199 protein-coding genes, 3 tRNA genes and 2 other RNA genes (1 of these 204 cut by a window edge) are annotated in these 230,686 nt (G+C 38.6%); 116 read left to right on the forward strand and 88 right to left on the reverse strand.

Translation table 11 applies throughout. The annotated features are described in order from the left end of the window. The coding region (locus CFY84_RS00005) for an EF-Tu C-terminal domain-related protein (RefSeq protein WP_456049141.1) at window positions 1–150 on the forward strand (150 nt) is incomplete at its 5' end. 83 nt (window positions 151–233) lie between these two features. Next, complete coding sequence (rimI, locus tag CFY84_RS00010) at window positions 234–701, forward strand: ribosomal protein S18-alanine N-acetyltransferase (RefSeq protein ID WP_088823336.1); 468 nt, start codon at window positions 234–236, stop codon at window positions 699–701. Between the two features lie 6 nt (window positions 702–707). Here the strand turns inward: rimI and CFY84_RS00015 are convergent, their stop codons facing one another. The 3 genes from CFY84_RS00015 to trxB form a co-directional block, all read right to left on the reverse strand. Continuing rightward, the gene (locus CFY84_RS00015) at window positions 708–1,526 is read right to left on the reverse strand and encodes an arginyltransferase (protein WP_088822112.1); all 819 of its coding nucleotides are present in this window, start codon (window positions 1,524–1,526) and stop codon (window positions 708–710) included. A 23-nt stretch (window positions 1,527–1,549) separates the two neighbouring features. Then, a complete protein-coding gene (gene aat / locus CFY84_RS00020; protein WP_088823337.1) occupies window positions 1,550–2,284 on the reverse strand; it encodes a leucyl/phenylalanyl-tRNA--protein transferase in 735 nt (244 codons plus the stop codon). A gap of 74 nt (window positions 2,285–2,358) precedes the next feature. After that, window positions 2,359–3,309: a thioredoxin-disulfide reductase gene (trxB, locus tag CFY84_RS00025; protein WP_088822113.1), complete on the reverse strand. Its 951-nt coding sequence runs from the start codon at window positions 3,307–3,309 to the stop codon at window positions 2,359–2,361. A 233-nt stretch (window positions 3,310–3,542) separates the two neighbouring features. Between trxB and CFY84_RS00030 the strand changes: the two genes are divergently transcribed. Both CFY84_RS00030 and CFY84_RS00035 read left to right on the forward strand, forming a co-directional pair. After that, window positions 3,543–6,578 carry a DNA translocase FtsK gene (locus tag CFY84_RS00030; RefSeq protein ID WP_088822114.1) on the forward strand — a complete coding sequence of 1,012 codons (3,036 nt, stop codon included), beginning with the start codon at window positions 3,543–3,545 and terminating at the stop codon, window positions 6,576–6,578. 82 nt (window positions 6,579–6,660) lie between these two features. Continuing rightward, window positions 6,661–7,293: a LysE family transporter gene (locus CFY84_RS00035; protein ID WP_088822115.1), complete on the forward strand. Its 633-nt coding sequence runs from the start codon at window positions 6,661–6,663 to the stop codon at window positions 7,291–7,293. Window positions 7,294–7,843: 550 nt separating this feature from the next. Here the strand turns inward: CFY84_RS00035 and CFY84_RS00040 are convergent. Beyond that, window positions 7,844–8,461 carry a hypothetical protein gene (locus tag CFY84_RS00040; protein ID WP_088822116.1) on the reverse strand — a complete coding sequence of 206 codons (618 nt, stop codon included), beginning with the start codon at window positions 8,459–8,461 and terminating at the stop codon, window positions 7,844–7,846. Between the two features lie 423 nt (window positions 8,462–8,884). Next, the gene (locus CFY84_RS00045) at window positions 8,885–10,315 is read right to left on the reverse strand and encodes an aminotransferase-like domain-containing protein (RefSeq protein ID WP_088822117.1); all 1,431 of its coding nucleotides are present in this window, start codon (window positions 10,313–10,315) and stop codon (window positions 8,885–8,887) included. Between the two features lie 94 nt (window positions 10,316–10,409). On the opposite strand from CFY84_RS00045, the gene CFY84_RS00050 reads away from it, so the two are divergent. After that, window positions 10,410–10,769, forward strand: a complete 360-nt coding sequence (locus CFY84_RS00050) for a hypothetical protein (RefSeq protein WP_088822118.1) — start codon at window positions 10,410–10,412, stop codon at window positions 10,767–10,769. Here CFY84_RS00050 and CFY84_RS00055 read toward each other — a convergent pair. The 6 genes from CFY84_RS00055 to CFY84_RS00080 all read right to left on the reverse strand — a co-directional run bounded on the left by CFY84_RS00055 (window position 10,766) and on the right by CFY84_RS00080 (window position 15,078). Beyond that, the gene (locus CFY84_RS00055; protein ID WP_088822119.1) at window positions 10,766–11,050 is read right to left on the reverse strand and encodes a PA4642 family protein; all 285 of its coding nucleotides are present in this window, start codon (window positions 11,048–11,050) and stop codon (window positions 10,766–10,768) included. The two genes, CFY84_RS00050 and CFY84_RS00055, sit on opposite strands and share 4 nt — an antisense overlap. 82 nt (window positions 11,051–11,132) lie before the next feature. Next, entirely contained in the window at window positions 11,133–11,405 is a 273-nt protein-coding gene (gene minE, locus CFY84_RS00060) for a cell division topological specificity factor MinE (protein WP_088822120.1), read from the reverse strand. A gap of 2 nt (window positions 11,406–11,407) precedes the next feature. Next, on the reverse strand, window positions 11,408–12,220 hold the full coding sequence (gene minD, locus CFY84_RS00065) for a septum site-determining protein MinD (protein ID WP_088822121.1): 813 nt from the start codon (window positions 12,218–12,220) through the stop codon (window positions 11,408–11,410). Window positions 12,221–12,298: 78 nt separating this feature from the next. Further along, the gene (gene minC / locus CFY84_RS00070; protein WP_088822122.1) at window positions 12,299–13,003 is read right to left on the reverse strand and encodes a septum site-determining protein MinC; all 705 of its coding nucleotides are present in this window, start codon (window positions 13,001–13,003) and stop codon (window positions 12,299–12,301) included. A 90-nt stretch (window positions 13,004–13,093) separates the two neighbouring features. Next, window positions 13,094–14,137 (reverse strand): hypothetical protein, encoded by a 1,044-nt coding sequence (locus tag CFY84_RS00075; RefSeq protein WP_088822123.1) that lies wholly within the window; start codon window positions 14,135–14,137, stop codon window positions 13,094–13,096. Between the two features lie 23 nt (window positions 14,138–14,160). Then, on the reverse strand, window positions 14,161–15,078 hold the full coding sequence (locus tag CFY84_RS00080; RefSeq protein WP_088822124.1) for an acyltransferase: 918 nt from the start codon (window positions 15,076–15,078) through the stop codon (window positions 14,161–14,163). A gap of 234 nt (window positions 15,079–15,312) precedes the next feature. On the opposite strand from CFY84_RS00080, the gene CFY84_RS00085 reads away from it, so the two are divergent. The 9 genes from CFY84_RS00085 (at window position 15,313) to CFY84_RS00125 (ending at window position 24,750) form a co-directional block, all read left to right on the forward strand. After that, window positions 15,313–15,966: an OmpA family protein gene (locus CFY84_RS00085; RefSeq protein ID WP_088822125.1), complete on the forward strand. Its 654-nt coding sequence runs from the start codon at window positions 15,313–15,315 to the stop codon at window positions 15,964–15,966. 178 nt (window positions 15,967–16,144) lie between these two features. Further along, window positions 16,145–18,190 (forward strand): UvrD-helicase domain-containing protein, encoded by a 2,046-nt coding sequence (locus CFY84_RS00090; protein WP_088822126.1) that lies wholly within the window; start codon window positions 16,145–16,147, stop codon window positions 18,188–18,190. 19 nt (window positions 18,191–18,209) lie between these two features. Then, the gene (gene dut, locus CFY84_RS00095; RefSeq protein ID WP_088822127.1) at window positions 18,210–18,662 is read left to right on the forward strand and encodes a dUTP diphosphatase; all 453 of its coding nucleotides are present in this window, start codon (window positions 18,210–18,212) and stop codon (window positions 18,660–18,662) included. Window positions 18,663–18,825: 163 nt separating this feature from the next. Next, window positions 18,826–20,259, forward strand: coding sequence for a phosphomannomutase/phosphoglucomutase (locus CFY84_RS00100; protein WP_088822128.1), 1,434 nt, complete (start codon window positions 18,826–18,828; stop codon window positions 20,257–20,259). Window positions 20,260–20,292: 33 nt separating this feature from the next. After that, a complete protein-coding gene (gene argB / locus CFY84_RS00105; RefSeq protein WP_088822129.1) occupies window positions 20,293–21,195 on the forward strand; it encodes an acetylglutamate kinase in 903 nt (300 codons plus the stop codon). 166 nt (window positions 21,196–21,361) lie between these two features. After that, window positions 21,362–22,210, forward strand: coding sequence for a class II glutamine amidotransferase (locus tag CFY84_RS00110; protein ID WP_088822130.1), 849 nt, complete (start codon window positions 21,362–21,364; stop codon window positions 22,208–22,210). Between the two features lie 200 nt (window positions 22,211–22,410). Then, window positions 22,411–22,866, forward strand: a complete 456-nt coding sequence (locus CFY84_RS00115; protein ID WP_088822131.1) for a bacteriohemerythrin — start codon at window positions 22,411–22,413, stop codon at window positions 22,864–22,866. A 497-nt stretch (window positions 22,867–23,363) separates the two neighbouring features. Further along, on the forward strand, window positions 23,364–24,446 hold the full coding sequence (locus tag CFY84_RS00120; protein ID WP_088823338.1) for a hypothetical protein: 1,083 nt from the start codon (window positions 23,364–23,366) through the stop codon (window positions 24,444–24,446). A gap of 1 nt (window position 24,447) precedes the next feature. Beyond that, window positions 24,448–24,750: an RnfH family protein gene (locus CFY84_RS00125; protein WP_088822132.1), complete on the forward strand. Its 303-nt coding sequence runs from the start codon at window positions 24,448–24,450 to the stop codon at window positions 24,748–24,750. A 64-nt stretch (window positions 24,751–24,814) separates the two neighbouring features. Here CFY84_RS00125 and CFY84_RS00130 read toward each other — a convergent pair whose 3' ends face one another. Then, window positions 24,815–25,201 (reverse strand): outer membrane protein assembly factor BamE, encoded by a 387-nt coding sequence (locus CFY84_RS00130; protein ID WP_088822133.1) that lies wholly within the window; start codon window positions 25,199–25,201, stop codon window positions 24,815–24,817. 110 nt (window positions 25,202–25,311) lie between these two features. Here CFY84_RS00130 and fur point away from each other — a divergent pair, with 110 nt between their 5' ends. Further along, complete coding sequence (gene fur / locus CFY84_RS00135) at window positions 25,312–25,749, forward strand: ferric iron uptake transcriptional regulator (protein ID WP_088822134.1); 438 nt, start codon at window positions 25,312–25,314, stop codon at window positions 25,747–25,749. A 43-nt stretch (window positions 25,750–25,792) separates the two neighbouring features. Here fur and CFY84_RS00140 read toward each other — a convergent pair whose 3' ends face one another. Then, a complete protein-coding gene (locus CFY84_RS00140; protein ID WP_088822135.1) occupies window positions 25,793–26,911 on the reverse strand; it encodes a PilT/PilU family type 4a pilus ATPase in 1,119 nt (372 codons plus the stop codon). 23 nt (window positions 26,912–26,934) lie between these two features. Then, window positions 26,935–27,972, reverse strand: coding sequence for a type IV pilus twitching motility protein PilT (locus CFY84_RS00145; RefSeq protein WP_088822136.1), 1,038 nt, complete (start codon window positions 27,970–27,972; stop codon window positions 26,935–26,937). A 115-nt stretch (window positions 27,973–28,087) separates the two neighbouring features. Between CFY84_RS00145 and CFY84_RS00150 the strand changes: the two genes are divergently transcribed. Both CFY84_RS00150 and CFY84_RS00155 read left to right on the forward strand, forming a co-directional pair. Then, a complete protein-coding gene (locus CFY84_RS00150) occupies window positions 28,088–28,777 on the forward strand; it encodes a YggS family pyridoxal phosphate-dependent enzyme (RefSeq protein WP_088822137.1) in 690 nt (229 codons plus the stop codon). Between the two features lie 30 nt (window positions 28,778–28,807). Next, complete coding sequence (locus CFY84_RS00155; protein WP_088822138.1) at window positions 28,808–30,211, forward strand: MFS transporter; 1,404 nt, start codon at window positions 28,808–28,810, stop codon at window positions 30,209–30,211. On the opposite strand, the gene CFY84_RS00160 is transcribed toward CFY84_RS00155, so the two are convergent. Both CFY84_RS00160 and CFY84_RS00165 read right to left on the reverse strand, forming a co-directional pair. After that, complete coding sequence (locus CFY84_RS00160; RefSeq protein WP_088822139.1) at window positions 30,208–33,807, reverse strand: AAA family ATPase; 3,600 nt, start codon at window positions 33,805–33,807, stop codon at window positions 30,208–30,210. The genes CFY84_RS00155 and CFY84_RS00160 overlap by 4 nt on opposite strands. Then, a complete protein-coding gene (locus CFY84_RS00165; protein ID WP_088822140.1) occupies window positions 33,804–35,069 on the reverse strand; it encodes an exonuclease SbcCD subunit D in 1,266 nt (421 codons plus the stop codon). The genes CFY84_RS00160 and CFY84_RS00165 overlap by 4 nt, the downstream gene beginning before the upstream one ends. Window positions 35,070–35,169: 100 nt before the next feature. On the opposite strand from CFY84_RS00165, the gene CFY84_RS00170 reads away from it, so the two are divergent. Then, the gene (locus CFY84_RS00170; RefSeq protein WP_088822141.1) at window positions 35,170–35,640 is read left to right on the forward strand and encodes an OsmC family protein; all 471 of its coding nucleotides are present in this window, start codon (window positions 35,170–35,172) and stop codon (window positions 35,638–35,640) included. 44 nt (window positions 35,641–35,684) lie between these two features. Here CFY84_RS00170 and CFY84_RS00175 read toward each other — a convergent pair whose 3' ends face one another. Further along, window positions 35,685–35,909 carry a hypothetical protein gene (locus CFY84_RS00175; protein WP_088822142.1) on the reverse strand — a complete coding sequence of 75 codons (225 nt, stop codon included), beginning with the start codon at window positions 35,907–35,909 and terminating at the stop codon, window positions 35,685–35,687. A gap of 388 nt (window positions 35,910–36,297) precedes the next feature. On the opposite strand from CFY84_RS00175, the gene CFY84_RS00180 reads away from it, so the two are divergent. Next, entirely contained in the window at window positions 36,298–36,750 is a 453-nt protein-coding gene (locus CFY84_RS00180) for an ABZJ_00895 family protein (RefSeq protein WP_088822143.1), read from the forward strand. Here CFY84_RS00180 and thiO read toward each other — a convergent pair. Then, window positions 36,747–37,847: a glycine oxidase ThiO gene (gene thiO, locus CFY84_RS00185; RefSeq protein WP_088822144.1), complete on the reverse strand. Its 1,101-nt coding sequence runs from the start codon at window positions 37,845–37,847 to the stop codon at window positions 36,747–36,749. The two genes, CFY84_RS00180 and thiO, sit on opposite strands and share 4 nt — an antisense overlap. Continuing rightward, window positions 37,847–38,869: a porphobilinogen synthase gene (hemB, locus tag CFY84_RS00190; protein ID WP_088822145.1), complete on the reverse strand. Its 1,023-nt coding sequence runs from the start codon at window positions 38,867–38,869 to the stop codon at window positions 37,847–37,849. Before hemB ends, thiO begins: the two co-directional genes overlap by 1 nt. A gap of 343 nt (window positions 38,870–39,212) precedes the next feature. On the opposite strand from hemB, the gene CFY84_RS00195 reads away from it, so the two are divergent. Next, the gene (locus tag CFY84_RS00195; protein WP_088822146.1) at window positions 39,213–40,355 is read left to right on the forward strand and encodes an HlyD family secretion protein; all 1,143 of its coding nucleotides are present in this window, start codon (window positions 39,213–39,215) and stop codon (window positions 40,353–40,355) included. A 1-nt stretch (window position 40,356) separates the two neighbouring features. Next, on the forward strand, window positions 40,357–41,880 hold the full coding sequence (locus tag CFY84_RS00200; RefSeq protein ID WP_088822147.1) for a DHA2 family efflux MFS transporter permease subunit: 1,524 nt from the start codon (window positions 40,357–40,359) through the stop codon (window positions 41,878–41,880). A 57-nt stretch (window positions 41,881–41,937) separates the two neighbouring features. Here the strand turns inward: CFY84_RS00200 and CFY84_RS00205 are convergent, their stop codons facing one another. After that, window positions 41,938–42,345, reverse strand: coding sequence for a cupin domain-containing protein (locus tag CFY84_RS00205; RefSeq protein WP_088822148.1), 408 nt, complete (start codon window positions 42,343–42,345; stop codon window positions 41,938–41,940). Between the two features lie 373 nt (window positions 42,346–42,718). Here CFY84_RS00205 and ssrA point away from each other — a divergent pair. From ssrA to CFY84_RS00255, 10 genes are all read left to right on the forward strand, one after another. Beyond that, window positions 42,719–43,078: a transfer-messenger RNA gene (ssrA, locus tag CFY84_RS00210) on the forward strand. Window positions 43,079–43,266: 188 nt separating this feature from the next. Then, window positions 43,267–44,493: a tyrosine-type recombinase/integrase gene (locus tag CFY84_RS00215; protein WP_088822149.1), complete on the forward strand. Its 1,227-nt coding sequence runs from the start codon at window positions 43,267–43,269 to the stop codon at window positions 44,491–44,493. 160 nt (window positions 44,494–44,653) lie between these two features. Beyond that, window positions 44,654–45,439 carry a hypothetical protein gene (locus CFY84_RS00220; protein ID WP_143218742.1) on the forward strand — a complete coding sequence of 262 codons (786 nt, stop codon included), beginning with the start codon at window positions 44,654–44,656 and terminating at the stop codon, window positions 45,437–45,439. Between the two features lie 235 nt (window positions 45,440–45,674). Then, the gene (locus tag CFY84_RS00225; RefSeq protein WP_088822151.1) at window positions 45,675–45,884 is read left to right on the forward strand and encodes a helix-turn-helix transcriptional regulator; all 210 of its coding nucleotides are present in this window, start codon (window positions 45,675–45,677) and stop codon (window positions 45,882–45,884) included. 4 nt (window positions 45,885–45,888) lie between these two features. Beyond that, a complete protein-coding gene (locus CFY84_RS00230; protein WP_088822152.1) occupies window positions 45,889–46,104 on the forward strand; it encodes a helix-turn-helix domain-containing protein in 216 nt (71 codons plus the stop codon). Further along, window positions 46,101–46,766, forward strand: a complete 666-nt coding sequence (locus CFY84_RS11315) for a KilA-N domain-containing protein (RefSeq protein WP_228149565.1) — start codon at window positions 46,101–46,103, stop codon at window positions 46,764–46,766. Before CFY84_RS00230 ends, CFY84_RS11315 begins: the two co-directional genes overlap by 4 nt. 443 nt (window positions 46,767–47,209) lie before the next feature. After that, complete coding sequence (locus CFY84_RS00240) at window positions 47,210–47,497, forward strand: hypothetical protein (protein WP_088823339.1); 288 nt, start codon at window positions 47,210–47,212, stop codon at window positions 47,495–47,497. After that, complete coding sequence (locus tag CFY84_RS00245; RefSeq protein ID WP_088822153.1) at window positions 47,490–47,780, forward strand: hypothetical protein; 291 nt, start codon at window positions 47,490–47,492, stop codon at window positions 47,778–47,780. Before CFY84_RS00240 ends, CFY84_RS00245 begins: the two co-directional genes overlap by 8 nt. Before the next feature lies 1 nt (window position 47,781). Next, on the forward strand, window positions 47,782–48,078 hold the full coding sequence (locus CFY84_RS00250; protein WP_088822154.1) for a hypothetical protein: 297 nt from the start codon (window positions 47,782–47,784) through the stop codon (window positions 48,076–48,078). Continuing rightward, window positions 48,075–50,234: a DUF3987 domain-containing protein gene (locus CFY84_RS00255; RefSeq protein ID WP_088822155.1), complete on the forward strand. Its 2,160-nt coding sequence runs from the start codon at window positions 48,075–48,077 to the stop codon at window positions 50,232–50,234. The genes CFY84_RS00250 and CFY84_RS00255 overlap by 4 nt, the downstream gene beginning before the upstream one ends. A 386-nt stretch (window positions 50,235–50,620) precedes the next feature. Here CFY84_RS00255 and CFY84_RS00260 read toward each other — a convergent pair whose 3' ends face one another. Continuing rightward, window positions 50,621–51,205, reverse strand: a complete 585-nt coding sequence (locus tag CFY84_RS00260; RefSeq protein WP_088822156.1) for a glutathione S-transferase family protein — start codon at window positions 51,203–51,205, stop codon at window positions 50,621–50,623. A gap of 809 nt (window positions 51,206–52,014) precedes the next feature. On the opposite strand from CFY84_RS00260, the gene CFY84_RS00265 reads away from it, so the two are divergent. The 9 genes from CFY84_RS00265 (at window position 52,015) to CFY84_RS00305 (ending at window position 73,695) form a co-directional block, all read left to right on the forward strand. Further along, on the forward strand, window positions 52,015–52,236 hold the full coding sequence (locus CFY84_RS00265) for a TA system antitoxin ParD family protein (protein WP_088822157.1): 222 nt from the start codon (window positions 52,015–52,017) through the stop codon (window positions 52,234–52,236). 3 nt (window positions 52,237–52,239) lie between these two features. Continuing rightward, window positions 52,240–52,524: a type II toxin-antitoxin system RelE/ParE family toxin gene (locus CFY84_RS00270; RefSeq protein WP_088822158.1), complete on the forward strand. Its 285-nt coding sequence runs from the start codon at window positions 52,240–52,242 to the stop codon at window positions 52,522–52,524. A 1,059-nt stretch (window positions 52,525–53,583) separates the two neighbouring features. Further along, the gene (locus CFY84_RS00275) at window positions 53,584–56,244 is read left to right on the forward strand and encodes an autotransporter outer membrane beta-barrel domain-containing protein (protein WP_088823340.1); all 2,661 of its coding nucleotides are present in this window, start codon (window positions 53,584–53,586) and stop codon (window positions 56,242–56,244) included. Window positions 56,245–56,313: 69 nt separating this feature from the next. Further along, window positions 56,314–58,947 (forward strand): hypothetical protein, encoded by a 2,634-nt coding sequence (locus tag CFY84_RS00280; protein WP_407640178.1) that lies wholly within the window; start codon window positions 56,314–56,316, stop codon window positions 58,945–58,947. Window positions 58,948–59,002: 55 nt separating this feature from the next. Continuing rightward, window positions 59,003–62,941 (forward strand): prealbumin-like fold domain-containing protein, encoded by a 3,939-nt coding sequence (locus CFY84_RS00285; RefSeq protein ID WP_228149566.1) that lies wholly within the window; start codon window positions 59,003–59,005, stop codon window positions 62,939–62,941. Window positions 62,942–63,460: 519 nt separating this feature from the next. Beyond that, window positions 63,461–63,958 (forward strand): hypothetical protein, encoded by a 498-nt coding sequence (locus CFY84_RS00290; RefSeq protein ID WP_088822161.1) that lies wholly within the window; start codon window positions 63,461–63,463, stop codon window positions 63,956–63,958. Window positions 63,959–64,158: 200 nt separating this feature from the next. Further along, a complete protein-coding gene (locus CFY84_RS00295; RefSeq protein WP_088822162.1) occupies window positions 64,159–66,864 on the forward strand; it encodes a beta strand repeat-containing protein in 2,706 nt (901 codons plus the stop codon). A gap of 164 nt (window positions 66,865–67,028) precedes the next feature. Next, window positions 67,029–73,007 (forward strand): SdrD B-like domain-containing protein, encoded by a 5,979-nt coding sequence (locus tag CFY84_RS00300; RefSeq protein ID WP_171289005.1) that lies wholly within the window; start codon window positions 67,029–67,031, stop codon window positions 73,005–73,007. 214 nt (window positions 73,008–73,221) lie between these two features. Then, window positions 73,222–73,695 (forward strand): hypothetical protein, encoded by a 474-nt coding sequence (locus CFY84_RS00305; protein ID WP_088822164.1) that lies wholly within the window; start codon window positions 73,222–73,224, stop codon window positions 73,693–73,695. Between the two features lie 39 nt (window positions 73,696–73,734). Here the strand turns inward: CFY84_RS00305 and CFY84_RS00310 are convergent, their stop codons facing one another. Beyond that, window positions 73,735–74,895 (reverse strand): glutathionylspermidine synthase family protein, encoded by a 1,161-nt coding sequence (locus CFY84_RS00310; protein ID WP_088822165.1) that lies wholly within the window; start codon window positions 74,893–74,895, stop codon window positions 73,735–73,737. 3 nt (window positions 74,896–74,898) lie between these two features. Continuing rightward, entirely contained in the window at window positions 74,899–75,279 is a 381-nt protein-coding gene (locus CFY84_RS00315; RefSeq protein WP_088822166.1) for a hypothetical protein, read from the reverse strand. Window positions 75,280–75,399: 120 nt separating this feature from the next. Here CFY84_RS00315 and CFY84_RS00320 point away from each other — a divergent pair, with 120 nt between their 5' ends. The 3 genes from CFY84_RS00320 (at window position 75,400) to CFY84_RS00330 (ending at window position 76,635) form a co-directional block, all read left to right on the forward strand. Then, entirely contained in the window at window positions 75,400–75,750 is a 351-nt protein-coding gene (locus CFY84_RS00320; RefSeq protein ID WP_088822167.1) for a DMT family transporter, read from the forward strand. A gap of 299 nt (window positions 75,751–76,049) precedes the next feature. Further along, on the forward strand, window positions 76,050–76,280 hold the full coding sequence (locus tag CFY84_RS00325) for a transposase (protein WP_088822168.1): 231 nt from the start codon (window positions 76,050–76,052) through the stop codon (window positions 76,278–76,280). 145 nt (window positions 76,281–76,425) lie between these two features. After that, window positions 76,426–76,635, forward strand: coding sequence for a cold-shock protein (locus tag CFY84_RS00330; protein WP_088822169.1), 210 nt, complete (start codon window positions 76,426–76,428; stop codon window positions 76,633–76,635). A gap of 225 nt (window positions 76,636–76,860) precedes the next feature. Here CFY84_RS00330 and CFY84_RS00335 read toward each other — a convergent pair whose 3' ends face one another. From CFY84_RS00335 to metG, 5 genes are all read right to left on the reverse strand, one after another. Further along, window positions 76,861–78,180, reverse strand: coding sequence for an aspartate aminotransferase family protein (locus CFY84_RS00335; RefSeq protein ID WP_088822170.1), 1,320 nt, complete (start codon window positions 78,178–78,180; stop codon window positions 76,861–76,863). 250 nt (window positions 78,181–78,430) lie between these two features. Then, window positions 78,431–79,789, reverse strand: a complete 1,359-nt coding sequence (locus tag CFY84_RS00340) for an MFS transporter (protein ID WP_088822171.1) — start codon at window positions 79,787–79,789, stop codon at window positions 78,431–78,433. A gap of 767 nt (window positions 79,790–80,556) precedes the next feature. Further along, a complete protein-coding gene (locus tag CFY84_RS00345) occupies window positions 80,557–81,837 on the reverse strand; it encodes a ribonucleotide-diphosphate reductase subunit beta (protein ID WP_088822172.1) in 1,281 nt (426 codons plus the stop codon). A gap of 219 nt (window positions 81,838–82,056) precedes the next feature. Then, window positions 82,057–84,873, reverse strand: a complete 2,817-nt coding sequence (locus CFY84_RS00350) for a ribonucleoside-diphosphate reductase subunit alpha (protein WP_088822173.1) — start codon at window positions 84,871–84,873, stop codon at window positions 82,057–82,059. A gap of 488 nt (window positions 84,874–85,361) precedes the next feature. Next, on the reverse strand, window positions 85,362–87,413 hold the full coding sequence (metG, locus tag CFY84_RS00355; protein ID WP_088823341.1) for a methionine--tRNA ligase: 2,052 nt from the start codon (window positions 87,411–87,413) through the stop codon (window positions 85,362–85,364). Window positions 87,414–87,713: 300 nt separating this feature from the next. Here metG and CFY84_RS00360 point away from each other — a divergent pair, with 300 nt between their 5' ends. Then, on the forward strand, window positions 87,714–88,046 hold the full coding sequence (locus CFY84_RS00360; RefSeq protein WP_088822174.1) for a hypothetical protein: 333 nt from the start codon (window positions 87,714–87,716) through the stop codon (window positions 88,044–88,046). A 124-nt stretch (window positions 88,047–88,170) separates the two neighbouring features. Then, a complete protein-coding gene (gene apbC, locus CFY84_RS00365; RefSeq protein ID WP_088822175.1) occupies window positions 88,171–89,328 on the forward strand; it encodes an iron-sulfur cluster carrier protein ApbC in 1,158 nt (385 codons plus the stop codon). A gap of 1 nt (window position 89,329) precedes the next feature. Here apbC and CFY84_RS00370 read toward each other — a convergent pair whose 3' ends face one another. Both CFY84_RS00370 and rsmI read right to left on the reverse strand, forming a co-directional pair. After that, complete coding sequence (locus tag CFY84_RS00370) at window positions 89,330–89,896, reverse strand: GspH/FimT family pseudopilin (RefSeq protein ID WP_143218743.1); 567 nt, start codon at window positions 89,894–89,896, stop codon at window positions 89,330–89,332. 65 nt (window positions 89,897–89,961) lie between these two features. Then, complete coding sequence (gene rsmI, locus CFY84_RS00375; RefSeq protein ID WP_088822177.1) at window positions 89,962–90,807, reverse strand: 16S rRNA (cytidine(1402)-2'-O)-methyltransferase; 846 nt, start codon at window positions 90,805–90,807, stop codon at window positions 89,962–89,964. Window positions 90,808–90,916: 109 nt separating this feature from the next. Here rsmI and CFY84_RS00380 point away from each other — a divergent pair, with 109 nt between their 5' ends. The 3 genes from CFY84_RS00380 to CFY84_RS00390 are packed head-to-tail and all read left to right on the forward strand — an operon-like array spanning window position 90,917 to window position 92,952. Next, window positions 90,917–91,303 carry a YraN family protein gene (locus CFY84_RS00380; RefSeq protein WP_088822178.1) on the forward strand — a complete coding sequence of 129 codons (387 nt, stop codon included), beginning with the start codon at window positions 90,917–90,919 and terminating at the stop codon, window positions 91,301–91,303. 46 nt (window positions 91,304–91,349) lie between these two features. Beyond that, entirely contained in the window at window positions 91,350–92,027 is a 678-nt protein-coding gene (locus tag CFY84_RS00385; RefSeq protein ID WP_088822179.1) for a BON domain-containing protein, read from the forward strand. Window positions 92,028–92,043: 16 nt separating this feature from the next. Next, window positions 92,044–92,952 (forward strand): alpha/beta hydrolase, encoded by a 909-nt coding sequence (locus CFY84_RS00390; protein WP_088822180.1) that lies wholly within the window; start codon window positions 92,044–92,046, stop codon window positions 92,950–92,952. Here CFY84_RS00390 and nudC read toward each other — a convergent pair. The 3 genes from nudC to dnaQ form a co-directional block, all read right to left on the reverse strand. Continuing rightward, the gene (nudC, locus tag CFY84_RS00395) at window positions 92,942–93,676 is read right to left on the reverse strand and encodes an NAD(+) diphosphatase (protein ID WP_088822181.1); all 735 of its coding nucleotides are present in this window, start codon (window positions 93,674–93,676) and stop codon (window positions 92,942–92,944) included. The two genes, CFY84_RS00390 and nudC, sit on opposite strands and share 11 nt — an antisense overlap. Before the next feature lie 2 nt (window positions 93,677–93,678). Further along, a complete protein-coding gene (locus tag CFY84_RS00400) occupies window positions 93,679–95,340 on the reverse strand; it encodes a hypothetical protein (protein ID WP_088822182.1) in 1,662 nt (553 codons plus the stop codon). A gap of 89 nt (window positions 95,341–95,429) precedes the next feature. Beyond that, window positions 95,430–96,746: a DNA polymerase III subunit epsilon gene (gene dnaQ / locus CFY84_RS00405; protein ID WP_088822183.1), complete on the reverse strand. Its 1,317-nt coding sequence runs from the start codon at window positions 96,744–96,746 to the stop codon at window positions 95,430–95,432. A 213-nt stretch (window positions 96,747–96,959) separates the two neighbouring features. Here dnaQ and CFY84_RS00410 point away from each other — a divergent pair, with 213 nt between their 5' ends. Together CFY84_RS00410 and CFY84_RS00415 are read left to right on the forward strand one after the other, a co-directional pair. Then, window positions 96,960–99,878 (forward strand): LysM peptidoglycan-binding domain-containing protein, encoded by a 2,919-nt coding sequence (locus CFY84_RS00410; RefSeq protein WP_088822184.1) that lies wholly within the window; start codon window positions 96,960–96,962, stop codon window positions 99,876–99,878. A gap of 151 nt (window positions 99,879–100,029) precedes the next feature. After that, the gene (locus CFY84_RS00415; RefSeq protein ID WP_171289006.1) at window positions 100,030–100,476 is read left to right on the forward strand and encodes a DUF2726 domain-containing protein; all 447 of its coding nucleotides are present in this window, start codon (window positions 100,030–100,032) and stop codon (window positions 100,474–100,476) included. A gap of 58 nt (window positions 100,477–100,534) precedes the next feature. Here the strand turns inward: CFY84_RS00415 and CFY84_RS00420 are convergent. The 4 genes from CFY84_RS00420 to CFY84_RS00435 form a co-directional block, all read right to left on the reverse strand. Further along, a tRNA-Glu gene (locus tag CFY84_RS00420) sits at window positions 100,535–100,610 on the reverse strand. A gap of 23 nt (window positions 100,611–100,633) precedes the next feature. After that, window positions 100,634–100,709 (reverse strand) — tRNA-Glu (locus CFY84_RS00425). A 121-nt stretch (window positions 100,710–100,830) separates the two neighbouring features. Further along, window positions 100,831–101,748 (reverse strand): lipase family protein, encoded by a 918-nt coding sequence (locus CFY84_RS00430; RefSeq protein ID WP_088822186.1) that lies wholly within the window; start codon window positions 101,746–101,748, stop codon window positions 100,831–100,833. A 91-nt stretch (window positions 101,749–101,839) separates the two neighbouring features. Next, window positions 101,840–103,261 (reverse strand): amino acid permease, encoded by a 1,422-nt coding sequence (locus tag CFY84_RS00435; RefSeq protein WP_088823342.1) that lies wholly within the window; start codon window positions 103,259–103,261, stop codon window positions 101,840–101,842. A 172-nt stretch (window positions 103,262–103,433) separates the two neighbouring features. On the opposite strand from CFY84_RS00435, the gene CFY84_RS00440 reads away from it, so the two are divergent. Beyond that, a complete protein-coding gene (locus CFY84_RS00440) occupies window positions 103,434–104,339 on the forward strand; it encodes a lysine exporter LysO family protein (protein WP_088822187.1) in 906 nt (301 codons plus the stop codon). A gap of 11 nt (window positions 104,340–104,350) precedes the next feature. On the opposite strand, the gene CFY84_RS00445 is transcribed toward CFY84_RS00440, so the two are convergent. From CFY84_RS00445 to argG, 4 genes are all read right to left on the reverse strand, one after another. Then, window positions 104,351–104,426, reverse strand: a tRNA-Glu gene (locus CFY84_RS00445). A 20-nt stretch (window positions 104,427–104,446) separates the two neighbouring features. Further along, entirely contained in the window at window positions 104,447–105,106 is a 660-nt protein-coding gene (rnt, locus tag CFY84_RS00450) for a ribonuclease T (RefSeq protein ID WP_088822188.1), read from the reverse strand. Then, complete coding sequence (gene pyrC / locus CFY84_RS00455; RefSeq protein ID WP_088822189.1) at window positions 105,091–106,125, reverse strand: dihydroorotase; 1,035 nt, start codon at window positions 106,123–106,125, stop codon at window positions 105,091–105,093. The genes rnt and pyrC overlap by 16 nt, the downstream gene beginning before the upstream one ends. Window positions 106,126–106,263: 138 nt before the next feature. Then, complete coding sequence (argG, locus tag CFY84_RS00460) at window positions 106,264–107,625, reverse strand: argininosuccinate synthase (protein ID WP_171289043.1); 1,362 nt, start codon at window positions 107,623–107,625, stop codon at window positions 106,264–106,266. A gap of 436 nt (window positions 107,626–108,061) precedes the next feature. Here argG and sbmA point away from each other — a divergent pair, with 436 nt between their 5' ends. Further along, complete coding sequence (sbmA, locus tag CFY84_RS00465) at window positions 108,062–109,264, forward strand: peptide antibiotic transporter SbmA (protein ID WP_088822191.1); 1,203 nt, start codon at window positions 108,062–108,064, stop codon at window positions 109,262–109,264. A gap of 64 nt (window positions 109,265–109,328) precedes the next feature. Here the strand turns inward: sbmA and gatB are convergent, their stop codons facing one another. From gatB to gatC, 3 genes are read right to left on the reverse strand one after another with little or no spacing between them, the layout of a single operon-like run. Next, on the reverse strand, window positions 109,329–110,783 hold the full coding sequence (gene gatB / locus CFY84_RS00470; RefSeq protein WP_088822192.1) for an Asp-tRNA(Asn)/Glu-tRNA(Gln) amidotransferase subunit GatB: 1,455 nt from the start codon (window positions 110,781–110,783) through the stop codon (window positions 109,329–109,331). Next, a complete protein-coding gene (gatA, locus tag CFY84_RS00475) occupies window positions 110,783–112,261 on the reverse strand; it encodes an Asp-tRNA(Asn)/Glu-tRNA(Gln) amidotransferase subunit GatA (protein ID WP_088822193.1) in 1,479 nt (492 codons plus the stop codon). Before gatA ends, gatB begins: the two co-directional genes overlap by 1 nt. A 35-nt stretch (window positions 112,262–112,296) precedes the next feature. Next, the gene (gatC, locus tag CFY84_RS00480; RefSeq protein WP_088822194.1) at window positions 112,297–112,608 is read right to left on the reverse strand and encodes an Asp-tRNA(Asn)/Glu-tRNA(Gln) amidotransferase subunit GatC; all 312 of its coding nucleotides are present in this window, start codon (window positions 112,606–112,608) and stop codon (window positions 112,297–112,299) included. Window positions 112,609–112,737: 129 nt separating this feature from the next. Between gatC and CFY84_RS00485 the strand changes: the two genes are divergently transcribed. The 6 genes from CFY84_RS00485 (at window position 112,738) to CFY84_RS00510 (ending at window position 117,484) form a co-directional block, all read left to right on the forward strand. Next, complete coding sequence (locus CFY84_RS00485; protein ID WP_088822195.1) at window positions 112,738–113,778, forward strand: rod shape-determining protein; 1,041 nt, start codon at window positions 112,738–112,740, stop codon at window positions 113,776–113,778. A gap of 15 nt (window positions 113,779–113,793) precedes the next feature. Further along, complete coding sequence (gene mreC, locus CFY84_RS00490) at window positions 113,794–114,651, forward strand: rod shape-determining protein MreC (protein WP_088822196.1); 858 nt, start codon at window positions 113,794–113,796, stop codon at window positions 114,649–114,651. Beyond that, window positions 114,638–115,129 carry a rod shape-determining protein MreD gene (gene mreD / locus CFY84_RS00495; RefSeq protein WP_088822197.1) on the forward strand — a complete coding sequence of 164 codons (492 nt, stop codon included), beginning with the start codon at window positions 114,638–114,640 and terminating at the stop codon, window positions 115,127–115,129. The genes mreC and mreD overlap by 14 nt, the downstream gene beginning before the upstream one ends. Further along, a complete protein-coding gene (locus tag CFY84_RS00500; protein WP_088822198.1) occupies window positions 115,117–115,686 on the forward strand; it encodes a Maf family nucleotide pyrophosphatase in 570 nt (189 codons plus the stop codon). The genes mreD and CFY84_RS00500 overlap by 13 nt, the downstream gene beginning before the upstream one ends. Before the next feature lie 38 nt (window positions 115,687–115,724). After that, entirely contained in the window at window positions 115,725–117,179 is a 1,455-nt protein-coding gene (rng, locus tag CFY84_RS00505; protein WP_088822199.1) for a ribonuclease G, read from the forward strand. A 125-nt stretch (window positions 117,180–117,304) separates the two neighbouring features. Further along, window positions 117,305–117,484 carry a PA1571 family protein gene (locus CFY84_RS00510; protein ID WP_088822200.1) on the forward strand — a complete coding sequence of 60 codons (180 nt, stop codon included), beginning with the start codon at window positions 117,305–117,307 and terminating at the stop codon, window positions 117,482–117,484. Between the two features lie 72 nt (window positions 117,485–117,556). Here the strand turns inward: CFY84_RS00510 and CFY84_RS00515 are convergent, their stop codons facing one another. Continuing rightward, on the reverse strand, window positions 117,557–118,933 hold the full coding sequence (locus CFY84_RS00515) for a WS/DGAT/MGAT family O-acyltransferase (protein WP_088822201.1): 1,377 nt from the start codon (window positions 118,931–118,933) through the stop codon (window positions 117,557–117,559). A gap of 133 nt (window positions 118,934–119,066) precedes the next feature. Next, entirely contained in the window at window positions 119,067–119,807 is a 741-nt protein-coding gene (locus CFY84_RS00520; RefSeq protein ID WP_088822202.1) for a phosphoadenylyl-sulfate reductase, read from the reverse strand. A gap of 374 nt (window positions 119,808–120,181) precedes the next feature. Here CFY84_RS00520 and CFY84_RS00525 point away from each other — a divergent pair, with 374 nt between their 5' ends. Continuing rightward, window positions 120,182–121,387: a sugar transporter gene (locus CFY84_RS00525; protein WP_088822203.1), complete on the forward strand. Its 1,206-nt coding sequence runs from the start codon at window positions 120,182–120,184 to the stop codon at window positions 121,385–121,387. Between the two features lie 50 nt (window positions 121,388–121,437). On the opposite strand, the gene CFY84_RS00530 is transcribed toward CFY84_RS00525, so the two are convergent. Beyond that, complete coding sequence (locus tag CFY84_RS00530) at window positions 121,438–122,790, reverse strand: amino acid permease (RefSeq protein WP_088822204.1); 1,353 nt, start codon at window positions 122,788–122,790, stop codon at window positions 121,438–121,440. Between the two features lie 430 nt (window positions 122,791–123,220). On the opposite strand from CFY84_RS00530, the gene CFY84_RS00535 reads away from it, so the two are divergent. After that, window positions 123,221–123,565, forward strand: a complete 345-nt coding sequence (locus CFY84_RS00535) for a zinc ribbon domain-containing protein YjdM (protein ID WP_088822205.1) — start codon at window positions 123,221–123,223, stop codon at window positions 123,563–123,565. 21 nt (window positions 123,566–123,586) lie between these two features. Beyond that, complete coding sequence (locus CFY84_RS00540; protein ID WP_407640190.1) at window positions 123,587–124,504, forward strand: polyprenyl synthetase family protein; 918 nt, start codon at window positions 123,587–123,589, stop codon at window positions 124,502–124,504. A gap of 2 nt (window positions 124,505–124,506) precedes the next feature. On the opposite strand, the gene CFY84_RS00545 is transcribed toward CFY84_RS00540, so the two are convergent. The 3 genes from CFY84_RS00545 to CFY84_RS00555 form a co-directional block, all read right to left on the reverse strand. Next, window positions 124,507–125,358: an SPFH domain-containing protein gene (locus tag CFY84_RS00545; RefSeq protein WP_088822207.1), complete on the reverse strand. Its 852-nt coding sequence runs from the start codon at window positions 125,356–125,358 to the stop codon at window positions 124,507–124,509. 31 nt (window positions 125,359–125,389) lie between these two features. Further along, window positions 125,390–125,845 carry an NfeD family protein gene (locus tag CFY84_RS00550; protein ID WP_088822208.1) on the reverse strand — a complete coding sequence of 152 codons (456 nt, stop codon included), beginning with the start codon at window positions 125,843–125,845 and terminating at the stop codon, window positions 125,390–125,392. A 227-nt stretch (window positions 125,846–126,072) separates the two neighbouring features. Then, window positions 126,073–126,990, reverse strand: a complete 918-nt coding sequence (locus tag CFY84_RS00555) for a patatin-like phospholipase family protein (protein ID WP_088822209.1) — start codon at window positions 126,988–126,990, stop codon at window positions 126,073–126,075. 621 nt (window positions 126,991–127,611) lie between these two features. Between CFY84_RS00555 and CFY84_RS00560 the strand changes: the two genes are divergently transcribed. The 3 genes from CFY84_RS00560 to CFY84_RS00570 all read left to right on the forward strand — a co-directional run bounded on the left by CFY84_RS00560 (window position 127,612) and on the right by CFY84_RS00570 (window position 131,425). Continuing rightward, window positions 127,612–129,033, forward strand: a complete 1,422-nt coding sequence (locus CFY84_RS00560) for a DcaP family trimeric outer membrane transporter (RefSeq protein ID WP_088822210.1) — start codon at window positions 127,612–127,614, stop codon at window positions 129,031–129,033. A 359-nt stretch (window positions 129,034–129,392) separates the two neighbouring features. Continuing rightward, window positions 129,393–130,079, forward strand: a complete 687-nt coding sequence (locus CFY84_RS00565) for a response regulator transcription factor (RefSeq protein ID WP_088822211.1) — start codon at window positions 129,393–129,395, stop codon at window positions 130,077–130,079. Continuing rightward, a complete protein-coding gene (locus tag CFY84_RS00570; RefSeq protein WP_171289008.1) occupies window positions 130,076–131,425 on the forward strand; it encodes an ATP-binding protein in 1,350 nt (449 codons plus the stop codon). Before CFY84_RS00565 ends, CFY84_RS00570 begins: the two co-directional genes overlap by 4 nt. Window positions 131,426–131,469: 44 nt before the next feature. On the opposite strand, the gene CFY84_RS00575 is transcribed toward CFY84_RS00570, so the two are convergent. Beyond that, complete coding sequence (locus CFY84_RS00575; protein ID WP_088822212.1) at window positions 131,470–134,373, reverse strand: valine--tRNA ligase; 2,904 nt, start codon at window positions 134,371–134,373, stop codon at window positions 131,470–131,472. Between the two features lie 146 nt (window positions 134,374–134,519). Here CFY84_RS00575 and CFY84_RS00580 point away from each other — a divergent pair, with 146 nt between their 5' ends. After that, the gene (locus tag CFY84_RS00580; protein ID WP_088822213.1) at window positions 134,520–135,218 is read left to right on the forward strand and encodes a hypothetical protein; all 699 of its coding nucleotides are present in this window, start codon (window positions 134,520–134,522) and stop codon (window positions 135,216–135,218) included. A gap of 23 nt (window positions 135,219–135,241) precedes the next feature. Here CFY84_RS00580 and adeC read toward each other — a convergent pair whose 3' ends face one another. The 6 genes from adeC to sdsA form a co-directional block, all read right to left on the reverse strand. Then, window positions 135,242–136,702 carry an AdeC/AdeK/OprM family multidrug efflux complex outer membrane factor gene (adeC, locus tag CFY84_RS00585; RefSeq protein WP_088822214.1) on the reverse strand — a complete coding sequence of 487 codons (1,461 nt, stop codon included), beginning with the start codon at window positions 136,700–136,702 and terminating at the stop codon, window positions 135,242–135,244. After that, window positions 136,702–139,875, reverse strand: coding sequence for an efflux RND transporter permease subunit (locus CFY84_RS00590; protein WP_088822215.1), 3,174 nt, complete (start codon window positions 139,873–139,875; stop codon window positions 136,702–136,704). The genes adeC and CFY84_RS00590 overlap by 1 nt, the downstream gene beginning before the upstream one ends. A 13-nt stretch (window positions 139,876–139,888) precedes the next feature. Beyond that, a complete protein-coding gene (locus CFY84_RS00595) occupies window positions 139,889–141,145 on the reverse strand; it encodes an efflux RND transporter periplasmic adaptor subunit (protein ID WP_088822216.1) in 1,257 nt (418 codons plus the stop codon). A 34-nt stretch (window positions 141,146–141,179) separates the two neighbouring features. Continuing rightward, on the reverse strand, window positions 141,180–141,797 hold the full coding sequence (locus tag CFY84_RS00600; RefSeq protein ID WP_088822217.1) for a phosphatase PAP2 family protein: 618 nt from the start codon (window positions 141,795–141,797) through the stop codon (window positions 141,180–141,182). Window positions 141,798–141,934: 137 nt separating this feature from the next. After that, complete coding sequence (locus CFY84_RS00605) at window positions 141,935–143,998, reverse strand: site-specific recombinase (RefSeq protein ID WP_088822218.1); 2,064 nt, start codon at window positions 143,996–143,998, stop codon at window positions 141,935–141,937. Window positions 143,999–144,006: 8 nt separating this feature from the next. Further along, window positions 144,007–144,984, reverse strand: a complete 978-nt coding sequence (gene sdsA, locus CFY84_RS00610) for an All-trans-nonaprenyl-diphosphate synthase (RefSeq protein ID WP_088822219.1) — start codon at window positions 144,982–144,984, stop codon at window positions 144,007–144,009. Between the two features lie 351 nt (window positions 144,985–145,335). Between sdsA and rplU the strand changes: the two genes are divergently transcribed. The 7 genes from rplU (at window position 145,336) to CFY84_RS00645 (ending at window position 151,021) form a co-directional block, all read left to right on the forward strand. Next, window positions 145,336–145,647, forward strand: coding sequence for a 50S ribosomal protein L21 (gene rplU / locus CFY84_RS00615; RefSeq protein ID WP_088822220.1), 312 nt, complete (start codon window positions 145,336–145,338; stop codon window positions 145,645–145,647). Between the two features lie 18 nt (window positions 145,648–145,665). Further along, window positions 145,666–145,923: a 50S ribosomal protein L27 gene (gene rpmA / locus CFY84_RS00620; RefSeq protein ID WP_088822221.1), complete on the forward strand. Its 258-nt coding sequence runs from the start codon at window positions 145,666–145,668 to the stop codon at window positions 145,921–145,923. 216 nt (window positions 145,924–146,139) lie between these two features. Then, entirely contained in the window at window positions 146,140–146,838 is a 699-nt protein-coding gene (gene lolA / locus CFY84_RS00625) for an outer membrane lipoprotein chaperone LolA (protein ID WP_088822222.1), read from the forward strand. Between the two features lie 102 nt (window positions 146,839–146,940). Beyond that, complete coding sequence (locus tag CFY84_RS00630; RefSeq protein WP_088822223.1) at window positions 146,941–147,735, forward strand: RsiV family protein; 795 nt, start codon at window positions 146,941–146,943, stop codon at window positions 147,733–147,735. 94 nt (window positions 147,736–147,829) lie between these two features. After that, complete coding sequence (gene serS, locus CFY84_RS00635) at window positions 147,830–149,101, forward strand: serine--tRNA ligase (protein ID WP_088822224.1); 1,272 nt, start codon at window positions 147,830–147,832, stop codon at window positions 149,099–149,101. Window positions 149,102–149,152: 51 nt separating this feature from the next. Further along, the gene (cysG, locus tag CFY84_RS00640; protein WP_088823344.1) at window positions 149,153–150,526 is read left to right on the forward strand and encodes a siroheme synthase CysG; all 1,374 of its coding nucleotides are present in this window, start codon (window positions 149,153–149,155) and stop codon (window positions 150,524–150,526) included. 21 nt (window positions 150,527–150,547) lie between these two features. Beyond that, window positions 150,548–151,021, forward strand: a complete 474-nt coding sequence (locus CFY84_RS00645) for a tRNA (cytidine(34)-2'-O)-methyltransferase (protein ID WP_088822225.1) — start codon at window positions 150,548–150,550, stop codon at window positions 151,019–151,021. A gap of 47 nt (window positions 151,022–151,068) precedes the next feature. Here CFY84_RS00645 and CFY84_RS00650 read toward each other — a convergent pair whose 3' ends face one another. The 6 genes from CFY84_RS00650 to rpoD all read right to left on the reverse strand — a co-directional run bounded on the left by CFY84_RS00650 (window position 151,069) and on the right by rpoD (window position 157,477). Next, entirely contained in the window at window positions 151,069–152,460 is a 1,392-nt protein-coding gene (locus tag CFY84_RS00650; RefSeq protein ID WP_407640179.1) for an APC family permease, read from the reverse strand. A gap of 279 nt (window positions 152,461–152,739) precedes the next feature. Beyond that, the gene (locus CFY84_RS00655; RefSeq protein ID WP_088822227.1) at window positions 152,740–153,924 is read right to left on the reverse strand and encodes an iron-containing alcohol dehydrogenase; all 1,185 of its coding nucleotides are present in this window, start codon (window positions 153,922–153,924) and stop codon (window positions 152,740–152,742) included. A 1-nt stretch (window position 153,925) separates the two neighbouring features. Then, window positions 153,926–154,462, reverse strand: coding sequence for a hypothetical protein (locus CFY84_RS00660; protein ID WP_088822228.1), 537 nt, complete (start codon window positions 154,460–154,462; stop codon window positions 153,926–153,928). Beyond that, complete coding sequence (lipB, locus tag CFY84_RS00665; protein ID WP_088822229.1) at window positions 154,437–155,147, reverse strand: lipoyl(octanoyl) transferase LipB; 711 nt, start codon at window positions 155,145–155,147, stop codon at window positions 154,437–154,439. The genes CFY84_RS00660 and lipB overlap by 26 nt, the downstream gene beginning before the upstream one ends. A 54-nt stretch (window positions 155,148–155,201) precedes the next feature. Then, complete coding sequence (locus CFY84_RS00670; protein WP_088822230.1) at window positions 155,202–155,489, reverse strand: YbeD family protein; 288 nt, start codon at window positions 155,487–155,489, stop codon at window positions 155,202–155,204. A 74-nt stretch (window positions 155,490–155,563) separates the two neighbouring features. Then, window positions 155,564–157,477 carry an RNA polymerase sigma factor RpoD gene (rpoD, locus tag CFY84_RS00675; protein ID WP_265734647.1) on the reverse strand — a complete coding sequence of 638 codons (1,914 nt, stop codon included), beginning with the start codon at window positions 157,475–157,477 and terminating at the stop codon, window positions 155,564–155,566. A gap of 547 nt (window positions 157,478–158,024) precedes the next feature. Between rpoD and CFY84_RS00680 the strand changes: the two genes are divergently transcribed. The 3 genes from CFY84_RS00680 (at window position 158,025) to CFY84_RS00690 (ending at window position 159,736) form a co-directional block, all read left to right on the forward strand. Continuing rightward, window positions 158,025–158,231 (forward strand): PA3496 family putative envelope integrity protein, encoded by a 207-nt coding sequence (locus tag CFY84_RS00680; RefSeq protein WP_088822232.1) that lies wholly within the window; start codon window positions 158,025–158,027, stop codon window positions 158,229–158,231. Between the two features lie 83 nt (window positions 158,232–158,314). Continuing rightward, window positions 158,315–158,842, forward strand: a complete 528-nt coding sequence (locus CFY84_RS00685) for a YecA/YgfB family protein (protein WP_088822233.1) — start codon at window positions 158,315–158,317, stop codon at window positions 158,840–158,842. A 399-nt stretch (window positions 158,843–159,241) separates the two neighbouring features. Further along, window positions 159,242–159,736 (forward strand): BLUF domain-containing protein, encoded by a 495-nt coding sequence (locus CFY84_RS00690; protein WP_088822234.1) that lies wholly within the window; start codon window positions 159,242–159,244, stop codon window positions 159,734–159,736. Window positions 159,737–160,326: 590 nt separating this feature from the next. Here CFY84_RS00690 and greA read toward each other — a convergent pair. The 5 genes from greA to yhbY all read right to left on the reverse strand — a co-directional run bounded on the left by greA (window position 160,327) and on the right by yhbY (window position 166,365). Beyond that, complete coding sequence (gene greA / locus CFY84_RS00700; protein WP_088822236.1) at window positions 160,327–160,803, reverse strand: transcription elongation factor GreA; 477 nt, start codon at window positions 160,801–160,803, stop codon at window positions 160,327–160,329. Window positions 160,804–160,894: 91 nt separating this feature from the next. Further along, the gene (gene carB / locus CFY84_RS00705; protein ID WP_088822237.1) at window positions 160,895–164,128 is read right to left on the reverse strand and encodes a carbamoyl-phosphate synthase large subunit; all 3,234 of its coding nucleotides are present in this window, start codon (window positions 164,126–164,128) and stop codon (window positions 160,895–160,897) included. Window positions 164,129–164,144: 16 nt separating this feature from the next. Further along, complete coding sequence (gene carA / locus CFY84_RS00710; protein WP_088822238.1) at window positions 164,145–165,284, reverse strand: glutamine-hydrolyzing carbamoyl-phosphate synthase small subunit; 1,140 nt, start codon at window positions 165,282–165,284, stop codon at window positions 164,145–164,147. 215 nt (window positions 165,285–165,499) lie between these two features. Continuing rightward, window positions 165,500–166,033, reverse strand: a complete 534-nt coding sequence (locus tag CFY84_RS00715; RefSeq protein ID WP_088822239.1) for a DOMON domain-containing protein — start codon at window positions 166,031–166,033, stop codon at window positions 165,500–165,502. 8 nt (window positions 166,034–166,041) lie between these two features. Continuing rightward, entirely contained in the window at window positions 166,042–166,365 is a 324-nt protein-coding gene (gene yhbY / locus CFY84_RS00720; RefSeq protein ID WP_088822240.1) for a ribosome assembly RNA-binding protein YhbY, read from the reverse strand. Window positions 166,366–166,704: 339 nt separating this feature from the next. Here yhbY and rlmE point away from each other — a divergent pair, with 339 nt between their 5' ends. From rlmE to folP, 3 genes are all read left to right on the forward strand, one after another. Further along, window positions 166,705–167,343, forward strand: a complete 639-nt coding sequence (rlmE, locus tag CFY84_RS00725) for a 23S rRNA (uridine(2552)-2'-O)-methyltransferase RlmE (RefSeq protein ID WP_088822241.1) — start codon at window positions 166,705–166,707, stop codon at window positions 167,341–167,343. A 147-nt stretch (window positions 167,344–167,490) separates the two neighbouring features. Beyond that, complete coding sequence (ftsH, locus tag CFY84_RS00730) at window positions 167,491–169,383, forward strand: ATP-dependent zinc metalloprotease FtsH (protein ID WP_088822242.1); 1,893 nt, start codon at window positions 167,491–167,493, stop codon at window positions 169,381–169,383. A 60-nt stretch (window positions 169,384–169,443) separates the two neighbouring features. Next, the gene (folP, locus tag CFY84_RS00735; RefSeq protein WP_088823345.1) at window positions 169,444–170,295 is read left to right on the forward strand and encodes a dihydropteroate synthase; all 852 of its coding nucleotides are present in this window, start codon (window positions 169,444–169,446) and stop codon (window positions 170,293–170,295) included. Here folP and ssrS read toward each other — a convergent pair. From ssrS to CFY84_RS00750, 3 genes are all read right to left on the reverse strand, one after another. After that, window positions 170,293–170,477: non-coding RNA, 6S RNA (gene ssrS, locus CFY84_RS00740), on the reverse strand. The two genes, folP and ssrS, sit on opposite strands and share 3 nt — an antisense overlap. Before the next feature lie 113 nt (window positions 170,478–170,590). Beyond that, window positions 170,591–170,887: a cell division protein ZapA gene (locus CFY84_RS00745; RefSeq protein ID WP_088822243.1), complete on the reverse strand. Its 297-nt coding sequence runs from the start codon at window positions 170,885–170,887 to the stop codon at window positions 170,591–170,593. Next, window positions 170,884–171,441, reverse strand: coding sequence for a hypothetical protein (locus CFY84_RS00750; protein WP_088822244.1), 558 nt, complete (start codon window positions 171,439–171,441; stop codon window positions 170,884–170,886). Before CFY84_RS00750 ends, CFY84_RS00745 begins: the two co-directional genes overlap by 4 nt. Before the next feature lie 64 nt (window positions 171,442–171,505). Between CFY84_RS00750 and CFY84_RS00755 the strand changes: the two genes are divergently transcribed. The 6 genes from CFY84_RS00755 to lysM all read left to right on the forward strand — a co-directional run bounded on the left by CFY84_RS00755 (window position 171,506) and on the right by lysM (window position 177,329). After that, on the forward strand, window positions 171,506–172,135 hold the full coding sequence (locus tag CFY84_RS00755; RefSeq protein WP_088822245.1) for a UPF0149 family protein: 630 nt from the start codon (window positions 171,506–171,508) through the stop codon (window positions 172,133–172,135). Between the two features lie 276 nt (window positions 172,136–172,411). Further along, the gene (locus CFY84_RS00760) at window positions 172,412–173,617 is read left to right on the forward strand and encodes an FAD-dependent monooxygenase (RefSeq protein WP_088822246.1); all 1,206 of its coding nucleotides are present in this window, start codon (window positions 172,412–172,414) and stop codon (window positions 173,615–173,617) included. Further along, a complete protein-coding gene (locus CFY84_RS00765; RefSeq protein WP_088822247.1) occupies window positions 173,614–174,840 on the forward strand; it encodes an FAD-dependent monooxygenase in 1,227 nt (408 codons plus the stop codon). Before CFY84_RS00760 ends, CFY84_RS00765 begins: the two co-directional genes overlap by 4 nt. Window positions 174,841–174,982: 142 nt before the next feature. Further along, window positions 174,983–175,225, forward strand: a complete 243-nt coding sequence (locus CFY84_RS00770) for a hypothetical protein (protein WP_088823346.1) — start codon at window positions 174,983–174,985, stop codon at window positions 175,223–175,225. A 338-nt stretch (window positions 175,226–175,563) separates the two neighbouring features. Then, window positions 175,564–176,649: an outer membrane protein Omp38 gene (gene omp38, locus CFY84_RS00775; RefSeq protein WP_088822248.1), complete on the forward strand. Its 1,086-nt coding sequence runs from the start codon at window positions 175,564–175,566 to the stop codon at window positions 176,647–176,649. A 173-nt stretch (window positions 176,650–176,822) separates the two neighbouring features. After that, the gene (gene lysM, locus CFY84_RS00780) at window positions 176,823–177,329 is read left to right on the forward strand and encodes a peptidoglycan-binding protein LysM (protein WP_088822249.1); all 507 of its coding nucleotides are present in this window, start codon (window positions 176,823–176,825) and stop codon (window positions 177,327–177,329) included. Between the two features lie 94 nt (window positions 177,330–177,423). On the opposite strand, the gene CFY84_RS11240 is transcribed toward lysM, so the two are convergent. The 4 genes from CFY84_RS11240 to CFY84_RS00795 all read right to left on the reverse strand — a co-directional run bounded on the left by CFY84_RS11240 (window position 177,424) and on the right by CFY84_RS00795 (window position 181,586). Further along, window positions 177,424–177,579 carry a hypothetical protein gene (locus tag CFY84_RS11240; protein WP_171289009.1) on the reverse strand — a complete coding sequence of 52 codons (156 nt, stop codon included), beginning with the start codon at window positions 177,577–177,579 and terminating at the stop codon, window positions 177,424–177,426. 96 nt (window positions 177,580–177,675) lie between these two features. Beyond that, on the reverse strand, window positions 177,676–179,148 hold the full coding sequence (locus CFY84_RS00785; protein WP_088822250.1) for an amino acid permease: 1,473 nt from the start codon (window positions 179,146–179,148) through the stop codon (window positions 177,676–177,678). A gap of 24 nt (window positions 179,149–179,172) precedes the next feature. Continuing rightward, window positions 179,173–180,183 carry a class I SAM-dependent methyltransferase gene (locus CFY84_RS00790; protein ID WP_088822251.1) on the reverse strand — a complete coding sequence of 337 codons (1,011 nt, stop codon included), beginning with the start codon at window positions 180,181–180,183 and terminating at the stop codon, window positions 179,173–179,175. Between the two features lie 32 nt (window positions 180,184–180,215). Continuing rightward, entirely contained in the window at window positions 180,216–181,586 is a 1,371-nt protein-coding gene (locus CFY84_RS00795) for a nucleobase:cation symporter-2 family protein (protein WP_088822252.1), read from the reverse strand. A 169-nt stretch (window positions 181,587–181,755) separates the two neighbouring features. On the opposite strand from CFY84_RS00795, the gene typA reads away from it, so the two are divergent. The 4 genes from typA to CFY84_RS11350 all read left to right on the forward strand — a co-directional run bounded on the left by typA (window position 181,756) and on the right by CFY84_RS11350 (window position 185,569). Next, window positions 181,756–183,594, forward strand: a complete 1,839-nt coding sequence (typA, locus tag CFY84_RS00800) for a translational GTPase TypA (protein WP_088822253.1) — start codon at window positions 181,756–181,758, stop codon at window positions 183,592–183,594. 212 nt (window positions 183,595–183,806) lie between these two features. Then, on the forward strand, window positions 183,807–184,247 hold the full coding sequence (gene mscL / locus CFY84_RS00805; protein ID WP_088822254.1) for a large conductance mechanosensitive channel protein MscL: 441 nt from the start codon (window positions 183,807–183,809) through the stop codon (window positions 184,245–184,247). Between the two features lie 327 nt (window positions 184,248–184,574). Beyond that, window positions 184,575–185,345 (forward strand): SDR family oxidoreductase, encoded by a 771-nt coding sequence (locus CFY84_RS00810; protein ID WP_088822255.1) that lies wholly within the window; start codon window positions 184,575–184,577, stop codon window positions 185,343–185,345. Window positions 185,346–185,440: 95 nt separating this feature from the next. Beyond that, window positions 185,441–185,569 (forward strand): hypothetical protein, encoded by a 129-nt coding sequence (locus CFY84_RS11350; RefSeq protein ID WP_265734641.1) that lies wholly within the window; start codon window positions 185,441–185,443, stop codon window positions 185,567–185,569. Window positions 185,570–185,614: 45 nt separating this feature from the next. On the opposite strand, the gene tnpA is transcribed toward CFY84_RS11350, so the two are convergent. Next, window positions 185,615–186,028, reverse strand: a complete 414-nt coding sequence (gene tnpA, locus CFY84_RS00815) for an IS200/IS605 family transposase (protein ID WP_088822256.1) — start codon at window positions 186,026–186,028, stop codon at window positions 185,615–185,617. Window positions 186,029–186,048: 20 nt separating this feature from the next. On the opposite strand from tnpA, the gene CFY84_RS00820 reads away from it, so the two are divergent. Then, window positions 186,049–187,107, forward strand: coding sequence for an RNA-guided endonuclease InsQ/TnpB family protein (locus tag CFY84_RS00820; RefSeq protein ID WP_088822257.1), 1,059 nt, complete (start codon window positions 186,049–186,051; stop codon window positions 187,105–187,107). Between the two features lie 10 nt (window positions 187,108–187,117). Next, window positions 187,118–187,303 carry a hypothetical protein gene (locus tag CFY84_RS00825; RefSeq protein ID WP_088822258.1) on the forward strand — a complete coding sequence of 62 codons (186 nt, stop codon included), beginning with the start codon at window positions 187,118–187,120 and terminating at the stop codon, window positions 187,301–187,303. On the opposite strand, the gene CFY84_RS00830 is transcribed toward CFY84_RS00825, so the two are convergent. Next, window positions 187,289–187,579: a peptidylprolyl isomerase gene (locus CFY84_RS00830; protein ID WP_088822259.1), complete on the reverse strand. Its 291-nt coding sequence runs from the start codon at window positions 187,577–187,579 to the stop codon at window positions 187,289–187,291. The genes CFY84_RS00825 and CFY84_RS00830 overlap by 15 nt on opposite strands. A 1-nt stretch (window position 187,580) precedes the next feature. Continuing rightward, window positions 187,581–188,405, reverse strand: coding sequence for a bifunctional DNA-formamidopyrimidine glycosylase/DNA-(apurinic or apyrimidinic site) lyase (gene mutM / locus CFY84_RS00835; protein ID WP_088822260.1), 825 nt, complete (start codon window positions 188,403–188,405; stop codon window positions 187,581–187,583). 168 nt (window positions 188,406–188,573) lie between these two features. On the opposite strand from mutM, the gene CFY84_RS00840 reads away from it, so the two are divergent. From CFY84_RS00840 to CFY84_RS00850, 3 genes are read left to right on the forward strand one after another with little or no spacing between them, the layout of a single operon-like run. After that, window positions 188,574–190,727, forward strand: a complete 2,154-nt coding sequence (locus tag CFY84_RS00840; protein ID WP_088822261.1) for a TonB-dependent receptor family protein — start codon at window positions 188,574–188,576, stop codon at window positions 190,725–190,727. A 19-nt stretch (window positions 190,728–190,746) separates the two neighbouring features. Next, complete coding sequence (locus CFY84_RS00845; protein ID WP_088822262.1) at window positions 190,747–191,862, forward strand: NADH:flavin oxidoreductase/NADH oxidase; 1,116 nt, start codon at window positions 190,747–190,749, stop codon at window positions 191,860–191,862. A 37-nt stretch (window positions 191,863–191,899) separates the two neighbouring features. After that, entirely contained in the window at window positions 191,900–192,814 is a 915-nt protein-coding gene (locus CFY84_RS00850; protein ID WP_143218744.1) for an AEC family transporter, read from the forward strand. Here the strand turns inward: CFY84_RS00850 and mdtD are convergent, their stop codons facing one another. Both mdtD and ygfZ read right to left on the reverse strand, forming a co-directional pair. After that, window positions 192,815–194,236 (reverse strand): multidrug transporter subunit MdtD, encoded by a 1,422-nt coding sequence (gene mdtD / locus CFY84_RS00855; RefSeq protein ID WP_088822264.1) that lies wholly within the window; start codon window positions 194,234–194,236, stop codon window positions 192,815–192,817. A gap of 73 nt (window positions 194,237–194,309) precedes the next feature. Further along, the gene (gene ygfZ, locus CFY84_RS00860; RefSeq protein WP_088822265.1) at window positions 194,310–195,035 is read right to left on the reverse strand and encodes a CAF17-like 4Fe-4S cluster assembly/insertion protein YgfZ; all 726 of its coding nucleotides are present in this window, start codon (window positions 195,033–195,035) and stop codon (window positions 194,310–194,312) included. A 627-nt stretch (window positions 195,036–195,662) separates the two neighbouring features. Here ygfZ and CFY84_RS00865 point away from each other — a divergent pair. The 5 genes from CFY84_RS00865 (at window position 195,663) to CFY84_RS00885 (ending at window position 199,084) form a co-directional block, all read left to right on the forward strand. Next, on the forward strand, window positions 195,663–196,229 hold the full coding sequence (locus CFY84_RS00865; RefSeq protein WP_088822266.1) for a hypothetical protein: 567 nt from the start codon (window positions 195,663–195,665) through the stop codon (window positions 196,227–196,229). A gap of 14 nt (window positions 196,230–196,243) precedes the next feature. Continuing rightward, on the forward strand, window positions 196,244–196,834 hold the full coding sequence (locus CFY84_RS00870; RefSeq protein WP_143218745.1) for a hypothetical protein: 591 nt from the start codon (window positions 196,244–196,246) through the stop codon (window positions 196,832–196,834). A 468-nt stretch (window positions 196,835–197,302) separates the two neighbouring features. Beyond that, window positions 197,303–197,836 carry a hypothetical protein gene (locus CFY84_RS00875; protein WP_088822268.1) on the forward strand — a complete coding sequence of 178 codons (534 nt, stop codon included), beginning with the start codon at window positions 197,303–197,305 and terminating at the stop codon, window positions 197,834–197,836. 27 nt (window positions 197,837–197,863) lie between these two features. Then, on the forward strand, window positions 197,864–198,460 hold the full coding sequence (locus CFY84_RS00880; protein ID WP_088822269.1) for a hypothetical protein: 597 nt from the start codon (window positions 197,864–197,866) through the stop codon (window positions 198,458–198,460). Between the two features lie 288 nt (window positions 198,461–198,748). Continuing rightward, window positions 198,749–199,084, forward strand: a complete 336-nt coding sequence (locus CFY84_RS00885) for a YegP family protein (protein ID WP_088822270.1) — start codon at window positions 198,749–198,751, stop codon at window positions 199,082–199,084. Here CFY84_RS00885 and CFY84_RS00890 read toward each other — a convergent pair. Together CFY84_RS00890 and CFY84_RS00895 are read right to left on the reverse strand one after the other, a co-directional pair. Continuing rightward, entirely contained in the window at window positions 199,074–200,021 is a 948-nt protein-coding gene (locus tag CFY84_RS00890; protein ID WP_088823347.1) for a tRNA dihydrouridine synthase, read from the reverse strand. The two genes, CFY84_RS00885 and CFY84_RS00890, sit on opposite strands and share 11 nt — an antisense overlap. A 71-nt stretch (window positions 200,022–200,092) precedes the next feature. After that, a complete protein-coding gene (locus CFY84_RS00895; protein WP_088822271.1) occupies window positions 200,093–200,899 on the reverse strand; it encodes a cytochrome C assembly family protein in 807 nt (268 codons plus the stop codon). 144 nt (window positions 200,900–201,043) lie between these two features. Here CFY84_RS00895 and ffh point away from each other — a divergent pair, with 144 nt between their 5' ends. Both ffh and CFY84_RS00905 read left to right on the forward strand, forming a co-directional pair. Further along, the gene (gene ffh / locus CFY84_RS00900) at window positions 201,044–202,450 is read left to right on the forward strand and encodes a signal recognition particle protein (RefSeq protein ID WP_088822272.1); all 1,407 of its coding nucleotides are present in this window, start codon (window positions 201,044–201,046) and stop codon (window positions 202,448–202,450) included. A gap of 176 nt (window positions 202,451–202,626) precedes the next feature. Beyond that, window positions 202,627–203,718 (forward strand): GGDEF domain-containing protein, encoded by a 1,092-nt coding sequence (locus CFY84_RS00905; protein WP_171289010.1) that lies wholly within the window; start codon window positions 202,627–202,629, stop codon window positions 203,716–203,718. On the opposite strand, the gene CFY84_RS00910 is transcribed toward CFY84_RS00905, so the two are convergent. Beyond that, complete coding sequence (locus tag CFY84_RS00910) at window positions 203,715–204,449, reverse strand: type III pantothenate kinase (RefSeq protein WP_088822274.1); 735 nt, start codon at window positions 204,447–204,449, stop codon at window positions 203,715–203,717. The genes CFY84_RS00905 and CFY84_RS00910 overlap by 4 nt on opposite strands. Before the next feature lie 8 nt (window positions 204,450–204,457). Beyond that, window positions 204,458–205,216: a biotin--[acetyl-CoA-carboxylase] ligase gene (locus CFY84_RS00915; RefSeq protein WP_088822275.1), complete on the reverse strand. Its 759-nt coding sequence runs from the start codon at window positions 205,214–205,216 to the stop codon at window positions 204,458–204,460. Between the two features lie 180 nt (window positions 205,217–205,396). Between CFY84_RS00915 and CFY84_RS00920 the strand changes: the two genes are divergently transcribed. Together CFY84_RS00920 and CFY84_RS00925 are read left to right on the forward strand one after the other, a co-directional pair. Further along, the gene (locus tag CFY84_RS00920; RefSeq protein WP_088822276.1) at window positions 205,397–205,828 is read left to right on the forward strand and encodes a GNAT family N-acetyltransferase; all 432 of its coding nucleotides are present in this window, start codon (window positions 205,397–205,399) and stop codon (window positions 205,826–205,828) included. Window positions 205,829–205,950: 122 nt separating this feature from the next. Then, on the forward strand, window positions 205,951–206,751 hold the full coding sequence (locus tag CFY84_RS00925) for a sulfite exporter TauE/SafE family protein (protein ID WP_088823348.1): 801 nt from the start codon (window positions 205,951–205,953) through the stop codon (window positions 206,749–206,751). On the opposite strand, the gene CFY84_RS00930 is transcribed toward CFY84_RS00925, so the two are convergent. Continuing rightward, window positions 206,729–207,361 carry an alpha/beta fold hydrolase gene (locus CFY84_RS00930; RefSeq protein ID WP_228149567.1) on the reverse strand — a complete coding sequence of 211 codons (633 nt, stop codon included), beginning with the start codon at window positions 207,359–207,361 and terminating at the stop codon, window positions 206,729–206,731. The two genes, CFY84_RS00925 and CFY84_RS00930, sit on opposite strands and share 23 nt — an antisense overlap. Before the next feature lie 435 nt (window positions 207,362–207,796). On the opposite strand from CFY84_RS00930, the gene CFY84_RS00935 reads away from it, so the two are divergent. The 4 genes from CFY84_RS00935 to ftn all read left to right on the forward strand — a co-directional run bounded on the left by CFY84_RS00935 (window position 207,797) and on the right by ftn (window position 211,937). Continuing rightward, window positions 207,797–208,150, forward strand: coding sequence for a hypothetical protein (locus CFY84_RS00935; RefSeq protein WP_143218747.1), 354 nt, complete (start codon window positions 207,797–207,799; stop codon window positions 208,148–208,150). Between the two features lies 1 nt (window position 208,151). Further along, window positions 208,152–209,120 carry a cell division protein ZipA C-terminal FtsZ-binding domain-containing protein gene (locus CFY84_RS00940; RefSeq protein WP_088822278.1) on the forward strand — a complete coding sequence of 323 codons (969 nt, stop codon included), beginning with the start codon at window positions 208,152–208,154 and terminating at the stop codon, window positions 209,118–209,120. 56 nt (window positions 209,121–209,176) lie between these two features. Continuing rightward, complete coding sequence (ligA, locus tag CFY84_RS00945) at window positions 209,177–211,225, forward strand: NAD-dependent DNA ligase LigA (RefSeq protein WP_088822279.1); 2,049 nt, start codon at window positions 209,177–209,179, stop codon at window positions 211,223–211,225. Between the two features lie 247 nt (window positions 211,226–211,472). Beyond that, a complete protein-coding gene (gene ftn, locus CFY84_RS00950; protein WP_088822280.1) occupies window positions 211,473–211,937 on the forward strand; it encodes a heteropolymeric bacterioferritin subunit Ftn in 465 nt (154 codons plus the stop codon). A 54-nt stretch (window positions 211,938–211,991) separates the two neighbouring features. Here the strand turns inward: ftn and gltA are convergent, their stop codons facing one another. Then, window positions 211,992–213,266, reverse strand: a complete 1,275-nt coding sequence (gene gltA / locus CFY84_RS00955; RefSeq protein ID WP_088822281.1) for a citrate synthase — start codon at window positions 213,264–213,266, stop codon at window positions 211,992–211,994. 825 nt (window positions 213,267–214,091) lie between these two features. Between gltA and sdhC the strand changes: the two genes are divergently transcribed. From sdhC to lpdA, 7 genes are all read left to right on the forward strand, one after another. Next, complete coding sequence (sdhC, locus tag CFY84_RS00960; RefSeq protein WP_171289012.1) at window positions 214,092–214,493, forward strand: succinate dehydrogenase, cytochrome b556 subunit; 402 nt, start codon at window positions 214,092–214,094, stop codon at window positions 214,491–214,493. Beyond that, complete coding sequence (gene sdhD / locus CFY84_RS00965) at window positions 214,493–214,858, forward strand: succinate dehydrogenase, hydrophobic membrane anchor protein (protein WP_088822282.1); 366 nt, start codon at window positions 214,493–214,495, stop codon at window positions 214,856–214,858. The genes sdhC and sdhD overlap by 1 nt, the downstream gene beginning before the upstream one ends. A 12-nt stretch (window positions 214,859–214,870) precedes the next feature. Further along, on the forward strand, window positions 214,871–216,772 hold the full coding sequence (locus CFY84_RS00970; protein WP_088822283.1) for an FAD-dependent oxidoreductase: 1,902 nt from the start codon (window positions 214,871–214,873) through the stop codon (window positions 216,770–216,772). 13 nt (window positions 216,773–216,785) lie between these two features. Then, entirely contained in the window at window positions 216,786–217,496 is a 711-nt protein-coding gene (locus CFY84_RS00975; protein ID WP_088822284.1) for a succinate dehydrogenase iron-sulfur subunit, read from the forward strand. Window positions 217,497–218,040: 544 nt separating this feature from the next. Continuing rightward, a complete protein-coding gene (locus CFY84_RS00980) occupies window positions 218,041–220,860 on the forward strand; it encodes a 2-oxoglutarate dehydrogenase E1 component (protein WP_213062814.1) in 2,820 nt (939 codons plus the stop codon). 16 nt (window positions 220,861–220,876) lie between these two features. Continuing rightward, entirely contained in the window at window positions 220,877–222,136 is a 1,260-nt protein-coding gene (odhB, locus tag CFY84_RS00985; protein WP_088822286.1) for a 2-oxoglutarate dehydrogenase complex dihydrolipoyllysine-residue succinyltransferase, read from the forward strand. Between the two features lie 64 nt (window positions 222,137–222,200). Continuing rightward, window positions 222,201–223,634 (forward strand): dihydrolipoyl dehydrogenase, encoded by a 1,434-nt coding sequence (gene lpdA, locus CFY84_RS00990; RefSeq protein ID WP_088822287.1) that lies wholly within the window; start codon window positions 222,201–222,203, stop codon window positions 223,632–223,634. Between the two features lie 49 nt (window positions 223,635–223,683). Here the strand turns inward: lpdA and trpS are convergent, their stop codons facing one another. Beyond that, on the reverse strand, window positions 223,684–224,697 hold the full coding sequence (gene trpS / locus CFY84_RS00995; protein WP_088822288.1) for a tryptophan--tRNA ligase: 1,014 nt from the start codon (window positions 224,695–224,697) through the stop codon (window positions 223,684–223,686). Window positions 224,698–224,885: 188 nt separating this feature from the next. Between trpS and CFY84_RS01000 the strand changes: the two genes are divergently transcribed. From CFY84_RS01000 to CFY84_RS01010, 3 genes are all read left to right on the forward strand, one after another. Beyond that, window positions 224,886–225,788 carry a DUF808 domain-containing protein gene (locus tag CFY84_RS01000; protein WP_088823351.1) on the forward strand — a complete coding sequence of 301 codons (903 nt, stop codon included), beginning with the start codon at window positions 224,886–224,888 and terminating at the stop codon, window positions 225,786–225,788. A gap of 126 nt (window positions 225,789–225,914) precedes the next feature. Next, a complete protein-coding gene (gene ypfJ / locus CFY84_RS01005; protein ID WP_088822289.1) occupies window positions 225,915–226,817 on the forward strand; it encodes a KPN_02809 family neutral zinc metallopeptidase in 903 nt (300 codons plus the stop codon). Between the two features lie 123 nt (window positions 226,818–226,940). Further along, window positions 226,941–228,440, forward strand: a complete 1,500-nt coding sequence (locus CFY84_RS01010; protein WP_088822290.1) for a cation:proton antiporter — start codon at window positions 226,941–226,943, stop codon at window positions 228,438–228,440. 80 nt (window positions 228,441–228,520) lie between these two features. On the opposite strand, the gene CFY84_RS01015 is transcribed toward CFY84_RS01010, so the two are convergent. After that, window positions 228,521–230,686 carry the 3' portion of a membrane-bound PQQ-dependent dehydrogenase, glucose/quinate/shikimate family gene (locus CFY84_RS01015; RefSeq protein WP_088822291.1) on the reverse strand. It continues 240 nt past the right edge of the window, so the window shows 2,166 of its 2,406 coding nt (coding positions 241–2,406); the start codon falls outside the window, past its right edge; it ends in the stop codon at window positions 228,521–228,523.

Below are 230,686 nucleotides of genomic sequence, written 5' to 3' on the forward strand. Positions count from 1 at the left end.
GAAGGCGTTGAAATGGTTATGCCAGGTGACAACGTTGAAATGTCAGTAGAATTGATCCACCCGATTGCGATGGATGCTGGTCTACGTTTTGCGATCCGTGAAGGCGGTCGTACTGTAGGCGCTGGTGTTGTTGCTAAAGTTATTGCATAATTTGTAATGTACTTTGAAAAACGCTCCTTTTAGGAGCGTTTTTTTATCGCTTAATTTAAATGAAATTGATAGAAGTAAACATCATGACAGTTGTAGTAAGGCAAATGCAGGCGGTAGATGTTAATGCAGTCTATGCCATAGAAAAAGAAGTACAATTCCATCCTTGGTCGCTAACGCAATTTCAAGATGCACAACAAAATTATCACTCGATGGTGATTGACGTCGATGGGGAAGTGAGAGGGTTTTGTATTTTGCAACCTGTATTAGATGAAGCAAATTTATTATTAATGGCGATATCACCGAAATACCAAGGGCAAGGACTAGGCTATCAACTCTTAGAACAGTCGATCAATACATTAAAAAATGCACCAATACAAATTTTTTTAGAAGTACGTGAACGAAATCTAGCTGCAATTGCGCTATATGAAAAAATGGCCTTTCATCAGATTGATATGCGTAAAAACTATTATCCGAATCAAGATGGCACGCGAGAGCATGCAGTCATTATGGTCAAAGCGTGTAGCGATGATTTTCAATCACTCTTTCGTTAATACACCTTATTTAATAATTGCTTTCCAACCAATAGGAAAGGTAGTCATTAATGAGGTACCTAAGCTTTCAATCTCTTCTGCATTTAAATGTCGATTCAGCTGATGCCATTCTCCATCGATAAGTAACTCAAATGGAAGATACTGATTTTTATAATTCATCTTTGGTGAGTGTGGCACCCAATAGCCTAAATAAACAAAGTCTAAATTTAACGATTGGATATATTCAATTTGCTTTAAAATTGCAAATACCCCTAAAGAACGTCGGTGCTCATTGGGATCAAAAAAAGTATAGACTGCAGATAAGCCATCATCTAAAGCATCACATGTAGAGACACTCATTAAGCGATCATCCAACCACAGTTCAAGAAAAAAGCTTTCGGTACAGGTATTAAGTAAAAACTTTTCGAACTGCTCGCGGCTAGGTGGGTACATGTCACCATCTTGATGGCGAACGTTAATGTACTTTTCATATAACGTATAATAAGCATCAATAGAGTCAATTTGATCAATTGAGGTGACTTTAACGCTTAAATCTTGGTTACGATTCCATGCTTTTTTCTGTTGGCTATTCATTTTGAACGTATCGACAGGAACACGGCATGACAAGCATTGCCTGCATGAATGACATTCTGGTCGATACACATAATCACCACTACGTCTAAATCCTGTTCTTGAAAGATCAGATAAGGTGTGTACATCAATCTTTTGTTCAGGATTTAAAAAAACCATACGCGATGGTTTATAAATCAAATAGCTACAATCATGCGGCGGAGTAATAAAATATTGTAGCTCGTGTAGTGGGGACTTAGGATTGTATGAGTTCATCTTGTTTGTCCCTCCAGCGTTAATTATTTGGTGATAAGTTGCTTAGATAATGCAATTGACTTACTTGAAAATACACTGTCTTGATATTTTTTCCAATCAATACGCGATTGTTTTATGACATTTTGTAACGAATTTAAATATTCTTCCCGTGAAATACAGGTTGCACCAAGGCTCATGAGATGGTCATTTTCAAGTTGACAGTCAATCCAAGGTAAATCTTGTTCTTGCCCAATCAGCATCAGTACATAAAATGCAATTTTTGAGACATCTGTTCTTTGGCTAAACATCGACTCACCAAAACAGCCTTTGCCCAAATGAATGCCATATAGCCCACCAACCAGTGTCTCATGTTCCCATACTTCTATACTATAGCCTAAACCTTGCTGAAACATGTCAATATAGCTTTGAATGATATCTTCACTAATCCATGTTTCATTGGCATAGTGTCTTGGCAAAGAACAAGAGCGAATGACTTTCGAAAATGCTTGATTGATGGTGATACGATAGTCATGTTTTTTCATTGAACGAAGCAAGGTTTTGCTTGGCGTATAATCTTTCGGGTATATGACACAACGTGGATCAGGACTCCACCAACAAATCGGATCGCCTTCATTGAACCAAGGAAATAGCCCATGAGAGTAAGCCTCTATGAGTGTAGGGACAGCTAAATCTGCACCTAAACAAATTAAGCCTTCTCCTTCAGGATCTGTTTCCATTGGGTTTGGAAAAATATATTGCGATTGCGGTCTTGTTTGCATCATAAATTAAAGGTGTATGGTGAGTTTGAATAATCAGAAAGAAAAAAGCCGTATGAAACATACGGCTTTTAGCATTAATGTAAATTGTCTAGGTATTTTTCGGCATCAAGTGCTGCCATACAGCCAGAGCCTGCTGATGTAATGGCTTGGCGGTAAATACTGTCTGCCACATCACCTGCGGCAAATACGCCTGGAACAGATGCAGCCGTTGCATTGCCTGCGGTACCGCTATGTACTTGAATATATCCATCACGTAAATCAAGCTGACCTTCAAACATTGACGTATTTGGCTTATGTCCAATGGCTACGAATAGACCATGTACATCAACATCTTGTAATGATTCATCTTGAGTCGATTTTAAGCGAACACCTGTGACACCTGTATTGTCCCCCAATACTTCTTCAACTTGATGATTCCAAATAATTGAAATTTTGCCTTCTTTTTCTTTTTCAAAAAGATGGTCTTGAAGAATTTTTTCAGATTTTAACGTGTCACGGCGGTGAACTAAAGTCACATGAGCTGCAATATTTGATAGGTACAATGCTTCTTCAACAGCAGTGTTACCACCACCGACGACCATCACTTTTTGGTTTTTATAGAAGAAGCCATCACATGTTGCACACGCGCTTACGCCTTGCCCCATAAATGCTTGCTCTGATTCTAAACCTAAATATTGTGCTGTTGCACCTGTGGCAATAATTAAAGCATCACATGTATATTCTTCAAGGTCACCTTTTAATACAAACGGGCGAACGCTCGTGTCAACTTCATTGATATGGTCATACACGATCTCTGTGCCAAAACGTTCAGCATGTGCTTGCATTCTTTCCATCAGGGCAGGGCCTGTTAGACCTTCAGGATCGCCTGGCCAATTGTCGACTTCAGTGGTCGTGGTCAACTGACCACCAAGTTGTAAGCCTGCAATTAAGGTTGGCTTTAAGTTTGCTCGTGCTGCATAAACAGCTGCGCTATAACCTGCTGGTCCCGAACCTAAGATAATTAATCTTGAATGGCGAGCGGTCATGGAGATTTCCCCTTATAATAATGAGCTATAAAAAATTATACGTGAAACGAGGATCTTTGTGTTATCAATAATTATTGATATGATTAATTGCTTAAACCGATCTTTTTCATCTCATACGATAAAAGCACACAAAGAAAGGCATGTAATTTTATATAACACATGCATAATACAAATTCAGTGAAAATTGTAAGTCACTTGTTTCGAATTTATCATTTTAATGTACAGGAATATCTATGACTGCGGTGTCAAGTGTCTATGCACAGCGCTTAATTACGACATTATTTTTAATGTCTCTAGGGATCTATTTGTTTATAGCGACCGTGACATATACACCTTTTGATCCAGGTTGGATGCATATTTCCAGTGATACACAGCAAGTATCTAATGCAAGCGGTATCGCTGGTGCATGGATTGCAGATTTAATCTTTGGCTTTTTAGGATGGGCAAGCTTACTCATTCCATTTTTCTTATTTATAGAAGCCATTCAGGTTTGGTGGCCTCGAAGTTTTTTAAGCCGTCCATTTCGTTATGCTGCACAATTTTTTATTTTGCTTGCAACTGCAAGTTTATTGTATTTGTTTTTACCAATATCATCTGATGCATTAGACAATGCATCAGGCGGTATAATTGGCTATGAATTGGGTAAAAATTTATCACAATTGCTCACCATGTACGGTGCAAGCGGTTTTTTGGTTGTTCTATGGGGTATTTTATTTACCTTAGCATTTGGTATTGAATGGAATAAAACATGGGCAACATTAAAAGAAACGCCTCATTATTTACAAGAACTGTTTTATCGTAATGTTCCTGAGAGCGAAGCTGCATTTGATTTAACCACTCAGCAGCGTAAACGTATTGAACCAACAATAGCATCACCTGCAGCAGCCACAGCTACGCCTGAAATGAAGCAACAGGCGATGGATGAAGAACCTATAATTCATAAAGAAAAAACAGCTGATCTTGTTCAACATGCGGTTGATACACATCAAGACCAAGATCCTATTGAAACACCGAAACCTGCGCAGACCGCAGTCACTTCGACTGTAATTTCTGACACTGATTTTCAGCATACCCTTGATAAAGCACATGCGCTTAAACAAGATCAAGCACAGCGTGTGGTAAGTACTGGTGAAGTGTGGCGTGCATTAGATGATAAAACGGTTGATCAACACCGTGAAGATATTGATGCACTGCTTAAACTTGCAGAAGAACAAGATATTCATATTGAGCAAGGTCAAACACAGTCACAAGCTACTCAATCATCATTTTCAGCAACTGAGCCAAAAACAACCCATATTGATTGGGATGATGAAAAAATATTCGATGAATTGCTTGAAAGTGTACCCAAGGATCATTTAAGTCATGCCGCGCTCACCACGGCACCAGCGTTGACTTATCCAAAGAGTCAGCCCGAAGTGCCAGTAAAAGCCATAGAGCCTGTGGTTGATCATCATGTAAATGATATTGAGCAACTTTTGGCATTAGAGAAAGAAGCATCTCCCCAGCCAAATACGCCTGTAGCACCACCGGTATCAGCAGCGACAGAACATGTTGTTGATACACCTGTACCAAAAGTGCAGTCAAGTTATGCGCAATCTTCTGCCTTTACCCAACCAGCAATCAAAACTGAGTTAAATACATTATCAAAAGATGAGTTTATTGAAGCTTGGCAAGAAACAGCAGGGCAACCTACTGAGCCTGACTTTGATTTAGATGCGCCACTGACAGACAGTCATGGTCGTCCAATGTCACGTGCGATGCAAACAGCAACCAAGCGTGCAGGTTTATCCCCAATTCCTGAACAATCCCTGTTAGATGAAGTTGATCCAAATAAAAAAGTTAACTTCACTGCAGAACAGTTGGCACGGTTATCTGAATTATTGGAAATTAAATTACAAGAATTTAATGTCAAAGCCAAAGTAGTAGAAGCACAACCTGGTCCTGTTGTAACACGTTTTGAACTTGACTTAGCGCCTGGCGTAAAAGCCTCTAAGGTGACCAATATCTCACGTGATTTAGCCCGCTCAATGTCGATGGCTTCTGTTCGTGTGGTAGAGGTGATTCCAGGTAAACCGTATATTGGTATTGAAGTACCAAATAGTAGTCGAGAAATGGTGCGTTTGACTGAGTTGCTCAAAACCGATGCGTATACTGATCCGAATGGTTTAATCAGTATGGCAATGGGTAAAGATATTTCAGGCAATCCTGTGTTAACTGATCTTGCGAAAGCACCGCATATGCTGGTTGCAGGAACAACAGGTTCTGGTAAGTCGGTTGCAGTCAATGCCATGCTGCTGTCGATGTTGTTAAAATATACACCCCAAGATTTACGCTTAATTTTAATTGATCCAAAACAGTTAGAGCTTGCCAATTACAGCGATATTCCGCATTTATTAACGCCTGTAGTGACAGATATGAAAGATGCTGTGAGTGCCTTAAATTGGTGTGTGAATGAAATGGAACGCCGTTATAAGCTCATGTCATTTTTAAAAGTGCGTAAAATCGTTGACTATAATCGTAAAGTTAAAGAAGCACTGGCGACAGGGGAGGACTTAATTGACCCAACTTGGAAGCCAAGCGATTCGGCCACACAAGAGCGTGCACCACGTTTAGAAACACTACCGATGATTGTGATTGTGGCTGATGAATTTGCAGACATGATTATGCAAGTGGGGAAAAAAGCAGAAGAAATGATTACGCGGTTAGCACAAAAATCACGTGCTGCTGGGATTCATCTTTTGCTTGCAACCCAGCGCCCATCTGTTGATGTGATTACAGGTTTAATTAAAGCCAATATCCCAACCCGTGTGGCATTACGTGTTAACAGTAAAATTGACTCGCGAACAATTCTAGATGCTGGTGGAGCAGAAGATCTTTTGGGTCACGGTGACATGCTGTTTTTGGCACCAGGTAAGATAGAACCTGAGCGTGTTCATGGGGCATTTATTAGCGATGATGAAGTCAACCGTATTTGTGATGCATGGCGTGAACGTGGTGATCCTAACTATATTGATGAAATATTAACTCCATACGATGAAGAAAGCACGTCACGAAGCAGTAGCGAGGATGGCGATGCAAGTCCAGACCGCGATGTGCTTTATGATCAAGCTGTGGCTTTTGTACTTGAGAGTCGAAAAGCCTCGACTTCATCATTACAACGAAAATTTAGTTTAGGATATAACCGTGCAGCACGTTTGGTGGATACCATGGAAGAAAATGGCATTGTTAGTGCAATGGGGTCCAACGGCAAGCGTGAAATTTTGGTATAATACCGCAATGAAAAACATCCCCATAACGGGGATGTTTTTTTATGATTATTTTTACAAGATTGGATAGTAAGGACAGTACAGTATGTTTACCGCATTATTGACATTAGCATTTATTAATTTATGTGCATTACTGACCCCAGGTCCAGATTTCTTTATGGTTAGCCAAACGGCAATGAGCTGTTCACGTAAAGCTGCATTATCCGTTGTGGCAGGCATGACACTTGGCGTTACGTTTTGGGTATTATTGGCATTATTTGGTCTAAATATTATTTTTGAACAAGTTGTTTGGTTGCGTAAAGCATTATTTATTGGCGGTGGTTTATATTTAAGTTGGCTCGGTATTCAATTGTTACGTAGTGCTTGCCGTAAACAGATTGCTACACAGCAAACTCTTACAGCATCTGCTTCTCTCACTCAAAAGCCACTTCGTCATTATTTTTTGAAGGGACTGATTGCAAATTTATCTAATCCTAAAGTCATTATTTACTTTGGCAGTATTTTTGCAGTATTTTTATCTAATCCTGTATTAGATCAGGCACATACTTGGTTATTCTTTATTGTAGTTTCAGAAACAGCACTGTGGTTTGTATTGGTGACATTTATTTTTTCTTTACCAGCTTGCAAAGTTTTTTATCAAAAATCTGTCCGTTGGATTGATGGCGTGTCTGGTGGCTTGTTTACATTATTTGGCTTATTTTTAATGAATAGCAAATAATTATTGGCGAGCTTGAATCCACGCAGCAAGATACTTGAGTGCTTGATGAATTTGATCTGTCATGGGGTCGCCTGCATCTAAGCCTAAACTATATAAAAGCAACACGCCCAAGAATCTGTATTTTCAGTACCAATTAGAGCTTATACAAGCAGTTAGTGCACCAATTGAAGAGTTACTCAGCCAATAATAGCTGATACAACATGCAAGTAAGTGGTTGCTATTCATAATATAATTTTAATAAAAAAGACATATTCAAGTTTGAATATATCTTTTAAGAGGGAGGGAGTGATTATCCAAACAGATGATGTACCGAGAACCCAAATGATTTAAACTCTGTAAGGCACAATGGTAAAATGTTTTAATGCTCAATTTTAAGCGTTTATCGTAAAAAACGTTAAGCACTGATCTTTTAGCGTTAAACTTTAACACTTAGTGTTGCGCATAGTGGTAGATTTAACGATACTACCCTCGTCATTAGTTTTTCACCAATTTGAATTCACTCACCAAAACGGTGCAACGAACGAACAATATAATGATTGACGAAGTCAGTCTATAAGAACGTCGTTGAATTCTTTGTGCTTAAAATATAATCAAATTCCTGTTCAAAATAGTCAATTTCAGCTTTAAGTGTTTCAATATATTTATCTAATTCAGTATATGAGGGCTTAAAGTTTTTTTCGAAGAATGCCAACATGTCAGGGTTTTGGAGATGTTTACTATCTTCATTATTTAAATTAGATGCAATTAATTTTTTTTCATAAGATTTATATTCCATTTCATAATCTTGTTTAATTTTAAATGAATCTGAAATTAAACGATCTCGTAAAAGAATTAGGCGGGGTAGTTGATATTGACGATATAATAATGCTTCTGCAATAGTTAATTTTTTTCCGCCAATTTCGATTACTGTTTCTGCATTTTTTTTGGCAATCTCATTCCGCGTATTATAGTCTTGTTCAATTATATCTCGGATTGACTTTAATTTGCGATGCACCTGATCATGATGGTCTTTGACGTGTTTTCCATCTGATGTCATGCCTTGCTTAACGATTGTGACAAAACGATCAGTCATTTTATCTGTAATTTTGGCATCGACCATTTTTAAACGACTTAATGCTTTAGTCACAGATTGGTTGTTGTCTTGTGGTGCTTCTTTAATATTAAACATATTGAATTAATTAAGGTTTCCGTGCGTATTTATGAAATAAATTTTTGGTGTATATTTGGTAGACAAAGGTATTTAAAAAAAGCTGTTAGAAGTGGATTTGAGCATTTTCAACTATTAATTTTACTCTTTTTTGCTGAATTTAAGCAGCAATATAATATCTATCCAAAACTCAACAATATGACAATTTTAGGTAATTTTACGCATATATTGATATATAGTTGACATGTTTAACAGTTTTAGTATAAATCTATCTTATAGTTTGTCAGTTAACCTGTCAATAAAGGGTTATTCAAATTTTTTTAAAAAAGTTAACCTTAATTGACCATATTATATCCACATAAATATTTTAAAGCTAAGATTTAATCAGCAATCTAAACAGATAAATCACTAATTTATAAGTATTCGATTTAAGTTAAATATAAATTAGTACGAAATGCGGTTTTTAATCCACTCAGCAAGATACTTGAGTGCTTGATGAATTTGATCTGTCATGGGGTCGCCTGCATTTAAGCGAATAAATGACTGATATTTATAATCTTCACCAAATAAAATACCAGGTGAAATACTAATACCGTGCTTTAATGCATCTTGATATAAGCTCAGTGAGCTTAACTGATTGGGAAGCTTAATCCAAATGGCATAGCCCCCTTGTGGCATACTCAGTTCAATATCACACCCTGTAAACAAAACATGGATGGTATGGACAAAATCACGGACTTGTTCGTATAACTTAAGTTGCAGTGCACGAATATGTTTTTTATATGCACCTGTAAAGATAAAATCAGCTAAACCCAGCTGTAAAGGCGTATTGACTACGACATTATTTGCCAAAATATTTGGTTTTAAATGTTGTATTTGCTTACTCAAACATAGCCAGCCAACACGATAAGCGCTTGATAGGGATTTAGATACTGAACCTACCCATATAACATATCCTGCATCATCCCAATATTTAATCGGTAAGGGACGTTCTGTGTGGTAGCTGCATTCAGCATAAACATCATCTTCAATAATATAGCATTGGTATTTGGCCGCTAAGTCGGCAATGGTTTTTTTATCCGCATGTGATAAGCAGTATCCAAGCGGATTTTGAAAATTTGCGGTTAGTAAACATACTTGTGATTGTTTGGTTGCCATGACCGCTTCTAATCGTTCTAAATCTAAACCCGCAGTGGTTGCAGGAATTTCAATAATTTTTCGGTTCAGATGTGCAAGTAAGTGCAGTTGACCATTAAATGTAGGCGTAGGAATAATGATACTGTCGCCCACCTTAGACAGGGATTGAATAGCAAGAGAGAGGGCAGCTGTACAACCATGAGTAATGAAGATGTCTTGAACTGCAATATGAATGTTATCTGTTGCCCAATGTTGCTGTAAAGCTGTTTGTAAGTGTATATGACCTTGTTGATTACAATATAAAAAATCTTCATTTTTACAGTGCTTTAATGCTCGTTGTAGCGATACTTTAAGCTGTTGCATTGGGATAAGCTGTGGTCCCAATTGAATGGAACCTAATTGTATGACATTAGGCTGAAATGAAGCTTGTAAAATTTGGTTATATAAGTCGAGATTGGATACAGAACGAATGACAGAGGGGAATGTGGTTTCTGTATAACGTGAGTTGTTGGGATGCATATCACGTTGATGCGGAGCAACAAAATATCCTGATTTATGTTTACTATAAATGAGTCCTTGTGCTTCAAGATGCTCATAGCATGCTTGTGCAGTCGACAAGCTCACTTGGTGCTGTTTGGCAAATTGCCGTAAAGAAATAAGCTTGGTATGTGGTGCTAAATGGTGATGCAGGATATGTAGTTTCAGCGTATGCGCAAGGGTCTGATATCGAAAGGCCATTCATCTGTACTGCATTTAAAATAAAATGTGTATCTGTATCCTAAGGTGTGACTTTTTTAAGATGCATTATCGCTCATGCATTTAAGGAGGTCACATGAAACAGGGTATATTATTGAGTCTTCTGATTTTAGTTTTATTCATGCTAGGGTTTAAAACACATCAATCTACGCCGGCGACAGAACAGATGGTCTGTGAAAATTTAATTGCAGGTTATTTAAAATCAGAGGGCATTAGTGATTATTATATGGCAAATTGGCACCATATTACTTTAGCAGATGAAGAGCGTTATATATATTATTACCGAGTGATGGAAACCTATAAACTTCGGCAATCAGATGTAAAACAGTTTCAATGTTCAAGATTTCATCAACAGGCCGTTTATCAGCTCAGTGATACCAACGATCCGAATCATTTAAAACTGTTATTACAGGTATTTTCTGCAAAGCAATCTTAGAATTGTTTTAATACGTCTAAAAATTCAGTACGGTGCTTTGGAAATTGTGCAATGACATCATGAATGGTTTGCCCATCTAAGTTGGTTGCATGAATATCACGCCCATCTTTTGTGAACTGAACCAACAGTCTTTTAAAGTCATTCGCACGCATATGTTTATATGCATTATATAATACGTGGTAATCTGCATTTACCCCTTCAGGCGGTAAATGGTTTAAATAAGCAAAAACCCGTTCATCGGACCATTCTTCATTAAACGTTGCTGGCTGTGATACGGCCACGGCTTGCTCCTTGGCATAATTAAGGCAAAATAATGTGATTAGTTTGCCTTGCAATAACTGATTTTACTAATCAATATTCAGATTAACGATCTTCAGGTAAATTGATATTCATTTCAAGCATTTCAAGGTTCGCTTCTGAGCGGACTTGCATTTGGATATGCTGTTCATCAACACCGCGTACATAGCGGTTAACCACTTGCATGATTTCAATTTTCATCTGATCAATTTTGTCTTGACTTAAACGTCGTCCAAGCCCTTGCTCAGACGCAACAATGACTTTTAAACGGTCTTTTGCTGTTTGGGCACTGGTTTGACGCTCCTCATTACCAAAAATTTTACTCCAGAATCCTGCCATGATTATGCTCCAAATAAACGTGCTAACCAGCCTTTCGGTTTCACGGTGATGTTACGGTATGGGCGTTCTTCTCCAAGGAAACGAGCAACCAAGTCATCATAACTTTGACCTGCTGGTGTTTCGGTATAGAGAATGACCGGTTTACCTTCATTCGATGCTTGAAGAACACTTGCACATTCAGGAATGACACCTAACGTTGGTACACGTAAAATGTCTTTTGAAATATCATCAATGGTGAGCATTTCTTGGCGATCAGCTCGCTCAGGGTTAAACCGTGTAATACATAAATGTTTACGGATGCGACCTTCTTTTTGTTCCACTTTTTTGGTTTTGCTATCTAACATACCAATAATTCGATCTGAATCTCGAACAGATGAAATTTCAGGATTTGTAACAATAATTGCTTCATCTGCATAGTACATGGCTAAAATTGCACCACGTTCAATCCCCGCAGGTGAATCACAAATAATGTAATCAAATTCTTGTGCTAATTCATCCATAATGCGCGCAACGCCTTCATCAGTCAGCGCATCTTTATCACGTGTTTGTGATGCAGGTAAAATATAAAGATTTTCAATGTCTTTATCGCGAATTAAAGCTTGCTGTAAACGCGCTTCATTGTTAATGACATTGACAAAGTCATAGACAACACGGCGTTCACAACCCATGATTAAGTCAAGGTTACGAAGGCCTACGTCAAAATCGACAACAACGGTTTTGTGACCACGTAACGCTAATCCTGTTGCAAATGATGCGCTTGTTGTAGTTTTACCTACACCACCTTTGCCTGATGTTACAACTACAATCTTGGCCACCGAATTCACTCCTGTGCTGTCTTTTTGTGTTAGATTTTACGTTTTAAAGAATTTAATCGCGTTAAGTTATATTTTACTCTATATTTCTAAAGCTTCAAAGACAAGTTCTTGTTGCTCATTGAGATAAATATGTGCAGGTTTTTTATAAATATGTGAAGGAATATCCTCTGAAACACAATATGTTCCTGCAATAGAAATTAATTCGGCATTCAAAGCATGACAAAAAACCCGTGCGGTGGTGTCACCGCTTGCACCAGCAATCACTCGACCTTGCGCTGCGCCATAAATATAAATATTACCGCTTGAAATGACCTCAGAGCCGCTGTTCATACTCGCATTTAAAATCACGTCACCATTGTCTTGGATTAAACACTGTCCTGTACGAAGCATATCATTGTGGTATGAGGTAATGTGGTTAATACGACTTTTTTTAGCTGGTGTAAGCTGATCATCTTCAATCGGTTCTTCAACAATTTGTTCTGTGGTGGGCTTAATACGCTGTAAAGGGCGATCCGCAGGTAAAATCGGAAATTGAATGCTACGTGCTTGGTCTGACAAAATCCCATCAATCACGCCCATCGGCTGTAAATCTAGGCTAATAATGAGTTGAATCAAAGCGATTAGCTCTTGTTTAACCGTACTGTCAAGAATTACAGGAGCACCATGTGATGCGGTATCAGCTAACATTTGGACAAGTTGTTTGCGGATTACATCATGGTCATTGGTATCAAATGTTAACCGAGAAAAATTAACCATTCTGCCAGTAATACGGATGTCAGCCATAATAATTCCTTGAAGGCGTGTTGACTAAAAAAGGGTAAATCAACATAAATCATGTTTGATGATAAAAGCGCTTAAATTTAAATAAGCCAGCTATAAAGAATTATTTTTATCATTCATTTTTAAAATTTGTTGCCATTGCTTCACTTTCACTTGTTTGCGGATTGATTTTAAACTTTCATGCACGGCAGATTCAACTAACTTTTCTAAAGATTGGTTATTAATATCAATTTCACTGATTTTATGTGAAATTAAACGATATGTGGCATTAGGCTGTTGCACAGAACCTGATGCAAGCGGGGTAATAATGCCTTGGGTAATATTTTCCCCTAAACGTTTACCAATACTTTGTAATTGGCTTTCGATACGATTTCCAACAATAGGGAAGTGTTTTAAGAGTTGATGAATTTCAGGGGTATTGGCCACGGACTCTTCAACAATAACCCCAATACTTTTGGCAATCTCATGGCGTTGCACTTGCAGTTCTTTCGCCAAAGTATCTTGTAATATTTCAGAAAAAGTTTGGGCAAATAACGCTTTGTGTTGCTCTACGACATGATGAATGCTCGATTTATAGGTGGAGCTGGTATTTAATTCATCACGAATACCATCAATCACTGTAATGACCACACGATCAGACAACTCCTCCATGAGTACATCATAATAAAAACGTCCTGTTTTATGCCATGATGTTGGAATCACTTTATAGCCAAGTTCATGCAAACGGTAAGCAATTAATCCCACTCGTAATAAACGCAAAAAACGCAATTGTGGGAAAATGGCCAACACTTCATACCAATGAATAAATGGAAAAAAGAACCAGCGCTGATAATGGTTTCGAGTTGCTGCAATAATCCAGCGAATTGCAAGTTCAATAATTAAAAAGCAAATAAACCATGTTTCTGTCAATACCACCCAAGGGTTTAACTCAGTCTGATAAAAATGAAGTTGCGGTGACAGATGTAAAATAGATGAAAGCCACATTGCAAAGTGGCTCATGAGTACAGCATTGGCTGTAATACAGACAATATTCACGATGATGATGATCATCATAAAAATGTCATAGACCAAATAAAATTTCCACATCAATGAATTGTGGTCCACTCGATGGAATTTGTTTTTGGCCGTATTAGACATATTTATTGCATCTCAAGTGTTGGTTAGCTTTGGTATTGTGCTTTGATGTCAGCAATTAACGCATCTTTTTCTTGCCAACGCTGGCTTAACCATTGACAGAACTTCGCTCGAAATTCACGATCTTCTTCATAATTACCTTCAAAAATCCATGCTGGAATTTCAATTTTACGTAAATGCACCACTACACGTGGCACTTCACCTAACCAAAACTCACCATAACCTGGAATGCCATCTGGATAGACAATGGTCATATCAACCAAAGCGTCAACCTGATGTCCTAAGATACTGAGTGCCAATGCCAAACCACCTGCTTTGGGTCTGAGCAAATGTTGGTATGGCGATTTTTGCTGTTTGTGTTTTTCTGGAGTAAAGCGTGTGCCTTCAATAAAGTTGAGCAGGGTAAATGGTTGGCTTAATAGTTGCTCACATGATTTACGTGCTTCAACAATATCTTGGTGTTTAAGCTCAGGATTTTTTGCAATTTGAGATTTTGTATGGCGTTTCATCATGGGGAAACCCAAAATCTTAAATGCTTGCCCTGCCACTGGAATAAAAATCAGTTCCCACTTGGTAAAAAAGCGAGTCAGTGGCATACGGCTACGACCCACATATTGGTTTACTGTGGTATCGACCCAACTTTGGTGGTTACATGACATGATGTAACGACCATCTTGTTTGAGTTCAAGCTCAGGATCAATTTGGATATCCCAACGAGTATCAGCCAAAACACGGTCAATCACCCAATTATTGACAGAAATCCAATTATTCGCCAAGTTGACATTGGTTTCATCGACTTTAGGCGATTGTTTAAATAGTTTGGTTAAACCTAAGGTTAAAATGGGCACGCCATGTGCAACAGTATTCCCTGTAATCACCGAGCCCACTGCCAACCCACGCGTCAATTTTTGTAATAAACTTGGTTTTTTGCGTTGAGATAACATCTGTTGTCCTAAAATCTATCAATTGCACAATAATAATCTGATTTTTGTGATTTTAATCAAAAAAATAGCAAATCCGCAAAATTATTTAGCCAATTTAAAGCATTTATATTCTTTATTCAGTTGTTATTTATTTGTTAATACAATCTCTTTTCTTAACAAAAAGCTAATGTTAAATCGTAATTATCTATCTCATACTTTTGAAAAGTCTAAAAAAATGTATGAAAGGAGATAAGAATGCGTTTAGTTGTGATTTCTACAGTGGCTGGAGCATTAGCATTATCTGGTTGTCAGTCTATGGACAACGGAACAGGCGGTGTTCGTCAATATGACAAAACTGCACTTGGCGGTTTATTAGGTGCAGCAGCAGGCTATGGCGTGTCACGTGCCAATGCCAATTCTTCTGCACAAAACAACCGTGCTTTAGCGATTGGTGCACTCGTTGGTGCAGCTGGTGGTCTTTATCTTGATAAAAAAGAACAAAGATTACGTGAGCAAATGCAAGGTACTGGTGTTGAAGTGAACCGTAACTCAGATGGTTCTGTTGGCCTTGTTATGCCAGGTAACATTACTTTTGATACCAACCAATCAACCATTAAGCCAAACTTCTATTCAACATTGAATAAAGTGACGCAAACGTTAACTGAAGATAACAAGAGTGCGATCTTGGTAACAGGTTATACAGACAATACAGGTAGTGATGCAATTAACAATCCATTGTCACAAGCACGTGCACAATCGGTTGCAAACTACTTGGTTGGTCAAGGTGTACCACGTACCAAAATTAATGCTCAAGGTGCAGGATCAAGTAATCCAATCGCATCAAATACAACACCATCAGGTCGTGAACAAAACCGTCGTGTAGAAATTAGCATTTATGAATCAAAATAATTCATAATCATTAAAAACCACCTTCGGGTGGTTTTTTTAATGGAATAAAGGGCTTAAAATGCATTGAGGTAACTTTCAAATCGGAAGCTGTTATATTTTCAGCAATTGTCAGGTTAAGGATTAGAATTCTGATTCGGACATGACTATAATTGTGCTCCAATTCATTTGAGGAATTCTCATGTCATCGGCAAGTCAGTTAAATGACAAGCAACTTGAAGCAATGAAGTACACTCAAGGACCCTTGTTAGTGCTTGCAGGGGCAGGTTCAGGTAAAACCTCTGTGATTACCCGAAAAATTGCTTATCTTGTTCAGCAATGCCGAATTCCTGCCTACCGTATTACCGCGATGACCTTTACCAATAAAGCCGCACGTGAGATGAAAGAGCGTGTAGGTAAACTGTTAAGCCGCGAAGAGTCAAAAGGTTTATCGGTCTCAACATTCCATACATTTGGCTTGAACCTTTTACGTTTAGAACTTAAACACCTCCCATTAAAAAATAACTTTTCTATTTTAGATTCAGATGATTGTAAACGGATCTTGATGGATTTAATGCATCAAGACAATTTGTCAGGTGCAGAAAGTAAAGAACTTATTGCCAAAGTCATGCGTCAAATCTCTGACTGGAAAAATGATTTAATTTTACCTGAGCAAGCACATAGCGTTTGTGAAACAGAAGATGATGTACGTTGTGCACATTTATACCAATTATATGAGCGTAACTTACGTGCATATAACGCGGTTGATTTTGATGATTTGATTGTTTTACCTGCACGGTTATTACAAGAAAATGCAGAAGTGCGTGATAAATGGCAAAACCGTATTCGCTACTTATTGGTCGATGAATACCAAGATACCAATACAGCGCAATATATTTTGGTTAAGTTGCTGGTAGGCGTGATGGGACAATTCACTGCTGTGGGTGATGATGATCAATCTATTTATGCATGGCGGGGTGCTAAACCTGAGAATATGGCATTATTAAAGGAAGATTTTCCCAATTTAAATGTCATTAAGCTTGAGCAGAATTACCGTTCAACCAGCCGAATTTTAAAAGCAGCAAACCAAGTCATCGGCAACAATCCCCATATTTTTGAAAAGAAATTATGGAGCGATAAAGGCCATGGTGAGTCTATTCGAATTATTACTTGCCGTAATGATGATGATGAAGCAGAACGCGTTGTTAAAGATTTGATGAATCAAAAGTTGATGCAAGGCAAAAGCTGGAAAGATTATGCTGTATTGTATCGCGGTAATTTCCAAGCACGCATCTTAGAAACGTATTTAAGACAAATGCAGATTCCTTATAAGCTTTCAGGCGGAACTTCATTTTTTGCACGCAGTGAAATCAAAGATATCATGAGTTATTTAAGACTCATTATTAACCCTGAAGATGACAGTGCATTTTTACGTATTATTAATACCCCAAAACGCTCAATTGGCCCTGTGACATTAGAAAAGCTTGGTTTATTTGCTCAAGATAATCATTTGTCTTTATTGTCAGCGGCAGGCGATCAACGTTTAAGTATGGTGGTTTCTAAAAAAATCAGCTCACATTTATTTGAATTCTCTGATTTTTTAAAGAACTATACACGTGAGCTATTGGATGATGACAATCCTGTACCACTCATTCGCCAAATGATGATTGAAGCGGGCTATATTGATTATGTCCGTGAGCAAGCTGCAACGCCTGCACAAGAGAAAACCAAGCTAGACAACATTGAAACGCTTTATAGCAGTATTCAAGGTTTAATTAATCGTGCAGAAGATGTTGATGATAAAAACATTGAAAGCGTGATCCGTAAAATGGTGTTACTCGATTTACTTGAGCAACAGCAAGAAGAAGATGACACAGACAAAGTGAATCTTTTGACTTTGCATGCGGCAAAAGGGCTTGAGTTTCCATTTGTATATATTATGGGCTTAGAAGAAGAGTTATTACCGCATAAAAACTCAATTGCATCAGACACCATTGAAGAAGAGCGTCGTTTAATGTACGTGGGCATTACCCGTGCTAGACAAAGTTTAACACTGACTTTGGCTGAACAACGTAAAGCAGGCGGACAAATGAAACAAATGACGGCAAGTCGTTTTTTAGATGAATTGCCTCAAGAAGATTTAGATTGGTTAGGACGCAAGAAAAAGTCAGTGGCCAATGTTGACCCAAAAGAGCAAGCCAAAGTCTATCTTGAAAATTTACGTGCCATGCTAAAGCACAAACATTAATGTAACACAAAGGAACATCATGAAAGTTCAAGTCAAAGTATTAGATGAACGTCTTGGTCAATCATTGCCTATGCCAACGTATGCCACAACAGGTTCGGCAGGATTAGATTTAAGAGCATGTCTTGACGAAGCAATAACCATTGAACCTGGGCAGACTGTGTTGGTTAAAACAGGATTGGCAATTTATATTGAAGATCCAAATTTTGCAGGTTTGATTTTGCCGCGTTCAGGTTTAGGTCATAAACACGGTATTGTGCTTGGTAATTTGGTGGGCTTAATTGATTCAGATTATCAAGGCGAATTGATGATTTCGGTATGGAACCGAGGTACTCAAGCATTTACATTAAATGTGGGTGAGCGTTTAGCACAATATGTATTGGTTCCTGTGGTTCAAGCTCAATTTGAACAAGTAAGTGAGTTTGTTGCCACAGCACGTGGTTTGGGTGGTTTTGGTCATACAGGTCAGCAATAGCTTGAGCTATACATAAAATTAATAAGTAATTATGAATCTAACGCCATGCCAAGTCATGGCGTTGTTTTATGTAAATAATTGGAATTTCAATACAGCATAGGTTTACAAGGTTACTCGAAATGATGACAATTCATCATTCATGTTTCATATAGTTATATCAACAATGCCGCTGACTCCGCAAAAATTTCCAATCCATCTTTTTCGTGCTTATGATATTCGCGGAGCATTGTCGAATTTAACCCCTAATGTGATGGAATCTATTGCATATGCATTTGCCAATCAACTCAATTTAAACCACATTGATCATATTGTATTGGGGCATGATGCACGTTTAGCGGGCACAGATTATGCGCAGATTATGCTTCATGTTTTGTATGAGCATCAGATTGATGTGACATTTTTAGGTTGCTGCTCAACCCCTGTTATGTATTTTATGGCACAGCAGAGTCAATACCAAACAGGGGTGATGCTGACTGCGAGTCATAACCCCAAAACAGATTTTGGGGTGAAATGGCTATGGCAAAACCAACCGCCAACACCCGATGATATACAGGCGATTGCAAGAATTGCACAGCCATATTATGAGGCTCATTCTCATTTTGAGACTCATGATCTTATACGCCGTGAAGCTTGTGAGGTTGTTTCAACACAATCTTATCTTGATCATTTATGCAATGACATTGTATTTGACCGACCCTTAACCGTCGTAATAGATGCAATGCATGGTTCAGCAGGGCAATATGCCAAGCAAGTCTTTACTCAGCTTGGTTGTACAGTGGTTGCATTACGTTGTGAGGCCAATGGACATTTTCCAGACCATGCACCAGACCCGTCTAAAGAAGCACATTTAACTGGATTGAAAGCAGCTGTGATTGAGCATGCTGCAGATTTAGGCATTGCACTTGATGGCGATGGTGATCGTTTGGTTGTGGTTGATGAAACAGCCCGAATGATAAGCCCTGATCAGTTAATTTGTTTATTTGCACAGATGTGCTTAGCTCAATATCCCAAACATGAAGTGGTATTTGATGTAAAGTGCTCAAGCATGGTCAAACAAGCCATTGAGGCCTTGAATGGTCAAGCGGTTATGCTGAGAACAGGCAGCACATTCTTACGTCAATATTTGCTGCAATCCGAAGGCAATGCAATCTTTGGTGGCGAGTATGCAGGACATTATGTATTTAACGATGGACGTGGTCAGGGCTATGATGATGGACTGTATGCAGCATTACGGCTCATCGAATATTTTATTCAAAGCACAGCCACACAAATATCTGACTTATTAAAAGATTACCCACAGCGTCATTTTACTGAAGACACTTATATTGATTTAAACGGTGAAAATATCACTGAATTATTTAACTATTTTAAGCTTCAGTGTCAGAACACGGATGCCACTTTAACTCAAATAGATGGGATTCGGTTAGATTTTTCCTCAGGGGTTGGTATTATACGTGCTTCAAATACAGGGGCGTATTTAACGGTTCGCTTTGATGCCATCACCGCAGAAGATTTAATTCAAATTCGCCAAAAATTTGCCACACTTTTACATGTACGTTATCCCGACATTGCAGTAAAAATTTTACAAGCCACTTAAAAGAAGTACATTAATGACTCAAGGAGACAGTCTGTGTCACATCAACACAAGGGTTTAGACAAAGCATATGTGTTAACCGAAGCATTACCTTATATCCAACGCTTTGCTGGAAAAATTTTAGTGGTGAAATATGGCGGCAATGCCATGACAGACCCTGAGCTTGAAAGTTCTTTTGCCCGTGATATTGTTTTGTTAAAAACAGTAGGTATTAACCCGATTGTGGTTCATGGCGGTGGGCCACAAGTAGATGCTTTATTGCAACGTTTAGGTCAAGCTTCTGACCGTGTGGATGGTATGCGGATCACTGACAAAGCCACAATGGAAGTGGTTGAAATGGTGCTTGGTGGCAGCGTGAATAAATCCATTGTGAATTTAATTAATCAGCATGGTGGCCGTGCCATCGGTCTTACAGGGAAAGATGGTCGCTTGTTGCAAGCACAAAAATTACTGATGAAAAAAACCAATTCAGATGGCAGCATAGCTGAAATTGATTTAGGCATGGTCGGCGAGGTCGTTGGGGTCAATACGGATGTACTTGAAATGTTTACCCAAAGTGACTTCATTCCTGTTATTGCACCACTAGGTGTCGATGATAATGGTGACACTTATAATATCAATGCTGACCTTGTGGCAGGAAAAGTGGCTGAAGCTTTAGGTGCAGAAAAACTGATTTTGTTGACCAATATTACAGGTGTTCTTGATGAAGACAAAAAACTGTTGACGGGTCTGAGCACCAAAGAAGTTGATCACCTGATTGAAACAGGCGTAATTTATGGCGGCATGATTCCTAAAGTTGGTTGTGCATTGGATGCAGTCAAAGGTGGTGTGGTCAGTGCCCATATTGTAGATGGACGTGTTCCTCATGCGACATTACTTGAAGTCTTTACAGATCATGGGGTTGGCACACTAATTTCTAATCAAGCAGTAAAAAAATAACGAATATGGCAATTATTTCCTAAATAATTGCCATTTATATCTTACTTGTCACCAATCTATATCTTTTATTTGAATAAGCATCTTTAAAAAAACTCGTTTACAAGCATAAGCGTGTGATGTAGATTTGATTTTACCTGATTAAAATGATGACTATAAGTAAACCGCTATGTGCCAGTTGCTCGGAATGAATTGTGCAAAACCAACAGACATTACCTTTTCTTTTAGAGGGTTTTCTCAGCGTGCTGGGATTACTTCTGATCATTGCGATGGCTTTGGAATTGGTTTTTTCGAAGGGAAGGCTTGCCGAGTGTTTATTGACAGTCAATCGGCTGTTCAATCGCCTGTGGCTGAGTTTATCCGTAACTATCCGATCAAATCTAAAAATGTAATTTCGCATATCCGAAAAGCCACTCAAGGTAAAATTACCTTTGAAAATGCCCATCCATTTGTTCGTGAACTCTGGGGCAGACATTGGATCTTCGCCCACAATGGTCATTTACATGGCTTTACACCGAAATTGGCTGGTCGTTTTTTACCTGTAGGGAATACTGACAGTGAATATGCATTTTGTTATATTTTAGATCGCTTAGTAGAACGCTTTGGCTATGCTGAGCCTGCAATACAAGATGTATTTGATGCATTAGAAGACATCGTGCCTGAAATTGCAGAGCATGGCACATTCAATTTTTGTATGTCCAATGGGCAAGCCTTATTTAGCTATGCAGTTACGAAGTTGCATTGGACAGTACGTGAGTATCCATTTCGTCCAGCACGCTTAATTGATCTTGATCTAGAAATTGATTTTAGTCAGCATACTACCCCTGAAGACCGTGTGGCAGTAATTGCAACAGAACCACTCACCAACAATGAAATGTGGACTGCATTTGAGCCAGGTGAATTGCGTTTATTTGAGCATGGTCGTCCAATTCGTACTGCTCAAACATTTATTCAGCGTTTAGTGGACGAAGCCATTGATCCGTCACTTCGTCGTATTACACAAGCAGATATTTACTAAAGTAATGTGACAAAAATAGACAGATTTGTCTAAAAAATACTTGATTCTTTTGCTATGGTATTAAATATATAATGCTTTAATATCAATATCTTATTTTAATTCTTGGGAAATTGAGCCTATAAGGGTTGAATTTACGACGACCAATAGCCGCCTATTTTGTATATAGTGTTTATGTATCAATAGTGAAAATAGGCAGCATAATGAAAGTTTATTGGAATCAAGATTTTGATACAGGCATCGAAGTTATTGATGAACAGCATAAGCGAATTCTAGACTATATTAACGATATTGATGAAGTATGCTTTACCCATGATCGAGATAAAGTCAAAGAGATTTTAGACAGTATTATCGATTATACCCAATCACATTTTGCCTTTGAAGAAAGTCTGCAAGAAGAAGCGGGCTACCGCTTTTCAGTACCACATAAAAAAGTTCATGAGCTTTTCATTCGTAAAATTGAAGGCTACCGTGCAGATTTTTTAAGTGGCAAAGAAATAGAAGAAGATTTATATCAAGTTTTAACGCATTGGTTAATTAATCATATCAAACATGACGATGCTGATTATGTCAGTGCAGTAAAAGAAAATATGAATCAAATTATTCGTGAAAAGGAAAAAACTAAAGGTAAAGGGTGGTTTGCGCGGTTTTTTTCATGATGGTTTAAGCAACACACTGCATCAAGCGCACAGACATTCTACAATGTTCAGCAAATACAGTTGACCTTTTATTATTGTGTCTCAAAATAAGAATACCACCGATTGCGATCATCACAGCATAAAAGGTCACTGATAAAAAGTTTTATACTGTGATATTGATGTGAGGGTCTTTGTATTATTTATTCAAATGATTTAAGGAAATAACATCATCATCATGATGTCATGCACATCTGTAGCTTTCATTTTATGATGATTTAGTTCATGCTATGATGCAGTGCTAATCATAAAAACTGTAATAAAAAGATTAACTAATTCATCTTTATGATTTGATATTGTCCTATTTTGTTTTAGCTTGCGCATGAATCAAGCTCATGGTCATCAGGCTTGTATAAATTGCACAGATCTGTTCATTTTGTTGGTATGCAGATGATTATCATGACTAGGCTTTGATTTTGTACGCTGACAAAGGCAAAATAGCCCATCATTTAAAACTTCGGATACAGGACGGACCTATGTCTCGATGGTTATCACCATTATTGGCATTTTGTTTATCATTCATGCTTATTACCACATTTTCGCCTGTCATAGGGCTTCAAATTGATCGGCAGCTTGATTTTTGGCTGTTGTGGATTGGCTTAGTGATATTTTTGGCTTTACCGCTGATCTATTTAGAATTTGCTTTGGTTAAACGTGCTAAAACAACGGTTTTAAATGCGTTAATGTCATTAACGCGTGATGCAGATGCATCAGTAAAATGGCGTTTGGTCGGTTGGTTTTCAGTCATTTTTATTCCGTTTTTAGCAGGTGCAATGCTTGCAAATGCAAGTTATGTTGCAGAGCAGTTTGTTGCACTGCCAATCGCTGTCAGTTTGGTATTTGTGGCTTTGGCGATTGTGTCATTGGTATTGTCTTTTTTAGACCATAAAATCTTGGTTTTGCTGAGTGTGATTGCTGTTGCTGCATCAATTGTATTGAGCTTTGTCATGGGACGTCATATAGAAGCATGGCAAATGACAGCACTCATTTTTCCTGAGTGGGGTAAGGCAACAATTTTAGCCTTGGTGGCAAGTGGCTTAGGGCTTGGTGTTTATGCACAAGTGAATGCAGAGTCTGCGTATCATGACAATAAAACCACACCTGTGGTGTTGCCGATTTGGTTTGCCCAATTGGCGTCAGTGGTTGCGTTTGGCTTTTTTGCGATCCAAACACCTGCACCTGCCATCAGCATTGTAGTGGCTGTGGTTTTTGGTGCAGCCTTACTTTTAAAACTTGCGAGACAACAGCTGGCAGATCGTAAGCTTGCTGTGGTGGTTCAATATGCCACAATCGTATTGCCTGTAGTACTGTGGGCAGTCCCATTGTTACAAACCACCTTAAATTTAGTGGTATTAATTTGGGGCTTACTCAGCTGTTTAGGGTATGCCATTTTTGCAGGCTGGATCATGAAAATCAGTCATTTGCGCAAAGTCATGAATTTTGATAGCGAGTGGGCGTATAACATATGGCGCATTGCTGTACGTATTGTGATACCGCTAAGCATTATTGTAGCTATTGCCTCTGTCTTTGTTGGGTGGTTTTAATATGTCATCATGGGTGTGGGTGGCTTATGTGCATGAAGCAGAGCAATTTCATCTTCAAGTGCCCTTTAACCAAGGCATGACAGCACTCGATGCCATTCAAGCAAGTGGCATTGAGCAACATGTCACATTAGCGACACCATGGATGTTGGGTATTTTTGGTGAGAGAGTAGATGCACAGCAGCTGCTTAGTGCAGGTGATCGAGTAGAGATTTATCGCGCATTAACCATCAATCCAAAAGACATTCGACGGCATCGTGCAACAAACCATCCGATAAAATCTAATCGCTTAAAACGATCAGTGTAAAAGAAATAAAAAACCCCTATAACAAGGGGTTTTCTTTGACTAATCGAAGCGAAAGTCATTAAAATTATGGTGTGGCATTGCTGATACTTTCTTTAGAAGGTGGCAAGCCTGGTTGTGCATTTGGAATGGTGTCTAAACCTTCCACTTTATTGACTATACCCGTTTCGTCAAAATACACTTTTAAATGCTGACCTTTCGCTGCAGGAATTTTTGCTTTTTTAGCATAAGTTCCTGGGATGTAATTGTAGATATAATCCCAACGCAACGGATTGAGTGGATCAGCAATGGTTGGGCTACCTAGTATGAAGCGTACTTGTTGGTAGGTCATTCCATTTTGTACTTGAGATGCTTGTGCTTTTGTAAGCGGTGTCCCTTGCGGGATATCTATTTTATAGACACAGCCTGCGAGCAACGAACTGACGAGTAAAGTCGCCAAAATAAATTTTTGCATTTTGCTACACTATCCAAATCAATTTTGATGCATTTAGTTTAAGGATAGATCATACTGCATCTAAATTCTATAGCATATTCCTACTTAAAAAATAGTTGAGAGACTTTTTCATGGCAATTTCGAACCAAGACCTGCGTAAAGCAGGGCTTAAGGTAACACTCCCGAGAATTAAGATCTTGGAATTACTTGAAAATTCTAAGCCGCATCATTTAAGTGCTGAAGACATTTATAAAACATTATTAGATCAAGGTGAAGACGTAGGTTTAGCGACTGTTTACCGCGTACTCACTCAATTTGAAGCTGTCGGTATCGTTCAACGTTTAAATTTTGAAAACAATCACTCTGTTTTTGAAATTATGCAAGAAAGTCATCATGACCATATTGTGTGCCAAAACTGTAACAAAGTGCTTGAATTTGCCAATGATGTCATTGAGCATGAGCAACATGAAGTGGCAAAAAAGTTTGGTTTTACCTTAACTGGCCATTCATTGAATTTGTATGGTTACTGTAGCGATCCTGAATGCCAAGAGGCATCTCGCAAAAAGTAATCAAAAAAAGAGGAGCAATGTGCTCCTCTTATTCTATGTATATTTACTCGCTTTCAAGTGTAAACTGGCTTTCGCTAGACCCTTCTTCACCTTTATTGCCTGACGCAAGTTTAATTTTTAAACGCAAGTCATTTGGCGCATCTGCATGTTTCAACGCATCTTCATATGAAATCATACCTTCGTTATACAGATCATGCAGCGCTTGGTCAAAAGTCTGCATACCAAGCTCTCTTGATTTGGTCATCACTTCTTTAATTTCATTGACTTGACCCTTACGGATATAATCTGAAATCAGTGGACTATTAATCAAAATTTCAATTGCTGCACGACGTGATTTTTTATCAATGGTCGGAATCAATTGTTGGGCGATCACGGCTTTTAAGTTCAGTGATAAATCCATATGCACTTGATGATGTCTGCTGCTTTCAAAGAAGTTGATGATCCGGTCAATCGCTTGGTTTGCATTGTTAGCATGCATGGTTGCCAACACCAAGTGACCTGTTTCAGCAAACGCCAATGCATATTCCATGACTTCTTGGGTTCGAATCTCACCAATTAAGATGACATCAGGCGCTTGTCGTAAGGTATTCTTAAGTGCAATTTCAAATGATGAGGTATCAATACCAACTTCGCGTTGAGTAATGATACAACCTGCATGTTGATGAATAAATTCAATCGGGTCTTCAATGGTAATGATATGTCCACGACTGTTTTTATTACGGTGACCAATAAGTGATGCAAGCGATGTTGATTTACCTGTACCTGTACCACCGACAAATAAAATGATGCCACGCTTTTCCATGATGATGTTTTTCAACACTTCAGGCAGTCTTAATTCTTCTGCCGATGGAATATGATGTTCAATACGACGAATAACCATACCGGGTAAATCACGCTGACAAAATGCACTGACACGGAAGCGGCGATCTTTTTCAGTATTGGTGATGGCAAAGTTACATTCTTTGGTATCAGCAAATTCTTGACGCTGTTTGTCATTCATAATGGAATGCAAAAGCTGAGAAATTGTTTCACCTGTCATATTGGTACGTGAGACAGGTGTTAATACCCCATTAATTTTCATTGAAGGTGCAATATCTGCAGTAATAAACAGATCCGAACCTTTCTTTTCACTCATAAAGTTGAGTAGATCGTTAAAATTCATGTTAATTGTCGTCTTAATCTTAATTATAGAAAGGCGTCAGGTTGTTTAGCTGCAGTTCTTGCCACTTCTTTGGTAATGACATTTTTTTGCACAAGGGTTTTTAAACTTTGATCGAGTGTCGTCATGCCAATACCAGCCCCTGTTTGAATGGCTGAGTACATTTGCGCAACTTTATTTTCACGAATTAAGTTTCGAATGGCAGGAACACCCAACATAATTTCATGCGCTGCGACACGACCACCGCCGTTTTTCTTGAGTAGGGCTTGGCAAATTACCGCTTGGAGTGATTCAGACAACATGGCACGCACCATGCCTTTTTCATCTGCTGGGAAGACATCAATAATACGGTCAATGGTTTTTGCAGCAGATGTGGTATGTAATGTACCAAACACCAAGTGACCTGTTTCAGCAGCAGAAAGTGCTAAGCGAATAGTTTCTAAGTCACGCATCTCACCGACAAGAATAATGTCTGGATCTTCACGTAATGCAGAACGTAGTGCTGCACTAAAACTGTTGGTATCGCGGTGAACTTCACGTTGGTTAACCAAACATTTTTTTGAGTCATAGACAAATTCAATTGGGTCTTCAACTGTTAAGATATGCTCATAACGCGTATCATTAATATAGTCGAGCATGGCTGATAACGTGGTCGATTTACCTGAGCCTGTTGGACCTGTGACCAATACAAGCCCACGTGGGAAGTCGCAAATTTGTTGGAAAATAGGGCCAAGACCGAGTGTTTCTAATGACAGGATTTTTGATGGAATGGTACGAAATACTGCACCAGCACCACGGTTGTGGTTAAATGCATTGACACGGAAACGTGCAACATTTGGCACTTCAAAAGAAAAGTCAGTTTCTAAGAATTCTTCAAAGTCTTGTCGTTGTTTATCGTTCATAATGTCGTACACAAGTCGGTGTACTTCTTTGTGTTCTAATGCAGGCACATTAATTCGTCTAACATCACCATCAACGCGGATCATTGGTGGTAAACCCGCAGAAAGATGTAAATCTGAAGCTTTATTTTTGACGGAAAACGCCAATAATTCGGTAATATCCATACATTATCCCCATGACAGTGTCATTAAAAAAAATCTTGCCATAGGATAATAACCATTTTATGAAATACACACCAACACTTTCGTTTTAGTATTTAATATATCAAGAGTTTTTGTTATGTATGATCTTTCTAAAGCACGGCAACAAGTGCTGGCACAAATCTATCAAGCATGTGAAACTGCACAGAGAAATGATGAATCTGTGACCTTGTTGGCTGTGTCTAAAACACATCCAAGTGATGCAATTCATGCCATGTATACAGCAGGACAACGTGATTTTGGCGAAAACTATTTACAAGAGGCTTTAACAAAGATAGATACGTTAAAAGCACTAGACATCGCTTGGCATTTTATTGGTCATATTCAGCGTAATAAAACCAAAGCGATTGCTGAGCATTTTTCTTGGGTACATGGTGTTGACCGTTTTATTATTGCAGAACGTTTATCAAATCAACGTCCAGCCGATTTACCGGCATTAAATGTCTGTATTCAAGTCAATATTGATCAGCAAGAAAGTAAAGATGGTTGTCATCCTGATGATGTCATGCTCTTGGTGGATCAAATCCAAGCATTACCGCAAATTCATCTGCGCGGATTGATGGTGATTCCTGCACCAGGGCATGATCAGGCATTTTTTGATGCTGAACAGTTATTTAAAGCGGTTGCAGCACGCTATCCTTACTTACAAATGTGGGATACATTAAGTATGGGCATGTCAGGTGATTTAACACCTGCGATTGCAGCAGGTTCAACTATGGTTCGTGTAGGTACAGCATTGTTTGGTGCACGAGACTACAGTTCATCATAGACCCAATGAAACAAGGACAAGGACGTACAGTTGGAAAATCGTAAAATAAAATATACTGCACTGTTGGTGGCATTAACGTTTTTTATGGAAAACCTAGATGCCACCATTATTGTCACGGCACTACCTGCTATGGCAGCCACTTTTCGAGTGGCTACAGTTGATTTAAATATTGGAATTAGCGCCTATTTGTTGGCTGTTGCAGTTTTTATTCCAATTGGCGGGTGGTTGGCTGACCGCTTTGGGGCACGGGTAATTTTTATCAGTGCGATTGTATTATTTACAGTGGCATCTATTTTATGCGCTTTGAGTAATGATTTAACATATTTTACTGTTGCTCGAATTGTTCAAGGTATTGGCGGAGCATTAATGGTGCCTGTTGGGCGCTTAGTGGTTATTCGTGCAACACCTAAAAAAGAGTTGGTTCAAGCGATTGCCTATATTACTTGGCCGGGTTTGATTGCGCCGATTATCGCGCCTGCAGTCGGTGGCTTTATGGTGACTCATTTTGCTTGGCAATGGATCTTTTATATTAATGTGCCGCTTGGATTATTTGCGATTTATGCAGGTTTGAAGCTCATTGAAAATACCAAAGATACAGAAATTGGTCGTTTTGATTGGATCGGATTTCTCATGTTGGCAACAGCATGTGCCATGGTAATGTATGGAATTGAGCGTGTAGGGCAAGATATTGCAGACGCGGCCACTTATTTAATCATTTGTGCTTTGGGTGTGGTGTTATTTATTTTAGCTGCACGCTATATGACACGTATTCCGCAACCATTATTAAAGTTTGATGCATTTCAGCATAAAACATTTGCAAGTAGTATTATTGGCGGTTCAATTTTTCGAATTTCAATTAGTGCTGTTCCGTTCTTATTACCGCTCATGTTCCAAGTGGCATTTGGCTTGTCTGCATTGCATGCAGGATTACTGATATTAACGGTCTTTGTCGGTAATATTGTTATGAAGCCATTTACTGCACGTATTATGCGCCGTTTTGGATTTAGAAAAATACTGATGGTGAATGGTGTAATTGGTGCAATCACCATTGCGAGTGGGGCATTATTTACCCCGGAAACACCATGGATTTGGATGGTAATTTTATTGTTTGTCAGTGGTTTAAGTCGCTCTTTACAGTTTACATGTTATAGCTCATTGAGCTTTGTCGATATTTTGCCGAAAGACAAACGCTATGCCACTACACAGTTTAGTTTATTTTTTCAAATCAGTTTAGGGATGGGTGTGGCACTTGCGGCCTTAATTTTACGCGGATTAATGCATATACAAGGTCATGATCAACCTGAGTTGGTTGACTTCCACTGGACTTATTTGATCATTGCAGCATTTTCACTATTGTCATTATTTGACACATTGAAGTTAAAAAAAGATGCAGGTGATGTGGTAAGTGGGTATCAGCAAAATGCCTCCCATTAACCCACTACAGTAATTTGGCTGGTACCTGCAGCGACAGGTTCAACACGGATTTGGGTAGGAATCCGTTCATGCATTTCTTGTACATGGGAAATTAATACCACTTTCCGTCCTTGGCTTTGTAAACGGTCAAGGGCATTCATGACAATATGCAATGACGTTGGGTCTAAAGTGCCAAAGCCTTCATCAATAAATAATGACTCTAATTTCATTGCACCTGATGCCATATTGGCAATTGCTAAAGCCAATGCCAATGAAACAAGAAAAGTTTCACCGCCTGACAACGACAAGACAGGGCGTATTTCACTGTTCATATCTTGGTCAATGATTGCAAGACCTAAGCTGTCAGGAATCCGTTTGAGTTGATAACGTTGTGATAACGGTTGTAATTGCTGATTCGCATACTCAACCAAAATGTCCAAATGGTGTTCTTGAGCAACTTTTTGAAATTTATTGCCTTCACGACTGCCAATTAATTCAGAAATTTTATGCCAACGGTGTACTTGCGCTTGTAGCTGTTCAATCTCTTTAAGATAGGCTTGTTGTTGTTGTTGAGCTGTTTGATCAGACAGCAATTGAGATTGCAGAATATCTTTACGTTCAACAGCATGATCAAGTTCAGCTTGATGCTTTTGTCGTTGCTCAGCAATTTCATGAGATTCGCATTCAGGTCGACTCTGCTCATGCGTGGCCAAATCGTGTGTAATCCGTTCAATACTTGCATTATTCAGCATCATTTGATGGTTAAAGTCATCAACTTCTTGCTGTAACTTTAAAATTTGATGACGTTGATAACCCAAACAGCTACTCACTAATGCATCATCAAATGCAGGGTGTGCTGCTAACCATGTTTCTTTGGCTTGTTGATGGTCATGTTTTTGTTGTTGCCAAACCTGATGTTGCTGTTGCAGGTCATCTAAATGACGTTTTTGCTGTTCATATTGTTGCTGTATATGTTGAAGCTGTTCAGCTTCGGCATGTTGAGCGGCAATCATCTCTTTTTTATTGTCATGAACCGCTTGAAACCATGCTTGCGTGGTTTTGTAGGTGGTTTCGGTATGCTTTGCAATGAGCTGTTGAATAGATAAAGCAATGGCTTGACCTTGGTTGGTAATGATAGAAATCTCTTCTTTGATTTCTTGAACTTGCTTTTCAATGCCGTGCAAGTCTTGCTTTTGAGGCAAAAGCTGTTGCCTAATGTGATGAATTTGCTCTTGTTGTTGTTGTAATTGGGTCTGAAAATCGACAATACATGGAATAGCATGTAAACAATGTTGAATACAATCTGCTTTTGCATTAGGCCATGCATGTTTGGTTTTTTCACAGTCTAAATGCATTAAAATATGCTGTTCTAACTGCTGAAGCTCTTGAATAGATACGGCAATCTGTTGTTGTTTTGCTTGTATTGCAAGATGTTGTTTAAACTCTATAAGCTGTTTTTGATTGGCTTCATGCGATTTGGTTTGTTGTTGTAAATGCTGCTCAAGCGTTGCACAGTAGGCTAAGAATTGTTGCTGTAGCTGTTCAAACGGTTGGTCCACCTGAATATCAGTATTTATTTGTTGAATATCACGGCTAATTTGTTCGAATTTGAGCGTAACTTTATCTGCTAACTCAGCGTGCTGCTGAATTAAAGTCGAATGTTGAGTCGATAATGCAGTATATGTTTGTTTGCTGTGTTGCCACTGTTCAAAAGCTGCTTTTTTATGCTGTTGAGCAGTGTCAAGTTGTTGTTGCTGAACTGCTGAAAAGGCTTGATCAAGCATGTTATGGTGGCTAACAAAAGGGTGGCTAGTACTTCCACAAACAAAGCAGGCTTGGTCAGGTTGTAGCTGTGCTCTTAATTTTTCAACATAATCGTTTTTGAGCAAATCTTGTTGTTGCAGTAAGTGTTGTAATTGAAGCAATTGTTGTTCAGCATGCTGAAACTGAGTTTCATGGGTGCTGACAATCTGCTCTTGTTTTGCGATGTCCGTAGTAAATTGATCTAATTGTAAGACATAGTCTGCTTTAAGCTGATATTGTTCAGCCAATTGCTCTAGTAATTGTGCTGTAAAATCAGCATGTTGTTTAATTTTTTGTTGTTGATTCAGTTGGCTATATTGCTTTTGGCACTGTTGTTCAAACTGATCAATATGCTGATATTTTTCAGTAAAATATAACAGTTGCTGTTGCTGTAGTCGCTGCTGTTTTTCAAAGGCGATAATATCGCTATGACCTGACTCAATCAGCTGTTTCCATAGATCATTTAAGCGCTTGAGTTTTTCAAGGTTGGCATTGGGTTCGCGGGCAAGCTTTAAAAAGCCATCATAGTGTTTAAGCTGTAAGCTGAGATGCTCTTGCTGCTGTTCAAGTGTTTTGAGCTGCTGTTCTTGCGCCCCAATATGGTGATTCAATGTACCAATGGCCAAGGTTTTTTGCTGTATATCTTGATCTTTTTGTTTGAACTGCGTGAGTAGTTGCTCACGTTGCGCATCTAAAGTAAACCCTTGCTGAAAAACAGGTTGTAATATATTGAGCTGTTGCTCGTGCTGTTTAATTTGATGTTCAGCTGCCGCACAGCGTTGTTGTTGCTGTTTAAACTGTTGTTGTATGGCTTGAAACTGTTGCTGATGGATGCTGATTTGTTGTTGGACATGCAGCTCATGTTGCTCTGCTTGTTGAATTGCCTCAAAACGGTGTCGAATATCTGAAAATTGGCTCAGCGCAATCAATTGCTGATTTTTTTCATCAATACTGGTTTTTACCGTCATTAACTGCTGTTGCTGTTTAAGATGATGGTCAAGCTGTGATTGGCTTAGATTGTATTTTTGAAACCACTGTTCTGCCTGTTCTAACTGTTTAATGAATTTAAGCTGTGCATCAATGTTGCGTTCAAGCTGTTGTTTTTCAATATGAAGCTGTTTTTTTTCTTCAATAGATAATAATTTGACATGACCTGCAAGGTCTTGCACGCGATCAAGCTCATAACGAATTGCTTTGGTTTTTTCAAAAGAGCGTTGGCTTACTAAACTAAAAATATTTGAATTGGTCAGATATTCTAATAAATCTGCACGTTCTTGATCTTTGGCCTTTAAAAATGCACCGACTTCAGATTGGGCAAGCAATACTGCACGGGAAAATTGCTCAAAAGTTAAACCAATGAGTTCTTGAATACAGGGGGTACATTCCGAAATTTTTTGTGTTAATACACGCCCATCTTCTAAACAGGTAACAGCGCGATCATGTTTGAGTTTGCCATCTACTTTTTGTCTTGCACGGCGAACTTCCCAATATGCACGATAGCGTTTTTGATCAAGTGCAATAAAATCGACTTCTGCACATCCAAAAGTACAGCCACGGCGTAAAATATGCTTAGGATCTTTTAACGTCATGCCTTGCCCACTGGCATCAGTTAAAGTACCAAGTGCACCATGTAAACGTGGAACTTGATCAAATAACGCCAAACACATTGCATCTAATAACGTGGATTTACCTGCGCCTGTTTTTCCGGTGATTGCAATTAAACCGGCATTGGCAAGCGGGGCAGATTCAAAATCAATAATTTGCTCTTGGGCAAGTGAGGCGAGATTTTGAAGACGTAAACGCGTTATTTTCATACAAAGCCTTCATCTGATGGCGATTGATCATCTTGTTTGAGTGCTTCAGCTTCATGCAACAAAGTTAAAAAATCTTGTTTGACTGACTCATCAGGTAAATACCCCATTTTTTTCCATAACTGATCAAACAGTTGAACAGGTGTGGGAGGAGCAAGATCAATTTTGCTGCTGTCTTGAGTATCAGATTCTGTTTGAACCACTTGACGAAAAATACGCAATAAACGGTAGCGCGACGGTGGCAAAGCCGCTTCAATCTGCTGTCTTAAATTTAAAGGTGGCGGTGTGAAACTATAATATTCAATATCAAGATATTCGCGTTGCTCAGTGGCTTCAATTTTATCAGTTGGCAATGCTTTAATCTCATCCATGACGTCAGATAATTCACCATTTAAACGGCACATATCGACACTGCGTGGTACATAAAGCGGTTGAAAGCGAAAGGGTGTACTTTGCTTAAAATCAATCCATGCTTCAACACATTGATGCTTATAATCTTTTTCACTTAAAGACAGTGGAATGGGTGAGCCACTATAGCGTACATGGTCTGCACCTACTTTTTGCGGACGATGTAAGTGACCTAATGCAACATAATCGACGTCGTCACCAAATAAGTCGGTTGATAATGCCTCTTGATGACCAATAATAATAGAGCGTTCTGATTCTGATTCAAGTCCGCCTTGCATATGTGCATGAGACATGACAATTAATGCTTGGTCTGCTGTTTTGCGTAACTTGGCTTCTTCAATTAAGGTTTGATGTAAATACTCAATTGCAGATTGACGATCTGTGGTATGTTCATTAAATCCTGTAATTTCAGCATGACGTAAAAAGGGTAATGCCACACACCATGCTACAATCTGCTTGGCTTGATCATATATAGGTAAAATTAAGCGATCTGTATCTAATGTATGGTCATCATGCCAACGGACCAATCCAACTGTTTTAGCATTGTACTTTTCTAATAAAGGTTCAATTTGTTCAATGCGATAACCTGAATCATGGTTGCCCGCAATCATTAAGGTTTGCATATGCGGAGCAACACGATGTGCTTCAGCTAAAAACTGATAAAGTTGTTTTTGTGCGCTTGATGATGGGTTAATAACATCAAAAATATCACCAGCAATAAGCAGGGCATTTGGCTGTTTTTCTTGAATTTGTTGAATGAGCCATGTCAAAAACTGTGTGTGTTCATAATGACGCGAATAGTGATAAAACAATTGCCCAAGATGCCAATCTGAGGTATGAATAAAATGTACTGCCATATCGTTATTACGTCTCTATTACCATATTACACAAAGTAATCACCAGTAATTTATCAATTAATATAATGTAGCAACCTTGAGTTGACTAGGTGGTTTAAAAATGACAATTCACACATACCAAATTACCCTAAATTGGCAAGGAAATTTAACACACAGTGCAACAGGGTACACTGATTATAGTCGAAACTTTTTAGTTTCACATTTAGGTAAAGAAAATATTTATGGTTCGGCTGACCGAGTGTCTATGGGTGACCCGACACGTTGGAATCCAGAACAATTATTGATTGCTGCTGCATCTGCATGTCACAAATTGTGGTATTTACACTTATGTGCTGTCAATCATTTACACGTAACACATTATGTCGATGACGCTTATGCAGAAGTGCAAAAAGCTGAAGATGGAAAAAAAGGGCAGGTCATTAAAATTGTGCTGTGTCCTCAAGTGACATTTCATGATGATGTTGATATCACTTTGGCATTGCAATTACATCAAGATGCCTATGCACAATCAGTGATTGCCAATGCCATATCTACACCTCTAGTTGTGCAGCCACATATCCAAGTGGAATAAGGTAGATTAAAAAAGAGTTGATCTGATGATCAACTCTTTTTTGATTATGGTGTGGCTTTCTTTTCTGCATCAGCAGCATGTTTGTGGGCATGTTCATGTGCATGCGCTTCTTTGGTTGCTTCTTGGCTTTTTGCTTCTGCTTTTTTATCTGCTTCATGTTTGTGTGGATTAACAGTTGATTTTGGCTCTTCATGCGTTGCTGCAAATGTTGGAAGCGCCATTGCAGATGAAGCTAAAGCAAGTGAGATGACTGCAAGCGTTTTTTTCATGATGTATCATCCTAGCGTGAGTGGTTTAAACAAATATATTACCAATACATTTTGGTAGCTATGCTTTATAAAATAATATAATAAACCGTTTCAATACGTATACTTAATATATGAATCCTGTGTGTTTAAACATTTGAGCGCAAAACACAAAATAAAAGGCCAATGATCCGAGTGATGGAGAATCATTGGCCCAAAAGTCTTAAGCAGTCGGTTATTTTTATAAGAAACCAAAAGACCGCCCGATGCATATAAATCACAACGCGTGTTGTGATTTATATGCTAAGTACCCTATATAACGACATGGGTTTAAAAATCGTTGACAATAAATTGAAAAAAAAATTAAAAAATTTGTACAATGAGGCATATTTAGAACAATGACGACATTCTGATGCTGAATTTATCTTTAACCAAATACTATGCTTGGTTTTTATTATTTTGTTTTATCTTTACGTGTATCAGCAGTGTATTAAGAACATTTTTCATCAGCCCAATTTCTTTTGTACTGTTGATTTTGCCTTATCTTGTCGCGATGGTGTCTGTACTTTATCTGTTTTTAAAGCAACAAAAGCGTGCGCCAACACGCCGTGAAATGTTTAAATTTGCAGGTATGTTGAATTTATTATTTTGGCTATTTAATTTTGTAGGCTTTGTTTTGGTTGTGCTGTGGATGGCAATACAAGATCCACGCATTTGGCAATACTTAGTGACCGTTGAGCCAAACCCACAACTGATTGCATTAATTAGTTTATTCATTGCAATTATTGCTGTGCCATTTTATGTCATTACTTTGTGGTTTTATGGCCCACAAGCCAAACGTATGGCTCAGCATATGTTTGGTTAAATGAGGTGACTTGGATTATAAACATTCGGGTCAACACTTAGCGGTTGTTGTAACATCAATTGTCTTAATAGCTGTGCTGATGCAGGACCCATACAAAGTCCATTACGAAAATGTCCTGTATTGAGCCAAACATTATTTAAATGTGGTAATACACCAATATATGGAATTCCATGTGGAGAACTCGGGCGAAGACCTGCCCATTGTTGAACAAGTGGCATTTTTTTCAATGCTGGCACCATTTGATAACTGGCATCTAAAATATGCTGTTGTAAACTATGTGAAATATCTTTATTAAATCCAATATCCTGCATACTAGAGCCACATACAATATGGCCATCTGCTCTTGGAATCAAATACATCACTTCATTCATACACATGGTAGGTAAAAAGCCTGGAGGTGCTTTAAAAAGCGCCATTTGCCCTTGGATCGGCTGAACTGGAATATGAATATTCAATTGCTGTGAAAATTGATGACTCCATGCTCCTGTACTAAACACAAATTCATCTGCAGTATAAATATGCCCATGTTGATCTTGAATATGTTGGAGCCGCTGATGCTCAAAATGAAGTTGTGTGATCTGCGTGTGCTCATGCCATTGGACATGTGGCAGTTGTTTTAAATAACACACTAAAGATTGTAAAAGTTTTGGATTACGAATATTGGCAAGGTGCGGAAAAAATAGAGCTTGTTTGAACTGTGCTGATATGTGTGGATTGGTGTTTAAAATATCAGATGCTTGCAGCAATTGAGCATGTTGCATGGGATTTTGGCTTTGGTCTGCATAAGATAGTCCCAAAGCAAAGTCACTTTCATCAAAAATTAACATGCCTGAATGGTGAATTTCAAAATCAATTTCAGTCACAGGCTTTAATTTTTCATTCCATGTTTGATACATGGTCTTTGCAGACTGGGCAAGCGCATTCACCGCGCTTGGATAGCGCCAAGGGTACATCGGCGATAAAATACCACCGCCTGCCCATGACGCTTCTGCACCTGCAAGGCGTTGATCGAATAAATCGACATGTACGCCTTGTTCGGCAAGTTCAAGTGCAGAGAGTAACCCAATAACGCCTGCACCAATGACCGCAACTTTCATTAGAACGACGATTGCATAACTTTAAGTTGGCGTGCTGCATCTTCAGCAAAATAAGTCCAAATGCCATCAGCACCTGCACGGCGACAGCTCATTAATGACTCTAAAATGACATCTTTAGACAGCCAACCTTGTTGGATTGCACCGGCCAACATGGCATATTCACCACTGACTTGATAAACAAAGGTTGGTACGCCAAAAGTATCTTTCACTTCACGAACCACATCAAGGTAAGGCATACCTGGCTTAATAATCACCATATCAGCACCTTCTTGAATATCTAAAGCAATCTCATGTAAAGCTTCAGCACGATTGCCAAAGTCCATTTGGTAATTCTTTTTATTACCACCTTTTAAATTACCCGCCGAACCAACTGCATCTCGAAATGGACCATAAAAATGAGAAGCATATTTTGCAGAATAAGCCATTAAACTGGTATAGCTGTGTCCGTGAGACTCTAAAGCATGACGAATAGCACCAATTCGACCATCCATCATGTCACTTGGTGCAATAATATCGGCACCCGCTTCCGCATGGCTTAATGCTTGCTGAATTAAACATTCAACTGTTTCGTCATTAAGAACATAACCTGTACGGTCAATAATCCCATCTTGACCATGTGTTGTATATGGATCAAGCGCACCATCAGTAATCACGACCATCTCAGGTAATTCTTTTTTAAGTAAACGACATGTGGTTTGTACTAAACCATCTTCACGCCATGCTGCTTCTGCATTTAAGCTTTTATCTTCTTCAGGGGTTACAGGGAAAAGTGCAATTTTTGATACGCCTAATTCAAGCAAAGTTTCAGCTTTTTTTAACAGTAAATCTGCAGATAACCGTTGTATATTTGGCATGCTTGTAATATCTTGCGATTGCTGCTGACCTGGCAATACAAAAACTGGATAAATTAAATGATTGGTAGATAAATGTGTTTCTCTGACCATAGACCTTAACTGATCATTTCTACGAATTCTGCGCATGCGCGTTGCAGGAAAGGCAGGGCGATTAAACGTATACGTCATGATGCTCTCGGTCATTTTAATGTTAAAGAAACCATTGTAGACCTTTCGCATACATTATGGAATATGATGATTTAGCGTCTGATTCAATAGTAAATATTGGTAAAAACAATGCTAAAAATCATTGAGCCTGATCATGACAAAGATGTATGAAAAACCGTGTAAATGTATGCAGCTTTTTTACTTTAAGGTTTTTTTTAAATAAGCTCGGTATAGTCAGCGGTCAATAATTTCCTTTTTATTTATTTTATTTTTACGGTGAATTTCTGTTGTAGATGCAACAGGGTATGTTGTACGTAACATTAAATTTGATCAGGAAATGCAAAGGTATAATTTAGGGTGAAGCATGAGTGAACAAACATTGTCGAGCGAAGAGGGGTCATCTACACAAGCTGATGCAACTCGACAAAAGCGTAAAAAACTTTTATCGCTGGTGGCGATTTTATTTATCATTGGTGTCGTGGTGTATGTCATTTGGCATGTTTTTTTTAGCCAAAGTGAAGATACCGACAATGCTTATGTTGGTGCCAATACAGCCCAAGTTAATTCAGTGATTAGTGGTCAAGTTCAGCAGGTTTTGGTAGATGACACACAATATGTCCACGCAGGTGACGTAGTCATCAAGCTTGATGACCGTGATGCCAAAATTGCAGTCGCGCAGGCTGAAGCAGATTTGCTCAAGGTTAAACGCCAATATGGTCAAACAGAAGCCAATAGTGACAGTTTAACATCACAAATTCGTGCCACAGATAGCGCCATTCAAAGCCAACAAGCGCAAGTAAATAAAGCACAGTCTGATTTAATCCGTGCACAAAAAGATTTAGAACGCCGTACAGCGCTGAATGCATCAGGGGCAATTTCTAAAGAAGAATATACCACTGCACAAAATGCATTAAATACAGCGCAAGCCAATTTGGCATTGAATAAAGCGGGATTGGCGCAGGCCATTTCAAATCAGAAAGTTGCTGAAAGTAACTTAAAAGCCAATGAGGCACTGATAAAAGGCACTACCTCAAATACAACGCCTGATGTGCTTGCGGCACAAGCAAAACTTGATCAAGCCAATTTAAATTTAACACGAACCGTGATTAAAGCACCGATTGACGGCATTATAACCAACCGTAATGTACAAGTTGGACAAACAATCTCTTCAGGCAGTGCTTTGATGTTGATTGTTCCAATTCATGCTTTATATGTTGATGCCAATTTTAAAGAAAACCAACTGGCACATGTCAAACCGGGTCAGGTGGTGAAATTGACCTCAGACTTATATGGTGATGATGTCGTGTTTCATGGCACAGTGGTTGGATTATCTGGTGGGACAGGGGCTGCATTTGCTTTAATTCCTGCACAAAATGCCACAGGCAACTGGATTAAAGTGGTTCAGCGACTACCGGTACGAATTCATTTACAGCCTGAGGAATTAAAAAAACATCCGCTTCGTGTTGGGTTATCAATGACTGCAACTGTGGATTTAAAGTCAGACTAATATGAGTACATTTACCCCATTTGGTGATCTGACAGGTCGAAAACTGTTATTGGCAACATTGGTTTTGGCTTTAGCCAACTTTATGGTTGTTGTTGATACCACCATTGCCAATGTCGCAGTAGCACATATCACAGGCAGTTTGGCAGTATCTACCACCCAAGGGACATGGATTATTACTTCATATGCTGTCGCAGAAGCCATTTGTGTACCACTAACAGGTTGGCTTGCAGGCAGGTTTGGTGCAGTAAGGGTCTTTGCATCATGCTTAATGGGCTTTACTGCATTTTCAATATTATGTGGCTTTTCCCATACTTTAGAAATGCTGGTCTTTTGCCGAATCGGGCAAGGACTATTCGGTGGCCCACTGATGCCGCTGAGCCAAGCTTTATTAATGCGTATACATCCACCTGAAAAGCATGCGCAGGCGATGGGGCTATGGGCAATGACCACGGTTGTTGGCCCGATTGTTGGTCCAATTATGGGGGGGTGGATTTGTGATAATTTGTCATGGCATTGGATTTTCTTTATTAATTTACCGATTGGAATTGTGTGTATTTTTGCCGTCTTACACCTTTTAAAGCCTGCCGAAACACAAATTGCTGCAGTCAAAGTCGATGCGATTGGTTTATCGTTATTGGTCATTGCAGTGGGTGCATTACAGTTAATGTTAGACTTAGGACATGACCATGATTGGTTCTCAAGTCAACTGATACAAGCCTTGTCAATTACATCATTTATGGCATTTGTCATATTTATCATTTGGGAAATGACTGAAAAAAATCCCATTGTAAATATATCTATTTTTCGGCACAAAGGCTTTTCAATTGCTGTTTTGACTTTAGGTTGCGGCTTTGGTGCATTTTTTGGCAGTATTGTTTTAATTCCGCAGTGGTTGCAAACCAATATGGGATATACCGCCACATGGGCAGGCTATTTGACGGCCACGATGGGCATTGGAAGTATGACCATGTCCCCGATTGTTGCTAAACTCTCAACCAAAATGGATCAACGGATTTTAGCAAGCTTTGGTTTGGTTATTTTAGCAGGTGTGACATTCATGCGGGCTTTTTGGAACAATGAAGCAGATTTTATGGCATTAGCATGGCCGCAAATCTTACAGGGTTTTGGCATTCCATTTTTCTTTATTCCATTAACTAACTTGGCCTTGGGGTCGGTATTACCAAGTGAAGTGGCATCTGCTGCTGGATTAATGAGTTTTGTTCGAACCATGGGTGGGGCAATTGGCGCATCACTTGCCGTGACTATTTGGGATGATCATGCAAGTATTTCACGCAGTGAAATGGTGTCTAGGCTTCATCCTGAAACCACTGTGGATATGCTTGTATCACAAGGCTATAGCCACCAAGCTGCACTTGCTACAATTTCAAATCTTGTGAATCAGCAGGCATTAACACAATCTGCAAATCATGTCTTTTTGGTTTTTTCTACTATTTTTATCTTGGGTGCGCTAGTCATTTGGTTGTGCCCAAAACCAAAGAAAGTTGCTGCGGGTCCAACACATTAAATAATGCACCATCTAAAGCGCTGTTATAATAATAGCGTGATAGATGGTGTAATGGTTTTATGCGAGTTGATTATATTCTTCGTCAGAAACATCATCAAAAATATCAGTTGCAGTATTTTCGCCTGGCACAGTAATGGCAATATGAGATAACCAATTGTCTTTACTTGCGCCGTGCCAATGTTTTGTACCTGCTTTAACATTAATAACATCACCGGCTTGAATGCGCTGTGCTGGTTGCCCATCTTCTTGATGCCAACCTGTACCGCCTGTAATTAATAAAATTTCAGCAGTATGATGATAATGCCATTTGGTGCGTGCTGATGGTGAGAAAGTGATGTTAGAAATTTCTACAGGATCCGTAGATAGGTCACTGCGGTAGCTAGTACCTGTGAAAAAAACAGCAAACTCTTCACTGGTAATGCCTTTATCAAATACGGTGTTGCCGTCAAAGTTTTCAGTTGTCATAATAGATTGCCTTTTATTTAATTCATGTTGTTGTTATGGATTTTTATACTAGCATGGTGAAAAAACGTTCTATGTTAAAATTACCATTTAGCATCACTCACGGTGCGATTATTAACACAAAAACACGTCTCATCACATATCTCAACGTTTTTAAAGAATAAATTTAAGCTGTCATTAAAATTATTGTAAAAACAGAAGTTTTGGAATCAAAGCAAGTTTGTTTTTAAAGGGATGATTATTTTAAATACAAAACTTTGAAGATTATTTTGACTAAATAAAAAACAGTTTGTTGTAATAATTTACTCACATTTCATTTAGATGACTACAAAGCATAGCAAAATGCTAAATCTATGTTATAGTAACAAAACATCAAGGGGATGTTATTGGCTTCGACGCTGGTAATGAAACTTATAGATGCATGCCGAGAGCGCATTTTCTCTCGTAAATAAAATTTGCATTTTTTTAGTCGCAAACGACAAATCTTACGCTCTAGCTGCCTAAGGGCAGTTTGTCCGACCGTTAGTTTACTTGTGGTCTAACAGTCCGATCGAAGCGCACGCACACAAGTCCGTATAAAACCAAGCCTCGGGGTTTTGTACTAAATTAAGAGGATCGCGCTTTAAACCCTGTTCGTCGGGTCTTTCAGTGTTAAAACAATAGACGATATCTAAGCATGTAGTATTCTCGAGCGTAGTGCTGGCGGACGCGGGTTCAACTCCCGCCATCTCCACCATATACTTAAACTTATATGCTCTAATATGAAAAATGTAAGTTATAAAGCCTTGATTCTTAACGGATTGAGGTTTTTTTTATGCCTAAACATAGTGTTATATGGGTTTATATAGCGTTATATAGTATTGCTTAGCATGTATCCCTACGTGTATCCTTTCATATTTATTGAAACCGTAGGGATACAAGAAAATGAAAAGGTCAGATATAAAACGTCGTCCGTTGTCGGATACTGCCTTAGCAAGTCTTGAGCCTGAGGATAAGGAATATAGAGAGTTAGACGGTAATGGGCTGTACTTTAGAGTTAAGAAAGACGGCAACAAGTCATGGCAACTTAGATATAAAAAACCATGTGGTAAGTGGTCGTGGCTAGGTATTGGTGGCTACCCTGAAATAGGCGGACAGCTTGCAAGGAAGAAAGCCCAAGACTTTATGGTAGACATAGGCAAGGGCGAAAACCCAGTCATTACCAAGCAACAGCGTAAAAGAAAAGAATTAGAAGAAAATACGGCGACATTTGAAGCCTTAGCGAAAGAATGGCTCACCACAAAACAAGGTAAGTGGGTAGATGCCACAATGACCCGTAATAGGGGAGCATTAGAAAAACATATATTTCCGACCTTTGGTAAACGGCTATTTGCATCTATACGCCCTATTGAGTGGTTAGAGCATTTAAAACGTATTCAGCAACAACAACAGATATTTGAGCAAGTAAACCGTATGCGTTCTATGTGCAGGGATATATACGACTATGGCAAAGTGACTGGACGTATTGATTACAACCCACTAGAGGGCTTACACAAATACCTAGAGCAAGGTAAAAAAGAAAACATGGCTCATGTGAGCGAACAAGAATTACCAATATTACTCAGAGCCATAGATAACTACCCAACGCCTGACATGAAAATAGGTTTAAAGCTGTTAGCTATGTTGTTTTGCCGACCAAGTGAGTTAAGACAAGCCCAGTGGGGTGAGTTTGATCTAGTCCAAGCAATATGGACGATACCTCAAGAGCGTATGAAGAAACGCCGTGAGCATATTATCCCATTACCTACACAAGCCATTGAGCTACTGGCAGAGTTAAAGCCTTTGAGTGGTCATTCAGACTATTTATTTCCTAGCCGATCTAATAACCATAAGCCCAAGTCAGACACCGTATTTATTATGGCACTACGGCGTTTAGGGTATGAGGGCAGACAAACACCACACGGATTTAGACATATTGCCAGTACCATATTAAACAATAAAGGTTTTGACGAGCGTCATGTGGAATCAGCCCTAGCACACGTTAAAGACGGCGTGGCAGGGGTATATAACAAAGCCCAGTACATAGAGGACAGAAAGACCTTAATGCAATGGTATGCCAACTATTTAGAAGAACTTGCAGACGATAGCGTAATTCAATTTAAAAAAGCATAACGGCGATATAACTTATCGCCCTAATTGGTTTTATATGGGCATTTATAGGTGAATATGGGTTATTATTAGAGCGTTAAGTCTAGCCTGACGGGGCGAAAGTACACTACCCAAGTGTATTGGCTTAACTTATTTTCTTTGGGTGCTGTGGGAGGTATTGAGTTTGAGTAAGTGTGAAAATGATTTAAACAGCTTAAAACAGCAGTTTATTAGTATTTATGACTTACTAGAGTTGCTTACTAATATTGATAATTCTAGCCCACAAGTTATAGCAAAATGGTTAATGCATAATAAAAGTATTCTATTACGTTCAAAATCTCTAGTTTTTCAAAATGAATATGATTTAAAGGAATACGAACTTATTAATAATGCTCAGTTTCTATCACCTCTAAAAACCATAGAATTACTTGCAGATGGTGTTGATAGTGATGACATATGTGATATGGATATCTTGGGCTTTTCACGGTGGCAATTGTTAATCGATTTAAAGAGAGTGGGTTTTGCTATACCTGATAGTGAAATAAAAAGAAGTGAGGCATATATATCCACAATTTGCCATGATACAGATGATAATTTTTATAAAAATCAATGCATTACTCTAAGAGAACAATATGTTTCTATTTCAAATAAAAAATTTATAGATCAGCCTGTAAAACAAAAACACAATATTCGTCATATTGATCTTTTAGACCCTCAAAAGCCTCTTATGTATAACAAAAGACTTGCATGTTTACTTAGGGTTACTTATGACTTATTACATTTAGAAAAATTTGATCATCAGCCAACAAAAGAAAAACGAATAACCGATTGTTTGGAGGAGTACGGAAGTGATTATGGTTACCCAGCTACTGACACTAATGTTAAGCATTTTTCTTATTTAATTCACACAAGAAGTAAGTCAAAAAAAGTGGCAAAAGAATTAATGGAAGATATTATAAATCCACACTAAAAATACTATTTTGACTTGGAAAAGATGGCTTATTAAAACTAAATACTAATCAGACCGACCAAAATAGTATTTTAGACAATTAAAATACTATCTCTATTACTAAAAAAGATATTTTAACGACAGTTTCTAGTTTTTTTAACGATAAAAATCATATATTTAAAGATTAAAATAACATTTTTTTCATTGTTCTAATTTGTTCTTATATATCCATACCTAAACGTATGGAGCTATAGAAATGCAACCTTTAAGAATTACATATAATCAAGCATGCCACTTGCTAGGCATTACTCGCAGTACCTTGCGAGATTTACCAAAAAAAGACCCATCATTCCCGAAGTGCTACAAATTTGGTAGTACACGACAAGCACCGGTCTATTACGATTATGCCGATCTATTAGCATGGCATAACGCACAAAAAGAAAAAGCTACTGGTGTGGAGGCATAACCCCATGACCAAGACACATCAAACTGCCGTATTAACCCACTTCAAAGACGGTAAGACCATAACCCAAGCTGAGGCTATTTGCTATTACGACTGTTACCGCCTAAGTGCTGTTATAGATCGACTACGCAAGCAAGGCTATAACATCGTTACACATGCAGAGCCTAACCTAAATAACAAAGGCACTCATGCACGTTATGAATTGGTAGAGGTGCAAGCATGAAAGGATTAATCATTTCTCAATATCATGGCGTAGATTGCCAATTTAATGAAGATGGGTGGTTTAACGCTACATTGGTCGCAAGCCGATATAACAAGCAAGTACATGAATGGGTACGATTACCTGAAACCCAAAAATACTTAGAAGCACTTGAACGCAAATACGGGAAAATCCCGTATTTGAAAACTAGACGCGGAAATAATGGCGGTACATGGCTACACCCAAAATTAGCAGTACGTTTCGCTCAATGGCTAGATATAGACTTTGCTATTTGGTGTGATGAACAAATAGATCAATTATTACGAGGTAAACACCCGGTATTAGATAAGAAGCGGTTACGTCATCAAACAGCTTCAACCTTTAAAGTATTGACTGCTGTACTTAAAAACACCCTAGAACAACAGGGTAAAGAGGTGAAACGGTATCATTTTATGAATGAAGCACGGCTTATTAACTGGGCTTTGAATGGTGAGTTTAAAGGATTAGACAGAGATAGCCTGAGCTATGAGGACTTAGACCTACTAGCAAGCCTTGAGGTACAAGACCTGATATTGATTGCATCAAAATGTACCTATGAGGAGCGTAAAACAGCATTACAGGAACATACCCAACAGGTTATGCACAAGCCTACTCAAAGCATCACGTATGCAAGCATGGAGGCTTAAACATGACTAAAACCAACTTTGGATTAACCATCAAAAACAAAGCATTACTAGGGTGTGGTGATTTCTACCATACCTATAGCATTGATAATACAGGTAAACGCAAAAGTGCGTTCACGGCGTACCTGAGCCACCACCTGACAGGTGAGGTTATCGTCAAAAATGACGTAAAGGTACAACCTCAAACTGAGGACATGCTTCAACCACCAACGGCGGACGAACAACACGTAAATAATGTAAACATCAGACAACATATACACAGTGTGATTATGCCTTTTACCCCAATGGGGGAAATCGAAACAATCAACCACTTACAGACGTTTCCTCAAATTGAGGAAGTGCCTAAGGTAGATCAAACCTTATCATTTCTTAACACCTTACTACGAAAATATCGTAGTGAATTTACGTCATTGGTGGATAAACCAAACAAGCTAAAAGATAAAAAGGTGATTGCAAAAGATAGATTAAATAATTATCCTAGCTTTGCTTTGAGCAAAATCTCAAGGTTAGCTTTGGTCGGCTATAAGTTTTCAACAGGCGTACAGTCCGCAAGGGCTTTTTTTGTGCGTAATATCTCTATGCGTTCGCATGTTATGGCGAGGCTGGAGAGGGACATATTTATATGTGCAGGTAACCTGTTGAGCCTGTCGACCAACCCTTTTCAGCTTTGCCACCCTTACTTGGTCGTAAATGGTAAAGCTCCTATATCAACAGGAGTGCATACTCATGCCTAAACAAAACACGAATACAAAACAATATACAGCTTTAGACCTTGCTGACATTCACGCTTGTTTCAATAAATATTTAGATTTATTCCGTACAGCAATCCACGATATTCAAATACGCATTACTGAGTTAAAAGGTCGTGTGTCACCTGAAAATGAGATGTACTTTATACAGCTAGAGAGTGTCTTATCTATCTACGAGTACATGGTTGAGGGACGTTCTGAGCATTATCAAGATTTAGAAGATAAGTATGATTTAGAGCATGATGCCCCAACAAAATGGAGCATCTAACATGAAGAAATTAAGCATTGCCCCTAAATATGACTGCATTGATATGACTGATCTTGCGACATTGGTACATGAGCAGATCGACTGGTTAAGCACAGGCTTGGCAGATATTCGCAAAGAGATATTAAGCGTTAAAGCAGAGTTAACAAACCGCGATTCAAACAATCAATATAAGTTTTCTATTTTGGAGAAGAAAGCCGAGATTTTCGAGTATTTAGCGGAGGATTTCAAAAATATATTTGATAAGGAAATAGCAAAATATACGGCTGAAATTGAAGAAGATAGTGAGGGGCAAGCATGAGTAAACATGAAGCCCCTACGGCAAGTGGCAACCCTAAATCACCGTTAGAAATTATAACCGATGCACAGGTATTAAAGCCACAAAGTAACCAATATTTAACACATGATTTAATTGTATGTTTCGGCAGTCCTGAACAGCCGATCTATGTTGATGTTGGCGAAGTAACTATAGGCAATCAACAGTATATAGACCCTTTGTTATTGCCCATTGTGAATGGTTCATTACAGCACATACAAACCTCAATTTTGAGTTTTGATAAATCTGTATATATTTACCCTGATGGCGGTATGGCAAAAGGCTTTGCCTACTTTGGTGAGATGATAAAAGATCAACCGATTATTATTACTCACCACTTAGAAGCGTTCTTTAAAGTTGCCTCTACTGGGTACGCCGTTGCATTGGTGTTATTGCCTGATGTATGTAAACCGCTTGAGCATAAGCCACTAAACACATACGACTTTAAACAAGTTGAATATGTGGTAAATCAACTGAGCAATGCAGGTTATACGGCGTTATACATGCCTACACGCCCCGAACATATTAAAGCTGATGAATATGTGCAGCTAGAGCAAAACACACCGTTAAGGTTGTTAAATCAGTACATGCAAGTGGGTGATAGTAAGTTTTTAACTGAGCTGAGTGGTGATAATGACCATGCAGAGGTTAAAGCGTTTCTTGATGAAGCGATTAGAGCCTTACCCAAAACAGATCCATTGAGTAATGAGTGGGGCGAGTTAATACCCCTTAATCCGTCAAATACAGTGGAAAGTACGCCGTATCCGATTAACTCATTACCCAATCTAGCAAGACAGGCAATACAAGCTATAGCCGAGCATGTACAAGCCCCTATTGCCATGACTGCCCAATGCGTTATTGGAGCAATGTCGCATATTGCACAAGCAAGAGTAAATGCACCTCACCCATTTAAGACACAGGGCGAACCATGCGGATTGTTCTTACTGACTGAGGGGCAAAGTGGAAGCCGTAAGAGTACAAGCCGAGATATGGCAGATAGAGCCATTATTCAGCATGAAAGAGAGCAATATGAGGAATACCGTAAAGAGGTAGAACAACATAAAACCTTACTGGCAGGGCTTGAACGCAAAGAAAAGGAAATATTCTTAAAAGAAAGCCCACCACCAAGCGACCCGATTAGTAGATATAGCGATATTACACTCGAAGCCATAGCAGGGCTATATGTTGATGGTGTGATTAGTGATGCGTCCATATCCAGTGATGAAGCAGGGCAATTCTTTGGCGGTAACACCATGAAGTCAGATACCCGAAATCATGCACTAGGAGGCTATGCGAAGCTATTTGATGATGGTTCGGTGGAACGTACACGGTCTAAGTCGAACCTTAATGGTAGTGGTCGGGCTTATGATGTACGGCTTACATTCAATCTGCAGGGACAACATGAGGTTTTATCCGATGCACTGAAAGACCCAGTGCTAAGAGGACAAGGCTTCTTACCACGTTTTATATTAACTATCCCTGAAAACCTAGCAGGGACACGTCTACAAACAGCAGATAAGCAAGCCACCAATGCAAGCCTAGATCAACGCTTAATTGCTTACTGGTATCGGTGCGAGTATCTACTCAATGCTACACCTATGCCACAAGACATAGAAAAGGGCGATGATGGGCGTTATGTGTTGTACATGGATAATGACGCTAAACAGATTGATCTTGCGTTCTACAACGAAATAGAGCGATTACAAGCTAAGGGTGAACGCTATGAATATCTCCAAGCATTTGCAAGTCGGGCAAGTCAGCTTGCTAGACGTTTGGCTACCGTGTTCGCTTACTTTGAGGGTTTAGAAAAGATAGATGCTAAGACCTTACAAGGGGCTTGTGATGTAGTACGTCATTCATTGGGTGAATGGGCGAGATATGCAGATATTGAATCGAAAGAGGAGAGTGATGCACAGCGTTTAATACAGTGGCTCATTAAGAAAAGTAAGCAACAAAATGTAGATAAACTTGCTTACTCATATATTCAAACATCATGCCCAAGACCAATGCAGAAAAACAGTAAGCTACTGGAAATGGTTATACAACAATTAGAAGATTCTAATTATATCCGTGTTGATCTAGTGACTAAGAAGCGATTAGTTGTATTAAACCCTTTTTTACTAGAAAAAGTGACTAAATGACTAAGTTGTTATTAAGTAATTGTTATTTAATGGTTTAGTCTTACATAGTCACTGACTATGCCATGACTAAGTGACTAAATTAGATTGATAATATTGGTTTGATTTAGTCGTTTAGTCGGTGACTAAAAACTATATGACTATGCTTGAAAGCCTTATATATTAAGGGTTTAAATGGTTGTTTAGTCACTTAGTCAGATTTCTAAAGAAAAGTATATAAAAAGAGATTCAAAAAATAGCCTCATCATGTATGGGGCTTTTAAATATCTAGTTTTCCCTAGTTTTATGAGGTTCTAACACCAGTATCATTTAAAAGTCATGTTTAGTCATGGCGTTTTGCTAGGGATATAACTAGCAAAGCACCATACTATTTTAAGCTAGACTATTTTTTATAACTGATTTATTTCTTCTTGAGCTTCTTTGAATATATGCCAGTTTAATAAGTGGTTTTGGTAAATGGTTGCCTTATCAGAAAGCTTTATTCCATAACTCAATAACCTAAAGGCTAATACACTATAAAAAGCATCTACAGCTGAGGGTTGGTTAAACATAAAAGGTTTTTGTGCAGATTCAAATATTTGATTTATCCTTTGAATTTCTATATCTAATTCTTCGGAGATATTAATAGTATCTTTTTTCTCTAAAGTATATGGACATGATTTTCTTAGATTGAAAAAACCTGAGTGCATTTCAGCACAGAGGCTACGAGCTATAGCTTTATCCTTGATAGATAAAGGTAGTAAACAGCCTTTTAGTTCTTGAACATACTCGAAAATAGATAAAGAATCATAAACAAAGATATCTTCATCTATAAGGAATGGTACTAGTCCTGTATAAGGGTTTTTCTTTAAGTAAAATGCTTTATTAGGGCTGTTTAGATCTATTAAATGTACTTGATATTTTATATTAGCTAATTTTAAACAAATTAAAGCTCTTATAGACCAAGTAGACAATGTGCCAACATAAATTTCCATATTTGATAATTAGCCTGTATTTAAATAATAAGAAGATTTAAGAATATAGCACTAAATCTCATGGTTAATATTTGATCTTTAATTTTAATGGTATTTCTATAAGTGTCCATGAACCTAAATCTTGTTTGACAAGATATATTCTTATAGCTTACTCAAAGTACCTATATATAAGGCTTACAGCGTTTTTTATACCCCTCGCTTTGTCATACTACGTCAAACAAAATAGACAGCAGTGTTATAACAATACGGCTTTAATGCTTATCTAGTAAGGGATATAGGGCATTTTATACTTATTGCTTTCTAGCTACGTCTAGCAAGAAATTGCCTTTCTAACGTGTTCAAAAAGTCGGTATAGGTATAGTAGAAATCACCATACCCCCATTTTAAAGTTCAGGTTTTCTCAGGTTTTGACACTTCAAAATGTCAAGTTTTGACAAGTTGGTACTTCTGAAAACTTCAGTTTTGATTTCAAGTTTTATCAAGTCCAAAGGTGAGGTTTTGTGAGGTTCTAATGTTGGGTTTTGTGGGGTTCTAATAAAGGGTTGTTCTCATTAGTCATAAATAACGAGCGAACTTTTAAAAGTCAGGTTTTGTCATGTTTCGTTAGATCGTCAAAGGTAAAAGGTTCTACTGGAATATATAAGCCTTATTCATGTTTATATTTTACATTTTTATCGACACGTTATACCCCTCATGTCGATATTTTACGGTTTTATCGACATGACAATAATATTTATATTGGTTGTATATGGTTGTCTTTGGTTGCACTGTTGATTATAATTTATACTCAAACTTATGAGGGTATAACAATGGCTTTAACAGCAGTAAAAATTGATAACGAAATACTAGCCGATGCCAAAGCATACGGCGAGGCAGAGAGTAGAAGTACAGCTAAACAAGTAGCTCACTGGGCAAGAATTGGAAAGATTGCACAAGATAACCCAGACTTAACCTATGAGGATATAACCGAGATATTGCTAGGTATGGCACAGGCTAAAGCAGGCATGACTACACCATATAAGTTTGGTTGATTCATGGATATTAGACAAACCCCATTATTTGAACGTGCAGTTAAGAAAATCACTAAGCAAGACAAAAAAGACCTAGACCAAGCAGTTAAAGATATTTGTGATAATCCCGATATAGGGGAAAGCAAAAAGGGCGACTTACTGGGTGTGAGTGTTTATAAATTCAAGATGAATAAGAAACCAGTATTATTGGCTTATTCAGTTGATGAAGCAGACAATACAGTAATAACCCTTTATTTATTGAAACTAGGTAGCCATGAGAATTTTTACAGGGATTTAAAGAAGCATTAGACACAAAACGCACTTTTGCGCTTTGCTTACTTATCAGTGTGATAAGGGTTATCCAACTTTGGATATGCCCCTTTTTTTTGCTTTACAGCCCTTAATTTATAATTCACGTATAAACCATGATATATAAGGCTTACAGGGCTATTTTTACTTTTCAATCCGTATAGCTACGTAAAGCAAAACAATCAAACCTTACCGTAATCTTACCGTCCTATAACCTCGTTAAACCTTGGGGTAATCTTGGGGTTCTTTTTATAAAAAATTGCCGTTCTTTTTGATTAGATTCTAAATCAGACCAAGACCTATAAATAAGAGTTTCGCAACAACTACGCGCGCGAGGGTATTTACCAAAATATAGGGATGTTGTTAAAAACGATACCCCACTATGACTTACTACTTTTTACTACACTTTTCGGGTAGTGAACGACATTCACCTACTAGTGAACGTCATTCACTAGTTAGCCAATCAAAACAACCATCATGTAAAGAGTGATTGTTGCCATGGGGTAGCATTTGAAATGCGGAATTACTGCACCTATTCAAAGTGAACCAATCGAATAGCTCAAAATGAGCCAATCTCATATATAAGGGTTACAGGTGTGCTTGCTGAGTTTGGGAGAGAATATGGAAGTTAAACTCAAAGATAATTAGGGTAATTAATGCTGTACAAATTTACAGCAATGACTTTTTTGTATCCCCATATGTATCCCTTGAAAAATAGCTATTAACTATATCTATGTAAAACAGCAATTTACTTGTTGAGTTCAATTGTCGCCATCGACTGATAAAAAAGCCTTAATCTTTCATAGATTAAGGCTTTTTTATTTGTTTGAATTTATAAAAATGATATTCCATTGATATGGGTTAAAGAATTAAAAATGCTTACTTTGATAAGCTTTCTACATCATGGAATACAATTCTTTGTCTTAATTTTGATCACTTGCCTTGTTCTATTTTACAGATTTATTTAATATGTAAATTGAAGGTAATTTTTTTTGTAATTTTTGTATTTTTTAAGTTTGCAATCAAATAATGATGATTGCGTTTTTTAAGGGTAAAAAAATGATCGCCATTGTGGGGAAAAATGCTGTTTTGCGGACAACATTCATAGCTTTAATGGGCATATTGATCAGTTCTTATAGTGCATTCGCTTTTGCACAGCCTAAAGCCGGCAGCAGCATTACCAATATTGCAAGTGGCGATTTTTATGATGAGCAAGGCAATTTACAAGTTATTAATTCAAATGCAGTGGTACTCACAGTACAGCCAATTTATGCGCTGAGCTTACAAAGCAATCAACAAAATATTGGTACCATTGGGAGTAAAGTCAGCTTTCCCCATGTGTTAATGAATACAGGGAATATTGCAGATGACTATAAGCTGAGCTTAACGCAGCTTACAAATGATCAATTTAATTTAGAAAATATCGCTGTTTATATTGACCGTGATCAAAACGGCGAGCCTGATGACAATAATAATTTACTCAGTGAGACAAGTAGCTTTCGCTTAGCAGCAGATGAATTTGCATCTTTAATTGTCGTTGGTGGGATCCCAACCAACTTGTCTGAAAATAATATTGCCAACTTTACCTTAACAGCAACAAGTCAACACAATACAAATATTGCCATGACCGTCAGTGATACGGTTAAAGTCGTTGATGATGCAGTGATTCAAGTGACCAAAGCACAAAGTGTGAGCACAGGTAAAACAGGCACTGAAATCACCTATACATTTAATTATAACAACACAGGAACTGCAGCAGCTCGATTGGTACTTAGTGATACCTTAGCAACAGATTTGACTTATCAAGCGAGTAGTGGTCGTTGGAGTAATGGTTCAGGTGCATTGACTGATGCAGATGATACAGAAACAGGTGCCAATACAGGATTAAAATATAAAGCAAGTAATGGAAAAATTGATTTTGAGCTTGAAAGTATTGCTCCCTTAACACAAGGTAGCATTAGCTTTAAAGTCCTTGTAAATGCCAATGCAGCACAAAAAATATCAAATACGCTGAGTTATCAACAATATAATACAGCCAATACTGTGACTAAAAATACACTCACTAATACAGTAATTTTTAATGTAGAACAAACTTTAGGTGTTGTACTTAATTCAAATGCAAGTAGTGCAAATGATGATGGTGAACCCAATACAGGTTCAAGTAATTTACAAAGTTTAAATAATACCTTTGGTGGTGTGGCCAAAGAAATTCAATTTGATAATTATATTTGGAACACAGGACAAGCCACAGACACTTATAATTTAACGTTTTTACAAAGCAATGTGCCAAGTTGTGCTGTCGTCCGTTTATATCATGCAGATGGGCGAACATTACTGACAGATACCAATGGTGATGGCATGTTGGATACGGGCGGCTTAGCTTCAGGTGCTGTTAAAAGAATTAAATTAGGCCTGTATTTTCCATCAAATTGCACATCAAGCAATGTTATGGATATTGATCTCACAGCAAGCTCTATTACGGATACAAGCATTAAAAACAGCACACGTGACCGATTAATCAATACTGTGGCAGTGGGTGAGAGTGATTTATACAACAGCAACAACTCAGGTGCTGGTGTAGGTAATGTGGCAGGCGCTAGTGGTCAAGCGTTGCTTATTAAAACAGCAGCGAAAGGATCACAAGCTATTTTCCCTTTGGTTATTAAAAATAATAGTTCAACGGCAAATAATTATAATGTATATGCCTCAAGTGAAAGCATTGATGTAAATAGTATTAGTACAACACTTCCTGCAGATTGGACGGTTAAATTTTATCATGCAGATGCGGCATGCCAATCTTTACAAGGTGAAATGACCAATACAGGCAGTTTGGCTGCAGGCGCCACAAAGTCATATTGTGCTGTGGTGACAATCCCTGAAAGTACGACATTGGCCAATTTACCACTTTGGTTTGCTGCAAAATCTCCGATGAATGCTCAAGCAGACAGTATTAAAGATCAGGTAGATATTGCGGTACGCCAATTAACTCTTGCAAATGATCAGCAAGGGCGAGTAAATATTGCTGGCACAGTGGTATATCTACATACATTAAAAAATATGGGCACTGTCATTGAGGGCGATGCCGCAGGGAAAGTGAGCTTAAAAGTTACACCGCAAAATGTAAATGATGGATTTACTTATGCATTATATTTTGATGCAAATCACAATGGGGTTTTAGATGAAAATGACCCGCTTGCAACAGATTTATTTGTGACAGGTGGGCTAAACCCTAAACAGTCTGTGCAATTGTTATTAAAAGTTCAATCATCATCTAGCGCAACTAACGGCATGTCTAGCACTGCCAATATTGTGGTGTCAGCAAAAAACACTGTGCAAGGCTTAACTCTTGCCACTGTACAAAATACAGATTTGACCACAGTAGACCCTACACAACTTCGCTTAACCAAAGAACAAAGCAAAGACGAAACTTGCGTCTTGAGCAATGTTGCAACTGCAACTTATAGCAGCACTGCAATGATGATTAAACCCAATCAATGCGTGACTTATCGTTTAACCATTAAAAATGAAGGTTCTACACAAGCTGCGAATGTGGTGATTAATGATGTTGTTCCTGCGTACAGTATTTTAAGAAGTAACTTAAATCCGTCTGTGAGTAAAGGGACTGTGGCAGTGAGCGGCCGGCAAATTTCAGGAAATATTGGCGCACTTGCAGCACAAGAACAAGCCATATTGTACTTTTCTATACAAGTTACACCTTAATTGGGGCAGAGCATAAACATGAAAATGATGAGTGTATTAAAACAGTTGCGTGCCCTAATAAGAATACTAATGGCCGCTTTTGCGATGCTAGTCATTCTGCAACAGGTTACTTTGGCTGCATCAACACAGCAAGTAATTAGTAATATGGCTATTGGTGAATATAGCGAAGAGGGGTCAAGCGTTGTTCAAGTTAGTCGATCTAACTTAGTTCAAACCACAATTTTACCGGTATATTCAGTCAATTTAACAGCCAATCAAACCAAGACAGTGGTTGCAGGTCAAAAGGTATACTTTAACCATACCTTAACCAATACGGGTAACGATGTAGATCAATATACCTTTGCCTTAACAAATAATACAGGTGACAGTTATGATCTTAGCAATTTGGCAGTATTTTTAGATAAAGATAATGATGGTGTGCCTGATGGCGCAGCGATTACGTCATACCCTCTAAGCGCTGGCGAATCAGTCGGTTTGATTGTGTCGGTGACTGTACCTGGTACAGCAACATTAAATCAAACTGGTCTAGTGAGCTTAAATATCACGTCATCAAATAGTGCATCAGGCACCAAATTGAATGTGGATACCACGACTGTCACCAATCAATCTGCATTGGTGGTACGCAAAAAATTCTCACAAACGACTGCTGCAAATGGTGATGTATTGACAGTTCGTGTGGACTATCAAAACATAAGTAGTATTGCCACAGGTGTTGTCACCCTAACCGATACTTTGGATTCAAGTTTAGTGTATCAGTCTAATAGTGGTGAGAATTGGAATGGTGTTACTGTTAATCCGAGTGAAGGCAGTAATGACCCAACAGGTATTAACTACAGCGTGGCATCTAATGTAGTGACTGCAACTTTAAGCAGTGTTGCTGCCAATAGCAGTGGTTATATTGAATTTAAAGTTAAAGTGAATAAGTCTATAGCAGGTGCTGTCAATAACACTGTTAATGCTCAGTATGATCATGATAATAATACATCCACTGTCAATATTTCTGATCTGAGTAATTTAGCCGTTGTTAATATCGCACCAATTTATGCGGTTAAAATCAATGGTAGTGCGACAGATGTAAGCAACAGTACAATAGTGGTGGCAACTCAAGCTGTGCAAGGTGGTGAGCTGACTTTTAATAACTATGTTTGGAATACAGGCAATACAACTGACCGTTTTAACCTTACATTGACTGCAAATACATTTCCAACAGGAAGTCAGATTGAGTTTTATCGTGCAGATGGTGTGACCCCTTTATTAGACAGCAATGCCGATGGTATTCCTGATACAGGATTTATTTCTGCAAATACGCCGTTTCCAATTGTAGTGAAAGTCCGCTTACCAAGTAATTATGCGGTGACAACAGAAACAACATTTGAAGTTTCGCCTCAAGCACAGTCAATTGCTGATGTGTCTAAAAAAAGTATCATTAAAGATCAGGGGAGTTTACGTGCAACAACCACAGCACGACTCGTTGATATCGCCAATAGTCCTGAAAATAACGGTGTTGGCAATGGTAACGTTGATAATGCAGGTGCAGCATGGAAAACTTTAACCACAACCACCACGGTAAGTGCCGTGGCAGGCGGGCAAGTGGTTTTTCCTTTAAGCGTGACACATACAGGGATAGCCACAGAATATTTGCTCAGTGCAAATGCGGCCACTGACTTTACTCGTTTAACATTGCCAAATGGCGTCAATAATGTACGTTTTTACACTGCACAAAATGCAAAAGATTGTAGTGTTTTAGGGACTGAGATCGGAAAAACTCGCTACTTAAATGATGGTGAAAGTCAGTTGGTTTGTGCGGTTGTTGCAGTCAGTGCTCAAACCACTACAACCACCACACCAATTTACTTTAGAGCTTTTTCTAGCAGTTTAGTCAGTACAAATAACAGCAGTAATCCAAGCCAAGATTTAATTAAAAATGCGATTACCATTCAAAGTATGAATGCAGTAGCGCAAGTAGAATTGATGCCAAGTGCACGTGGTCAGGTGGCACCTTTAGGTACAGTGGTATACCGTCATATTCTTAAAAATAACACTGACCGTGAGTTTGCAGGCAACTATAGTTTTCTGATAACCAATGACCAAAATGCATTTCAGAGCACGCTATTTTATGATGTGAATGCAAATGGAGTATTTGATTCAGGTGATTTTAATATACGTTATTTAACTGATTTGCCCAACGGTAAACTTGCAGCTTATGAGCAGGTTAATCTATTACTACAAGTCAAAAACTTAGCAGCAAATAATTTAACACAAGCCAATAATACTCAAGTGAATCTCATCAATGTAAGCACAGGGCAAGTGGTTGCATCGATTATAGATGTCACGTCAGTTAATCAAACACAGCTCAAACTCACTAAATTGCAAGCGCGGGACTTCAATTGTGATGGCACAGCAGATGAAGCATATAGCGCAAATGCAATGACCATTGGACAGCAAGATAATGGGCAAGGGCAGTGCGTATTCTATAAAGTGACGCTCACCAATAGTAGTGCTACAAGTTTAGAAAAGGCATTTAACTTTAGAGATATGACTCCTGCATATACGGTGTTGTTTCAAGCACCTACTTGTACAGCATGTAGTGCTACGACAGCACCAAATGTTGGTGCACCAGGCACGTTATCAGGCACGTTGAGTCGTGTTGCAGCCAATCAAAGTTATGATTTTATTTTTGGGGTGCGCTATGTTGGGAAATAATAAGTTCACCACAGCAGTTGGCCTCATTTTCAATTTTCATCGAGTATTTTGGATCATGAATCGTATTATTTCTTGGGTTGTGGTGGTTTTAAGTGTTGTAATCTTGACACAAAATAGCTTTGCAGCACCGCCAACACTTGAAATATTTTCCAATTCTGGTTCTGGGCAAGGGCCGACCAATGCATCTGGAACACAGACTTTTTTACTCAACCGAAATAACCCTTCAGATAATACAACAGAAGCCTATACACCGACGACATCGGTCAGTTATAACATCACAAATTCTGTCTACAACACTGCGATATATTCAGGTCAAGGTAATACAGCAAATAAGCCTGAACTAATGTTTGGTGGAACCACAAGTGGCAATACCGTGGTTGCTGCAAATATTCTTCAACGGTTAAATGCAATTGGTAGTGCAGAAAGCACCATGTTTGCAGCGTCATTACAAAATGCCACTGCCAATTGTAGCAGTGGCACAGATGGTGCTGCTTGTCTAAGTACCAATGGCGGTATTGATGCTGCTGTTAACCAAGGCGTAAATTTTTTAGCTTTGGCTAAATCGTTGGTCAATGTCAGTGGTGCAAGTACATCGCGTGTTAAAATTGGAACTGTACAAATTTCATTTAACCGTCCAGTGACAAATCCAATATTACAAGCCAGTGGTTTAGGTGGAACAGCTGGGACAGGTTTAGGTTTAAGTGCTGAATTTACTCTGACAGCAAGTAATACAAATGTGACCATGCAGCGTATTGCAGGAAATCGAAATTTTGCAGTCAATGGTATGAATATTGTGAATACTGCATCCACCATTAATGCATCGAGTGCCAGTGGTGGTGCAAGTGGTACAGTTTATTTAAAAGGGAAAGGTATTACCTCATTAACTTTCGACATTTATATGCGAGGGGATGGTGGGAGTAATGCAAATTATACAACCACTAGCGCGGATGCCTTTTTCTTTGGCATTTCAAGTATTGATGCCGACAGTGATCTTTCTATTGTGAAAAGCCAACGTGTTGGAAGTAATGGAAATTTTGTTACTACACAGCTGAATGATGTACCATTAAATTCCGTGCTGCAATATCAATTATTGATAACCAATAACAAGCCACTAAATGCAACTGTGGGCGGCTCTGTTTATTTAGCGCCGTTTGCAGATACTCTGCCATCAAGTTTAAAAGATGTCACTCTTGTAGGTACTGCGACCACCACAGGGACAGGTACAACATGTTCACCCACGCTATCTGGCAATGTTCTGCAAGGTACATTTACAGGAGCAGCTGATGCAACTTGTGTTATTACAATACAAGCAACAGCTGCGACTGCAGGTAACATTACAAATACAGCCAGTGTTGAATCCTCATCCACAGACTTGGTGACTAGTAATGACAGTAGCTCAGTGACTGCTGTTGTTCTCTATCCAACGATTACTGGCGATGCCACTGTTTTAGAAGCACGATTTAATATCACACCGAATGTGCCTGTTATTGAGCGTGGTCGGATCGGGACACAATTAATTGATATTAAAAATGAAGGACCAAATGCAGCAACCAATACAATTGCAACTTATATTGCAGCACCAGCCACAGGGGTAACTGTGGCATCTGTTGGGGTGGTAGGTGGTGCTGCATGTACTCAAAGTGGTAGCAATTGGACATGTCCTTTGGGCAGCCTTGCAAATGGTGCAACCAAACAGTTGTCTGTGAGTTATAGCACAGCATCAACATCGACGTTAGGTCTTGCTCAACAAGCGAGTATTCGGGTATCGAGTGATGAGTTTAACCCAGGCAGTGGTGTGGGAGAAACACTGTATAAAGTATGGGGAACCAATCAGCAAAATGAAATCAGTAAAAACGGTGCATTTTGGGTGGGCTATGAAGGTACAGGCGGCACAGCAAGTGTGGGGTCGTACACAGATGAAGGCAGTACAATCACCAATGCATGGCCAATTACTCAAGCCAGTCCAACAGGTGGATATTTAGTCACAAGCGGTAATGCTGTCAATGACTCAGTGTATGCTGCATCAAGTACAACAGCACCTGCAATGATTCAGCGTGTGATCACCAATATGAGTTCGGATGCCAATGCATCGGTACAACTGAATTACATCAATGCACAAAGCAATGGCGATATTATTGGTGATAACCGCCGAGCATGGGAATATACAACAGGCGTCTATGTGGGGAGTGCACAAACTGCAAAAGTGTGTATGGGAAGTGCTCAAACACGTTTAGATGACAGTGGATACATTTTAGTCGATGGCGTGGAAGTTGGTCGGATCGATAGCTATTATAATAATAGTGGTAATACACTGTTAGCGACGTTGACCTTACAGCCAGGTTATCATCGAATTACATATCGTATCGCAAACCGAAATACATATAATAATAATAGCGAGCGCTCAGCAGGGGGGTATGGTGCCATTGGCTTATCATTAAGTGGTGACTGTTCAACTGCAAAATACGATGAAGCAACAGTGGTTGGTATTCCTGTAAATATTCAAATTATTGATGGTGCAAAAATCAAAATTGCCAAAACTTCAATTAATGGCGTCGGTACGTTTAGTTATAACAATCTGAATAATTTAGTCAACAACAGTACAGATGTCACTACTGAAACGGTGACTACTGTAACAGCAGGAACCACTGTTATTTCTGCACAACAATTGTGGGCAAAAGCATTAAGCAAAGATGTCACCATTACCGAAACCATGCTTGATGGATATGTATTATCTGGTGTGAGTTGTACAGATGCCAATAGTACAACCACTGGTAATACAGGGACATTTTGGACGCTCACCAATCAAGTTTTGACCATTCCTGCAGAACGTATTAAAGAAGGTGCAAATATAACCTGTACTTTTACCAACACTAAATTAATTTATATTGATATTACAGGGCGTGTGTTTGCAGATAACAGTGGTACAACGCTTGATGCCAGCAAAGCCTATAATGCAGTTCAAGATACAGGTGAAGTTGGTATTGCCAATAGCACGATTGTATTAAATAACTGTAGTACAACGCAGTTGGCATCTACAATCACACGTGCCAATGGTGATTATGTATTCTCGATTGAGCAAAACCAATTGCCTGCATCATTTTGTATTGTGCAGCAAAATCTACCTGATTATACCTCGGTCAGTGGTACCACAGGTTATACACGTTCAACTGATACCATTACACTGACCAAAACCAGTGCAACCAGTTATATTGCAAATAACTTTGGTGATGTAAATCTGAGTGTTGTATTAAATGAAGATGGTCAGCATACAGCAGTTGCAGGCGATGTAACGGATTATCCACATCGTTTAATCACCCAAACACCTGTTCAATTGACTCAAATGATGCAAACACAAACACAGCAACCAAGTGGCAGTAGTGATCAGCCATGGCAAGCGTTGGTATACCGAGATAGCAATTGTAATGGGCAAGTGGATGCAGGAGAGGGCGTATTTAATCCAACAGCGACAAATAGTATTTCGCTGTTGCCAAATACAGCGCTATGTTTAGTACAGCGTGTGTTTGTACCTAAAAATGTGGCTGCAGGTGCAAAACATATTGGCGAGTTACAAGCGAGTTATCAATTTGCATTGAGTAATCCATCTCAAACCATTTCAGGGCAAACATTAAAACGCCAAGATGTCACATTAATTGGCAGTGCAGGTTTAACTTTAACTAAAAAAGTGCGTGCTGTTGCAAGCTGTCCATCAACATCATCAGATACCAATGTTTTTGCAATAAGTAATCAAGCCGCTAAAAAAGACAATTTAGAGTATGAAATCACTTATAAAAACAACAGCAGCAAGAAACTGCAAAATGTCAAAGTTAAAGATACATTGCCAACGGGAACAACGTTTGGAAGTATGAGTTGCAGCATTACACCTAGTGGAAATACCTGTGCAACCAGTCGTACTGATGGAGCACTGACGTGGAATTTAACTGGACTATTAAGCCCTACTGCATCTGGCACGCTACGGTTTTGTGTTGCGCAGTAGAGGTGCTTGACTAGGTGGTATGAATACTTAATTTGGTGATCTTGATTGTATATCACGCTAAGAATTGATCTAAATATATACGTTTCTTGTGCAATATTTAATCTCAATTCAATTATTTTTAAACTCAAGTGTTTAAAATTTAATCTATTAGACTAAAGTTTGTACGATAATGACTTAAAATATAATAAATACTTTGAAAGTAGAATTTAATTCTACATAATTTAACCTTTGGTGAATAATCATTTTGAGTTGAATGCAAAGTTATTCTTATTAAAGTGTTTTTTTAAATTATTTTTAAGATTAATTTAATGTTATTTTAAGGTTTATTAAACAAATGGTTTAAAAGCTTTAATTTTAGTTATTTAAAAATAGCTTATTGCAATATATTTTTGTAAAAATACACAAAATTTTCACAAAAATATATAAAATAGTGTGCGTTATGTATACAATGTGTATATTATTTGAGTGATGTGTTAGAGCATATCAAAGTGCTTTTTTGGGGAATTGGGGGCAGTAAACATGCATTTAAAAAAACATTTGATGCAAGGGGTGTTAGGGATTGCAGGTCTAGTTTTTGCAATGACGGTTGCTGCTGAAGCAAAAGTCACCAAAGATCCTGTTTCAGTTGAGCTCAAAACATATCTGATTAACGTTGGTGCTGATGGGAATCAAACCACAAAGCTTGTGACGAACGTTAAACCGAATGATGTGGTTGAGTATCGTGCAACATATACCAATAACACATTAGGTGAAATTAAAAACTTAGTCGCCACCTTACCTATTCCTGTCGAAACACAATTTTTGGGTAAATCGAAGCCCGACAATGTAAAAGCAAGCATAGATGGTGTGAATTTTGCCCCAATGCCTTTAAAACGTAAAGAAGGTGGTCAATGGGTGGATGTCGCACTGAAAGATTATCGTGCTTTACGCTGGACCATTGCTGCTCTACCAATGGGGAAATCTGTCACTGTTTCAGCTCAAACTCGAGTAAACAGTGAAAAAAATGCAACTAAATAGTCTGAATAACTTTTAATTAAAAAATGATTCAGCACCACTTTTAGCTTGCTTTCTTATACCTTCATTCTTTTGGTCTAAACTAGGCCGAAATAAATTACATTACTTAAAATTTGCCATTTAATCATGGCTTTAGAGAAAACTTGTCAGTCATTTAACTAAATTACATTGATGTTGAATCTTTCAATAGGGGAAAGTTCCAAATGTTTGATCAAATCCAACGTTTAAAGTTGACGAAACTTGCAACCTCAATGGCCTTGCTTGCCGGCGGTGTCGCATTTATTTCAACGGCACATGCCGCTGCACCGACCGCAGGTACAAATATCAGCAACATTGCATCTGCAAGTTATACAGACAGCAATGGTTCAAATAAAACAGTGACATCAAACGTGGTGACAACCACTGTTTTACAAGTTGCAAGTTTTACTTTGGCGTCTGATCAAACACAAACTGCCAATGCAAACGGTCAAGTCTCACTGTCGCATACATTAACCAATACTGGGAATGGAACAGATACTTTTACAGTTGCTGTTGCCAATAATGACAGTCGCGATAATTCAACCGACAACTATGATTTTAGTCGTCTGAATGTTTATCTTGATGCCAATAAAGATGGTGTTCCAGACAGTCAAACACCAATTACCAGTGTGAATTTAGCTGCAGGTGCATCGGTCAATTTAATTATTCAAGCGACAACAGCAAGCAGTAGTGTTGCAGCGGGTGATTTGGGTAAATTAACTGTATCTGCTACCAGTACGTTTGACAACACCATCAGCGGTAAGAACGTCGATACGGTGAAAATTACCAATGGTGCTGTAATTAGTTTAGTGAAGTCTGCAAGCGTGCAAAATCTAGATGCAACTCAAACGAGTACAGCATCGCGTGAAGTAGAATATAGCTTAACCTATCAAAACACTGGTAATACCACAGCAAGTAATGTCACCATTACCGATATTTTACCAAGCGGCTTAACCTATATTGCAGGTTCAGCAACGTTAAATGGTACTGTTTTAAATGATGCTGATACCGACACAGATGGATATAACTTTACAGCAGGTAAAGCAACTTTGGTTTTATCAAGCGTTGCAGCCAACAGTACTGGTGTGTTGAAATTTAAAGTTCAAGTCAATCAAAATGCTGCTGCAGGTAAAATTACCAACGTTGCAGAAGTTGATCCTGATGGCTCAGGTCCAGAAGGTAAAACATCATCTAACTCGAATGATGTTACGGTATTAAGTGTGAAAAAAGGTACTGTAAATGACAGCTTGACAGATGCATTTGCTGATGGTCAAACCACAAGTACACCTACGCCAGATGTGATTACCCGATCCACCACTCAAGGTACGCCTGTAAGTTTTGGTGTAACTAGTGACAGTGGTGAGCCAATTGTCATTCACAATACAGGTAATGTTAGCGAAGCTTATAATATTACAATTAATAAAGATGCTTTACCGCCAAGCAGTATTGTTGAACTCTTTAAAGCAGATGGTGTTACACCATTAACAGATACCAATGGCGATGGTGTTTTAGATACCGGTCCAATTGCAAGCGGTGCAACAGCGCAAATTATTTCAAAGGTGACATTGCCTTCGACCTACTTTACGCCAACACCTGCACCAAGTACGCCAATTAATGCTGTTTTAACTGCTGCGCCAATCAGTAATTCAGCAGCAACAGATACGATTAAATTGGTAATTAGCCAAGTCGTTGCATCAACAGTTGACTTGTCTAATGGCGACAGTACAGACAGCAAAGGGTCGACAACTGGTGCATCAGGTCAAGATACTGGTCAATTTATTGACACGAAGACCACAAAGCCTGGACAAGCCACCAGTTTTCCACTTGTGGTAAAAAACAGTGGCGCAACTGGCGATAATTATAATTTATCGACGTCAACACCATTGCCAGAAGGTTGGACTGTTCAATACTACATCGCAGATGGCACAGGTGCTGCAACAGGTGCACCAATTACCAACACAGGTAATATTCCAAGCGGTAGCAGTGTGAACTTAGTTGCTCTTGTGACACCACCTGCCAATGCAGCAGCAGGCAACCAAGAAGTCTTATTTAAAGTGGCATCGCCTGCAACAGGCTTAACTGATGTCATGTCTGACCGTGTGATTGTAGATACTGTTCGTAAAATTAGCCTTCAAAATGACCGTACAGGTCAGGTTGCCCAAGGCGGTACAGTGGTTTATACCCATACTTTAACCAACAACAGTAACATTGTTGAAGGTACAACATCAGGCAGCTTGCCCTTTACATTAACCAATGATCAAGCAGCAAATGGCTGGGTCACAAGTTTGTTTGTCGATTTAAACAATGACACTGTGGCAGATGCCAATGAATTGGTTACAGGAAATGATCTTGCAGCAATGACTGGCAGTATTGCACGTGGTGCATCAGTGAATTTATTAATTAAAGTTCAGTCACCAAGCAGTGCAACTGCAGGCGTAACCAGTGCTGTGACATTGACCATTAAACCTACGGTTGTCGGTGGTCAATCTGTCGCTGATCTTGCAAATACAGATTTGACCACAGTGACCAGCGGTCAAGTGCGTTTAGTGAAAGAACAAGTATTGGCAGATTGTGCAACTGGCGCGGTAAAGTCATCTACCTATACCCAAAACACAGTTTCGGCAAAACCAGGTGAATGTGTTCGCTATAAAATTGTGGCTTATAACGAAGGCAATGCCAATGTAACAAATGTGGTCATTAGCGATGCAACGCCTGCATACACCACATTAAAAGTGATCAGTGGGGCATCACCAATTGCAACTAATGCAACATTAAGCACATCAACAACAGCGTTGGCTGATGGTTCAACAGGAACCATTTCAGCAGAAAAAACACCGCTGTCACCAAGTTCAAATGCGTCCTTAGAGTTTGTAATCAAAGTAAATAATTAACATGCATAAAGAGCAATTTTGCTCTGTATGCATGGGTTAATGTGCGGACATTTGTGCATGTTTGGCAAATGTCTGCATCAATTCTTTATTTAGACGATTGACTTAAATGGTAGAGCGCTGTGCAACGACAGAAAAAAATCAAAGTATGTCAAAACATATCTTTCATGCTATCTACGTTGACAATATCTATATTGTCTGCTCAGAACAGTCATGCTTTAACTGTACCGAGCGTGGGCACATCAATTCAAAATGTGGCGTATGCCAGTTATTTTGATGCCAATAGCAATCAACAACAATCTGTGTCAAATGCTGTAGAAGTCAATGTTTCTGCACTATATGCGATTACACTAACCAATCCACCGATACTAGAGACTGAACCCAATACACGGGTGATTTGGGCAAATACATTATCTAACAATAGTAATGCACCTGTTCAAGTTCAAATTGAAGCACTTGCAATAAGTGCGTTTAACAATACAAAAATTTATATTGATTCAAATAAAGATGGTCAATTTGATTCAACAGACCAAGAGTTAGTGACCTCTGTTGCCTTACAAATTGGACAAAGTGTAAATTTATGGGTGGTCGCCACCACGAGTTCTGATCTCACTGAAGGGCAACAATTTAATTTACCGATTAAAGCCACAGTGGTTGAAGACAACCAAGTTACAGCAACAGCCACGGACAGTGCTGTGAGTTATGGCGCAAACTTAATTGCAAGCGTCACTGTACAGCAGGCAACCTTCACCCCATCTGCAACAGCAAATTTTGATTTAAATTACACCTTAAATGTGACCAACGACAGTAAGCAAACTGCCAAACCCATTGATGTGATGGTAGATGGTCAATTACAAAAAATGGTGTTGTTGGTGGATGACTTGCCTCCCAATACGACATTTAAATCTGCTTCAGCTCAAAATGCTCAAGCCAAGCTTTTATATAAGCTGACCAGCAATACATACAGTACAGTTGCACCCAATGATTTGACACAAATTAGCCAGCTTGTGGTGGGTTTTCCACAAATTGCAGCCAATAGTTCAGAACAAGTCAATCTTGTGGTGACAATGAATAATAACATTGCCCAAACCACGATTAAAAATAGTTATAAAGTTGCTTATGCCATAGGGGATCGCCAAAAAGATGCGGTCTCTAATGTTGCAAATACAGTGGTAACAGGTTCGACCCAAATTTCCAATACATCCAGTAATTTTAAAAATGTATTAGCCACTGGAAGTGTAAATAACGCATTAAATATTGAAGCGAAAAATGCGAGCTGTAATATTAGCCGTGATGTGGTTGACCGCGTAAAAATTCGATTAAAGTCGAGTAAAACAGGTGATATTGAAGATGTGCTGGGTGTAGAAACTGGAGTGAATACAGGCGTCTTTCATTATAGTTTGCCAACAACATTGGCGAATACAGGCATTCCGTATGATGCTGTATTACAAACCGTTAAACGAGATCAAGTGAATGTCAGTTTAACCGATTGTATTGATGCACAAGGACAGTCCACAGAAAGTATTGCTGATGTTAATACCAATGTCTTGATTGATCCATATGGCATTGTATTTGATGCAAAAACAGGATTGCCTGTGGCTGGTGCAACAGTTACTTTGTTAGATCAAAGTGGTCAACCTGTGGCTGATGGCGTTGCATTTAAAACAAATATTGAAACAGGCGATTTAATTTCAATTCCAGCCACACAAGTCACCAATAGCGCAGGCGAATTTGTTTATCCGCTTGTACAGGCGGGTACATACAGTTTAGTGGTAGATACCAAAACCATCTCTGGTAGTACCAGTTATACATTTGTCAGTGATCGCAATGTTTACCCAAGTTTTTCTGCAGATAAAGCCGTAGATTTAAACTGGTCTTATGCTGGACAATTTACATTAAATCATGGTGATCCTGCGCTAAATATTGATATTCCAATTGACCCTGTACTTTCAGCTGCCAATGCATCGTTATTTGTGAAAAAAGCAGCATCAAGTAAAACAGCAGAAGTTGGTGAATTTGAAGAATATACCGTAACAGTTGCCAACCGTGGGACAGCAGATTCAACTGATGTGGCAATCACTGATACGTTGCCAAGAGGCTTTATTTACATGCAAGGGTCAATGCGTGTAGATGGTAGTAAAGTTGCAGACCCAGTCGGTGGTAAAGGACCTTATTTAAAATTGGGATTAGGGACTTTAACACCAAATAAAGAAGTTAAAGTACAGTACCGTGTTTATATTGGCCCGAATGCATTAAATGGGGATGGCATTAACCGTGTCCGTGCGAAAGATGCTCAAGGGACAGCGTCGAATGAAGCCATGGCTGCAGTGGAAGTGATTCCTGGTGCATTGATTTCAGATGGCTTTATCATTGGTAAAATATTTAATGACTGTAATAACAATGGTGTGCAAGATGTCGGTGAAATAGGTGTCCCAGAGGTAAGACTGTATCTTGAAGATGGCAGTTATGTAATTACAGACAGCGAAGGTAAATATGACTTTTATGGGATTAGTGCAAAAACGCACGTTTTAAAAGTTGACCGTACCAGTTTACCTGCATCATCACAATTAAGTGTAATCAGTAATCGTCAAGCTGGTGATCCAAACAGTCGTTTTATTGATCTAAAACGTGGTGAATTACATCGTGCAGATTTTGCTTTGGTCGATGATACTTTGACATGTTCACAATCTTTAAAAGAGCGAATATTAGCGCGTAAAAAGAAAATCGAGCATGACAATACCAACTTAGAGCAAATTTTACGCTCGGATTTAACACAAGACCCAATTTTTTCTAAGGTCAGTGATGTTCGTGGGCAGCCAGCCAGTGGATGTATTTCAGCACAAGGGTTTGCAGCCAATTGTAATCTTGATTTTTCTAAAGAACAGCGTGACAACATTAAACATGTAGAGCTGACACCTCAAACATTGACTGCACCACATCATGTGGTCAATGAACCTCAAGCAGCTGAAAAATCAGTCAATTTGGAAACAGCATTAGAACAGGCAAGCAACAATCAATTAGAAATATTGAATCTAAAAGACCAACAAATCTTGGCATACCCGCAAACATCAGTGCAACTGAAAGGGGTAATGGGCACATATCTTGAATTATGGGTGAATGGTCAACAAATCCCAGAAAAACGAATTGGTAAACGTGCAGTGTTACCAAGCTCGCAGGTATATGGCTTAGATTTTATTGGTATTGATCTGCAAGTAGGTCGTAATACCATTGAAGCACGTCAAGTGGACCAAATGGGGAATATCCGAGACAGCAAACGCATTGACGTGGTTGCGCCTGATCAATTGGATAAATTACAGCTTGAACCAAACAAAACATCAGTACAAGCCAACGGTTATGACCGTTTGAATGTGGTATTAAATCTTGTGGATCGTCATGGTACGCCAATCTCTAGTCGTACACCCATTACCTTAGACAGTTCCATTGGTAAGATTGATCTTGTTGATGTCGATCCTAAACAAGCAGGTGTGCAAGTTTTTGTGGAAGGCGGTCGATTAGTTGTCCCGATTATTGCGCCAATTGAAGCAGGTGAAGGAATTTTATCGGTAGAAAGTGGTATTTTTCATGCCAGTACGCCGATACGCTTTTTACCTGATTTACGACCAATTATTGCGGTCGGCTTGGTTGAAGGCTCAGTCAATTTTAAAAAATTTGATCCAAAAGGTGCAGGTTTAAATGCATCAAATGATGGTTTTGAAGAAGAGCTCAGTGAGATTTCATCATCAAATCAGGGGCAGCGTACCACCAATGGGCGAGCAGCACTTTTTTTAAAAGGTCAGGTGAAGGGCGATTATTTACTGACTTTAGCCTATGACTCAGACAAAGATAAAAACCAGCGTTTGTTCCGTGATATACGCCCAGATGAATATTATCCGGTGTATGGTGATTCTGCGACGAAAGGGTTTGATGCGCAATCGACCAGTAAACTGTATGTACGTGTCGATAAAGGCCGTTCATATGCCATGTATGGGGATTATGTGACACGGACTGAAAATGATGAAGGTTTGTCTTTAGGGCAATATAACCGATCTTTGACAGGGCTTCGTAGTGCCGTTGAAACAGATCAATATAAAGTGACTGCATTTGCTGCAAGTACCAATACCCAACAAGTGGTGAATGAACAACGTGCGATTGGTATTTCAGGACCTTACAGTTTAGGCGGTATGTCGGTTGAAGACATTCGTGACAACAGTGAAAAAGTTGAGATTATCACGCGTGATCGGAATAATGCTGGACTGATTATTGCTCGAACTACATTAAGCCGATTTACCGATTATGAAGTGGATTCTTTTAGTAACAGTATTTATTTAAAAGAACCTGTTTCAAGCGTCGATGCCGATTTAAATCCTGTTTATTTACGGGTTACGGTGGAGTCTGACCAAGGGGGTGAAAAATACCTTGTGGGTGGTGTATCAGGCTCAATGAAAATCAATAAGCAAAGCAAAGTCGGCGCATCTTATGTCAAAAGTGACAACCCACTGACACAAGATCAGTTGGCAAGCATAAACACAGTGGTTAAATTTGCCAATGATCAAGGTAAGTTTATTGCAGAATATGCACGTTCAGAAAATATATACAGCGACTTTACTAGCAGTACACAAAGTCGAGTGCAACCCGATGCATCAGGCAAATTATCAGGGGATGCAGCACGTGTTGAATTAACTTATGCTTATAAAGATTTAGATTTAAAGCTTTACCATAATCAAGCGGATATTGGCTTTTATAATTTAGCTGCACCTGTCACTGCTGGTCGTAAAGAAAGTGGCTTTAAAGCCCGTATGCAAGTTCATAAAGTTGGCTTGGCTAAACTTGAAGCTATTCGAACAGAAGACCAATTAAGTGGTGTCAATCAAGGCATGTCTGCCAGTATTGAACGTGCAATCAATCGAATTATTGCGCTTGAGCTGGGGCTGAAATACTATGATACATCAGCCATACAGGGTTTATTAAGCACAGCACCGATCAGTAATTATCATGGTGTGACCTTGAGAACGAGAGTGACCAGCCAGTTGCCTTGGCAGGGTTCAAATGTGTTTGCTGAATATGAGCAAGATATTGTTACAACGGATCGCCGTAATGTTGCTTTAGGTGCCAATTATCAAATTAACTCTAAACTCAGAGCATATGGTCGTCACGAGTTGGTATCAAGTTTAAATAGTTTATATGATTTAAACAGCAATCAACGTCAAAATGTCACCGTGTTTGGTATTGATAGTAAATACAACAACAACGGTACAGCATTTAGTGAATACCGAGTACGTGATGCAATTAGTGCACGTGAAGCCGAAGCGGCATTAGGTTTACGTAACCGTTGGGAGCTTGAAAAAGGCGTTTATGCCAATGCAAGCTTTGAGAAAACCAAAGCACTCTCGAATACCAATAACAGCAATTCAGAAAGTACAGCGGCATCTTTGGGGCTCGAATACCTCAAAAATCCAAATTGGAAAACTGTGGCGCGGCTAGAAGCGCGTTGGTCAGACCAAGCCAACACTTTACTCAATACGCTCGGATTGGCTTATAAATATTCAGAAGATGTCACTTTATTGGCCAAAAATATTTTAAGCCATACAGACAGCAAAAATACAAGCAGTGGAGACCGTTTGGTTGATCGCTTTCAGTTGGGGCTTGCTTATCGTGAAACTGAGCAGAATCGCTTTGATGCATTATCCAAAGTTGAGTATCGTTATGATCGTAACCAAACTGATTTAAATAATCCGTATTTAAAACATGTTTACATTTTATCAAATCATGTAAATTATCATCCCACTAAAGATTGGACCATCTCAGGTCAATATGCTGTTAAAAATGTGAATACCACGTTTTCAGGATTAGAATCTAGTGGAATGACGCATATGCTCAGCGCACGCACGATGTACGATATTAATGATCGATGGGATGCAGGCATTCATGCAGGTGCATTGTGGTCTAATGTAAGCTCAGGACAGCGTATTTTGTTGGGTGCAGAAGTTGGTTATTTGGTGGCTGCAAACTTATGGGTTTCTGCAGGATATAACTTTTCAGGATATAAAGATGACGATTTAATCGAAAGTAATACTACCTTACAAGGTGCTTATGTTCGTTTTAGATTTAAGTTTGATGAAGACATCTTTAAAAAATACCAAAACTAGGCTGCTATTGATACATATTTAAAAAAATAGCTAGGTGAATTGATGCGATATAATCATTCAAAAGTTGATTAAATTGCAACAACGATTCTGATGTCATCGATGATGATGTGAATCGGAAGCAGTTGGTTTAAGTTATTGTTTTTCAAATTTAACATTTACTTTTCATATTTGATCAGTAAAGTATATTGAGTCATCAACGTGAGATTATAAAGTAATGTATTTTTGGAATACCAAAGCTTTAGCCCATGAATTATCAAATAATACGCTAGATAAAAAGCATTATAAAAACTATTACTTGGTGACAGCAGTTTTGGTGACCCTTGTATATTATTATGGAATGTATTCCCCATATATTGATCTACGGGTAATTGGTGTTGAAAGCATTATTACAATCACGATTATTGTATTTGGAATTCAACGCGCATATCAGGCCAATGGTGGTGATCAAGGACAACATTTTTTAGGACGAATTACCGCACTTTCTTTTCCTATTTTGGTTCAAACAACCGTTGCAGGGGTAGTATTTGGACTGATTTTATTGGGATTGTATTATATGCTGAACCTCTATGGCACAGCATTTGATGATTGGTATGAATGGTGTATTTCAGCATTTACTATTTTCTTGCAAGTCTTATTTTTTACTCGGTTGGTATTTTATATGAAACGAGTTGCTATACATCAAATTTAACGTAAAGCTGTCTAGAGACAGCTTTTTTTATATACCAAATTATTCAATAAAATAATGTGCTGCAAAATGTGCATCATTACCAATGACATCAAATACATCTTCGCGTAATGACAAACCAGCACATGTATCACCAACCATCCATAAACCTAAGGTGGGCAACATACCTTGGTGTAATGGTGTATCGACCCAGCGCTGCATTACATAGCCTGCTTGATCATAATCTTGGAAATAAAAACTTCCTGATGCCTCACCACAATCTAGATTATCTTGAATAATACGGATATTCGCACCTTCACGAGATAAGATAGGTTTACGAACCCATTTGCCAGCATAGTTTGCATGTGGATCAAACGCATGTGATTCTACAAGCAGTGGGTGATGTGGAAAGTGTTTCCAGAGTTCAACTAAAATGGCTTTATTGGACAGTAACATTTTCCAGCATGGCTCTATCCATTCATTTTGCTGTTGAATATGCTTAGAAAATGGCTCATTCCAAATCCATTCCCAAGGATACAATTTGAATAGGTGTTTTATTGTTTGGTCAGTAAGATCGACGAAGTTTTCACCATCCCAACCGATGTTTTCGATGGCAAGTTCACTGACGTTTAAACCTGCTTGAAAAGCAGTATCCATCAAGTATTCTAAATTTCCCCAATCTTCACGTCCTGCTGCTTGAGACGCTGCAAAATGTACAGTGGTTTGAGGGGTATAAAGTAATTTCCATTGTTCAATAAGTGCTTCATGAATCCGATTAAATTGATCGCGATGAGGAATATTTTTAACTTGCTCAATCCACAACCACTGCGCAACAGATGCCTCAAGTAATCCTGTTGGCGTGTCTGCATTATATTCCAACATTTTGATGGCTTCACCGTCATAGGCAAAATCAAAACGTCCATAAAGCGTTGGCGCTTTGTTTTTAAAGGTTTGTTCAATTGAGGAAATGGCTTCTTTTGGAAGCTGAAAATAGTTGGGATAATTACCACGTTGAATCATATCAGTCACAACATGGAGACACATTTGGTGGAGCTCATTCGATGCATCTTCAAGTTGCTCAATTTGCTTTAAAGTAAACTCATAAGCAACTCCTTCAGACCAATAAAGTGAACCATCTCGTGAAGGAAGATTAAAGTAATCAAACCCAATCTCTGTATGTGCGGTTTGCCACTGCTCTCGTTTTGGTAATATGACTCGTTTCATGGTTTATCCACCACCTGAGCCTGAGCTTGGATGTGTACTGACTGTATTGCCAAAACCACGACGTGCAATCGGTTTTGATTTTGCATTTGGGTTAATTGTTTTAGAAATAATAGGATTACCTTGCTGATGTCTGCCAGTTGCTTTAACCACTCTACCCAAATAGCGTACTCGGCGAATGTTTTGATAATATTGTGGTCCAATATAGGTGCTTTGACCACTCCATCCGCCTGAGTATGAAGTCGATTGTTTTTCACATAAATCAGGGTGCCAGTCTTGTTGGCAGCTGTACTGATTGTCATAAACATCTTGTAAAAGTACATTATTTTGACTACATGCAGTTAACAGGAGTGGAACAACAACAAGCGACAACTTTTTGGTTCGCATATGCTCAAAGCCCCTAGAGATATATTCAATTTAAATAAATATTAAAAATTATAAAATACCTATCTTATTTGTACGCCATAATAAAGTACAGTCAGAAATCAGCTTTAATTTGAGAATTTTATGCGTGTACACATTGTTTCAAATATCGGATATCTGTATTTGCTTGGCATTATCCTTGTTGATGTTTTAATGATGTTTTTTTTGACGCAATCTAATGGCTTTACCAATCATAAAGCGACCATATTGAGTTTAATTTGCTATGCCATTACCTTTGTATTTGCAGGAATGGCACTAAAGTATTTACCGACAGGTATTGTTTATGCATTATGGGGTGGGTTAGGGACCATTGATTGTGTGGTGGTTTCGCACTTTTTCCTTGGACAAAAGTTAACTACGCCAGCTTATCTTGGGATTGGTTTTATTGTGATTGGTGTTGTTATTCTTGAGTTTTTTTCTGAAAGTTCAAGTTAGGCAGAGATTGATAGAAAGGCGACATGGTATAAAGTGAATGGGAAATTCAACCAAATGAGTAGCTTTTCATCATAGTTGACCATACGCCCTAGACACTAAATTGTAGCTGATCATGTTCAAAGTGATTAACATCACATTATTTATGTAAAGTTGATTGCTTTTATAGCGTTTAACCTATACAGTAGCTTTTATTGAATACGCAGACGCGTTTCAGAAAAAATTTAATGTATTTGTTTTTTAATTGGCAACTTTCAGACAGTATTCACTATTACGAAAATAGCGCATATGTTTAAGTGCGCATGAATTGGTATAAATTGGAAAAGATTGTAAACCGTATAGCTATCGCCATAAATGGCGATGAAATTAATGTAAAAATTATCCCGAATGAAAAGCGACAAAATACTTCAGCTGGTGTGATCAGTGTTGAAGTTGGTAAAAAAGTTCTTTTAGAGTCCGGCCAAGAAGTCAGCTTAAATTTAGATGGAAAAAGTTTTTACACCGCATTGAATCAAATGTATAAGTTAATTTAATTCATAAAGACAGTATTACCGCTGTATTTTTACCCACTAGAATTTTGTTTCTTCAGTATATTTATTACGCAGTATCTATTAAAAGTTCTACGTTACTAAGTTGAGATTTCAATCTTCTAGTTTTTACTAGAAAGAGGACATAAATATGTCAAATGTACAAACTGGTGTTGTTAAATGGTTTAACGATACAAAAGGTTTCGGATTTATTCAAACTCAAGATGGCCAAGATCTATTTGCTCATTTTAAAAACATTAAATCTGATGGCTTCAAAAGCCTAGCTGAAGGTCAACATGTAGAATTTACTGTTGCTCAAGGCCAAAAAGGATTACAAGCTGAGAATATCGTTCCATTATAATTGGTCTGATTTAATCGCTTTAAAAACCCATTAACACCAGTTAGTGGGTTTTTTTATGTCTAAGCGTTTTAAATGCTATAGATAAATACATTTTTAATAAAAATAAATAGATACATATAAGTAAAGTTGTAATCTAAATTCAAATAGATATAAATTTGAGTGATATGAAGCATTCCAGTCATTTAAAAGGATTGATCTAATCTTAAATGACTGGTGAATAGAGCATTAGTCTAATTGGTGTAAATGATCTCCCACCACATGAAACAAACGTTCTAAGTCTTCAATTTTGCTGTTAAACATTGGGCCAAACTGAATCGTATCGCCACTGCATCGCGTATAGAATCCAGCTTCCCAAAGTTTAATACCCATTTCATAGGGGCGGATTGTTGGATCACCATCTCGAGGCTCGATTTGTAATGCACCAATTAAGCCACAGTTTCGTATATCAGTGATGTGCGAAGTACCTTTTAACTGATGAATCAGTTGCTCAAATTGAGGTGCTAAATTTTTAGCCTGATCAATTAACTGTTCTTGTTTGAGTAGTTCAAGCGTTGCCAAAGCTGCTGCACAAGCCACTGGATGGGCAGAGTAGGTATAACCGTGTGCAAATTCAGCCATATGTTGAGGAGTATCTTGTTCCATGAAGGCATTATATATTTCTGAACTTGCAACAACACCACCTAATGGAATTGAGCCATTGGTGACTTGCTTTGCGAAATTTAAAATATCAGGTGTTACATCAAAATATTCTGCAGCTGTCCAATGTCCAAGCCGCCCAAAGCCAGTAATGACTTCATCAAAAATTAATAAGATATCATGCTGATCACAAATTTCTCGTAATCGTTTTAAATACCCTTGTGGTGGAACAATCGCACCTGCTGAGCCCGATACAGGCTCAATAATGACCGCAGCAATATTTGATGCATCATGCAGTTCAATCAGTTTAAGCATTTCATTGGCCAGCTCAATGCCACCAGTTTCAGCCATACCGCGAGTGAATAGGCAGTCTTTTTGTAAGGTATGGCTTAAATGATCGACATCTAAAAATTGTCCAAACATTTTTCGGTTACCACCGATGCCACCTAAACTGGTACCTGCCAAATTCACACCATGGTAGCCTTTCATGCGACCAATAAATTTGGTTTTGCTAGGTTTACCTTGAATCCGCCAATATGCTTTGGCCATTTTGACAGCAGTATCTGCACATTCAGAACCAGAATTAGTAAAAAACACATGATTTAATTTTTCAGGCATCAATTCGACAATTTTGTCTGCCAATGCAAAAGATAAAGGATGGGCATGCTGAAAAGCAGGCGAGTAATCTAAAGTCGAAAGTTGCTTAGAGACAGCTTGTTGGATCTCATCTCTAGTATGGCCTGCGCCACAGGTCCATAAACCTGATAAAGAGTCGTAGATGGTTCTTCCTGTGTGATCGACCAAGTGATGATTTTTTGCTGAAACAATAACACGTGGGTCTTGTCTAAAACCACGGTTGCTGCTAAATGGCATCCAATGGACAGTGGAGTACGGAGCATTTTCTGACATGGCATTTTCCTTGTGCTTAATTGTCCTTATTTAAAAACTATCCTTTTTTATATAAGAATACAATATAACCGTAACAGTATTGCTTATAAGTGGTTGGATGGTGTTGTTGATCTGATATAAAACTTACTTATCATCCATACATTAGAATGTAGGTCTGTCCTTTAGAATATTCTTGTAAGTCATTTAGTTAGTTGATATGAGAGATTAGTAAAATTGACTCAAACACAGGTTATGCATATCCAAATATTATTTAAGTAGTAGTTGGTTTTTTGATGAAAAAGTTACTGACCAAAGAGATTAACGCTGAGATACTACATAAAATAAAACAAATAACTATGCCTGTTAACATATCTTGTTTTAATCCTAAGAGGGGTCCAAAAATTGCGATGCCAACTGCACCACCTAATTGGCGTAATGTATTAAAACCTGCAGATATACTTCCATGTAATGTGCTTACACTTCCATGTAACACCTGTGAGGTAAGTATTGGAACGATTAAGCCTGAAGATAAACCAATTATAGGTAAAACCACAAACAAGATAGTTTCATTCAATTTAAAATACAAACTCATCACAATAATGAGTATGCTCAATAAAATAAAGCAGTTTGCTATTTGCAAGGTCTTTAAGTCACCATATTTTTTACTCATTTTATGAGAATAAAGATTACCTATGACAACGAACCCCGTAAAAGGTAGAAAAGCGATACCGCTATATAATATTGATAATTTAAGATATCCAAAATAATAATATGTTAGGGTAAATAAAATTCCATAAAACATGAAGTTAAACAGAAAACCTTGTAGAGATGTTATTAATATATTTAAGTTTTTATAAATTTGGATTGGCAAAAGTGGGTTAGCAATTTTTCTTTCATAAATAATAAATGTACTAATAGTTATAAAAAAAATTAAAAACGATGTTTGAACTATATAGCTTGTCAATCCGAGGTTAGGTAATTCAACAAAAAAGAAAATAAGACAGGCTAACGAAGAAGATAGAAGTATTTGACCTAAAAAGTCAAATTTGAATTTAAAGTTTGGCTTTTCTTTAGGGAAGTAAAAAAAGATATAGATTAAAATTGGAAGACATATAAAAATATTAATGAAAAAAATTGAATACCAATCAAATATACTAATTAAAACACCACCTAAAAAAGGACCCATAGCGAGTCCTAATCCTCCTGCAGCGGCCCAATATGAAATAATGAGTTTTCTATCTTGCTCTAAAATACCTCTAGTCGCTAATTTTAAACTACTAGGTAATATTAAGGCGGCACCAATACCTTGTAAGACTCTAAATCCATTTAAAAAGTTTATGGTATGGGACAATCCGCATCCTACTGATGAGAAAGCAAATATGAATAAACCAATTAAAAAAATATTTTTAATACCAAAAAAATCAGTAAGTGCTCCAGCACCTAAAAGTATAGCCGCAAAAGAAATCGTATAACCATTAATGATCCATTCTATTGCATATCTAGAAGTTCTAAAGCTATGTTCAATAATAGGTAAAGCTAAATTAACAATGGTAGTATCTAAAAAAATTAGAAAGATGCTTATTAATGAGCAACCTAAAGCGAGTTTGTGATGTGTTGCTTTCCAAATCAATTAACAGCTCCCGAATTAAGTCGATAACTTCCATTTAAGTCAATAACTGTTATCAGGTTAACGACTTTTAATTCAATTAATATAATCACTCAATAGAAGACGCTTCTATTTACTTGTAATAATTTCACTTATGAATTCTTTATGAAAGAACCATGAGCAATGGCATCGTATTGTAAGAATATACTCACAATTGCTTTAAAAATATTCTTATGATGTTTTATCAACCATTTGTTAAAAATATCTTAAAATTCAAATATGTAATTCTGCTATATTTATGAGTGAAGGTGTTTTTGAAAATTATTGATATAAATCAAATTTTTAATATTAGTAAATAATTTGACATGCTTACTCTTGGCTTAATTGCGCAAAATACGCTAAATCAATAAAAATAGATTTTGAAATTGAAGATTCTCACCGTCACTTTGCACAATAATAAGACTTTAATCAAAAAATTATAATAGGTTATGAGATACAGTGTTGTGCATTTTAAAATGAATTAAACAGCTTAAAGAGGTGAAGGGTAAGTTTAATAAATGATGCAATAATCTCAAACATGGGAATGAAGAAAATTACTTCTTTTATTGCTTGTTAGTGTTTAGCGGTTAGTCTTTTAAGCACCTATACTTTTTAAATTGAAATTTATTATTTTATTGATGTTTTGATATTCTCTGAAAATAAAAGGCTGATATAACTTTGGTATATCAGCCTTTGTTCCTATCATCCGAAGAATGTTAGGAGGGATGTTTTAGGTTGTGTAATACATGATGCTACCAGCTCAACGCACCGCCAGTTTGGTAATCAGTGACACGTGTTTCAAAGAAGTTTTTCTCTTTACGTAAATCCATCATTTCAGACATCCATTGGAATGGATTAGTCACGCCTTTATACTGCTCAGGTAAACCAAGCTGTGCTAAACGACGGTTACAGATGAATTTCAAATATTCTTCCATCATGGCAGCATTCATACCAAGTACACCGCGTGGCATCGTGTCACGTGCATATTCGATTTCTAAAATAGTACCTTCAAGAATCATTTGAATCACTTCTTGTTGGAACTCTGCAGTCCAAAGATGCGGATTTTCAATTTTGATTTGGTTGATCATATCAATACCAAAATTCACATGCATAGATTCATCACGTAAAATGTATTGGAATTGCTCTGCAACACCATTCATTTTATTACGACGACCCATACTCAAAATTTGAGTAAAGCCACAGTAGAAGAAGATCCCTTCAAGTACACAATAAAATGCAATTAAATTACGTAGTAATTCTTGATCTGTTTCAGGCGTACCTGTGGTGAATTTTGGATCACCTAAAGCCTGTGTATACTTTAAACCCCATGCTGCTTTACGTGCGACAGAGGGTACTTCACGGTACATGTTAAAGACTTCGCCTTCATCCATTCCCAATGATTCAATACAATATTGATAAGCATGGGTGTGAATAGCTTCTTCAAAGCCTTGACGTAAAATATATTGACGGCATTCAGGGTTGGTAATCAAACGATAAATCGCAAGTACCAAGTTATTTGCAACCAATGAATCTGCAGTTGAAAAGAAGCCAAGTGAACGCATAATGATGGTACGTTCATCATCTGTTAAGCCATTTTCAGACTTCCATAATGCAATATCATGGTTCATGTTAACTTCTTGTGGCATCCAATGGTTTGCACAGCCATCTAGATATTTCTGCCACGCCCATTCATATTTAAATGGAACCAATTGGTTCAAGTCTGCACGACAGTTGATCATTGCTTTATCGTCAACTTGCACACGACCTGCACCCATTTCAAGTTCTTCAAGACCTGGAGCAACATCTAAATGTTTTAAAGATTCTGTGGCTCGAACCAATGAATCGGTTTGATCATTTGTGCTGGTTCCACTTGTTCCAACATACCCAGAATGGTCAGTGTTCTTCTGCGCTGGTTTCGGGTCAGATACCACTTTTTGTTCAGACGCTTCTTTCTGTTGGACGGTCTCAGGTTTGGACTCTGGAGTCTGTTTTTTCGAATCATCGTCAAAATCGTCCCAACTTAGGATAGACATAGTTAATCTCTCTTCGTTGTGTTTATCTTTAAAAAAACATCTTTTAAAAGGAGATGTCTTTACTATACGCTGATTTTATTGAAGCAAAAATACATGCTGTGTTTTTACTTTGAAAATCGATATATCAAACATGAAAATGGGTCAATTTCCTCACCCATTGTCAGTGTATGTATGATTAAGACGAACATGAATGAACGTCTTAATGCATGGATTAAAATATTATTGGCATGCTTCGCAATCAGGATTGTCAATTGAGCATGCAGCAGGGACTGGCGCTGCTTGAGCAAAACCATCTTCTACAGTTTCTTTTTTCGCAGGCGCAGCTTGTGGTGCAGCAGGTGCAGAGGTGTTTTTCACTGCGTTTAAAGCGCCTGTATTAATGGTTGATTTCTCAGTTGACGTTGCACCAAGTGCTCGTAGGTAATACGTTGTTTTTAGACCACGTAACCATGCCATTTTATAAGTTAAATCAAGTTTTTTACCATTGGCTGCGCCAATATATAAGTTCAGTGATTGTGCTTGATCAATCCATTTTTGACGGCGTGATGCTGCATCAACAATCCAACGCGGTTCAATTTCAAATGCAGTTGCAAATAGACCTTTAATGTCGTCAGGAATACGTGCAATTTTTTCTACGGAACCTTCATAGTGTTTAAGATCATTCACCATGACTACATCCCATAGATCACGTTCTTTTAAGGTACGAACGAGGTATGGGTTGATGATTGTAAACTCACCAGATAAGTTTGATTTCACATAGAGGTTTTGGAACGTCGGTTCAATCGATTGCGACACACCACAAATGTTTGAGATGGTTGCAGTCGGTGCAATCGCCATCACATTTGAGTTACGCATACCATCTTTTTGTACTTTTTGACGTAAAGTATCCCAGTCTAGACGTTGCGTACGATCAACTTCAAACATGTTTGCAGGACGTGATTTGGCAACAATATCTAATGAGTCAATTGGTAAGATGCCTTGATCCCATAGTGAGCCTTTAAACGTAGAATACACACCACGTTCTAATGCTAAATCACTTGATTCTTGAATGGCAAAATAACTGATTGCTTCCATTGATGCATCGGCAAATTCAACCGCTGCGTTTGAACCATAAGCAATATTCATTTCATATAAGGCATCTTGGAAGCCCATGATCCCCATGCCCACAGGGCGGTGTTTCATGTTTGAATTTTTAGCTTGTGGTACAGCGTAGTAGTTAATATCAATCACGTTATCTAACATACGAACAGCTACTTTAATGGTGCGTTCGAGTTTCGCTTGGTCAAGCTTGCCATTGGTAATATGGCGCACTAAGTTAATTGAACCTAAGTTACATACTGCAATTTCATCTTTGCTTGTATTTAAAGTGATTTCAGTACATAGGTTTGATGAATGTACTACACCAACATGCTGTTGTGGTGAACGCAAGTTACATACATCTTTAAATGTGATCCATGGATGACCTGTTTCAAATAGCATTGATAACATTTTGCGCCATAAATCTTTTGCTTGTATTTTTTTGTGCAACAGATTCTGTTCTTTAGCAATGCTTTCATAATATGCATAGCGTGTAGCAAAAGCTTCACCAGTTAAATCATGCAAATCAGGTGTTTCAGACGGTGTAAAGAGTGTCCATTCACCATCTTCAATCACACGTTGCATAAATAGGTCAGGAACCCAGTTTGCTGTGTTCATGTCATGGGTACGACGACGGTCATCACCTGTATTTTTACGAAGCTCTAAAAATTCTTCAATATCTAAATGCCAAGTTTCAAGGTAAGCACATACAGCACCTTTACGTTTACCACCTTGGTTTACCGCAACAGCAGTATCGTTTGCCACTTTTAAGAAGGGTACAACACCTTGTGATTTACCATTGGTGCCTTTGATATATGAGTTCAACGCACGTACAGGCGTCCAGTCATTACCTAAGCCGCCAGCCCATTTTGAGAGCATTGCGTTATCACGAATGGCACCGTAAATATCGAATAAGTCATCATCAATGGTGGTTAAATAACAGCTTGAAAGTTGCGGACGTAATGTACCTGAGTTAAATAGCGTTGGTGTTGATGCCATGTAGTCAAAGCTTGACAATAAGTTATAAAACTCAATTGCACGTGCTTCACGATCTTGTTCATTCAGGGCTAAGCCCATTGAAACACGCATAAAGAACAATTGCGGTAGTTCAAAACGGACGCCATTAGAGTGAATGAAGTAGCGATCAAATAAAGTCTGTAAACCTAAATAAGTAAATTGGTTTGAACGTTCAGGTTGAATCGCTTGAGACAGCTTTTCTAAGTCAAAGTTCAGTAATTCAGGTGAAAGAAGTTCTAACTCTGCACCTTTTTTCAAATATGCTTCTAAGGCATCTGCTTCAGACGTATTGCTATCTAAACCTAAAAACTCAAGACCAGTTTTTACAAGTTCATTGCGTAATAAGCGCGCAGTAACATAGGTATAATTTGGCTCATACTCAATACGGGTACGTGTTGCCATAATCATTGTGGTTGAAATGTCGCTGACTTTCACGCCGTTGTATAAGTTTTTAACGGTTTCTTCAACAATCGCATCAACATCAATACCCACTAAATCTGTTGCTGCTTTTTCAATTTCTGTTTTTAGTTCAGCTAAATTTAACGGCTGTAATTGACCATTTTTATCGGTAATTTGTAATGTCGGATGATGGTGTTCATTTAAGTTTTGGCGTGCATTGGTACGTTGATCACGATAAATCACATAAGCACGAGCAACACGTTGTTCGCCTTCACGCATGAGCGCAAGTTCAACTTGGTCTTGGATCTCTTCAATATGAATAGTGCCACCAGACGGTAAACGGCGCTTAAATGTGCCGACAACTACTTCTGTTAACTGTGTGATTTGATCATGTATACGACTTGAGTCGATACTTTGCTGACCTTCTACCGCTAAAAATGCTTTGCCAATTGCTACTGAGATTTTTTCAGCATCAAAAGGTGCAACATCGCCATTGCGCTTGATGACTTGTAGTTGCCCTGGGGTTGATGAGATTACGCTCATGTCAGCTTAGCTCCATTGTTTCTCTAGTTATGTTTATAAACCGCGTATGAATAATCAATATGGGAAGAAAACACAATATTTAGTAGATAAAAAAAATTTAGACACAAGATACGGGATTTTTTATTGAAGATCAATCTTGACTTTTTTATATTTGTTGTCGGTAAAAAACTTTATGTAAGCAATGTAAATGGTGTTTTTTAGAAGTTTGCATAGCATAGCAAAAAGCGTTCAAAAGGGCATGGGATAATACTGTGGATAACTCATTTTAAAAGAAATTATTGGCTTTTTTTTGTCACAAAAGAGAGGTTTCGTTTGTTTTTTAGGCTTATTTTGCCCAAGGATGTGATTGTAAAAAGTTGTATATGATTGATTGGTTTTTTTCTTAGGTTTGACATGCTTTGATGAATAATTTCAATGATTGAATCACAGCAAATCATAATGAGACACTGAAACTCGATTGAGTTTCAGCGTCGCATATATATGATCAATTAAGAAACAACATCGCCAGGTTGTGCGTGCTCATCTGGCGAAATGATAGACAAGTTTTTACCTTGACCTGCACAAAGCACCATGCCATTTGAAATACCAAAACGCATTTTACGCGGTGCAAGATTAGCAACCACCACCACAAGCTTTTGAACAAGCGCTTCAGGAGCATATCGCTCACGTATACCACTGAAAATTTGACGAGGTTCTGCTTCACCAAGATCAACAGTGAGTTGCAATAGCTTATCTGAACCATCAACTGTTTGAGCGGCCAATACTCTTCCAACACGCAAGTTAATTTTGCTAAAGTCATCAATTGAAATGACATCTTGTGCAGGAGTAGCGTCCTTAACAGCAGCTTTTTTGGTCTTGGTTTTTTCAGGTGCAGCAGGTTCTTGTGCTGTGGTTAAGGAGTCTTTTGATTGTTCAATCATTTGCTCAATTGCTTTTTTATCGACACGTTGCATTAGCGGTGTAAATTTACAAATTGGATGATTAACCAATATTTGTGTTCTTGATGCAAAGTTAAAATCTTCAAGATTAAAGAAGGCCTGAACATCATTTGCAAGTTGAGGTAGAACAGGGGCCAAATATACGGCCAATTGACGGAATAAGTTTAATCCAACAGAACAGACGTCATGGACTTGTTGTTCGTTGCCTTCAATTTTTGCCAATGCCCATGGTTTCTTCTCATCAATATATTGGTTGGCTTGATCAGCCAATGCCATAATTTGACGAATTGCTGTGCTAAATTCACGCGCTTCATAAGCTTGAATAATACTTTGTCCTGCATCAATAAACTGTGTCACTAATTCAGGTTCAGCACATTGTGCGGATAAGGTGTCATTAAAGCTGCTGTTGATGAATTTTGCACAACGGCTCGCAATATTCACGACTTTGCCTACCAAGTCAGAATTCACTTTTTGTGAAAAATCTTCAAGGTTTAAATCTGAGTCCTCAACTTTATTAGAGAGTTTTGATGCAAAGTAATAACGTAATTGCTCAGGATTTAAATTGGCAGTATATGTTGAAGCATTAATAAATGTACCACGTGATTTAGACATCTTTTGACCATTTACGGTTAAAAAGCCATTCACAGATAATGTGGTCGGGGTGCGATAACCTGCACCTTCTAACATTGCAGGCCAAAACAATGCATGGAAGTAGACAATATCTTTGCCGATGAAATGATACACTTCCGCAGTACTGTCTTTTTTCCAATAGTCATTAAAGCTTAAATCTGGGCGTTTGCTCTGAATATAGTTTTCAAAACTTGACATATAACCGACAGGTGCATCCACCCATACATAGAAAAATTTATTTGGTGCATCTGGAATTTCAAAGCCAAAATATGGTGCATCACGAGAAATATCCCAATCAGCTAAACCTGCTTCAAACCATTCATCTAATTTGTTGGCAATAGACACAGGTAAACGGCCTGCGTCACGTGTCCATTGTTGTAAATACTGCTCAAAATGCGGCAATTTAAAGAAATAATGGTCAGATGATTTATGGATCGGGGTTGCATCACTTAAAGTTGAGCGTGGATCAAGTAATTCAGTGGCATTATATGTGGTACCACATGCTTCACATGAATCACCATATTGATCTTCTGTTTTACATTTCGGGCATGTGCCTTTAATAAAACGATCAGATAAAAAGAGGTTTTTCTTTGGATCAAAAAGTTGTGTAACAGGGCGAACATCAATATGGCCTGCTTCACGGTTTTTTATATAAATTTCTTGAACACGGTTTTTATTGGTGTCGCTATGGGTTGAATCATAATGATCAAACGCAATATTAAATGCGGCAAAATCAGCTTCATGTTCTTTTTGCATGGCAGCAATATGCATTTCAGGACGTATGCCATCTTTCTCGGCACGTAGCATAATGGCTGTACCGTGAGCATCATCTGCACATACATATGTTACGTCATGACCCATTGAACGCATTGCACGTACCCAAATATCCGCTTGGATATAACCTAGAATATGACCTAGGTGAATTGAGCCATTGGCATAAGGTAGAGCATTGGTAACGAGTATTTTGCGCACAGACATGATTCTCTCAGTGGTTTTTTACAAGATAATGATTTTACCTGAGTTATGAAATGATTGCATAATGGAATGTCTAAATTGCAGGTAAAAGATGACTTTTCCGCTCAAGCTTAACAATTTGAAGCTTGAAGCAGTTTTTTGGTGAGGTTGGGTTGAAAGCGATTCAATCTTGAATGTAAACACATTGTATCAATATGCATTTTTTAGTAATAAAGACTCACAAAAATAATGAATTAGAGTAGGTTATAAGATGAAGCGAAATAATTAGATTTATGTGATTTAAATAAGGAAAATAACATGACAGACAACAGCAAAATTGACGAACTCAAGAACAAAGCATCTGATATTTCTGATCAAACAGCAGAAAAAGCAAAAGAAGCACATGCAAAAGGCGAAGAACATGTTGAACATTTAAAACATGAAGCGCAAGAAGCTAAAGAAAAAGGTCAGGAAAAATTTGAAGATTTTAAAGATGATGCAGCAGAGAAAAAAGACTCTCTACAATCTTCAATCAGTGAAAAAGTAGAAGAAGCTAAAGAAAAAGCTGTAGAAGTAAAAGACAGTATTAGCGAAAAATTTGATGATCTAAAAAATGCAGCTAAACAGAAAATCGATGATTTGAAAAAATAATCGTGTGTTTTGAGCTGTAAAAATCAAAAAAGCCGTTTGTTCTCTGTAATATCATCATTACAATGAGCAAGCGGCTTTTTTAAGTCTGTAACTTTAATATATTTATGCTGAAAAAGGATTCATTATGTCGTGGCTGTCTTCATTAAAATCGGTGTTTTCACCTGCGCAAGGGGTCAATGAAGAAGACATACAGCATGTGTTACAGCATTATGCTTTGCCATCGGGCGCACTGCTAAAAGATCGGATGGTTGAAATACAGCTCACTGAGCGCCGTATGCAACTGACTATCAATACCCAGCCTGAAGAGTCTAAAATCCTGCAACAGATTCATGATGAATTGGTGGCATTGCTCTTGCCACATGGCGTGGAAGAGTTAAATTTGCATATTGTTCAGCAAAAAAGAACATCAAAACCACCTGTTCCGCCAACAGTAGATGCCAGTGCAGGATCATCACGTAAAGCAGTTCCACAACAAGCTGAAATTGCCAGTCATCCACGTATTCAAGACATTATTGTGGTTGCATCAGGCAAAGGTGGGGTAGGTAAGTCAACGACTACAGTCAATTTAGCATTGGCACTTCAAAAATTAGGAAAAAAAGTTGGGGTATTGGATGCCGATATTTATGGTCCAAGTATTCCAACCATGCTTGGCAATGCAGGGCAAACGCCCCTTATTGAAAATGAACATTTTGTGCCGCTTGAAGCACATGGCTTAGCTATTTTATCGATTGGCCATTTAATCGGTGCACATAATACGCCCGTGGCTTGGCGTGGACCGAAAGCCACAGGCGCCCTAATGCAATTGTTTAATCAGACATTATGGCCAGATTTAGATATTTTATTGATTGATTTGCCACCAGGGACAGGTGATATACAACTGACGTTAGCGCAACGTATTCCAGTGACAGGTGCTGTTATTGTGACCACCCCACAAAATGTCGCTTTACTTGACGCTGTAAAAGGGATTGAACTATTTAATCGGGTGTCTATTCCAATACTTGGTGTGATTGAAAATATGTCAACACATGTTTGTTCACACTGTGGGACTGAAGAACATATTTTTGGACAAGGTGGTGGCGATGAGTTATCAGCGCAATATAATATTCCACTTCTTGGTCATTTACCGCTTTTGGCAAGTATTCGACAACAAGCAGATTTAGGGCAGCCTAGCGTATTAGTACAAGATCAAGCACATGACCGATATCTTGATATTGCTGAGAAGACTTTAAAACAGTTAAAGCAAGTTCCTCAACGTGTGCGTGATCAAAATCGTATTTTTTAAATTAACAACGGCTGTTTGCGTCTTGGCGTAAATGGCCCATCATACTGAGCGTCATTCGATATGAATGATTCTCTTGTTGGTGATGACAGTACTTAAAACTGCCAATATAGCCACGAGGTAATCCAGTGTCGGATTGAAAAACGATTAAATTTTTATGCAAGCTGCCTTGCCATGTCAGTGTGCCATACTGTAAATCTTGAGCAAAAAAATAAAGTCTTTGTTCTGTCGCATCGGCTTGTCGGTTCTTGTTGCGGTCTTCAACCAATAAAAGACCATGTTGCCATGTATTTTTGTTTAAACAGTCTCTGCCATTTTGACTCGGGCAAAGGAGTACATCATGATGATAGAGCTGTGTAGCTTGCTTTGCATGAGAAACAGCAATTTTAATCAGATGCATACTGTCTTTCTTTTCTTGTTCTGCTTTAAATATAGCGAAAGAGGGAGTTGCTAATGCCGTAATGATGGCAATCAATGCAATGACAACAGTTAACTCAATCCATGTTAAACCTGATGAAAAATGTAATCGCATACGTTTTAAATAGGGTGAAATAAATGTGATTATAATCACATTTATTTTGCTGTATTATTAATAATTAGACATAAAGCATGATGGTGTTATCAATAGCTTGATAATTACTCATCATTTTGCTGCATTAATTCTAAAGCACGTTGGTACGCCACTTTCTTTTTAATGCCAAATAAGTCTGTAGCAACTTGAGCTGCGGCTTTTACAGATAAATCTTGAAGAAGACGTTGCATAATTTCATCTAATTTAGCATCTGTGACATCTGTAATATCTGTTTTGCCTGCTACAACCAAGACAATCTCACCTTTTTGTTGGTGATGATCTTGTTCAACAAACTCAATTAATTGGTGTAATGGCATTTTTTTAATGGTTTCGAATGTTTTAGTAATTTCTCGTGCAAAACCAATATAGCGGTCTGCACCGAATACCGATGCCATATCTTTGAGAGAGGCTAAAATACGGTGTGGTGCTTCGTAAAAAATTAATGTTTGTGTTTCATGCTTAAGCCGCTCTAATTCAGCAATACGCTGCGTAGACTTAGAAGGTAAAAATCCTTGAAAGCTGAAACGGTCACTAGGTAGACCGACCGCGCTCAAGGCTGCTATTGCAGCACATGCACCAGGTACAGGCGTCACTTTAATATCATGTGCTTGGGCTGCGCGTACCAGTTTAAATCCAGGATCGCTGATTAACGGTGTACCTGCATCACTAATTAAAGCAATACTTTGCCCAGCAATCATTTTTTCAATTAAAGTTTCAATTTTATGTGATTCATTATGATCGTGACAGGCAGTGAGCGGTGTTTGAATATTAAAATGCTTTAACAGCTGTATAGATTGGCGTGTGTCTTCTGCGGCAATTAAATCGACAGATTTTAATGTTTCAATCGCACGAAATGACATATCATCTAAATGCCCAATGGGTGTAGCAACAACAAATAATTGAGCAGTCATTATGATATCGTCCATAGAAAATGTAAGGTATAGTCTACCTGATTTTAAATCAGAATTGGCAAAGGATGTTGTATTGCAACATGGACCAAAGCGATTGATGGTGATTTAAATGACGCTTGGGCAATGGGGTGAGCGTGTTGCACAATTACATGTACAACAGCATGGTTTTGAGCTTTTAGTTGCTAATTACCATGCCCGTTATGGTGAAATTGATCTGATTATTCAAAAAGAATCTTTGTTGGTATTTGTAGAGGTGAAAGTCCGCAGCAGTACTCGTTATGGAGCGGCTTGTGAAATGGTCTCACCATCAAAGCAACAAAAAATCATTCAAACCGCCATGGTATTTCTACAAGAAAATGAGCAATATCATAATTATGATTTAAGGTTTGATGTAATCAGTATTCAAATGAAGCAACATGTTGCAAAAATAATACAGCAAGATTTTTCATCACTCACTTATGATCTAGCGTGGATTGAGCATGCATTCATGCTTTGATGCAAAGTCAATAAAACAGATGTTGGTGGTAAAAAGGAGTAGTTGAGTGTCAAAACATTTTTTAGTGGCACTGTTGTGTAGTGCAAGCTTAGTGGGCTGTGCAAGCTTTGTGTCAGGTGGTACAGGAACATCTCCCGTTGGAACGGCAAGTGGTACACGCTCGTTAGGACAAATTGTTATCGATAAATCGATTGAACGTACAGCAGCTGTTAACTTATACAAGCTAGATGGCCGTTTCCGTCAATCTCGTATTAACATGAACAGCTTTTTTGGCAGTGTATTGCTGACAGGACAAGTACCTGACGAAAGCTTAAAAAAACTTGCTGAAGAAAATTTAAAAGCCATGACAGATGTGAAGTCTGTGCATAACTACATTACGGTTGGTAATCAGATTAGTTACAATACCATCATGCAAGATACAGGTGTAACCGCTAATACACGGGCTTTAATTGCTCGAGCGCCTGTGATTTCAGACAGTAAAGTGTCTGTGCATACCGAAGATGGGGTTTTATATGTAATGGGGCGTTTAACGAATGCTGAAATTGCAGATTTAAACCAAGTGTTATCCCAAGTAGGTAATATCACCAAAATTGTCATGTTGGTAGATAATATTGAAAATCCTGCACAATCTCAGCTTACAGTGCAAACGCCTGTTGCAGTAGAAGCTGCAAAACCTGCATCAAATACAACAGGTACAGCAAGTACAACACCTTATACTGAATGAGTAAGTCGCTAAATATATGAGTTTAATTCAAGACATTCGCCAATTCGCTAAATCTTCATTGACGCAGGCAAAACAAAAATATGATGATTTTAATATTTATGATTTTGCAAGTCAGCAGTTGAATCTTCGTACAGCAAAAACAGGGTTTTCGCTGTCAGAGGATATTGATTATGGTGAACATCCAAGGCAATGTTTTGACCTATATTACAGCGATCAGCCACGCGCAGATCAAGCGATCATCGTATTTGTGCATGGTGGTACATGGGCACGTGGGGACAAATCAGATTATTTGTTTTTAGCAGAAAGTTTTACTCAATCTGGTTTTCATGTGGCTGTGATCAATTATCGCCTTGCACCTGTGCATCAATTTCCAGATTTTGTTGATGACTTGGTATTGGCATTAAACCATCTGTCTATGCATCAACAAGAGCTTGATATTTCGATGCAGCATGTCATTTTGATGGGGCATTCTGCAGGTGGTTTTAATGTCATGTCTGCTTTATATTCGCCTACAGATTATGAGTTATTATGTCGGGCCAATATTCGAGCTGTTGTAGGGCTAGCAGGGCCATATCATTTTAAATATGTTGGAGATGCAAGTTTAGAAAAAGCCTTTAATAAGGCAATAGATTATCAAACGGTTATGCCATATTACTTTGTACAGCATAATCAGATTGAGCATATTTTATTATTGGCACAAAATGATGTGATGGTGGCTGCACAAAATACCAAAGATATGCATCAAGCTTTATTGGATCAGGGTAACAGTAGCCGTATAGTGACAATTCCAAGAACAGGGCATGTCACACTCGTGGGCAGTGTGTCTAGTCACTTTGCCCGTTATTTCAAAACTAAAAAAGTAATTTTGACACACATTGAAGCGAGCTTACGTCATTTTCAGCTTGAAGACCAAACTAAGACGTAAATGCTTGAATAACTTGATACGTAATACTACCTGCAAATGGAATGGTCGGTAGTTGGTCTTTTTTAAAGAACTGTGCATCAGCAATTTCATCTTCTTGTAATTTAATTTCTCCACCTGCATATTCTGCATGAAAGGCAATCATTAAATTACTTGGAAAAGGCCATGGCTGACTTGAAATATAGCGGATATTGGTGACATCAATTCCCACTTCTTCTTTCGTTTCACGGGCAACAGCTTGTTCTAATGTTTCACCAACTTCAACAAATCCTGCTATAAGACCATAAATATTGTCTTTTCGATGCACTGATTTAGCAAGTAAAATCTCATCACCCTTGGTAATGATCGTGATAATACATGGGCTAATACGCGGATATTGTCTTAAATTACAATGGGTGCAAATGGTACAAAACTCTGAGCCATGCGCTTTGGTTTGATGTCCACAACGACCACAAAATTGATGGTTATTTTTCCATTCTAACAATTGCAAAGCACGACTTGCTTGCTCAAGCTCCGTTGTAGACCAATGTGGAATCATTTGTCTTAATCCAACAAATTGAAATCCATGAGGTACACTTTGATGGCTTTCCCAATTTCGAGCAATCACAAGAGGTGTTTTTGATGTGACAAGGTCATCATCTTGAACAGTGAGGTTCGGCAAATTGAGATGTTCATCTACCAGCAATTGCTGCTGCTGGCAGATGTATGCTTGAGCAAGTTTAGACATAATTAAGCAGATACTTTTAATTGTTGACTATACGTTAATGCAGTATCAAACATTTTCGGCATAATCGGTTGCTTATTGGTAATAGCATTTAAGTTATTTTCAACGCTTGCACATACATTTAGAATGTTTTTTACATCATCAAGCGATAATTTAAGCTCTTTGCTACGCAGTTCTTCAGTGTATTTTGCACAGTTAATAAATGCTTGATGAATGGCATTGTTATCAAACAAGAATAAGCTAGCACCAGAGAGTTCACTAAATGAAGCAGTGAAATGTTCTGGTAAAGCATTATCTGAATCATTTTCAATATGACCCACCAATTGATCTACATTAAACTCAATAGATGCTTGTGTTTCTTGCGCTAAAATATCATAAGCTTGGTCTAATTCATCTAAACCAATTTTAGGATTTTTAATCACACGCTGTAAAATTTTTGCAGTATGTGAGCGGACATAGATCTTTAAGTTATTGAGTGCTTGTACCAACTGATTAATCAATCGCGTAGCATTGTTTTCATCATGAATGTCTTCTGCACTTGTAAGTTGCAGCAAACTTTCAGAAATATCATCAGCTGATTCTTTGACATTCAAAATGTATAAAACATTACGAATGGCACTAATTTGACGATGAATTTCTTGAAAACGCTCTTGCGTTAGCGTTTGATAATTCATTTCAATTTCTTGATATGTATGGGTAATTTCTTGCTTTAAAATATTGCTAATGGTGGTAATGGTAGATTGATCAGGCATGGTATAAAACTGATGTGCATATTGGTTTAATACATCATCACTGATATGTTCTTTTTCAATACCTAATTCATCTTTTAAACGTGTTGCATGCTCATCAGTTTGGCTGATAGAGATATAAACAATATTTTCGACATCTGTGGCAGTGGCTTCATAATGCTCAGGATCTGCTAAAAATTGCTTAATATTCTGTTCAATTTGAATCAGTGTGCGCAATCTTGAACGGCTTAAAAAGCTATGTTCAAGCTGACCCAATGCATGATGAACAAGCATCCAATATGAATAGCTTGGCTTGTCTTTAGCCACATTAAGCAGGTGTGTAGTCACTGCTGAAAATGCAGGTTGATTCACTCTTTTTTGAGTTGGATCGAGTAAAAAAGACAAATTGGCTTTATACAGCTGATGAACATATTTTGATGGTGTAACATCATCAAATTCAATCGAAACAGTCGGGGACTTGTGTGCTAAATATGCACGTATAATATCACCTTCTTGAGTGATTGGCTTATTCAATAGTGCTTCAAGCGTATTGAGTGAATCTAACAAGAAGTACGCAATACGTGTTTCTTGTAAAGATGTAAATTCAATATAGCGCTTCATTGCAAGAATTGATGAGCTTAATGTTGCTGTATAGCGGATGTCATGATCGCTAGAGCTAATGATGTGATCAATCAGTTCTGCACTGTATAGGCTGATTTTCCCCAAAATCGCCTGATCAATGACTTTTAAAATATTCGCAGTTTGTTTCAGCCCCACTGAAACATCTTCTAATTCGATAGGTGTATTTTGACTATCGATTAGTACATTAATACAAGACTCTGCCTGTTTAATTAAATTTTCAATTTCAGGTTTTACCACCAAAAGCGGGGTAGGATTAAAATGTATAGATGCATAATCTGACATATTTTGATGACCCATTCGGTTGGTCGTTCATAAGAATAAATTAGAGTATAGCTAATGTTGTACGCTATTCAAACCTCTAGACCAGCATAAGCAAATATATTTTGTCATTGGCGAAAAAAACTTGGGCTTCCACTTTTTTCTTCAATTTTGCTGACCCACGCTTGATGTGCTTCAAGTTCAGCTTCTGATGGTAAAATAACCGGTAAATTTGCGGCAGCATTTAAATTGGTTTGTCGAAGGTTCTCTTCACTCGACTGTTGTGAACCATGGTCAATATCAAGCAGAACTTGCCCACCTGTCATTGCCAAATAAACATCAGCTAAAATTTCAGCATCAAGTAAAGCACCATGATAGGTACGGTCACGGGCTGGAATGTCATAACGTCGAACCAATGCATCTAGCGAGTTCTTTTGACCAGGGTGTTTACTTTTGGCCATGGCTAGCGTGTCTGTGACTTCACAGACCTCTGACAATGCTGGTAAGCCTGCTTTTTTAAACTCCATATTTAAGAAGTTCATATCAAAGCTTGCATTATGGGCAATGATTTCAGCACCTTTTAAATAATCAAATAAAGGCTGAGCAATCTCTGCATATACAGGCTTATCTTTTAAAAATTCGTCAGTAATTCCATGCACATCAACTGAGTCACCCACTGGTTTTTTTGGGTTAATATAGATATGAATTGAGCTGCCTGTCAGCTTACGATTAATCATTTCTACAGCACCGACTTCAATAATCCGGTCGGTGTCTTGAAAATAAAAACCCGTAGTCTCTGTATCTAAAATAAGCTGGCGACTGCCTTCAAATACATCAGTTGCTGCAGTCATTTTAATGTGTGGATGATGGTGTATTGAGTTATTTTCATGGGTTTCGATCTGATCGAGCAGTTCATCATCTTCTGCTGTGTCATCAAATCCAAACGGGTCATTAAGCAACCAATCATCTTCAGTCAGTTTTTTTTTATCATCTAATTGTTTTGGGTCAGTTGCTTTTTGCTGTTGCATAAACTCATCAATTCCTTGGTTGGCAAGTTGGTCGGCCATCTCATTTCCGGCATGACCTGCATGACCTTTAATCCAGTGCCATTGAATTTTACGTGGTTGACAAGTGGCATCTAGTAATTGCCATAAATCAGGATTTTTTACGTTTTTCCAATTTTTCTTTTTCCAACCAGTAATCCATTCAGTGATGCCTTGTTTGACATAGTTTGAATCTGTCCAAATGGTCAATTCTGCATCAAGAGGACAATGGCGAATACCTTCTATGGCAGCAGTAAGCTCCATACGGTTATTGGTCGTTAAGGCTTCACCACCACATAGTTTGTGCTCTTGGTCTTCGGTGATGATGTATGCACCCCATCCACCTGGACCTGGATTACCACGGCAAGCCCCATCAACATAAAGCGTAATTGTTTTTGACATGATACAAAACCCAAACTAAAAGCTTACTAGATTATCTAGTATAAACAGGTATTCTAACCTGCAAAATCAGCTATTTCACTGGTTGCATAACAAATTTTAATTTATTGTAACGTTTAATGTAAACTAGCTAAATATTAGAAGCTTGTGCGCTGAAAAAGTTCTAATAAAATAGCGATTAAAATGAGTATTTCACGACCTGTTTTGGGATTGTATATGTTTAGATATACCACAACTTTGTGGCCATGTTCTGCACCGCAAATTTTTAAAATTTCTCTCTTGGGATCAACTATAGCTGCTTTATTTTTAAGTGCAGGTTGTTCATCAACACCAACAAAAACAGCATCTCAGCCGAAGTCAAAAGCACCTGTTGGGTCGTCAGGGTTTTTAGATGCAAGTTCTTTAGATTCCTTAGAAGACTTACTCTCGGCAACAGATATGCGTGCAGTAGAAGGTGACCGATTATTAATTTTAAAACATGGTGATGTGTGGAAGCGTATGACCGTTGGTTTTAAAATGGATGAAACCAAATGGGATCCACGTATTGAAGCACAACGAAATTGGTTTACTTCACGACAACCTTATTTAGATCGTTTGAGTGCACGTGCCAGTCGCTACTTATACCATACAGTGAAAGAAGCTGAACGCCGTGGTATGCCTACAGAACTTGCGTTATTGCCTGTAATTGAAAGTTCATACGATCCAGCAGCAACCAGCTCTGCATCTGCTGCAGGTTTATGGCAATTTATTCCAAGTACAGGGCGTATTTACGGCTTACAACAAAGCGGGTCATATGATGCGCGTCGTGATGTGGTTGAATCGACCCGTGCTGCTTATGAGTTTTTAGGTAGCTTATATAACCAATTTGGTTCTTGGGAATTGGCATTGGCAGCGTATAACGCAGGCCCTGGTCGTGTACAGCAAGCAATTAACCGAAATGCAGCTGCAGGCCTTCCAACAGATTATTGGTCATTAAAGTTACCTGCTGAAACCATGAACTATGTGCCACGCTTTTTGGCTGTGGCGCAAATTATTAAAAATCCACGTCAATATAATGTCACTTTACCACCGATTGCCAACCGCCCACACTTTCGTGAAATCCAAGTCCAAGCGGGTGTGTCTTTAACACAAATTGCCGAGTTATCAGGTTTAACACGACAAGAGTTATATACGTTAAACCCAGGTTATCGTGGTGATTTTGTGGATACTGCAAGTCCAGGCCGTATCTTAATTCCATCTGATGTGAATTTGACCATCGATAAAAAAATCTCTGCATTACAGGGGACAGGCAGTACACTTTGGGCCAATACAACCCCGCCTAAAAAAATTATTGCATCTTCCACGGGTACTGTGGCCAGTACAGTGGTGTTAAAACCATCTACATCGGCTGTGACGTCTACAAGAACGATATCTACTCCAAAAGATCCAAATATGTTGGCTAAATTTGCCAATGATGCTGATGTGCCAAGTGCACCTCGAATTCCAATTGCTGTGACCAATGCCAATAACTTAAAGCAGCCTGTTAATGCTGAACCGCCAATTTCGAATAAAGAACGTGACCGTATTTTGGCAGAGCTTGTGAAAACTGAAGACAAGCAGACAGTGAATGAAGTGACACAGCCTGTGGCGAATAAAGCAGAGCAGCAGCAAGTTATTAACGAAATTAAAGCAATTGTGCCAGAAGGCACAGAAGTTACCGACCCTTATGATGGCAAAATTAAATTAACAGCCATTCAAACCAGTCAATCGATTGCTGACAGTGAAGGTAAGGAAGTTACTAAGAGTTTTTCATATCCTAAAAATGTAGCTGATTCAAAAGACACTGCATCTCATAAAAGTACTACGGACACCGATAATGCAGCGCCTAAAGGAAAACGCAGCACATATACCGTTATGGCAGGTGATACGCTGGCTGTGATTGCCATGAAAAATGGTGTGAGTTGGCGTGACATTGCTAAATGGAATCAGATTGACCCAAGTGCTCCATTGTATGTAGGTAATATTTTATATTTATATGATGCAAAAGCCCAAGCTAGCACGACACAAGTTGCTGCTAAGCCTGAAGTTTATATTGTAAAAGCAGGCGACACTTTAAGTGCTGTATCTAATCAATTTGATATTCCACTGAGAGATTTGGCAGATTGGAATGATTTATCAATCAACAGTAATGTGATGGTGGGTCAACGCTTAATTCTAAGAGCAACTAAAGATGTTGCAAGTAGCAGTAAATCATCAAAATCAAGCAAAGCTAAAACTTCAGTATATGTTGTAAAACGAGGCGAGTATCTTAAATTAATTGCTGACCGTTATGGTTTATCTAATCAAGAACTTGCAGAGCTTACACCTGATTTATCGGCTTCTAGTAGTTTAATGGTGGGACAAAAAATTAATGTTCCTGTTGCTGAGAAAGATGCAGATACAGAACACCATGAAGAAGTTAGCTCAGGAAAAACACAAAACTATAAAGTGAAACATGGCGAGAGTTTTGCAGAAATTGCAAATCGCGTTAAATTGTCTGTTGCAGAATTGGCAAAGTTAAACCGTGTAAAAGCAAGCTATGACGTGAAAGCTGGACAAACCATTAAAATTCCTGCCAATGTGCAACCTGATGAATATGTGGTTAAGAAAGGTGATCGTTTAGCAAGTATTGCTGAAGAGTTTAATATGCAGCCTGCTTATTTAGCTAAAATTAATGGTTTAAGTACAAAGTCATCTGTTCGTGCAGGGCAGCATCTTAAATTGACTGAAGCTGATGTTGAAGATAAAACCCCTGTGGTTAAAAATGTTGAAAAAACAGTAGATAAAGAGAGCAGTAAAAAAACGTCAAGCAGTAAAGCGACTGAATCTTATACTGCAAAATCAGGTGATTCATTACACAGTGTGGCAAACCGTTATGGTGTGAGTGTTAAAGAGTTGGCTGATTTAAATGATTTGAGTATAAAGACCAATTTGAAAGTAGGACAAAGCTTAAATGTGCCGAAAAAAACCGTCTCATATAAAGTGAAGTCAGGTGATAATCTGATTAAACTTGCCAATCGTTATGGCATAGACGTTAAAGACTTGGCCGAAATGAATAACTTAACCACCAAGTCTGCACTAAAATTAGGTACAACTATTCAAGTACCGAATCGCTAGCGTATTTTTACTTAGTATTCCAAAAGCACTTTCAGATGAAAGTGCTTTTTTGTTTATCGATCTTATGAATTTAACAAACAGTTGATAATATTTAAAACAAACTATTTGATAGTATGTAATGATGTTTATGATCTATTTAATTGTTGTTTTGATGGTAATTATTATTATATTGTATCCAACTCAATATTTTAAAAAGTTCACCAAGAACTATCCTTATCTGCAAGCGCAGTTTGCAATTCAAGTGACACAGCCGATTTCAACACATCAGCAAACGATGTTTTTGAGATTAAAGCAAGCACTGCCTGAACACCATGTGTTTGCACAGATGCGTTTTAATACATTTTTAACAGCAAAGTCATATACTGTTCGACTGAGGTTGCAGCAAAAAGTTGCAGATTTTGTGATTGTGGATCAAAATTTTGATGTTATAGCTGTCATTGACATGAAGGATGGCACAGCAAAGAATCGTTCTCAACAACATTATGAATATGATATTGTTTTTGAAGATATAGGCATTACAATGATTCGCTATAGTGATGTACCAACCATTGAGCAGATTCAATCGGATGTATTTAAACTGAAGACAATCCATCTTTAATGTAATATATACAGACATAAAAAAACTCAACATGAATGATGTTGAGCTTTTTCGAATTTGGCGTCCCTACGGGGATTCGAACCCCGGTTACCGCCGTGAAAGGGCGATGTCCTAGGCCTCTAGACGATAGGGACATATAGCATTCTGATTCATTAAGTGGCGTCCCTACGGGGATTCGAACCCCGGTTACCGCCGTGAAAGGGCGATGTCCTAGGCCTCTAGACGATAGGGACACATCAGAAGGTGGGCGTATATTAGGTTGAATGAAGCATTGTGTCAAATGTTATTTTGCGTAAAATGCTTAAAAACAAATCAATCAATAGGAAATATAGAAAATATATGCAAAGTCGTTGATTAATCGACTAAATTTGAGCTGAAATTGCATATTTTTTCAAAAATACAGCGGATGACACTCGGATGTTGTAAATAGCCAATAATTTCATGAGGCCGATCGACAAAGGTGGTGATGAGTTTATTTTGAATACGTGGTTCAAAATCAAATAGTGGTGCAACCATTGGAAAAGTTGTTAAATAATCATCACGTGAATAGAAGTTATACCAATCGCCTTGTAAACCTTTCGGCCTCGACATGGGTTCATGAATATGGCGTTGTACAACATTAAATGGCAAAGGCGATGCTAAAGTGATGAAGCGTTCAATATGGTAGTCAGCAGATAACTCTTGTAATACATTATAAGCAATGACCGTTCCTAAGGAGTGGGCAATGACAATATGTTTTTCATTGGGGTCAAAGCAGGCTGTTATACGGTCATGAATGGCTTGTTTAAACGCAGGTTTATACCAATATAAATATGCCTCAGCAACAAATTTCTCCACCAAAGACTCATGTAGATTAGGAAAATGGTTCAGTAAAATCACCATCTCTTTTAAGGCACGATCTTTTGCTAGCTGAGATAATAGTAAAAATTTATTTTTGAGAGAATAGTTTAAATCATATTCATAATGCGGTAAAAGAGGCACATCATCTGTTGTTTGTAATGGAATTTCTTGTTTCCGATAACGCTCTAAAAAACTCGGTAATTTATCAAAGAAATTATAGTTGAGACGTGCCATATCCAAATTGATGGCGTTTTTAAAATTATAGCTGGTGAGAATGTCACCATAAAATGGAAAAGCAAAACGAAAATCTTCTGCATCTAAGTTTAAATTATTTCGATCTAAACCAATGTTAAAGACATCAAGCCAATGCTTCTCAAAAGAGACTGCATCTAAGTTTTGTTGGTTAATGCCGTGGATAAAAATAATTTTCATGAATAAGGCAAAATATGGGTTTGGTTTTTTTTATTATAATGATATTAAAGCAGAAAAGTGTAGTAATGAACTACACTTTTCTATTCAACATTTAATGTTGTTTTTGACGATAAAACACGAAATGACTGATATAACACAGTGCAATAAAAATTAAACAACCATAAAACCCTGGTAACATTTGTGGGTCAGTTGCCATACTAATTGCCGTGATTGTACAGAAAATAAAACCTAAAATCGGCGTGATTGGAAACAGAGGTGCTGCAAAGTCAAGATCTGCCTTTGTTTTGCCTGATTTATACCATTGGCGACGGAAATTAAATTGACATACACAAATTGAAATCCAAACAATTACCATGGTAAATGCTGCAATACCCAAAAGGTTTTTGAAGATGGTTTCTGGTGCAAAGTGTTCAGACAATAAACCTGGTAATGCACCACACATGGTAACAGTCAATGCAGTAATTGGCGTACCTGATGGTGTGAGCTTGGCAAACACTTGTGGTAATTGTTTTTTATTCGACAATGACCACATCATACGTGATGCAGCATATAAGCCTGAATTGGCAGCAGACAATAGCGCAGTAATAATGACAAAGCGCATGATGTCTTCAGCGTATGATATACCAATCAGCTTAAATACACTCACGAATGGGCTGCTACTGACCGAACTTGCACTTAAACCTGCTTGTTCATAAGGCAGTAATGCACTGATGACAACAATGGTACCTACAAAAAAGATTAACAAGCGCCAAATGGCTGCATTGATCGCTTTAGGTACATTTTTGGCTGGGTTTTCAGTTTCACCTGCAGCGACACCAATCAGTTCAGTACCTGAAAAGGCAAAGTTCACAATGAGCATAGTTGCAAAAATTGGATATAGACCTTGCGGGAACCAACCATGGGAAACCACATTGCTAAATAGAGGTGCAGATGGAGTATTGTTATATTGAATGATGCCAAAAATGGCCATTAATCCAAGCACAATAAACGCAATTACAGTAATTACTTTGACCAAAGCCAACCAAAACTCAGACTCAGCAAATAATTTGGTAGAGCTGATGTTTAAAACAAATACCACTGCTGCAAAAATAAGAGTCCAAAGCCACATAGATATATGAGGAAACCACTCTTGCATTAATAATGCTGCAGCTGTGAATTCAGTACCTAATGTTGCTGTCCATGTGAGCCAATATAACCAAGTGATCATATACCCTGTGCCTGGACCGATATATTTTGATGCATATTCACCAAACGATCCTGAAACAGGCATGTGTACAGCAAGTTCGCCTAAGCAGAGCATGACCAAATAGGCAATTAGTCCACCAAGGAAATAAGAAATAATGGCACCTACAGGCCCCGTTTGTGCAATGACTTCACCCGAGCCTAAGAAAAGGCCTGTACCAATGGCACCACCAAGTGAAATCATCACTAGGTGTCGGGTACTCATAGCGCGTTTTAGTGGCGCAGAATTGCCCTGATCCGAAGGATCATGCGGAGATTGAGATGACGGCATGACAATAAATTTTTTACCTAAAATAAAGGGAGTCATTTTAGAGAAAAGTCAAAATTGTGCAATAGTTCTGAAACAATGTTATTGAGATTGGCTATTGATGTTGTTTTAAACCATTGTGATGAGATCACATGTGTTAAAATTTCCTGACTTATTGGTCAATATTTAATTTCATATGTGGATTTTGGTTGCACAGTCAATTTTACCTATTTTTATTGCATTAACAGTAGGTTGGATGGTCGGTAAAAGTATAAAAGAAAAACTTAGACATCGGTGTGTTCGCTTAATTGGCCTGTTGGTGTGGTTAATGCTCGTGGCCATTGGCGTAGAGTTTGGCGCGGTATTACTTACACCTCATTTAGGATTCTATATTGTAACTGCTGCATTGTCTTATGCATTGGTATTGTCGGTGACCACTTTTTTCTTGGTACGTTATGCCATCACCAACAAAGAGACTGCGGTTCAACGCGAACCTAAGCAGTTTAAAGACATACTTGCTCCAATCAAAGCATGCATGCTTGCGGTGTTAATGGTGCTCGCTGGAGTCGTATTATATATTGTCCTGCCTGAGCATAGCCTGCCAAGTCAGTTATCGTCTTACTTACTGTATGGCTTAATTTTTTTAATCGGCATTGATTTATCTGCAGTTCAACTTGGACGTTTAACAGGGCAACATGTGCTTGTGCCAAGCTTGGTTATTGTTGCTTGGCTTATTTCTGCATTGGTTATGTCATTGCTACTCAATGAAAGTACAGCCACATTATTAATGGTTGGAAGCGGTTTTGGTTGGTTTAGTTTGTCTGCACCACTCATTACTCAGCTAACAGATGCAAAGCTTGGTAGTTTCGCATTACTGTCTGATCTATTTCGAGAGTTATTTGCCATTATGTTGCTATATTTATTTGGGCAGCAACATGCTAAAAGCGCAATTGCTGTATGTGGTGCGACAGCAATGGATTCTACATTACCCTTTGTGAAAAAGAACTGTAGTCCAATTGATGTTCAGATTGCGATATTTAGCGGATTTGTTTTAACAGTACTTGCACCATTTATTGTGGTGTTGTGTGCTTATTTAAGATAAGTAAATAGATATGGCGTCCCTACGGGGATTCGAACCCCGGTTACCGCCGTGAAAGGGCGATGTCCTAGGCCTCTAGACGATAGGGACGTTTAGAAGATGACGGTATCTTATTGATCCGTCATCAAACTGTCAAGCAGGTGAGGGGTGAGTTTGTTCAAAATATAGCAAAACAGTTCAGCTGTTTTTTCAGTGTCATACAATGCTGAATGTGCTTCTTTGCCATCAAACTCAATGCCCGCTTTAATACAAGATTTTGCAAGGACAGTTTGTCCAAACATAACCGCGCTTAAAGTGACGGTATCAAACACTGAAAAACTGTGAAATGGACTTTGATTTTTAGTGCCTGTACGTGCAACAGCTGCGCGTAAAAAGCTTAAATCAAAATGGGCATTATGCCCAACCAATACAGCATGGCTACATTTTTGTTCACGACGAATTTCTGTCAATGATTTAAAAATCCGCTTTAATGCAGTTTCTTCACTTTCAGCCATGGCAATGCGTAATGCACTAAAAGGGTCAATTCCAATAAATTCGAGCGAACGACGGTCTAAGTTTGCACCTAGAAATGGATTGATATGTGCATGAAATGCAGGCCCCGGAACAAATTCACCTGCATCATTATACAGGATCGGGATACATGCAATTTCAAGCAGTGCATCTGTTTGCGGATTAAAACCTGCAGTTTCGACATCAACGACGACAGGCAAAAACCCCCTGAAGCGTTGACCAATCGTCAGTGGATTTTCGCTTGTCACACTTTTTTCCATTGAAGTGTTTTTCCTGCATACAGTGGAACGATGCTTTGATCATCTAAATAATCAAGCCGTTCAGGGACAATGTGATCTTCTTTAACCAAAGTAATTTGGGCAGTATTGCGCGGCAAGCCATAGAAGTCAGCACCAAAATGACTGGCAAAACCTTCTAAACGTTCAATTCGACCAACTTGGTCAAAGGCTTGTGCATAAAACTCAATTGCAGTAACAGCGCTATAACAACCTGCACAGCCACACGCATTTTCTTTGGTATGCTGCGCATGTGGTGCGCTGTCTGTACCTAAGAAAAATTGTGGATTGCCACTGGTCGCGACTTCTAATAACGTGGTCTGATGACTTTGACGTTTTAAAATAGGTAAGCAATAAAAGTGAGGTTTAATCCCACCGACCAATAAATCGTTTCGATTAAAGAGTAAATGTTGTGGGGTAATGGTTGCTGCAACATTTTGTTTTTGTTCAAGGACAAAGTGTGCAGCATCACTTGTGGTGATGTGTTCAAGTACAATCTTTAATTCAGGGAATTGCTGAATAACTGGAAACAAGACATCGTCTAAGAATTTTTTTTCGCGATCAAAAATATCAACATGAGAATGTGTAACCTCGCCATGAAGTAAAAGCGGAACTTGATGTTTTTCAAGTTGTTCTAATACGGCATAAACTTTGCGAATATCACTCACACCACTGTCAGAATTGGTGGTGGCACCTGCTGGGTAGAGTTTAATGGCATTAACATGTGCCGACTCTTTTATTTTTTGTACTTCGCTAGCAGGGGTATGATCTGTAAAATATAACACCATACGTGGATCAAAAGCGGAGCCTTCTGGTGCATGCTGCATAATACGTTGACGGTAAGCAATTGCTTCATCAACAGTTTTAACAGGTGGAACCAAGTTTGGCATACAAATCACGCGTGAAAATTGCTTTGCAATATCAGGTACAGTCCGCGCTAAAGCTTTGCCATCTCTTAAATGAACGTGCCAATCATCCGGCTGAGTTAAAGTGATACTATTCAAAATAATTTCAAACTAAAAATAAAGTAGATGATAATGCATAACTGCAAAAAATCATAACTTTGTCAAAGAAGATTTTCTGATTAAAGATAAGGACATCACATTGCCTCTGTTTAAACCGAAGCAATGTGATAAAAACAATTATTTATTTTTTTTGCTGTCAAGCTGTGGCACTGCAGACCCTTGATGTGTTGCAAGTAAACCAACTTCGGTGTAGATCCCGAGCTTTGCACGCGTATCTGTAATGTCTAAATTACGCATTGTAAGCTGACCAATTCGATCCATTGGACTAAAGGTAGAATCACCTTTTTCCATCGTTAAACGTTCAGCTTCATAAGTGAGGTTAGGTGATTCAGTATTTAAAATACTAAAATCATTACCACGGCGCAGCTCAAGTGTCACTTGCCCTGTAATGGCTTTAGCCACCCAACGCTGTGCAGTTTCACGCAGCATTAATGCTTGTGAGTCAAACCAACGACCTTGGTAAAGTAAACGACCTAAACGTAATCCATTGATACGATATTGTTCAATGGTATCTTCATTATGAATACCTGTAACCAAACGCTCATATGCAATATGCAGTAACGCCATACCCGGTGCTTCGTAAATTCCACGAGATTTCGCTTCAATAATACGATTCTCAATTTGATCTGACATGCCTAAGCCATGACGACCGCCAATTTTGTTGGCTTCTAAAATGAGGTCTACAGGGTTGTCAAAGCGCTGACCATTCAATGCAACAGGAAAGCCTTCTTCAAAGGTAATAGTGACTTCTTCTGCTTTGATTTCAATATCATCACGCCAAAATGCCACACCCATGATTGGGTCTACAATTTTAATACCTGCATCTAAATATTCTAAATCTTTGGCTTCGTGTGTAGCACCCAACATATTTGAGTCGGTTGAATATGCTTTTTCTTTTGACATTTTATAATCAAAGCCGTTATCAATCAGAAACTGTGACATTTCTGCACGACCGCCTAGCTCATCAATAAACTGTTGGTCAAGCCAAGGCTTATAAATTTTTAAATTTGGATTGGTCAGCAAACCATAGCGATAAAAACGTTCAATATCATTGCCTTTATAGGTTGAGCCATCACCCCAAATATTAACATCATCTTCTTTCATGGCAGTAACCAACATGGTTCCTGTCACTGCACGACCAAGTGGTGTGGTGTTGAAATAAGGTATACCACCTGTACTGATGTGAAATGCACCACATTGAATTGCCGCAATACCTTCTAACGCCAGTTGTAGTCTGCAGTCCACTAAGCGTGCTTTGATGGCACCGTATTGCTCAGCTTTTCTTGGAATCGCAGTATAGTCATCTTCATCAGGTTGACCAAGGTCAGCAGTGTAGGCATAAGGTGCTGCTCCTTTTTGTTTCATCCAAAGTAGCGCCGCAGATGTATCTAAACCACCAGAAAAGGCGATACCAACTTTTTGTCCTACCGGTATATGTTGCAAAATTGTTGCATTGTCAGTCATTGTGGATCCTAATATTTGAACTCAGCAGTATGAAGAATATCATTGATCAGATGGTTCTTCTAAAGATGTAATCGATTGTATTTTATCAATTACAAGTTATTTGATGGGCTTATTGTACTCTGAAGCTGCTTTGAGCGTAACTATTATCTAGGGATTCAATCAACTTTTACAGCTAGATTCGGTGTTACAGATGCTCAAAGTATCTATAAATTCTTGTGCTATTCTCGCAGGCCAAGGACGAGACCAACCCAATTTAAGAATAAAGCATTAAAATCCTATTTACGGAAAAATATGTATTTTGATATTAAAATCATCATCATTATTTTAATTTAACTGCTGTATGGTTGGTTTGATTTTTAGAATTTAAGAGATATTCAGCAGCATGATTACAGTGTAAAAGCATGCGTATTGATCATGTTTAGCACATCATGGCTGTTGAGGAGCGGTTGTTATGTTTAAATCTTTTTTCCCATCCCCAGCATGGTTTTTTTCCTCAGCTGCGATTTGGGTTGTTTTTAGTGTGGTTTTATGGTATTTCGGCGGAAGTGGCTGGGGCGAGTACATTGGTTTTCATCATGGTTATGCTCAGGAAACACTGCCAGTTAGTGTGAGCCGGTTTTGGCATTTGTCATATCTATGGTTTTACCTTTGGGTGCTCGTTTTTTTCATTCCTTTTTTTGTGTTTTGGCGTGTGGTTGCAAATCATCCATGGCAAATGTGGTCAGTTATCGGGACGGCATTTATTATTTTTAATGTTTGGTTTAATGTGCAAGTCAGTGTCACGATTAATGCTTGGTATGGTCCATTTTGGGATATTATCCAAAAAATGGTGTCTAAACAGGGTGGCACATTGGTTGGTTTATATGGCAGCATGAGCATCTTTTTATTTATTGCCATGGCTGCTGTTTCTGTCAATGTAATTAATTCGTTTTTTGTCAGCCATTATATTTTTCGTTGGCGCACAGCCATGACAGAATATTATACGACGCATTGGGCAAAGTTACGTCATACTGAAGGGGCTTCGCAGCGTGTTCAAGAAGATACCATGCGTTTTGCCACCATTATTGAAGGTTTGGGTGTTCAATTCATTGCTGCAATCATGACACTGATTGCGTTTTTTCCAATTCTTTTGCAGTTTTCAAAGTATGTGAATGAAATTCCAGTGATTGGTGCTATTCCTTATGCGTTGGTTTGGGCGGTTATCGGGTGGTCCGTGTTTGGTACATTGGTAATTATTATTACAGGCAAAAAGTTACCCGGTCTTGAATATAATAATCAAAAAGTTGAAGCTGCTTACCGTAAAGAGCTCGTTTATGGTGAAGACCAAGCAGACCGTGCTGAACCTGCAACATTAAAACAGTTGTTTTCTAAAGTCCGAGCGAACTATTTTAAACTCTACTTTCATTACGCTTACTTTAATTTGGTCAGTACATGGTACTTACAATTAGATAACCTGTATGGATTCTTTATTTTATCTCCTGCAATTGCTGCAGGGGCGCTTACGCTTGGTTTAATTAACCAAATTTTAAGCGTGTTAGGTCAAGTCAGTTCATCTTTTCAATATTTAATTAACTCATGGAAAACGATTATTGAGTTAATTTCAATTCGTAAGCGTTTAATTGCTTTTGAAAGTACAATTGAACAAGAGCATTGAGATTAGACATGAGTTGCCATTTTGGATGGCATTAAACCATCCAAAATGGAAAAATGAGAATAGATTAATCAAGTAGCTGTTTTAACAGTTGATTCACTTGTGCAGGGTTGGCTTTGCCACGTGATGCTTTCATCACTTGCCCAACTAAACCATTAAAGGCTTTTTCTTTACCTGCTTTATATTCCTCAACCATTTTTTCATTGTTTGCAAGTACATCTTTGATAATGGCTTCAATGGCACCTGTATCTGTTTCTTGCTTTAAGCCATGATCTGCAATGATTTGATCTGCAGATGCACCTTGACTGTCCCACATTAAACCAAAGACTTGCTTGGCAATTTTACCGCTAATGGTATTGTCAATAATTCGAGCAACTACACCACCAAGTTGACTTGCTGTGATTGGTGACTCAGTAATTTCAAGTCCAGCTTTATTGAGTGCTGCTGAAAATTCGCCCATGACCCAATTGGCTGCAATTTTAGCGTGTGCTGCACCACCAGATGCACTGACAACCTCTTCAAAGAAATCAGAAATTTCACGGCTTAAAGTCAGAACACGGGCATCATACGGTGTGAGTTGATATTCCGTGGTAAAGCGATCACGGCGTGCTTGAGGCAACTCAGGCAACTCGGCTTGAATACGGTCAATGTGCTCTTGTGAAATGTGTACCGGCAATAAATCAGGGTCAGGGAAGTAGCGATAGTCATTGGCTTCTTCTTTAGAACGCATTGAGCGTGTTTCTAATTTATTGGCATCAAATAAGCGGGTTTCTTGCGTGATTTTACCACCACTTTCAAGCACATCAATTTGACGCTCAATTTCCACATCAATCGCTTTTTCAATAAATTTAAACGAGTTAATGTTTTTTAATTCACAACGTGTACCAAACTCATCGCCTGGTTTTCGAATAGACACGTTACAGTCACAGCGAAAAGAACCTTCGGCCATGTTGCCATCAGAAATACCTAACCAACGCACAAGGGTGTGAATAGCGCGTACATAGGCCACAGCTTCTTCACTTGAGCGCATATCTGGTTCAGAAACAATTTCAAGCAGTGGCGTACCTGCACGGTTTAAGTCAATGCCTGTTTGCCCTTCAAAATCTTCATGCAGTGATTTTCCTGCATCTTCTTCTAAATGGGCACGTGTAATTCCGACCCGTTTGGTACTGCCATCTTCTAAATAAATATCAATATGACCAGGACCAACAATTGGATTATCCATTTGGCTAATTTGGTAGCCTTTTGGAGAATCTGGATAAAAATAGTTTTTTCGTGCAAATACAGAAGCACGGTCAATGGTTGCATCAACACCTAAACCAAAACGAATGGCTTTATCCACTACCACTTTGTTTAATACAGGCAATACACCTGGCAATGCCAAATCGACTAAACTGGCTTGAGTGTTGGGGTCAGCACCAAATTCAGTGCTTGAACCTGAGAAAATTTTTGAATGGGTATTGAGTTGTGTATGGATTTCTAGACCAATTACAATTTCCCAACCATCAATAAGTTTTGCCATTATACGTTCTCCTCAGCAAATGCAGGGCGTTTGGTATGCCAATCAGTTGCTTGTTGATATTGATGCACAATCGATAATAGTTGCGCTTCAGACCAATAATTTCCTATGAGTTGTAAACCAACAGGCAATTGTTGCTGATCAAAACCAACCGGTGCATTAATGGCAGGATGACCTGATAGATTGACAGCAAGGGTGTATAAGTCACCTAAATACATCTCAACTGGATCTAACGCTGCACCAATTTTATAGGCTGTGGTTGGTGCAGACGGTGCCGCAATGACATCAACCTGTTCAAATGCTTTTAAGAAATCTTCTTGGATCAAACGACGTACTTTTTGTGCTTTCACATAATATGCATCGTAATAGCCTGCAGACAGGGCGTAAGTACCGATTAAAATACGGCGTTTAACTTCGTCACCAAAGCCTTCTGAGCGTGAGCGTTTATATAAGTCATCTAAATCTTGTGGTTGATGACAACGGTAACCAAAACGCACACCATCATAACGCGACAAGTTGGATGATGCTTCTGCAGGTGCAATTAAGTAATACGTTGGGACATAAGCATCAATCATGCTTAAATCAATTTCAACCAAAACCGCACCTAAGTTCTCAAGCTGTTTTAATGCCTCTTCAATACGTAATTTAACTTCAGCATTTAAGCCTGCAACATTGAAGTATTGTTTTGGAATCCCAATTCGTAAGCCTTTGAGCTGAGTTTGATTGAGTTTGCCGACATAGTCATCAACATCTTTTTCAACTGATGTGGAGTCTTTTTCGTCATGACCTGCAATCACATTCATTAAATAGGCACAGTCTTCAGCTGAACGTGCCATTGGGCCTGCTTGGTCTAATGATGAAGCAAAGGCAATCATACCAAAGCGTGAAACACGTCCATAGGTTGGCTTTAAACCTGTTAAACCACAAAATGACGCAGGTTGACGAATAGATCCACCGGTATCTGTTCCTGTTGCAAAAGGGGCTAAATCTGCTGCTACTGCTGCTGATGACCCACCTGATGACCCACCAGGCACATAATCTAAGTTCCATGGGTTCTTGGTTGCACCATAAAATGAGCTTTCAGAGGTTGAGCCCATAGCAAACTCATCCATGTTCACTTTGCCCAAAGTCACGAGGTGAACTTGTTTAGTTTTTGTAACGACTGTCGCATCATATGGTGAGACAAAGTTATCTAGCATTTTAGAGCCTGCAGATGTACGCACACCCTGTGTACAAAAAATATCTTTATGTGCAATAGGGATGCCTGCAAGCGCGTGTGAAGATCCTGATTTTATTGCAGAATCTGCAAGGTCTGCGGCCTGTAATGCCTGCTCTGGTGTGACCGTAATGTAGCTTTTTAGTTGTGTATCAAGGGTTTCAATACGGCGTAAATAATGCTGTGTGAGCTCACGCGAGGAGAATTTTCCATCTTGTAAACCTTGTGAAAGTTCACGAATCGATAAGCGATGTAAATCAGTCATAATATCTTCTATTTCATCCAAATGAGCCAAATGTGTTATTCAATTACCCGCGGAACAAGGTATAAACCGCCTTCAACTTCAGGCGCAACTTGTTGATATTCATTGCGATGATTGCTTTCTGAAACAACATCTTCGCGCAATGGTTGAGGGTGGTCAAAAGGACTTTTTAAGGGTTCAACGCCATCTGTGTCGATGCGCTTTAATGTATCCATCATGTCTAAAATTTTATTTAAACTTTGTGCGTATGCTGTAGATTGCGTATCATTAAGCGATAATCGAGCAAGATTGGCAATGCCCGATATGGTTTGAGCATTTAAATCTGTATGCTGTGTATCCGATGTAGACATAACATCACCTAGTCAGTATCAAAAAATTGAAATATCGTCTTATATGATAAGCGATTGACTTGTTCAAATCATCACATTTAGTTAAAGTTGCCAACTTGCGTTCATATTTGTAGAAACTGGGAACGACCCGTGATTTTAAAACGACTAATTGGCTTGTTTTCGCCAGACCTCGCAATTGACTTAGGCACAGCAAATACCCTGATTTATGCGCCTGGGCGAGGCATTATCTTAAATGAACCTACTGTGGTGGCGATCCGTCACAGTGGTTCACAAAAAATTGTTGCGGCGGTTGGCTTGGATGCAAAGAAAATGCTTGGTCGTACACCGGCCAACATTTCAGCGATTCGTCCAATGAAAGATGGCGTGATTGCTGACTTTGAAGTGACTGAAACCATGCTGAATCAGTTTATTGGTAAAGTCCATGAAAAGCGTCTTTTCCCACCTGCACCACGTGTTGTGGTGTGTGTACCTTGCAAATCCACTTTAGTTGAGCGCCGTGCGATCAGAGAAGCGGTGTATAACGCAGGTGCACGTGATGTACGTCTGATCGAAGAACCAATGGCTGCTGCAATCGGTGCTGGGCTTCCTGTTGAGCAGGCATGTGGCTCTATGGTGGTTGATGTGGGTGGTGGTACCACTGAAATTGCAATTATTTCATTACAAGGCTGTGTCTATGCAGACTCACTGCGTATAGGCGGTGATGTATTTGATGAGCAAATCATTAATTATGTGCGTAAAGCCCATGGCTGTGTGATTGGTGAAACCACTGCAGAACTGATTAAAAAAGAAGTGGGAACAGCAATTTCAAATGGTGAAAAGCTTGAAATTGAAGTCCGCGGTCGTAATTTGGCTGAAGGTGTACCTCGTTCAATCATTGTGACTTCAGATGAAGTGATGCAAGCCATTAGTGATCCATTACAAAGCATTGTAAGTGCTGTGAAGTCAGCACTAGAGCAAACGCCACCTGAATTATCATCAGATATTGCAGAGCGCGGTATTGTATTGACAGGAGGCGGGGCATTACTTCGTAATCTTGATCAATTATTAGCGCGTGAAACAGGGTTACCTGTTGTGTCTGCAGAAGACCCGCTCACATGTGTGACTCGTGGTGGTGGTAAAGTCTTGGAATTTTTTGATAATCCTAACCATGATATGCTTTTTGTTGGATAATTAAGGAACAGGCGGGTGCAAACGAATATTTTTTCAAGACAACCGCCATCTTTTCGCTCATTTATTATCGCAGTCATCACATGCTTGGTCGTTTTGTTTTTCGATTGGCGGATGCCGCATGTGGTTCAACCCGCAAGGAATCTCTTGTACACACTGTATAATCCTATTTATACAGTGGCAAGTTATCCTGTAATGTCGCGAGAGTGGTTAAGTCAACAAACAAAATCTGAAGATCAATTAAGACGTGAAAATACAGCCATGCAAGCTGAATTGTTGCAGGCACAAGTGCGTCTACAGAAACTATCAGAACTCTCAGCAGAAAATACGCGCTTACGCGGCTTACTTGATACGCCGTTGATTATTGACGGTCGCATGGAAATTGCAGAAGTCATTGGTACAGATACCGACCCATTAAAACATATTATTGTCATTAACCGCGGTACAGCCGACCACTTGCGCCAAGGGCAGGTGGTATTAGATGACAAAGGAATTATGGGGCAAATCATAGATGTCTATCCGCATAATGCCCGTGTACTTTTACTTTCGGATAAAGAAAGCTCATTGTCTGTACGCATTGAGCGGACAGGGATGCGTGCAATTGTTTCAGGATCAGGCGATTTAGGTCATTTGAAAATGCAGTATGTACCAACCAGTGCTGATTTGGTGGTAGGAGACAATATTTATAGCTCAGGTCTTGGTGAGCATTTTCCAGCAGGCTATCTAGTGGGACGAGTATCTAAAATCCAACGCCAAAACTCAGGTGAATTTGCACAAATTGAAATTACACCAGCAGCACAATTGGCAGGTGGTCATTATGTGGTTGTCCTTTTTTCTGATTCATTAGCGAAGGAGCAGCCATATGCTCATCGCTAAATATCGACCAATTAAAAGTAAAGACCCATTGGTTTTAATTGTGCTGTCTGTTGTTATTGCATCCATTTTAACCGTTTATCCCTTGTCTTATGATGTTTCTGCTTGGCGGCCTTTTGTCATGATGATGGTGATGATCTTTTGGTCATTGTGCCAACCCGCTTGGTGTGGGGTTTGGTTTTCATTTGCTATAGGGTTGTTTTATGACTTATTAATTGATGCGCCGTTAGGGCAAAATGCCTTAGCTTATGTGATTATTACGTTTATTGTACGTTATTTGATTCGAGAGCGACGTATATTAACCTTTTTAAACCTTTGGCTTATTTCTATTTTAGTGACTTTAGCTTATGTTGTATTTGTGTGGGTCACGCAAGTGATGGCTGATGTCAATTATCCAATGATGCGACGTTGGCCACCTGTGGTCAGTACCATCTTGGTTTGGCCAATAGTATATTATAGTTTGAAACGATGGCGCGCTTAATTTTAGCTTCAAACTCACCTCAGCGACAGGCATTGCTGAAACAGCAAGGTCTTGATTTTGAGGTGATTGCAGCTGATATCGATGAAACACCATTTGATGATGAGCTGGTGACTGAATATGTGCAGCGGGTTGCTCGTGGCAAAGCCTTATTCATTGGGCAGCAACATTTAGATGCGGTGGTTTTGGCTGCAGATACTTGTATTGCCTTAGATGGTCAAATTATTGGTAAGCCTAAGTCAAAACAGCATGCATTTGAAATATGGCAAAAGTTGTCTGGACGACAGCATGATGTGTTTTCGGCTGTATGTATTGCGACACAAAATCATATTGATCATGTTATTGTAAAAACAGAAGTGGCTTTTCAAGCACTCACAGAACAAGATATGGAAACGTATTGGGAAACTGGCGAACCGATCGGTCGTGCAGGTGCTTATGCAATTCAAGGTATTGCAGCCCGTTTTATCCCGAAAATTGAAGGGAGTTATAGCAATGTGGTTGGATTACCTATTTTTGAAACGATGAAATTATTAAATAAAGCGATTAAGGCACTAAATTAATCACGATAAAGAATTCTTATTAAAACTTTGAGCTTATTATGTCTGATGAACTATTCATTAATGTCACGCCGATGGAATGTCGCGTTGCATTAACTGAACATGGTGTTGTCAACGAAGTGTTTGTTGAGAGGACACTAAAACGCGGTCTAGTCGGTAATATTTATAAAGGTAAAGTGGTACGCGTTTTACCTGGAATGCAAGCAGCTTTTATTGATATTGGCTTGTCACGAACTGCTTTTTTACATATCAATGATATGGTGTGGCCAAAAGGGCAGACCACGCCTAATGTATTTGAATTATTGCATCCTGGACAGTTATTAACCGTTCAAGTGATGAAAGACATGCTAGGTACTAAGGGCGCACGTTTAACGACAGACCTCTCTATTCCATCACGCTACTTGGTTATGATGCCTTTTGGTCATCATGTTGGTGTATCTCAGCGAATAGAAAGTGAGCCTGAGCGCTTGCGGTTAAAACATATTATTGAAGAAATTAAATCAACTTATAATTTACCTGGCAGTGTCATTGTACGAACTGCTGCTGAAGGTGTAGATGCCAAAGCCATTGAACAAGACATGGCTTATCTTGCTCGATTGTGGAATTATATCCAACGCAAAAAAATGACCATTACATCGCCAACACTCATTTTTGAAGAATTACCATTGCCTCAGCGTATTATTCGAGACTTGGCATCCGATAAAACAGAAAAAATTTATGTCGATTCCAAACAAGTTTTCTTAAAGTTACAAGATTTCATGACAGAATTTGCGCCAAGTATTGCAGATCGATTGGCTTTATATACCAAACAGGAACCGTTGTTTGGAATTTATAATATTGAAGATGATATTCAAAATGCATTACAAAAACGCATTGCTTTAAAGTCTGGTGGCTATCTGATGATTGACCAAACTGAAGCCATGACCACAATTGATGTAAATACAGGTTCATATGTTGGTGGGCGTAGTTTAGAAGATACGGTATACCGTACCAACATGGAAGCGACTGAAGTGATTGTCAGACAATTACGATTACGTAATTTGGGTGGCATTATTATTATTGACTTCATTGATATGCAAGAAGAAATTCACCGCAAAGAGGTTTTAAAGTATTTTGAAAGTACTTTAGAACAAGATCATGCAAAAACCAAGATCACTCAAGTCTCAGAGTTAGGTTTGGTTGAAATGACTCGTAAACGTACACGTGAGTCGTTAGAACATCTACTGTGTGACGCGTGTCCAACCTGCCATGGGCGTGGTTTTGTAAAGACAGCAGAAACAGTATGCTATGAGATTTTTCGAGAAATGATGCGTTATAGGCGACTCTATCCTCATCAAATGGGGTTCATTGTCGTTGCAAGTGCTGTAGTAATTGACCGAATGTTGACAGAAGATGCAGCCACGCTTGCAGATTTACAACAGCTTTTAGATCGCTTTATCCATCTACAAGTAGAAACACTGTATACGCAAGAGCAATATGATATCATTTTAAGTTGAATTTGTAACAAATTAACACTTAATCTTTGTTACAACTGAATGTTTACTTTCATTATTTATTTCTCAATACTATATATAACTAAGTAGCCATAGATGTGATGTCTTAGTGAACGAGGGCATAAAGTATGCAATTAAATGATGAGAAAAAAATGAACCACAATCCACAAAAAATAAGCGAAACTCAAGCTGTAAAAAATGATTGTTATATGCTTGATGAGCAAGGGCGTGAAGTGCAAGTAACAACAAGCATGGTACAAGATATTTGTATCGAGCTGCTTAAACAGTGCCGTACAGTAAAAAGCTGAAAAGATAACTTTATCTTTTCAGCTCATTGGATACAAAAATAAAGAATAAAAGTTGGTTAACCAACACCATCCTTATGATTTTACAGCGTGTTCTTCTTTCTCTGCGACAATCTGTTCATATTGACTGATTTCATCTTCAAGAAAAGTCAGCAACATTTGCATTTTTGGGACAATGTTGCGACAAGCAACTAATCCAACTTCAAGCTTATCTAAATAGCTGGTCAGCGTCATATTAAGTGCCTGACCATCAAATACCACAGATGCAGGGTAGAGCGCTTCTAGTCGAGCGCCATTCCAATACAATGCATCTTTAGGTCCTGGTAAGCTTGAAATGACCAAATTAAATGCTTGCTTCTTCGGCATAGCACCTGAGAGTATATTTAAACCTGCGGCAGCATAAACAAATGCACTGTAACTGAGTATTTGGTTTTGGCTCATTCGCTTAAAACGCACTTTTGCTGTACGAACACTTTGTGAAATGAGTTGTGTTCGCTCTAAACGGCTGTCTGTGTGTGTTGCAAGGTTGGCTAAAATCATGGTTAGACGATTACTTACATCAGAGTCATCCGCTCGAATTGAAGCAGGAACCATTGCAATCAGTGGTTTGGCTGGTAATTGGTTAAAATGTAGCAAGTATTGTCTGAGCGCACCTGAGCAAATCGATAAAATAGTGTCATTCACAGTAATATCTAATGCATGTGCGATTTGACGAATTCGTGACATTTCAAATGACTGCGCAGCAAAACGTCTAGACCCACTGATGCGCTGATTAAACATGCTTTTTGGTGCTTGAAAACTAGTTACATAATGTGGGTCAAAGCGTCGATCATGTAAAATGGTTTGTTTAAGTTCTTGATAAACAATTTGTGGCGATGTTTCAATTTGCTGTTTAATATTTTTAACAAAAGAAAACGCCGCTTTAAGGGTTTTCTTTTTGGGTGTTTTGGTCGATTTCTGAATACACCAAGGCGGAATCATGCTGTGTAAATAAGGATCTTTAGCAAAAGATTTTTCCATTAAGCGCATGCCACCAACACCATCTACGAGTGCATGATGAATTTTAAAATATAGTGCGAAACGCTCACCTTCAATCCCTTCAATTAAAGTGCATGTCCATAATGGTTTAGCTCGGTCAAGTAAAGCGCCATGCTCTTGTGAGATATAGGTCAGCAGTTCTTTAATTCTGCCAGGATGCGGCAAGGAAATATGTCTAAAATGATGGTCTAAATCAAATTCATTGTCTTCACCCCATACAAGCCCATTCAATGTATTGTTAAATGGCGCAACTGGTGAACATGTTGACGCTTTAATATCTTTTACAATGTCATGAATAAAGTCTTTGGATGCATGCGGTGGTATTTTAAATAGAAATAATCCACCCACATGCATAGGTTGTTGTCGTTTTTCTAAAGACAAAAAAACTAAATCAATTGGATGTAATGGTCGCATGGGGGTGAATCTCTTTGTCATTTAAAAAAGATGGTAATATTAAATGAGGAAATATCAAAGCTTCTGTACAATCTTATTCATGCTTTCATCTGCTAGCACGAATAGTTTTGCTAATTTAGACAGCAGCTATGATTTATTTTTTTAGATTACCAAGATGCAAACCGCATTCTTTTTGTGTGGCTTCTTCCCACCACCAACGGCCTTCGCGCTCATGCTGATTTGGCAATACAGGGCGTGTACATGGTTCACAACCAATCGAAATAAAACCGCGCTCGTGAAGTGGGTTATATGGAATTTCCATCATACGGATATAATTCCAAACGTCAGCACTGCTCCAATTGGCCAATGGATTATATTTAATCAATTGTTTATTTGGTCCTGAAAATCCAGCATCAGCCTGAATCACAGGAATATCGGTACGGGTGTTTGGACTTTGGTCTTTCCGTTGCCCTGTAATCCAACCATCTAAGGTTGCCAATTTTTTTCTTAAGGGTTGCACTTTACGAATACCACAGCATTCTTGGTGTCCATCTTTAAAAAAGCTAAACATCCCTTTTGTGGTGACAAGGTCTTGTACAGAAGATGCATCTGGAAAACATACTTCAATATCAATTTGATAAAATTCACGTACTTTTTCTAAGAACTGATAAGTTTCAGGGTGTAATCTGCCTGTATCAAGGCTAAACACGCGAAAAGGTTTACGCAAACGGTAAGCCATATCAATTAAAACAACATCTTCAGCACCAGAGAATGAAATGGCAATTTCACCTGCTTGATTAAGTGCAAGTTCAATAATTTCACTTGGATATTTATCGGCATATTCAGATGCAAGGGCATCGACGTGATCAATCGTTGGAATAATAGCAGCGGTCATGAGTGTTCCTGGCTGTCAGCTTGGAGCCTGAAAAAAGACAGAAATAGAAGCGTTAGCATTTTAGAGTAAATGAATTGCTCTATTTATCTTTTTTTAAGATATATTTATCATCAAAATCGATTTATATTGAAAAAATGTGAATTTTTAATCAATTAGATAAATTTATTTTAGCATAACAAAATCAGAATAATTGGCGCTAAGTGATTTATCTTGATCAAGATTTATGTAATTTTATGATCTTTTTTGTTTAAAAAGCGATATTAATTTATCCTAAAACGTATAGAATTGGGGAATTATGCCAATACAAATCAGAGATCAGTTGTTGATGACTGTGATCTATCTGATGACTCAATTTTTTAAAAAGCTAAAATCCTATGAATATTACTCCTCAAGACATTGCTCCTAGAACTGATGGAAAAGGAAGCTGGGTGAGTGTGATTGCGCTAGCACTTGCAGCTTTTATTTTTAATACCACAGAATTTGTTCCGATTGCACTCCTGACAGATATTGCGAAAAGCTATGATATGCAGGCAGCTCAAGTCGGAATTATGATTACAATTTATGCTTGGGTTGTTGCATTGGCATCATTACCCATGATGTTGGCGACTCGAAATATAGAGCGGAAAAAGCTATTGTTGGCGCTTTTTGTTTTATTTTTCTTAAGCCATATCGTATCTAGCGTTGCTTCAAATTTTACAATTTTATTGATTAGCCGTGTAGGGATTGCTTTTGCTCATGCAATCTTTTGGTCAATTACCGCATCTTTAGCGATCCGTGTTGCACCTGTGGGTAAAGAAGTGCAAGCACTTGGATTACTGTCTACAGGTACAGTATTGGCGCTGGTACTCGGTATTCCTCTTGGACGTATTGTAGGTGAAATATTCGGTTGGCGTTTAACTTTTGGAATTGTCGGTGGTATTGCTGTAATCACAGCGCTTGTGCTTTGGAAAACATTGCCATTGTTACCAAGCCAAAACACAGGCTCATTTTCAAGTTTACCGATATTGTTTAAACGACCTGCGTTGATGATGCTTTTTATCATCACAGTGGTGGTGGTTATCGCTCAATTTACTGCTTATAGCTATATTGAACCGTTTACAACAGAAATTGCTAAATTTACTTCTGACCAAACCACGACATTATTATTAGTCTATGGTGGAGCAGGTATTTTAGGCTCAATTCTATTTAGTCGTTTTAGCCGTAAATTACCACGACTATTTCCTGTAATTGCAATTTCAGGGTTGTCTGTGTGTATGATGCTGTTATTACCTTTAGCATCAAGCGTATATGGCATCATGGGTATATCTGTGGCTTGGGGTATTTGCATCATGATTTTTGGCTTAATTATGCAGTCAAAAGTATTACAACTTGCTCACGATGCAACTGATGTTGCAATGGCGGTATATTCAGGTTTATATAACTTAGGTATTGGTGGCGGTGCGCTGTTCGGTAGCTTGGTTGGCTTAAACTTAGGTATGGAATATATTGGTGTTGTCGGTGGCGGTATGGCATTGTTAGGGTTAGTGGTTGCTATTATTATGGTACGCCGTAGTGACTTTATGCCTATTCAAAATAACTAAATGTTTAATTAAAAAAGCCAGCTGATGCTGGCTTTTTTAGGTCTACAACTTTACTTTTTGTCGCTCAGTAGCTTAAATAAAATGAACATGATTCCAAACCAAACAGGCATCATAAGTACAGATAACTTAAACCCTTGCATCCACATAATATATAAAATGACAGCAATAAAACCTAAAGCAAAATAATTGCTGAATGGTGAAAATAGGGCAGGAAAAGATGTTTTAATTTGTTGTGCTTGCATGGCTTTTCTAAATTTTAAATGGGTAATGGTGATCATTGCCCAATTCAGTACCAAGGCACCAACTACAATATAAATAAGCTGGCTTAATGCACCTTCAGGTACTATATAATTTAAAATCACACAGCCAAAGATCAATAATGCTGAAAAGAGTGTGGCCATTAATGGCACACCATCTTTGGTCATTTGAGCAAAGACTTTCGGTGCATTGCCTTGTTCAGCCAAGCTAAACAACATACGGCTATTGGCATACATACTGCTGTTAAAAACAGACAAGGCTGCAGTTAAAATAATGAAGTTCAGTAAATGTGCTGCCCAACCAATCCCGAGTTGACTAAAAATCATCACGAATGGGCTTTTATCTAAACCACCTAGATTCAACTGATTCCATGGCACTAAAGATAGAAGAATCGTTAGTGAACCCACATAAAAAATTAGAATTCGAAATACCACTTGGTTAATGGCTTTAGGAATGGTTTTTTCAGGGTCTTCAGCTTCAGCTGCAGCCATACCAATCAGTTCAATCCCACCAAATGCAAACATGATAAATGCAAGCATATAAAACAAGCCATCAAAACCTGCTGGGAAAAAACCACCATGTGTCCATAAGTTTGAAACGCTCACTTGAGAGTCTGGACTTGCAGTGAAGAGCAGATAGCCACCAAATAAAATCATGGAAATCACAGCAACAACTTTGACCAAAGAAAGCCAAAATTCAGATTCACCATAGAATTTCACATTTCGTGTATTCAAAAGCGTAATGATGATGAAAAAGAACAATGCAGATGCCCAAGCAGGAACTTGTGGCCACCAATAATTCACATATTTGGCAATTGCTGTCAGTTCAGCCATTGCAACCAAAATATAAAGTACCCAATAATTCCATCCAGTAATAAAGCCTGGAAAACGTCCCCAATATTTGTACGCAAAGTGGCTAAATGAACCGGATACAGGTTCATGTGCGATCATTTCACCTAAATGACGTAAAATTAAAAAGACAATAAAGCCGCCAATGCCATAACCTAGAATAATGGATGGGCCAGCTGCTTGGATAACTTGAGCAGAACCTAAAAATAAACCTGTACCAATAGCACCGCCCATGGCGATCAATTGAATATGTCGGTTCTTCAAGCCGCGCTGTAATTCGGTTTTTTGAGTACTCACACTGATATACAACTTGTAAACATGAAATCTAAGATATTGTAGATGATTGTCACGATCTCACCTATATTTCTAAGTCAGTTTTAACAAGAAAAATGTCATCAAAACGGCTTTTATCCGCTGTTTTCGTTCAAACATAGAACATCAGTACAATTCATGCTAAATTTTTAAAGATCATTTCATATGTTAGTACAATCTCACTTCAATATTTGTTAAATTGAGAGACAGGTAAAATACCTTTGATTGGCAGGAAAGACCTTATATTTTTAGCGACTTAAATTATTGATTCAGGTCTATTTAATCATAAACATGTTGATAATTACACTTTGTGACTAAAGTGTGATTGAGCATGTTAGATAAAAAATAAAAGGTAAATTGCTTTAAATTAAAAATTAAAAGCGTGATAATGTTTTTATTTTTTTGGTGAAAGTCAATGAGTATACCCGCATGCACCCAATGTAAATCAGAATACACCTATTATGATGGTGATCTCATTGTATGTCCTGAATGCGCGCATGAGTGGAAAGAATCAGACCAATCCACCCTGACAGCAGATGCTGTACAAATTCAAGATGCCAATGGTCAGCTATTACAAGATGGTGATTTTGTGACTGTGATTAAAGATTTAAAAGTGAAAGGCTCATCCTCTGTTGTGAAAGTTGGTACAAAAGTCAAAGTCCGTTTAATCGAACATGCAACAGATGGACATAACTTAGATTGTAAAATTACAGGGATTGGTGCGATGAAACTGAAATCTGAATTTGTGAAAAAAGCTTAACCCATTATGTCCGAGGCACACGTGTTATCATCCGAGTCAATCTATTCAGATTTTTTAAAATCCGCGCAAGAGACTGTACAGCAAGATTTATTAACAGCACTTGCACAATTTCAATTTTCTGAGCCACTACAAAGTGCTGTACATCATGCAGTGATGTTGGGTGGTAAGCGTGTGCGCCCTGCATTATGTTATGCGGTGAATGCTTTACATGGTCATATATTGCACCCTGCTGTTCGCCGTGCAGCGGTGGCTGTAGAGCTGATCCATTGTTATTCTTTAGTACATGATGACCTGCCTTGTATGGATAACGACTCATTACGTCGTGGTCAACCTACATGTCATGTTGCATTTGGTGAACATAATGCATTATTGGCAGGGGATGTACTACAGTCGATGGCATATGAAGTGCTAACAAGCTCATTATTCGAGCAAGATGAAGTGCAGCATCAAACCCATCCACGGATTGTACTTCAACAGGTCAAGACACTCGCATCTGCAAGCTCTAAAATGGTACAAGGACAAGTTTTAGATTTACAATCAGAAGGTATTCGCATTGATCAACAAGCTTTAGAGGCAATTCATCATAATAAAACAGGGGCTTTAATTTCTGCTGCGATCTTAATGAGCGCACAAACGATGTTCGAACCTGCTGATCAAGCAATGCAGAAACTAGAACAATTTGGTCAACATATTGGTTTAGCGTTTCAAGTTCAAGATGACATTTTAGACATTACATCAAACACGAATGTCTTGGGTAAAACAGCAGGTAAAGATTTAGATGTTGAAAAGTCAACTTATCCTGCCTTGATGGGGTTGATACCGGCACAAAATTATTTGGCTGAATTACATGCGCAAGCTCTTGCAGCGCTGAGCTATTTTGAAGAAGATGCTCAGGCACTGCATGAAATGACACAATTTTTATTGTTGAGAAAAAGCTAATATTAAGCTCGGCCGATAATGCCACGAATAGTGCTTAAAACGTCTGCAGGTAAAACAATGGTTTTACTGTTATTCGATTTCGCCATATCTTGCATGGCTTTAATATATTGCTCACCAAGCAGGTATGAAATTGGAATTTCTTGATTGCCGACCGCTTTCGTGACAAGCTCAATCGATTTTTGTGATGCTTCAGCCAAGACCACTTGTGCTTCTGCGTCACGACGTGATGCTTCTAAACGTCCATCTGCTTCTAAAATAGCTGCTTGCTTTTCACCATCTGCTTTAGTGACTGCGGCACGACGTTGACGCTCTGCTGCAGCTTGTGCTTCCATAGCAGATTGCATGGTTTTTGATGGTTGAATATCTTGAATTTCGACAGTTTTAAGCGTGATACCCCAATCAGCGATGTCTTCAGAAATAGCTGCTTTAAGTTTTGCTTTAATGTGGTCTCTAGACGATAGCGCAGCATCAAGATCCATTTCACCGACAATAGAGCGCAATGATGTTTGTACCATGTTTTGAATGGCCCAATTGAAATTCTCAACACCATAAACGGCTTTTTCAGGAGTGGTGATATTGATATATGCCACAGCATTCATTAAAAGTACGGCATTGTCACGTGTAATGACTTCTTGTGAAGGTACATCAAGCACAATGTCTTTGGTGGTAATTTTATATGCCACTTCATCAATATACGGAATAATAATGCTTAAACCTGGGCCGAGTGTGGTGTGGTATTTGCCCAAGCGTTGAACAATCCACTTGTATCCTTGGGGGACAATACGTACACCTTTAATGATAGTGATCACCACAAACAGTAAAAATGCAATGCTAATAATCATGGTAGCTGACATCAATCAATCCTATTGTTGATAAAGTTAGTGTTTAAAGAGGGTAGGGTTCAACTACAAGTATATTGCCGCTAATATCAATGACTTTGACTTTGTCACCCACATGAACATTTTGACTACAGCGACAGAACCATTCATCTGAGCCAAGAAGAGGCATCGGAAATCTGACTTGAATATTATTGTCAATTTGTAGCTGAATCACTAAGCCAACTTGACCAATAACAGATTCTCTAGAGAGATGATTGGTAATTTTATCTTTAGATAATGGTTTAATAAATTTAAACCATAGGAATGTGCATAAAATAGATAAGAGTGTCCAACTGATTACTTGCAGTGTCGTACTCATGTCGGGATAAATCCAAACTAAAATGCTGACCATCACGGCAGCAATTCCAAACCATAGTACAGCGAATGTGGTGAGAAATAATTCAAATAAAATTAATACAATGCCTAGAACAAACCAGTGCCACGGTTCGAGCAACATATCCATGAATATCCTATAATTTTTAAATGTCATTTCATCATAGCAGTATTATTATTTCATCTTATCGATTTATAAAATAAATTTTACAGTTATTTTATCCATCAAAATAAAATTATAACTTTGAGTGTTTATTATATAACAAAAGGTAAAATAAATGGAGAAATTTGAAAATAAAGCAATAGACTCACTCATGCAATTATGCATCAAGTGAGTCTATTCACATCTAGGTAGGATTAAATTTGTGGTTTTGGCGCGGGTTGTAAAGCAGCAGGTGACGCTTTAAATTGTGAAATAATAGATTGAATTTGTTTGATATTGAGCTGAGTTGCTTTTTCACCTTCTAAGATGGCTTTACTCGCTGAGTTTAAATCCATAACACCTAAATTTTCAACTCTAGGCTGGATGGTAATGCTGGCATATTTAAGTTCATCTTGAATACTTTGTTGTCCCATAATATTAATGGTTTGATCAAGTAATCCCCACAAATTGCTTGATGCAATTTGACTGCTACTTGGTCGTGCAGAAATATCAACTGCAATCACAATATCTGCACCCATCCGCTTGGCTGTTTTAACAGGAATAGGGCTCACCAAACCACCATCTACATATTGGATATTATTGATCAGCGCAGGAACAAAGACATTCGGGACGCTGCATGAGGCACGGACGGCTTGTCCTGTATTACCACGAATAAATTCAACTTTTTGACCGGTGGTCAATTGGGTTGCAACAGCAGCAAAACGAATTGGAAATTTTTGTATAGGCTGATTACCCACTTGGCTGTTTACGTAGTCTTGTATTTTTTGTCCAACAATAAAACCTTGTCGGTTTAACGTTAAATCTCGAATATCAGATTCTTTTAACTTTAATGCTAAAGCCTGCAGCTGATAAGGTGTTTTACCACTGGCATAAATACTACCCACAAAACTTCCTGCACTCGTCCCAGTGACAATTTGTGGTTTGATTCCATGAGATTCCAACATTTTGATAACACCAATATGGGCAAAACCTTTTGCACCACCACCACCTAAAGCCAAGGCAATGACAGGTTCACGTGGTTGTTGTTTGGTTGTAGGTTGATTCAGGCTAGTACAACCGAAAAGCATCAAGCTGATGACGCACAGAAGAGAAAAATGACGAATTGTTGCCATGAGAAAATACTGTGATGACTAAAGAAAATAAATTGTGGTTATATGAACAGGTTCAATCTTTTTTTTCTAGCAAAATTACAAAAAAAAGTACGTTTATTTCAAGGACTTTAATACTAATTTAATAGGATAAATATATTATTCATTAACAAAATTACACTGTTAATTATTTAGCAAAAATGATGGTGTGGTTTTCAGGTTAAAAAATATTCACTTATTGGACATTTTTGAAAGATTTTAAAACAATTTTTTGCTGAAAATCCTACGCTAACTCGTTGAAATCTGATTTTAGTGAATAATTATTCATCAAATTGAGACGAAATTTTCAGCATTACAAAATTTTTTTAGATTTTTTATTTATTGTTTTTGTGTATATTAATATCAGAATTAATTGGTTATCTCAGATTAATTAAAGCGTATAGTGAGTTAACTAATTGATCAATATTCACTTCTTTTTTTTAATTTACTATTTGGTATATTGTATCTGCGACTTTAGGCGACTAGCCAAACGCGATAAAAGAAGAGAATATAAGATTCAGTAAAGGATTGTCATAATTTTGTTACTTTTGTTTGGAATAGTATACGGAATTTCATAGTGATCAACTATTTTAAGGGTGAAGATTTGTGGTTAAAGTGAATAAACTAGCACTTTCGGTGAGTGCGGCTTTGATTTTAGGAGCTACAGGGTCCGCAGCACAAGCAGCGACAGCAGCTAAAACACAAACTCAACAGCAGGTTTCTGATCTGCAAGCTCAAGTTGCACAATTGCAGCAACTTGTTCAGCAATTATCTACCCAACAACAACAACAGGCTGCACAACAGCAAGAACAAGCAGTTCAATTACAAGAAGCTGCGATTCAAGCACTTGAAAAGCCAAATGTTGCACCAAAAGAATCAAGCTCTAAGCCAGGTTGGTTAACACTAGGTGATGGTCAAACTCAGCTAAAAATTTATGGAAGTATCCGTGCAGACAGTACATATGACTTCGCTGGATCAAATGCAAATACCACAGACATTTATAACCGTACAAACCGCGTACCATTAAATTCAGCGAATGCAACACAAGGTTCATTGAATGTTAGTGCTGCAGCATCACGTATTGGTTTGGACGTAACACGCCCAACAAGCTATGGTGATTTAGTTGCAAAACTTGAAGGTGACTTCTTAGGTACAACCTACACCAATGCAAACGGTTCATTCCGTGTACGTCATGCATACTTAACATTAGGCAAATGGTTACTTGGTCAAACAGGTTCAATCTTCGTTAACGGTGAAACCATTCCTGAAGTTGTTGATGCTAACGGCCCAATGGGTTCTGGTAGCCAACGTAATGTACAAGTTCGTTATACACAGCCAATTACTAAAACACAAAAAGTTCTTGTGGCTTTAGAAGGTGGTGATGCTGATGGTTACACAGGAACAGCTCAAACAAGTGGTGGTAGTCGTTTCCCTGCTTTAACTGCACGCTATGACATTTCAACTGCTGACAAAAAAGGTGTATTACAAGTTCATGGTTTAGTGCACGAAAACCGTGTATCAACCAATGATACAAATGCAGAAGAAAAATTGGGCTGGGGTGCTGGTATCGGTGCAAAATATAGCTTAACACCAAACGATATGGTTTTTGCAAACTACTATCATGTCAGAGGCGATAACCGCTATATGCTTTATAGCAACACAGCATATGTTGCTACAGCGAATGGTACATCGTATACCATTTCTCCATCAGAGTTTGACTCAGCATTGGTTGGTTACTCACGTAAGTGGAATGCGCAATGGCGTTCAACGCTTGCAGGTGGCGGAATTTGGTATAAAGATGACAATGCTTATGCAAAAGCATTTACAACAGGTGTAAAACCATCTGCATCTACCAACAAAACCATGTATAACATCATCGTAAACACATTCTATTCACCTGTGAAAAATGTAGATATCGGTGCTGAATACACATATGGTCAACGTGAAACGTTTGCAGCTGCAACATCAACAGAATCAAATAAAGGTGATTTTTCACGCTTTAACTTGATGGCTAGATACCAATTCTAATTTGAATTGAAATTCAGCAAAAAAATCTGCAATTTATTGCAGATTTTTTTTGTGCCAAATAAGCTAAACCAAGAATAATGTCGAAAATAGGCAAAACACAAATTCTATTGCATTTTAAAATAATCATATTAAAGTGAATCTAGGCTAAAAATAAAACAATAAGCAGTGGCGTGCTTCATTCTGCCCAATTAAATAACAATAAGTTATAGAATTTATAAAACATGCAATATAAAATTATTAATTGACAGTGTTTTCTTAATTTATTAAAAATTTTTTACACAAATTAAGATGAATTAATCTCAGTTTAAATATGCTGTCGTATTGTGATAGCTCAACCATTTAGAGAGCATGTAACGTTCATGACAAAAATACTCATCATCGAAGATGACTTTATGATCGCAGAGTCGACCATTACGTTGTTGAAATACCATGGTTTTGATGTTGAATGGTTTAACAATGGATTGGATGGTTTATCTGAGCTATCTAAACAACAATTTGACTTAATTTTATTAGATCTTGGCTTACCGATGATGGATGGTATGCAAGTTTTAAAACAAGTGCGTCAAAAAACTCAGATTCCAGTTTTGATTATTTCTGCGAGAGATCAACTTGAAAATCGTGTAGATGGATTGAATCAAGGTGCAGATGATTATTTAATCAAACCTTATGAGTTTGAAGAATTATTGGCAAGAATCCATGCTTTATTGCGCCGAATTGGCTTGGAAGCACAAACTGTATTGGGTGATAAGATTTTAACCAATGGTCAGCTTATTTTAGATGTAGAACAACATATTGCAAAATATAAAGGGCAAATTATAGAGCTGTCAAATCGTGAGTGGGCAATTTTAACACCACTTATGACCCATCCAAATAAAATATTTTCTAAAGCCAATTTAGAGGATAAGTTATATGATTTTGACAGTGAAGTATCAAGTAATACCATTGAAGTATACATTCATCATTTAAGAACAAAATTAGGAAAAGACTTTATCCGTACAATACGGGGGTTGGGCTACCGCCTTGGTCATCATCAGGATCAAGCATGAACAAAAAACGGAGTTCACTCAATACACGCTTAATTGTAATGACATCGTTATTAAGTGTGATTGTGGCAGGTGTGTTGATGTTTTCAACATACCATATTGCCATGAAAGAGCTAACACGGATTTTAGATGCACAAATGGAATTTCTAGCCAGTCGGGCAACTATTCTAGAGCTTAGAAACACCCACAGCCAATTGAATCTTGACCCAAAAAAAGAACAAGAAGAGCTGTTTATTGATATTTGGTCATATGATGATTTAGAAGAGCTTGAAAAAAACCCTTTACTTGTACCACAGGTCAAAAAAGCAGGTTTTTATCAACATGAAACAGATAGTGGCACATGGTATACCTATGTATTGCCAGCAAAAGATTATCAAGTTCAAATTAGTCAACATCGTAAAGTCAGAGAGGTATTGGCATTAGAGTTGGCAGGCAGTATGGTTTTGCCATTTATTTTAATTATGCCTTTTGTGATGTTGATTATTGTCTGCATGATAAAACGTAGTTTAAAACCGCTTGATGATTTAAAAAGCGAGCTTGCACAGCGTGATTCAAGTGAGCTTAGTCATGTGAGCGATGCGCATTATCCGATTGAATTGTTACCTGCAATTCATGAAATTAATTATTTATTTGATCGTATTTGTAAAACACAGCAAGAGCAAAAACAGTTTATTGCTGATGCCGCTCATGAGCTCAGAACACCTTTAACCGCATTAAATTTACAGACTAAAATTTTACTGAGAGATTTTCCAGACAATGTTGCTTTGATTAATTTAAACAAAGGCTTAGCGCGAATTCAACATTTAGTCAGTCAATTATTGGCTTTAGCCAAACAAGATACATCATTACATGTTTTAGAGCAGCCTAAAAAAGTGTCTTTAAATCAAGTGGCCTTAAATTGTGTTGAGCAATTGATGAATTTGGCTATGGAAAAAAATATTGATTTAGGTTTTGAGCGTAATGAAGAAATTCATGTGCAAAGTTATGAGCCTACACTGCATTCCATTATTTATAATTTAATTGATAATGCAATTAAGTACACACCTCATTCAGGGGTGATTAATATTTCTGTCTATCCGAAAGCTGGAAAAGCCGTACTTTGTATTGAAGACAGCGGCCCTGGTATTCCAAAAGAGCAATATGAAGCTGTATTAAAACGCTTTTATCGTGTTCATCATCATTTAGAGGTGGGCAGTGGACTGGGGTTGTCAATTGTACAAAAAGCCATCCAACGTGTTGGTGGGCAATTATCATTTGACCAAAGCCAAGATTTAGGCGGATTAAAAGTTGTGGTGGTGGCGCCAATCAACTTACATTTAAATGAACTTCAGGCCGTGAATGCTATTTAAAATATAAATTTAAAAAAGGGGCTCAATCATGAGCCCCTTTGTATTTATAGATTTGCGATTTGTTCCATGTTATGGCGTACTTTTTCAAGCTGCTGCGTGAATTCTGCCAATTTGGCTTTTTCACCTTCAACAACAGCAGGAGGTGCTTTTTTGACGAAGCCTTCATTGCTCAGTTTATTGGCAATTTGATCATATTGTTTCTGAATTTTGTCGAGGTCTTTTTGCAGACGCCCTAATTCAGCTTTAGGATCAATTAAACCTTTCATGGGTACAAAGACAGACGCATGGCCAACTACACTTGATGAAGACAATGGTGGTTCTTCTTGATCTGCTAAAAACTCAATACTTTCAACTTTTGCAAGTGCTTTAAAGAGTGGCTCAATACGCTCAATACGAGTTTGCTCTGTGGTTGAAATATTTTTTAATAACACAGGTAATAAACGTGCATTACCTAATCCCATTTCACCACGAATATTTCGAACCGCACCAATTAAGCCTTGTAGCCAACTCATATCAGCTTCTGCTTGCTCATTAATTTTGCTTGCATCTGAAATTGGATATGCTGCAGTCATGATGGTTTTACCTTCACGACCTAGCATTGGCGCAAGTGTTTGCCAAATTTCTTCTGTTAAATATGGCATTAAAGGATGAGCCAGTCGTAAAGCAGATTCTAATACGCTTAATAATACACGGCGAACTTCAGCTTTACGTGCACTTGATACATCAACATCATTTAACACAGGTTTAGTCAGTTCGACATACCAATCACAATATTCATTCCAAATGAATTCATAAATCGCTTGAGCGGCTAAGTCTAAACGATATGTAGCAAATGCTTGATGGACTTGAGCTTCAGCTTGTTGTAAACGACTAATGATCCACTGTTCTGGCAGTTCCCATAATTCAGGTTGTGCCTGTTCGGCAATCTCTTGTCCTTCGACATTCATCAAAACAAAGCGCGTTGCATTCCAAATCTTGTTACAGAAATTGCGATAACCTTCAACACGCTTGAGATCAAATTTAATATCACGACCAGTGTTGGCCAGTGCACAGAAAGTAAAGCGAACAGCATCTGTACCGTATGAACTAATTCCTTCAGGAAATTCTTTACGGGTTGCTTTCTCAATTTTCTCAGCTTGTTTTGGATTCATTAAGCCAAAAGTACGTTTTTTTACTAGGCCTTCAAGGTCAATGCCATCAATCAAATCTAAAGGATCAAGTACATTTCCTTTTGATTTAGACATTTTTTGTCCTTCACCATCCCGAACTAAACCGTGCACATATACAGTTTTAAATGGAATTTGTGGAGAGCCATCAGCTTGCTTCATAAAATGCATGGTCATCATGATCATGCGAGCAACCCAGAAGAAAATAATATCAAAGCCTGTAACCAACAGATCAGTTGGGTGAAAGGTTTTTAAAATTTCATTTTGGGCATCTTTGGCTGCATCACCTGTCCAACCCAATGTTGAAAATGTCCATAATCCTGATGAGAACCATGTATCAAGGACATCTTCATCTTGAGACAGTGACGTATCTGCACCTAAATTATGTTTTTGGCGGACTTCGTTTTCATCACGGCCAACATATACATTGCCGTCAGCATCATACCAAGCTGGAATACGATGTCCCCACCACAGTTGGCGAGAAATACACCAATCTTGAATGTTATTCATCCAAGACATATACATGTTGGTATATTGTTCAGGAACAAATTTGATGCGACCATCTTTAACCGCTTCAACAGCAGGTTCAGCAAGTGGTGCAATTTTTACATACCATTGATCGGTAAGTAGTGGTTCGACAATGACACCTGAACGATCACCTCGTGGTGCTTTTAGGTCGTATGGTTCAATTTTTTCAAGCCATCCTTCTTGTTCTGCTTGCACTACTAACTTTTTACGTGCTTCAAAACGCTCTAAACCAATATAATCGGCTGGTGCTGGAATGGTTTTTGAAATATTTTGACCCGCTTTTTCAATATATTCAAATTCAGCCAACACTTCAGCATATTTGTTAAAAATGTTAATTAACGGCAGTTGGCAACGTTTTCCAACTTCATAGTCGTTAAAGTCATGTGCTGGTGTGATTTTAACACAGCCGGTTCCAAAATCTTTTTCGACATACTCATCAGCAATAATGGGAACTAAGCGGCCACTGATTGGTAATACAATATGTTGACCAATCAAATGCTGATAGCGCTCATCTGTCGGATGAACAGCAACAGCACTATCACCGAATAATGTTTCTGGACGTGTGGTTGCTACGACTAAATAGTTCAGTCCATTGGATGTCGTGAGTGATTCATTTTCAAAGAAATATTTAAAATGCCAAAGCGAACCTTTTTCTTCGTGGTTTTCGACCTCAAGATCAGACAATGCTGTTTGAAACTTTGGATCCCAATTCACCAAGCGCTTACCACGATAAATTAAGCCTTGTTCATGCAATTGAACAAAGACTTCTTTTACTGCATGTGATAAACCATCGTCCATGGTGAAGCGTTCACGTGACCAATCGACAGATGAGCCAAGTCTTCGAATTTGTTTGGTGATATGACCACCTGATTGTTCTTTCCATTCCCAAACTTTTTCAATAAACTTTTCGCGTCCAAGGTCATGACGGCTGATATTTTCAGCAGCCAATTGACGTTCTACCACCATTTGGGTTGCGATACCGGCATGGTCAGTGCCTGGTTGCCATAATGTATTTTTACCCATCATTCGTTGATAACGGGTAAAAGCATCAATGACTGTATTATTGAAACCATGCCCCATATGTAAACTGCCCGTGACATTGGGTGGTGGAATCATGACACAAAAGGAATCTCCTTGACCTGATGGCTTAAAATAGCCATGATCTTCCCATGTTTTGTACCATTTTTTCTCGATCTCTGTCGGATCATACGTTGTTGCAATGTTTTGAGCTGAAGTAGCGTGTGAGTCAGTCATAATAAACAGGTCAAAATAAAATTTTAAATTACTGCTATTGTAGCAAAAAAAAATAATCCTGAGCAGAACATGTCTGTTTGCGTTGTAAGTACGCATACAATTTATAATGCGATCAGGTCGAATTAATTACTATAGGGTGTTAAATCATGTCACATGCGGTTTATTTAGCCATAGATACAGCAACTTATGACAAGTTTAAGTATGTAGAAGCACAATTAAATGAAAGTTCTAAAGATAAATTAGCGCATGAGCTTGGTGAAGTTTTAGCCGATGCCTCTGTACAGGTCATTGAGCAAGTATTTATTCAGCTTTTAGAACGTCAAAAAGCACGCTCTTTACAAGCAGATCGTCAACAAATGGCGAAAGATTCTGAAAAAGTGATTGATCATGTATTAGCAGCATGTAAAAAATACTTACCTTGGTCGATTGCTTTGATTAGCAATGAACGTTTAGTACCTTTAGTTGAATATTTTTCTCAATTAATTGTACATCAAGAGAAACAGGTTTTTATTCGTTATGCTGTAGATGATGTACTTGTAGATGAAGCTTTTACAAAAATTGATGAAGTAAGAGACGGGCAGGCGGCATCGATACCTGATGCATTTATCTGTTTAAATAAAATTATTGATGCTGGTGTAGATCAGTTGGTTCGAACGCCAAAGACACTATTGAAATTTAATTTTATAGTCAATAAAACATTAAACGGTGCGATTCAAGTCAGTACCAATATGGCCTATAAGCGTCTTGCAGCATTAGGGAAAGAAGTTCATATCGAGTCAGCACCACATTACATCGACCACTTTTTAAGTTTTCTTCAAACAGACAATAAAAAGAGCTCATCATAGAGCTCTTTTTAAAGACCAAACACTTACTTTTGGTAGTGTTTTTCTAAACTTGATTGCTGGTGGTAAGTTTGATCTGCAGTATATGCTTTGACACCACCGCCTAGCGTTTTATACAGTTCAATTTGATTGTTAAGTGCAATCAGTTGTAATGCAAGCAACGATTGTTCTGCTGCATATGCATCTTTTTGTGAGTTCAAGACAGTTAAGTAACCATCAATACCTGCACGGTATCTTGCACTTGATAAATCATATGTACGATTTGTTGCTTTCACCAAAGCACGTTGTGCTTGTAAACGTTCATCTAAGTTTTCACGCGTTGCAAGTGCATCGCTAACTTCTTTAAATGCCGTTTGAATGGTTTTTTCATATGTTGATAATGCAATTTCTTGCTCAACTTTAGAAATTTTTATATTTGCTTTACGTGTGCCCCAATCAAAAATCGGTAGATTGAGTGATGGTGCAAACGACCACACAAATGATCCAGATCTAAATAAGCTAGATAGGTCAGTTGAACCATAGCCTGCGGTACTGGTTAAGCTAATGGTAGGGAAGAGCTGTGCTTTTGCCGCACCGATGTTGGCACCTGCTGCGCTCAATGCATAAGCAGATTGCTGAATATCTGGACGGTTATAAAGTAAGTCACTGCTTAGACCTGTCGCAAATACAGTTTCGTTGCTGATTTTTGTGACTGTCTCTTTTGGCAGTAAACTTTCAGACACAGGTTGGCCAACCAATAGATTCAGTGCATTACGCGCTTGCGCTACTTGTGTTTTGTAGTTACCTACATCTGCACGAGCTGTTTCAACTGAGATTTGTGCTTGACGTAAAGGTACTTCACTGTCAATCCCGACATCAAAACGTTTTTTATTCAGCTTATATGCATCGAGTTGTGTTCTTAGCGTATCTTCAGCCAATTTTAAACTTGCATTGGCATAAGAGTAGCTAAGCCATGCTTCTGATACTTGGCTAATTAAACTAATTTGTGTGGCATCACGTGTACTTTGCAAACCTAAGTAATTGTCTAAAGCAGCATCTTTTAAGCTTTTTAAACGACCCCAAAAGTCTAATTCATATGAGGTAATCCCAACAGTCGCTGAATAGATACTGATAGGTTTGTACTCACCAAATTGAAATTGATTATTTTGTCGCGTAAAAGATCCTGTACCATCAAGTGTAGGTAAACGATTGTTTTGCGTAATCCGGTACTGCGCTTGTGCTTTTTGGATATTCAAAATAGCAGTGCGTAAATCACGGTTATTATTTAATGCCAAGTCGATAACTTGCGTTAAACGTTGATCTGCAAAAAAGTCTTTATAGCCCTGTTCTGCAATAGATTTTCCTGCATTATGTTGCGAGGCATAGTCGGATGGGATGTCTGATTTCGCCACAGGCTCTGGCCCACGCATGCTTTGGCAAGCAGCCAAAGCAAGCGCAAGTGTGGAGACTGCAAGACTACGACCTGTAATAGACCATATATGTTGCATCACGATTTCTGCTCCTGTGTGTTTTCATTTTTTGGTTTATATTTGAATATACTGCGAATCCAGACAAAGAATACAGGAATAAAGAAGATACCAAGTATACATGAACTGATTACGCCGCCTAATACACCATAACCGACTGAGTGTTGGCTACCAGCACCAGCACCACTTGAAATAGTCAGCGGTACAACACCAAAACCAAAAGCAAGTGATGTCATAATAATTGGACGTAAACGCATTCTTGAAGCATGAAGTGTTGCTTCAAATAATTCTTCACCTTTTTCTTGCAGTTCTTTAGCAAATTCTACAATCAAAATGGCGTTTTTGGACGCTAAACCAATGACCGAAATAATCGCAACTTGGAAATAAATGTTGTTTGCTAAGTTTGGATTACCCAAGATCGTAAATCCAAAGTATGTTAATGCAACAGCACCAATAATCCCGATTGGAATAACAAGTAATACCGAAAACGGTACAGACCAGCTTTCATAAAGTGCTGCAAGACATAAGAAGACAATCAGCAATGATAAAGCGTATAAGTAAACACCTTGAGAGCCAGATTCTTTTTCTTCTAAAGAAATCCCTGTCCACTCATGAGAGAAGCCAGTTAAGCCCATTGATGGTAACTTCTGCATGATCTCTTCCATGGCCATCATTGCATCACCCGAACTTACATTTTGACCAGGTAAGCCTTGAATCTCCATCGATGATACGCCGTTATAACGCGTTAAGCTTGGCGAACCATATGACCAGTGACCTGAAGCAAATGCAGAGAACGGTACCATGTTGCCTGCTGTATTACGTACATACCATTGGTTTAAGTCTTCAGGCACCATACGAGAACCAGAATCACCTTGTACATATACTTTCTTCACACGACCACGGTCAAGGAAGTTATTAATATAACTACCACCCCAAGCAATGCTCATGGTGTTGTTAATATCAGCTAGACTTACACCAATACTGCCTGCTTTCGCATTATCAATAGAGATGGTGTATTGCGGTGTATCTTCCATACCATTTGGACGGACACCTGTTAAACGTTTATCTTGAGCTGCTAAACCTAAAATAGTATTACGAGCTGCAAGCAGTTTTTCATGCCCTTGACCATTCACATCGGTTAGGATGAAAGAGAAGCCTTGGCTTGTACCAAGTTCAGGCATAGACGGTAACTGTAATGGATAAATTAAAGTTGAATCTTCAATTTGCCCATTTAACGCCATAGCACGTGAAATGACGGCACCAATTTGTGTTTCAGGTGTTTTACGTTTTGCCCAATCTTTTAAATTGATGAACAAAATACCTTGGTTTTGCCCTTGTCCTGTAAACGAGAAGCCAGAGACACTGTATACGCCTTCTACACTGTCTTTTTCTTTCATAAAGTGGTCAGTGATTTTGGCAAGGGTATCATCTGTACGTTCTAAGCTGGCACTTGGTGGTAATTGCACCAAGGTAATAATCGTACCCTGATCTTCATCTGGTAAAAAGGCTGTTGGTAAGCTTTTAATAAACAAGCCCAACACCACAATAATAACGATATACAAAATACCAGATAAAACACGGTGATGTGTTAAATGGTTAACACCACGACCATAGCGTTCAGTCAGCTTTTCAAAGGCATTATTAAACCATCTAAAGAAACGAGCAACTGGAGATTTACTTTCAGGTTGATCTTTTTCATGCTGCTTTAAGATGGTCGCACATAGGGCAGGGGTAAAGGTTAAAGCGACAACTAACGATAAAATCATAGCGGTTGCTAGAGTAATCGAGAATTGCTTATAAATCACACCTGTTGTACCACTAAAGAAAGACATTGGTACAAACACAGCGGTCAAAACGGTGGTAATACCAGCCAACGCACCTGTAATTTGCGCCATTGAGTTTTCAGTCGCAGTCACAGGGTCGAGATGCTCTTCAGCCATGACCCGTTCAACGTTCTCAACCACTACAATCGCATCATCGACCAAAAGACCAATCGCAAGTACCATGGCAAACATGGTCAGTGTGTTAATTGAGAAGCCAAATAAAGAAATAACAGCAAATGTTCCAAGTACAACCACAGGAACAGCAAGGGTTGGAATCACTGTTGCACGCCAGTTCTGTAAGAACAAGAACATGACAATAAATACTAAAATAATGGCTTCAATCAGTGTGGTTGCAACGTTTTTGATAGAAAGCTTAACGAAAGGCGTTGTATCAAATGCAATTGCATCTTTTAAACCAGAAGGGTAGTTTTCTCTTAATTTTTCAAGCGTGCTTTCAACAGCTTTTGCTGTATCAAGCGCATTCGCACCTGTTGATAAACGAATAGCAATACCACCCGCTGGGCTGCCATTATATTTTGAATCAAATGAATAATCAGATGATCCCATTTCAACACGCGCAACATCACGTAAATGAACAATAGCACCACCATTGTTTTTAAGAATAATATTCTCAAATTCTTCAGGTGTTTGTAATAAGCTTTGCGCATTAATAGTGGCATTAATGACTTGTCCTGGTTTAGCAGGTGCACCACCAACTTGACCACCAGCAACTTGCGTATTTTGTGCTTGAATTGCTGTTGAAACATCAATTGGCGTTAAGTTATAGCTTGTCAATTTTGCTGGATCAAGCCAAACACGCATTGCATATGAACCACCAAATACTTGTACTTCACCGACGCCACGAACACGGCTTAACGGGTCAAAAATTTGGCTGTTTACATAGTCACGTACAAAGTTACCACTTAACGATTTATCTGGTGAAAAAAATGCAACAACTTGTAAGAAGCTTGCACCAGATTTTTTAATGGTCACACCTTGACGTTGCACAGATTCAGGCAATGATGCTAATGCAGTTTGCATCTTATTTTGCACTTGAACTTGTGCAATGTTCGCATCAACACCTTGGTTAAAGTTCACATCAATGCTAACAGAACCTGTGGCAGAGCTGGTTGAGTTAATATAACGCAAGCCATCTAAGCCATTCATTTGTTGTTCAATGACCTGGGTCACTGTGTTTTCAATAGTTTCAGCAGATGCACCTGGATACACTGCAGAAATAGAAATTTTAGGTGGTGCAATTGCTGGATATTGAGAAATTGGCATTCTCAACAGAGATATGATCCCTGCCAGCATAATTACAAGCGCAATGACCCATGCAAAAATGGGGCGGTGTATAAAAAAACGAGCCATAATATCCTACCCTTTAAGCTGCTGATTTTGAGTTGTTATCAGCTGATTGGGCTGTGCTAGATGCTTCTTTATTTTGTTGAGGTTGTTGTGGTGCAGCACCATTTTCTGGCGCAGGTTGGTACGGTTTTGTTTTAACTTCCATACCTTCTTTCACTTTGGCAATACCTTCAACAATAATTCGATCACCTGCTGTTAAGCCTTTGTTCACAATCCAATCTTTGCCTTTTGCAGCAACAGTTTCAATCGGACGTGTTTCAATCACGCCTTTTTGATTGACAACCAATACAACAGCTTGTCCAGATGGCGTACGATTCACAGCACGTTGTGGAACTAGGTAAGCATTTGGAATGACACTTTGTGCAATTTCAGCTTGTGTATACATGCCTGGTAGCAATAGGTTCTTTGGATTTGGGAAAATCGCACGAATCGTTACAGTACCTGTATCTTCGCTCACATTGGCATCAGAGAATGCAAGTGTACCTTCGATTGGGTAGTAGCTACCATCTTCAAGTTTAAGCTTGATTTTAGCATTGTTGCTACGATCGACTTTACCTTGACTTAAACTTTGACGTAAACGAATTAACTCAGTGCTTGACTGGTTGATGTCTACATAAATTGGGTCAAGCTGACGAATAGAAACCAAAGCATTGGTTTGATTGGCTGTCACTAATGCACCCGCTGTCACTGTAGACGGACCAGATTGGCCTGAAATTGGTGAGCGGATGGTTGAGTAGCCAAGATCAATTTCTGCATTTCGGATCTGCGCTTGCGCAGCTTCTACTTGTGCTTGTCCAACTTTAACTTGTCCAACAAGATCATCATAATCTTGTTTTGAAACAGCATTAATTGAAACCAATTGACGGTAACGGTTTAATTTGGTTTGTAATGCTGCCAAATTGGCCTTTTGTTGTAGCATAGCAGCTTTGGCATTATCTACAGTGGCACGGTTGGTTCGAGAGTCAAGCTCATAAAGCGCTTGTCCTTCACGAACATAACTGCCTTCTGTGAATAAACGACGTAGAATAAGGCCACTTGTTTGTGGCCTTACTTCAGAAATTTGATAGGCAGTTGTTCGCCCAGGCAGGGTAATTGTTTGTTCAACAGCTTGCGGTTGTGCTGTGATCACGCCAACTTCAGGGGCAGGGGCTTTTTGACCTTGACCACCATTCGCATTCTTTGAATCATCTTTACCACATCCGGTCAGTGCTAGGCTAATCGCCAAAGCACAAGCACTCAGTGTTGTCGGTGCCCAAATTTTAGCTGACCTCATTACTTCACCTCTATTTTGATTTTTAATTTAAATTTCATTTTCTAAATACTTTATCCCTATTGTGAAACAAATAGAGCAACGAAACCCAGATATAACCTATTCCCCAACCAGCGAGTACATCTGACGGATAATGTACGCCCAAGTAAACACGGGAGGCTCCCATAAAGATCGTCCAAGCAAAAACGACAACTAAAGCAGTTGTCGCCAGATTGGATGGAATATGTTTTTCGTAAACAATAAATAAGGCAACAAAGCACGAAATTGCTGCTGCATAAATGCTGTGGGCACTTGGAAAAGAGGATCCATAACTTTTAACAAGATGCATGACCATATCTGGTCGAGTTCGGTCAATAATAAACTTAAACACCCAACCTAAGCTTCCTGCACCGATAAAAGAGATGCATAAATAGAGGGCGGCATTGGTTTTTTTCTTGAATAAAAGCCAGCAAATCAGCAACGCACAGCACACTAACATGGCGGGCATACCGCCAAGTTTAGACAAGGTTATTGCAATCGGATTCAACCAATCTACACGGTGATGCTCAGCAATCATCATTAAATTTTGGTCAAGCGAATGCAATGACTCAACATGAAAGATGAATACCCCGATCAATAGAAGGGTTAAACCTAGTGCTAATAAGTAATACGGCATGTATTACACCTATATTCTTCGTGCTAATTGTAATTAAGTAAAATAAGTGTACTCAGCAGTACACTTATTTTCAAGTGACATTTTTTAATTCTAATTAATAGATTGTATACTGCTCACAAAACTATAACTGATAAAAACTAACTGTTGTTCTTTTTTTGTGTTTGATTTACGTCATTAAAAGATGGCTCATCTTTCTTTGGCGGCCAAAAAAAATCGCTTGGACGAGTAAAGAAATGGGTTACAACAAGTTTAGCCAATGGTTTCCATTGTTCATATCGAACGCGTCTAGAACGGAGCGCAACAATAATGGTGAGCGTAAAACTGACAAATAGGTTGGTTAAACCAATCATCATGACCCCAAAAATAGAAACCAAAATTAATCCAATGTCAGGCACACCACTGACACTCATTAAACCTTGAATTAAATTGGCTGATGCAAAGGCAATATGACGAATATCGAGTGGAAGACCTAAAATAAATCCGACAGTACTCATGCTGCCAAGCATAATGCCGAAGATAAAATTCCCTGAAATTGCACCTAAATTGCGTTCTATATAGTCAGCAAATCTATTTTGTCTTTTTTCACCTAAAAATTTGCGTAAGCCATTGTGGTGTTTTAAACGTGGACCTATACGGCGGTAAATTGCCATATTGTCAAAATAACCAGCAATAAGCCCTGACAGGAATAAACAGACCCCAGCAATTGCTGCATGAGGAACTGCCAATGAGGTAAATGGATCAAGTGTATGTAATAAACTTGCTGCCTTAGCATTACTTAAAAGCGCGCTACCAAATAATGTTGGCCATGCTAAAGTCAAAATGGCAGCGACTGGAATAGCAACAGAAATATTACCTAAAATGGCAATAAATTGGGTACGAATAATATTAACAATTAAGCCTGCCAATTCAGCCAATTGTGTTGTTTTGGAGCCTTTACGTTGTTGTACGGTTGATGCCAATGCAGCAGCAGTCATGGCAGGCTGTTTGGTAGCAACAGTAAAATGTAAAATATGAATTAAAACAAAACCTAAACTGTAATTCATGCTGTACGTAAAGGCATGTAAAATTGGTGCAAGCGACAATCTGGCCAATAGGATTTTGATGATCGACATCATGGCAATAATAGAACCAGCGCCAGCTGCTGCTTTGTACATTGAAAAGAAGCCTTTCTTATCTGTACTTACATAGTTTTCACCCGTTTTACTTGCATTTTCAGTCACTTGAAGTGCAAGAAGTTCACTATTGGCAGATAGTAATGCACCAACACGTTTTTCACTGTGGTTGGCTCTGACTAAATCATGGAGTAAATGACGTATTGCTTGATGTCGAATCGTTGGATCATCATGAATAGCTTTTAATAACGATTCTAGACGTTCTAAACTTTGTTCAAGTACAGTTAACAAATAGGTCAGTGTTAAGCTGACGCCGATACGCCGTGTTGAACGACGGATGCTATTTACAACACCTTGACATTGTTCAATCATCACAAAGGCTTGAGCTGGATCAGGTGGCATATACACGCCAACTTCATTTTGATGCTCAATGACATCTCTAAACTGTTTAATGAAATCGACAATTTCCCGATTTTGAGCCAAGAAAGGGGATTCGTGTTCGTTGAGTTTCGGGTCGGCATAAATGATTTCAGGAAAAAGCCCAATTCCTGTAATGCGATAGCTAATGATATTGATCGCTTTTAAGACATTTTGCTGTATTTGAGATTTTTCGGCTTGATGCTCTGACTCACTAAGCAATTGAAATAAAACTTCCCATTGTTCTATTTCAATTGCATCAAGCCAATATTTATCACTTGAAAGAAAAAATACTTTACTGATTAAGTACTTTAACTCGGTGTAATCTGGTACAGGGGGTAATACATGCGCCATCATGCGTTTACCCAATTGATTCCAAAAGCCATCTAAAGACAATATGCCACTGTCTGCATATAAGTTGGCTTGTTTATATTGGGTGATCAGCCTCAATATATAGCCTCTGAGCGCAGCGGCATATTTAGGCTCACTGGTTAGAACACCAATAAATTCTGAAAAGTTTTTCTTAATTTCTTGCGGGTTACGTGGAGATTGTGGCCGAATATAATTGACTAAATGTACAAGTGGTTGTTCGTCAAGTAAAGGAGGATTATATTCAAGCTGTACTGACATGGTCGTAAAAATTTGACTTAAAGATTTTTTCTTCTTTCTCATAGGAACTCTTACTGAATACGCTCTAATGCGAGCTCTGCTAAATGGTACAATGCATTACGTGCAATACTGTCAGGTAAAATAGAAAGTGCATCAATAGCTTGCTGGGTTTCTTCCTGTGCACGCATTCTGCTGTAGTCTAAAGCACCACTGTTTTGCACAATTTGAATCACGTGCTCTAAATCATCTAGTCCGCCTGTTGCAATACTTTTATAGATGATCTCATGATCAGCACCTGATGTATTTTTCAGGGCTGCAATTAAAGGTAAAGTTGGCTTACCCTCCATTAAATCATCACCAATATTTTTGCCTAGCGTTTCTTTATCAGATGTGTAATCTAATATGTCATCAATGATTTGAAATGCATTTCCAAAATGTCCTGCATATTGTTTGAGTGCTTCTCGGTATTCAGGTGTTCCTGCCAAAATTGCGGAGCCTTCGGTAGCCAATTGAAATAAACGTGATGTTTTACCAAAGATAATGTCTAAATAAGTTTCTTCAGTTGTTTCAGGTTGATGCTGTGCTTGGAGTTGAAGAACTTCACCTTCTGCAATTTCACAGGTACCAGTTGAAAATTCTTTCAGTAGCGCCATGTTGTCTAAATCAACCAATAGGTCAAATGAGCGAGCAATCAAAAAATCACCCACTAACACCGCTGTTTGGTTATTCCATGTGGCATTGGCAGTGGGGCGGCCACGTCTTAAATTAGATTCATCAACCACATCATCATGGACAAGTGTTGCGGTATGAAGCATTTCAATGACAGCAGCAAGCTTTCTTGCTTTAGATAAATCCGTTTCGCCACATGCTTGTGCTGCAAGTAAACACATAATAGGACGCATGCGTTTACCACCGGCTTCAATGACGTGTTTGCTCACAGCCATGACCAATGCAACTTTGGAACTAATGCCTTCATTAATAAATTTATCCATTGCTGCAAAGTCTGAAGCAACAGGTGCTAGAATATCTTGCTGGAAGTCGATGGCCATAAATTTCAAAACCTTTAAGCATTTAATTTGATTTTCATGACACAGTTAAGGTTTAGATTGTACCTAAACTGCGTAAATCTTTAATGTTGCGTCATGAACGCTTGTTTTATACCATAAAAATACCGCAGCTTGATAAACTTGTGTTTTTCATCTTAAAAAATTTTGATCTGCCACAAAAAAAGCCACTTTAGACAATTTAAGTACTGTGTACAAAAAGATTGAATCATAGGCTTGTTGTTTTGTCTTTTTTTACTTAAAATACTTTCCCTTTATATATCCCCAGTGGCGATCGTTTTAAGATCAGTATCTTTCTTTACTGGCACGACGACACGGGTTAGTTGGAGTACACCTATGTACGCAGTAATCCAAAGCGGTGGTAAGCAGCATCGTGTGGTTGAAGGCGAGACGCTAAAAGTTGAATTATTAAAAGTTGAATCTGGTGCAACAATTGCATTTGATGATGTTTTAATGGTTGTGAATGGCGATAATATTCAAATTGGCGCTCCAGTTGTTGCTGGTGCTAAAGTGACTGCAGAAGTTGTTGGTCACGGTCGTCACGACAAAATCCGCATCGTAAAAATGCGTCGTCGTAAGCACTACCGTAAACAACAAGGTCACCGTCAATGGTTCACTGAGTTGAAAATTACATCAATTTCAGGTTAATCACGAGGAGTAATAGACATGGCTCACAAAAAAGCTGGTGGTTCAACACGTAATGGTCGTGATTCAAACCCTAAAATGCTAGGTGTGAAAGTTTACGGTGGTCAAACAATTAGTGCTGGTAGCATTATTGTTCGTCAACGTGGAACAGAATTTCATGCTGGTACAAACGTAGGGATTGGACGTGATCACACTTTATTTGCTACAGCTGATGGCGTAGTAAAATTTGAAGTGAAAGGTCAATTTGGCCGTCGTTATGTAAAAGTTGAAGCTGCATAATTCATTATGCCGTTTTAAAAAGCCCGCTTTGAGCGGGCTTTTTTATGCGTATGCGATACAGAATAGGCATTCCACAGTTTATTCATTAATAGAATGATTCAATACAATTTCAATGTATAAAACTACAAATTATTGTATTTTCAGTATATTAAGACACCGTATGCTCAGTTAATATAAAGCCATGATTAACAATGAAAATGATGGAGTCAGTGAGATATGGCCAATTTTCGTAAAACGATGAATACGCTTACTTTAAGTTTGGCATTACTATCCCCAGCACTTAGCATGACTGTGTTTGCAGCACCTGTTGCAGCAACTGAACAACAAGCGACACAAAGCTTAATTACTCAGTTGGGTGGTTTAAGAAGTTTCAGTGCTCAATTTGAGCAAACCACCAAAAGTGTAGGTAAAAAAGCACCTGCACAAAAGAAAAGTTTGGCAGCACAACACTTAAACCAAACCTTTACAGGGGTAATGAAAGTTGAACGTCCTGGTAAATTTTACTGGGAAACTTACTCCCCATCAAAACAGCTGATTGTTGCTGCGGGAAAAACCTTGTGGATCTATGATCCAGATTTACAACAAGCAGTTCGGCAAAATATGAATGATCAAGTGGCGAATACACCTGCATTGCTCCTGTCTGGCAATACCAACCAAATTATGCAGTCGTATCAAGTGAAGCAGCCTGATCAAAGTAAGCGTTATTACACGTTAACTCCAAAATCAAAAGAAAGTGCATTCCAAGATTTAACATTGAGTTTTGCCGCCAATGGGACGCCTGATTTAATGATTTTGAATGACTCACTTGGTCAAACCACTACAGTTCGTTTTCAAAACGTCGTAAAAAATGCACAATTTCCAGCAGCAACCTTTAATTTTGTTCCGCCAAAAGGTACTGATATCATTGATCAGTAAGTGATGTTCATGTTTGGCATCCTAGTTAAAGATACATTTTTGTACTTTTCGCAGCTTTAAAAAAGTTTGTATAGTGGTTCAAAATTATTTTAGGTTATTTGTATGCTGTTAACACAAAGACATATTAGTATTTTTAAACCACTGACTTTTTTATGGCTTGCTTATGCCTTGGTAGGATGCCAAAAAGAAAATACAACTGCGCAAGACAACACAGCATCAGCTGTTGCAAGTACAGTTGCTGCGTCTGAACACATTCCAACAGTACATGCAGAAACACTTGCTGTAACCTTGCCACAGAAAATCGCTTGCGAATCGGATGAGTGTACTGAATACGATGTAAAAACCATTCAAACCAATGTAAATTGGCTGAACGATTACTTTTTGGATCGCTTGAAAAAAGATATACCGATGGCATTCACCAAAGCCAGTCGTCCGACGCCACCGCATTTGAAAGAAGAAGATACAAGTAAAAACTCATATAGTGTCCGTTTTCTTTCTCAAAATAATCAGTTAGCAACTTTTGTTTTAGAAACCGACTTATATACCGCAGGTTCTGCACATGGTATGTACCATCGTGAGTATATTGTATTTGATCTAGCACAAAAAAAACGTATCCATCTTGCGGACTTATTCCCAACAGAACGTCAAGTTGATGTTTATAGTGCTTTGTTTCATGCCAATAAGAAATGGCTTGAAGAACATGGTATTCAGCATGGTCATTTAGAGCCTACAGATAATTTCTATTACGATGATAAAGGCGTGGTATTTGTTTATCCACTGTATGAGCTTGCATCCTATGCAGAGGGTATGACGGAATTGGTCTTGCCTTATGATCAAGTTAAAACATTATTTTATCCTCAATATGTTCCTCAAGGGCCTGTAAAAAAGGTGGAATGAGGATGAACTTTTTATAGGGTCAAGAATCTGATTGTATTTTGGATATTGAAACGCTTACACTATCTTTAGTATTTTCAAAGCAACTAGACGGATTATGATTGACCCTAAATTACTCAGAAATAATATTGAGGCTGTAAATATCGCTTTAGCAAAACGTGGTGTTCAATTGAATATAGACGATTGGAACTCACTTGAAGCGCGTCGTAAAGATTTACAGTCAAACACAGAGCGTTTGCAAGCAGAACGTAATGCGGGTGCAAAACAAGTTGGGCAATTAAAGAAATCTGGTGGCGATGCGTCGGAAATTTTATTACGCATGCAGGCAATTTCTGATGAGATTAAATCAGCAGAAGCAGCATTAAGCGAATTACAAAAAGAACTCGAGCAAAAGTTACTTGCTATTCCAAACTTACCTGATGACTCTGTGCCTGAAGGTAAAGATGAGCAAGACAATATCGAAATTTTAACCTGGGGTGAGCCGAAAACATTTGATTTTGAAATCAAAGATCATACCGATTTAGGTGAGTGGATGGGCGGGCTTGAGTTTGATACAGCAACCAAGCTCACAGGTTCACGCTTTAGCGTCCTTAAGGGTCCATTAGCACGCTTACAACGTGCACTAACACAATTTATGTTAGATACACATACCTTGAAAAATGGTTATACCGAAGCATATGTTCCTTATTTAGTCAATGCTGACAGTTTACGTGGTACGGGGCAATTGCCTAAATTTGAAGAAGATTTGTTTAAAGTACAAGGTGAAAAAGAGTTTTACCTTATCCCAACAGCAGAAGTGCCAATCACTAACTTTGTCCGTGATGAAATTATAGATAATGATCGATTGCCGTTGAAATATACAGCACATACACCGTGTTTTCGTAGCGAAGCAGGTTCATATGGGCGTGATACACGTGGTTTGATTCGTCAGCATCAGTTTGACAAAGTAGAAATGGTGCAAATTGTAAAACCTGAACATTCTATGGACGCATTAGAAGAATTGACAGGACATGCTGAAGGAATTCTACAAGCACTGAATTTACCCTACCGCAAAGTATTATTATGTGGTGGTGACATCGGATTTAGCGCGTTAAAAACGTATGATTTAGAAGTATGGGTACCAAGTCAAAATACTTATCGTGAAATATCAAGCTGTTCAAATACAGGTGACTTCCAAGCACGCCGTATGAAAGCACGATACCGTAATGAAGATAAGAAAACTGAATTTGTTCATACATTAAATGGTTCAGGTTTGGCAGTAGGTCGTACATTACTTGCAATTATGGAAAATTATCAACGTGCAGATGGCTCAATTGAAGTGCCTGAAGTATTGCGTCCATATATGGGTGGAATCAGCTTTATTGATTAATTCATTTTGTAATAAATGCATGTTAAACAAAATGAATGTAAAGGGGGCAGTGTGGATATTTTTCCAATTTCACTCAAATTAAAGCAGCAAATCTGTTTAATTGTTGGTGGTGGGGCAATTGCCTATCGTAAAGCGTTTTTACTTCATAAAGCAGGTGCAATAATTCATATTGTTGCACCATATATTAGTGATGAGTTACGCGAGCTTGTAAAGAGCTCACACGGTTGTGTTAATGAAAAGCCATTTTCTGCAGATGACCTAAATTTACCATACAAACTTGTCATTGCTGCTACAGATGCGCCATTGGTTAACCGACAAGTCTTTGATTTATGCGAAGCGCGAAATCTTTTGGTGAACAGTGTAGATGACATACCACATTGCAGATTTATGGTTCCTGCAATTATTGATCGTTCACCGCTTGTGATCTCGGTGGCATCTAATGGCACATCACCTGTACTATCACGTCAAATCCGAACACAGCTTGAAACTCTGATTCCACATGGAATGGGTAAGTTGGCTGAATTTTCAGGGCAATGGCGACAACGTGTTAAAGCCAAAATTCATAATCCTGATGAACGCCGTATTTTTTGGGAAAATCTATATGCAGGCCCTTTAAAAGAGCATGTATTTAATGATCAACTCGAGAAAGCGACGAGACTCATGCAAGATGCTTTAAATTGTTGGGAAACACCAACAGGTGAAGTGTATTTGGTGGGTGCAGGTCCGGGTGACCCTGAATTACTGACACTCAAAGCATTACGTTTGATGCAGCAGTCTGATGTTGTACTTTATGATCGTTTAGTCTCTGCACCAATCTTAGAGTTATGCCGCCGTGATGCAGAAAAAATATATGTTGGAAAAGCCCGAGCAAAGCATGCTGTTCCTCAGCATAATATTAATCAGCTATTGATTGAACATGCCAAAGCAGGTAAGCGAGTATGCCGTTTAAAAGGGGGCGATCCCTTTATCTTTGGTCGAGGCGGTGAAGAAATTCAAGAGCTGTTTGAAGAAAATATTTCATTTCAAGTGGTGCCTGGTATTACTGCAGCATCGGGCTGCTCAGCATATGCAGGTATTCCTTTAACCCACCGTGACTATGCACAAAGTGTACGCTTTTTAACAGGCCATTTAAAAGATGGCTCGCCTGAGCTTCCATGGCGAGAGCTGGTATATGAAAATCAAACACTTGTGTTATATATGGGGTTAATTGGGTTAGAAGAGATCTGTCAAAAGCTGATTCAACACGGACAACGTGAAGACATGCCTGTGGCGTTAATATCAAAAGGTACTACGCCTGAACAGCATGTGGTGGTTGGTACGTTGAAAAACATCGCAGCTCAAGTTATTGAGCATGATATTCAAGCACCCACACTGACCATTATTGGTGAAGTGGTTCAATTAAGATCACAGCTGCAATGGCAGTAAATTAACAAGTCGAGATTTTAAGTGATTCATGTCGTGCTTTATGAGCCTGAAATTCCAAGCAATACAGGCAATATTATTCGTTTATGCGCCAATACAGGTGCGCAACTTCACCTAATTCAGCCATTAAGCTTTGAATTAGATGATAAAAAATTAAAACGCGCAGGTTTAGATTATCATGAATATGCCCGTATGAAATTATGGGATAACCTGCAACAGTGTTTAGACTTTTTAGCAGCAGAAGGTGTGGAGCATATTTTTCCTCTTACCACCAAAGGTTCAGAAATGCCACACACAGTGAATTTGAATCGGCCTGTTGCATTGCTCATGGGACCTGAGACTCGTGGCCTACCTGAACAAGTGCGTTTGATGTTTCCTGAAACACAATGGATTCGGTTACCTATGGTACCCAATTCAAGAAGCTTAAATCTATCCAATGCGACGGCTGTAATTGTGTATGAAGCATGGCGTCAACAAGGATTTAAAGCACTCATTTAAATATAAAAAAGCCATCATATGATGGCTTTTTTATATCTCAATCAGAATTAATCATTATGATATTGCGGTGGTGGAATTTTAAAGCCTTTGGTTTTATATCCTAAGAATAAAATACCAAAGAATGCCCACACTAGACCCCATTTCAATGCAACAGAGTCAATTTGCAACCATAATGCACCCACTGCTAAGAATCCAAGCATTGGAATAATGACAAAATTTAGAATATCTTTTGGTGTTTTGGTTCGTCCTTCCCGTAAAGCATATTGTGAAATCACGGATAAGTTTACAAAACTAAATGCAGTTAATGCCCCAAAACTAATTAATGACACTACATGATCTAAATCAGTAAATCCTGCTGATAAGGCAATTAAGCCGACCAAAATAATATTAAATTTTGGTACAGCATTTTTTGTGCTGATTTGTCCGAAGTATTTCTTGCTAAATACACCATCACGGCCCATCACATACATTAAACGTGACACACCGGCATGTGCAGAAATACCTGACGCCATTACAGTAACAATTGCAAAGCTTAGTACCACAGACTTAAACAATTCACCGCCAACAATACGTAAAATATCAGGCTGTGTTGCAGTAACATCATCAAAGTAGCGTGCAGGATCGCCTGGGAAGTACAGCTGCATAAAATAAGTGGCAATGATGAAAATGACACCTGAAATTAATGCAGTTAAAAAGATCGCGCGTGGTAATGTTTTATCTGTATCTTTGGTTTCTTCAGCCAACGAGCTTAATGCATCGAAGCCTGTGAATGAGAAACATAGAATGGTTGCACCTGTAATGAGGGCACCGACTTTAACGTTGTCACTAAACAGCGGTTGAGTTGACCACAACTCTGCATTGTGTGTTTGAGTTAAACCCAATGCATTTAGTGCGGTATCACCTGCAGATAGGTGCTTTAATACCAAGAAGGTAAAAATAGCGATGACCAATAGTTGGAAAAAGACGATCAAGCCATTCAAGTTTGCAACAAATTTGATGCCTCTTAAATTGACCCACGTCATAAATCCAGTCAAACCAATGACCCATACCCAATGATTTACGGTTGGGAACATATCCGTGAGATAAATCATGGCTAATAAAATATTGACCATTGGACTGAGTAAATAGTCGAGTAAAGATGACCAACCAACCATGAATCCAGCATTAGGGTGAATTGAGCGCTGTACATAGGTATATGCAGAACCCGAAGATGGATATCTACGGATCATATTGCCATAACTTAATGCAGTAAACAAAATGGCTAACAGGGCAAAAAAGTATGATGTTGGTACATGGTGAATGCTGGCTTCAGACACCATCCCAAAAGTATCAAACAAAGTCATTGGCTGAATATAAGCCAATCCAATGATAATGACATGTCCAAGAAGAAGTGTTTTTTGCAGTGAAGCTGCCGGTTGAGTCCCAGTTGTATTAGTCAACGGCGGTATCCTCATAGTGCTGATCGACTGATCAGTAAAAAATTTAAGGATCGTATAGGACGAACGATCCCGCGTATTTGAATGTGTAAGGTGCGAAATTTTATATGAAGTTAAAGCAGTTTGTAAGGAAAAAATAGCTTTATTAACAAATTCTGTGTATATCTTGTGGTTATTTTGTAGACTCAATTCAATTGTAAAAGCAAAGTGTGCGTTGTTTATAATTCTTCTGATATTAAAAAATAAAACCGTTTACCCACTCAGGTAAACGGTTTATTTGCTTTACCATGCACGGTTTAAAATTGCTTTTAAATCATCAAGTGTGGCTTGCTTCGGATTATAAATAATAGAACCATCATTTAACGCTTTATTTGCAATATCATCAAATTGATCTTGCGACACCTTACGGGTTTCTCTGAGGGTACGTGGCAGTTGTGCGACATCAAATAATTGGTCTCGCATCGCATAAATGGTATCAATTGTACGCTGACTACGTTCAGCTAAAGGCGTGGCTGCATAGACATCAGCACCTGCAACATATAATAACAGCTCAGCGATTTTAGCCTGATTAACAGATTGATTATATTCAAGCACATAAGGTAAAAATAAGTTCATGCATAAGCCGTGAGGTAATTTGGCAACGGCACCTAAAGCATGACCTAAAGCATGAACCAAACCAACCATTGAATTTGAAAATGCAATGCCGGCCATGGTTGATGCTTGAGCAATTTCTAAACGTTTTGATTGATCATTTGGATGATCAATCACATCGAATATATGTGTACTAATCTTTTTAATGGCTGCAGTGGCATAAGCATCACTGATTGGATTGGCTGCAAGACAGCTATAAGCTTCAATCGCATGGGTCATGGCATCCATGGCAGTCATAGCTGTGATTTGATTCGGCAATGTAGATGTCATTCTTGGGTCAAGAATTGCAGCATTTGGCATTAAATAGTTTGAAGCAAAAGCGACTTTAGTTTGTTTTTGATGGTCTGAAATCACGGCAATCATTGTAGCTTCAGACCCTGTACCTGATGTGGTTGGGATAACAAATAGCGGTTTTAATGGTTTCGTCAAATGATGTGCACCTGCATATTGCAATAAATCATCACCGCCTTCGCTGACTAAGATATTCGTGGCTTTAGCCGTATCAATCACTGAACCACCACCAACCGCTAAAATAGCATCACATTGATGTGTTCTAAACAACTGAGCGGCTTGAGCAACTACTTCTAAGCTTGAGTCAGGCGGTACATCATCAAAAATAGCTTCTACATGAACATCACCTGCAGCTAAAGCTTCTTCAACAGGCTGTAAAAGCCCATGTACCCGAATGCCTTTGTCAGTAATAATCATTGGGCGTTTAACACCAAGAATACTTAATTCAAAGGGAATACTTTCTAATGCAGCATGACCGGCAATGATTTTTACAGGACAGTAAAACTCGTAAAAGGCTTTGCTCATATTAACGACTCCGTTTAAACCATGATTGGGCAATGTGAAGGTAAATTTTACTGGCTGACGACAGCTTCGCTTTGAATGTTAAGTGCTCGGGGTAGGCTTTCACTGCTTTAGATGCAATCACTTTCGGTAAAATCAAAGATTCCATTTGATCAAGACACCTTACCAAACGAATTGCATAGGATAAATCACCATCAGCGACCATACGGTCATTGGCAAAGGCTTGTGCTGTACTTTCTTGAAATGAAAATACCATATATGCATGATAAATATGTTTGAATGTAATGGTTAAATCAGGTTTTTGATCTGTGTGATTAAGCAGTTTTAGGGTCTTATCGTCTTGGACTTGAATCGTAAAGGCACATTGTTTCGGGAAGACCGACATTGAAAAAATATAACCTGATGGAAATTCTGAAAATTCTTTTTTGATTTCAGCATCAATCGTTTGGCTTGCGACCAATCCTTGCCCAATGATTTGCATCATCGATTGAACATATGCTTTATACAAGGCGGGTTTAATTTGCTGAAGATGTTGTTGCATCGAAATATCCTGCTTGTTGATGTTCTATGGTGCGAATACTTGGGAAGTCAGGCATGCATTGCAAATAACGCACAATGTCATGATAAAGCATATTTATTGTCGGTTGATGATCAGAGGATATTAAACTATGCAATTTGGTCATTTTTAATTCAGAAAAACCACATGGATTGATAAAGTCGAATGCTTTTAGATCACAGTGAATATTCAAAGAGAATCCATGATAACTTCGCCCACGACGAATCTTAAAGCCAAGCGAACCAATTTTTTGTTCATCGACATAGACCCCAGGCGCATCTTTTTTAGCATATGCATTGATATGATACAGATTTAATAGATCAACCATCATTTGTTCAGCGAAGCTGACTAAGGTTCTGACATTCCAACCCAAGCGATTCAGATCAAGTAAAAAGTATGCCACCAATTGACCAGGTCCATGCCATGTGACTTGACCGCCACGGTCACTTTGTACAATAGGCAACTCTGTGTCCATCAAAATATGTTCAGGTTTACCCGCTTGCCCTTGGGTATACAAGCTGTTGTGCTGCATTAACCAAATTTCATCAGCAGTCGATTCATTTCGCTGGTTGGTGAAATCTTTCATCGCTTGGAATACAAGACTGTAATCTTGATTGTGCTCAAAATAGCGAATGATTAAAGCAGAGGAGGAGCTAGTTATATGACTCATGACAGATTTCAAAGTTGGGCAAAAATAAAGCCAGATAAAATATCTGGCTCTTAACTATAGTGCGGTTTTGATTAAAGGACAAGCCGCCAAATCAGCATATAGTTGGTGTACTTGTTCTAACTCATCAAAACGCAATTGTGCTGTCAGAGAATGATATTTTCCTGTTTTCGATGGTTGAACAGATAAGCTTTCAGGGTCAAATTCAGGAAAGTGCTTCACTAAAATATCAGTTACAGCAACTCTAAGTGGTTCACCTGCAAGACCAATCAGTTTAATTGGATAGTCCATTGGAAATACCCAAAGGTCTTCGCGTAATTCTCTAGATGGAGTACGGTCTAACATAAATACCTCATAATGATTGAAACGCCTGCAATATTGCAGGCGTTAAAGACTAAATTATGGTTTAAAGCGAAAGATTAGTCATTTTCAAGGAAAGAACGTAAATGCTCTGAACGTGATGGATGACGTAATTTACGTAATGCTTTTGCTTCAATTTGACGAATACGCTCACGTGTAACATCAAACTGTTTACCAACTTCTTCTAAAGTATGGTCTGTTGGCATATCAATACCAAAGCGCATTTTAAGGACTTTCGCTTCACGTTCAGTAAGATTCTCTAACACATCACGTGTAGCTTCTTTTAAGCCTTCAGATGTTGCTGCATCAACAGGTGATGTAATGTTTGAGTCTTCAATAAAATCACCTAAGTGCGAATCTTCATCATCACCAATTGGTGTTTCCATAGAGATTGGCTCTTTTGCGATTTTGAGGACTTTACGTACTTTCACCTCATCCATTTCTAAGCGTTCACCAAGTTCTTCTGGTGTTGGCTCACGTCCCATTTCTTGCAATAACTGACGAGATACACGATTAATTTTATTAATCGTTTCAATCATATGTACAGGAATACGAATGGTACGTGCTTGGTCTGCAATAGAACGTGTAATGGCTTGGCGAATCCACCATGTTGCATAGGTTGAGAACTTATAACCACGACGGTATTCAAATTTGTCTACCGCTTTCATTAAACCAATATTACCTTCTTGGATAAGATCCAAGAATTGTAAACCACGGTTGGTATATTTCTTCGCAATTGAGATCACTAGACGTAAGTTGGCTTCAACCATTTCTTTCTTAGCGCGACGTGCTTTAGCTTCGCCGACAGCCATACGCTTAGAAATATCTTTGATTTCAGTAACTTTTAAACCTAAATCTTGTTCAATATCAGCAATTTTTTGTTGGAACGCCAATACATCAGGACGAACTTTTTCTAAATAACCACGCATTTCTGCAGGGGTTTGTTCAATCTGTTGATCAAGCCAAGCAGGATTAGACTCTTGTCCTGGGAACGTTGTTCTGAACTGAGTACGATCCATACGGCCGCGGCGCAGTGTATAACGCATGATTTCACGTTCAGATTGACGAATTTGTTCATGTGTGCCACGAATCATATTTGAAATCAGTTCAAATAAGCGCGGTGTAAATTTGAACATCATGAACACAGCAGCAAGGTTTTGCAGTGCTTCATCAGTTTGTGGTGATACGCGACCATGTTTTGCAATGGTATCTTTGGTCACTGCCCACACTTGCTCTAACTCAGTGAAGCGTACTTTCGCAATTTCAGGATCTGGACCTGATTCGCCTTCAGAATCATCAGAATCACTTGATTCTTCTTCATCTTCATCTTCTTCGTCATCAAGCTTAACATCTTTGGCTTTTTTCGACGCTACATTTTCGTTTTCTAAAATGGTTTCTTCATCTAAAACTTCAGGAATTTCTTCATTGGTTTCAGGATCAAGATAGCCTGATAAAATATCAGCAAGGCGGCGTTCGCCATTGGTATAATCTTGGTATTCTTTTAAAACTACTTCAACCGCGTTCGGCCAATAAGCAATTGAATGCAAGACATCACGTATGCCTTCTTCAATACGCTTTGCAATGCTAATTTCGCCTTCACGTGTAAGTAATTCTACCGTACCCATTTCACGCATATACATACGAACAGGGTCAGTTGTACGACCAGGCTCACTTTCAACGGAGGCTAAAACAGCAGCGGCTTCTTCTTCTGCAATTTCATCACCAGAGTCAGCAGACTCACCAAATACTGTGTCATCATTCTCAGGTGCACGATCATGCACAGGGATACCGACATCATTAAGCATCTGAATGATATCTTCAATCTGTTCGCTTTCGGTAATTGAGTCCGGGAGATGATCGTTAACCTCAGCGTAAGTTAGATAGCCTTGTTCTTTGCCTCGGCTAATCAGAGCCGCTACTTGGGAAGTAGGGGATTTCATATCGCTCATCTTATGCTTACTCTTTAATTGAATCTGTGGCAGTGAATTCTTTGATTATAGCATGATTTTGTTTTCTTGTTTTTGAAGAAATTGGCTTTTGCATTGAACATCAATGCCTATATTACTCACAAAAATCATGTCTAAAATGCAATGTTTTATCTATATAAGGTCAATATTTTTTTTTTCAAGGATAATTCAAGGGCGTAAATCTGATCTTTCTGTCATTTGAAATATACTGTGAAAGTGCTTTGATCAGTAAAGCTGCTGTTATTTGATAAAGAAAATTTTAACGACTTATAAATATATTGGATCAAAAAATATTTAATGAACATGTCATATTTAGTTGCTAAAACCACCCTATACTCGCTAAAGTTTGTCTTTAGGTATTTTTATATACAATATAAGAATAAATTGCATTTGTCATGAATGATTTTTATATTTTGCGCTATAAGTAGTCAATAAACCTTAAAAAAAAATGTTTGATTATTGGAAATGCAAATTAAAGCTTATAAAAGATTGACAAACGCTTTGAACAGAGATAAATAGCGGCTAGATAATTAATTTATTGAGGTGTAGTTGAGTGTCTTCTACAGATTTTGAGTTAGATGATGACTATGATGATGATATCAGCTTTGATGACTCATCAAGTAAAATAGTAAGTGCGAAAGAGTCACTCGAAAAACGTCGTTTAATTGATGAACTATTAGCACAAAGACGATTAGAACGTGAATTAAAAGAGTTTGATTACGATTTTGATGACGATTTCGATGATGATGAAGACGACTGATCAAAGACATGGTTTTGTTGCATCAACCAATCTGCACGATTTTAGCTTTCGTGAAATGAATACAAATTAAAGAGTAAAATACAATGAGCTTAAATTTAGATCTTCTAGAAAGTTATTTAGATGGCGAAGACAACGAGTATGGTTTAGATTTCGCAGCAACCCATGGCTTTTTAAGTGCAATTGCTGTTGGTCCTGAGTTTAAAACATGGTTTGAAGCATTGTTTGATGATCACCATAAAAAAATTCCTCAAGACATCGCAGAGCAAATCAAACTTTGGTTGGCTGACATTCGCCAAAACATGTCGAATGAAGATGGGATCGAGTTTCCTTTCGAAATTGAAGAGGCAGATACAGAGTCTAGTTTAGGGGATTGGTCAGTAGGTTTTGTGGATGCCATGTTCTTAAATGAAGAGGCGTGGTTTACGCCTGAGTTTGAAGAGCAGTTGGTCGACTTAACATTGCCAATGATGGTATTTAGCGGTGTAGATGAAGAAGACCCGCAAATGGAATCATTCAGACGAAATGGTCAGCTGATGGATGAGATTGCAGAAGAAATTCCAAGCAATTTAAATGAATTATATTTGATGTATCATACACCAAACGCATCGTAATTTAGATATTGCACATCATATCATGATCAGGTGAGTTTATTGCTCAAGTATAGTGAGGTGTGCTTTGTTCCATATTCAATGTTGGTTTGCTTAAATAATCACCTGCATAATGAATGTGTTATAGCTGATTGATCTAAATATTTTATTTTTGAATAATCTGTCACAAAACTATTGTTGTTTACGAAAGCATGTAATTTAATAGTTGATTTCTTAGATAGAAATTTGATATTTTTAGTCACAGAGAAGTATAGGGCGCTAACAATCTCATATTTTGTATCGCGCTTTATGTTTACTTTTGCTATTTGCAATTGACGTAATATGCTGTGTTAGCCTTGCTAAGGGTAAGAGAGTGTAAGTTTTTCTCTTGTATTATCGGGTTATTTTATTTTAGGCAAAGTTATGCTAATTCGACTATGTTATGCGAGTAACCGAATAGATCACCAAGATTTATTAAAAGATTTGAGTGATTTATTAGCAACATCGATCCGACGCAACCGCGCCAACAATGTTTGCGGTGTATTGTATTATGCACGTGGTTCGTTTTTTCAATGCTTAGAAGGCGAAAAGGCAGATGTAGAAAAGCTGTTCAATTGCATCAGCCAGGATACACGCCATACCAATGTTAAAATACTTAGCCAAGAAACTATTTTAGAAACCACATTTCATGATTGGTCAATGAAGTATGTGCAAGAAAAGAAAGAAATCGATCTTTTTTTCAAAGAGCGAAACTATCCTTTTTTTCAGCCAACTGAACTAAAAGAATATGAAGTGGATGGGCTATTAAAAATACTATTAACGAAAGAAAATAGTGTGATTAACAAGAGCGATGAAGATAATCAGCAACAAAGTCCTAAAGGCTACCGCCGTGGCTATAGTGGCTATTTGAGCTCTTAAAGTTTATTCACAGGTCGTTGTGATAACTGTACTTATTTTCAATGAATATGATCATTTGAATAAATAATAAATTATGAATAAAAAGAGAATAATGAGCCTCCATTGCTATCAATGATATGTCAGCATCAAAATCTGTGTAGTAGATTGACTTCCAGCGATTAATGGCTCGATGGACTTTGTTTCAGTTTCTGAAATTTTTAGAGCACATTTAGTTTGGTCTTTGTCACTTGACATGTCACAGGTGTATTCTACGATATTGCCTTTAAAATCAATTTGATTTGCATAAGATACACAAGGGGATAGCGTAAGAACTAAAATTGCTGAAAAAAATCCTTTTTTCATAGCAGCTCACAACGGGAGAGGAGATTGCTTTTTTATAGCAAATAATGCATTGCAGTTATAGGCTAAATAAATCATCCTTAGCCGTTAATCTGTGATGTTTTTGATGTTACAAGACATCAACAATTGATTGCATCACGCTAATTTTAGTTTTTTTTAATTAGAAATTTCGATGGGTTGTTGACTTTAAAATATACGTTATTTTTTTACACAAAAAAGGCGCTTGATGTGATCATGCGCCTTAATTATATTTAAATGTACTGCACGTTAACAATTTCGTATTCTACTTCACCTTGAGGTGTTGTAATTTTTACTTCGTCGTCTTGTCCTTTACCCAATAAACCACGAGCAATAGGTGAATTCACAGAAATTTTATTGATTTTGAAGTCTGCTTCATCATCACCTACAATTTTATAGGTTTTTTGTTCTTCAGTGTCTAGATTTTCTATCGTCACAGTCACGCCAAATACGACACGACCTGTTTTCTCAAGATCCTGTACATCAATCACTTGAGCTGCACCAAGCTTTGCTTCAATGTCTTGTATACGACCTTCACAGAAGCCTTGTTGTTCACGTGCAGCATGGTATTCCGCATTTTCTTTTAAATCACCATGTTCGCGAGCTTCTGCAATCGCTTGAATAATTCGAGGGCGTTCAACAGTTTTTAGTTGTTTAAGCTCAGTTTCTAAAGCATGTTTGCCTTCAGGAGTCATAGGGTAACGTTGCATGTCGTCCCTCCAAAATTAAAAAAATAAGTAGGTATTAAAAAATAAAAAATCCCACCACCGAAGAGGTGGTAGGACCTTTCGGAAAAGTGGATTAACTTACAACAGTTAAGTCTTGTAAACGATAAACATCCATTGGTAGTTTCACAGCAAATGCTTGACACACTGCTTCTGCACCGCTGATTGTGGTGGTGTAATATACTTTACCTTGTAATGCTGCACGACGGATTGCAGCAGAATCAAATTGAGCTTGCTTTCCTTCAGTGGTATTAACAATAAGGTGTATTTCACCATTTTTCAAGCGGTCAACCACATGTGGGCGTCCTTCAGTGACTTTATTTACACGTTCAGCTGCAAAACCTGCTTGTGTAATCACTTTATGTGTACCGTCTGTAGCAACCAATTTAAATCCATAATGGATCAATTGTTCTGCGACATGAATAATGTCTTTTTTATCTGATTCGCGAACAGATAAAAAGGCATATTTGGTTTCACCTGGCGTTGGTAAGCCAGGTAAGCGCTCATTTGAACCCAATACTGCTTTATAGAATGCTTCACCAAAGGTTTTACCAACACCCATGACTTCACCAGTTGACTTCATTTCAGGGCCTAGCATTGGATCTACGCCTTGGAATTTCGCAAATGGGAAAACAGCTTCTTTTACAGAGAAATGAGTTGGGATAATTTCTTGTGTAAAGCCTTGATCTTCAAGACTAATGCCTGCCATGCATCGTGCAGCAATTTTTGCTAAAGATACACCAATACATTTCGACACAAAAGGCACAGTACGTGAAGCACGTGGATTCACTTCTAAGACATAAACATCTTGTCCTTTGACAGCAAACTGTACGTTCATGAGCCCGACAACACCCAATTCTTTAGCCATTGCGATGGTTTGACGACGCATTTCATCTTGAATGTCTTTCGTCAGAGAATATGGCGGAATTGAACATGCTGAGTCACCAGAGTGGATACCAGCTTCTTCAATATGTTGCATGATGCCACCAATCACAACATTTTTACCATCAGAAATACAGTCAACATCGACTTCAATCGCTGAATTCAAGAAGTGATCCAATAGAACAGGTGATTCATTTGATGCATTCACAGCTTCACGAAGGTAACGTTTAAGCTCTTCTTGGTTGTATACAATTTCCATTGCACGACCACCAAGTACATATGATGGACGCACCACAAGTGGATAGCCCACTTGAGCAGCTTCTGCAATACCTTCTTCAGCAGATTTTACAATGCTGTTGTTTGGTTGACGCAATTGCAAACGCTGAATCATTTGTTGAAAACGTTCACGATCTTCTGCACGGTCAATCGCATCAGGTGATGTACCAATAATTGGTGTGCCTGCTTCTTCTAATGCACGTGCAAGTTTCAAAGGTGTTTGACCACCGTATTGTACAATGACGCCTTTTGGATTTTCTTTACGAATAATTTCTAGAACATCTTCAAGGGTAATTGGTTCAAAATACAAACGGTCAGAAGTGTCATAATCTGTTGAAACCGTTTCAGGGTTACAGTTCACCATGATGGTTTCATAACCATCTTCGCGCATTGCAAGTGCAGCATGTACACAGCAATAGTCAAACTCAATGCCTTGACCAATACGGTTTGGACCACCACCTAAAATCATGATTTTTTGTTTAGATGTTGGTTCAGCTTCACATTCTTCATCATATGTTGAATACATGTAAGCAGTATTTGATTTAAATTCCGCAGCACATGTATCAACACGCTTATACACTGGATAAACATTTAAGCTCCAGCGGTGTTTACGAAATTGCTTTTGGGAGATTCCCATTAAATGAGCAATACGTAAATCAGATAAGCCTTTACGTTTAAATCCGCGAATATTAGCTGCAGTTAGATCGCTAAAGCCAAGCGTTTTGATATGTTCTTCAGTTTTAATGATGTCTTCAATTTGCACCAAGAACCAGCGGTCAATTTTGGTGGCTTCGAAAATATCATCTAGACTAAAGCCATGACGAAATGCATCAGCAATGTACCAAATACGATCAGGACCAGGCACTTTAAGTTCTAATAAGATTTTATCTTTTGCATTTGGAATGCCAGGCTCGATTTTTTCATCAAAACCACATGCACCCACTTCTAAGCCACGTAATGCTTTATGTAATGACTCTTGGAAGTTACGTCCAATTGACATGACTTCACCAACTGACTTCATTTGAGTGGTTAACACAGGCTCAGCTTGTGGAAATTTCTCAAAATTAAAGCGAGGGATTTTAGTCACAACATAGTCAATTGATGGCTCAAATGAAGCAGGCGTAATACCGCCTGTAATATCATTACTTAGCTCATCTAGTGTGTAACCTACAGCCAATTTTGCTGCAATTTTTGCAATCGGAAAACCAGTTGCTTTTGATGCAAGTGCTGATGAACGCGATACACGTGGATTCATTTCAATGACCACCATGCGGCCATCGACAGGATTAATACCAAACTGGACGTTTGAACCACCTGTTTCAACACCAATTTCACGTAAAACTGCAATCGAAGCATTACGCATGTATTGATATTCTTTATCCGTTAGCGTTTGTGCAGGCGCTACCGTAATGGAGTCACCTGTGTGTACGCCCATCGGATCAAAGTTTTCAATTGAGCAGACAATAATACAGTTGTCGTTTTTGTCACGAACAACTTCCATTTCATACTCTTTCCAACCAATCAATGACTCATCAATTAATAGTTGGTGTGTTGGCGATAATTCAAAACCGCGTTCACAGATTTCTAAAAACTCTTCTCTGTTATAGGCAATACCACCACCTGAACCACCCATTGTGAACGATGGACGGATAATGACAGGGAAGCCAAAGCCAGCTTGAATATCTAGCGCCTCTTGCATCGTTTCAGCAACTGCAGCGCGTGGGCATTCAAGACCAATTTTTTTCATGGCTTGGTCAAACAGCTTACGATCTTCTGCTTTTTCAATAGCATCTTTACTCGCGCCAATCAATTCAACATTGTATTTTGTTAAAATACCGTGTTTATCAAGATCAAGCGCACAGTTTAGGGCAGTTTGTCCGCCCATGGTTGGTAAGACTGCATCTGGACGTTCTTTTTCAATAATCCGTTCAACAGTTTGCCAAGTAATTGGTTCAATATAGGTTGCATCCGCCATAGACGGATCAGTCATAATGGTTGCAGGGTTTGAGTTCACCAAGATGACGCGAAAGCCTTCTTCACGAAGTGCTTTACATGCTTGTGCACCTGAGTAATCAAACTCACATGCTTGACCAATTACAATTGGACCAGCACCAATAATTAAGATGCTTTTAATATCCGTACGTTTAGGCATTATTTTCGCTCCTCAATTATTTTTTAGATGCTTCAATCAATTCAATGAAATGATCAAACAGTGGGGCACAGTCATGTGGACCTGGACTTGCTTCTGGGTGGCCTTGGAAGCTAAATGCAGGCTTATCTGTACGATGAATCCCTTGCAAGGTGCCATCAAATAATGAGATATGCGTGGTTTTTAAGAACGGTGGTAACGTCTTTTCATCAACCGCAAAGCCATGGTTTTGCGATGTAATCATCACAGTACCATCTTCAGTGTTTTTTACAGGATGGTTTGCACCATGGTGTCCATGGTTCATTTTTACAGTTTGAGCGCCTGATGCTAAGGCAAGAAGTTGATGCCCAAGACAAATACCAAATACAGGAATCTCAGTGGTATCAACCAATGTTTTTACCGCTTCAATCGCATAGTCACATGCTGCTGGATCACCTGGGCCATTGGACAGGAAAATACCATCTGGATTGAGTGCTAAAACATCTTTTGCTGAAGTTTCTGCAGGTACAACAGTAAGTTTACAGCCACGATCTGCAAGTAAGCGTAAGATATTGGTTTTTACACCGTAGTCATATGCCACAACATGGTATTTTAATTCAGGTTTTGTAAAGCCTTGACCCAATGCCCATGAACCTTCTGTCCATTCAAAGCCTTTTGGATCACAAGACACTTTGGCTAAATCTAAACCGTCTAGACCACCAAAAGCTCGCGCTTTAGCAATTGCATCTTCAGCAGTGATGTTGTCACCTGCCAAAATGCAACCATTTTGAGCACCTTTATCACGTAAAATACGTGTCAGTTTTCGAGTGTCAATATCTGAAATAGCGACAATATTTTGTTGCTTTAAGTATTCATCTAGAGATAACTCTGCTCGGAAGTTACTGTAAAGTAAAGGCAAATCACGAATAATTAGACCGCTTGCCCAGACTTTTTGAATGCGTCCAGATTCAGCATCTTCAGTATTACAGCCAGTATTACCGATATGAGGATATGTCAACGTAACAAGCTGTTGTGCATAGCTTGGATCAGTCAATATCTCTTGATAGCCAGTCATGGCTGTATTAAATACGACTTCTCCAGTCGTCGATCCCTCGGCACCAATAGATTGTCCGTGAAATACGGTTCCATCAGCAAGGGCTAAAATGGCGGGAGTGCTCAAGGTGAAGCTCCTGATTTTTAAGCTGTAAAAAAGCGAGTAAACCAAAATGAAAGGGGCCTTTTGCCCGATTTAAGGAGGTCTGCTCGCTTGTAACTTAAAAACATATTGTACGCATATTACAAAAAGAAGTCCACGTAATTTAGTAATATGTGTCATCTATTTCAAATAGACGAATATGTTTAGAGATCATTTTGATGAAGCAAGCGTTGTTTACATCAAAGTTGATGTAACCAATCTCGCTTATTGTGAAAATCAGCAGTTAGTCCACTGTGTTGTATTGCATAGTATACATTACCCTCATCTGTATTTAAAACAGCCGACAAGCCAAGGTATATATCTGACATTGAAACTTGATGCTCTGATAAAAACGGCTGGATATCAATAATTGTGTTGATGCCATATGCCGTTCTTTTGAGTTCCACCAATTCAATATCATAAGCGACTTGTGGGGGAGAAGTATCAGGATAACGATACTCTTCGAAGTGGTAAGCTTGCCACGACTCTGTCGGAGAAAGGTTCACTTCGCGATAACCATCTTGATGACGGATACCGATAAAAATTTCAAAACAGGTTTTTTCCCAAAGAAAATCTTCTCGTATTTGATCAGACTTTTGGGTTGGCCAAATAATGCGTTTAGCCGGATCTTTGACCCAAAATCCAACATTAATCAAAGTAGATTGCTGTTCTATGGCAGCAACAATCATGACTTGATCAAAGCGTTGGAACGGGACTAATTCATAACTTGCCATAACTGCTGTTAGTTCGACAAATGTGCATAGCGAACAAGATTAGACAGTTTTTGGTTTTGTTCTGCAGATTTCTTGTATAGCAAAACAACTTTACCAATTTTGTGTACAACGGCTGAGCGCGTTTGCTCGGCAATTTCCTCAATCACTTGTGCACGGATTTCACGATCTTCACCAGCAACTTTAACTTTGATGAGTTCATGATCTTTAAGTGCGCGTATTGTTTCTTCAATCACATTTTCTGTCAGGCCTTGCGCGCCAATGAGAATCACTGGATTAAGCGCGTGACCAATTTGACGCAAACGTTTGCTTTCTTGAGTAGATAAAGAAGCCATGGATCAACCTAATATAATAGAAGCCTAAAAGTATAACAAAGTTACTTGCCAATGTATAAACAAACAGGATGATGTTGCTGTTTATCGCATAAATGTTTATTTATCTTTTGACATAAAATGTGCTAGATTGCGATGAGACCAATTAATAAACAAGCAAACTGATTTAAAGCGATACTGTGTATAGTCACTGTGTAGGCATTTTGTTGTTATATTTATAAATATTTTAGATTACCGATAGACGCAATCAAAAAAACTTATGCAGACTTATGTAGTTCCTTACTGCAACTGTTTCATTTTTTGCGTACAATGACATAATTATTTTGTGATTTTTTAATAGTTATGGCAACACGCATTACGAATCAAAAGCTTTCCAAAAGTAGCCGTGCGTGGATGAGAGAGCATTTAGATGACCACTTTGTGAAAAAAGCACAAAAAGAAGGTTATCGTGCGAGAGCAGCTTATAAACTTCTTGAAATCCAAGAAAAATATAAGCTCATCAAACCCGGCATGACCGTTGTTGATTTAGGTGCTGCACCAGGCAGTTGGTCGCAAATCGCAGGTAAATTGGTTGGATCAAAAGGTCTTGTTATTGCATCTGATATTTTAGAAATGGATGCTTTGCCCGATGTGACGTTTTTACAAGGTGACTTCCGTGAAGAAGAAGTTTTCGAAAATTTGCTAAATATTTTAAATGGTAGACAAGTAGACATTGTAATTTCAGATATGGCCCCCAATACATCAGGGAACAGAGCAGTTGACCAACCTCGTCAGATTTACCTATGTGAATTGGCATTAGACTTTGCACAGAAGGTACTCGGACCAAACGGACAGTTTGTCGTTAAAGTGTTCCAAGGTTCAGGATTTGATGAATTTCGTAAACAAGTCGTCGATTCGTTTCAAGTTTTAAAGACAATAAAACCAGAAGCGTCTCGTGCGCGATCGAAAGAAGTTTTTTTGATTGGTCAACGTATGAAATAAAGTTTATAAATGGTAACTTGCCAAGTCGGTAAAATTGTGCAAGGTTACAATTTCAGGGTATTGAGTGTAATCACTCACTTTTGTGAAGGGTCTGAACCGAATCAAAAGGTGATGATCAAACTAGATTGATGATATGGGAATAAAGCTTTGAGCGATCTCTTTAAAAACGCCGTGTTGTGGCTTGTGATACTTGGAGTGCTAATTTTAATTTTTAGCAACATCAGTGATCACAACAAACCATCGCAAATGAACTATTCTGAGTTTGTTTCTGCGGTCCATGCAGGCCAAATTAAGCAAGTCACGATTGATGGCGAAAAAATCACTGGCGAGAAAAAGAATGGTTCAGGTTTTGAAACGATCCGTCCTGCGGTACAGGATCCTGAACTCATGCCAGGTTTGATTAAAAACAGTGTAATTGTTGAGGGTACAGCACCTCAGCGCCAAGGCGTATTAATGCAACTTTTGATTGCAAGCTTTCCAGTCTTATTAATCATTCTTTTATTCATGTTTTTCATGCGCAACATGGGCGGTGGAGCAGGCGGTAAAAATGGTCCCATGAGCTTTGGTAAGTCAAAAGCAAAAATGCTTGCAGAAGACCAAATAAAAATTAATTTTAAAGATGTTGCAGGTTGTGATGAAGCAAAACAAGAAGTTGTAGAAATTGTCGATTTCTTAAGAGATCCAACCAAATTTAAGCGTTTAGGGGCATCAATTCCTAAAGGCGTATTAATGGTTGGACCACCAGGTACAGGTAAAACATTGCTTGCAAAAGCGATTGCTGGCGAAGCCAAAGTTCCGTTCTTTAGTATTTCAGGTTCTGACTTTGTTGAAATGTTTGTCGGTGTAGGTGCATCTCGTGTACGTGATATGTTTGAACAAGCTAAACGTCATGCGCCATGTATTATCTTCATTGATGAGATTGATGCAGTTGGTCGTCATCGTGGTTCAGGTACAGGCGGTGGTCATGATGAGCGTGAGCAAACATTAAACCAAATGTTGGTGGAAATGGATGGTTTTGAAGGGAATGAAGGAATTATTGTCATTGCTGCAACAAACCGTGCTGATGTTTTAGATAAAGCATTGCTCCGTCCTGGACGTTTTGACCGCCAAGTTATGGTTGGGTTACCTGATATTAATGGTCGTGAGCAAATTTTAGGGGTTCACCTGAAAAAACTTCCATCTGTGACTAGTGTAGATACCAAAGTATTGGCACGAGGCACACCTGGTTTTTCTGGTGCAGAGCTTGCAAACCTTGTGAATGAAGCTGCCTTATTTGCTGCACGTCGTAATAAGAACACAGTAGACATGCATGACTTTGAAGACGCGAAAGACAAGATTTATATGGGTCCTGAGCGTAAATCAATGATCATTCGTGATGAAGAACGTAGTGCAACTGCATATCATGAAGCAGGACATGCGATTGTTGCTGAAGCATTGCCAGGATCAGATCCTGTGCATAAAGTAACCATCATGCCACGTGGTTGGGCATTGGGTGTGACATGGCAGTTGCCAGAGCGTGACCAAGTCAGTCTCTACAAAACAAAAATGCTTAATGATATTTCGATTTTATTTGGTGGTCGTATCGCTGAAGAGATTTTTATTAATCAGCAGTCGACTGGCGCATCAAATGACTTTGAGCGTGCAACTAAAATGGCAAGATCAATGGTTACTAAATATGGCATGTCAGATAAGCTTGGTGTAATGGTTTATGAAGATGACAGTCAGCAATCATATTTAGGTAGCATGTCAAGTCGCTCTATTTCTGAATCAACACAACAACAAGTTGATGCTGAAATCCGTCGTATCTTAGATGAGCAATATAAAGTTGCATGGGACATCTTAGATCAAAATCGTGATAAAGCGCATGTTATGGTAAAAGCGCTTATGGAATGGGAAACGATTGACCGCGATCAAGTGATAGACATTATGGAAGGTCGCGAACCAAGACCACCTAAAGTCTATGTTGCGGAAAATCCAGTGTCGAATGAACCACCTAAAGATGGTCCTTCAACACCACCACCATTGCCTGCAATGAGTTAAACGAAAAGAGTCACTTTGGTGGCTCTTTTTATTGCATTTATTCTTGATTTGGATTTCACCATGCAGTTACATGCACTTCCCCAAAAAACCATCTTATCTGGCAATCAGCGTTTAGACCTTTCAAGACCTCATATTATGGGGATTTTAAATGTCACACCCGACTCATTTAGTGATGGTGGACAGTATCAATTTGTTGAAAACGCAGTTGCACGTGCTTTGCATATGGTTGAACAAGGTGCAACGATTATTGATATTGGCGGAGAGTCTACTCGGCCAGGTGCAGCACATGTTGCAGTGGATGAAGAATTGGCTCGTGTGGTCCCTGTCGTTGAAGCACTTGCAAGGCATCAATGTGCATGGATATCTATTGATACGAGTGAACCACAAGTCATTCAGCAGGCTGTACAAGCAGGTGCGCATATTTGGAACGATGTAAGAGCATTAACCCGACCTGGTGCTTTACACATGGCAGCAAAGCTAAATATTCCTGTGATATTGATGCATATGCGTGGTGAGCCTACGACCATGAATCAACTGGCATCATATAATGATCTTATGCATGAAGTTATTGCTGAATTATCAGAAAAAGTTGAACAGGCTGTACAAGCAGGTGTTGAGCGAGATCGTATTATTATTGACCCAGGCTTTGGTTTTGCAAAAAATACTGATCACAATGTAGAATTATTAAATCAGCTTTGGCAGTTACACCAATTTGGCTTACCGATATTATCGGGTCTATCGCGAAAACGATTTATTGGTGAGATTACAGCACAACAAAAAGCCACCGATCGTATGATTGGTAGCGTCATAGGACATCTATTGTCTGTACAGCAGGGTGCAAGTATTGTACGTGTGCATGATGTTTCTGAAACGAAACAAGCTTTAGATCTTTGGATGAAATTATATAAATAAGGCTCCAGGATGCCGCTGCATGTCTTTACCCTTGAACCCTAAAGTTCAAGGTGGACGCGACGCATACTTGTTGGGTGTCCTACTCGAGGGTAGGCATACGCTCTAAGCATGCAGAACGCAATCCTATGGTGTAGATATCGGCTCAGGGGAATCAGACCCGCTGGCGAACATCCCAGATTAGTTTCTATTATAGCGCTAGCAATTCGTTATTGATAGAGCCAATCGCAATTCATATGTTAAGTTGTTTTACAGTTGATGATACTTTATACATGAGTTATGTAGACAGACCTTGAAATCAAGAAGATGTTTCTGTGTCAGCTTCAATATCTTGTAAAATAGAAGACAGTAAATATTTACATTGTTCATAATGTTGCAATGATTTATTCAGCACTAAGATCTCTTGCATAAAATCAAGTGCCACCATAATAACCAATTTATTATGTTCAACTCGCGGTGAGTTTTTTCGAAATTCTTGAAATTTCGCATTCAACATTTGTGCGGCTTGTTCAAGCTGTGGCTTTTTTTCTTGTGTTGTAGATAAACGAAAAATTTGTTCCACAATGCGTAGCTCAACAGTGACTGCTTCACTCATGAAGATGACTCCTCTTCTAAATCTGTTTTATGCATGAGTTGTTGGATTTCTTCAGCATGTTGGTCTTCACTTGTACCTAGTTGAGCCAAGCGTTGAACAATGGTTTCAACTTTAGATTTTGCATGTTCATTTTTTTTAATTAAGACGGCACGCTCATCTTTTAATGCTTTAATTTCTTGTTGTGCTGCAAGTTGCTCATGTTGCAGTTTCTCTTTCGTTACACGAAGCTCATTACGTTCAGCCAAAATTTCTTGAAAGCGACTTTTTAAGTCAGTACATCCTTTTTCTAGGCGACTATAACGTTCAGCCAGTGTTTTGGCATCTTGGTTTAAGGTTGTATGCTGTGTTTCTAGTGTGCTTAATGATGTTTTTAAGCTAGAAATTTGCTCGTTTTTTTCTTGTGTTGCCAGCTCATGTTGTTGAATTTTCTCATGATGGCTCTTTTCTGCAGCAGTTTTTAGTTGCTGCAAAGACAGTGTTTCTTTTTCAAGTTGTTGAACACGGGTTTTAAAATTCGCGATATGCGTTTGAAGTCGCTTTAATTCTTCTAACATAAGTGGGTCGCACAGAGTTGCAAACAAAGGTAATATATACGCAGTATAGAGATTGGATAGACGAATGCAAGACGATATTACAGGTTGGTTCGAGTGGTACAGCAATTTTTCTGACATTGTTGAAATTTCAAGCCCAAGTGAGTTACATGGCTTACTAACAGGTATTGTTTGTGTGACAGAAGCACCGACCCCTGAGCAGTGGCTATTAATTTTATCAACCCTCAATGTGCCTGCTTTAACGGAACATCAGTTAGATATTTTGACTGAGGAAACCAAAGACATTGCACATGCTTTAGCGGAAGATGATTTAGATTATGTTCCAATGTTGCCTGATGAAGAGCATCCATTAAAAGACCGTGTATATGCTTTAGCAGATTGGTGTGCAGGTGTTATTTTAGGTTTTGGTTTAGCATCAGGGCATATCCGTCAAGATGAACGCGAATTAATCGGTCATTTACAAGATGTGGCGGCTGTTGAATTTGAAGATTCTGATGATGATGAAAATGGTGAAGAAAGTTATTTAGAACTTTATGAGTTTGTCCGTTTGATTCCTGTGAGTTTGGCTGTAGGTCGTAAAAAAATTACGGTCATTGATAGCTCTTTACTACGCCATGTCCATGAACGTGTTGAACCTAAAGGCTCATCTGATGTGAGCAATGTAGTTGAAATGTTTACTCCGAATCGACCAAGTTAGTTGACGTCTTAAACTATTCGATCTTTGGGTGTCCAAGTTATATAGGAGCTTTGCTTTAGATGAAAGCAGAGCTTCATGTTTATTAAATTATTGCTTTGTCAGTGGAAAACCAATATATAGTCATTTGATGTATTTCGATAAATACAAATATTAAACTAAAAGTGCTATATTAAATCTATGATTTAAAAGATTTTAGATGATGTTGTGCGCATAGGTAAAATGATTTAAGCGATTGTGTGATTTCGAAAATAAAATAATGAATCAAAGGAAAATGGCATGTCAGACGTAGTGATTGTCGGTGGCGGTATGGTTGGGCTAAGTTTATCTCTTATGCTTGCACAAGCGAATATACGTGTGAAGTTGTTAGAGGCCATTCAATATCCAAATACAGAAGAATCCAGTTTAGATTCATATCATTCAAATTTTGATGCAAGAAATAGTGCATTGTCCCGTCGCAGCGTCAGTATTTATCAAGAGCTTGGTTTATGGGATCGTTTAAAAAATTATGCTACTCCAATTTTAGAAGTTGATATAACTGAAGAGGGTGGCTTTGGCCATGCCAAGTTACTTGCACAAGAAGAAAAAGTAGAAAGTTTTGGGTCAGTCATTGAAAATGCATGGCTAGGTCGGGTGTTATTAAATCAAGTGCGACAGCATGACTTAATTGAGTTGATTGATGGTATAAAAGTGACAGCACTTCATCAAACTAGACAGTCTGCCACATTAACTGCTGAAAAAGATGGTAAGCAGTACGTTTTTGATTCACAAGTTGTGATTGCTGCAGATGGTCGCGATTCTTTCTGTCGAAAAGCAGTGGGCATTGGTGCAGATGTCCATGATTATGATCAAGTGGCATTGGTGACCACGGTGCAAACATCTCAGCCACATCAGCACGTTGGCTTTGAACGTTTTAGCCCGCTTGGTCCTTTAGCATTATTGCCACTTCATGGGCACAATAGACGTTCTGTGGTGTGGCCTGTTAAAAAAGGTACTGAAGCTGAATGGTTGGGTGAAGACAACGATCAACACTTTTTGAAGGCACTACAGCATACCTATGGTCAAAGAGCAGGCATATTTGAGAAAACAGCACCACGCTTTGCTTATCCCTTGTCACAAGTTTTAGCGCATCGTCAAGTTGCAGGACGGGTAGTATTGATGGGCAATGCAGCTCACACCATACATCCAGTTGCAGGACAAGGATTTAATTTATGTTTGCGTGATGCACATGTCTTGGTGCGTTATTTATCACAACAGCATATAAAAAATGCAGATCTTGGACAGTCTGAGGTGTTGTTGCGCTATGAGCAAGCACGTTTGAAAGATCAAAAACGTGTCATTCAATTCTGTGATAGCGTGGTCAAGGGATTTAGTAATCAACATCCAATCCTTCGATTAGCACGTAATGCAGGACTTATCGCGTTTGATCGGATTCCAGGAATCAAACCATTGGTTGCCAGTTATGCAATGGGGTTAAAAGCATGAGTAGTTATCATGATACGGTAATTGTTGGCGGTGGTTTGGTTGGGGGCTTAACGGCTCTACTTTTAGCACGATCAGGTATCGAAGCAATGGTGCTTGATGCAGCTCGTGCATTAGATGAAGAGAGTATCACAGCCAATATGGATTCAAGGGTATTGGCTTTAAATCCCGCCACAATTCATTTATTAAAACTAGTACAAGTTTGGCCATTAATTCAACGTTATGCACCCTATACAGGAATGCATGTTTGGAATAAAAATGGCGCAGGAGACATAGAGTTTGGTCATACCAGCCAAGATCGGCCACCAGAGTCTGAATGGTTAGGTGCAATGGTTGAGCCAAGTATTTTAAACTTAGCAATTCAGCAACGCATGAAAGCTGTATTGGCGTTTTATCATACAGATGTATCGATTGTAGATATCCTGCAAGTTCAAAATCAGTGGCAAATCAACTTAAAGAATGGAGAAAGCATTCAAACTAGGCTGTTGATTGGTGCAGATGGGGCAAAATCTTTTGTTCGTCAACAAGCAAACATTGACTTAAAAGTATTGGATTATCAACAATCTGCAATTGGCTGTGCAATCCACACGGAGTTGCCCAATCAATATGTGGCTAGACAAATATTTTTACCGACAGGGCCTTTAGCTTACTTACCGATAGCAAGTGAAACCGATGGCTTTTGGCAATCAATCGTGTGGACATTACCTACGTCATTATGTGAACAATATATGCAGTACAGTGATGATGAGTTTGCTCAGCAATTGACTCAATCGAGTTTATATATGCTTGGACAAGTGAAAGCTATTCGACGCCGTGCAAGTTTTCCACTTAAAGCATGTACTGCAGAACATTATGTTTTACCCGGGCTAGCATTGGTGGGAGATGCTGCACATGTTATTCATCCTTTGGCAGGACAAGGTGTAAATATTGGTTGCTTAGATGCAGCTGTATTGTGTGATACCTTGGTCAAAAGTTTATCCAAAACCACAGAGTGGGGCGGTATAGATGTTTTAAAACACTATGCTCAGCGCCGAAAAATGCATAATGAGCTGATGATGCATGGTATGACTGCGATGGAGTGGTTACAAAGTTCAAGTGTATCTTCTGTTATTTGGGCAAGAAGTTTTGGTTTAAAACAGGTCAATCAATCAAATTATTTAAAAAAGTTTTTCATGAAGCAAGCCAGTGGTCTGTCTATACTCAAGCAAACTATTTACAATTATTAACACTTCATAACAATTTGATAAGAAATTGATTTATATGCTCAAACACAAATTTATTTATACTACACCCATGAATAAATGACCAATACGTTAATTCAGCTTGGCTGTTGTTGCTTTGTTTAATATAGATGAAAAAGGGAATGTCATGGCAGATGTCGATGATTATGATGAAACAGATGACAATGATGTAGATGATTCAAGGAGCGAAGAAACTAAACAAGATACGGAAGAGCGTTTGCGCAAAGAAGCTGATGTTGCTGAAGCGGAAAGTTTGACTGTGACAGCAAAGCAACAAAAGCGCGCTTCGTTGGAAGATGAAATAGCTGCTTTTTTAGCAAAAGGTGGAAAAATTACCGAAGTACCTGCTGATGAAAGTGCAAATGATTGAGTAGTTTCTGCAATTAAATGTAATTTTTGTGATAAAAGTAGTTGCTACATGCCATTAAAACTTGGCAGTAATTTTTTTTAACTGATTGGAAAAAATTTACAATTTAAGTAAGGCACTGTTTTTTATAATGTAATAAATGATCGTTTATATGGATTTACTCAGATCATGCTAATTTTGTTAAACTTTATATTATTGTTATTAAAAGTTTAATTTTTGAAGCAGCTCTTGTATTATAGGCGTTCATTAGTTAAAACTAACTGGGGTAATTATATCTCAGTAATTAAACAAAAAATTTTAGGCTGAGCTTAAAAAAAACAAATTTATCTCTGGAGGATTCCATGAAACTGAGTCGTATAGCTCTTGCTACAGTGCTTGCAGCATCCCCGTTTGTGGTTGCTAATGCAGGCGTTACAGTAACTCCTTTGTTACTAGGCTACACTTTCCAAGACAGCACACATAATAACGGTACTGCAAACAAAAATGACAGATCTGATCATTTAACTACAGGTCCTGAACTACAAAACGATCTTGCGATTGGTGCTGCTTTAGGTATTGAGTTAACACCAGCAATCGATTTCGAAGCTGAATATTTACAAGTAAAAGGTGATGTAGACGGCGCGCAACAAGGTGCTGAATACAAGCAAAGACAAATTAACGGTAACTTCTTAATTAAAAGTGATTTATTCACTCACAATTACGACAGCAAAATCAAGCCATACATGCTAATCGGTGGTGGTTACTACAAATATGACTTTGATGGTGTACCACGTACATCGTACCAAAACCGTGAAGGCGGCTTGGCTAACGTAGGTCTAGGTGCGTTTTGGCGTTTAAATGATGCATTGTCTCTTCGTACAGAAGCGCGTGCGTCTTATAACATCAATGGTGACTTTTGGAACTATACAGCACTTGCTGGTCTAAACGTTGTAATTGGTGGACACTTGAAGCCAGCAGCACCAGTTGTTGACGTTCAACCTGTTCAACCAGCGCCACCACCAGCACCAGTTGTTGTTGAGCCAGCGCCAGCGCCACAAGAGTTAACTGAAGACTTGAATATGGAACTTCGTGTGTTCTTTGACACGAACAAATCTGTAATTAAGCCTCAATACCGTCCAGAAATCGCGAAAGTTGCTGATGCATTAAATCAATATCCAAATGCAACTGCTCGTATTGATGGTCACACAGATAACACAGGTCCTCGTAAATTGAACGATCGTTTATCTTTAGCTCGTGCAAACTCTGTTAAATCTGCACTTGTTAACCAGTACAACATTGATCCAGCGCGTTTAACTACTCAAGGTTTCGCATGGGATCAACCGATTGCTGATAACAAAACTAAAGAAGGTCGTGCTATGAACCGTCGTGTATTCGCTACAATCACTGGTAGCCGTACAGTTCTAGCTCAACCAGGTCAAGGTCAGTAATCTGATTTGATTTGAACATAAAAAAGGCCTCACATCTGTGAGGCTTTTTTTTATCAAAATTACATATCATTACGTGTTGTTAAGCAATGTAAATGATTTATAAGAATAATTTGTTATATTGGAATTATAGCAACATTTTAAAATAATGAATTAAACAATAAGGAGTAATACGTATGGGTATTTTTGATTTTGTAAAAGGTATTGGTAATAAAATTACAGGTAAAACAGAACAACAGCCTACAGAACAAAATGCACCAGCATCAACACCTGCTGCACCGCAAGAACCATCTGCTCAAGAAATTGCTAACCAATTACTATCACATATCCAATCACTAGGTTTATTAGTGAATAACTTATCTGTTAGCTATAACAGCACGACAGATACAGCGATCTTAAAGGGCGAAGTGAAAAGCCAAGCAGATAAAGAGAAAGTGGTATTGGCAGTGGGTAATCTTGAGCATGTTGCCCAAGTTGATGACCAATTGACTGTTGCAGAAAGTGCTGAGCCTACAGAAGAAAGCCAATTTTACACAGTAAAATCAGGCGACACCTTGTCAAAAATTTCTAAAGAATTTTATGGTGATGCTAACCAATATAATAAAATTTTTGATGCTAACAAGCCATTATTGACTGATGTGAACGCAATTTTCCCAGGTCAAGTATTGCGTATTCCTAAATAATCAGTGGTTCAAAAACAAAAAAGGTGCTCATGAGCACCTTTTTTGTTTTTGAACCAGTAAGAAGTAAACTGTTTTTCATGGTTTTGATCCTTAATCAATAGCTATGTTTTAATGCAAGTTTGGCTTGTTTTCGATCTTTACGATTAAGTGCTTTTGGTTTTTCTGTTTCATGCATTCCACCTTTATGCAATAAAGGAGATAGCGCAACATGGTTTCGCTTTTTTATGCATGATGGCGTTTTAAGTTTCATAAATTAAACCTATGAATTGAAAAGACATCAAAGCCTAGCATTTGCTAGGCTTTGAGTGAATTTTATGCAATTACACGCGATGATGCAACAAATAAATCAGTTGTTTTGGTCTGGGCGCATAGGTTGAACATCCATTTCCTGATAACCGATCAACTTTGTTTTATGTTTGAATTTATAAATTAACCATACAGCCAAAAATAGTGGAATGGTAATATAGGTTGCTAAAATTCCTTTCCAATCAACTTGGTCACTGATAAAGGCTTGGTAATTTTGTCCAAGCGTGATTAGTAAACATAGGGCAAATGCAAACAATGGCCCAAACGGGAACAACTTAGCTCGATAAGATAAGTCTTTCACTTGGTAGCCTTGAGCAACATAGCCTTTTCTAAAGCGATAATGTGATATTGCAATGCCAAGCCATACAATAAAGCCACACATGCCAGACATGTTTAAGAGCCAAAAATAAACTTCTTTTTCACTGATGAAATAAGTAAGTAAGCATAATGATGCCACAACCGTTGTCGCATACAATGCATTCATTGGCACACCACGACGATCAAGCCGTGCAAATATTTTAGGTGCACTTCCTTCTTTTGCCATATTCCAAAGCATACGAGTGGATGAGTACATACCTGAGTTTCCTGCAGACAATACGGCAGTTAGAATGACTGCATTCATCAAGCCTGCAGCAAATGCAAAACCTGCTTTTTCATACAGTAACGTAAATGGAGATACGGAAACATCATTATTATTTGCAGCTTGCATTAACAATGGATCATCATAATGTATGAGCGTGGCAATAATAAAAATACACAGTATATAAAACAGTAAAATACGCCAAAAGATTTGTTTGATGGCAAGCGGTATGGTCTTTTCAGGTGATTTTGATTCACCTGCTGCAACGCCAACCATTTCTGTACCTTGAAATGAGAACCCTGCAATCATGGCGACACCAATCATGGCTTGTAAACCACCGACAAAAGGCGCATCTTTATATTGCCAGTTGGCAAAAACAGCACTTGGTTCAGTCATCATGATTTTAAAAATCATGAAAATACCAAGCAAAATAAATAAGATAATGGCGACAACTTTAATGAGCGAGAAAACAAATTCACTTTCGCCAAAGCCTTTAACTGTCAGGGCATTAATCGCAAATATAATGCCAATGAAAGCCAAGCTCCACCATACTCCTGGGATATCAGGAAACCAAAATTTCATAATAAATTGGACTGCAACCAATTCAAAAGCCACAGTAATGGCCCAGTTGTACCAATAGTTCCAACCCAAAGCAAAACCAAAGCCTTTTTCAACATATTTACTGCCATATGTAAAAAAAGCTCCAGAGGTTGGATTGTGTGTTGCAAGCTCGCCAAGACTCGTCATTAAAAAATAAATCATGAGACCAATCAACGAATAAGCAAGTAATGCACCGCCAGGTCCAGCATTGGCAATGGTTGAACCCGAGGCAAGGAATAGTCCTGTACCAATCGATCCACCAATTGCAATCATGTTTAGATGACGAGCACCAAGCTTGCGCTGTAACTGCTTTGGTTGATTGTTTTCACTCATCTACTAATTCCTTTGTCATAAATTTTACGCAGTGGCATATAACACTTTGAAGCCACTTTGGTCTGCTTTTACCGTACAGTGTTTAAATGCCTGTTCAATTAGCACGGGATAATTTAAAAAGCGGTTTGCCACAATCCACAATTCGCCACCACGTTTTAAATGTGCTTTAGATTGAAGACAGAGTGCTTCACTCGCTGCATAGTGGGTTTGAATTCCTTGATGAAAGGGGGGATTACTTACAATGGCATGTAACCGAGTAGGTAATGAATCTATCCCTGTCACAGGTAAAAGCTCAAGTTGTGACGTGAGCTGATTGAGGTCAAATGTAAGTTCAGTTGACTTCAATGCAAAGGCATCTACATCTGCTGCATAAATGATATTTGCAGGATTTAGCTTGGCTAAATAACAACTAATGACCCCTGCGCCACAACCAAAGTCGGCAAGTTTACCTGATCTTACTTGCTTTAAATAGGGTAAAAGTACGGCTGTACCTTGATCTAAATGTGATTGACTAAATACACCAGGAAGGGCACAAATGTTAAGTTGTTGATCATTGACCTGAATGGTGTATTTTTTTACCCATGCGCTAAGTGGTTTTGCCGCAACAGTTTCTGATAAAGTGGTTTGCCAAAGTTGGCAGTGGCGGGCACTGTCTAGTTTGAGTGTTTCGCCATAACTCGACATTTGTTTTGCAGCACGTTCAATTCCCCCTTTTTTTTCACCCACTAAAAAGATAGGTGTACCTGCTGCCATATGGCTTGCAACTTGATGTAATAGGTATGCCAAAAGTTCTTTGGCTTTAGGAATAAAAATAATAATTTGGTCGTAAGCCTGCTGTGGAAATTCAATACCAAAGTAACTTTGTTTTTGTTGAGCTAAATGTTGTTGATATTCAGCATAATTCCATGTCCAAAAACAAGCAGATACAGAATTTCCTAGTGCTTCAGTTAAATCATCAATAGGTGCATTAATGAGCAGTACATGACCTTTAACATACGCTGTTTGTCGTAAAATAACTTCACTTTTTGCATCCATAATTTGTACTCGCTGTATGTATTTAAATGCTGCTATTGAGATTTTTGTTCAGGCAAAATGACATTCAAAATCAAGGCTGCAATACCACCTGTAGCAACACCTGAACTAAAAATATTACGTATCAACTCAGGCATATGCTTTAAAAAGTCAGGAACTTGAGCTACACCTAAACCAAGTGCCAATGAAATGGCAATAATGAGCAATGCACGGCGGTCTAGTTTAATCCCGGCCAAAATATTAATACCTGATGCGGCAACAGCACCGAACATCACCATCACAGCACCCCCTAAAACAGCTTGAGGTACTGCTTGAATTAAGCCTGCTATTTTGGGGAATAAACCCAGTAAAACCAACAATGCTGCAATCCATAAACCAACATAACGGCTCGCGATACTTGTTAGTTGAATGACCCCATTATTTTGTGCAAACACTGAGCTTGGGAATGTATTAAAAATCCCTGCGATGAATGAATTGACGCCATTGACAAGGACACCGCCTTTAATGCGTTGCATCCAAATAGGACCGCTGACAGGTTGCTGTGAGATTTTACTGGTCGCAGTAATATCACCAATGGCTTCAAGTGAGGTCACAAGATAAATAAATGCCAAAGGGATAAATAATGACCAATCAAAAGCAAAGCCATAATAAAAAGGGGTCGGCACTTGAACCACAGGTGCATTTTCAAAAGCAGAAAAATCAAGATGACCCATAAAGCCGGCAAGAATATAGCCGATCACTAAGGCCAACAAAATTGCTGAGCTTTTAATCCATACAATTGAAATACGATTTAATGCAATAATAATACATAACACACTGCATGACATGATGAGGTTGTCTGCATCAGCAAAAGTTCCTGTTGCCATAGCGCCATAACCACCACCCATACTAATTAAACCTTCTTTCACCAAGGTTAGGCCAATGAGCAGCACCACAACGCCTGTCACAAGTGGGGTAATCAATGCTTTTACCCAAGGAAGTATGCGAGATACACCCATTTCAATAAATGCGCCTGCAATGACTACTCCAAAAATAGCGGCCATCACATGCTGATACGGGGTTCCATTGGCAATCATTAAGCTGCCAATAGCCATGATTGGCCCAATAAAGTTAAAGCTTGTGCCTTGTACAATGAGTAATCCTGCACCTAAAGGTCCAAATTTCTTACATTGTAAAAAAGTTGCAATGCCTGAAATAATCAATGACATGGATAAAATCATGGTGGTTTCATGTGCAGGGACTTTTAATGCACCACAAATAAGAAGGCCTGGTGTTAAAATTGGAACTAAAATGGCTAATAAGTGTTGCAACGCAGCCAATATCGTAACAGACATTTTGGGACGATCATCGAGCGCTAAAATCAACTCAGATGATGTATCACTAGAAGATGGTAATGGCTTAGACATAAAAGTGTGATATAGATAAAAAATGGTGCTATTCTAATCGACTTACATGTCTTTACAAAATAAAACATGTGATCTCTTTTAAAAAATGTAACTGTCAATCGGTTCTAGCTACTAAATCGTAACTTTTTTTTGTATAATTTGCCCTCAAATTATAGGCGTATTGAAATTCATGTCATCAGATATTAAAAATCTCCGTAATATTGCAATTATTGCTCACGTCGACCATGGTAAAACAACTTTGGTTGATAAACTTCTTCAACAATCAGGTGCTTTGGGTGATCGTGCAGGCGAGATTGAGCGTGTTATGGACTCCAATGCGCTTGAAAGTGAACGTGGTATTACCATTCTTGCAAAAAACACATCTATCACTTGGTTAGACAAGCGTACTGACACAACTTACCGCATTAACATCGTGGACACCCCAGGACATGCTGACTTTGGTGGTGAAGTTGAACGTGTCATGTCAATGGTTGACTGTGTATTGCTTCTTGTTGACTCACAAGATGGTCCAATGCCACAAACACGCTTTGTAACATCGAAAGCTTTTGCACGCGGTTTAAAACCAATCGTTGTGTTAAACAAAGTAGATCGTCCAGGCGCGCGTCCTGATTGGGTAATGGATCAAGTATTTGATTTGTTTGATAACCTTGGTGCAAACGATGAACAATTAGACTTCCCAATTGTTTATGCATCAGGTTTAAATGGTATTGCTGGTCGTGAAGTGGATAACCTTGCTCCAGACATGACGCCATTATTTGAAACAATCGTAGATATTGTTGAACCACCTCAAGTGGATGCAGATGGTCCATTCCAAATGCAAATTTCGTCATTAGACTACAACAGCTTTGTTGGTGTTATCGGTATTGGTCGTATTCAACGTGGTTCAGTTAAACTGAATACACAAGTGACTGTGATTGATAAAGAAGGCAAAACACGTAACGGCCGTATTTTAAAAATCATGGGTTACCACGGTCTTGATCGTGTAGATGTTGATTCAGCGGGTGCAGGTGATATCGTATGTATCACAGGTATTGATGCATTAAACATCTCTGATACGATTTGTGATCCAAAAAATGTTGAAGCGTTACCGCCATTATCAGTTGATGAACCAACTGTATCGATGACATTCCAAGTTAACAATTCACCATTTGCAGGTCGTGAAGGTAAATTTGTCACTTCACGTAATATTCGTGAGCGTTTAGATCGTGAATTGATCCATAACGTGGCGTTACGTGTTGAAGATACAGACAGTCCAGACCGTTTCAAAGTTTCAGGTCGTGGTGAGCTTCATTTATCTGTATTAATCGAAAACATGCGTCGTGAAGGCTTTGAGATGGGTGTATCTCGTCCTGAAGTAATCATGAAAGAAGTTGATGGTAAAATTGAAGAGCCATATGAAAACGTAACTTTTGATGTTGAAGAACAGCATCAAGGTGCGATCATGGAGCAGATGGGTAACCGTAAAGGCGAAATGACCAATATGGAGCTTGACGGTAAAGGTCGTATGCGTATTGAAGCGACTGTTCCTTCTCGTGGCTTAATTGGTTTCCGTTCAGAATTCCTAACCATTACTTCTGGTTCAGGGATCATGACATCAAGCTTCTCGCATTATGGTCCTGCGAAGCAAGGTGCTGTTGCGAAACGTCAAAATGGTGTACTTGTATCAATGGTCAATGGTACATGTTTAGCATTTGCTTTATTTACATTACAAGACCGTGGTCGTTTATTTGCAGAGCCACAGCTTGAAGTCTATGAAGGTATGATCGTTGGTATTAACTCGCGTTCAGACGACATGACAGTGAACCCAACCAAAGCGAAGCAATTAACCAACATGCGTGCATCAGGTACTGATGAAGCATTAACGTTAACACCTGCGATTCGCATGACACTTGAACAAGCACTTGAATTCATCGAAGATGACGAGCTTGTTGAAGTAACACCAAAATCGATTCGTGTTCGTAAGAGATATTTAACTGAAAACGAACGTAAGCGTAATCGTGGTAAATAATTTTTAGAATATTAAAAAGCCGTCTATTTAGACGGCTTTTTTTATCTTTTAAAATAAAATTGTATGTTTCAAGTAGTTATTCCTTTTTTTTTCATTAAAAAAGATTAAATTAACTAAGATAAAAATAGAAGCTGACTATTAATGAAGGGGGATGACCTTCTTTAAGATCATAGCTTGTCGAAGATTATAGATAAAAATTGTGGAGATCATAAATGAGTATAATTAAAGAATTTAGAGAGTTTGCTGTTAAAGGCAACATGATTGACTTAGCGGTGGGTGTAATTATTGGTGGTGCATTTGGTAAAATTGTAGACTCTTTAGTGAAAGACGTCATTATGCCTGTGATTACGTTAATTACAGGTGGAGGGGTCGACTTCACCCAAAAGTTTTTTGTTTTAGGTCAAAACCCAAACAACTTACAGTCTTTAACTGACCTGCAAAAAGCAGGCATTAACGTACTGACCTATGGTAACTTTATTACTATTTTTATTAACTTTATTATTTTGGCATGGGTTGTTTTTGTCATGGTCAAACTTATTAATAAAATGCGCCGTAAAGAAGAAGAGGCACCTGCAAAGCCTGCTCCAACACCAGAAGATATTCAATTATTACGTGAAATTCGTGATGAGCTTAAGCTTCGTAAAGAAGGTTAATTTTGACGGATTGGTAGATACCGCATCTCATGTATGCGGTATGTGCCAAGCTGATGTAAAACTCTAATAAAACATCGCTACGTTCTTACTTCTGTTAATAAATAAAAACAATTAAAACATTAAAATTAATTAAAAATTACGATAAATTGGTTTCTGTTACATGGCGTTGCGAACACGTTTTTAATTATGAACAATGATTGATTAATTACAGCAGCCATATACATTAAGTAAAGCAAGCTAAGCATATTTATAAAAATTTCTTGATGGTTTGCATTCAAGTTAAATCATAAATTTAAAATAAACATCAATAAATAAAGGTAAATGACAATGTCAAAAGTTCTTGTAACAGGTGCAGGTAGTGGTTTTGGTCAGCATATCGTATTTGAACTTGCCAAAAGAGGCCATGAAGTTTATGCAGGGGTAGAACTTCCTAGCCAAATTACATTATTACATCGTGAATCGAAAGCTCATAATTTAGAACTTAAAGAAGTGTTTAAATTAGATATTACCAGTCAAACTGACATTACTCATGCATTAAAATTTGATATTGATATTTTAGTGAATAATGCAGGTGTAGGTGAAGGCGGCGCTTTAATTGATATCCCACAAGCTGCGTTAAAAAAACAATTTGAAGTGAATTTCTTTGCAACAGTTGATATCACTCAGCAGTTCCTTAGACAGTTTACAAAACGTAAATCTGGCCGTGTAGTTTTCATTTCGTCAATTGCAGGTTTAATGACAGTAAAATCAATTGGTGCATATTGTGCATCTAAGCATGCTTTAGAAGCTGCAGCTGAAGCATTTAAAGCTGAGTTGTCTGAAGAGTTTAATATCAGTATTGCAACCATTAACCCAGGTCCATATGAAACGGGCTTTAATGACCGCATGATTGAAGCAAGTAACAACTGGTATGACAAAGAAACAAGTGTCCTAAACCATGACAATCCTAAGTTTCCTTTAGAACAAGTCCCTGCAGAGCGTGATATTGCTCAATTTGTGGATGTGATTGTTGATCTAAAATCAAAATTCCGTAATGTATTCCCTGCAGAACAAGTAGAGACAGTGAAAACAACCCAAAAAGATCTTTGGGAAGCTTAAGCTTAAAGTAAGTTAAAAAAACTCGCTATTATTAGCGAGTTTTTTAATAGAATCGGTGTTATCGATAAAAAAAGCATGATGTTTACAGGTATCTCATGACACAGCATCCCTCATTAGGGCCACATGAAGGCAAAGAACTTGAACTGATGTTACAAGGTCAAAAAGATTTAGCGCTTTTTTATCAGTTTAGCCGTAAAACCCCGTCCTTCAAGTCGGGGATATAAGGCTGCAATCCGCTAGTCCCCCCTTGTGGGGATTAGTTAGGATTGCTAATGCGGTGTTTGCTGTTGCTGAATGTATTGTTTAATAATTCCAATGGGTGCTCCTCCACAGGACGAAGCGAAATAGCTAGGTGACCACAGGGCATTTCCCCATAATTTGTTTCTAATTTCAGGGTGCTTCTTTCGTAAAATACGGCTAGATGCACCTTTTAGACTATTCACTAGGCTAGAGATAGCAACTTTAGGTGGATAATTTACAAGTAAATGGACATGGTCGTGCTCACCATTAAACTCAACTAACTCTGCTTCAAAGTCTATACAGACACGCCCAAAGACCTCTTGCATGGTTAAAAGCATATCTTTTGAAAATACATCTCTACGATATTTAGCCACAAAGACTAAATGAACGTGCATGTTAAAAACACAGTGTCGACCTGTTCTAATCTCTTGACTATTAATCATAGACCAAATATATTAAAATAATGAAAACACTTAAATTACGCATAAAAGACAAACATTGCAAGGTGTTAGACCAACTCGCATCTGAAGTGAACTTTGTTTGGAACTATGTGAATGATTTGTGTTTTAAGCATCTCAAAAAAACAGGTCAATTCTTCTCAGCCTATGATGTTGCCAAATACACTAAAGGCACATCAAAAGAGTGTGGCTTACATAGCCAAACTGTGCAGGCAGTGACAGAAGAACTCATTACAAGACGCAAACAATTTAAGAAAGCCAAGCTAAATTGGCGTGTAAGCAATAAGAAATCTGCAAGACGTTCACTGGGTTGGATTCCATTTAAAAAAGTTGCTGTGAAGTACGCTGATGGTTATGTTCAGTATGGTAAGCATCAATTCAAATTATGGGATAGCTACGGACTCTCAAAATACAAAGTTAAGACAGGTGAATTTGTTGAAGATAGTCGTCGGCGTTGGTATGTCTGTTTAGTTGTAGAAGCACCAAAGATAGAGAAAACAACATCAACCACAGCCATTGGTATTGATCTAGGGCTAAAAGACCTTGCAACATGCTCAGATGGTGTAAAACTCAAAGCTCCTAAAATCTATCGGCAGTATGAACAAAAGTTGGGTATTGCCCAAAGAGCCAAGAACAAAAAACGTGTCAAAGCGATTCATGCCAAGATTAAGAATATTAGACAGAATATGTTGCATCAATTCACACACAAACTTGTGAATAGTCATGCAATGATCATTGTTGGTAATGTAAATGCCAAAGCATTAGCACAGACAAAATTAGCTAAGTCTGTACTCGATGCAAGTTGGACAACCTTAAGAACCATGCTCAAGTACAAATGCGAGAACGCAGGCGTATGGTTTGAGGAAGTCAACGAAGCGTATACCACTCAAACGTGTTCGTGCTGTAGCTCACGGCTCAGTAGTCCGAAAGGTAGAACAGGTCTTGGAATAAGGGAATGGCAGTGCATGGAGTGCGGTACGCTCCATGATCGAGATATAAACTCAGCACTGAATATTCTTGCGCTCGGACATGAGCGTCTCGCAGGAGGAATCCCCGTCCTTTAGGTCGGGGAGGATGTCAACTAAAACTCCAAACTCAAACCAAGTTTTGCGGCTTGCTGAATTATTACATCTTAGTCACACACCACCTCAGTTTATTCCTGAGGTTGAACGAGAAATTGGCTTATTACTTGGTTATGCTCATGAAGATGTTGAATATTTCATTCAGCATGTTTTAGCATTAAAATCAACGAAAACTTGACATACGAAATTTCACTTCAACCAAGTGGAAGCCAAATTTACTTTTGATTGGGCCTTGAATTGTTTTTTCGGGTGCTGAAAACACCAATTTATCAATGACAGGTACCAATTGCCCTTTTTTAATTTCACCTAATTCGCCGCCACGACTTGCTGAATTACAAGTTGAGTGCTGTTTCGCGAGCTTAGCAAAGTCTGCACCACGAGCGAGTTTTTCTTTTAATTGCTGAGCTAAAGCAATGTCCTTGACTAAAATGTGGCGTACAATGGCTGTAGACATGTTATTTTTCCTTAATCACAGGTAAGGCTTGGCAAATAGGGCAAAAGACACTAGCACGCTGTCCAAGCTTAATATTTTCTAGTGTGGTTTCACATTGAACACACATTTCACCTGCTCGGCCATACACCAATAATGTTTGCTGAAAATACCCATTTTCACCAGATGCATTGGTATAGTCACGCAATGTCGAGCCACCAAGTCGAATCGCTTGTTTGAGTATACGTTTAATCTCTATAACCAATTTTTCAATCTGTGCAGAAGTTAATGTATGCGCAGGCTGTGCAGGATGAACTCCAATATTGAAGAGGCTTTCTGTGGCATAAATATTACCAACACCAACCACAACATGGTTGTCCATGATGGCGACTTTGATGGCTGTTTTTTTGCTTTTTAAGGCGTTGTACAAATAATCTGCATCAAAATCATCACTTAACGGCTCAGGACCGAGTGGATCAATTAATTGTTTTTGGGTGGTTTCATTTAGCCAAAGAATACAGCCAAAACGTCTTGGGTCATGGTAACGTAACTCAAAATCATCAAACTGAATAATAAAATGATCATGTTTACGCAGTGGCTCATTGGCATTGCAAATACGAAAACTGCCTGACATACCTAAATGCCAAAGCATAGTTGCCTGTTCAAATGTCGCGAAAATATATTTTGAACGTCTAGAAAGTGCAATTAGACGTTGCCCTGTAAGTTGAGACACGTCTGCTGGAATTGGCCAACGTAATTTAGGTTGATGAACTGAAACAGACTTAACCCGTTGATCAAGCAAAGGGAGTAGACTCGATTTTGTTGTTTCAACTTCTGGGAGTTCAGGCATAAATAAGGGAAGTCATATTTATAAATGGAAAATATATTTTACCATGCTTCAATAAATTACTTAAAAAATGGTGATTAAATCTGTTTTATATGTAACATTAGGTTATATTTATCATGATTACTGTTACAATCCTCAATTTAGAATTATAAAAATGACAAGAGTTCAAGTATGAAATCTAGCGTGTCTATAAAAATTTTAAATGCAGTGTTTTTTTTAGTACCTGCAACCTTCAGCTTAAATTTGTATGCGGGACAAAACGTATTTTTGATTGATAGTAATTTACCTGCTATTAAAGCAGAAGCCACACGAACGGGGACCACCTATTTAAATACGCCTGCATCAATTTATCGAGCTGATGTTCCAACGCAAACTCGAGATATTGGCGTCAATTTGACGGAGGTGGTTCGGGGTATTCCAAGTTTACAATTGAATAATCGACAAAACTACGCGCAGGATTTACAGCTGTCTATGCGCGGCTTTGGAGCAAGATCAACGTTTGGTGTCCGAGGCATCCGCATTTATGTCGATGGTATTCCTGCCACTATGCCAGATGGTCAAGGTCAAACCTCTAATATTGATTTATATAGTTTAGACCATGTTGAAATTTTAACAGGACCATTTTCATCTTTATATGGGAATTCATCAGGCGGTGTCTTACTCACTCATACCAAAGAAGGAACAGGCGACGATTCTGTCACCTTAAACTATGGTGCAGGCAAGCACGACAGTAATCATTCAGGTGTTATTTTACAAGGCGGTTCAGGAGAGCGCGGTGAACCTGCTTATATCATCAGCTCATCTTACTTTAATACCGATGGTTATCGTGACAATAGTGGTGCCAATAAGCTCATGAATAATGCCAAGTTGACTTGGAATTTAGAAGATGGCAGTAAAATCAATTGGATTACCAACTATGTCAAAAGTACAGCAGATGATCCAATGGGTTTGACCAGAGCAGCATGGCAAACTGATCCTAAACAAGCTGTTGATGCATCTTATAAATACAATACACGTAAAGAATTAGAACAAGTTCAAACAGGCTTAACATGGTTAAAGCGAATTGATGATCAGCAAACGCTTTATGTGATGGGGTATGTGGGTTATCGAGGAGTGACTCAGTATCAATCTATTCCAAACACCACGCAGCGCGCCAATGAAAGTAATACGGGCGGCATTATTTCTTTTGACCGTGCTTATTATGGAATGGACTTACGCTGGACGGGAACAGATTTATTGCCGAGTACAGATATTAGTTTAGGGGTGGCTTTAGATGGTATGCATGATTCACGACGCGGTTTTGAAAACTTTTTGCGTACATCTGCAAATACAGCAGCTACAGATTATGACTTTGGGGTACAAGGCAATAAACGCCGTGATGAAGACAATACATTATGGAATATTGATCCATATTTACAGGCATCATGGCAGATTTTACCTGATTGGCGCTTAGACACAGGGATGCGCTTTAGCAATGTGCACTATAAGTCAGAAGATCAATTTATTGTAGGCAATAATGGTGATGACAGTGGCGATAAAGTGTATCAAAAGTTTTTACCTTCAGCAGCATTAAGCTTTCAAGTATTGCCAAGTACCTTGTTATATATGAGTTATGCGAAAGGTTTTGAAACGCCAACATTTACTGAAACAACATACCGACCAGATGGTCAGCTTGGTTTTAACAATAATCTATTGCCATCTAGCAGTGACAATTATGAAATTGGAATTAAAACCAATCATCAGCTTGGTTATTTTTCAGCAGTGGCCTTTGAGAGCCATACCACAAATGATATTGTGTCAGCTGGTAGCACAAATGGTCGTGCTACATTCCAAAATGCAGATCAAACCATTCGTAAGGGACTTGAGTTTTCTTGGACCAAAAAGATTTGGAAGCAACTAATTGCTCAAGCAACTTATAGCTATTTAGATGCACGTTTTAACGCAGACGTGCAAGCAGTTGATACAACTAATAATATTAAAAAAGGTGCAGCAATTCCAGGTCTTGCTAAAAACCAAGCCTATGCTAGTTTAGCATGGCAGCCTGATACAGGATTTCGAGCAGGTGTTGATATACGCTATATGGATAAAATGTATGTTGATGATCAAAACTCAGATGCTGCACCAAGTTATACCATTACCGCATTTAATGTAGGGTATGCTTATAAAGTGAAAGAATGGTCATTAAATGCGTATGCACGTTTAGATAATGCGTTTAATCGTAAATATATTGGTTCAGTGATTGTAAATGACAGCAATGGTCGGTATTTTGAACCTGCGGATCGCCGTTATTGGGGCGCAGGCCTGAGTATTACTAAGCTATTTTAACAAAAAATAAGAGGTTAGGATGACGAGTCAATTATTTCAATCATTGGCATGTGGAACACTGACATTAGAAAATAAAATTATTATTGCACCGATGTGCCAATATTCTGCAACAGAACAGGGTGAACCTACCTATTGGCATGCACAGCAGTGGGCAAGTTATGCGTTGTCTGGGGCAGGGTTAACCATTATAGAAGCCACAGCGGTGAGCCCTGAAGGCAGAATTAGTTATGCTGATTTGGGATTATGGAATGATCAGCAAGCTGAGAAAATCAAACATCAATTGCAACAAGTTAAATCTTTGTCGCCTATGCCGTTTGCAATTCAGCTTTCGCATGCAGGACGTAAGGCATCATCCGATTTACCTTGGAAAGGTGGAAAACAATTGCCGCCTGAAGATGCGTTAGGTTGGCAAACTGTTGCACCTAGTGATATTGCTTTTAAGCCAGATCATGTGTCACCTAAAGCACTAAGCCATACTGAAATTAAACACATTCAACAACAGTTTGCAGACGCAGCAAAACGCGCTGTAGATGCAGGATTTGATTTAATTGAAGTTCATGCTGCACATGGTTATTTGTTACATCAGTTTTTATCCCCACTCTCAAACCAGCGTACAGATGAATATGGTGGTTCGCCTGAAAACCGTATGCGGATGGTATTAGAAACAATCCAGGCAATTCAAAGTGTTGTACCTGCTCATTTTCCAATAGGTGTACGAATTTCAGCTACAGACTGGATGGCAGTAGAGAGCTGGGATATTGATTCAAGTATTCAATTATCAAGTGCCTTAGAGCATCTTGGTGTGGTTTACATTCATGTGTCGACCGGTGGTCTGCATGAACATCAGCAAATTGATATTAAAGAAAACTATCAAGTACCTTATGCACAAGCCATTAAGGCGCAAGTCAATATTCCTGTCATTGCAGTCGGTCTGATTACACAAGCAACACAAGCTGAACAAATCTTACAAAATGATCAAGCAGATGCTGTTGCTTTAGCTCGGATTATACAATATAACCCTCGCTGGCCTTGGCATGCTGCAGCAGAGCTGGGTGAAAATATTCATATTTCACCACAATATTTACGTTGTCAGCCACATGGTGTTAAGGATCTGTTTAAGCCATTTAGACATTGATTAATTTTATTGTAGAGCGCCTGATGTGTTACTGACTGTGATTGTTCCCGTCTTCATATTAATGTTGGTGGGGTTTGTTAGTGTAAGAATTGGGCTTTTAAACCACGAGCAAATCAAAAGTTTAGGAACTTTCGTCATGAAGGTTTCTTTACCTGCTTATATCTTACATGCGTTATCCACCCAATCTTTACAAGATTTATGGGTTCCTACATACCTTGTTGTTTATATTGTTGCCACATTACTTTTATTTATCGCGACATATCTGATTTTTAAAAAGATATTTAAATATCGATTTTCATCTGTACTGATTATTTCATTGGGTGCAGCGGTATCGAACACAGGGCTTTTGGGCACCGCATTAATTCCCATGCTGATTGGTAATGATATTATTAACTATCTTGCGCTGACGATTTTATTCGACAGTGTGGTGATGACCTGTTTAATGTTGCTTTTAACCGATCCAGGTTTATATCAAAAAAACACCTTTTCTGATATTTCAGCCAAAGTATTGCGACAGTTAATTCGTAATCCATTGGTTATTTCAATTTTAATTGCCATGGGCTGTATTACGTTTGAAGTGACGTTACCAGTCATTATTGATGAACCTTTAGAGCTTTTGGGTCAGGCTGCTGCACCTGCTGCGCTTGTTATTATTGGTGCCAATTTATCACCATTAATTTTAAAGCATATTGATGTACCTTCAATGTTGCTTGTTGTTTTAAAAGTCATTGTTTTTCCGAGTATAGTCTTTATTTTATTTCAATTATGGCCTGATGCTGACCTAGACATGGTCCATGCAGGGGTGTTAATTGCTTTATTGCCCATGCCAACTTTATTTATTATGTTGGGACAAATTTACGGTTTAGAAAAAAAAGCATCAAATGTTCTTACATTAAGCACTTTACTGAGTTTGGCATTCATGAGTATTTTAACTGTGCTTTGGTGGTCTTAATTAACGTGTGGATTTTCTTGGTGCATTTTGTTTTCTTAATTGCCAAAAGATCCAACTTGCACATACGGTAATGCTTCCCAAACAAATAAATGTATATTGAAATGACAATAACATTTGGGTTTTACCATAGATATGGATGAAATTATTAAGGACTGCGCCTGCAATTGCAACCCCCATACTCATGGACAATTGTTGCACCACAGACAGCAAACTGTTGCCACTGCTGGCGTCATCGGTGGTTAAGTCTTTAATAGTGACTGTATTCATGGCAGTAAATTGAATAGAATTAACAATACCAATTAAAAAGAAATGAATAACCTGCCACCACAATGGTGTGCTTGGTGAAATTGCAGCAAGGCTTGCAATGCCTAATCCCACTAAAATGGTGTTGGTGGTTAATACATTACGGTAGCCAAAGCGATAAATAATCTTAGTGATGTACTGTTTAATGATCATTGAACCAATTGCCAATGGAATCATCATTAAACCTGCAATGGTGGGATTAAATCCTAAAACCACTTGTAGCATGAGTGGAAGCATAAATGGAATTGCACCATTGCCAAGCCGTGCAAAAAGATTGCCTAAAATACCAATACTAAATGTATCTACTTTAAAGATAGAGGTATGAAATAGAGGTGAGTGATGGCGAATGGCATGCAACCAATAAGATGCACCTGCTGATAAACCAACAATTAATAAAATGAGGGTATGTGCTTGCGAGTGTGATGGGTCAACCATACTTTCAAGTACGAAGGATAAGCTCACCATACTGACAGCAATAAATAGAAAGCCGACATAATCAAAGGGCTCTAAATTCATCATTTTTAAATCAGGTAATATTCTTAAGGTAAAAAATGCACCAACAATTCCAATGGGGACATTAATAAAGAAAATCCAATGCCAACTGACAAGTTCAACCAAGGCGCCACCTAAGCTTGGTCCGATCAGCGGTCCGACCAATCCAGGAATACTGACAAAACTCAGTGCAGCAAGTAGCTGTTTTTTAGGCATGACTTTAAGCAAGGTTAAACGACCAACAGGTTGTAATAATGCACCGCCAATACCTTGAAAGACACGAGCAATGACCAATTGGTTTAATGTTTGAGAAATTGCACATGCCACAGAGGCCACGCTAAATAAGATGATCGCTGCAAAGTAAGTTTTGCGAATACCATACCGGTCAGTGACCCAACCGCTTAAAGGAATAGTGACTGCCATTGCAAGTACATAAGCCACAATTACGGACTGCATATTCAGTGGATTTTCATTTAAGCTTTTTGCAATATTGGGCAGAGCGGTATTAATAATAGTACTGTCTAATTGCTGCATGAAAAAACCCATGGCCACAAGCCATAGTATTGGACGATATTGCACATCAATGGGTTCCGGCTTGTCTTTGGCCGTGGTTTGGGTATTTTTCATGGTTTTATCTACTTTTTAATTTTTATTTCAAATGCCATCGAGTCCGCTTCAATGGCATGACAATCACAACAGGTTATGTAGTAGGTCGTGCCACATCACCACGCATATGGTCAGGTAAATCAAGGATTTCGACATCATGTTCTTCTGACAGTGTTGGTCGTGCAATCACCAATGCTTTATAATGATCACCAAGGGTGATGCTGTTGACCACTTGCGTGTGTGGGTGGAGCTTGCTCAGTGGTGCAGGAGCAATCCCTGTGCCTTGAATTAGATGTAACCATTGTTTGGGTTGGGCTTTAAACCAAAGACGTGCGATGACTTCTTGGCCTAAATAGCAGCCTTTATCATATTCAATGCCATGACGTTGGTGTAAACGTAATTCCTGTGGTTGAAACATATGCGCTGTATCTTGGCTGATCCAAGCTTCACCATGTTCAATCGCAAATTGTTGCCATTGGGTGAGATCGCTTGCTTCAGTTAAAAACGCTGTACTGTTGTTTTGAATATGTGGAAATACAAACCCTTGTTCGGTCAGCTCAATTTTTGCAAAAGCGCCGTATTTGCGTACATGTTGTTTGAAAGCATCGCTTTGGTCTGCAATTACGACAATATCAAAATATTCAGGATTGGTTTTTTTAATCCATAAACCGAATGCAATACGACCTTTTAAATCACAAATTACAGTGTACTGATTTATATTTTCCTTTAATCGATCAATATGAATTGTAATTTGACCTTGTAGAAATTTAGAGGCATCTGCTCCAGTCAGTTTAAAATGCGTAAAGCTTAATGGATCCATTTTGTCCTCAACACCATGCTTATATATGAACTTATTGTGTCCGATTTTTTTGAAAAAATCAGCTGATGATTGTCATGGATGTGCAATTAAATTGAGTTTATCGCACGATGTTGTCTAAAAATCATATCAATTCACATCTCATCATACGGCTTTAAATGACCTTATGGTCATCACTAGTCCTTTCGATTTTCTGTAGCATTTTATTTTGCGCTTCGATTTAGAAATACAGCTCATAATTTTGTTTAAAAATTAATCGATAGATGATTATTTTTCCTTTATTAAAATTTAAAACTCACATTTTGATGCTCTAGATGACAATTTTTGCTTGAGTTGTGCCTTCAGTTACAAAAAAAACATCAATTGAGCTCATTTAATTCATAAATATAAGTGATTGATTTTGATTTAAATAAAAACTTATTGGAATTACCAATGAAAACAGATTAGAAAATAATAATATTTATTTTGATAAATGTAAGAAAAATGTAGTATAAATACAGCGGCAGATTAGGACACATTTTACACCAAAAATGATTTTCATAAGTTAATCATTAACATTTGTGTGACATAAAACACATTGTAACTGTGAAGCAGTTTGCTTTTTTCAAAAACTATTTCCGGGGGGAGATTATGTTGAAATTGAGTCGTTGTTTTTTAGTGCTTGCATTAGCAATGGGATTGGGTAGCCAATCTGTTCTTGCAGCAAGTCATCAAGAAGTTGCACCTGCAGCTTCAAAAAAAGTCATTTTTCCAATGAATGGTGCATCAGGTTTTGTCTTTCAAAAGCTCAAACCTGTATCAACAATTAATAGTTTGATGTATGACATGATTATTGTTGACAGCAGCCGAGAATTGACCAGTAGCCAAATTAAGCAATTACAAGCGTATTTGGACAAAGGGATTGCTATTGTGATTGATGCAAAAGAAGGCGCAACTACCGCGCAAAAAGTTGCAGAAGATCTTGTTGGTTTTGGCTTAAATTCAAATGCCATCATGATTGAAAAAAATCGTGGTTCAGCAGGTGGATACAATGTCACACCAATCACAGCAGCTCAGCCGAAGCCAAAAACTGTATCTAACTTAAATATGAACACGACGAAAGTAGCAAGTGCTGACAGCATGCTTCAAAGCTCAAAAGTAGTGAACAAAGAAGAGGCACCTGTCTCAAATACAGTTAATGACATTTTTGGTCTGTAATTAGGAAAAGTAAAATGAAAAAAATAATGTGTTGTGTATTGTCTTTTGTTTCTTTATCTACATTTGCAGCTGAATGTTTACAGCCTGAAACAGCACCTGTGGCATTGTCTAAAAAATCACGTGCATTTGCACAAACGCAAGCACGTAATACATGGGAAGACTGGATTTGGCGTGGTCCTTTATTTAGATGTCCTGCGAATGGTACACAAAGTTGTGCTTATCAATGGAGTGAAGCAAAAACGACAGGCTATAGCTGGCAAATTGGTGGTGGTTTAAATTTAAGTAAGATTCCAGTGATTGGTGAATATTTAAGTATTTTATCGCTCAGTGGTAATTACACGAACAATAAAAGCTTGACTACAACATTTGGTTGGACTGCGACGATTCAACCAGGTTGGTATGCACAGCCGATCCAAGTGATTAAACGACGTTGGAAAAGTGGTTCATACCGTGGAGCGTTCGTGAATACAGGTTTAGGTTGTTCACGTGGTATTGCTGCACCAGTGACCAAGAGCTGGTACAGATGGGATGACAACAAAGTTGCTGGAAAATGGGCATCTAACATTGCAGAAAGCAACTATTCTTCTTATAACATTCATCGTTAAGCATCACTTATAATTTAAAAAGCGGCTCTAAAAGAGCCGCTTTTTTATGTTTTTGATTTATGGCATAGAGGGTTAATCTTGATACAACATATATCCCTAAGAAAAATATACTATCTTAAAAATGATGATTGCAAAATTGAATATATATTGAATGTTTAATCTATTAAAGTAATTGATTTAACTGAATTAAATTTATATTAATTACACAAACAGTACGTTTATGGATCTTTTGTATTTAAATTTTAACTTTAAGTAAAATAAAGTAATTTGGCTCATACTCAAATAAATAGTGTAATAATTAATCGATATAAATGAATTGTAGTAACCACTATAAGACACTTTTTTTATATTTAGTGTTTGGTGTTTATTTAAATTTAATATCTGTGATTTTTATTTCATAAATATGGATTTTTATGAATTGTACATGGTTGCTATATCTCGTTAGTTAACTTATGTCAGAGGTTTATTATGCTCAAACTTAGTAGCAGTGCTTTACTCATGGTGTTAGCGATTGGTGTGGGAAGTCAATCTGTAATGGCTCAAGAAGACATGGTCAGTTCGGAGCAACCAGTCAAAAAAGTGATTCATTCAATGAATGGTTCATCGGGGTTTGTTTTTAATAAGTTAAAAGGGGTGTCTGAGGTCAAAAGCCAAGGCTTTGATCTTTTGATAGTTGACAGCAGTAAAGACGTATCAGAGAGTCAACTCAAAGAAATACAAGATCAAATTGAAAAAGGAATTGCTGTTGTGATTGATGCTGGTGCAGGAACAGGCACAGCAAAAAAAGTGTCTGAAGATCTGATTGGGTTTGGGATTGATTCAGAAGCAATCATGATTGTAAAAAGTACAGATTCAAAAGGCGGTTATGTTGTGACACCAATTACATCCGCCACCAAACCTGCCAATACAGGGACAGCCAATGCGCAGCTTGATTCGTCTGCTGTGACAAACAAGCAAGGCACAGCGGTATCCAATACCATCAGCGATATTTTTGGTATTTAACTGAATTGAATTTAAGGGAGAATACTCATGGAAATGAAAAAAATTGTATGCAGCATGCTATCAATGGTGTCGATTTCGAGCTTTGCTGGGGAATGTTTGCAACCAGAAACTGCACCCGTTGCACTGTCTAAAAACTCACAAGCCATTTCACAGACCCAAGCAAGAAATACATGGGAGGATTGGATTTGGCGTGGGCCGACGTTTGTTTGCCCAAATACAGGGACACAAAGTTGTCAATATCAATGGAGTGAAGCAAAAACAACAGGCTATAGTTGGCAAATTGGTGGCAGTTTAAATTTAAGTAAAATACCAGTCATTGGTGAGTATTTAAGTATTTTATCGCTCAATGGCAACCGCACCAACAATAAAAGTTTAACCAGTACATTTGGTTGGAACGTGACGGTAAACAAAGGTTGGTCTGTCCAACCGATTCAAGTCATAACACGTCGTTGGACACAAGGAACTTATAAAGGTGCCTATGAAAATACAGGTCAAGGTTGTTCGACAGGGATTGCCGCGCCAGTGACCAAAAGTTGGTATGAATGGAATCCAAACCGCATCGCAGGACAATGGCAAACCAATATTGAAGCAGGAAATTACGCATCATATAACGTATTTCATTAATCATTTGTTTATGCAAAATTTGGTGTGACGACATCATTTATTGTGATAACAGATAGATTTAAATTAATCTAAAGTAAAAGAGTGAGTTCTGCCAAGAGCTCCTCTTTGTATTTTAACTGATTGAATATATTAGATGATCATTCAATACAATACTGCGTTGTAAATCTTACTTACAAAATGCGTATTTAAAAGGTGTTGGCGTCAGTTTTATAGTGAGATTTAGCACAGGATGCTTAAATTCGATATTAGAATTAAATTTAAAATTAAATGAATATAATGAGGCGTATTATGTCTGGTTGGTATGAAATTTCAAAAGCAAAAGATGGACAGTTTCACTTTGTGTTAAAAGCAGGAAATGGAGAAATTATTTTAACAAGCGAGCTCTATACTGCCAAAGCATCTGCTCAAAATGGAATTGAGTCAGTGCAAACCAATGCTGTAGATGACAGTAAATATGATTTGCTTGAGGCAAAAAATGGCAAGTTTTACTTTAATTTAAAGGCTGTAAACCATCAAATCATTGGTACCAGCCAGATGTATAGCACATCTCAAACACGTGCCAAAGGAATTGAATCAGTCAAAACCAATGGGCCAAGTGCAACAATTAAAGACTTTACGGTTTAAGTTGAAGGGCATGATGGTTTAAACACTGAATAATGTCATCTAAAGACTTCATGCGTTTAATGTCTTGCCAAAGTAATACGGCTTCAGGGTAAGCTTTAGTCATCATCCCAAGCCATTGTTTATAGCGTCCAAGCATTGCAATTTCTGTTTTGCTTGGACCATTAATAAATCGAATTTGTAAGTCTAATAATGCTTGCCAAGACAATAATGCATGGTCACTATTGTTTAAAATGCAATGCGTCAAATCAGGGGTAGTCACTGCACCTCGTCCAATCATTAAATCTTCACAGCCTGATTGTATACGACAGGCTTTAGCATGTTGATTATTCCAAATTTCCCCATTGGCAATAACATTAATATTTACCGCATCTTGTATCGGATAAATTTTTTCCCAGTACGCAGGTGGAGTATAGCCATCTGCTTTGGTACGTGCATGCACAGTTAGCCAGCTTGCACCCGCATCTTCAATGGCATGTGCATTGTCTAAAGTATGGTGTTCATCTAAATAGCCTAAACGCATTTTTGCTGAAACAGGAATATGTCGCGGAACTGCATCACGGACTGCTTTCACAAGGTGATAAATGACATCAGGTTCATCCAGTAAAATAGCACCGCCTTTATGGCGGTTCACGGTTTTTGCAGGGCAGCCAAAATTCAAATCAATTGCAGGTGCACCTAAGGCTACAGCACGGATCGCATTCTCTGCCAACATTGTGGCATCATTGCCTAAAAATTGGACATGGACAGGGGTGCCCGATGCTGTTTGACCGCCATGTTTTAATTCAGGACAATATTGATGATAGACATGATCAGGCAAAATACTGTTTGTCACCCGAATAAACTCAGTAACACACCAATCAAAATGACCCACATGCGTTAAAACATCACGCATGACAGGATCAGTTAAACCTTCCATTGGGGCAAGTATGAGCTTCAAAACAGTTCCTTTTACAACAATAAAAAATGCATGATACAAAGACCATGCGATTGAACATCAAATTAATGAGATTATTTGTGCAGTATAATTTCTAAAATGAATTTACTGCCAATAAAGCCGATGGCTAAAAGAAAGAACCCAGCTAATGTAAAGCGGATGGCTTTTTGACCACGCCATCCAAAGCGAAAATGACCAATGAGCAACGCCCCGTAAACCACCCATGAAATGATACTGAATACTGTTTTATGAGCAAGGTGTTGCTGAATAAAGTTATCAACCATGAAAAAGCCAAAGAGCAGGGCTGCTGTAAGCATGACAAAGCCTGTCATCAGCATATCAAACAGGAGTGACTCCATGACTTGAAATGGTGGCAATAAATTGACCCATAAGCGCTTTTGTTTTTTCTTGAGCTCACGATTTTGTAACCACATCATAATTGCTTGGATGGTTGCCATTAATAAAACAGCATAAGCAGATAAAGACAAAATAATATGGATATCTAAACCAATGGCATGAATGCTAGCAAATTGATTGGGCTGACTGAAAGCAAAACCAAAAATCAAGCCGCTTGCTGCAACAGGAATGCCAAGTAAATTCAGTGCAGACACCGGTCTATAGCTGCTATAGAGCATACCAAGTACCAACATGAGACCTGATGTAAATGACAGTAAATTAAAGACATCATAATTGACACCATTAGCGGTAATCATATCATGACGTAATACAGTACCATGAAGCAGTAAACCAATCGCTAAAATGACAACCATAAACCATTTGTTCGGTTTGCGTTTCGCAACCAAATGCATAAATGAGTACCAAAAGCCTGTGGTATAAGCAACAAGAGCGAGTATTGTATACACCAATGGAAGACTGATCATGTCAAACCTTTGTTAGAATAATGAATATTCATGCTAGACGATATAAATTCTGAGTGAACTCAAGTATCCTATAGCAATTACTGCATAAATTTTCTATTTTGAGAAAGATTTTTTTGCAACAGACCATATGAAGCGGAATTTGCAATGTTTGATACTTTAACAGAAAGACTCTCACAGAGTTTAAAAAATATTACCGGTTCAGGGCAACTGACTGAAGATAATATTAAAGATACCTTGCGCGAAGTGCGTATGGCACTTTTAGAAGCAGATGTTGCTTTACCGGTCACCCGTGAGTTTATTGCCAAAGTCAAAGAGCAGGCATTAGGTCAAGAGGTGATGACACAGCTTTCTCCGGGCCAAGCATTTGTCAAAATTGTACATGACGAATTGACAAAAATGATGGGTGAGGCCAATGAAAGTTTAGATTTGGCCGCTAAACCGCCTGTGGTTGTTTTGCTTGCCGGTTTGCAAGGTGCGGGTAAAACCACCACAGCTGCAAAATTGTCGCGTTATTTAAAAGAGCGTCAAAAGAAAAAAGTCATGACGGTGTCTGCCGACGTGTATCGTCCAGCGGCGATTAAACAGTTAGAAACGGTATCCAAAGAAGTGGGCGCGGAGTTTATTCCATCAGATGCGTCTGAGAGACCTATTGATATTGTGAATCGTGCCATTGAGCAAGCAAAAATTAAATTTGCTGATGTCTTAATTGTCGATACGGCAGGTCGTTTGCATATTGACGACAGTATGATGGATGAGATTAAAGCATTACATGCTGCTGTGAAGCCGACTGAAACGTTATTTGTGGTTGATGCAATGACAGGTCAGGATGCGGCAAATACAGCCAAAGCCTTTAATGATGCGTTACCATTAACAGGTGTGATCTTAACAAAGACTGATGGTGATGCGCGCGGTGGTGCGGCATTGTCTGTCCGTGCAATCACAGGTAAACCGATTAAATTTTTAGGGATGGGTGAAAAGCTTGATGCATTAGAGCCATTCCATCCTGAACGTATTGCGCAGCGTATTCTTGGCATGGGTGACGTTCTTTCTTTAGTTGAAGAAGTAGAACGCAAAATTGATAAAGAAAAAGCCGAAAAAATGGCGAAAAAGCTGCAAAAAGGCGGCACATTCAATTTTGAAGACATGCTGATGCAGTTTGAGCAAATGAATAAAATGGGCGGCATGATGGGCTTTTTAGACAAATTGCCAGGCATGAGCGGTGCAGGATTACAGCAAGCTATTGAGCAAGCAAATCCTGAAAAGCAAGTGAAAAAAATGCAAGCCATTATTCAGTCAATGACGGTGAAAGAGCGCCGTAATCCAGACTTAATGAACCCAAGCCGTAAAAAACGTATTGCGGCAGGTTGTGGTATGGATGTTGCGGAAGTAAACAAACTGATTAAGCAACACAGTCAAATGGCTAAGATGATGAAGAAGTTTGCCAATCCAAGTGGCATTGGTAAAATGATGCGCTCTTTGGGCGGTTTACAAAAACAGTTTGGCGGCGGCGGCGGCGGTCCACTGTTTGGCGACAACAAAACTAAAAAATAAAAAAAGGCGCACTGCGCCTTTTTGTTTTTATACAGTTATAATACAAATAAATATACGAACTTTAACATTTGGCTAAAATGAGGGTGTATGTGAGGGATCTATTACCATCAATCATGTTAGCGTATCCTTTAACTATTTTTTTAATGGGTTTGCTACTTTTTTTGACTTACTTTTTAGTGGGCAAAGCAAAATATTTAATTTATTTAAGCATTTCTTTTTTTGCAGTGAGTTTGGGGATTGCTGTTCAAATATCACAGATTCCAAAAAATGTGCCTTTGAATGTGACATTAAGCGGATTGTGTTTTTTAGTATTTAGTTATTTTATTGCTCAGGGGATTGTTAAACTCGAAAACAAAAAATTAAACCCATGGATGTGTGTCACATTTATTGTGATTTTATTGTCTATTCGCTATTTAAGTACCTTTGCACCCAATATTGAGCTGTTTGACTTTATGCGTGTACTCAGTGTTTATGCAGGTCTAATATTGTTTGTTTCAGTTGCATTATGGAAGGTTAGGCATTTAGTTTGCGGGGGAACATTAGAAAAAATTTGGTATTTTGTGTTGTCGCTTTGGGTTATTTCTCTTTTGGTTCGACTGGCTTATATCTCATATTCACCTGAAATTTTACGTATTTTATTTTTAGAAAATAAAAATCCTTTTTATGTTCATTTTGTTGAACTACAACATACCTTTTATATCTTACTGCTTGTATTTAGTATTTTGACTTTATTGCTTGCAGTCAAACGCTTAATTAAAGACATTAGTCAAAGAAATTTATTTGATACTTTAACCGAGGCATATAATCGGCTTGGTTTACAACATTTCATTGAATTTGAATTACCTAAATTAAAAAGCTTTAGCTTGATTATGCTTGATATAGATTTATTTAAATCTGTAAATAGCCGTTATGGTCACCCTGTGGGTGATGCCGTGATTCGAAAAACTGTGGATTTAATCCATATGAATTTTTCAGGGGTTGAGCATAAAGTGATTCGTATTGGCGGGGAAGAATTCATGATTGTGCTGCCTGATTTAGATCTTGAAGAATTACAAGTTCAATCAGAACATTTACGTGCACGAGTAGAACAACATAATTTTTCTGATGTGGCTCAAGATTTACATATTACTGTAAGTATGGGCATCGGAGAGTATGCTGCGACGCAAAGCTTCCAATATATTTATAAAGAAATAGATCGCAAATTGGCCTTGGCCAAAAAAAATGGTCGTAACCGCGTCGTTTCAAATATTTTTAGTGAACTGTTTTAATCGGTTTGATATTTTAAATAACATTTTAACCCTTCTAGCAATAAGTCTTGCACAACCTTGGGCTGATATAACTGCAAGTGTTCTGCAAAAATTGGCGCGTCCCCTCCTGTTAAAATAAGCTGTTGATGCGGCCTTTGTTGCATAATTTTTTCAATACTACTGACTAATCCCAATAAAATACCATGGTGTACACAGTCAATCGTGTTATGACCTGGGCTGAGCTTTTCAAATGCAGAATTAGGTATTTTAATGCCTTTGGTATTTTGAATCAGGGAGTCACGTTGCAAGTATAAATTTGGAATAATATACCCACCTAAATGCTGCATATTATCAATTAAATCAATGGTCAATGCAGTACCACAACCTACAACACAAAAGGCCTGCTCAGGCTGTGCAGTTGCTAACATTTGTAACCAACGGTCAATCCCCAATTGGGTAATATCATCATAACCACATTGAAAATTGGCATAGGTTTTTTGAACTTTGGCAAAATGAATAGGGCAGTTTAAATTTTGTAATGTCAATGCAATGCGTTTGTTATTACGTTGATCTAAAACTGATGAAATACCAATACAGTCTAATTGCTGTGCTTTTAAGTATTGTAATAAGCCCAACAGCAAGTCAGATGGTGACTGCAAATGCAGTTCAGCAAAATGATCGACGGTGGTTGTACCATCAGTAATCCAATATTTTAAACGGGTATTGCCAATATCAAGCCAAAGATTTCGCATAATGGTATTTATTCTGAAGAGATGAGTCGTAAACGTCCTTGATAAAACGTTTGCTGTTGTTGTTCTTGTGCAATAATGACTGCACCATCATTTTGTATACCTAAAAAGATCCCTTCATGTATGCCTTGAATATGTTCAAATGTGACATATTGATCTTTGAATAAAGCCAATCGATTAAAGCGTGCAGCCAATTGTTGGCTGCCATGATTAAACCATTGCTGTGCTTGATGTAGCGCCTGATAGATTTCAGCAATCAATTCCACGCGGCTTAAGTGAAGTTGAGTCAGTTGTGTCAGCGAGGTTGCAGCTTGGTCGAGTGCATGAAGCTCGGTATGTGGAAAAACGTTAATCCCTACGCCAATCACAGCTTGGTGGAGATGGATCGGCTCAACTAAAATGCCGCCCCATTTACCTTGTTGGCTATATAAATCATTGGGCCATTTAATTTGTAAGTCTAAATGTTCAATACATGGCATATGCATGAGGTTTAGGGCAGCTTCTAATGCCAAACGGCCATCAATGGGTACTTGTGTGTTCACAATACAGCTAAAATAAATATTGCCTTGAGGGGATTTCCATTCACGCTGATGCTGCCCACGCCCAAGCGTTTGGCTTTCACTACACACAAGTGCAGTAGTAATGCCTTGTTGAATCAATGCCTTCACATCATCATTGGTTGAACCTGTAGTTTTTTTCAGGACAATCACATCAGGACAAATGTGCTGCAGCGATAAAATATCTTGTAGCTGTTGGGTTGGATTATTCACGGGCAAGTGGCAATCATCATGAAAGATAAGCGAAGTTAAGCATAGATTGACTTCAATCTGCAATTGTTCTGATACAGATTGCTTTATTTTAGCGTTCAATCAATAAGTATTGATCATTTTATGTGAAATCAGGTGATTAGAAGATATTATTAAAGTGATCTTTAGATTTGAGTACACCACATGGATTTAAGTACCTTACACGTTACACATGATATTCACGATTTGGATTTAGATGTTATTCATGGTTTTTTAGCTTCAGCTTATTGGTCGGTGGATATTCCCAAAGAAACAGTTTGGCAAGCCATTCAACATTCGTTGTGCACAGGGTTGTTTTTAAATGGTCAGCAAATTGGCTTTGCACGCGCTATTACTGACTATGCAACATTTGCTTATATTGCCGATGTTTTTATCTTGGCGCCTTATCGCGGTCAGGGATTGTCTAAACCATTATTGTCAGCATTATTTGATCAACTCGATCGTTTGAATTTAAGACGAGTATTATTAATGACATCAGATGCACAAGGGGTGTATCGTCAGTTTGGTTTTTCAGAGCTTTCACACCCTGACCATGCCATGGAGAAATTCAATCCGACAGTTTATCGACAAATGTAACATTTAGTGACACCATGATGCCTTTAAAATCAATGCGTGCTGAATAATTACTCAGGCAAGTGAATCAACTGACTTTAGCAATTACCAAAAATTATACTGATGTGCTCAATGGAATGTCATTTATGGAAGTTATTATCTTTTTAGCCATTGGTGCAATGGCTGGTTTTACAGCGGGGCTATTTGGCGTAGGTGGCGGGCTAATTATTGTCCCAATTTTATATGTGGTGTTTACCCATATGGGTTATGACAGCCAAGTCATTATGCATTTGGCATTAGGTACATCATTGGCCACGATTATTGTGACTTCCATCAGTTCAACACGAGCACATCATCAACGAGGAGCTGTGCTGTGGCATGTGGTGAAATATATCACGCCGGGTTTGTTATTGGGGTCATTCATTGGTGCTGGAATTGCAGGACAATTGTCAGGTTATATGTTACAGCTGATTATTGGTGTTTTTGCACTTTGGGTGGCATATAGCATGTTTTTTGCCAAAAAAGCTCAAGTTGATGAGGCAAAAGTATTGCCATCACCTGTATATCAAACTGCTGCAGGTGGCGTAATTGGTATTGCTTCAGCAATTTTTGGTATTGGTGGCGGGTCATTAACAGTTCCATTTTTAAATAACCATGGTGTGGTGATGCAAAAAGCCGTTGCAACCTCTGCAGCTTGCGGGCTACCCATTGCCATTGCAGGAGCGATTGGTTTTATGTTTTTTGGCTCACACGAACACACCCATTTAGCAAATAGCATCGGTTATGTGCATATTTATGCTTTTTTAGGGATCAGTAGTATGAGCTTTTTTACTGCCAAGCTTGGGGCTAAGGTTGCACACCAATTGTCTCCTGCGCGATTAAAAAAATGCTTTAGTGTATTGATGGCATTGGTTGGATGTTATTTTATTTATCAAGGTCTGAAATAACAGCATGCTTTAAAAGAAATTCCTCTATCCACTTGGCTATAATGCGTGGCTGTGTAAAGGCAAAATGATGATCTTTTGCAGTGATTACTTTTAATTCTGCATGCGGTAAGTAGCGCTGTAATGCCTGTCCAACGGTCAGTGGGCTAATGGCGTCATCATTGGCCCAAATAAGTAAAACAGGTATATGGATATTTTTGAGCTGATCTTGATAATTGATATCCGTTTCTGTGAACCAATGAGGTACATCAAGGTATGTATTGAGGTAAGCCTCTCGCCAATCTTGAATGTTAAAAGGCGTTAAATCAATTCCACCTGATGTAGCCACTAAAACCAAAGCTTGAACATTGGGTTTTTCAAGTGCAGCCCGGATGGCAAATAAACCACCCATTGACTGTGCAATAATGACACTTGGGCGCTGAATTTGATTGAATACATAATCACTTAAATCAGTAAAACTATTCACATTGGAATGTGCTGGACAGCCTGCAAAAGAAGGATAGTCAATTTGATGCATGATTAAATTAGAAGACTTTAAACGTTGCATAACAGGTTGCCAAAAATCACGCTTACCTGAAGCACCTGCTAAAAAATAAGATGTGGTAAGCATCATATGTTCATCCAATTCATTTGATAAAAGTCATGCTCACTTCAGCTTTTAGGGTCAGTTTGACAATGACAGGTTTAATTTTAACAAAAGTGTAAATAGTTGAAAAAAAGTCAATGAATTATAAGATAAAGTTAAATATTTATATGTGATATATAATATCATGCTAGCGATAAGGAGACTGTTTTGGTTATCATTTTAGATATACCTAAAATAGGATGCTATATAGCTATATTTAGTCCTTTGCTATCATTAATTAGCCTGTTTTTATTTTTCCATTATACCCACGCTGCTTGACTTCTTTGAAGTTCATATTGAGAGTTTATATATTTAATGATCGCTTTAATACACCTATTCATTCACCTGTGTCAGATGATGATTTTTTTCAGCCCATGGATGCAAGCTGGGGGCGTATTATGTATTTTTTATTGGCAAAGGCTAATGACACAGCGATCATTTTCTTGTTTTGACCAATTCGAGACGTTAAAACCATCTTCATGTTCTATTCACAATTTGCACATAAACAACACAGATAAAAAGGTGATGTCAGCGATGATATCTGAGCTGTTTAATCGACTAAATCTATTTTTAGGTTATCTCAATGTAGAAAGAGGTTATAGTTTAGTAAAAGTGCTTTTCCAACAAGCGCAATTTCATTACATTGCCTATTTAAAGTTAGCACAAAACATGCACATTGCGATGGCTAAGGCACAATGTTTGTGCAATGACATTGGAAGATTATTGAAAGTCAAATTAAAACAATCAAAACAATATGACTTAGCTGCGGAGTTTTAAGATGGAAACCAACACAATAATAGGAATTGCGATTGCAATAGCTGTAATTGTTTTTGCTTTATATATTTTATTGAGAAAACCGAACGAATTTGTACCGTCTTTGGATGTGGCGTTGTATGTCAATCCTGAGACCAATCAACCGGTGTTGCCTCGTTTTGTCAGACAACAGCTCAATATTGTAGATCGTGCGCCTGAGCCAACACAGTCTCAACCTGCCACCCCTGCAACAGAGCAAGACAACTTACACGATGCACAACCTGAACAGACTCCCGCAGCCGATGAAAACAGTGCATCAGAATCGGCTTCATCATCTGAGCAAGAAAAAACAGCGCACAATGTGGTTGAGCAAACAACAGATGTGAAAAAAGAACAAGCCGCGAAAGAACCTGTAAAAGCTCAAGCTGAAAAAACCCCTGTGGTGTACCGCTTAAATCCAGATTTAGAAAAAGCAGAAATTAAAGAGTTTTCAGAAGAAAGTTCGATTTTAGATATTCATTTACATGAGCAACAACGTGTGGATGATGAATGTTCATTGGCAAATGCTGAGCATATTATTGGCTTAAATGTCTATCCAAATACTAGACGTGTACTGTCAGGCGATAAAGCATTAAAAATCTTATTAAAATATGGTTTACGCTTTGGTGAGCTTTCTTGTTTTCACCGTTATGAAAATACAGATGAGCCAAGTCCATTGATGTTTTCTGTATTAAGAATGACCGATGAAGGTCCTGTTGGTTTTGATTTAGAATCTTTATCTGCAGAACAAGTCCATGGTTTAGCTTTCTTTTTAGCATTACCACATGCTAATGCCCAGCAAGGCTTTGATATGATGGTGAGTGTAGCAGGCTTAATTGCACGCGATATTGATGGGCAAGTCTTTGATGAAAATAATAACGAACTTACGCCACAACTCAAAGAACATTGGCGTCATCAAGTGATTGATTTTAAATCGCATCGAGATGCAAAATAACAGTTTAATTTTAATATCAAAGGCGGATGATACCCGCCTTTTTATATGGTGATTTTATGGTGGGTCAAGATACAGCTCAAATTGTCAGCCAAATGCGCAAGTTCATTCAACTGTTGGCGCAGCATAATCATGCCTATTATGTGATGGATCAACCAACAATCACTGATCATGAATATGATCAGTTATTTCATCAGTTAAAGGATTTAGAACAACAATATCCTGATTTAATGCAAAGCGACACACCGACCCAAGTGGTGGGGGGGAAAGCTTTGGCTAAATTTACCAATGTGGTGCATGCTGTACCCATGTTGTCTTTGGGCAATGTATTTAATCGAGACGATCTCTACGCTTTTGCACGCCGTGTGGAAGAACGCTTGCCCGGTCAGACTATTCATTATGATGTTGAGCTTAAGTTAGATGGCTTGGCTGTTTCATTGTGGTATGAGCAAGGCACGTTGATTCGTGGTGTGACACGTGGCGATGGTGAGTCAGGTGAAGACATCACCCAAAACATTAAAACTATTCGAAACCTGCCAAAACAACTACATACACAAGATGGCGTGATTCCACAGCTCCTTGAAGTTCGTGGTGAAGTATTAATTCCAAAATCTGGTTTTGAACGCTTAAATGCCTTGCATGAACGCAAAGGGGAAAAACTATTTGCTAACCCGCGAAATGCAGCGGCAGGCAGTTTACGTCAGCTTGATCCTGAAATTGCAGCTTCACGACCACTTGCATTTTATGCTTATAGCGTTGCGCAGTGTGAACCGAACCATGGCTTAGACACCATGCATGCGACATTACAATGGCTAACCACACTAGGCTTTCAAATTGCAGAACGACAATATGTGTGTCATTCCATCGAAGAAGTGCAAGCACGTTATGAAGAAATTCAACAAGAACGGGCTGATTTAGCGGTCGAAATTGATGGCATGGTCATTAAAGTTGATGATTTAAAGCAACAAAAACAATTGGGCTTTTTAAGTCGTGAGCCACGCTTTGCGACAGCGTATAAGTTTCCTGCTGTTGCTGCACTGACCAAGGTCATTCAGATCGATTGGCAAGTCGGACGTACAGGTACATTGACCCCGGTTGCACGTTTAGAGCCTGTATTGGTCGGTGGCGTGACTGTATCGAATGTGACATTACACAATATTGGTGAAATTTATCGTTTAGATATTCGGATAGGTGATACTGTCAGTGTGTACCGCACAGGTGATGTCATTCCAAAAGTTGAACGTGTTTGGCATGATTTACGGGTAGAACCATTAACTCAAGTGACATTACCTGAGCATTGTCCGATATGCGAGTCACCTGTGGTGATGCCTGAGGGTGAAGCATTAGCACGCTGTTCAGGTGGGTTATATTGTTCAGCACAACGTGTAGAAGCAATTCGCCATTTTGTGTCACGTAAAGCAATGGACATTGAGGGCTTAGGTGATCGTTGGGTTGAATCTTTATTGCACTTAGATTTACTCAAAGATGTTTCTGATATTTATCAATTACACCAGCATCAGTCAGCTTTATTACAACTGGATAAAATGGGTGAGAAATCAGTCCAAAACTTATTAGATGCGATTGAAAAAAGTAAAACCATTACCCTTGCACGATTTATTTATGCATTAGGTATTCGTGGTGTGGGCGAAACCACAGCACGCATGCTGGCAAACACATTTCCAAGCATAGAGCATTTAAGACAGGCTGATATTGATGCTTTAAAGAAAACGCCTGATGTAGGTCATATTACAGCAGAATGGATTATCGACTTTTTTCAAGCCAAACATAATATAGAGGTATTAGATAAGTTGCTCGCAGTAGACTTTGTTTGGGAGCAACATACAGTCTCTTCACAACAACCATTAAATGGTGAAAGTTGGGTGCTCACAGGGACGCTGTCGACGTTAACACGGGAACAGGCCACACATATGCTCCAAGCATTGGGTGCGCGAGTCAGTGGAAGCATTTCAAGTAAAACAAAATGTTTGGTGGCTGGTGAAAAAGCAGGCTCTAAACTTGAAAAGGCAAAAAAACTTGAACTGCAGATTTTATCTGAGGACGAGTTTATTGCATTTATGCAAAGCCATGGTCAATCGATTGATGGATAAGGTGTGAAATAAGACGTATTCTTTTTAGTTACAAAAAATAATACGTCTTTTCTGCTTAAAAAATTATCAGCTTTCATTGGTTGGGTGTCATAAGAGATTATTTTTTAATACAAATTATATTGTTGTGAGTGTAAATGCGTATGCTTCTCATTTTAATTATATAAAAATCAGATACTTATGATTTTTAATTTTTGCTTTTTTTGTCAAAAGTGAGCATAATACGCCTTATTCAAATGAGGGAAATATTATGCGCGGCAATCCAGAAGTCATAGATTATCTGAATATGTTGATTGGTGGCGAACTGGCTGCCCGAGATCAATATTTAATTCATTCACGTATGTATGAAGATTGGGGTCTGAACACCATTTATGAGCGTATCAATCATGAAATGGAAGAAGAAGCATCTCATGCAGACGATATTATTCGCCGTGTGTTGTTTTTAGAAGGCACACCGAACATGACACGTGATGACATTGAAGTAGGTCATGATGTGGTTTCATGTTTAAAAGCAGATTTAGCACTTGAATACCATGTTCGTGAAAAGTTAGTCCAAGGCATTCGCTTATGCGAATCAAAAGGGGACTATGTCAGCCGTGACATGCTGCGTCAGCAACTTGAAGATACAGAAGAAGACCATACATATTGGCTAGAAAAGCAAATTCGTTTAATTGGTTTAATTGGTTTGCAAAACTATATCCAATCATTAATGTAATCGTTAGACATAAGAAAGGCTGTGATTTCACAGCCTTTTTTATGTCTTGAGCAATTAGCGATTAATGTCGCGTGCTTTTTCGCCTGTATATAATTGGCGTGGACGACCAATTTTATGTGGAGACGACTGCATTTCTAGCCAATGGCTAATCCAACCCACAGTACGGGCCAATGCAAAGATCACAGTAAACATTGATACAGGTATACCAATTGCTTTTAAGATAATGCCTGAGTAAAAGTCGACATTTGGATATAAATTACGCTTAATGAAGTACTCATCTGATAAAGCAATTTTTTCAAGTTCCATAGCCAATTCAAGCTGAGGATCATTAATGCCTAAAGCTTGTAATACTTCATCGCATGTTTCTTTCATCACTTTTGCACGTGGGTCAAAGTTTTTATAGACACGATGACCAAAGCCCATGAGCTTCACTTCTTTGGTTTTTACTTTTTCCATGAATGGAGCGACATTTTCAATCGAACCAATTTCATCAAGCATTTTCAACACAGCTTCATTGGCGCCACCATGTGCTGGCCCCCAAAGTGCTGCAATGCCTGCGGAAATACAGGCATATGGGTTTGCACCTGTTGAACCTGCTAAACGCACTGTAGATGTTGATGCGTTTTGTTCATGGTCTGCATGTAACGTAAAAATACGATCCATGGCTTTGGCTAAAATCGGATTAACTTGATAGTCACGATCGGCAGGAGTTGCAAACATCATATGCAAGAAATTCTCTGCATAATCTAAATCATTGCGTGGATAAATAAATGGTTGACCCACGGTATATTTATAGCTCCAAGCCGCAAGCGTAGGGACTTTTGCAATTAATCGAATCGCTGTGATTTCACGGTGGTTTACATCATCTAAATCTAAATTATTGTGATAAAACGCAGAGAGTGCCCCAACCACACCGACCATAATAGCCATGGGATGTGCATCACGTCGAAAGCCATTGAAAAAACGGCTAACTTGATCATGGACCATCGTGTGGCTGCGGACCTTATGATCAAAATCTTTCTTTTGTTCTGCTGTTGGCAGTTCGCCATTTAACAGTAAGTAGCAAGTTTCTAAGTAATCAGTTTTTGTTGCCAATTGATCGATTGGATAGCCGCGATGCAATAAGATGCCTGCATTACCATCAATGTAGGTAATTTTTGACTCGCATGAAGCTGTTGCCATAAAACCAGGGTCAAAAGTAAAGTGTCCAGATGCGAGTATATCCTTTACATCGATAACATCTGGACCTAATGTCCCACTGTAAATAGGTAATTCAATGTCTTGCCCATTTAGTTTTAATATGGCTGTTTTGCCAGTTGATTCAGACATTCAAAGATCTCCTGTCCTGGTGAATGTGATCTGATATGTTCTTGCTGCTTTATCTAGCAAATTGGCTGGGTAAAGTTGCACATAGAAAAATAAATGACTGTTTTTAATTATAAACTGTCTATATTGATATGAGATGTCTTTGATTCAGTTGACGGGCTCTAGACGCGGTATGTCAATTAAAAATGGTTATTTCCCTATGCTTGTAAATGTACAGCAAGAGTGGTCTAAAAATACAGTGTTTTCTTTCAAAACTTGACCTAAATTGGACCTTTGAAATTTATTTTTTGCTGTATTTTTGTGCAGCATAGGGATTCAAACATAGAGATTATAAGGTTTTGCATTTAGAAATATTTAGTAAAACATTTTATTCAAGATCAGATCTCTGGAACCGCATGTGTTGCATTTTATGACACAAACCCAACATGAAATTTAAGTGGTAAGCGGCAATCTTGTGTTTAGACGGGGCAGTGCTTGTTCGATCATGGATCATTTAGAAATTGTTTTAATTTTGACCGTCTTTAGGTTTGAAGCAAATTTTTTATTGCACCTATATGTTTGTATTTATTATATAAAATAATATTATTTCTGCTTCGGTATGACCCTGAATGACCAATTTAACTTAAAACTTTGATTGATTTGTTACTATAAAAACGATGGTTACGATAAGTTATTTCGATGGCTTGCGAATTTGAATTTTCCTAGCATACGTTCTATAATCAGTCAACATATCAAAAAAGTTTGGGCAGGACTCGCCCAAGCAAATCATATGCTAGCTTTCCTTTAAATTAATCTAAAAACTCAATGTAAAGAGTTTTCACTTACAGGATGCCCGCTGTGAAAAGCAACAGACCTGTCAATCTGTCCATGGGGCAGGTGTTAGCGGTAAACCTACGCTCACCCGTGGCGATTGCATCAATTTTACACCGCTTGTCTGGTGTAATTGTATTTTTACTTATTCCCGTCTTACTCTGGTTGTTGGATCAATCTCTTTCATCTCCAGAGGGCTTCGCTGATGTGCAAACGCACATTTTCGGAAACATTTTTGTACGCTTAGTGATTTGGGCCTTTGCGGCAGGTTTGATTTACCATTTTGTCATGGGAATTAAACATTTACTTGCAGACCTTGGCTTTAATGAAGAATTAAAAAGCGGCAGAATGGCAGCGATCGTTTCATTTGTTGTGTCTGCGATAGGGATTATTGCAGCATTTATATGGATTGTATTCTAATGAAAAGTGCGACAGGGTTAACTGGATCAGGCTCGCGCGATTGGTATCTCCAACGCATTAGTGCCGTGGTTCTTGCCGTATATACGGTGGTTGTTTTTGGATGGATTATCTTCCATCCTCATTTCGATTATGACGCATGGTTTGGTTTTATGATGACCTTACCTATGAAGATCTTCTCACTCCTTGCTATTTTATCTCTTGCAGCGCATGCATGGATTGGTATGTGGCAAGTCTTTACTGACTATATTACAACACGCCAGATGGGCCCTTCAGCATCAGGTTTACGCTTGGTACTGACAACAGCAGTGATTGTCGCTGTTTTTGTGTTTGTAATCTGGGGTATCCAGATTTTTTGGGCTAACTGATAGGATGATGTCATGGGCGATACACACCCGAAAGAAAATTATTCAAATATCCGCAATTTAACCTTTGATACTGTCATTGTTGGTGGTGGTGGCTCAGGTATGCGTGCAGCATATCAGTTGGCACAAGCTGGTTTAAAAGTGGCTGTACTTACCAAAGTATTCCCAACGCGGTCACATACAGTTGCTGCGCAAGGCGGTATTGGTGCGTCATTAGGTAACATGCAAGAAGACAATTGGCATTATCATTTTTACGATACTGTAAAAGGGTCGGATTGGTTAGGTGACCAAGATGCTATTGAATTTATGTGCCGCGAAGCACCAAAAGTGGTCTATGAGCTTGAACATTTAGGCATGCCATTTGACCGTAACAGTGACGGTACAATTTATCAGCGTCCATTTGGTGGTCATTCAGCCAATTATGGTGAAAAAGCAGTGCCGCGTGCATGTGCAGCAGCCGATCGTACAGGACATGCATTATTACATACCCTGTATCAAAGCAATGTCAAAATGGGTACGCAATTTTTTGTTGAATGGATTGCTTTAGATTTAATTCGTAATGACGCAGGTGATGTACTTGGTGTGACAGCTTACGACCAAGAAACAGGCGATATTGCAGCATTTCAAGCGAAAACAACATTGTTTGCAACAGGTGGTGCAGGGCGTGTTTATCGTGCATCAACCAATGCCTATATTAACACAGGCGATGGTTTAGGCATGGCAGCACGTGCAGGTATTCCATTGCAAGACATGGAGTTTTGGCAATTTCACCCAACTGGCGTAGCAGGGGCAGGTGTACTGTTAACTGAAGGCTGTCGTGGTGAGGGTGCAATTTTAAGAAATAAAGATGGCGAACCATTTATGGAACGCTATGCACCAACATTAAAAGATTTGGCACCGCGTGACTTTGTATCACGTTCAATGGACCAAGAAATTAAAGAAGGCCGTGGTTGTGGTCCAAATGGTGATTATATCTTATTAGATATGACCCATTTAGGTGCAGATACCATCATGAAGCGTTTGCCATCGGTATTTGAAATTGGCAAAAAGTTTGCCAATGTCGATATTACTAAACAAGCCATTCCTGTGGTGCCGACCATTCATTATCAAATGGGCGGAATACCAACCAATATTCATGGCCAAGTGGTTGTTCCTGTGCCACAGTCTGAACAAGATTCAGAATTTGCGGCAGGTTATGAAGTTGAAAAAGATGAATATTCATCGAACAGCACACGTAACTTTACACAACCTGTTAAAGGCTTTTATGCGATTGGTGAGTGTTCATGTGTGTCTGTCCATGGAGCAAACCGTTTAGGGACCAATTCATTACTTGACTTGGTGGTGTTTGGTAAAGCTGCAGGTGAGCATATTATTGACTATGTCACGAAGCACCATGGTGATGAATATGTACCCTTACCAACAGATGCTTTGGCTGAAACACTACAGCGTATTCAAATTTTAGATGATTCAACCACAGGTGAAAATGCACAAGATGTGGCAGATGCCATTCGTGATATCGTGCAAAAGCATGCGGGTGTATTTAGAACGCAAGCGTTGCTTGATGAAGGTGTTAAACAAATTCTTGCCATTGCACCACGAGTTAAAAATATTCATTTAAAAGACAAATCAAAAGTCTTTAATACAGCACGTATTGAAGCGCTTGAAGTTGAAAATTTATATGAAGCGGCAAAAGCAACATTAATCTCTGCAGCTGCACGAAAAGAATGTCGTGGTGCACATACTGTTGTTGATTATGAATTACCTGCCGATCACCCGACCTATTCTTATGGTCGCCGTGATGATGAATGGATGAAGCATACGCTTTGGTACTCTGCGGACAATCGTTTGGAATATAAACCTGTGCGTTATAAACCATTGACTGTCGATCCAATTCAACCTAAGCCACGTACATTCTAATTGGGAGCATATTATGAGTAGAGGAACCCGTACGTTCGAAATCTATCGCTATGATCCCGATCGGGATAAAGCGCCGTACATGCAAACGTTTACTTTGGAGTTAACAGATAAACACCGCATGTTGCTAGATGCATTGTTGGCATTAAAGCTACAAGATGAGTCATTAACATTTAGACGCTCATGCCGTGAAGGAATCTGTGGTTCAGATGGCGTGAATGTGAATGGTAAAAACGGTTTGGCATGTTTATTAAATTTAAATGATTTGCCGAAAAAAATCGTCATTCGTCCGTTGCCAGGTTTACCTGTGATACGTGATTTGGTTGTAGACATGAATCAGTTTTATGACCAATACAACAAAATCGAACCGTTCTTAATTAACCATCAGCCTGCACCGCCAAAAGAGCGTTTGCAGTCACCTGAAGAGCGTGAGCATTTAGATGGTTTGTATGAGTGTATTTTGTGTGCATGTTGCTCAACAGCGTGTCCTTCTTTTTGGTGGAACCCAGATAAATTCTTAGGCCCATCCGCACTCTTGAACTCATATCGTTTTATTATTGACTCAAGAGATACAGCCACAGCCGAGCGTTTAGCACGTCTTGATGATCCTTTTAGTTTGTTTCGCTGTAAAGGAATCATGAACTGTGTTTCTGTATGTCCAAAAGGCTTAAATCCGACCAAAGCCATCGGCCATATAAGAAACATGCTTCTTGACCACGCAGGTTAAAAATAAAAGCGCACATTGATGTGCGCTTTTTATTAAATTATGTGGTTGAAATGTATTTTATAGCCCATTTCTGGTGCAAACGTTATTCAATACCCTTGGCAAGATTATTGCATTGATAGCATGTTAAATGTTACGCAAATAGTGGTCAAAAGTTGAAAAAAGATATGTGGAGATATGATAAGATTTTTATGACTCAAAGCCTGAGTCAGTCCATTAACCTGGATGTGCAGATTCAACAATGAAAAGACAGCCATAAAGCGAATACAAGGATGGAGTCGCTTTAGAAAAGCTAAATTGTGGATTTATTTTTTCTAAGCCGATTTGCAAAAAAATTGCTCAATCTTGATTGAGTATGTGTGTGTATTAATTGAATGAAAGTGGTTTACCACTTGTATGCCATGACAATGTATTTGAAATGGCAGCATCATTAATCACTGTTATCGGGCATAAACTGTTAGATGTATTTACGTTGTTGAAATGGTCGATCATGGGTTGCTGTTACAACAGTAGCCTGTAAATTTGCAATAAGGAAATGGGTCCACAAATGCAAGAAGTTGCTGGCGCACTGCGTCTTGATACTGAACTCTCAGCTGATAGTGCAGCATATATTGAAGAGCTCTATGAGCAGTATCTTACCTCTCCAACCTCTGTCAGTGAAGACTGGCGTGCGTATTTTAATAAATTCCCCAAAGGCGACCAACCACATGGAACGGTGCGTGAACAATTTGTTCTCTTAGGTCGCAACTCAAATCGAGGTCAGGCTGTTGCAACAAGTGCTGTGAGTCCAGCACATGAACATCGCCAAATTGGTATTTTGCAGCTGATTGCAGGTTACCGTAACCGTGGACATCAAAAAGCCAGGCTTGATCCTTTAGGGATTGCTCCGCGTGAAGATGTTCCTGATTTAGAATTAAGCACACATGGCTTAACCAAATCAGATTTAGATACGGTGTTTAATACAGGTAATTTGGCGATTGGCCAAGAAAAAGCCACTTTAGGTGAAATGATTGCAGCAATGGAAGCGACATATTGTCAATCCATTGGTGCAGAATACATGCACATTGTCGACACCACGGAAAAACGTTGGATTCAGCAACGTTTAGAAGGTGCACGTGGACAGTACAACCTATCTAATGAGCAGAAAAAACATTTGCTTGAGCGTCTTACAGCAGCTGAAGGTTTAGAAAAATACCTTGGTAATAAATATGTAGGTGCAAAACGCTTTGGTGTAGAAGGTGCTGAATCTTTTATTCCAATGGTCAATGAATTGATCCAGCGTGCAGGTGCGGTTGGTTGTAAAGAAGTTGTGATTGGGATGCCACACCGTGGTCGACTCAACTTACTTGTGAATATTATGGGTAAAAATCCAGCTGACCTTTTTGGTGAATTCGAAGGTAAATCATCATCGAAAAAAGGTTCAGGCGATGTAAAATACCATCAAGGTTTTTCATCGAATGTTATCACCCCAGGTGGTGAAGTACATTTGGCATTGGCATTCAACCCATCACACCTTGAAATTGTAGGTCCAGTTGTTGAAGGCTCTGTTCGTGCACGCCAAGTTCGTCGTAAAGACATTGGTGGTGATGATGTCTTACCAATTATTGTACATGGTGATGCTGCATTTGCAGGCCAAGGCGTGAACATGGAAACCTTCCAAATGTCACAAACCCGTGGTTATACTGTGGGCGGTACAGTACATATTGTGGTGAATAACCAAGTTGGTTTTACAACATCAAATCCAAAAGATGCACGTTCAACTGAATATTGTACTGATGTGGCAAAAATGGTACAGGCGCCTATTTTCCACGTGAATGGTGATGACCCTGAAGCGGTGGTCTTTATTTCACAGCTTGCACATGATTTTAGACATACATTTAGAAAAGATGTTGTTATTGACTTGTTCTGTTACCGTCGCCGCGGACACAATGAAGCGGATGAGCCATCAGCAACACAGCCGATGATGTATAAAGTCATTTCTCAAAAAGCAACTACGCGTACGCTGTATGCAGACACTTTAGTGCAGCAGAATATTTTAGGGCGTGCAGAAGCTGACCGTTTAATTGAAGAATATCGTGAAGATCTAGAAGCAGGCAAGCATGTTGCTAATGCACTTGTGCTTGAGCCAAACAATAAAATGTTTGTAGATTGGACACCATATTTAGGTCATGAATATACAGACCATTGGGATACTTCATTTTCACTTGAGCGTTTAAAAGAACTTGGCCGTGTGATGCATACCTTGCCTGATGGTTTTCAAATGCAGCGTCAAGTCAGTAAAGTGATTGATGAGCGTTTTAAAATGCAAACGGGTGAAATTCCACTCAATTGGGGTGCTGCTGAAACCTTAGCTTATGCCACGATTTTAGATGATGGCTTTTTAGTCCGAATCAGTGGTGAAGATGTAGGGCGCGGTACATTCTCGCATCGTCATGCCAAATTACATAACCAAGTTGATGGCTCTGAGTATTTACCACTTTGTCATATTCGAGAAAATCAACCTCGCTTTGCACTATGGGACTCACTCCTGTCTGAAGAAGCTGTATTGGCTTATGAATATGGTTATGCCACCACACAGCCCCATGCTTTGGTGGTGTGGGAAGCTCAATTTGGTGATTTCGTTAACTGTGCGCAAGTGGTGATCGATCAGTTTATTGCATCAGGTGAAACCAAGTGGGAGCGTGTGTGTGGCTTAACAATGCTGTTGCCACATGGCTTTGAAGGGCAAGGTCCTGAACACTCATCTGCGCGTTTAGAACGGTTTTTACAGTTGTGTGCCGAAGACAACATGCAAGTCATTACGCCAACAACGCCTGCACAAATTTTCCATGCGCTTCGTCGCCAAGTGATTCGTCCATTACGTAAACCACTCATTGTAATGTCACCAAAATCACTACTTCGTCATAAAGGTGCTGTATCAACCTTAGATGAATTGGCAACGGGACAGTTCCAAACCGTGATTGATGAAGTTGATTCGCTAAATAAATCCGATGTGAAACGCGTTGTGCTGTGTGGCGGTAAGGTGTATTACGATTTATTAGAAAAACGCCGTGCTGAAAAACTTAATGTGGCAATTGTCCGTGTTGAGCAGCTGTATCCGTATCCTGAAAAACGTCTTGCTGATGTATTGGCAACTTATCCGAACCTTACACATTTGGTATGGTGCCAAGAAGAGCCGAAAAACCAAGGCGCATGGCATTTTATTGCACCACAATTGGTCGAAGGGGTCATGAAGTCAGGTCGTTTCATTAAGCTTGAGTTTGCAGGTCGTGCTGCTGCTGCTGCGCCAGCATGTGGTTCACCTTATTTACATGCAAAACAACAAGCTCAATTGGTGATCGACGCACTTGCGATAGAAATTGAATAAAAGGAGAAATAGCATCATGACTACCGAGATTAAGGCACCTGTATTTCCAGAATCTGTCGCAGATGGCACCATTGCAACATGGCATAAACAAGTCGGTGAAGCTGTATCACGTGATGAAGTGATTTGTGATATTGAAACAGACAAAGTTGTGTTAGAAGTGGTTGCGCCTGCAGATGGTCACATTAGTGCCTTTGTAAAAGAAGAAGGCGACACAGTGTTGTCTGATGAAGTGATTGCACATTTTGAAGCAGGCAGTGCACAAGGTACAGAAGACAAAGACAGCCAAGCCAAAACTGATCAACCATCAGCGCAAGCGTCAGAGTCTAAGCAAGCCGTTCAAAACACGTCAGCACAAACCCAAGCGGGTGCAACAGCTGTCGTTGAGCGTGATACACAGCAACAAGCACCAGCTGTGCGTAAAGCGTTAACTGAAAAAGGCATTGCTGCTGAATCTGTAGAAGGCACAGGGCGTGGTGGACGCATCACGAAAGAAGATGTGGTTAATCATCAAGCGCAATCGAATACAGAAACAACCGCTGCCACACCAACGGTACAAATTGATATTCCTGCTTCAGAGCGTGTTGAAAAACGTGTCCCTATGACACGTCTTCGCAAACGTGTTGCAGAGCGATTACTTGCAGCAACACAACAAACAGCGATGTTAACTACATTTAACGAAGTGAACATGAAACCAATCATGGACATTCGTAAACAATATAAAGATATATTTGAAAAGCGTCATGGTGCACGTCTTGGCTTTATGTCTTTCTTTGTTAAAGCTGTAACTGAAGCCTTAAAGCGTTACCCTGCAGTCAATGCTTCAATTGATGGCGATGATATTGTATATCATGGTTATTATGATATTGGGGTTGCAGTTTCATCTGAGCGTGGTTTAGTGGTGCCTGTATTACGTGATACCGACCGTTTAAGCTATGCTGAAGTTGAATCAGGGATTCGTGGATATGCAGAAAAAGCCCGTGATGGCAAGTTGTCAATTGACGATATGAGCGGCGGTACATTTACGATCACCAATGGTGGTACATTTGGTTCATTATTATCGACACCAATTTTGAATCAGCCACAGACAGCAATTCTTGGTATGCATAAAATTCAAGACCGCCCAATGGCAGTTGATGGGAATGTCGTCATTTTACCGATGATGTACCTTGCATTGTCTTATGATCATCGTATGATTGATGGAAAAGAGGCTGTTGGTTTCTTAGTAACAGTCAAAGAGTTGTTAGAAGAGCCGACAAGACTGATTCTTGACCTTTAATTTGGACAAATAGAGTAATAATAATGCTGTAATATCATAGATATTACAGCCTATGGAGAAAAAAATGTCCCAGCAGTTTGATCTGGTTGTAATTGGTGGTGGTCCTGGTGGTTATGAAGCTGCGATACGAGCGGCTCAATTGGGATACAAAGTCGCATGTATTGAAAAGCGTCTTTTAAATGGTAAACCATCGATGGGCGGTACATGCTTAAACGTAGGTTGTATTCCATCAAAAGCATTGCTTGATTCATCGCACAAATACGAAGCAACTCAACATGAACTAGAAGATCATGGTATTACCACAGGTGAGGTGACTTTAGATTTACAAAAGCTTCTTGCGCGTAAAGATAAAGTGGTTCAACAGCTTACAGGTGGTGTTGCTCAATTGCTTAAAGGCAATAATATTGAGTGGTTACAAGGCACAGGTAAATTACTGGCAGGTAAACAAGTTGAATTTGTTCCGCATGAAGGCGAAAAGCAAATTCTTGCGCCAAAATATGTAATCTTGGCATCAGGTTCAGTGCCTGTAAATATTCCTGTTGCGCCAGTAGATCAGGACGTTATTGTCGATTCAACGGGTGCATTAAGTTTTAATGAAGTACCAAAGCGTTTAGGTGTCATTGGTGCAGGTGTGATTGGCTTAGAGCTTGGCTCAGTTTGGCGCCGTTTGGGTTCTGAAGTTGTTGTGTTTGAAGCATTAGATAGCTTCTTACCCATGGCAGACAAAGCATTGTCTAAAGAATTTCATAAAATCTTGAAAAAACAAGGCTTGGAAATTCGTATTGGTGCCAAAGTAGCAGCAACTGAAGTCAATGGACAAGAAGTGACTGTAAAATACACGCAAGATGGCGAAGAAAAAACCCAAGTGTTTGATAAGCTGATTGTTTGTGTTGGTCGTAAAGCTTATGCAGAAGGCTTATTGGCAGAAGATGCTGGCATTAAATTGACTGAGCGCGGTTTAGTTGAAGTCAATGACCAATGTGCAACCTCTGTTGAAGGTGTTTATGCGATTGGTGACTTGGTTCGTGGTCCAATGCTTGCGCATAAAGCCATGGAAGAGGGTGTGATGGCTGTAGAGCGTATTCATGGTCATGCAGCACAAGTGAATTATGACACCATCATCAGTGTGATTTATACACATCCTGAAGCGGCATGGGTAGGTTTAACGGAAGAAGCTGCGAAAGAGCAAGGCTTTGATGTAAAAGCAGGTCAATTCCCATTTGCTGTTAATGGTCGTGCACTTGCAGCTGGTGAAACAGCAGGATTTGTTAAATTTGTTGCAGACAATAAAACAGATCGTTTACTTGGTATGCATGTGGTTGGTCCAAGCGCATCAGATATTGTGCATCAAGGTATGATTGCCCTTGAATTTGTTTCATCTGTTGAAGATTTACAGTTGATGACATTTGGTCACCCAACATTCTCTGAAGTGGTTCATGAAGCTGCATTGTCTGTAGATGGTCGTGCAATTCATGCAGTACAACGTAAGCGTAAATAATATTTGCTGTAAAAAAAGCGACTGATTAAACAGTCGCTTTTTTATGTCATTAAAACTTAAACATACCTAAGCCATTTTTGACTTCATCAAGGGTAGCTTGTGTAATAATTTGGCTTTTCTTGGTGCCTTCTTGCAAAATATCCATGATGTAATCAGGGTCTTTAGATAATTCATTGCGTCGCTCACGAATAGGAGCAATAAGCTCTTTTAACACACCTTCAAGACGCTTTTTGACTGTACCATCGCCCAATCCACCACGACGGTAATGCGCTTTTAATTCTTCAACTTCTTCTTTGTTCGGATCAAATGCATCAAGGTAAGTAAACACCACGTTGCCTTCGACTTGACCTGGGTCTTCAATGCGTAAATGATTCGGATCGGTATACATTGAATTTACTGCTTTTTTAATATCTTTATCTGTTGCATTCAACACAATGGTATTGCCGAGTGACTTTGACATTTTAGCTTTACCGTCAAAACCAATTAAGCGACCTGTACCTGAGAGCAATGCTTTACATTCAGGGAATAAGTCATGACCAATTTGACGATTTAAACGACGCACTAACTCATTGGTTTGCTCAATCATTGGAATTTGGTCTTCACCAACAGGAACAACAGTGGCTTTAAATGCAGTGATATCTGCGGCTTGTGCCACTGGATAACATAAAAAACCTGCTGGAATATCACGTTCAAAACCACGCATTTGAATTTCTGATTTAATGGTTGGATTACGTTCTAAACGCGCCACAGTGACAAAATTTAAATACAACATGGTCAGTTCATTAAGTGCAGATAAATGTGATTGCACACAAATGGTGGTTTTAGTTGGATCAATGCCGACAGCCAAATAATCTGTCGCAACTTCTAGAATATTATGTCTAACTTTTTCAAAATTATCTGCATTGTCAGTCAGCGCCTGAGCATCAGCCAATAAAATATGCTGATGATGAGAGTCTTGTAACCCTACACGTGAACGTAAAGATCCAACAAAGTGGCCTAAGTGTAACTGTCCTGTTGGGCGGTCTCCAGTGAGAATAATTGGGCGCTGATCTTGTACTGTCATGACATGGTCCTAGAAGTTGGATGCTTAAATAAGAATAATCTATTGTACGATATTCCAAAAAAATATGCCTGTGTTCAAGAATAATCAGTGAGTGTCATATCATTCGTGGCCGACATGGATATAATAAACGTAAAATGATCCACAACTGTGGAATGAACAATAAATGAAAAATGGAAAAAGGTGGCGTCATGGCAGGTAGTTTACTTCTACTATTAGATGATATTGCAACAGTAATGGATGATGTTGCATTAATGAGCAGAACAGCAGCACAAAAAACAGCAGGTGTATTGGGTGATGATCTTGCACTTAATGCACAGCAAGTTGCAGGTGTCAGTGCAGACCGTGAATTGCCTGTTGTTTGGAAAGTTGCCAAAGGCTCATTTGTGAATAAGCTGATTTTAGTGCCTGTGGCTTTATTGATCAGTATTTTTATTCCTTGGCTTATTACGCCGTTAATGGTTGTTGGTGGTTTGTTTTTATGTTTTGAAGGTGCAGAAAAAGTACTGCATATGTTTAGTAAACCACAAGCAAATGAGTCAGAAAAAGAAGAACTACCAACCGACTTAGCTGCTTATGAAAATGAAAAAGTCAAAGGTGCAATTCGAACAGACTTTATTTTATCAGCTGAAATTGTGGTCATTACTTTAGGTACTGTGGCTCAAGCCCCTTTACTTGATAAAGTATTGGTGGTCAGTTTAATTGCTATTGCGATGACAATTGGCGTGTATGGCTTGGTTGCATTGATTGTAAAGATTGATGACTTTGGTTTATACCTTAAGCAAAAGCAATCGGCATTTGCCCAAAAATTTGGCGGATTATTATTAGCATTTGCGCCAAAATTAATGAAAACGTTGTCTGTAGTAGGGACGATTGCCATGTTTTTAGTGGGCGGTGGTATCTTGGCACATGCTGTGCCTGCTGTAACCACATTCACAGAGCAAGGTGCTGATAAGTTTAATGACATTCCTAGTGTCGATTTAATTGTCAGCAGTTTATTGCCAACCTTAACCAATTTGGTTTTAGGTTTGGTTGCAGGTGTGATTGTGGTACTTGTTGTATCTTTGATCAAAAAAGTATTTAAAAAAGCTTAAATAATTTGATGTACAGGCAGTAGCAAAGTAGATGCTGCCTTTCATCATAAACATATAGAGTTATTTAGCCTAAGCAAATTAAATTAATTTTTGTAATGACAAAAATAAATAATAAAGGAAAAATAAATGCGCTGGAAAGATCGAAACGAAAGCAATAACGTTGAAGACCGTAGAGGCGGTGGTGGTATCAAAGCAGGTGGAATCAGTATTATTGGCTTGGTAGTGGCTTTTGTCGCATGGAAGTTTTTTGGTGTGAATCCACAACAAGCTTATCAAGTAACGCAGCAGGTTACATCACAATCCAATCAAACCCAACAACCTGTTCGTCAGCCAACCCAAGATGAAACTGAGGCGAAACGGTTTGTTTCAACAGTGCTTGCCGATACAGAAGAAACATGGACACAAGTTTTTAAAGAGCAAGGCAAAACATATACACCACCAAAATTGGTGTTATATACCGGTTCAACACAAACTGCATGTGGTGCAGGTCAAGCAGCGATGGGTCCTTTTTATTGTCCTGCCGATCAAAAAGTATATTTAGACACATCATTTTTTCGTGATATGAAGCTGAAAATGGGTATTGGTGGTGACCAAAGCCAAAGCACTGAATTGAGCCGAAAAGACCAAGCAGGTGACTTTGCTTTAGCATATGTGATTGCACATGAAGTCGGGCATCATGTACAAAATTTATTGGGTGTTTCAAAACAAGTTTATCGGTTACGCAGTCAATCAGATGAACGTACAGGCAATCAGCTTTCTGTACGACAAGAATTACAAGCGGATTGTTTTTCAGGTGTTTGGGCAAGACGCACTGATGAGCGTGTTAAATTTTTAGATCAAGGTGATATTGCTGAAGCGATGGATGCAGCAGAAAAAATTGGTGATGACTACTTACAAAAACGTGCCACAGGACAAATTGTGCCTGATAGCTTTACACATGGTACAAGTCAGCAGCGTATGCAGTGGTTTGACAGAGGCTTTCAATCAGGTGATATCACACGTTGTGATGCATTTAATACACAAATATAAATTGAATTTGATATAAATTTCGTCATGTTCTGCCAATAAAGTCACGTTATAATTGTTTAGATCATATCGCATAGAATATGGACGCTATGCGATTTCTTTCTTCACATGAATGATGAGTAGCTTATGGGCAATTATTTTATATTACAGCTGTTTACCGTAATCTTTGCGCTATCAATCGTCACCACTACATTTAATAAAAGGATTTTAGGGTTTCCGCAAGCGATTGGTGTACCAATCGTCTCAGCCTTGTTGGTATTTATTTTGCAATGGGGTGCGAGTTTATTAAATGGTAACCAATTTATTAATATTAATATTCATAATATTGAAAATGCAGTCCGCCATATCGACTTTTATGACTTTTTAATCAATGGCGTGATTTGTTTTATTCTAACGTCATCTGCACTAAAATTTAAAATATCAGATTTAAGAAATCATTGGAAACCTATCAGTATTTTAGCCAGTATTTCATTGGTTTTATGTGCTTTGCTGTTTGGCGGCATGTTATATAGCTTTCAATATTTACTTGGTAATACAGTACCAATTGTGGTGCTGTTACTGTTGGGGTCTGCACTAGGTGCCACAGATCCGATTGGCGTAAAAGGGGTATTAAGCTCCGTCAAAGCACCACATCATTTAATGGTCAAGCTTGAGGGCGAATCTTTATTTAATGATGCAATGTGTATTGCTGTGTTTATGACTTTGCTTAGCGTTATACAAGGCAATCATTTTACTTTTCTTGGTACAGTCAATTCATTTTTATATGAAACCACAGTAGCTGCCATTATTGGTATGGCATTTGGTTTTGGCACATTACGTGTAATGCGTGGTAAACATGAGCATGAATCTTTAATTTTATTGACAGCATTTTTAGCATCAGGCTCTTATCTTGTTGCATTATTTGCCCATGCTTCTGCACCGATTGCGTGTGTTATTGGCGGTTTAATTGTCGGTAACAAGTGGCAAGATGTGATCGGTGAGCAAGAGACAACTGAAATTAATCACTTTTGGCACACTGTTGAAGGCATTATTAATTCGTTTTTATTTACTTTAATTGGCTTAGAACTATTTATTTTAGATTTAAATGTACACATGATTTTAGGTGGTGTGGTTGCATTTATCATTTTGCATATATCACGTTTTGCAGCTAATTTTCTCTCTTTTTCATTTTTCCCATCATTTCGCAAAAAAAGTTATAACGGCAGTTTAACCATTATTAGTTGGGGCGGGGTACGTGGCGGTATTTCATTGGCATTGATTCTTGCGGTTGCCAACCATCCAGTACTGAGTCCTTATAGCAGTATTTTAATTGGCTATGCGTTTATTACGGTGCTGATGTCAGGTGTGGTGTGTGGTTTAGGGTTACCTGCGGTCATGAATGCGTTTTATCACAACCCCAACGAAGAGACCACAGGCTTTAAAGGTTGGTATCAACGTTTGTGTCATAAAATGAACAGAACGGGTGTGAAATACATTGTTGGTGAAGATGCAGACGGTCAAGAAATTATTGGTGTATATAATCCTGAACGTATTTTAGATGTGAAAGATGCAGATGGAATTGCAACACTCCATGACCCAAGTAAAATGGCAGAAGTGAATCAGTTAGAAAATCCCAATAATTTCTAATCTGATTCTAAATAAAGGTTGCATGAATACACTATTAAAAAAGCCAGCATCAATGCTGGCTTTTTTAACTTAAATTGAATTTATTTGATTGATTTAGGCAATTTATAAGCGACTAAAGCATCACTTACACCAGTACCCATAAAGTGATGACCGCCCGCCATAATGACTAAATATTGCTCGCCATTAATCGAATAAGTCATTGGTGTTGCTTGTCCGCCTGCAGGGAGAGTATCGCTCCACAATTCTTTACCTGTATGGATGTCAATTGCACGGATTTTATTGTCTGTGGTTGCTGCCACAAAAATTACACCGCCTGCTGTAACAATTGGACCACCATTGTTTGGCGTACCAATTTGGATTGGCATATGCGTTGCTAAACCAAATGGTCCATTACGCTCTGCACTACCTAAAGGATGCTGCCATAAAACAGATTTCGTTCTTAAATCAATTGCACTGATCATACCATATGGTGGTTCATTACATAGCATGCCTGTTGGACTCAGGAAGGCACTGATTTTCACGCCGTAAGGTGTATCTGCCATTGGACGACCAATACCTGGAACAGGTTTATAGTTTTTAGCATCCATTGACTGAAGACCTTCTTTATTTGCTTCAGCACGTGTAATTAGTTGAGCATACATCGGTGTGTTGTTCCAATTGGCAATAATCACACCACGATTACCATCATATGCATAACTGCCCCAATCGCTACCACCATTGTTGCCTGGATACATAATCCATGGTTTGTCTAAACTTGGTGGTGTATCAAAACCTTGATAATTGGCTTTACGGTATTTAATACGGCAAATCAATTGGTCAATCGGTGAAATACCCCACATTTTACTTTCAGTTAAGTCAGCAAACCCAAGACGTGGAATATCCACAGAAAATGGTTGTGTTGGTGAGCGTATATCATCTTTTACACCACCTGTAGTTGGCACTGGACGCTCTTCAACACGCGTTAACGGTTGGCCTGTTACACGGTTTAAAAGAAATGTTTGTCCAAGTTTTGTTGGTACCAGCATTGCAGGAACAGGTTGACCTGTACTGTCAGGGTAATCCATTAATGTAGGTTGTGAACCTAAATCTTGGTCCCAAACATCTTTATGCACGGTTTGGAATTTCCAACGTAAGTCACCTGTTTTTGCATCAATTGCAACCACAGCGGCATTAACAGCTTCCTCTTCAGGACTACGCATTGCGCTGTAATGGTCAGCTGCAGCATTACCCATTGGAATATAAACTAGACCAAGTTTTTCATCACTAACCATGGTTGCCCAAGAGTTTGGTGTACCACGGCTATATTCTTGACCTGCTTGTGGTTCAGCCTTGTCATGTGGACGCTTAACATCCCATGCCCATTTGAATTGACCTGTTTCAGCATCATAGCCACGAATCACACCAGATGGTGCCCAACGACGTTGGTTATCACGTACTTCATGATTGACCACAATGGTGTCATTAACGATAGTCACAGGCGAGGTCACAGAGACAAAACCAGGTACAGTTGGTCCTAGACCTGTCGTTAAGTCTGTTGTTCCGTTTTTACCAAAGTTATCACATGGTTTGCCTGTTTCTGTATCTAAGGCAATCAAACGCATATCTAGCGTACCTAACACAATACGGCTATGGCATGTTTGACCTAATGGTACAGTTTTAGATTCATAATAGGTTAAACCACGACATGCTGCTGTATATGGAATACTTTGATACGCAGTATGCGCATTAAATTTCCATGTTTCTTTGCCTGTCGCAGGATCTATACGGCTAATGTTGTTGGTTGCACTACAGACATATAAACCATTACCCACTTTAATCGGCGTATGTTCAGCAGCCCAAATGTCTTTCTTACCTTCAGGTGGTAAATCCCCTGTGTGATACACCCATGCACGTTCAAGATGAGATACATTGTCAGCGTTAATTTGTTTCAGTGGAGAGTAGCGAGTTGCGTTGGCATCTCGACCATAATATTTCCAATCTGAATCTGCTTGGGTTGGGTCGTTGGTATTTCCACTGGTAAGTGGTTGATCAGACAGTGGTTGTCCTGAGTTGTATTGGTTGTGTGGAATAAAAGCAAGAACCACAGCAATGACAAAACATAGACTGATAATACCCGTTAAAACATAAGATATTTTTTTGCTGAATCCTCGGCCAATGCGAGGAAGAAGCAAAGTGAGAATAAAGGCAAGTACCGCAAACAGCGCAAGCCGTGGTACCCAACCCCAAAAGCGATCACCTGTCTCAAA

Source organism: Acinetobacter apis (assembly GCF_900197575.1).
In the GTDB taxonomy this organism is placed as follows: Bacteria; Pseudomonadota; Gammaproteobacteria; order Pseudomonadales; family Moraxellaceae; genus Acinetobacter; species Acinetobacter apis.

Bases quoted from the DNA above. Each gene is read 5' to 3' on its own strand.
- CFY84_RS00200 (WP_088822147.1), top strand. From the start codon at position 40,357: ATGAGTACATTTACCCCATTTGGTGATCTGACAGGTCGAAAACTGTTA.
- typA (WP_088822253.1), top strand. From the start codon at position 181,756: ATGTCATCAGATATTAAAAATCTCCGTAATATTGCAATTATTGCTCAC.
- CFY84_RS00690 (WP_088822234.1), top strand. From the start codon at position 159,242: ATGCTAATTCGACTATGTTATGCGAGTAACCGAATAGATCACCAAGAT.
- CFY84_RS00845 (WP_088822262.1), top strand. From the start codon at position 190,747: ATGACGAGTCAATTATTTCAATCATTGGCATGTGGAACACTGACATTA.
- CFY84_RS00250 (WP_088822154.1), top strand. From the start codon at position 47,782: ATGAAGAAATTAAGCATTGCCCCTAAATATGACTGCATTGATATGACT.
- sdhC (WP_171289012.1), top strand. From the start codon at position 214,092: ATGCCCGCTGTGAAAAGCAACAGACCTGTCAATCTGTCCATGGGGCAG.
- CFY84_RS00310 (WP_088822165.1), bottom strand. From the start codon at position 74,895: ATGAAACGAGTCATATTACCAAAACGAGAGCAGTGGCAAACCGCACAT.
- CFY84_RS00315 (WP_088822166.1), bottom strand. From the start codon at position 75,279: ATGCGAACCAAAAAGTTGTCGCTTGTTGTTGTTCCACTCCTGTTAACT.
- rimI (WP_088823336.1), top strand. From the start codon at position 234: ATGACAGTTGTAGTAAGGCAAATGCAGGCGGTAGATGTTAATGCAGTC.
- CFY84_RS00080 (WP_088822124.1), bottom strand. From the start codon at position 15,078: ATGTTATCTCAACGCAAAAAACCAAGTTTATTACAAAAATTGACGCGT.
- CFY84_RS00440 (WP_088822187.1), top strand. From the start codon at position 103,434: ATGTGGATTTTGGTTGCACAGTCAATTTTACCTATTTTTATTGCATTA.
- gltA (WP_088822281.1), bottom strand. From the start codon at position 213,266: ATGTCTGAATCAACTGGCAAAACAGCCATATTAAAACTAAATGGGCAA.
- sdsA (WP_088822219.1), bottom strand. From the start codon at position 144,984: ATGGCCATCGACTTCCAGCAAGATATTCTAGCACCTGTTGCTTCAGAC.
- CFY84_RS00110 (WP_088822130.1), top strand. From the start codon at position 21,362: ATGTGCCAGTTGCTCGGAATGAATTGTGCAAAACCAACAGACATTACC.
- CFY84_RS00345 (WP_088822172.1), bottom strand. From the start codon at position 81,837: ATGTCTATCCTAAGTTGGGACGATTTTGACGATGATTCGAAAAAACAG.
- CFY84_RS00255 (WP_088822155.1), top strand. From the start codon at position 48,075: ATGAGTAAACATGAAGCCCCTACGGCAAGTGGCAACCCTAAATCACCG.
- ftn (WP_088822280.1), top strand. From the start codon at position 211,473: ATGCGCGGCAATCCAGAAGTCATAGATTATCTGAATATGTTGATTGGT.
- CFY84_RS00295 (WP_088822162.1), top strand. From the start codon at position 64,159: ATGTTTGATCAAATCCAACGTTTAAAGTTGACGAAACTTGCAACCTCA.
- CFY84_RS00360 (WP_088822174.1), top strand. From the start codon at position 87,714: ATGACAGACAACAGCAAAATTGACGAACTCAAGAACAAAGCATCTGAT.
- lipB (WP_088822229.1), bottom strand. From the start codon at position 155,147: ATGAGTCATATAACTAGCTCCTCCTCTGCTTTAATCATTCGCTATTTT.
- CFY84_RS11350 (WP_265734641.1), top strand. From the start codon at position 185,441: ATGACACAGCATCCCTCATTAGGGCCACATGAAGGCAAAGAACTTGAA.
- CFY84_RS00145 (WP_088822136.1), bottom strand. From the start codon at position 27,972: ATGGATATTACCGAATTATTGGCGTTTTCCGTCAAAAATAAAGCTTCA.
- CFY84_RS00400 (WP_088822182.1), bottom strand. From the start codon at position 95,340: ATGGGTCATCAAAATATGTCAGATTATGCATCTATACATTTTAATCCT.
- gatB (WP_088822192.1), bottom strand. From the start codon at position 110,783: ATGGCAAAACTTATTGATGGTTGGGAAATTGTAATTGGTCTAGAAATC.
- CFY84_RS00045 (WP_088822117.1), bottom strand. From the start codon at position 10,315: ATGGCCTTTCGATATCAGACCCTTGCGCATACGCTGAAACTACATATC.
- dnaQ (WP_088822183.1), bottom strand. From the start codon at position 96,746: ATGTCAAAAACAATTACGCTTTATGTTGATGGGGCTTGCCGTGGTAAT.
- CFY84_RS00555 (WP_088822209.1), bottom strand. From the start codon at position 126,990: ATGGCAACAATTCGTCATTTTTCTCTTCTGTGCGTCATCAGCTTGATG.
- minE (WP_088822120.1), bottom strand. From the start codon at position 11,405: ATGGCAGGATTCTGGAGTAAAATTTTTGGTAATGAGGAGCGTCAAACC.
- lolA (WP_088822222.1), top strand. From the start codon at position 146,140: ATGGCCAATTTTCGTAAAACGATGAATACGCTTACTTTAAGTTTGGCA.
- CFY84_RS00745 (WP_088822243.1), bottom strand. From the start codon at position 170,887: ATGAGTGAAGCAGTCACTGTTGAGCTACGCATTGTGGAACAAATTTTT.
- CFY84_RS00785 (WP_088822250.1), bottom strand. From the start codon at position 179,148: ATGAGTGAAAACAATCAACCAAAGCAGTTACAGCGCAAGCTTGGTGCT.
- ffh (WP_088822272.1), top strand. From the start codon at position 201,044: ATGTTTGATACTTTAACAGAAAGACTCTCACAGAGTTTAAAAAATATT.
- CFY84_RS00260 (WP_088822156.1), bottom strand. From the start codon at position 51,205: ATGGAAATTTATGTTGGCACATTGTCTACTTGGTCTATAAGAGCTTTA.
- rng (WP_088822199.1), top strand. From the start codon at position 115,725: ATGTCTGATGAACTATTCATTAATGTCACGCCGATGGAATGTCGCGTT.
- mdtD (WP_088822264.1), bottom strand. From the start codon at position 194,236: ATGAAAAATACCCAAACCACGGCCAAAGACAAGCCGGAACCCATTGAT.
- sdhD (WP_088822282.1), top strand. From the start codon at position 214,493: ATGAAAAGTGCGACAGGGTTAACTGGATCAGGCTCGCGCGATTGGTAT.
- CFY84_RS00590 (WP_088822215.1), bottom strand. From the start codon at position 139,875: ATGGCTCGTTTTTTTATACACCGCCCCATTTTTGCATGGGTCATTGCG.
- ygfZ (WP_088822265.1), bottom strand. From the start codon at position 195,035: ATGGATCCATTAAGCTTTACGCATTTTAAACTGACTGGAGCAGATGCC.
- CFY84_RS00810 (WP_088822255.1), top strand. From the start codon at position 184,575: ATGTCAAAAGTTCTTGTAACAGGTGCAGGTAGTGGTTTTGGTCAGCAT.
- CFY84_RS00795 (WP_088822252.1), bottom strand. From the start codon at position 181,586: ATGTCTAAGCCATTACCATCTTCTAGTGATACATCATCTGAGTTGATT.
- CFY84_RS00320 (WP_088822167.1), top strand. From the start codon at position 75,400: ATGCGTGTACACATTGTTTCAAATATCGGATATCTGTATTTGCTTGGC.
- ligA (WP_088822279.1), top strand. From the start codon at position 209,177: ATGGTGGGTCAAGATACAGCTCAAATTGTCAGCCAAATGCGCAAGTTC.
- dut (WP_088822127.1), top strand. From the start codon at position 18,210: ATGAAAGTTCAAGTCAAAGTATTAGATGAACGTCTTGGTCAATCATTG.
- ypfJ (WP_088822289.1), top strand. From the start codon at position 225,915: ATGCGCTGGAAAGATCGAAACGAAAGCAATAACGTTGAAGACCGTAGA.
- sbmA (WP_088822191.1), top strand. From the start codon at position 108,062: ATGTTTAAATCTTTTTTCCCATCCCCAGCATGGTTTTTTTCCTCAGCT.
- CFY84_RS00910 (WP_088822274.1), bottom strand. From the start codon at position 204,449: ATGCGAAATCTTTGGCTTGATATTGGCAATACCCGTTTAAAATATTGG.
- lysM (WP_088822249.1), top strand. From the start codon at position 176,823: ATGGGTATTTTTGATTTTGTAAAAGGTATTGGTAATAAAATTACAGGT.
- CFY84_RS00605 (WP_088822218.1), bottom strand. From the start codon at position 143,998: ATGAGAAAGAAGAAAAAATCTTTAAGTCAAATTTTTACGACCATGTCA.
- CFY84_RS00335 (WP_088822170.1), bottom strand. From the start codon at position 78,180: ATGTCAGAAAATGCTCCGTACTCCACTGTCCATTGGATGCCATTTAGC.
- CFY84_RS00595 (WP_088822216.1), bottom strand. From the start codon at position 141,145: ATGAGGTCAGCTAAAATTTGGGCACCGACAACACTGAGTGCTTGTGCT.
- odhB (WP_088822286.1), top strand. From the start codon at position 220,877: ATGACTACCGAGATTAAGGCACCTGTATTTCCAGAATCTGTCGCAGAT.
- CFY84_RS00500 (WP_088822198.1), top strand. From the start codon at position 115,117: ATGGCGCGCTTAATTTTAGCTTCAAACTCACCTCAGCGACAGGCATTG.
- rpmA (WP_088822221.1), top strand. From the start codon at position 145,666: ATGGCTCACAAAAAAGCTGGTGGTTCAACACGTAATGGTCGTGATTCA.
- CFY84_RS00130 (WP_088822133.1), bottom strand. From the start codon at position 25,201: ATGCAAAAATTTATTTTGGCGACTTTACTCGTCAGTTCGTTGCTCGCA.
- CFY84_RS00270 (WP_088822158.1), top strand. From the start codon at position 52,240: ATGGATATTAGACAAACCCCATTATTTGAACGTGCAGTTAAGAAAATC.
- CFY84_RS00630 (WP_088822223.1), top strand. From the start codon at position 146,941: ATGCTGTTAACACAAAGACATATTAGTATTTTTAAACCACTGACTTTT.
- CFY84_RS00520 (WP_088822202.1), bottom strand. From the start codon at position 119,807: ATGACCGCTGCTATTATTCCAACGATTGATCACGTCGATGCCCTTGCA.
- CFY84_RS00600 (WP_088822217.1), bottom strand. From the start codon at position 141,797: ATGCCGTATTACTTATTAGCACTAGGTTTAACCCTTCTATTGATCGGG.
- CFY84_RS00865 (WP_088822266.1), top strand. From the start codon at position 195,663: ATGTTGAAATTGAGTCGTTGTTTTTTAGTGCTTGCATTAGCAATGGGA.
- CFY84_RS00515 (WP_088822201.1), bottom strand. From the start codon at position 118,933: ATGCGACCATTACATCCAATTGATTTAGTTTTTTTGTCTTTAGAAAAA.
- CFY84_RS00790 (WP_088822251.1), bottom strand. From the start codon at position 180,183: ATGGATGCAAAAAGTGAAGTTATTTTACGACAAACAGCGTATGTTAAA.
- CFY84_RS00430 (WP_088822186.1), bottom strand. From the start codon at position 101,748: ATGAAAATTATTTTTATCCACGGCATTAACCAACAAAACTTAGATGCA.
- mutM (WP_088822260.1), bottom strand. From the start codon at position 188,405: ATGCCTGAACTCCCAGAAGTTGAAACAACAAAATCGAGTCTACTCCCT.
- CFY84_RS00880 (WP_088822269.1), top strand. From the start codon at position 197,864: ATGGAAATGAAAAAAATTGTATGCAGCATGCTATCAATGGTGTCGATT.
- minC (WP_088822122.1), bottom strand. From the start codon at position 13,003: ATGGCTGACATCCGTATTACTGGCAGAATGGTTAATTTTTCTCGGTTA.
- CFY84_RS00330 (WP_088822169.1), top strand. From the start codon at position 76,426: ATGTCAAATGTACAAACTGGTGTTGTTAAATGGTTTAACGATACAAAA.
- hemB (WP_088822145.1), bottom strand. From the start codon at position 38,869: ATGACGTATACGTTTAATCGCCCTGCCTTTCCTGCAACGCGCATGCGC.
- CFY84_RS00570 (WP_171289008.1), top strand. From the start codon at position 130,076: ATGAACAAAAAACGGAGTTCACTCAATACACGCTTAATTGTAATGACA.
- CFY84_RS00975 (WP_088822284.1), top strand. From the start codon at position 216,786: ATGAGTAGAGGAACCCGTACGTTCGAAATCTATCGCTATGATCCCGAT.
- CFY84_RS00265 (WP_088822157.1), top strand. From the start codon at position 52,015: ATGGCTTTAACAGCAGTAAAAATTGATAACGAAATACTAGCCGATGCC.
- CFY84_RS00830 (WP_088822259.1), bottom strand. From the start codon at position 187,579: ATGTCTACAGCCATTGTACGCCACATTTTAGTCAAGGACATTGCTTTA.
- CFY84_RS00875 (WP_088822268.1), top strand. From the start codon at position 197,303: ATGCTCAAACTTAGTAGCAGTGCTTTACTCATGGTGTTAGCGATTGGT.
- CFY84_RS00935 (WP_143218747.1), top strand. From the start codon at position 207,797: ATGACACAGCGATCATTTTCTTGTTTTGACCAATTCGAGACGTTAAAA.
- CFY84_RS00685 (WP_088822233.1), top strand. From the start codon at position 158,315: ATGAGCTTAAATTTAGATCTTCTAGAAAGTTATTTAGATGGCGAAGAC.
- thiO (WP_088822144.1), bottom strand. From the start codon at position 37,847: ATGAAAGTTGCGGTCATTGGTGCAGGCGTTATTGGGTTACTCTCTGCA.
- CFY84_RS00040 (WP_088822116.1), bottom strand. From the start codon at position 8,461: ATGTTTAATATTAAAGAAGCACCACAAGACAACAACCAATCTGTGACT.
- CFY84_RS00325 (WP_088822168.1), top strand. From the start codon at position 76,050: ATGAATTGGTATAAATTGGAAAAGATTGTAAACCGTATAGCTATCGCC.
- trpS (WP_088822288.1), bottom strand. From the start codon at position 224,697: ATGACAGTACAAGATCAGCGCCCAATTATTCTCACTGGAGACCGCCCA.
- CFY84_RS00230 (WP_088822152.1), top strand. From the start codon at position 45,889: ATGACCAAGACACATCAAACTGCCGTATTAACCCACTTCAAAGACGGT.
- CFY84_RS00550 (WP_088822208.1), bottom strand. From the start codon at position 125,845: ATGGATATGTTGCTCGAACCGTGGCACTGGTTTGTTCTAGGCATTGTA.
- CFY84_RS00925 (WP_088823348.1), top strand. From the start codon at position 205,951: ATGGAAGTTATTATCTTTTTAGCCATTGGTGCAATGGCTGGTTTTACA.
- CFY84_RS00410 (WP_088822184.1), top strand. From the start codon at position 96,960: ATGTTTAGATATACCACAACTTTGTGGCCATGTTCTGCACCGCAAATT.
- CFY84_RS00280 (WP_407640178.1), top strand. From the start codon at position 56,314: ATGGCCGCTTTTGCGATGCTAGTCATTCTGCAACAGGTTACTTTGGCT.
- CFY84_RS00075 (WP_088822123.1), bottom strand. From the start codon at position 14,137: ATGTCTAATACGGCCAAAAACAAATTCCATCGAGTGGACCACAATTCA.
- fur (WP_088822134.1), top strand. From the start codon at position 25,312: ATGGCAATTTCGAACCAAGACCTGCGTAAAGCAGGGCTTAAGGTAACA.
- CFY84_RS00090 (WP_088822126.1), top strand. From the start codon at position 16,145: ATGTCATCGGCAAGTCAGTTAAATGACAAGCAACTTGAAGCAATGAAG.
- CFY84_RS00390 (WP_088822180.1), top strand. From the start codon at position 92,044: ATGAGTTTAATTCAAGACATTCGCCAATTCGCTAAATCTTCATTGACG.
- CFY84_RS00980 (WP_213062814.1), top strand. From the start codon at position 218,041: ATGCAAGAAGTTGCTGGCGCACTGCGTCTTGATACTGAACTCTCAGCT.
- CFY84_RS00940 (WP_088822278.1), top strand. From the start codon at position 208,152: ATGGAAACCAACACAATAATAGGAATTGCGATTGCAATAGCTGTAATT.
- aat (WP_088823337.1), bottom strand. From the start codon at position 2,284: ATGCAAACAAGACCGCAATCGCAATATATTTTTCCAAACCCAATGGAA.
- gatC (WP_088822194.1), bottom strand. From the start codon at position 112,608: ATGTCTACATCGGATACACAGCATACAGATTTAAATGCTCAAACCATA.
- CFY84_RS00175 (WP_088822142.1), bottom strand. From the start codon at position 35,909: ATGAAAAAAACGCTTGCAGTCATCTCACTTGCTTTAGCTTCATCTGCA.
- CFY84_RS00195 (WP_088822146.1), top strand. From the start codon at position 39,213: ATGAGTGAACAAACATTGTCGAGCGAAGAGGGGTCATCTACACAAGCT.
- CFY84_RS00510 (WP_088822200.1), top strand. From the start codon at position 117,305: ATGCAATTAAATGATGAGAAAAAAATGAACCACAATCCACAAAAAATA.
- carB (WP_088822237.1), bottom strand. From the start codon at position 164,128: ATGCCTAAACGTACGGATATTAAAAGCATCTTAATTATTGGTGCTGGT.
- CFY84_RS00715 (WP_088822239.1), bottom strand. From the start codon at position 166,033: ATGGCAAGTTATGAATTAGTCCCGTTCCAACGCTTTGATCAAGTCATG.
- rplU (WP_088822220.1), top strand. From the start codon at position 145,336: ATGTACGCAGTAATCCAAAGCGGTGGTAAGCAGCATCGTGTGGTTGAA.
- CFY84_RS00870 (WP_143218745.1), top strand. From the start codon at position 196,244: ATGAAAAAAATAATGTGTTGTGTATTGTCTTTTGTTTCTTTATCTACA.
- CFY84_RS00380 (WP_088822178.1), top strand. From the start codon at position 90,917: ATGACGCTTGGGCAATGGGGTGAGCGTGTTGCACAATTACATGTACAA.
- CFY84_RS00885 (WP_088822270.1), top strand. From the start codon at position 198,749: ATGTCTGGTTGGTATGAAATTTCAAAAGCAAAAGATGGACAGTTTCAC.
- gatA (WP_088822193.1), bottom strand. From the start codon at position 112,261: ATGACTGATTTACATCGCTTATCGATTCGTGAACTTTCACAAGGTTTA.
- CFY84_RS00180 (WP_088822143.1), top strand. From the start codon at position 36,298: ATGCTGAATTTATCTTTAACCAAATACTATGCTTGGTTTTTATTATTT.
- mreD (WP_088822197.1), top strand. From the start codon at position 114,638: ATGCTCATCGCTAAATATCGACCAATTAAAAGTAAAGACCCATTGGTT.
- CFY84_RS11315 (WP_228149565.1), top strand. From the start codon at position 46,101: ATGAAAGGATTAATCATTTCTCAATATCATGGCGTAGATTGCCAATTT.
- CFY84_RS00895 (WP_088822271.1), bottom strand. From the start codon at position 200,899: ATGATCAGTCTTCCATTGGTGTATACAATACTCGCTCTTGTTGCTTAT.
- CFY84_RS00140 (WP_088822135.1), bottom strand. From the start codon at position 26,911: ATGAATTTTAACGATCTACTCAACTTTATGAGTGAAAAGAAAGGTTCG.
- CFY84_RS11240 (WP_171289009.1), bottom strand. From the start codon at position 177,579: ATGAAACTTAAAACGCCATCATGCATAAAAAAGCGAAACCATGTTGCG.
- CFY84_RS00580 (WP_088822213.1), top strand. From the start codon at position 134,520: ATGTCACATGCGGTTTATTTAGCCATAGATACAGCAACTTATGACAAG.
- rnt (WP_088822188.1), bottom strand. From the start codon at position 105,106: ATGGAAAAAAGTGTGACAAGCGAAAATCCACTGACGATTGGTCAACGC.
- CFY84_RS00970 (WP_088822283.1), top strand. From the start codon at position 214,871: ATGGGCGATACACACCCGAAAGAAAATTATTCAAATATCCGCAATTTA.
- mscL (WP_088822254.1), top strand. From the start codon at position 183,807: ATGAGTATAATTAAAGAATTTAGAGAGTTTGCTGTTAAAGGCAACATG.
- CFY84_RS00575 (WP_088822212.1), bottom strand. From the start codon at position 134,373: ATGACTGACTCACACGCTACTTCAGCTCAAAACATTGCAACAACGTAT.
- CFY84_RS00150 (WP_088822137.1), top strand. From the start codon at position 28,088: ATGTATGATCTTTCTAAAGCACGGCAACAAGTGCTGGCACAAATCTAT.
- apbC (WP_088822175.1), top strand. From the start codon at position 88,171: ATGTCGTGGCTGTCTTCATTAAAATCGGTGTTTTCACCTGCGCAAGGG.
- rsmI (WP_088822177.1), bottom strand. From the start codon at position 90,807: ATGACTGCTCAATTATTTGTTGTTGCTACACCCATTGGGCATTTAGAT.
- omp38 (WP_088822248.1), top strand. From the start codon at position 175,564: ATGAAACTGAGTCGTATAGCTCTTGCTACAGTGCTTGCAGCATCCCCG.
- serS (WP_088822224.1), top strand. From the start codon at position 147,830: ATGATTGACCCTAAATTACTCAGAAATAATATTGAGGCTGTAAATATC.
- CFY84_RS00770 (WP_088823346.1), top strand. From the start codon at position 174,983: ATGGCAGATGTCGATGATTATGATGAAACAGATGACAATGATGTAGAT.
- CFY84_RS00535 (WP_088822205.1), top strand. From the start codon at position 123,221: ATGAGTATACCCGCATGCACCCAATGTAAATCAGAATACACCTATTAT.
- tnpA (WP_088822256.1), bottom strand. From the start codon at position 186,028: ATGATTAATAGTCAAGAGATTAGAACAGGTCGACACTGTGTTTTTAAC.
- rlmE (WP_088822241.1), top strand. From the start codon at position 166,705: ATGGCAACACGCATTACGAATCAAAAGCTTTCCAAAAGTAGCCGTGCG.
- CFY84_RS00030 (WP_088822114.1), top strand. From the start codon at position 3,543: ATGACTGCGGTGTCAAGTGTCTATGCACAGCGCTTAATTACGACATTA.
- CFY84_RS00100 (WP_088822128.1), top strand. From the start codon at position 18,826: ATGCCGCTGACTCCGCAAAAATTTCCAATCCATCTTTTTCGTGCTTAT.
- CFY84_RS01010 (WP_088822290.1), top strand. From the start codon at position 226,941: ATGGGCAATTATTTTATATTACAGCTGTTTACCGTAATCTTTGCGCTA.
- CFY84_RS00930 (WP_228149567.1), bottom strand. From the start codon at position 207,361: ATGATGCTTACCACATCTTATTTTTTAGCAGGTGCTTCAGGTAAGCGT.
- CFY84_RS00305 (WP_088822164.1), top strand. From the start codon at position 73,222: ATGTATTTTTGGAATACCAAAGCTTTAGCCCATGAATTATCAAATAAT.
- CFY84_RS00755 (WP_088822245.1), top strand. From the start codon at position 171,506: ATGCAAGACGATATTACAGGTTGGTTCGAGTGGTACAGCAATTTTTCT.
- CFY84_RS00160 (WP_088822139.1), bottom strand. From the start codon at position 33,807: ATGAAAATAACGCGTTTACGTCTTCAAAATCTCGCCTCACTTGCCCAA.
- lpdA (WP_088822287.1), top strand. From the start codon at position 222,201: ATGTCCCAGCAGTTTGATCTGGTTGTAATTGGTGGTGGTCCTGGTGGT.
- CFY84_RS00565 (WP_088822211.1), top strand. From the start codon at position 129,393: ATGACAAAAATACTCATCATCGAAGATGACTTTATGATCGCAGAGTCG.
- CFY84_RS00765 (WP_088822247.1), top strand. From the start codon at position 173,614: ATGAGTAGTTATCATGATACGGTAATTGTTGGCGGTGGTTTGGTTGGG.
- trxB (WP_088822113.1), bottom strand. From the start codon at position 3,309: ATGACCGCTCGCCATTCAAGATTAATTATCTTAGGTTCGGGACCAGCA.
- CFY84_RS00525 (WP_088822203.1), top strand. From the start codon at position 120,182: ATGAATATTACTCCTCAAGACATTGCTCCTAGAACTGATGGAAAAGGA.
- CFY84_RS00215 (WP_088822149.1), top strand. From the start codon at position 43,267: ATGAAAAGGTCAGATATAAAACGTCGTCCGTTGTCGGATACTGCCTTA.
- CFY84_RS00050 (WP_088822118.1), top strand. From the start codon at position 10,410: ATGAAACAGGGTATATTATTGAGTCTTCTGATTTTAGTTTTATTCATG.
- yhbY (WP_088822240.1), bottom strand. From the start codon at position 166,365: ATGGCTTCTTTATCTACTCAAGAAAGCAAACGTTTGCGTCAAATTGGT.
- CFY84_RS00920 (WP_088822276.1), top strand. From the start codon at position 205,397: ATGGATTTAAGTACCTTACACGTTACACATGATATTCACGATTTGGAT.
- CFY84_RS00125 (WP_088822132.1), top strand. From the start codon at position 24,448: ATGTCATCATGGGTGTGGGTGGCTTATGTGCATGAAGCAGAGCAATTT.
- CFY84_RS00820 (WP_088822257.1), top strand. From the start codon at position 186,049: ATGAAAACACTTAAATTACGCATAAAAGACAAACATTGCAAGGTGTTA.
- CFY84_RS00085 (WP_088822125.1), top strand. From the start codon at position 15,313: ATGCGTTTAGTTGTGATTTCTACAGTGGCTGGAGCATTAGCATTATCT.
- folP (WP_088823345.1), top strand. From the start codon at position 169,444: ATGCAGTTACATGCACTTCCCCAAAAAACCATCTTATCTGGCAATCAG.
- CFY84_RS00300 (WP_171289005.1), top strand. From the start codon at position 67,029: ATGCTATCTACGTTGACAATATCTATATTGTCTGCTCAGAACAGTCAT.
- CFY84_RS00290 (WP_088822161.1), top strand. From the start codon at position 63,461: ATGCATTTAAAAAAACATTTGATGCAAGGGGTGTTAGGGATTGCAGGT.
- CFY84_RS00750 (WP_088822244.1), bottom strand. From the start codon at position 171,441: ATGTTAGAAGAATTAAAGCGACTTCAAACGCATATCGCGAATTTTAAA.
- CFY84_RS00655 (WP_088822227.1), bottom strand. From the start codon at position 153,924: ATGAGCAAAGCCTTTTACGAGTTTTACTGTCCTGTAAAAATCATTGCC.
- nudC (WP_088822181.1), bottom strand. From the start codon at position 93,676: ATGTCTAAACTTGCTCAAGCATACATCTGCCAGCAGCAGCAATTGCTG.
- CFY84_RS00275 (WP_088823340.1), top strand. From the start codon at position 53,584: ATGATCGCCATTGTGGGGAAAAATGCTGTTTTGCGGACAACATTCATA.
- CFY84_RS01000 (WP_088823351.1), top strand. From the start codon at position 224,886: ATGGCAGGTAGTTTACTTCTACTATTAGATGATATTGCAACAGTAATG.
- CFY84_RS00170 (WP_088822141.1), top strand. From the start codon at position 35,170: ATGACAATTCACACATACCAAATTACCCTAAATTGGCAAGGAAATTTA.
- CFY84_RS00545 (WP_088822207.1), bottom strand. From the start codon at position 125,358: ATGTCAGCTACCATGATTATTAGCATTGCATTTTTACTGTTTGTGGTG.
- CFY84_RS00760 (WP_088822246.1), top strand. From the start codon at position 172,412: ATGTCAGACGTAGTGATTGTCGGTGGCGGTATGGTTGGGCTAAGTTTA.
- adeC (WP_088822214.1), bottom strand. From the start codon at position 136,702: ATGCAACATATATGGTCTATTACAGGTCGTAGTCTTGCAGTCTCCACA.
- greA (WP_088822236.1), bottom strand. From the start codon at position 160,803: ATGCAACGTTACCCTATGACTCCTGAAGGCAAACATGCTTTAGAAACT.
- CFY84_RS00825 (WP_088822258.1), top strand. From the start codon at position 187,118: ATGTCAACTAAAACTCCAAACTCAAACCAAGTTTTGCGGCTTGCTGAA.
- CFY84_RS00205 (WP_088822148.1), bottom strand. From the start codon at position 42,345: ATGACAACTGAAAACTTTGACGGCAACACCGTATTTGATAAAGGCATT.
- CFY84_RS00285 (WP_228149566.1), top strand. From the start codon at position 59,003: ATGAATCGTATTATTTCTTGGGTTGTGGTGGTTTTAAGTGTTGTAATC.
- CFY84_RS00415 (WP_171289006.1), top strand. From the start codon at position 100,030: ATGGTAATTATTATTATATTGTATCCAACTCAATATTTTAAAAAGTTC.
- CFY84_RS00015 (WP_088822112.1), bottom strand. From the start codon at position 1,526: ATGAACTCATACAATCCTAAGTCCCCACTACACGAGCTACAATATTTT.
- CFY84_RS00660 (WP_088822228.1), bottom strand. From the start codon at position 154,462: ATGCAACAACATCTTCAGCAAATTAAACCCGCCTTGTATAAAGCATAT.
- CFY84_RS00035 (WP_088822115.1), top strand. From the start codon at position 6,661: ATGTTTACCGCATTATTGACATTAGCATTTATTAATTTATGTGCATTA.
- CFY84_RS00225 (WP_088822151.1), top strand. From the start codon at position 45,675: ATGCAACCTTTAAGAATTACATATAATCAAGCATGCCACTTGCTAGGC.
- CFY84_RS00165 (WP_088822140.1), bottom strand. From the start codon at position 35,069: ATGGCAGTACATTTTATTCATACCTCAGATTGGCATCTTGGGCAATTG.
- CFY84_RS00670 (WP_088822230.1), bottom strand. From the start codon at position 155,489: ATGTTAGACCGTACTCCATCTAGAGAATTACGCGAAGACCTTTGGGTA.
- CFY84_RS00115 (WP_088822131.1), top strand. From the start codon at position 22,411: ATGAAAGTTTATTGGAATCAAGATTTTGATACAGGCATCGAAGTTATT.
- CFY84_RS00435 (WP_088823342.1), bottom strand. From the start codon at position 103,261: ATGCCGTCATCTCAATCTCCGCATGATCCTTCGGATCAGGGCAATTCT.
- CFY84_RS00840 (WP_088822261.1), top strand. From the start codon at position 188,574: ATGAAATCTAGCGTGTCTATAAAAATTTTAAATGCAGTGTTTTTTTTA.
- CFY84_RS00245 (WP_088822153.1), top strand. From the start codon at position 47,490: ATGCCTAAACAAAACACGAATACAAAACAATATACAGCTTTAGACCTT.
- CFY84_RS00350 (WP_088822173.1), bottom strand. From the start codon at position 84,873: ATGAGCGTAATCTCATCAACCCCAGGGCAACTACAAGTCATCAAGCGC.